The organism is Azorhizobium oxalatiphilum, assembly GCF_014635325.1.
Lineage (GTDB): Bacteria > Pseudomonadota > Alphaproteobacteria > Rhizobiales > Xanthobacteraceae > Azorhizobium > Azorhizobium oxalatiphilum.
Window position 1 is genome coordinate 525,743 of record NZ_BMCT01000001.1, and the last position, 229,443, is coordinate 755,185.

Here is a 229,443-nt window from a genome sequence, read left to right on the forward strand (position 1 = left end):
GCTGACCTTCTCCTCGGGCTTCTTGCGCGGCGGCGGTGAGAAGCCATCGTCGATGGACGCGCTGACCTTCTCCTCGGGCTTCTTGCGCGGAGGCGGCGAGAAGCCGTCGTCGATGGACGCGCTGACCTTCTCCTCGGGCTTCTTGCGCGGAGGCGGCGAGAAACCGTCGTCGATGGACGCGCTGACCTTCTCCTCGGGCTTCTTGCGCGGAGGCGGCGAGAAACCGTCGTCGATGGACGCGCTGACCTTCTCCTCGGGCTTCTTGCGCGGGGGCGGCGAGAAGCCGTCATCGATGGACGCGCTGACCTTCTCCTCTGCCTTCTTGCGCGGAGGAGGCGAGAAACCGTCGTTGATATCGGCGCTGACGTCGGGCTCAGGCGCAGCCTTCTTGCGTGGCGGCGGTGAGAAGCCGTCGTTGATATCGGCGCTGACGTCGGGCTCAGGCGCAGCCTTCTTGCGCGGCGGGGGTGAAAAGCCGTCGTTGATATCGGCGCTGACGTCGGGCTCGGGCGCGGCCTTCTTGCGCGGCGGCGGGGAAAAGCCCTCGTCGATCAGCGCATCGAGGTCCTTCTTGGTCTCCGGCTTCTTGCGCTTGGGCGGCGCGAAGCCGCCATCGAGAGAAGCGTCAAGCTCGGTATCGGCGTCGTCGGTCAAGGAGAAAACCTTCGTCGGGCCAGCCGGCGCAGGGGCGCTCATGGCGGCGACGAGCCCCCGCAGCAGCCATGCCGGCAGGGCGAGAGGAGAAGGCAGCGCAAAACGGCGCAGCCGGAGCGCGAGCCCCGGCAGCGAAATGCCAAAATCCAGCGTGCTCAGCGAAGCTCCGGCGGAAGCCTCGGCCATGACATCTGCCCCTCTCTAAAGAGATACCTCTCATCCGAGAAGGGCAGATGTACAGGGTCTAGCTTTATTGAGCCTTGCGCGCCCGGGCGGCGGTCGTGCGCAGCCGCAAAGCGTTCAGCTTGATGAAGCCGGCGGCGTCGCGATGGTCGTAGGCCACCGCGCCTTCCTCGAACGTCACCAGCTCCTGATTGTAGAGCGAGTAGGGGCTCTTGCGGCCGGTGACGGTAACATTGCCCTTGTAGAGCTTCACGGTCACTTCGCCGGTCACATAGTGCTGCGAGTGGTCGATGGCCGCCTGCAGCATCTCGCGCTCGGGGGCGAACCAGAAGCCGTTGTAGATGAGCTCCGCATAGCGCGGCATCAGCTCGTCCTTCAGGTGCGCCGCGCCGCGATCCAGCGTGATGCTCTCGATGCCGCGATGGGCGGCGAGCAGGATAGTGCCGCCGGGGGTCTCGTAGACGCCGCGCGACTTCATGCCCACGAAGCGGTTCTCGACGAGATCGAGGCGGCCGATGCCGTTCTCGCGGCCGAGGTCGTTCAGCTTGGCGAGCAGGGTGGCCGGGCTCAGCGCCTCGCCATTGATGGCGACCGCGTCACCCTTCTCGAAGCCGATGGTGATGGTGGTCGCCACATCAGGCGCATCCTCGGGCGAGATGGTGCGCTGGTAGACATATTCCGGCGCCTCGTCGGCGGGATCTTCCAGCACCTTGCCCTCGGAGGAGGAGTGCAGGAGGTTCGCGTCCACCGAGAACGGGGCCTCGCCGCGCTTGTCCTTGGCGATCGGGATCTGGTGGGCCTCGGCGAACTCCAGCAGGCGGGTGCGCGAGGTCAGGTCCCACTCGCGCCACGGCGCGATGACGGTGATTTCCGGCTCCAGCGCATAATAGCCCAGCTCGAAGCGCACCTGATCGTTGCCCTTGCCGGTGGCGCCGTGGGACACGGCGTCGGCGCCGACCTTACGGGCGATCTCGATCTGCTTCTTGGCGATCAGCGGGCGGGCGATGGAGGTGCCCAGCAGATACTGGCCCTCATACACCGCATTGGCGCGGAACATGGGATAGACGTAGTCGCGCACGAATTCCTCGCGCACGTCCTCGATGAAGATGTTCTCCGGCTTGATGCCGAGCAGCTCGGCCTTCTTGCGCGCCGGCTCCAGCTCCTCGCCCTGGCCGAGGTCGGCGGTGAACGTCACCACCTCGCACTTGTAGGTGGTCTGGAGCCACTTCAGGATCACCGAGGTGTCGAGCCCGCCGGAATAAGCGAGCACAACCTTCTTCACGTCGCGCGACATCTAGTCTCTCGAAGGCTTGAGCGGCTTCGCAGAGGCAAGCCGCCGGGGTTGGGTCCGAAGCGTCCCCGCCGCTGGCGGCGGGCCGGGGACACGAAAATCCGCGCGGACTATAGGCCCGCGCCACGCCGTGGCAAGTAGCGGGCGATCATCCGTCCAACCAGCGCCGCTGCGCGAGCTGCGGCGCGCGCGCCGTGCGCGATCCCGCGCCCGCCCAGCGCCACCAGACGATGCAGCGCGCGGCCCGTGCGCGCCACCGCCGCTTCCGCCTGCGCATCGGTCGGCGCGCCGCGCCGCTCGAACAGCCACCAGCGCAAGGCGACGATGAGCAGGATCACCAGCACGCCGGAGAACAGGGTGTCGGTGAAGAAGTGCCCGCCGAAGGCGATGCGCAGGCCGCCCGCCGCAAGGCCGAACAGCACCGCCGCCCCCAGCGCCACCGGCTGCAGCGGGCCGGTCACGAGGCTGGCCGGGGCCACCATCCAGAAGCCGAGCGCGCCCTCGCCGGAGACGAAGGAGCAGTTGCCGGGGCAGGTGCCGTCCGTGGAGTACCAGGGGGTGAAGGCGAGCTTGCCGTTGAACTCTTCCACATGCACCGGGCGCGGACGGCCCCAGTGCTCCTTCAGCACCGAGTTGACCAGCAGGCCGGGGCCGAGCGCCATGGCGAGCGCCAGCAGCAGCGCGGCGCGCGATGGCATGAACATGGGCTTTCCGGGGAACAGCAGCTTCAGCACCAGCGCCGCGAAAGCGGGGGCGCAGATCACCCAGGGAATGATGTTGCCGGCCTGCCGCAGCGTCTTGCCCCATGTGGTGGCGCCGATGGGAAAGGTCTTGTGGGCGGCGTCCCAGAACCAGGCGGTGATGGTCAGATCAAGGGCGGGGAAGAGGGTGAACAGAATGGCCACCGTGGCGCCCGCAATCAGGGTGAGGAACACCAGCCACCGCAACCCCGCTCTCCTTCAAGCCGGCCGGGGGCAACTCCCGGCGTCTCCATGAAATTTGATCTGACCCGTTGTCCGGGCGTCGGCCCGGCGGGATAGTCGGGACCGATGTACGCGGAGGAGACGGCAATGAGAAGGCCAGCCATCGATTTCTATTACGAGTTCTCCTCGCCCTATTCCTATCTCGCCGCCACTCGTATCGGCGCGCTGGCGGAACGGGCCGGAGTGCATGTGGAATGGAAGCCCTTCATGCTGGGGCCGATTTTCGCGGAACTGGGCTACAGCTCCTCGCCCTTCGTGGATGTGCCGCTGAAGGGCAACCACATGTGGCGCGACGTGGAACGGCTCGCCGTGCATTACGGACTTCCCGATTTCGTGAAGCCGGACCCCTTCCCGGTGAACACGCTGCTGGCCGCCCGCGTGGCGCTGCATCTGAACGATGCCTCCCGCCCGGGCTTCACGGTCGCGGCCTACAAGGCCATGTTCGCCAAGGGCTGCGACCTGTCCGACCGCACGGTGGTGCAGCGCGTGCTGGCCGGGCTTGGCCATTATTGCGACCATGTGATGGAGGCGGCGGAGCTGCCGGCCAACAAGGAAGCGCTGAAGGCCCAGACCCAGGCGGCGCGGGCTGCCGGCGTGTTCGGCGCGCCGAGCTTCGTGGCACAGGATGGCGAGTTGTTCTGGGGCAACGACCGGCTGGAGATGGCGCTGGCCCATGCGGTCGAGGCGGCCGGCCTGCCGGAGGCCTCCAAGGCTTCCTGAGGCCGGCGACCTATCCTTTCCCCTCTTCCCCACCTGGGAGAGGGGAAAGGCGCGGCCGGGCGCACGCGTTCCCAGGAGAGGGCTGATCAAACAGAAAACCCCGCGCGGGAAAGCCCGGCGGGGTTTTTAGCGTTCTGGTCCCGGAACCTGCCGGCCTCGCAGACCGGCGTCCCGCTCAGCGCATCGGCGGCGAGCGGTGGGTGGTCGCCGGGATGGGGGCGGGGATGAACAGGGTGGGGCGGAAGCCCGCAGTCCAGCCGGCCACCAGCCAATAGACCGTGCCGCCGACGAGACCTGCCGCCAGCATGTAGTCGGAGCTGACCACATTGAGGCCCGGTACCCAGCCGTGGGTATAGAAGAGCGAGGTGAAGAAGCCGCACAGCGCACCGTTGGCTGCCTGGAACATCCAGGAGCGGATGGAGAACCATTCGGCGGCGGCGATGCCGATCAGCATCAGCTTGAAGATGGTGGCCACCTGCGTGAGCGTGGCCAGCATGAGCAGCTGGAACGGCGGCTTCAGCGCCGCGAAGTCCGATGCCCGGTCCACCAGAAACGCGCCGGACACCTTGGGCGGCGGGGTGAAGGACATGGCGTAACCTGCCGCGAGGCTGCCCGCGAGGATGGCGCAGCACAGGCCAGCGAGAACGATGGCCAGGCGCTTCAATATAAGCCCGTGCGTATCCACCGTCGTCTCTCCTGATGAATCGTCTCCCTTATATGTAGGCATTGGCCCTGACCTGAAGCTTGCGTCAGACCGACGCGGAGCTGTCATTTTGCAGTATCCAGGCATGGATGGTTGACTAGGAAACAGACTGGATTTAATTTCCTAGTCAACCAATATGTGGCAGGCCATGCCGGACCCTTCTCCCGCCTCGCTTCAGGACCATCTCGGCTACTGGCTGCGCATGGTCTCCAATGCCGTCTCCCATGGCTTCGCCCGTCAGGTGGAGCAGGAGGGCGTGACCGTGGCCGAATGGGTGGTGCTGCGGGTGCTGTTCGATGCCACGCATCTGGCGCCCTCCGTGGTGGCGGAGCGCATGGGCATGACGCGGGGCGCCATCTCCAGGCTGGCCGACCGGCTGGTGGACAAGAAGCTGGTGGATCGCGCCACCGATACGGCCGACCGGCGCGGGCAGACGCTGGCCCTGACGCCCGCCGCACGCGCCCTCGTGCCCCGGCTCGCCGCGCTGGCGGATGGCAACGATGCGGAATTCTTCGCAGTGCTCACCCCGGCTGAGCGCATGGAATTCGACCGGATGTGCCGGAAGATCGCCGCTGCCCGTGGCCTGACCGGCGCGCCGACCGCCTGACGCTGGCAACAGCGTCGTCCGAAACGAGACCGACCGGAGGGGAGACCGCGCCATGGACGCGCAACGCATCGCCATTGCCGAACGCTGCCTCGCGGCAGCCTATGACGGCACCATGAGCTTTCCCGAGATTCTCGGCATGCTCGGTGCGGCCGGCATCGAGAGCTACATGGTGGATTACCGACGCGGCACCTCCACCTATTTCCTGCCTGACGGCGACAGCGTGGTGCTGGACGTTCCATCCGAGGAAAGCGGGGTGGCGGCTGCCTTCGATCCGCAGGGCCTGGTGTCCCAGATCCGCTGGGCGCAGGCCAATCCGCCCGATTACAGCTACCGGGCCTTCTGCGCGAACGTGAAGGCCATGGGCTGCGCGGGGTATCTCGTCTCGCTCAGCGGCCGGCGGGTGCTCTATTTCGGCCGCACCGCCGAACCCCATGTGGAGCATTTTCCGTGAGGAGCGGCACTGCGCGGGCCGGCACCGCTCAGTTGCCCGGCGGCAGCGGCGGGGGCGCCTGACGGGGCTGGGCCGGCATGGGCGGCGGCTGCACGGCTGGCGCGGGCGTACGCACGGGCTTCCAGAAGCCGGCGCTCCAGCCGGCCACCAGCCAGTAGACCAGCCCGCCCGCAAGGCCCGAGGCCAGGATGTAGAAGGTATCGGCCGGGGGGCTGGCCTCGCCGCTCACCTGCGGGAACAGCCACGCGCCGACGAAGGCGGAGAGCGCGCCATTGGTCACGTGGAACAGCCACGCGCGCACGGCGAAGGTTTCCGCCAGCAGGATGCCCGCGAGTCCGATCAGCCACATGACGCAGACCAGGAAGGTGACGAGGAAGGTGCCGGTGAACAGCGCCTCCATCACCGCCACCCAGGCTTCGGGCGGCAGGTCCTGCAACGGCATGGCGCCGATGCGCCACTGGCCGAACAGGATGATGGCCACCCCGGTCAGGACGGCCGCCAGCAGCCCGATGGGGATGACGAACAGGCGGATGAAGAAGCGAAAGGTGCTGTCCAAAGCTCAGACCGGCAAGTGACAGACGGCTTCGATATTGTGCCCGTCGGGGCAGAGAACGAAGGCGCCGTAATAGGATGGATGATAATGCGCCCGCAGGCCCGGCGCCCCGTTGTCCCGCCCGCCCGCAGCCAGCGCCGCGCGGTGGAAGGCATCCACGGTGGCGTGGTCCGGGGCCGCAAGGGCCACATGCACGCCGCTGATCGGCCCATCACAGGGGCCGATCCAGAACACCGGCTTGTTGCCGACGCCGAAGCCCGCATGAGGGACATCGCCGGTTTCTTCCGCGCTCACCTCCATCACGCACGCCATGCCCAGCGGGGCGAGGGCGGCGGTGTAGAAGGCGCGGGCACGGGCGAAGTCGGCGACCTTGATGCCGATATGGTCGAGCAGTCCGGCGGTGCCGGGGCTCATTCCGCCGCCGCTGCCATGGCGCGCAGCGCCAGACGTTCACGGGCGGAGAGCTTCTCGGTCTCGCTCTTCAGCTGGCCGCAGGCGGCCAGGATGTCGCGGCCGCGCGGCGTGCGCACCGGGCTGGCGTAGCCGGCCTGGAACACGATGTCGGAGAACTTCTCGATCGTCTCCCAGTCCGAGCATTCATATTTGGTGCCGGGCCAGGGGTTGAACGGGATCAGGTTGATCTTGGCCGGCACGCCCTTCAGCAGGCGCACGAGCGCCTTGGCGTCGGCCGGGCTGTCGTTCACGCCCTTCAGCATCACGTACTCGAAGGTGATGCGCTTGGCGTTGGAGGCGGCCGGATAATTGCGGCAGGCCTCGATGAGCTGGGCGATAGGGTACTTCTTGTTGATCGGCACCAGCACGTCGCGCAGATCGTCGCGCACGGCGTGCAGCGAGATGGCGAGCATGGGGCCGACTTCGCGGCCGAGCTTCTCGATCTCCGGCACCACGCCCGAGGTGGACACGGTGATGCGGCGCTTGCCGAGGCCGAGGCCGTCGCCATCAGACAGGATTTCGATGGCTTCGGCCACCGAGTCATAGGCATAGAGCGGTTCGCCCATGCCCATGAAGACGATGTTGGTGACGAGGCGCTCGCCTTCGGTCGGCAGGCCGGGGCCCACCGCGCGGTCGCGGCCGGGATAATCGCCGAGGCGGTCGCGGGCGACCAGCACCTGCGCCACGATCTCGGCGGCGGTGAGGTTGCGCACGAGGCGCTGGGTGCCGGTGTGGCAGAAAGAGCAGTTCAGCGTGCAGCCGACCTGGCTGGAGACGCAGAGCGTGCCGCGATCCCGCTCGGGGATATAGACGGCTTCCACCTCATGCGGGCGCTCGCCGGGTGTTTCGGAGGGCAGGCGCAGCAGCCACTTGCGGGTGCCGTCCTGAGACACCTGCTCCACCACGATTTCCGGGCGGGCGAGGCCGTAGGCGGCTTCCATCTGCGCGCGCAGATGCTTGGAGACGTTGGTCATCTCCGCAAATTCGGTGGCGCCGCGCAGGTAGATCCAGTGCCAGAGCTGGTTGACGCGCATCTTCCGCTCGCGCTCGGGCACGCCGATGGCGGCCAGCGCGTCTCCCAGCTTCGCCCGGTCGAGACCGGCGAGGGAGGGCAGCGGCTTGGCGGCCGCGGTGGCGGCCACGGGCGTCGCGGGGCTTTCGGCCACAGGCATTGGGGTCGCCGGGGCGGCGGCGATCACGTCGGAAGCGGGCATCATGGGCGCATACATAATGAAAAACGCGCCCGCCCGCTACGGCGATGCCGCATGGGCGGCCCGCATCCGCGCGGGAGGCGCATCCGGAGGTTCCAAACGTGCAGAGGCCCGCGCTCCGGAGAGGCGGGCCCTTGCAGAAGCGGCGGTGATCAGATCAGCGGCATTCCTGCGCGGCGCGGTCGAGCGCTTGGGCGATGCCGTTGAGCGAGTATTTGTCGGTGGTCTGGTTGCCGCGGCCGGAGAAGGACACCACCGTGGCGTCCTTGCCCTTGCGCAGGGCATCCACGAGGCGACCTTCGTCGGCCACGTTGCGCACCCAGGCGCCTTCCGCCTTGGTGTAGAGGTCGAAGGCCGTGGAGCCGATGGTGAGCTTGGCGTCGCCCTCGCGCATGGGGAAGCCCATGGTGAAGCTCACCTCGTTCTTCACATTCTCCCCCGGCCGGGTGCTGATGAAGATATAGGCCGGGTCGCGCTTCAGGCCGGAAGGCTGGCGGTCCTTCGGCTGGGAGATGGCGTAGCAGACCTTCGGCGCGCTGGTGCTCACATAGACGCTCCAGTCGCCGAACTGGGCGACGGGCTTGGACCCGGCCTGACCCTGGGCAGCGGCCGAGCCGACGGCGCAGGCCATCATGGCGGCGGCCAGCAGGGCGAGGCGCGCCGGGTGGAAGATTGCTCGGGGATGAGCCATGGCAACTCCTGAACGAGATAATGCGGTCCGCGCGCACCCACGCAAACGGTGACGTTGCGAGGTCGAGAGCCTCCCTAATGGGGGAGGCGGTCCAAAAAATGGCACATACAAGGTTTCCGTTTTGATTAATGTGGTTTCAGAAACCGCACAAAACACCGTCCTTACGGGTTTTTGATCGCGCTTCCCCTGCGGTGGGCGCGGCGAAACGACCGCTTCGGGTGCGTGTCACGCGAATCAGGCACGGGCTCCATTCGGGCCGTGAGGGGAGGAGAGGGCGAGCATGAAGGCTGTGTTGTGCGTGCGCCATGGACCCGCCGAGGAGCTTGAGCTTCACGATCTGCCAGATCCCGTGGCAGGCCCCGGCGAGGTGGTGGTGGAAGTGGCCGCCATCGGCCTCAACTTCTTCGACACCCTCATCATCCGCGATCTCTACCAGACCAAGCCCGAGCTGCCCTTCTCCCCCGGCGGCGAGTTCGCCGGCCGCGTGGTGGCGCTGGGCGCGGGCGTCACCCAGCCGCGCATCGGCACGCGGGTGTGCGGCTATGCCTCCTATGGCGCGGCGCGCGAGAAGGTGGTGGTGCGGGCCGACCGTCTCGCCGAGGTGCCGGACGAGCTTGATCTGGTGCGCGCCGCCGGCCTCATCGTCACCTATGGCACCAGCCTTTATGCGCTGCGTGAGCGCGGCGAGCTGAAATCCGGCGAGACGCTGGCCGTTCTCGGCGCCTCCGGCGGCGTCGGTCTTGCGGCGGTGGAACTGGGCAAGATCCTCGGCGCGAAGGTCATCGCCTGCGCCTCCTCCGCGCCCAAGCTCGCCTTCGCCCGCGCCCATGGGGCGGATATGGGCATCGACTACACGCAGGAAGACCTGAAGCTGCGCCTGAAGGAGCTGGGCGGCGAGGGCGGCATCGACATGGTGTTCGACCCCGTGGGCGGCGACCAGTCCGAGCAGGCGCTGCGGGCTCTGGGCTGGTGCGGGCGGCTGATGGTGATCGGCTTCGCGGCGGGCGAGATCCCCAAGCTGCCGTTGAACCTGCTGCTGCTGAAGAACTGCGACGCGCGCGGCGTCGCCTTCGGCACGCAGGCCCGGCGCGACGGCGCCTGGCTGACGGCCACCGTGAAGGAACTGCTGGGCTACGCCCATTCCGGCCGCATCTCGGCCCATGTGGACGCCACCTTCCCGCTGGAGCAGACGGCACAGGCGCTGGACGAGATCGCCGGCCGGCGGGTCAAGGGCAAGGTGGTGCTGACGACGGGGCTTTGAGGGCGGTTTAGGCCCGAGGACGGTTCTCGTCCTGCGAGGTGCGGCTCCGTTTTGGGCGAGAGCGGCGGGGCCGCTCTAGGTCGTCGTACTCCATGGGGCGTTTGCACGGGGTGCCGCGATATTCGTCAATCGAGCGGCGCCCGTTCTGGTCCTCGACGGTGACGAGGCATCGCCTGCCGTCCATGTCCATGCTGTATCGCGCCGTCAACTCGCGGAAGGCAGCGCCTGTTGTCCCGTGCCGCAGGCAAAGAAAGCCCAGGGCTCCCGCATAAAGAGAAATTGCCTCCGTCAGCGAAGCGGAAGCTGGGGCACCCGTTGAAGTGCCTGCGATGAAGTCGACGAGAATGTAACCTTCAGGGCTGCTGGCGGCTTCGCCGAAGACATCCGTCACGCAAAGGCCGATCATGAATCCATTACCGCACGCGAATGAATCCGCGAGATTGTGTGCAATGGATGTCAGCGCATCGAACTTCATTCCGGCAGCTTAGCGGAAGCCGGAATGCTCGCAACCGGCGCGGGGCTTACGCCTCGCCCTTCGCCCGCCGCAGCGCCTCTTCAGCCGCTTCGCGGTGCTGGGGCTTGATGTGGTTGGAGAGCAGTTGCAGCGCGCCGAACAGCACCGCTGCGTCGTCGCCGAAGCCCACCAGCGGCAGGAAATCGGGAATGCCGTCCACCGGCAGCACGAAATAGGCCAGCGCGCCGAGCAGGGTCGCCCGCACGCGCAACGGCGTGTCGCGGTCGAAGGCGGCGAAATAGGCCGCCACCGCATCGCCCGCGAAGGGCACGCGGGCCGCGCCGCCCTTCAGCTTGCGCCAGAAACCGCCGCGGACGCGCGCTTCATCGCGCGCGGCCTGATCGCCCTCGGAACCGGGCAGGTCGCTCCAATCGAAGGATTTGCCAGTGTCGCTCGTGCTCATGGCTTTCGAGATGGGGACCGCGCGGCCCGCATGCAAGATCGGGGAGCGGAGGAGGTGCCCGTGGCGCTTCCGTCCCACGCGACATGTCCCCTCTCCCGCTTGCGGGGGAGGGCTAGGGAGGGGGAAATAGCGCGCGCCGAGCCTGGTGTCGCGAGGCGTCGCGAGTGGTTCTTGCGGCAGCACTGGCGGCGCCCGTCCCCGCCTGCGGCGGCCCCCTCCCAACCCTCCCCGCGCTGAAGTCGGATGTTTCCGACTTCAGCACCTTGTTGCCGAAACCGGCAGCAGCCGGTTTCGAGCGGGAGAGGGCTTCGCGCCGCACCGGGGCGCCCGCTCAGTAATCCCACTGGGCGCCGATGCCCACTTCGCCGCCGCCGTCCGAGCCGGCGCCGCCCTGGAGGCGGATGTTCTTGGTCACGTCCACGTCGATGGTCACGCGGCTGCCGCCCGTGGTGCCCTGCCGGACGCCCAGAGTGACATTGTCGTTGATGCGCCGGCCGATGCCCACCTCGCCGCCGGTGCCCTCGGAGTTCGCCCCGAAGTCGAGACTGTCGAGGCCGAACTGGCGGCGCAGGCTGTCGAGCTGCGAGCCGCCGCCGGAAAACTGCGCCACCGCCTGCGCCAGTTGCAGCGCCTGTCCGGTGCTGAGCTGGCCCGTGGCCTTGCCGAACAGCAGGCGGGCGACAACCTCGTCCTGCGGCAGGGTCGGCGTGGAGGAGAAGGTGATCTCCGGGTCGGAGGCCGGCCCCGTCACCGCCACGCGGGCGGTCACGTCGGCGGCGCTGCTCTCGGCGAGGAAATCCAGCTCCGGATCGAGGGAGCCGCGGAACGTCACCACGCCCCGGCTGAAATCCAGCCGCCGGCCGAGAATGTCGAAGCGCCCGCGCAGCAGCTGGAAGCCGCCATTGGCGATGGGTTCCGCCGAGGTGCCGGTGAGGACGAGGTTGCCGCCCAGCTCCGCGTCGATGCCCATGCCGCGCACGAACACGCGGTTGGTGGCGGCAATGGTCAGGTCGAGACCTGCGGCGAACGGGCTCGCCGCCCGCGCGGCGCGCTGCTGGGCCCGCGATGCCTGCTGGTTCCGGGCGGCGGCGGGCTTGGTGGCGCCGCGCGCCTGCGTGGCGCGGGGCTGGCTGGGGGCGGTGCCGCGCTGCACGTTCACGTGGCGCACATCGATCTGCGCGCCCGCCGAGGTGAGGCGGTCGGGCACGTTGATGTCGAGATTGCGCACGTCGATGCGCCCCGACACCTGCGGCCGCGTGGCGAGCGCGCCGGTGACGGCGAGGCGGCCGTCCACCACGAGGCGCATCAGCTCGGAATTGACGAGGCCCGCATTCTGGAGCGTCAGGTCCGCCTGTCCGGGGAAGCCATCGGCGGGATCCAGCGAGACCTGCCCGCGCCCGCTGAGCGAACCGCCATTGGGCGTGCGGGCGGACAGCGAGGAGAGCGTTACGGAGCGGTCGTTGCCGGTGAGCGTCGCCTCGATGTTCTGGAGCGTCACGCCGTTCAGCGCATCGTCATAGCGCCCGCCGGAGATGCGCACCGTGCCGCCGGCGCTGGGGCTGGTGGTGGTGCCGCGCACGGTGGCGTCCACATTGGCGATGCCCGCTGCCCGCGCGCCGGAGGCCGCGAGCACGGCATTGGCGATGCCGAGATTGACCTGGCCCCTGATGGCCAGATCCAGCGCGCCCTCGCCCAGCGGGGCCGAGCCGGTGATGGTCACGCCCGAAAGCGAGGAGGCCGACACGGTGGAGCGGATCGTCACCCGCCCGCCCTCGAAGGCGCCGTCCGCCTTGATGTCGAGCGGGCCGACGCCGTTCTGCTGCAACTCCGGCTGGGAGACGCGGGCGAGCGTGAGCGTGTAGCGTCCGGTCGGCGCGGCGGCGGGGCCGGAGAGGTCCGCCTTGGCCGTCAGCGTGCCGGAGAGGCCCTGCGAGGGGGTGGCGAGATTGGCGATGGCCAGCGGCAGGTTGCGGGCATCCACGGAGAGGTCGAGCGTCTCGCCCGCCTTGCCCTCGATCACCGCCGAGCCGCCGCCGGCGTTGAGCGCGAAGCGGTCGATGGTCACGCCATTGTCCGCATAGGTCACGGTGGCCGGCTGGGCGAGGGTGGCGACCGTGCTGCCATTGGCGAGGCGCAGGGTGTCGAAGCGCATGGCATAGCTGCCTGGCGCGGTGTTCAGGCGGCCGGTGGTGGCGAGCGTGGTGCCGCGCACGAGGCCGTCGAGCTTCAGGGCGGTGGCGTTGGTGCCGGCCGGGGTCGCGTCGATGGCGAGGCGTTCCACCTGAACGCCATTGCTGTCGAGGCCGCCGAGATTGATCTTGCCGGTCAGCGCCGGGGCCACGGCCGGGTCCAGCACCGCCAGATCGAAATTGCCGCGCTCCAGCTTCACGCCGGGTGCGGTGAGCTTGTTGGCGTCGGCCTTCAGCGCGATGCGCTGGCGGCCGCCGGGGGCGTCCAGCGTCACGTTGGCGGTCATGGCGCCGCCCATCTCGGCGAGCGCGAGAGCGGAGAGGTCTGCGAGGTTGGGCGCGGCGATGCCGATGCCGCCGGTCATCAGGCCATTGGGCGCCAGCGCCACCTTGCCGCTCGCCCGCGCGGTGCCGAGCGCGATGTCGAGCCCGTCGAGGCTGCGTCCGCCATCCGCCGCGCTGGCGAATTGCGCGGCGCCGTTCAGCGCCTTGCCGCCAATGGTGCCGGTGGCATTGAGCGTGCCGCCGGGCAGCCTGGTCAGGTCCGAGCCGGTGAACTTGATTTCGAGGTCGCGTACCGGGCGGTTCATGGCGCTGCCCTGCGGCAGGGAGACATGCCCCTTCACATCCAGTGCGTCGAGGTTCCCGGAGAACTTGGCCTTGCCTTCCACGCGGCCGGAGACGCGCTTGTCCAGCCGGGCAAGGTCCGCAAGACTGAAGCGGGCGGTCAGGTTCGCCACCGAGGGGTCGATGCGGCCCGTCACCAGCAGATCGACGCCGCCCGCGCCCAGCTTCAGGTCGTGCACGGCGAGGCCGCCGTCCTTGCCCAGCGTGAGGCCGCCGGTGAGGCGGGCGGCATCGCCCACCACGCCGTTGATCACCGGATCAGAGGTCTTGAAGCCGGTGGCTTCGCCGGTCACTTCGGCATTGAAGCCGCCGCCGTCGGGCGTCATCACCTGCCCGTTGATCACCAGCGTGCCGGCCAGCGTCTGGCCCACGAGGGGGGAGAGCGCGGCCAGATCAAGACGCGGCATGGCGAGATTGCCGGCCACATGGGCCGGGCTGGCGCTGCCGCTGAAGGTGAGGTCGAGCGGCGCCAGCATCACGCGGGCTTCGGTGACGGTGGGCGCGCCGCCCTTCGGCAAAGCGCCGGTCACGGTGAAGCTGCCGTTGCGGCCCAGCGTTGCCGCCACGCGCGGATCCTGCGCCGTGAGGCCTTCCAGCTGGCCGTCCACCTTGAGGGCCTGATTGCCGGCCGCATCGGGGGTGGCGGAAAGCGTGATGGTGGTGGTGCCGACCCCATAGCCCGAGGCGGCGATCCCTTCGCCCCAGACGGTGGCGGCGAGGCGGGGCGCGCTCAGCGTTCCGGTGAGGTCGCCCTTGGCGAACACGGCGCCGAAGCCGACGCCGGGCGCGAGCGCCTTGAACGGCGCGGCATCGGGCACGGCGGCCTGGAAGTTGAGCGCCAGCGTGCCGGGCTTGGGGTCCACCGTGCCGCGCACTTCGGCCGTGCCGGCGCGCGCCTTCAGATTGATGCGGTTGATGGCGACGATGAAATTCGGGCTGACCAGCGCCTCGCCGGTGAGGTTGGTGGTGCCGGCCACCAGCGGCGCGAGGTTCGCGGGCACCACATTGGCCACGTCGCCATCCAGCGAGAAGTTGACGCGATGGCCGCCCGCTTCCGCCTTGACCCAGCTCGCGGCCGAGACGCTGATCGCCTTGCCGGCATTGACCTTCAGCGAGCCTTCCCAATTGTCCAGCGGGCCGAGGCCGCGCAGTTCGGCGTCGATGGGCGGCAGGCCCTCCAGCCGGGCGAGGCGGGCCACGAGGCCGCCAGCCGGCTCATGCGCCTGCAGGTTGAGATCGAGCACGCGCTCCGCCGGTACATAGCGCGCGGTGCCGCCGATCTGGCCGGGATTGTCCTTGCGGGCCAGCTGGAACTGAAGCGAGATGCCGCGCTCCGGCTCCATGAGCGTGGCGGAACCCTCCAGCGAAAGCGTGGCTGCCTGCCCGGCCACCGGCTCGGCGATGCGGATGTCGGGAATGGACAGGCGATCGAGCACCAGCCGGATGGCCGGCGGGCCGCCACCGCCCTTGGCATCGGCCGGGGCGGGCGGCAGCGCGGGCTGGCGCAGCATGTCCACGCGCGTGGCGCTGACATCGCGGATGCGGGCGATGCCGGACAGAAGCGAGGTGGGCGACCAGGCGAGGTGCAGATTCTCCACGCGGGCGAACGGCCCCTGCGTATCGGAGGCCTCGATCTCGGCCACGCTCATGTCCCACGGCACCGCGCCATTGATGCCGTGGATGCGCACGGTGAGGCCGTTGCCGGAGGCGAGCTTGCTGCCGAGTTCCGCGAGGAAGGCCTTGCCGGGCGGTGTCTGGATGAAGCCGAACACCAGCAGCCCGACCACGAGCAGGACAAGGACGGCGCCGAACAGGGCGCGGACGAAGAGGCCGAGTGCGCGCATCAGAAAGCCTGACCGAGGCTGAGGTAGACCCCGTATTTGGAGCTACCGTCGGGCGGGTTGAGCGGCACGGCGAAGTCGAGGCGCACCGGCCCCACCGCCGTATAGTATCGCAGTCCGATGCCCGCAGAATAATACATGGCGCTGAAGTCGGGAACCTCGGAGGCGAAAGCCGCGCCCATGTCGAAGAAGGGCACCACGCCGATGGTGTCGGTGATCTTGATGCGCATCTCCGTGGAGGCGGTGAAATAGCTGAGGCCGCCGATGACGATGCCGTTGGGCGTCTGCGGGCTGGCCTTCTGATAGTCGATGCCGCGCACGGTGCCGCCGCCGCCCACATAGAAGCGCCGCTGCGCCGGCACATCCAGCAGTTCCGGCCCGATCAGCGAGCCGGCCGAAACCCGGCCGGCGAGGATCCAGCGCTTGTCCTCGTCGAAGGCGTGATAGGCGGAGAGGGAGGCCTTCAGCATCACCGGGCCGGCGCCCGAGTCGCCGAAGGCCACGAACGGCTCCACCGTGGCGGTGAACTTGTAGCCCTTGGTGGCGTCCAGCGGATTGTCCGTGGTGTCTCCGGTGAGGCTCACCGGAATGCCGGCGATGAAGGGATCGGTGGTGCCGAAATAATCCTGCACCGTGGACTGTTCGAGATCGACGCCGACCTGCCCGCTCCAGTCCTCGTTGAAGCGATGGCGCACGCCGCCGGTGAAGGTGACGCCCTCGCGCACATAGGCGTCCGTCACCTCGCGCAGAACGGCGGCCTCGGCGACCAGATCGTCATTGGCGGTCCAGATGCCGGGCTTGGAGAAGCTGGCGGCCAGCCGGTAGCCGAAGGGATCGGCATTGGGCACGGCGTCCGAGCCCTCCGAATACCAGGAGACCTGCGCATCGAGGCGCAGCGTCTCGCCGCCGCCCCATAGATTGCGGTGGCCCCAGAAGGCATTGGCGGAGGAGCCGTCGGTGGAGGAATATTTGGCGCCGAAGCCCACGTAATGCAGCTCGCGCTCGCTCACGAGGATCTCGATGGGCAACTGGCCCTGCGCGTTCAGGCGGTCCGCCTCGCGGAAGCGCACGGAGCCGATGATCTCATAGGCCGTGAGGCGCTTGCGCAGGGCATCGAGGCGCTCGGGCGAATAGGGCTCGCCGGGATAGATGTCCACGCGCGACAGGATGAACTCGGGCTTGATGGTCTTGGTGCCGGACACCGTGAACGGGCCGAAGGTGGCGGGCCGGCCGGGGTCCACATAATAGGTCACGTCCACCCGGCGGTTGGCGTGATCCGCCACCACATCCTTGGAGGCGACGCGGGCGAAGGGGTGGCCGGCATTGCGCAATGTGGTGGTGATGGTGCGCTCGGCGCTTGTGATGAGCGTCGCCTTGGCCGGCTGGCCGGCTTCAAGCCGCATGGCCTTGAGGCTCGGCCCGTCCATGAGCGGGCGGCCGGCGGGATCGACAAGGCGCACGGTGCCGAACTGGAACTGCGGGCCGGTGTCCACCTTCACCACCACCGGCACATCGCCGGCCTTGCGGGCGGCTTCCACCCGGTCGAAGGCGGCCACCGTATCGGCGGGCACGCCCGCGACGGTGATGTCGATGCGGCCGGCATAATAGCCTTCGGCATACAGGGCGGCGATGATGCGCTCGCGATCCGCCAGAGCCCGGCGCACGAGGCCGGCGGCCCCCGAGGGGGCGTTGGTCTTCAGCCGCTCGAGGTTCGAGGCGTCGGTAACGGCGCTCTTGGCAGCACTGTCGCCGGTGACGTCGATGGTGAGAGCATAGGGCGTGGCATCGGCCACCGCCGGCTGGTTCTTGGCGGCGTTGGGATTGAACCACGCCATGGCCTTGTCGAAGAAGGTGGCGTTGGGGTCCGCGGCGGTCTGGCTGGCGGCATCCTGTCCGGCGCCGCCCTGGCCGCCGAAAAGCTGGGCCTTGGCCGGAAGGGGGCTGAGGAGCGCGCACACGAGGCCGGCACCCAGTACCAGTCGGGCGCAACTATCCGGCAACCGCCCGCCGAGCCCCAGAAGCCCGCGCGGCCGTTCCAAACCCTGCGACCGCCGCCGCTTCACCGTCTTCCGCAAACCGCCCCCATCACGCGTGAACTGGTCCATTATGGAGTGAAACGCCTGATAGCTGAACCCCTTGGGGGTGATTCAGTGCTTCGGGCCTCTCCCTGAGGTTGCCTTCCGGGTCTTGGCAACCCTTATACGACAAGCCTCGAATCGCTGTTTTGATCCGCGCGGTCCACAGACAGGGTTAAGGCTTTCCTGAAGCTGTGCCCGTGCCTTGGCAGGGGCGTGGCGGCGCGTGGCATGGTCGAGGTCACGCCCGGCGGGTGCTGCCGGGGCGGGCTCTTAAGCATAAAGTGGATTTCTCGCGCGCGAGGGTGTGCGGCATCCTCGCGCGCCTTACAGAAGATGGGTCGATCAATCCGGGAGATGCCGATGCGTGCCGTTCTGGTGGATGCCAACCCGTCCCTCGCCGCCGTTGCGGAGAAGCTGCACAAGGCGAGCGACATCCCGCTCCACCTCAACCACAACCCGGACGTGAAGCCGGCGGAACTGCCCGCCGTGATCGGCGATGCCGAAATCGCGCTGGTGGACCACACCGGCCTGCCCACCGACATCGCCCGCGCCTGCCCGAACCTGAAGCACGTGGTGTTCCTCGGCACCGGCGCGCGCAGCTACATGAACCCGGAAGAGCTGGCCGAACTGGGCATCCAGTTGCATCTCATCAAGGGCTATGGCGATACCGCCGTTGCCGAATGCTCCTTCGCTTTGATGTGGGCGGCGGCCAAGGGCTTCTCCTCCATGGATCGCGGCATGCGCGCCGGCAACTGGCTGCGCACCGACGGCGTGGAGCTGACCGGCAAGACGCTGGGCCTCATCGGCTATGGCGGCATCGGTGCCGAGATGGCCCGCCTTGCGCGCGGCGCGGGCATGAACGTCATCGCCTGGAACCGCACCCCCCGCCCGGCGGAAGGCGTCACCTTCGTGCCGCTGGAGGATCTGCTGGCGGAGAGCCACGTGGTCTCCATGCACCTGCTGCTGAGTGACGAGACCCGCGGCTTTCTCTCGGCCGCGCGCATCGCCGCCATGCGGCCGGGCGCCATCTTCGTGAACACCGCGCGCGGCGCGCTGGTGGACGAGGAGGCGCTGATCGCGGCGCTGAAGTCCGGACATCTGCGCGCCGCCGGCCTCGACGTGTTCAACGTGGAGCCGCTGCCCGCCGGCCACGCCTTCACCACGCTCGACAACGTGACCCTCTCCGCCCACTCCGCCTTCCGCACGCCGGAGGCCACCGACAATCTCATCGAGGCGGCCCTGAACCACTGCCGGCGGATCTCCGGGCAGGGGTGAGCGGGCCGCGTGATCCGGCCAGCCTGAACGCCCGCACATGAGAAACCGGGCGGGAAAGCCCCGCCCGCTGCAGATCAGGCGCCGACCGCCTGCCGGCCGGCCACATAGACCTGCTGCACTGGAATGGCCGCGATGGCGGTGGGCGCCACCGTCAAGGGCGAGGCACCGAGCACCACCAGATCGGCGAGCTTGCCGACCTCCAGCGTGCCCACCATATGGTCGATGTGGCACTGCCAGGCGGGGCCGGCGGTGACAGCATGCAAAGCGTCATAGGGCGACAGGCACTCCGCCCGATTGATGAGCGTGCCCTGCTGCACCGTCAGGCGCGTCACGGCATCCTGCACCATCCGGAGCGGCCCGAGCGGCGTCACCGGATTGTCGGAATGCAGGCTGATGTTGAGGCCCTTCGCCAGCGCGCTCTGGCAGCGGTCCAGCAGCAGGATGCGATCCGGGCCGAGCAACTGGGTCAGCACGTCGCCCCAGCCGGTCACATGGCCGATGAGGAAGCTGGGCGACAGTCTCAGTCGCACCATGGCATCCAGGTCGTCGGTGGTGGCCAGCGAGCAGTGCTCGATGCGATGGCGCCGGTCATCGGGCGTGCCGGCGAGGGCGCTGTCATAGGCCGCGATCACATTGGCCACCGCCTGATCGCCATTGGCATGGACCATGATCTGCCAGTTGTAGCCGAGCGCCGTCTGCATCAGCCCCGTCAGGTCGGCCGTCGTGGCGTCCGCATTGCCGCGCGGATGCTTGGCGGAATAGTCCTGCGTCCGCTCCAGCGCCCAGGCCGTATAGTCCTGCGACTGCAGGCCGGTGACACCCTGGTTGGAGCCGTCGGAAAACAGCTTCACGGCCTGGACCACGAACATGGGGTTGGTGAAATCCGGGCCGCGGGCGAAGGCCGCCGGCCGGTGCGTGGGGTCCGTGTCCCACTCGTTCAGATAGATGCCGCTGGCCATGCGGGGGACGGCGGGTGCCGCCGCCCGGGCATAGGCGATCAGCGCCATTTCCAGCTCGTAGCCATAGGAAATGCCGATGGCGGGATCGTTCAGCGTGGTCAGGCCGCAGGCCAGGGCCTCCCCGAGGTGGGTGGCGATGCCCTGGGCGAGCTTGAACGGATTGCCGAAGATGGCCGGCTGCCCATGCTTTTCGAAGGCGTTCTTGATGAGCAGCTGGGCCGGCATCTCCACCAGAATGCCGGTGGGCGTGCCGTCGGGCGCGCGGCCGATATAGCCGCCGGACGGATCCTGCGTGCTGGCGTCGATGCCGGCCCAGGTCAGCGTGGTCTGGTTGACGAAGGACAGATGGCCGGAGCCGGCCTGCACGATGATGCCGATGTCCTCGGCGCCGATGAGCCTGTTGAACTGCTGCACAGTGAGGTTGACCCAGGTGGCGAGCTGCGAGGGGTCGAAGCCCACCGCCAGCACCCAGCGGGGCAGCTTGGGGTCCGCATTGACCTTGTCCACCTCCACCTGGAGAATCTCGATCACGCGGTCGATGGTGTAGGGCTGGGTCGCGGTGGCGATGGCCGGGCTCAGGTCGGTGCTCAGGGCGTTGAAGGCCGCGCCGACCACATGGGCATGGGCGTCGATCATGCCGGGGATGAGGCAGGCGCCCTTCAGATCCACGCTGGCGATGCCCGGCGGCAGCGGCGGGCAATCGCGGGCCTGCCCGGCGAAGACGATGGTGTCCTCGATCACCAGCAGGCATTCGAGCCGGTTGTCCCTGCCCGTCATGGGCAGGATGTCGCCATTGTGGAAATAATAGCCGGCCGGCGCGTTCGCCGGGGCTGCGGTGTCCGCCGCAGTGCCCGGCGCCGCAAGGGCGCCGGCGCTGAAAGATTGGGCCATGAGGCCGGCGGCAATGGGAAAGCGCCCGCAGCAATAGCAGCGTAATTTCATTGCAATAAATCTTTCAAATATAGAATATGCTATACTTGATCAGTATCAGCCTGAAATGACAGCCGCAATGCATCTGTGGCATTTCGCGGTCACAGCCCGCGGGTGCGTCCCGCGCCGATGCCCAGCGTCTTCATGCGCGAGGCGAGCGTGGTCGGCTTGAGGCCGAGGCGCTCCGCCGCGCCGCCTCGGCCGGAGACCTTGCCGCCCGAGGCCTCCAGCGCGGCGAGGATGCTGGCGCGCAGGCGGGTGCGGCGGTCGGCTTCCGTCTCCAGCGCGGGGGCGGGGGAAAACGGGGCGAGAGGGGCGATCAGCGCCGGATCGCCTGAAAGTTCGCCGGCCGCGCCCTCCGGCAGGTCGATATGCAGGCGACCGTTGCGGGCGAGGATGATGCCGCGCTCAATGACGTTCTGGAGTTCGCGCACGTTGCCCGGCCAGTCATAGGCCAGCATGCGCCGCACATCGCCCTCGCTGAGCTGGAGCGGGACGCCGCCGGGTGGCCGGCGGGCGCCGTCGAGGAAATGGGCGGCGAGCAGGGGCACGTCCTCGCGCCGGTCGCGCAGGGCGACCGACTCGATGGGCATCACGTCGAGCCGGTAGAACAGATCCTCGCGGAAGCGGCCGGCGCGCACGGCGGCCTTCAGATCCCGGTTGGTGGCGGCGATGATGCGCACGTCCACGGAGCGGGTGCGCTCCTCGCCGATGCGCTCGAACTGGCCCTCCTGCAACACCCGCAGCAGTTTCGACTGCAATTCCAGCGGGATCTCGCCCACCTCGTCCAGAAACAGCGTGCCCCGGTCGGCCAGCTCGAAGCGGCCGATGCGGTCGCGCAAGGCGCCGGTGAAGGCGCCGCGCACATGGCCGAAGAACTCGCTCTCGAACAGCTCGCGCGGGATGGCGGCGCAGTTGACGCGGATGAGCGGGCGCTCACGCCGCTCGGAGGCATCATGGATGGCGCGGGCGATCAGCTCCTTGCCGGTGCCGCTCTCCCCCGTGATAAGCACCGTGGCATCCGTGGGCGCCACCAGCTCCACCTGCCGCAACACCTTCTTGATGGCCTCCGAACGGCCGATGACGCCGCGATGGCTGCCCTCGGCGCGGATTTCCTCCTGAAGATAGGCATTCTCCATTTCCAGCCGCTCGCGCAGCCGGTCCACCTCGGCGAGCGCGATGCGCAGCTGCTCATTGGCATCGCGCTTCTGGGTCACGTCGCGGAACACCACCACGGCGCCGATCAGCCGGCCCCGGTCGCGCAGGGGCGTGGAGGTGTATTCCACCCACACCGGCTTGCCCGAGCGATGCCAGAACACCTCGTTTTCCACCTGATGCACCGCGCCGTCGCGGAAGGCGGCGTAGATGGGGCAGGCGTGGTTGGGATAATGCGAGCCGTCGTGATGGTGGTGATGCACCATGGCGTGCATGTCGCGGCCGATCATTTCCTCCGCCGTCCAGCCGAGGATCTGCTCGGCGGCGGGATTGACGAAGGTGGTCTTGCCTTCCGTGTTCACGCCATAGATGCCCTCGCCCACGGCGCGCAGGATGAGGCGGTTCTCGCGCTCGATGTCGGCGAAGAAGCGGTCGGCGCGCTGCCATTCGCCGAGGCCGTCGCGCATGAAGCGCTCGGCTTCCGCGTCCAGGTCGCGGCGATGGCGGGCCTCCAGATCGTGCAGGGTCAGAAGCACGAGGCGCTCGCGGCCGGGCATCCCATAAGGATCCTGGCCGGGCGCGAGGCGCACGCCGGCATATTCCAGCACGAGATCGTGCCCGTCCGCATGGCGGGCGGCGAGCGCCCGTGTCCACCACGCGCCCTTGTCCACCACCGCCTGCGTGAAGACGATCACCTCCGCCGTCTGGCCGGGGTGGAGATCGAACACGCTCATGGTGGTGAGCAGGGCATGCGGGCGGCCGAGCAGGCGGCAGGCGGCGGGATTGGCGTCGAGGATGCGGGCGGTGTCGAGGTCCACCGCCAGTGCCGCATCCACCCCTTGCAGGAAGGCATCGCCCAGTTGCGCGCCGTCGAGGGCGGGGCGCGTGGGCAAGGGGGCGGGCGGCGTCTGCATGATGGGCCTCGGCGCTTGGGGCACGAAAAATCGTAACTGACACCCGGAAAGTCGTAAATCACGAAATGTCGTGAATCTGGTCCGCTTGCGGAACCCTTTGCGCATGCAAGGAAAAGCGCTCGGGCGAGGGCTGGCACACGCCTTGCTTAAGGTCAGGTCGAACGCTTTTTCCGATCGACCCATTCCTGTCTTCATTCCTGCGAGCGAGGCTGTTCATGGCGAGCAAAGACACCTTCCGCGCCTTCTCCCGCCTGTTTTCCGGCTGCGCCTGCGGCCAGCACCGGAGCAAGGCCGAGCATGATTTCCAGGCCACCGGCGCCACCGCCGCCTCCGGCGACGAGGCCCGCTACGCCGGTGCGCTCGAAAAGTCCGTGGTGCAGGCCCTGTTCCCGCAGGCGGCCGAACGCCGCGCGTTCCTCAAGGCCATCGGCGGCACCTCGATTGCGGCGGCGCTGGCCCCCTTCCTGCCGCTCGGCGCGGTGACGGAGGCGTTCGCGCAAGGCTCCGGCGCCATCGAGAAGAAGGATCTGAAGATCGGCTTCATCCCGATCACCTGTGCCACGCCCATCATCATGGCCCATCCGCTCGGCTTCTATAACAAGCACGGGCTCAATGTGGAGGTGGTGAAGACGGCGGGCTGGGCGGTGATCCGCGACAAGACCATCAACAAGGAATATGACGCCGCGCACATGCTCTCGCCCATGCCCATCGCCATTTCGATGGGGCTGGGCTCCAATCCCATTCCCTTCTCCGTGCCGGCGATCGAGAACATCAATGGTCAGGCGATCACGCTGGCCATGAAGCACAAGGAAAAGCGCAATCCGAAGGACTGGAAGGGCATGAAGCTCGCCATTCCCTTCGACTATTCCATGCACAATTACCTGCTGCGCTACTATCTGGCGGAGAATGGCATCGATCCCGACACCGACGTGCAGCTCCGCTCCGTGCCGCCGCCGGAAATGGTGGCGAACCTGCGCGCGGAGAATATCGACGGCTTCCTCGCCCCCGACAATATCGCCCAGCGCGCGGTCTATGACGGTGTCGGCTTCATCCATATCCTGTCCAAGGAGATCTGGGACGGCCATCCCTGCTGCTCCTTCACCGCCAGCCAGGAATTCGTCACCGCCAATCCGAACACCTATGCGGCCCTGCTGCGCGCCATCATCGATGCCAGCGCCTATGCGCAGAAGGCGGAAAACCGCAAGCAGATCGCCGAGGCCATCGCGCCGGCCAATTATCTCAACGCGCCGCCGGTGGTTCTTGAACAAGTGCTCACCGGAACCTATGCGGACGGCCTCGGCAACATCAAGAAGGACCCGGACCGGGTCAGCTTCGAGCCGTTCCCCTATGAGAGCTTCGCCATCTGGATTCTCACCCAGATGAAGCGCTGGGGGCAGGTGAAGGGCGAGGTGGATTATGCCGGCATCGCCAGAAAGGTCTTCCTCGCCACCGAGGCGGACAAGGTGATGAAGGAGATGGGCCTGAAGCCGCCCGCGCCCAACAAGTCGATCACCGTCATGGGCAAGGCGTTCGATCCGGCGAAGCCCGAAGACTATGTGGCGAGCTTCGCCATCAAGCGGGCCTGAGACGATGGGTTTGCCCTTGCGCCTGCGTGCGGCTCTGGTGTCCGTGCTGCTGCTGGTCGTCTTCCTGCTGGCGTGGCAGGCGGGCACGGCGGGCTTTCGTGGCGGCGGCGCCGGCCTGCCCGCCGGCATGGATCCGGAATATGCCAAGCTGATGGGCATCACCGCCTCTTCCAGCACCTCGGCCATGCCGAGCCCGGGGGATGTGGGCAAGCAGTTGTGGGCACTCCTGTCCGATCCCTTCTATGACAAGGGGCCGAACGACAAGGGCCTCGGCATCCAGCTCGCCTTCTCGCTGGGCCGGGTGCTGCTGGGCTATGGCGGCGCCGTGCTGGTCGCGATCCCGCTCGGCTTCGTCATCGGCATGTCGCCCTTGATGAGCCGGGCGCTCGATCCCTTCATCCAGGTGCTGAAACCCATCTCGCCCTTGGCGTGGATGCCGCTGGCGCTCTACACCATCAAGGATTCCGCCGTCTCGGCGGTGTTCGTCATCTTCATCTGCTCGGTCTGGCCCATGCTGCTCAACACCGCCTTCGGTGTCGCCAGCGTGCGCAGGGAATGGCTGAACGTCGCCCGCACGCTGGAGGTGGGGCCGCTGAAGCGCGCCTTCACAATCATCCTGCCCGCCGCCGCGCCCACCATCCTCACCGGCATGCGCATCTCCATCGGCATCGCCTGGCTGGTGATCGTGGCCGCCGAGATGCTCGTGGGCGGCACCGGCATCGGCTATTTCGTCTGGAACGAGTGGAATAATCTGTCGATCACCAATGTCATCATCGCCATCCTCGTCATCGGCGTGATGGGCATGATCCTCGATCAGATCCTCGCTTATGTGGCGCGGCTCGTGACCTTTCCGGAGTAAGGATCATGAGCGCCTATCTCTCCATCGAGGGCATCGCCCGCAGGTTCAGGACGCCCAAGGGCACCAATACGGTGTTCGAGGACCTGTGGTTCGCCATGGACAAGGGCGAGTTCGCCTGCGTCATCGGCCATTCCGGCTGCGGCAAGACCACGGTTCTGAACATCCTCTCCGGGCTGGAAGAGCCCGATGGCGGCGTCGTCATCATGGACGGGCAGGCCATCGACGGGCCTTCGCTGGACCGGGCGGTGATCTTCCAGAGCCATGCCCTGTTGCCGTGGAAGAGCGTGCTCGGCAATGTGGCCTATGCGGTGGCCTCGCGCCACAAGGACTGGTCGCGCGAGAAGGTGCGCGCCCATGCGGAGCGCTTCATCGAGGTGGTGGGGCTGAAGGGCGCCGAGCACAAGCGCCCGGCGGAGCTGTCCGGCGGCATGAAGCAGCGTGTGGGCATCGCCCGCGCGCTCTCCATCGAGCCCAAGATGCTGCTCATGGATGAGCCCTTCTCCGCGCTCGATGCGCTCACCCGCGGCACGCTGCAGGACGAGGTGCGGCGCATCTGCGTGGAGACCGGGCAGACGGTGTTCATGATCACCCACGACGTGGACGAGGCCATCTATCTGGCCGATCGCATTGTGCTGATGACCAATGGCCCGCAGGCTTCCATCGCCGAGATCGTGGAGAACCCGCTGCCGCGCGACCGGCGCCGGCTGGACCTGCACAAGCAGCCGGATTTCTACGCCCTGCGCAATCATCTGATCGACTTCCTGGTGGAGCGCTCGCGCGTCCTCCGGGACAGCCCGCCCGCCGGTTACGACCGTCGCCGCCCGCCCGTGGTGCGGCCGACGCTCGCCACCGAGCCGGTGGGGGCGCTCAGCCCCCGGCGCACCGCCGGGGGATAGGGCGCAAGGTCCGCCAGCGATGGGGCAGGCGTTGGGAAGGCTCAATAAGACGACCACAGGAGAGAGACCATGACCCGCGAACAGCTCACGGAAAAAATCCTCGACATCAAGCGCGAGAAGGGCTGGACCTGGAAGCACATCACGGACGAGATCGGCGGCATGTCGCCGGTTCTGGTGGTGGGCGCGCTGCTCGGCCAGATGAAGCTGGTGAAGCCGCTGGCGAAGGCGGCCGCCGAGCTGTTCGGCCTCAGCGAGGTTGAAGAGCGCATGCTCAACGAGGTGCCCTATCGCGGCATGCCCATGCCGCCCACCGATCCGCTGATCTATCGCTTCTACGAAATGGTGATGGTCAACGGCCCGGCGTGGAAGGCGCTGATCGAGGAGGAGTTCGGCGACGGCATCATGTCCGCCATCGATTTCGACATCGACATCGGCCGCCTGGAGCATGCCAAGGGCGACCGGGTGAAGATCACCATGTCCGGCAAGTTCCTGCCTTACAAATATTATGGCGCCGAGCAGGGCACGCCGGAATACGGATTCAAGGAAATCTGATATGGTCCCCGCACCGAACCTGCGGGGGAACGGCGAAATGGGCACGGTGCTTCGGCGCCGTGCCTTTTTCATGCGCGCTTCCCATTACCACATGGCGGTTTTCTGGTAGGTATTCGCGGTATTATTCAGCCGAATTGCAATGCAGCGGCTCAGGTCGCGCTTGCGTCTCAGCCGGCGCCGAGGCGACTGGAGAGGGCGGCCGCGATTCGGGTGAGGTGGCCCGCCAGTTCCGCCCGGCGGGTTTCGCTGGCCTCGTGTGCCAGCAGGCTGATGGCGATGCCGGCGGTGGCCGGACCGTCCTCGAGGGTCGAATGGTCGCGCACCGCCGCCCCCAGGCACACCATGCCCTCGCGCACCTGCCCGTCATCGATGGAGAAGCCGCGCGCCCGCGTCTCCTCCAGCTCCCGCGTGAGGTCAGGCAGGCCGGCCACGCTGTGCGGGGTGAGCCCGGCCGGCCACGGCCCCTGAAGCAGCGCCGCCACGCGCGCGGGCGGCAAGGTGGCGAGCACCGCCTTGCCGGTGGCGGTGAACTGCGCCGGCAGGCGCATGCCGATCCGAAAGGTAATGCCCAGCGGCGCCGGGCTGTTGCGGCAGGCAAGATAGACCACGTCGGTACCGTCGAGCAGGCTGAGCGTGACCGTGTGATCGCCCAGCGCCGGGCTTTCCGCCAGCACGTCGCGGAAGGCGGAGACCATGTCCGTCTGGCCGAGGAAGCCGCCGGCCCAGCGCATGAGATGCGACCCGAGCCGCAGCGTGCCGTCGGCCCCGCGCGTCAGCAGTTCCAGTTCCACCATGCAGGCGATGAGGCCGTGCGCCGTGCTCTTGGGCAGGCCGAGCGCGCGGGCGATGTCGGCGGCATGGGGCGGGTGGGGGGCCGCACCTACGAAATCCAGCACCCGCACCGCACGCCGCAGCGCCGGCACGCTCTCGGATTGCGGCTCGGGCGGGATATGTGGCGCCGTGGTCATGCGGGTGCGCTCATGTGCCGTCTCCCGCCGGGCCGCGCGCGGCCACAGCATGGTGAAGTGGCCCGCCTTGACGCAGACCGCGCCGGACGCGATAGTTCATTACAAGGAAATAAGTTCTCCTAATTGAACTTGTCAAGTCCGGAGTGTTACCGTGCTGAAGCTGAAGAACCCCGCCTTGCGTCGCGATGCCTGCCTGATCGACGGCGAATGGCGCAAGGCTGCCAACGGCGCCCATGTGATGGTGCGCGATCCGGCGGACGGCAGCATCGTGGGCCATGTGCCGGACCTCTCCGCTTCCGAGACGCAGGCCGCCGTGGATGCGGCGCAGGCCGCCTTCGGCCCGTGGTCGAAGCTGGCGCCGAAGGAGCGCACGGCGCTGCTGAAGCGCTGGTTCGACCTCATCATCGCCAATGCGGATGATCTGGCCGCCCTCATGACCGCCGAGCAGGGCAAGCCGCTGGCCGAGGCCAAGGGCGAGGTGGTCTATGCCGCCTCCTTCATCGAGTGGTTCGCGGAAGAGGCCAAGCGCGTCTATGGCGACGTGATCCCGACCCCGCAGACCGACAAGCGCATTCTGGTGTTGAAGCAGCCGGTGGGCGTCACCGCCGCCATCACGCCGTGGAATTTTCCCGCCGCCATGATCACCCGCAAGGCCGGCCCGGCGCTGGCGGCGGGCTGCGTCATGATCGTGAAGCCCGCCGAGCAGACCCCGCTCACCGCGCTGGCGCTGGGCGTGCTGGCGCAGGAGGCGGGCATTCCGGCTGGCGTGCTGCAGGTGGTGACGGGCGACAGCCGCACCATTGGCGGCGTGCTCACCAAGAGCGATGTGGTGCGCAAGCTCTCCTTTACCGGCTCCACGGAGGTGGGCCGTATCCTGATGGGCCAGTCCGCCCCCACGCTCAAGCGCCTGTCGCTGGAGCTGGGCGGCAACGCGCCCTTCATCGTGTTCGACGATGCCGATCTCGACGCGGCGGTGGAGGGGGCCATGGCCTCCAAATATCGCAACGCTGGCCAGACCTGCGTGTGCGCCAACCGCCTTTATGTGCAGGCCGGCGTCTATGACGCCTTCGCCGCCAAGCTGACCGAGCGGGTGAAGCAACTGAAGGTGGGTGTGGGCACGGAAGAGGGCGTCACCATCGGCCCGCTCATCGACGATGATGCGGTGGCCAAGGTGAAGGACCATGTGGCGGATGCGGTGTCGAAGGGCGCGAAGATCGCGCTCGGCGGCAAGAGCGCCGCGCAGGGCGGCCATTTCTTCGAGCCCACGGTTCTGACCGACGTGACCACCGAGATGAAGGTGGCCCGCGAGGAGACCTTTGGCCCGGTGGCGCCGCTGTTCCGCTTCGAGACCGAGGAGGAAGCGATCGCGCTGGCCAACAACACCGAATTCGGCCTCGCCGCCTATTTCTACACCGAGAACGTCCGCCGGACCTGGCGGGTGGCCGAGGCGCTGGAATACGGCATCGTCGGCCACAACACCGGCCTCATCTCCAACGAGGTGGCCCCGTTCGGCGGCGTGAAGCAGTCCGGCCTCGGCCGCGAGGGCTCCAAGTACGGCATCGAGGAATATCTGGAGATCAAATACCTCTGCTCGGGCGTGGGCTGATCTTCTGACAGTGTGCCATTGATCATCCCGGCATCGGCTGCGGCCGATGCCGGGATTTTTGTGTCAGCGCGTCAATAGCCCAGCGCCATGCCGTCCTTGCGCGGCTCGGAGGCGGCGGCGAGCACGCCGCGGTCGCGGTCGATCCAGATCATCTGCGAGCCGCCCAGCGGGTCCGCCGACCACTTCGCCGTATGGCCGCGGGCCAGCATCGCCTCCAGCAGGGCCGGCGGATATTCCGGCTCCAGCTCCAGCGCGCCCTTGTAGGCGAAGCTGCGCGGCGCCTCCATGGCCTGCTGCACGTCCATGCCGCGATCGATGATGTTGGTCAGCAGCTCCACATGCCCCATGACCTGATACTGCCCGCCCATCACGCCGAAGGGGGCGACCGTCCTGCCGTCCTTCATCAGCATGCCGGGGATGATGGTGTGCAGCGGCCGCTTGTTCGGCGCAATCGCGTTGGGATGGCCCTTCTGGAGCGAGAACTGCGCGCCGCGATTGTGCAGCAGGAAGCCGCCCTTGGGCGTGGTGATGGTGCTGCCGAACTGGTGGAAGATGGAGTTGATGAAGGAGATGGCGTTGCCATCCTTGTCCACCACGCAGAGATAGACGGTGTCGGTGTGCGCCACCTGCGGCCACACGGTGGGCGTGCCGGCCTTTGCCATGTCCACGTTGGAGCGCGCCCACGCCGCCCATTCCGGTGAGAGCAGCTGCTCAACAGGGATGGAGGCCTTGACGGGGTCGCCGAACAGATGGTCGCGGTGGTGGTAGATCTGCTTGTTGATCTCCGCGAACAGATGGATGCGGTCTTCCTCGCTCATGGCGTCCGGCGAGAGGTCATAGCCCTCCAGCGCGTTCAGCATCATCAGCACGCCGAGGCCCTGCCCGTTGGGCGGGCATTCATAGACGTCATAGCCGCGATAATTGGTGGTGACGGGCGTCACATACTCCGCCTCGGCCGAAGCGAAATCCTCCAGCGTGTGCAGGCCGCCCAGCTCATTGAGGCGCGCCACCGCGTCCTCGGCGATCTCGCCGGTGTAGAAGGCATCGCGTCCGCCTTCCGCGATCTTGCGGAGCGTCGCGGCGAGCTTGGGCTGGCGGTGGAGGTCGCCCTGCTGCGGCGCCACGCCGCCGGGCATGAACACCGCCATGCTGGTGGGGTCGTTCTTCAGCCGCCCGCCATATTGCTCCCAGTCGCGGGCAACGCGCGGCTGCAAACGGTAGCCCTCCTCCGCGAGGCGGATGGCGGGCTGGAGCAGCTCGCCGAGCGGGCGCGTGCCGTGGTCTTCCAGCAGGCGGCACCAGGCGGCGATGGCGCCGGGCACGGTGACGGCATGCGGGCTGTCCAGCGGCAGCTCTGTCATGCCCTTGTCGATGTACCACTCCACCTCGGCGGCAGCGGGCGCCTTGCCGGAGCCGTTGAGCGTGATCGGCACGCCCTCGCCCTTGGGCGTGTAGAGGGCGAAGCAGTCGCCGCCGATGCCGGTCATGTGCGGGTCCACCACGCATTGCACGGCCACCGCAGCGATGGCGGCATCCACCGCATTACCGCCGGCGCGCAGCACATCGAGCGCGGCGAGGCTGGAGAGGGGATGCGAGGTCGCCACCGCCGCCTCATTGGCATAGACGGTGGAGCGGCCGGTCTTGAAGAAATTACGCACGGACGTTTCCTTAAAGTGTTTAGGCGCTCAATAAATACGTTGCGCGGAGCGCGGGATGCGCCCGGTCTGCCCCCTCCCTAGCCCTCCCCCGCAAGCGGGAGAGGGGACCTGTCGCGATTGCCGGAGAGAGCGTGCCCTCTGCCCAACCTGCCAGAAAGCCCTCTCCCGCTTGCGGGGGAGGGTTGGGAGGGGGCCCGGCGAGACCTTCCGCCAAAGCGTAAACTCAGTACTACGCACCACCCCCCAAAGCTTCCCGCGCAACATAATGCCCCGGCTCGGCTTCCACCAGCGCGTGGCAATCCGGCCCCTCGGTGAGACCCGAGACCTGCGGCAGGCGGGTGCGGGCGCGCTCGATTGCGGGATCGGGCACGGGCACGGCGGAGAGCAGGCGACGGGTGTAAGGATGGAGCGGATTGCCATAGAGCAGCTCGCTCGGCGCGATCTCCACGATGCGTCCCTTCCAGATCACCGCCACCCGGTGGCAGAGGTAGCGCACCATGCGCAGATCGTGGGAGATGAACAGATAGGCGAGGCCCAGCTCCTCCTGAAGATCCTGCAACAGGTTCACCACCTGCGCCTGAATGGAGACATCCAGCGCTGCGATGGGCTCGTCCGCCACGATGAAGGATGGCTTCACCGCAATGGCGCGCGCGATGCAGATGCGCTGGCGCTGGCCGCCGGAAAACTGGTGCGGGAAGCGCGCCATATAGCGCGGCTCCAGCCCGACTTTCCGGAACAGCTCGGCCACGATGTCCTTGCGCTCGGCTGCCGTCTTCGCGATGTCGTGGATGAGCAGCGGCTCGGCCACGAAATCGCCTACCGTCATGCGCGGGTTGAGGGCGGAATAGGGATCCTGAAACACCATCTGCATGCGCTTGCGCATGGCCCGCATCTGGCGCTCGCTCTGTTGCGTCAGGTCCGTGCCCTCGAACGCCACCACGCCCGAGGTGGGCGGATTGAGCATGGTGACGGCGCGGCCGATGGTGCTCTTGCCCGAGCCGCTCTCGCCCACGAGGCCCAGCGTTTCATTGGGCATGATCTCGAACGAGACATCCTCCACCGCCTTGAAGACGGAAGGCTTGAAGCCCCAGCCCGAGCGCAGGGCATAGTGCTTGGAAAGGTTGCGCACGGAGATGAGCGGATAGGGTTTCTTTTCCGCGCTGTTCTCGGTCTGGCCGGTCTCAATCTGGCTCATGACAAGGCCTCCGCGGCGAGCACCGACGGCAGATCGTACCATGCGGCGGCGAGATGTCCGGGGGCGGCGCCGGGCGCCTGCTCCAGCGGCGGGCGCTCGGTGAGGCAGCGCGGCGTGGCGTAGCGATTGCGCGGGGCAAACGGATCGCCCGGCGGGGGGAAACGCATGTCCGGCGGCGCGCCGTCGATCTGCGTCAGGCGTCGGCGCTGGCCGGCAGGCGCCGTGAGGTCCGGCAGCGAGCGCAGCAGGCCCAGCGTGTAGGCGCTGCGCGGATCGCGGAACACGTCGTCCACGGGGCCGCGCTCCATGACGCGGCCGGCATACATCACCTGCACCGTGTCGGCGATGCCGGCCACCACGCCGAGGTCGTGGGTGATCCAGATCACCGCCATGCCGATCTCGCGCTTCAGCTCCTTCACCAGCTCGATCACATCCGCCTGCACGGTCACGTCCAGTGCGGTGGTGGCCTCGTCGGCGATCAGCAGCTTGGGCCGGCAGGAGAGGCCGATGGCGATCATGATGCGTTGGCGCTGGCCGCCGGAGAATTCGTGCGGATACTGGTCGATGCGCCGCGCGGCATCCGGCAGGCGCACCATGTCCATCAGCTCGATGGCGCGCTTGCGGGCTGCCTCCGCGCCCATGCCGAGGTGCAGCATCAAGGGCTCCATGATCTGCCGGCCCACCGTCATGGAGGGGTTGAGCGAGCTCATGGGATCCTGAAACACGAAGCCGATGCTGCCGCCCCTTATCTTGCGCAGTTCCGGATCGGAAAGGGTGAGCAGGTCGCGGCCCTCGAACAGCACCTGCCCGCCGGCGAGGCGGCCGGGGGGCATGGGGATGAGGCGCAGCATGGCGAGCACATGCACGCTCTTGCCGGAGCCGCTTTCGCCCACGATGCCCAGCGTCTCGCCCTCGCGCAGGGTGTAGGAGACGCCGTTCACCGCATGCACCACGCTGTCGGCATCGGCGAATTCCACCGCGAGGTCGCGCACTTCGAGGAGGGGCGGGCGGGAGGTGATGTCGGTCATGGCGCGCACCTCGGCATGATGGGAGAGCGGCCGCACCGGATGGCGCAAGGTTGCTCCCTCCCCCCTTGCGGGGGAGGGCTGGGGAGGGGGGTAATGCCCGCTCCGCTTGGCCGACTGTTGGAGGGAGTGCAGTGTGCGGCGGTTCCACCAGGTAGCAGCCGCGTTACCCCCCTCCCAACCCTCCCCCGCAAGGGGGGAGGGCTTACCAGCCCTCGCGCTGTCTCGTCAGGGAGGAAGCCGACGCTGGGTGATGAATGGCTCATGATCGCCTCCTCAATTGCGGTGGCGCGGGTCCAGCGCATCGCGCAGGCCGTCGCCAAGGAGGTTGAAGGAGAGCACGGCGAGGAAGATGGAGAGCCCCGGCCAGATCGCCATCCACGGCGCCTGCGAGAGGAAGTTTTTGGCCGTGTTGAGCATGGAGCCCCACGAAGGATCGGGCGGCTGCTGACCGAGCCCGAGGAAGGAGAGGCTGGCCTCCGCGATGATGGCGGCGGCGATGGTCAGCGTCGCCTGCACGAGGATGGCGGGCAGGATGTTGGGCAGGATGTGCCTGAGCACGATGCGCAGCGGCGTGGCGCCGGCGGCGCGGGCCGCCTCCACATATTCCTCCACCTTCACCGATTGCACCTGCGCCCTCGTGAGCCGGATGAAGATCGTCGTGGCCGAAAGGCCGATGGCGATCATGGCATTGGTGAGCGTCGGCCCAAGGAAGGCGGCGAGCGCGATGGCGAGGATGAGGAAGGGGATCGCCAGCATGGCGTCGGTGAGGCGCATCAGCGCTGCCTCGATGAAGCCGCCGGCATAGCCCGCGATCATGCCCAGCGGCAGACCGATGGCGACCGCGAGCGCCACCGAGACGAGGCCGGCGGAGAGCGAGGCGCGGGCGCCATAGATGACGCGCGAGAGCACGTCGCGGCCGACCTCGTCGGTGCCGAAGGGGTGCTCCCATGTGGGCGGCTTGCGCACCGCCAGCCAGCTGGTGGCGGTGGGGTCATAGGGCGCCACATAGGGCGCGAACACGGCGATGGCGATGAAGAACACCACCACGGCGAGGCCGATCATGGCGCCGCGCCGGCGCACGAGGCGGCGCAGCGCCTCCTCGAAGGGCGAGCGCTCGCGGGCGGCTGCGGACGGGGCGGGGGCGGGAGTTGAGAGGACGCTCATGACCGGCGCAGCTTCGGGTTGACGAGGAAGTAGGCGAGGTCGGCCAATAGGTTGAGCAGGATGTAGGTGGTGGCCGTGCACAGCACCACGCCCTGCACCACGGCATAGTCGCGGTTGAACACCGCATCCACCATCAGCTTGCCGAAGCCGGGAATGGAGAACACCTGCTCAGTTAAGAGCGCGCCCGAGAGCAGCGCGCCGAACTCCAGCGCGCCGAGCGTGATCACCGGCACGGAGGCATTGCGCAGGCAGTGGCGGATGATCACCGCGCGGGGCGAGAGGCCCTTGGCGCGGGCGGTGCGCACATAATCGGAGGAGAGCACCTGAAGCATGGCGGCGCGGGTGTGGCGCATCATCACCGCCGCGATGGAATTGCCCAGCACGAAGGCGGGCAGGATCATGGCCCGCAGGTTCTCCCAGAGGTTCTCCGTGGGCGGCACATAGCCGGAAGCCGGCAGCCAGCCGAGCTGCACCGAGAACAGCAGGATGAGCATGATGCCCAGCCAGAAGTTCGGCGTGGAAAGCCCCCAGAGCGCGAGGATGTTGGCCGCATAGTCCATGGCCTTGCCGTTATAGACGGCGGACAGCACGCCCAGCGGCACGCCGATGAGGAGCGCGATGGCCATGGCCATGACGGCGAGCTGCAACGTCACCGGAAACTTGGAGACGATGAGCTGCGCCACCGGCTGCTGCAGGCGGATGCTCTCGCCCATGTCCCCCTGCAGCACGCCGCCGATCCAGTAGGCGTAGCGCACGGGGAGGGGATCGTTGAGATGGTACTTCTCGCGGATGAAGGCGATGACCTCCGGATCCTTCTCCTCGCCGCTGATCGCGATGGCGGGGTCGCCCGGCAGCAGTTGCTGCAGGGCGAAGATGATCATGGAGGCCAGGATCACCGTGGGGATGATCGTGGTCAGCCGTTTGAGGAAGAAACGCAGCATGCGGGATCAGGCGTCCTTCAGTCGAGCTTCAGGCCGGTGAAACGCACCAGACCATCGGGATAATTGGCCTCCACGAAGCCGGAGAGTTTGGGCGTGTAGGCCCACAGCAGCTTGCGGTGGTAGAGATAGAGCATGGGGTTTTCGGTGAGCACGACCTCAGCAAGGTGCTGCCATGAGGTGGCCCGCCCCCTGGCGCTGGTGGCGAGGCGCTGGCCGTCGAGGGCCGCCTGCGCCTTCACATCGCAGAAGCGGGTGTAGTTGATGGCGGCCTTGCAGCCGAGGAAGTTGTAGGTGTTGCCATCCGGGTCCGGCCGCCCGCTCCAGGCCCAGAGGAAGGCTTCGAAATTGCCCTGATCGCCATAGGAGAGGGCGGTGCCGATGTCGGTGGCCTGCAGCTTCACCTCGAAGCCGGCCTCCTTGGTCATGGCCTGCACCACCTGCCCCACCTGCTGGCCCTCATTGGTGGTGTAGACCATCAATGTCACCGGCACCGGCAGGGTGACGCCGGCCTCCTTCAGCAGCGCTTTCGCCTTGGCGATATCGCGCTTCGGCAGCGGGAATTCCTTCACATAATTGGGGTTCAGCGGGCTCACCCACTGGTTGCCGGGCAGGTTCTCGCCATTGAACACCACCTGGTTCAGCGCCTCGCGGTCGATGGCGAGATCGAAGGCCTGCCGCACGCGGGCGTCCTTGCCGATGACCGAGCCTTCCTTCGCGGTGTTGAACAGGATGGCCTGATATCCCAGCTCCGTCGTTGAGCCGATCTTCAGCTTGCCCTGCGCTTTGACGTCCGGCAGATCGGTGGCGGCGAGGCGCTCCATCAGCTCCAGCTGGCCGGAGCGCAGATTGGTGAGGCGCACGGTGCTGTCCGGAATGGTGCGGAAGTCGATGCGCTTGATGAAAATCTGGTCCTTGTTCCAGTATTGCTCGTACTTCTCGACCGTGATGCGGTCCTGCGCGATCCGCTCCACGAACTTGAACGGGCCGGCGCACACCGGGCCGGTGGCGAACTTGTCGCCCAGCGCTTCGGCGGCCTTGGGCGAGACCATCATGCCGGCGCGGTCGGTGAGCTGGGCGAGGAAGGGCGCGGAGGGCGCCTTCAGGTTGAGCTTCACGGTGAGCGGGTCCACCACCTCCACCGTGTCGAGCGCCGCGATCTCCGAGCGGCGCTGCGAGCCCGGCATCTTCTGGTAGCGCTCAAGATTATACTTCACCGCGGCAGCGTCGAACTTTTCGCCGTCATGGAAGGTGACGCCGGGGCGCAGCTTCATGGTGATGGACTTGCGGTCCTCGGCAAGGGTCCATTCGGTGGCGAGCTGGGGAATGATGTTGAGCTTGGCGTCCACGTCCACCAGCTTGTCGCAGAGAGCCGCGAACACCATGCGGGTGGTGTAGCCGCGCGAGAGCGCCGGATCGAGCGCATCGGGATCATCCAGCAGGCCGAAGCGCAGGGTCTGGGCCTGCGCGGCGCCTGCGAGGGGAGTGGCAAAGGCGCAGCCGAGAACAAGGGCCGCAAAGGTGTGCTTCCACATAACGCAGATCCTCACCAGAAGAATGGACACAAAGAAACAGAACGCCCGCCCCGAAATGAGGGGCGGGCGGCAGGCGCAAATGTCAGTTCAGCTTGAGGCCAGTGAAGCGCACGAGGCCGTCGGGATAATCGCCGAAGCCGGTGAGCTTGGTGGAATAGGCCCACAGCAGCTTGCGGTGGAAGAGATAGATGAGCGGGCGATCGGTGAGAACATTGGCCGCCAGATCCTTCCACGCCGCCTTGCGGGCTGCCGGATCGTTGGTTTGGCGTTCCGCGATCAGCGCGGCATCGGCCTTCTCGCTGTTGTAGCGCGGATAGTTCAGGGGCGCCTTGCTGGCGAGGAAGTTGTAGGTGTTGCCGTCCGGATCCGGCCGTCCGCTCCAGTTGTAGAGCATCAGGTCATAGCCGCCGGAATCCGCCAAATTCAGCGCGGTGCCGAAGTCGGTGGCCTGGATCTTCAGATCAAAGCCCGCCTCCTTGGCCATGGCCTGGATCACCTGCGCCGACTGCTGGGAGAGATTATCGGAGAAGATGGTGAAGTTCACCGGGATCGGCCCCGTGACGCCCGCCTCCTTCAGCAGCGCCTTGGCTTTCGCCACATCGCGCTTGGGGATGGGAAACTCCGCCACATAGTTCGGGTTCTTGGGGCTCACCCACTGGTTGCCGGGCAGGAACTCGCCATTATAGACCACCTGATTGAGCGCCTCGCGATCCAGCGACAGCTCCAGCGCCTCGCGCACCTTCGCATTCTTGGCGAGCGGATTGTCCTTGGAGAGGTTGATCAGCAGGGTCTGGTAGCCCAGCTCATAGGCATTGCCCACCTTGAGCTTTGAATCACCCTGCACCTGCGGCAGGTCGGTGGGGGCGAGGCGCTCCAGAAGATCGAGCTGGCCCGAGCGCAGGTTGGTGAGACGCACCGTGGTGTCCGGGATCACCTTGAACTCGATGCGCTTCAGGAAGATGTTGTCCTTGTTCCAGTATTTGTCGAAGGCCTCGACCACGATGCGGTCCTGCGCCACCCGCTCCACGAACTTGAAGGGGCCGGCGCACACCGGCGCGGTGGCGAACTTCTCACCCAGCGCCTGCGCGGCCTTGGGCGAGACCATCATGCCGGCGCGGTCGGTGAACTGCGCCAGCAGGGGCGCGAACGGCGTCTTCAGATTGATCTTCACGGTCAGCGGGTCCACCACCTCCACCGTGTCGATGGCGGAGATCTCGCCGCGCCGCTGCGAACCCTGCATCTTGAGATGGCGCTCAAGATTGAACTTCACCGCTTCCGCATCCAGCTTCTCGCCATCCTGAAACAGCACGCCGTCGCGGATCTTCAGGGTCAGGCTCTTCTGGTCGTCGGACCAGGCCCAGGAGGTGGCGAGCTGGGGCACGATGTTGAGCTTGGCGTCGATATCCACCAGCTTGTCGCACAGCGCCGCGAACACCATGCGGCCCGAGAAGGTGCGCGCCAGCGTCGGGTCGAGCGCATCGGGGTCTTCCATCAGGCCGAAGCGCAGGGTCTGGGCGCCCGCGGCCGGGGCGAGCGCTGCGGCGAGGCCGGTGGCGAGAGCAAGGCTCGCCAGCGTTCGCTTCCATGGTGTCCACAAGGCGCGCATCAACATGGGATCGTCCTTTTAGGCTGCCGGCGGTGCCGGCTTGGGGCCGGTTTCGGAAGGCGTGGACGCGCATGGCACGCCACAGGCATACCGGCACGGTCGGAAAGAATTGTATGCAATGCCGGGGCCAGTCTTGAGCGGGCACGGTGGCGGTCATCGGCCGGGCATGTTTGCACACCAACAGAGCGCCATTCTGCCAATTCTTGCGCCAGTGCGCCCGGTGTGAAAGCATGCGGAGCAGGGGCGTACCGCAGGGTTCGCCCAAGGTAGCGGAGGACCGCCATGTCCGAGCGCCCACCCATTCAATGGTCCGTTCAATCTCCCCGGCACCCTCGTGCGCCTCTGGGTGCTGCACCGGGCGATCGCCTGCCGTGGCTGGTGCGTTTTCTCATGCGCCATGCGCTGATCGGCTTCGGCATCGCCATACTGTTCGTGGGGGCGCTGCTGGGGCTGGATGCCAAGGGGCTGCGCACGCTCATGCTGGCCTCGCCCGATGGCGTGCTGGCGGCGGGCATCCTCACCTTCGCCATGGGCTGCACCTTCTCCAGCGTGCAGATGGGCGTCGCCATCATGCTGCTGCCGGACAAGTAGGAGCAGGTTGGAAGGCCGCGCGGGCCGGTTGCGCCGCGTCAGCTAAGGTCAAGTTTCGACATCGCGTGCCTCTCGGGCAGGCGATACATCAGGGGCGGCTTCATCAGGGCGGGGAAAGACGCATGAAGAAACTCGGTTTCCTGCTGGGCGCGGGGCTGATCGCCCTCGCGGCTTCGGCCACCACGGGCGCGCAGGCGCAGACCATGAGCTACCAGCAGGCCGGCGCGATGCTGGCCAAGAGCTGTGGCCCCGACATCATGAAGTATTGCGCCAATGCCAATCTCGGCGGCGGCAAGATCCTTGGCTGCCTGGACGCCAATGCCAGCAAGGTCAGCGCCAAGTGCAAGGCGGACTTTGCCACGGCCAAGGCCTCCATCGCCAAGCGCACCATGGCCCAGCAGGCCATCTTCAAGGTGTGCAATGCCGATGCGGCGCGCCTCTGCCAGGGCGTCGTGCCCGGCGATGGCAACCTCATCACCTGCCTCGTGGATGCCTCCAAGGCGGTGAGCAAGGCCTGCAACCAGACCATCACCGACGCCGGCTGGCGCTGAGCCCTCGCACCCGAACAGGAAGGACGACACCGATGACGTCGTTGATGCTCCGTGGCGGGCTCGTTGCAGCGCTCGCTCTCACGCTTTCCGCGCCGCTGGCGGCGCCCGCCTCCGCCCAGACCGATCTGTCCAATGCGCAGATCGTGCAGGGGCTGCAGAATCTGGCCGCCGACGCGCCTGTGGTCACGGCCGCCAGCCTGCGTCAGGCGGCGCTCGATCACGCGACCATGTATTCCGGCCCGGCTTCCCAGCGCCCGCCGCTGGCCATCCAGCTCGACAAGCTGGCGCAGATCAATGTGCAGATTCAGTTCAAGCTGAATTCGGCGATCATCCTGCCGGAGAGCTATGCCACCATCGGCTCCATCGCCGATGCGCTGCATAATCCCGTGCTGCAGGGCTACAAGTTCATCATCACCGGCAACACCGACACCACCGGCACGCGCGAGATCAATCTCAAGCTGTCGCAGGAGCGGGCGGATGCGGTGCTGGAAGCCCTGACCACCACCTTCAACATAAATCCGGCGCGGCTTGAGGCCGTGGGGCTTGGCGAGGAAGCGTTGCAGGACACGAAGAACCCTGAGTCCCCGGTGAACCGCCGGGTGCAGATCTTCAACGTCGGCCCGCTCAAGCGGTAAAATTTGCCGGTCCGGGAACCGGATCGCTTGTCGCGCATTGTAGATGCAGTGACCTCACTTCGCGCCGTCCCGAAAGGGGCGGCGTTTTTTATGGGCGGGTGAGGGGCCGGGGCCGGTGCGCCCGTATTCCCGTTCGGCGCTCCCTGTCGGCAGAACGCCATCTGACAGAAGGCCATCTGACAGAACGCCATCTATCCTAAAGCGCGGCATGTCCCCTCTCCCGCTGCGGGGGAGGGCTAGGGAGGGGGCAGGGGCGGGCCATATCGGATATTCCCACGGGATGGGTTAGGCGCAACGCGAGGCTCACGCCGCCTGTGGCGGCGCCCCCTCCCAACCCTCCCCCGCAAGCGGGAGAGGGCTTTGCGTCGCGCACATTCCAAGCCTCGCGCTCCAGCCCCTCGCTCTCCAGCCCGCAGCCCCACCCCCATCCCCACCGCCATTCCCACCGCCATCCCCACACCCCGTCATCCCCTGTCACAGAGCTGTTGCACGGCCCCGCTATCAAATTCGTGAAAACGGTTTCAGAGCCGTCTCACAGTCTTCCAGCGCAGGTCGCCCTTGCCCCGTCCCGTCACCATCCGCACCGTCGCCGAACGCGCCGGCTGCTCCATCGCCACGGTCAGCCGCGTGCTCAACGGCAGCGCCCGGGCGAGCGCGCAGGTGGAGGCGCGGGTCCGCGCGGCGGTGGCCGAACTGGGCTTCCGGCCCAGCGAGATCGGCCGCTCGCTGAAGACGCTGCGCGCCCGCACCATCGGCGTGGTCATTCCCAGCCTCACCAATCCGGTGTTCGCTGGCTCAGTAGCCGGAATCGAGGCCGAGGCACGCGGGCGCGGGCACACGCCGCTGCTCACCGCCACCGATTACGAGCCGGAGCGCGAGCGCGAGATCGTCTCCGCCCTTGTGGCCCAGAGCGTGGCCGGCCTCGTGCTGACCGTCGCCGATCCCGACGCCAACGCCACCCTCGATCTTCTGGACGCCGAGGCCATCCCCTATGTGCTCGTCTATAACGAGCCGACGCAGGCCGAGCGCGCCGCCGTCACCGTGGACAATGGCGCCGCCAGCCGCGCGTTGACCGAGGCGTTTCTGGCCGCCGGCCACCGCCGCGTGCTGTTCATCGCCGGCCGCTTCTCCACCTCCGACCGCTCGCGCCTGCGCCATCAGGGCTATCTCGCCGCCATGGGCGTCGCGGGCCTTTCGCCCGAGCCGGTGCTGGAGCTGGACTATCTGGCCGATGCCGCCGCCCACCGGGCGGCGCTGGAAGGGCTGCTCGCGGGCCCGGCGCGGCCCACCGGCATCATCTGCTCCAACGATCTGCTGGCCCTTTCCGTCATCGCCGCCTTGCGCGAGATGGGGCTTTGCGTGCCGGGCGATGTCTCGGTGGCGGGCTTCGACGGCATCGCCATCGGTCGCCTCGTCTCGCCCGCGCTCGCCACCGTGGACCAGCCCACCCGCCGCATGGGCGAGCGGGCGGTGGAGCGGCTGTTCGCCCTCATCGAAGGGCAGGGCAGCCGCACGGTGGAGCATCTGCCCTTCGAACTGCGCACCGGGGGCACGCTCGCCCCGGCGCCCAGCCTTTCCGAACTCTCCCTTTCCGAACCAGAAGCCGTCCCCGCGCCCGCGCGCGGCAAGCGGCCGGCACAAACCGCCAGCGTTTCCCGTCCCTCTGCCTCACGAAAGGCTCTGTGATGAAGTCCCTTCTCGCCTCCACGCTGCTTGCCGCCGGTCTGCTGACCATCGGCTCATCTTTCGGCTTCGCCCCGGCCGCCAAGGCTGCGGACGCCATCTGCTACAACTGCCCGCCGGAATGGGCGGACTGGGCCTCCATGCTGAAGGCCATCAAGGCCGATACCGGCGTGGACATGCCCGGCGACAACAAGAATTCCGGCCAGGCCATGGCCCAGATCATCGCCGAGAAGGCGAGCCCGGTGGCGGATGTGGCCTATGTGGGCGTCACCTTCGGCATCAAGATGAAGGATGCGGGCCTCACCCAGGCCTACAAGCCCAAGCATTTCGACGAGATCCCCGCCGGCCTGAAGGATGCCGACGGCCACTGGTTCTCCATCCATTCCGGCACGCTGGGCCTGATGGTGAACAAGGATGCGCTGGGCGGCGCGCCGGTGCCGGCCTGCTGGGCCGATCTGCTGAAGCCCGAATACAAGGGCATGGTGGGCTATCTCGACCCCTCCAGCGCCTTCGTGGGCTATGTGGGCGCGGTGGCGGTGAACACCGGCCTCGGCGGCACGCTGGACAATTTCACCCCGGCGCTGGAGTGGTTCAAGAAGCTGCAGGCCAACCAGCCCATCGTGCCCAAGCAGACCGCTTACGCCCGCGTGGTTTCCGGCGAGATCCCGATCCTGCTGGACTATGACTTCAACGCCTATCGCGCCAAATACACCGAGAAGGGCAACTTCGCCTTCGTGCTGCCCTGCGAGGGCACGGTGGCGGTGCCTTACGTGATGACCATGGTGCAGAACGACCCGCACCCGGAAGCGGCGAAGAAGGTCCTCGACTACGTGCTCTCCGACAAGGGGCAGGCCATGTGGGCGAAGGCCTATCTGCGCCCGGCGCGCAATGTGGAGCTGCCGAAGGAGATCGCGGACCGCTTCCTGCCCGCCTCCGACTATGCCCGCGCCAAGGCCGTGGACTACGGCAAGATGGAAGCCGTGCAGAAGGGCTTCGGTGAGAAGTATCTGTCCGAGGTCAAGTGAGGCGCGCAGCCTTCCATTGACCTGAAACTCAGCAGTTCCCGCCGCGCCCTCCCGGCGCGGCGGTCCTCCTTGAAGTGAAAGCCATGCCCAGCGCCGACCGTCTGGCCAAACTGTTCCTCATCCCGCTGGGCGCCTTCGTCCTGGCCTTCTTCCTGCTGCCCATGGTGCGCCTCGTGGCGGTCGCCGGCAGCGGGCCGAACGGGCTTGCCGAATATCTCGTGCTCATCACCAATCCGCGCCATTTCGGAACGCTGATCGCCACTTTGCTGCTGTCCGCCACCGCCACGCTGGCGACGCTGGCCATCGGCGTGGTGGTGGCGTTGTTCCTCGGCCGCAACCGCTTTCCCGGCCAGAAGGCGCTCATCGCCATGCTCACCTTGCCGCTGGCCTTTCCTGGCGTGGTGGTGGGCTTCATGATCATCCTGCTCGCCGGCCGGCAGGGGCTCATCGGCTCCATCTCGCAGTCGCTGGGCATGGGGCGCATGGTGTTCGCCTATTCCATGGCCGGCCTGTTCGCGGGCTATGTCTATTTCTCCCTGCCGCGCGTCATGGTCACGCTGCTGGCGGCGGTCGAAAAACTCGATCCGTCGCTGGAGGAGGCCGCCCGTTCGCTGGGCGCCAGCCGCGCGCAGGTGCTGCGCGATGTGATCCTGCCCGGCATCGGCCCCTCGCTCATGGCTTCGGGCGCCATCGCATTCGCCACCGCCATGGGCGCGTTCGGCACGGCCTTCACGCTCGCCACCCGCATCGATGTGCTGGCCATGACCATCTATACGGAGTTCACGCTCTCGGCGAATTTCGCCAGCGCCGCGGCGCTGTCCATCGCGCTTGGCCTCATCACCTGGGGCGTGTTGGCGCTGACGCGCAATTTCGCGGGCGACCGCGTGGCGGCGGCGGGCTGAAGCCATGCAGCGCTCCCCTCTCGTCTTCGCCCTCCAGCTTCTCGTCACGCTGCTGGCGGCCGCCTTTCTGGTGGTGCCGGCGGCCCAGTCCATCCTCGCCGGCCTGACGGTGAACTATTTTCAGGGCCTGCGCTCCGGCCTCACGCTGGACTGGGTGGCGCAGGTGTGGGGGCTCTATGCGCCCACCATCCTGCGCTCCATCCTGCTGGCGTTGGCAACGCTCGGCGTCACGCTCCTCATCGGCGTGCCCGCCGGCTGGGCGCTGGCCCGCAAGCCGGGCCGCCTGTCGCGCCTCGTGGAGGAGGTGGTGACGCTGCCCGTCGCCATCCCCGGCCTTGCCCTCGCGCTGGGCCTCATCCTCGCCTATGGCGGCATCCGCGAGTTCCGCGCCAGCGTGGCCTTCATTCTTGTTGGGCATGTGCTCTACACGCTGCCCTTCATGCTGCGCTCGGTGATGGCGGTGCTTGCCGCCATCGACGTGCGCACGCTGGAGGAGGGTGCCGCGAGTCTGGGCGCCTCGCCGTGGCAGCGCTTCATCCAGGTGGTGGTGCCCAATGCGCGCCCCGGCATCCTGGCCGGCTCGCTCATGGTGGTCACGCTCTCCATCGGCGAGTTCAACCTCACCTGGATGCTGCACACCCCGCTCACCCAGACATTGCCCGTGGGCCTTGCCGACAGCTACGCCTCCATGCGGCTCGAAATCGCCAGCGCCTACACGCTGGTCTTCTTCCTGATGATTGTGCCCTTGCTCATTGCCATCCAGATCATGGGTGGCGAGAAGCGGGCGAAGAAGCGGAAATGATCCCGTGACCGACACCCCCGCGCCCACCGGCGCCGCCATCACCCTGTCCGGCTGCGGCAAGACCTTCCCCGATGGCACCTGCGCGCTGGAGCCGCTGGACTTGCAGATCACGCCCGGCGAGACCATCGTCCTGCTCGGCCCCTCCGGCTGCGGCAAGACCACAACGCTGCGCATCATCGCCGGCCTCGAAAGCCCGGATGCGGGCGGAAAAGTGCTGTTCGACGGGCAGGACGTGACCCAGCTTCCCATCGAGAAGCGCAATGTGGGCATGGTGTTCCAGTCCTACGCTTTGTTCCCCAACATGAGCGTCATCGAGAACGTGGCCTATGGCCTGCGGGTGCGCGGGGTGGCGAAGAAGGAGCGCCTCGCCCGCGCGGCCGAGGTGCTGGAGATGATGCGCATCGACCAGCTCGCCGAGCGCCGCATCGACCAGCTCTCCGGCGGCCAGCGCCAGCGCGTGGCGCTCGCCCGCGCGCTCGCCGTGCGGCCGCGCGTCATCCTGCTGGACGAGCCGCTCACCGCGCTCGACGCGGCGCTGCGCGATCATCTGCGCGCCGAGATCGACGGCCTGCTGCGCCGCCTCGCCATCACCGCCATCTATGTGACCCACGATCAGGCCGAGGCGCTGGCGCTGGGCGATCGCATCGTGGTGATGCGGCATGGCGCCATCGCGCAGATCGGGTCGCCACGGGATATCTACTTCCGGCCGGCGGATGACTTCGTCGCTTCCTTCGTCGGCGTCACCAACCGGCTCGAGGGCGCGGTGCGGGGCGGGCGGTTCGAGACGGCAGCGGGCAGCATCGCGGTGGCGGGGCCGGATCGGGCCACGGCGAGCCTCGCTTTCCGCCCTGAAACGGCGGTTCTGTGCGGGGCTGGAGACTCAGGGTTGCGCTTTCGCGTGGAACAGGTGCATTTCCAGGGGGCGCGCCAGCGTGTTCAGCTGGGCGCCGCCGATGGCGGCCGTCTCGTGGTAGAAGCGGCAGCCGATGCCGTTCTTGTGGTGGGTGACGATGTGGGCCTCGTGCTCGATCCTGCCCGTTTTGTTCTGGTGTGAGTTGAACCGATGCTGATTGCGCAACTGACCGATACCCATATCCGCATTCCCGGCAAGCTGGCTTACGGCGTGGTGGACTCGTCCGCCTATCTGGAACGGGCGGTTGCCTGGCTCCGCGCCTTGCCGCAACGGCCCGACGCGGTGGTCGTCACCGGCGACCTGACCGATTTCGATCAACTGGAAGAATATGCCCGCTTCCGCTCCATCATGGAGCCGCTCGATTTGCCGGTACATGTGATTCCGGGCAATCACGACAGCTCCGTGGGCGTGCGCGAGGCTTTTCCGCAGATCGTCGCCCGCACCGGCGGCAAGCCGGATGGCAAGGTGAACTACGTGGTGGAAGAGCTGCCGCTGCGCATCATCATGCTCGACAGCAGCGTGCCGAAGAAGCCCCATGGCGAGCTGGGCCCGGAGACGCTGGAATGGCTCGACCGCCAGTTGATGAAGTCGCGCCGTGACACGGTGGTGGCGCTGCATCACCCGCCGTTCCTCACCGGCATCCGGCACATGGACGCGCAGAACCTCAAGGATGCCGCGGCGTTCGAGACCGTGATCGCGCGCCATGCCCATGTGCTCGGCGTGTGGTGCGGCCATGTCCATCGCACCATCGTCACCAATTTCGCCGGCCGCCCCTGCCGCATCGCGCCGTCCACCGCCCATGCGGTGAGCTTTGCTCTGGCGAAGGACGCACCGGCCAGCTTCCACATGGAGCCGCCGGCGGTGAGCCTGCATCTGTATGAGCCGGGCCGCGTGGTGTCGCACACCTGCTTCGTCAGCCCCTATGACGGCCCCTATCCCTTCTTCGACACCTCGAACCGCCTGATGGGCTGAGGCGCGGCGGGGCGCGCCTTCTCCACCTCTCGCAACAACCCCCCTCTCCCGCTTGCGGGGGAGGGCTGGGGAGGGGGCAGGAGCGGAACGGACTCATGATGGAGGGGGACGGCGCGTGTGGCGCCCGTTCCCGCCGCCTGCGGCGGCGCCCCCTCCCAACCCTCCCCCGCAAGCGGGAGAGGGCTTCGTGCTGCGCCTGAAGGGTTTGGCGTGACGTCTAGAGCATGTCCGGCTTTGATTGCTCCGCAATCCAAGTCGAAAGACATTCTCTATCAAAGACTTGGAGCGTTTCAGCGTTTCCATGAAACGATGAAACGCTCTAGGCAGCCGCCAGCCACAGCACACACGCATGCAGCGCCTGAGCAGCCAGCGCGATGTCATCCGCCGCCGCATGCTCGCGCGGATTGTGGCTGCCGTTCGTTGACCGCACGAACAGCATGGCAATGGGCATCACGCCATTGAGCGACAGCCCGTCGTGCCCCGCGCCCGAGGGCAGATGATGCACGGGCGCCCCCACATCCGCCACCGCCTCGGCCAGCGCCGCCTGAAGGCCCGCATCGCAGGGCGCGGCGGCTGCGTCATAACCCACCTCCAGCGTCACGCAGAGCCCCCGCGCGGCGGCGATCTCGCGGCAGCGCGCCTCGATGTCCGCGAAGGCGCGGTTGCGCTGGGGATCGTCCGGCGCCCGCACATCCAGCGAGAACTGCACCGCCCCCGGCACCACGTTCACCGCCCCGCCGGGCATGGAAAGCGTGCCCACGGTGGCCACCAGCCCCGGCTCGCCCTGTGCGCGCTTTTCCGCCGCCAGCACCATCTCGGCGGCGCCGGCCAGAGCGTCGTGCCGCAGCTCCATGGGCAGGGTGCCGGAATGGCCGGCCTCACCACTCACCCGCACCTGAGCGCGCGTCGCCCCCGCGATCGCGGTGACGATGCCAAGCGGCAGGCCGAGCTTTTCCAGCACCGGCCCCTGCTCGATATGCACCTCCACATAAGCGCGCGCGTCTTCTGCGCGGCTGGCGGTGGCAATGGCGGCGGGATCGACCCCGAAGGCGATCAGCGCCTCCCGGCGGCTGATGCCGTCCGCATCCCGATGCTCCAGCGTTGCGGGGTCGAAGCGCCCGGCCAGCGCGCGCGAGGAGGTCAGCGTTGAGGGAAAACGCACGCCTTCCTCATCCGCGAAAGCGAACACCTCGATGGGGAAGGGCAGGCGGGTATTGGTGCGGTTGAGTTCCTCCACCACCGCCAGACCCACCACCACGCCGAGATTGCCGTCATAGATGCCGGCATTGCGCACGGTGTCGATATGTGAGCCAATGATCAACGCTGGCGCATCCGGGCGCGTGCCCTCATAGCGCCCCACCACCGAGCCGGTGGCGTCCAGATGCACCGCCATGCCGGCGGCCGCGAACCAGCGCGCCACCTCGCCCGCCGCCGCCTTATGGGCGGGGGAGAGGGTGAGGCGGGTCATCTCGCCCGGCACGTCGGTGAAGCGCGCCAGCGCTTCAAGGCGGACCTGAAGGGCAGTGGCGGAAAGGGGGGCGTGGGACATGCGTCAGGCCGCCGAGGGCAGGATCTGCTGGAGGCGCATCAGGCAGATGCGGGCGATCTGGGCCAGCGCCTCCTTCCGCTCCTCGTCCGGCGTGTTGGTGAGGCGGCGCTCGAAAGCGGCGATGATCTCATCCTTCTTCGCGCCACGCACGGCCATGATGAAGACGAAGCCGAACTTCACCACATAATCCGCGTTGAGAACCGTGAAGCGGGCCTTCTCCTCCTCGGTGAGGCTGTCGAGCCCGGCGGAGGATTGTTCTTCCGTTGAGTCCGCCGTCAGCATCTTCGCCGCCGCAAGCCGTCCGGCCAGATCCGGATGCTGGTTGATGACGGCCAACTGCTGCTCCACGGACGCCGCATTGAGCACGGCGAGAAGCGCGTCCCGCAGCCCCTCGGCGGTGTCGTGGGCGGGGGTGAGGCCGGCGTCATAGACGGCGGCGGCGATGAAGGGCGAATGCTCGATGATGCCGCCGAACCGCTCCATGAACAAAGGCCGCGACATGCGGCTCGGCACATAGCCGCCCTTCGGGGGATGGTTGGCGATCCAGTGGCGGGCGATGTCGAGGCGCGTCGTCACCCAGACATTCTCATGCGCGGCGATATGGTCGAGGAAGCGGGCGAGCGCCTGCGCCCGGCCGGGCCGGCCCACGAGCCGGCAGTGCAGACCCACGGAGAGCATGCGCGGGGCCGTCTCGCCTTCCGCATAGAGCAGGTCGAAGCTGTCGCGCAGATAGGCGAAGAAGTCGTCGCCCGAGGCATAGCCCTCGGGGATGGCGAAGCGCATGTCATTGGCTTCGAGCGTATAGGGCACCATGAGGAACGGTCCCTGCGGGCCCTCCACCCAATAGGGCAGCTCGTCGGCATAGGTGTCGGCGGAATAGAGGAAGCCGCCTTCCGCCATGGTGAGCGGCAGCGTGTTTTCGCCCGTACGGCCCTGATAGAAACCGAGCGGCCGGCTGCCGGCCACTTCCGTCTGGATGCGCACGGCTTCGGCAATATGCGCGCGCTCATCCGCTTCGGAAAAGTTGCGATAGTCGATCCAGCGCAAACCGTGGCTGGCGATCTCCCAACCGGCCTCGTTCATAGCGGCAACCGCCTCCGGATTGCGCTCCAGCGCCTTGGCGACGCCGAACACCGTCACCGGCATGTTGCGCGCGGTGAACATGCGGTGGAGCCGCCAGAAGCCGGCGCGGGCGCCGAACTCGTAGATGGACTCCATGTTCATGTGCCGCTGGCCGGGCCAGGGCTGGGCACCGGAAATATCCGAGAGGAAGGCTTCGGATTCGCCATCGCCATGGAGCAGGCAGCGCTCGGCGCCTTCCTCGTAATTGATCACGAACTGAATTGCGATCCGCGCCTCGCCCGGCCAGCGGGGATGGGGCGGGTTGCGGCCATAGCCGATGAGGTCGCGGGGATAGGGCGTGCTGTCGGTCATCTCAGCCTCAGGAGCCGCGATAGGTGGAATAGGCCCACGGGGAGCAGAGCAGGGGCACATGGTAGTGCCCGTCCTCGCTCACCGTGAAGCGCAGCGGCACGAGGTCGAGGAAGGGCGGCTCGGCGGTCTTCGCCCCGGAGGCGCGGAAATAGGCGCCCATGTGGAAGACGATCTCATAGGTGCCGGGGTGATAATCATCGCCGGCCATGAGGGGGGCGTCGGTGCGGCCGTCCGCATTGGTCACGGTGCCGGTGATGAAGCGCCGGTTGCCATCCGCATCGATGGCGAACAGCTCCAGCGCCACTCCGGCGGCGGGCCGCCCGGACACCGTATCGAGCACATGCGTGGACAGACGCCCCATCTTCCCCTCCGAGCCAACTCCGGCCTGTCGGCAGAACCGCAGGCGCTCCTGTTTCTTTTATCGAACATATCGCATGAGAAGGAGGTGGGGTGCGTGCCGGAAAATAGGGCATCGCAGGAGAGCGAATGTGCCACCGCTTGCCATGGACGCGGCGCTGATGGCGAGGCTTTGTGCCATCGCGTGAACATGCTCGGATCATGTTCCGGGTGCGCGATGGTACAAAACGAGGCGTATCAAGATCTGGAAGGCTGTTTTTGAGGCAAATTGGCCTGTGTGCCGTTCCGTGGCCAAGGATGTGCCATCGGGGACTGTCCGTTAGACTGCGCCGGCATTTGTACCATCGAGGGCCCGCGCGTCATGGAACCCGCTTTGCTGGAACCCATCCTGCACGAATTCGGCAGTCTGCTCCTGCGCTGGGCTCATATCGTCGCCGGCATGGCCTGGATCGGCGCCTCCTTCTACTTCATGCACCTCGACGCCGCGCTGCGGCCCACCCCGCAAATACCTGCGGGAAAGGGCGGGGAAGCCTGGGAAGTCCATGGCGGCGGCTTTTATCAGGTCAAGAAATACCTTGTGGCGCCTGAATTCCTGCCCGATCACCTGATCTGGCACAAGTGGGAGAGCTATTTTACCTGGATCACCGGCGCCCTGTTACTTGTGTGGACCTATTACTATCAGGCCACCCTGTTCCTCATCGATCCCGCCGTTCTGGCCCTAACCCCCTGGCAGGCCTTCGGGATCGGCGCCGGCGGCATTGCGTTCGGCTGGATCTTCTACGATCTCGTCTGCCGCTCGCCTCTGGGCAGGAGCGATCTGTACGTGGGCATCGTGGTGTTCGTGTTCGTGGTCGGCATGGCCTTGTTTTTCCAGAACGTTTTCTCCCCGCGCGGCGCCTTCGTCCATACCGGCGCGGTGATGGCGACCATTATGACCGCCAACGTCTTCCTCATCATCCAGCCCAACCAGCGCAAGGTGGTGGCGGCGCTCAAGGCCGGGCAGGAGCCGGATCCGAAGTATGGCAAGATCGGCAAGCTGCGGTCCTCGCACAACAATTACTTCACCCTGCCCGTCATCTTCCTGATGATGTCGAACCATTATCCCATCACCTATTCCACGCCCTATGCCTTCGTCATCGTCGCCCTTGCGCTGATCGGCGGCGCGGTGGTGAGGGTCTTCTACAATCGCCGCCATGCGGGACATGGCAATGCGTGGTGGTGCTGGGGCGTTGCTTTCGCCTGCCTCATCGCCGCCATCGCCCTCTGCCTCACTACCACCCCGCAGGGGCGCCTCGCTCTGGGCCTGCCCGCCCTCGTCAGTACAGCAGAAGCAGCACCCGCCCCAGTTGTGGAGGTGCCCCCGCAAGTACAGGACGTGGTGATGGGCCGCTGCTCCATGTGCCACACCGCCGAGCCGGTCTATGAGGGCATCGCCACCGCCCCGCGCGGCATCCTGCTGGACACGCCGGCGGCGATGGAACGCAACAAGTCCTTGATTCTCATGCAGTCCGTGCTGACGCACGCCATGCCGCCCAACAACATCACCGAGATCACGCCCGAGGAGCGCGCGGCCCTGAAAGCGTGGGCGACGGCCCGCTGAAAGCGGCCTTGCGCTTGACGTTGCCGGCCTTCGGGGCCATGCCCATCCCCACCAATGAGGGAAGACCGAAAACCATGACCAGCCTTGATCCCGCGCGCCTGCGCGCCCTCCTCGATGAACGCACCGAAGAGCAGCAGCGCTTCCTCGCCGAGCTGGTGAAGGTGCCCTCCGACAACCCGGCCGGCGACTGCACCCCGCACGCCACCCGCGCCGCCGAACTGTTGGAACAGCTGGGTTTCGAGGTGGAGCGCCATGTGGTTCCCGACGGCCCGGTGAAGGCCGCCGGCATGGTGAGCGTGACCAATCTCATCGTCCGTCACCGCTTCGGCGACGGCCCGGTGATCGCCCTCAACGCCCATGGCGACGTGGTGCCCCCCGGCGAGGGCTGGTCGCAGGATCCCTATGGCGCGGCCGTGGTGGATGGCGTGATGTATGGGCGCGGCGCCGCCGTTTCCAAGTCCGATTTCGCCACCTATGCCTTTGCTCTGGATGCATTAAAGCGCTCCGGGCTGCCGCTGAAGGGCACGGTGGAACTGCACTTTACCTATGACGAGGAGATCGGCGGCGAGGTCGGCCCGGGCTGGATCCTGTCCGAGAAGATCACCAAGCCGGACGCGGTGATTTCCGCCGGCTTCTCCTATGCCGTCGTGATCGCCCACAACGGCTGCCTGCATCTGGAAGTGGAAGTGAAGGGCAAGTCCGCCCATGCGGCCCTGCCGCATACGGGCGTCGATGCGCTGGCTGCCACCACCAAGGTGCTGGAGGCCATCTATGCCTATCGCGAATCCTTGCAGGCCAAGGTCTCGCCCACCAAGGGCATCGGTTCGCCGCAGATCACGGTGGGCCTGATCTCGGGCGGCATCAACACCAATGTGGTGCCCGACCGCATCACCCTGCGCCTCGACCGCCGCATCGTGCCGGAGGAGCAGCCGGAGGCGGTGGAGGCCGAGGTCAAGGCCCTGATCGAGAAGGCGGTTTCGTCCTATCCCGGCGCCTCGGTGGAGATCCGCCGCATCCTGATCGCCCGCCCGCTGGTGGCGAGCGAGGAGAGCCTGCGCATCGCCGCCATCCTCTGCCGCAACGCGGAAAGCGTTATCGGCGAGAAGGTCTCCACCAATGGCGTGCCGCTCTATACGGATGCCCGCCTCTATGCGGAAGCCGGCATTCCCGTGGTCCTCTATGGCGCGGGCCCGCGCACCATCGAGGAGGCCAACGGCCATCGCGCCGACGAGAAGCTGCGCCTCTCCGACCTCAAGCTCGCCACCGAGGTGGTGACGCTGACGCTGGCCGAACTGCTCGGCTGAGCGCGATCAAGTTGCTGATCTGAAAAGAAAACGGCCCGGATCTCGCGATCCGGGCCGTTCTTGTTTCTGGGAAGGACGGTCAGGCCGGCTTGCGGGTCCAGAGCGTTTCGAGCTGGGTGACGAAGTCGCTCGCAACCCCTTGCAGCTTGACGGTCTGGGTCTTCAGCGTGTCGGCAGCCGAGCGGCTGGAGCGGGCGGCATCCAGCGTTGCTTCCGCCTCGTTGAACACGGTGTCGAGCCGTGTGCGGGCAAGGTCCGCGCTCTCCGAGGTCTTCTGGGCGTGCTGGGCCACGATGGTGGTGGACGAGCTCTGCTCTTCCACGCTGGCCGAGATGCCGGTCACATGGCCCTTGATGGTCTCCACCTGATCGGAGATCTGGCGGATGAAGTCGGCAGCGCCATTGGCCGCCTGCTCGATGGCGCCGATCTGGGCGCCGATCTGCTCGGTGGCGGTGGCGGTCTGCTGGGCCAGCGATTTGACCTCGGTGGCGACCACCGAGAAGCCACGCCCGGCATCGCCGGCACGGGCGGCCTCGATGGTGGCGTTGAGCGCCAGCAGATTGGTCTGCTCGGCGATCTGCTGGATGATACGGGTGATGTCGTTGATCCTGGCAGCAGAAACCGCCAGTTCCCCGATCACCGCGTCGGTGGCCTTGGCGCGATCCACCGCGTCGAGGATGAGCCGCACGGAGATGTCCACCCGCTCGGCGATCTCGCGGATGGAGGCCGCGAACTGGGTGGAGGTGGAGGCCACCTCCGCGATGCCGCCGCTGGTCGCCTCCACGGCGGTGCGGGCATCGCGAGCACTTTCCTTCGTGGAATCAGAGATCTGCAGCAGGCTCTGGGAGTGCTTGCCGACCCGCTCCACGTCCTGCATCACGTCCGTGACGATGGAGGACACACTGTCCTTGAAGGCGGCGGCCAGCGAGTTGGAGAGCTGCTGGCGCTCCATCTCCTCGCGCCGTGTGCGCTCGGCATTCTCCTGCTCCATGGCGCGCACGGCCACGAGGTTGGCCTTGAACACCTCCAGCGCGCGGGCCAGCAGGCCGATCTCGCTCTTCTCGTCGCGGCCGGGGATATCGACGGTGGTGTTGCCCTCGGCCACCTGCTGCACCACGCCGGCCAGCTTGTGCAGCGGGCCGGTGATGGACCAGCTCACCAGCAGCGCCACCAGCAGGCCCACCACCACGGCGGCGATGGAGACCGTGAGGATGGCGGACTTGGTGGAGGTGCCGAGATTGAAGGCGGCATCCACCGTGGTGCGCTGGACGGTGGCCTGCTGGTCGTTCACGTCGCGCACGAAGCCGGCCAACTCGTTGCGGGCCACGTCCACGGTCTCGCGGCGGATCTGCGCCCGGGAGAGCAGGGTGGGCAGCAGGCTGTCCAGCTCCTTGATATAGGCTGTTGCAGTCTTCTTGGCCTCTTCATAGGGCGCGCGGTCGGCCGGATCGGTGGAGGCCTTGGCGAGATCGTCGAACTGGGTGGAAACCCAGCTCCAGTCCTTCTTCAGCGTGTCGGCGGTGGCCTGCACCTGCTTGAGGTCCGTGGCGGCAAGGCCCGGCCCGGTCTCGGCGACGAAGCGGGTCAGGGTGAGGCGGGTGGCGTTCACCCGCGCCTGGATGCCGGCGATGGCGGCGGTGCCATCGGCATCGAACAGCAGCTTGCGGCGGTCGATCAGGTCCGCGAAGGCCTTGTCGAATGTGGGGTCGAGCGCGCTGAGCGCCTTGAGGTTCTGTAAGGCGGCGGTGGTCTTGGTGGTCGCCTCGCGCATGCCGCTGGCGTAGCGGGCGAAGATGCGGCTCGCCTGCTCCTGGCCGCTGGCGCGGATATATTGCTCACCATTCTTCAGGGCGGCGTCGAGGGCATCGGTCTGCCCGGCGAGCATGGCGGCGTCCACGGCCGGCCAGATCTGGGTCAGCTGGCGCTCAAGATCGGAGGCGGCGGCGGTGCGGTCAATGGTTTGGCGGATTTTCGCCAGATCATCGCTGAGGTGGGAGAGGGTCAGGAAGGAATAGATGCCGACCCCGAGAATAAGCAGAATGAGGAAGCCGAAACCAGTCGAGATGCGCGCGACAACAGACAGGTTCTTGAGCGGGTTGAAACGGGGGGCGGAGGCTCTGGGGGCGTCCGCTCGTGTTGCGCTCACCATATGGGTAAAATCCCCTTTGCGAGATCTGGAACGGAATTTTTGTATTTATTTCGGAACGTTAAGGGTATGAATTGGGAAGTAATATTGTCCAATCATCAAATTTAATCGACGCCGATCAAGGCGGCTTATACTGTTGTTTTTGGAGGTAAAAAGAAACCCCCGAAGGACGCTGCGTGTGCAAACATGCGGGTTCTACGATGTTGGCGGGCTCCGAGCGAAAACCCGGACGGGCCCTGTCTCAGATGCTGGTGGTCAGCGCGGCGCAAGCTTCAGCCGTAAATCCATCGCTCAGCGAGGGAAGACCGCACGATTGGCAGTGTGCGTATGTGGCAACGGTGCGCGCGAGGACTCTTTGCCCCTCGCCTCGTTCTCACGGAAAAGGGCGGGTAAGCTGCTTCTTTGGGCTGTCTCCGAGGCAAGGAATGCCGGCTCCAAGGATCACTGCTTGATACTGAACCCATATCGCCACCGTCATTCCCTCCACCACATTGGGCGCGGGCTGCTTTCCGCCCCTTTGCGCCGGTGCGGGCAGGGGAGGAGAGCGGGTCTTCTGGCGCTCGTGGCCCTGCCAGTGCCGGCATCGGCTGCGCCGCTCACATTCGAGGCAGTAACGATCCGGCCGGCCGATACACTCGCGGCCATATGCCAGAACGGCATTATGGCGTACCGGATCACCGAATGGCGTCGGCGGGACAGGGCGCCGATCGCAAACTTCTCCTCGGTTCAGAAGATCATGGAGGATGTCCATCCGGCCGCCCTCAAGACGCTCGAAGCGCGCGGTTGCGATCCCCACTATCTCTGGAGCTTCCTGAGCTGTGCCGAGGTGGACTGGCCCGAGAATGCCTCACCCAACCTCGTTCCAAAGGGCGTTTCCGCCGAAACCGAGGAGGCGATGGCCAAGGTGATGCAGGGCTGTCTCGTCCGGCTGCAGGCGGACGGCATAGTGCCCACCAAGGGCTTGCTTGAGAGAGGCATCGACCGGATCAGGACATGGTCCGGCGACAGCCGGTGAGGCACGCGCAGAGGGCTCAGCCGTAGCTGACGGCCGCCAGATACAGGCCGCACGCCGGAGCCATGGGGCCGCAGCGGCGGCGATCGGCGGCGGCGAGGGCATCGGCCAGATCATCCGGCGACCAGCGTCCTTCGCCGACGCGGATCAGCGAGCCCACCATGGAGCGCACCTGATGGTGCAGGAAGGAGCGGGCGGAAGTCTCGACCCGGATCTCGTCCCCCAGGCGGGAAACATCCAGCTGGTCGAGGGTCTTGTCCGGCGAGGCTGCCTGGCATTCGGCGGCGCGGAAGGTGGTGAAGTCGTGCTTGCCCAGCAGGCGCTGGGCGCCTTCGTGCATGGCCGCCGCATCCAGCTTCTGCGGCACCCGCCATGCCCGGTCGCGTTCCAGCGACAGATCGGGGCGGCGGTTGATGATGCGATAGACGTAATGGCGTTTGGTGGCCGAGAAGCGGGCATCGAAATCATCCGCCACCTTCTCCACCGCCACCACCGCCACGGGATGGGGCCGCAGGTGGGCGGTCATGGCATCGCGGACCTGATCGGGCCGCCAGTCGCGCGTCAGCTGGATATGGGCCACCTGTCCGGTGGCGTGCACGCCCGCATCCGTGCGGCCGGCGCCCGACACATGGGCGGTTTCGCCGGAAAAGCCCGCGACAGCAGCCGCCAGCACGCCCTGCACGGTGGGCAGATTGGCCTGAATCTGCCAGCCGGCGAATGGCGTGCCGTCATATTCGATGGTGAGCTTGTAACGGGGCATGGCTGAGCAATGGCAGGACGGCGTGTGCCGTCAAGCCAGCTGCGTTCCCTTGGGCACGTCATTGCCGTTCAGGAAGGTGGCCGCGCCCATGGGCTGCTTGCCGGCCTTCTGAAGCTCAACCAGTCGCACCGCGCCGGTGCCGCAGGCGATGGTCAGCCCATCGTCCAGCGCCTCGCCCGGCGCGCCCGAGCCGTCCGCCAGCGTGGAGCGCAGCACCTTTACGCGCGCCTCGTCCGCACCCAGCGGGAACCAGGCGCCGGGGAAGGGCGAGAGGCCGCGAATGGTGTCGTGCACCTTGGCGGCGGGCTGCGACCAGTCGATGCGTGCCTCGCTCTTCTCGATCTTGGAGGCGTAGACGAGGCCATCGTCGGTCTGCGGCGTGAAGTCGAGCCCGCCCCGCTCCAGCGCGGCCAGCGCCCGGCCCATGAGGTCGGCACCGATCATGCTCAGGCGGTCATGCAGCTCGCCGGCGGTCATGTCCGGGCCGATGGAGACCCGCTCCAGCAGGCTCACCGGGCCGGTGTCGAGCCCGGCTTCCATCTTCATGACGGCGATGCCGGTTTCCTTGTCGCCCGCCATGATGGCGCGCTGGATGGGCGCGGCGCCACGCCAGCGCGGCAGCAGGGAGGCGTGCAGGTTCAGGCAGCCCAGTTCCGGCGCCCCGAGGATGGAGGTGGGCAGGATCAGCCCATAGGCCACCACGACGGCCAATTCGGCATTCAGCGAACGGAACTGCTCGGCCGCTTCCTCGCCCTTCAGCGTCTTCGGCGTGAAGACAGGGATGCCGAAGCGCTCGGCCACCACCTGCACAGGAGAGGGCGTCAGGTCGAGGCCGCGCCGGCCCGAGGGGGCAGGGGCGCGGGTATAGACCGCGACCACTTCGTGCCCGCGCGAGACGATCTCGGTGAGGGTGGGCACGGAGAAATCGGGCGTGCCCATGAAAACGATGCGCATGGCGCGAAACTCGGGATGTGGAGAGGTCGGCGGGCCTTTAGCCCTCCGCCTCCCGGCGCGCGGCCTTGGTGAATTTCTTGATGACGCGCTCGCGCTTCAGGCGGGAGAGATGATCGATGAACAGCACGCCGTTCAGATGGTCGATCTCATGCTGCACGCAGGTGGCGAGCAAACCGTCGGCGTCGATCTCGTGCGTCTGGCCCTTGATGTCCTGATAGCGGACCCGGACCTGAGCGGGGCGCTCCACTTCCTCGTAATATTCGGGAATGGACAGGCAACCCTCATTATAGACCGACAGCTCTTCGGAGACCGAGACGATCTCCGGATTGATGAGCACGATCGGGGACTTGGGTGCATCCTCGCGGGCCACATCGATGGTCACGATACGCTTCTTCACCCCCACCTGAATGGCGGCCAGCCCGATGCCGGGTGCATCGTACATGGTTTCCAGCATATCGGCGGCCAGCCGCTCGACCTCCTTGTCGATCTTGGTGATCGGTTGGGAGATCTGCCGCAACTGCGGCTCGGGGATGATGAGGATGGGACGGATGGCCATTTCCGCCAGATAGGCGATGGTAAAGCCGGGGTCAACATGTTCGCTATTTGTTCGGTAAGGAAGCTGCGTTACAAGGGCCCATGACCGATGCGCTCTTCTTTCTCGGCAGCCATGCCGTCACCCTTGGCGAGGCGCTAGCGGCCCTTTTCGCGCTGCTGGTGCTGGGCCTGCTGCTAGCACTGTGGCGTGGCGCCGGCCTGCGCGCCGATGACGCGGCCCGGCAGGCGGACGAGCAGGCGGCACGAGCCGATACGCTGGAGGTGCGTCTGCGCGATCTGGCCCGCTTCCAGTCCGAGACCGCCGGGCGGGTGCAGGCCATGACCGAAGTGATTTCCCAGCGCCAGAGCGAGCTGGCCCGTGCGGTGGCCGAGCGACTGGATTCCACCTCCTACCGGCTGGGCGAGAGCTTCAACACCGCCGCCCGCGCCACCCATGAGAGCCTGACCACGCTGGCCGAGCGTCTCGTCATGGTGGAGAAGGCGGAGAAGAGCCTGTCGGACCTGTCCTCGCAGGTGTTCTCACTGCGCGAGACCTTGGCCAACAAGCAGGCGCGCGGTGCGTTCGGGCAGGCGCGCATGGAGGCCATCGTCGCTGACGGCCTGCCCAAGGACAGTTTCGCCTTCCAGTACACGCTCTCCAACGGCCGGCGGCCGGACTGCGCCATCTTCCTGCCCGGCGATCCCCGGCCTTTGCTGGTGGATGCCAAATTCCCGCTGGAGGCCGTCACCGCCTTCCGCGAGGCGCAGACGCCGGAAGCGCGCAAGGCGGCCGGCTCGCGGCTGGCGCAGGACATGATGAAGCATGTGCGCGATGTGGCGGAGCGCTATCTGGTGCCTGGCGAGACACAGGACATCGCCATCATCTTCGTGCCGTCCGAATCCGTGCATGCGGAGCTGCACGAGCATTTCGACGAGATCATCCAGCGCGCCTTCCGGGAACGGGTGGTTCTGGTGTCGCCCTCGCTGCTCATGCTGGCCATCCAACTGGTGCAGGCCATCGCCAAGGATGCCCGCATGCGCGAGCAGGCGGACGCCATCCGTCGCGAGGTGGGGCTGCTGGTTCAGGATGCAAGCCGCCTGCGCGAGCGGGTGGGGGAATTGTCGCGCCATTTCGGGCAGGTGGGCGACGACGTGGCGAAGGTGATGATCTCCGCCGACAAGATCGCTAAGCGCGGGATGCGGCTGGAGCAGCTCGAATTCGAGCCGGCACCACCACCGGACGGGCCGCCCCCCGAGGGCGGTGGGGGCAGAAGGTCGGGCCTATCCCTGTCCGGGGCGGCGGAATGAGGGGCAGGGAGGTCCAGCCTTATGGCTTTGTCCTTGCGCTGTCGCACCGCGCCGATAGCTTGAAGTCTGAGATATGATTCGTAGCGTTACCCGTGTGTTTGCGCGGGGACGGGAGGTGCCGAGAAAAAATGCCTGAACTCCCAGAGGTGGAGACCGTCCGCCGGGGACTGCTGCCCGTTCTGCAGGGCGCGGTGATCGAGAGCGCCGAGGCGCGCCGGCCGGACCTGCGCTGGCCGCTGCCGGACAGCTTCGCCGAGCGGCTGACCGGTCGCCGGGTGGAGGCCGTGGGCCGCCGTGCCAAGTATCTGCTGGCGGATCTTGATGGCGGCGAGGTGCTCATCGTCCATCTCGGCATGTCGGGCTCGATCCGCATCGAGGGCGCCAAGGTGAAGGGGCGTCCCGCTGGCTTCTACCATCCACGCGGCGCGCCGGGTGCCCATGACCATGTGGTGTTCCATCTGGCCGGCGGCGCCACCATCACCTTCAACGATCCGCGCCGCTTCGGCGCCATGCTGCTGGTGCCCTACGATCAGCTGGACAGCCATCCGCTGCTGCGCAGCCTCGGGCCGGAGCCGCTGGGCAACACCTTCCATGCGGACTATCTGGCGCAGGCGCTGGCCGGCCGCCGCACCAATCTGAAGGCGGCCCTGCTGGACCAGAAGATCGTGGCCGGGCTCGGCAACATCTATGTGTGCGAGGCCCTGCACCGGGCGCATCTGTCGCCGCGCCGCATCGCCTCGACGCTGGCGACCACGGCGGGTGGCCCCAATTCGCGCACCGAGAAGCTGGTGACGGCCATCCGCGACGTGCTGCGCGAGGCCATCCTCGCGGGTGGCTCCAGCCTGCGCGACCACCGACAGGTGAATGGCGAGCTCGGTTATTTCCAGCACAATTTCAAGGTCTACGACCGCGAAGGCGAGCCGTGCCCCACACGCCACTGCAAGGGGCATGTGCAGCGGATCGTGCAGAGCGGGCGGTCCACCTTCTTCTGCGCGACCTGTCAGCGGTGATGGGCGACGAGGTTTCGGGCGCGCCCCCGGTCGTCGGGGACGACGCCGCGCCCCAGCGCAAGACCCGCAAGCCCTACGTCTGGAACCCGCCACCCGTGCCGGGCTGGGCGGACCTGCGCGCGGGCGGTGACAGGCGCGCCGCCTTCCTGCGCTACTGGCGCGGGGCGGGGCTGAAGGATCTGGGAGATTTCGCCGCCCATTATGCCTTCCGCTTCATGCCCATCGACCTGTGCTCGGCCATCGGCGCCGCACTGGGGCGTATGGCGGGGCGTTTCCAGTATCGGGAGAATGCAGAGCGGGCGCGGGCCAACCTGCGCCGGCTCGACCCGTCGCTGGACGATGCGGAGATCGAGCGCCGGGTCTTGAGCCATTTCGAGAATGCCGGTCGGGTGATGGCCGAATTCTCCATCCTGCACCGGCTGGTGCCGGCAGGCCGTATCACGGTGGAGAATGAAGAGGCGTTGCTGAAGGCCCATGCGGAGGGACCGCTGGTGATCGTCTCCTGCCACACCGGCAACTGGGAGGCGGTGGCAGCACTCATGGCGTCGCGGGGCATCCGCTGGTCGGCGGTCTACACGCCGCCGCGCGGTCCGGCCCAGCATGTGATCGCCAATGCCGTCCGCGCGCGCTTCGGGGTGTCCATGCTGCCTCCGGGAGCCCCCGGCGTGCGTCCCACTGTGCGCACTTTGTCCGAGGGCGGCACCATCTCCATGTTTTGCGACGAGGTGCACCACGGCACGGTCATGGCGCCCTTCTTTGGCCGCCCGGCCCATGTGGACGGCAATCTCGCCATCGCCGTGCGCTTTGCCCGCATGACGGGCGCGAAGATCTTCGTCGGCCACTGCACGCGGCTTAAGGGCGCACGCTTCCACGTCACCTGTTCCGATCCGGTGGTCCTGCCTTCGCACGCCGATCCCGAGGCGCCGCTGCAGGACGACGTGAGTGCGCTCAATAGGATCATCGAGCCCATCGTTCGTAAGAATTGCGGACAATGGTACTTCCTCGACAACAAGTTCGACTGAGCGGTCGATGGGTTTGGCAACAGGGCACATTTCCTCCGTCGCAATCCCCCTTTACATCTGACGGCAAGCCGGGCGTCACGCTCGGCAGGGCGGCTCCAAGGGCCGGCAGTTCCGCCCGCTCCCATCATCCGGCCCGACGGCTTATGGAGGCGCGCATGGCTTACGAGACGATCTTGGTGGAGACGCATGGCAAGGTGGGCCTCATCCGGCTCAACCGCCCGCAGGCGCTCAACGCGTTGAACCGCCAGATCATCACCGAGCTGAATGCGGCGCTGGACATTTTCGAGGCCGACAAGGGCATCGGCTGCATCGTGCTGACCGGCTCGGAGAAGGCCTTCGCCGCCGGGGCCGACATCAAGGAGATGCAGGACTTCACCTATCCCGGCACCTATGTGGATGACTTTATCACCTCGTGGGAGCGCCTCTCGCGGGTGCGCAAGCCGGTGGTGGCGGCGGTGTCGGGCTTCGCGCTCGGCGGCGGCTGCGAACTGGCGATGATGTGCGACTTCATCCTCGCCGCCGACACGGCGAAGTTCGGCCAGCCGGAAATCAAGCTGGGCGTGATGCCCGGTGCCGGCGGCACCCAGCGCCTCACCCGCCTGGTGGGCAAGTCGAAGGCCATGGAGATGTGCCTGACCGGTCGCTTCATGGACGCCGCGGAGGCCGAGCGGGTCGGGCTGGTGTCGCGCATCATTCCGGCTGCCGAACTGCTGGACGAGGCGCTCAAGGTGGCGGGCGTGATCGCGGGCATGTCGCTGGCGGTGGGCATGATGACCAAGGAAAGCGTCAACCGTTCCTACGAGACCACGCTGGCCGAGGGCATCCGCTTCGAGCGCCGGGTATTCCAGTCCCAGTTCGCCCTCGCGGACCAGAAGGAAGGCATGGCGGCCTTCGTGGAGAAGCGGAAGCCGAATTTTGGCGCGGGCTGAGCGCCGTCTCTCCTGCCGCCCGTCTTGCCTGCGCAGGACGGGCGGCAGGCGTGCCGAACGGAAAGGCCGAAGCATGCCCCTGAACCTGCTTCCGGGTGTGATGGCGGCCCTCCTTGGTCTGCTCCTGTGCGCTGGGCCTGCTGTGGCGGCCGAGGCGGTCTATGGCCGTCCGCTGGCCGAATGGCAGGCAACCGGCACGGCTTCGGTTGCCTATCCCCAGCAGCAGGGCCGCGTGCTGCGCGTGCCGGATGTGGATGCGGTGTTGTGCAGCAGCCCGCCGCCAGAGAGCGACCAGTGGGGCACCTGTTCGCTGTCCGTGTCCCGGCGCACGGGCGTTCTGATCGGCTTCGACCGGGGCTATGATCCTGAGCGCCTGTCCGTGGTTTTCGAACTTCAGCCCGGCAATTATTACGGCGTGCTCGGCATTGCCCGTGGCGATCCGCGCTTGTGGGGGCCCAACACCGGGCCGGGCGAGCCGGAAGACGGTGAGTCCTATACGGGGCCGGTGCGCGGGCGTCTGTCGGCTGATGTGGACGGACGGCCCTATTGGGTGGGGTGCTGGCGCTATCGCGACCGCTCTCCCTTTCCCTATGGCTGCACGCTGGCGATGGATCTCGGCCGCAACGGCTCTGCCTATGCGGATTTCGAGACGGAGGAGCCCGAGGGCGATGGCGTCTATGCGCCCGACCGTACCGAAATGGACCGGCTGGCCCGCATGATCAGCGCCATTCGCGCGTCATTCGATGGTAAGGACTGACCCGTTCCATTCACCGACCGACCCAGTCGTGCGTCAACTCTCGGCGCTAGGGACGGTCGCATCGTGAGGGGAGCGGGTTTCCGACGTCGCGTGCTCAGAGGTGGGGATGTCGCAAGAGCGTAATTTGGGCCTCGACGTCGCCCGCGCTGTCGCAATCACGTTGGTTCTGGTCTCTCACATCGTGCCGCGCTTCGAGGGCATTACGCCGCTGCAGCGGACTATTCTGGATTATTACGGGGCCGTTGGCGTCGAACTGTTCTTCTCGCTGAGCGGCTTCCTGATCGGTCAGCAGATCATCGACTTCGCCGCGAAGCCCAGCCCTCCGGCCCTGGCCACGTTCTGGTTCAGGCGGTGGATGCGGACGCTGCCGCTATATTACTTCATGCTGGTGGCCGTCAGCGTGTCCACGTCCCGCTGGGATGTGCGCGAGTTCTTCTTCCTCCAGAACTTCGACGCCTCGGCCAATCGCCAGCCCGTCCTGGGGGTGGCCTGGTCGCTGGCCATGGAGGAATGGTTCTATCTGGGGTTTCCGGTGCTGGTCTACGTGGCGTCCGTCCTGTTCCGGAGGCGGAGTGCGGCAGTCGTGACCGCGATCACTGCGGTCGCCGTCATCGTCGCCTGTTCCGCTGCGCGCCTGTTGGCCTATGGTTACGCCCCGAGCGACCCGACCTTCCACATCCACCCGCTCATGCGCCTCGACTGCGCAGCCTATGGTGTGCTGGCCGCCTGCATCGTCAGGTCCAATGCCGTCTCGCCCGCCGCAATCAGGCAGTTCATTCCCGCCGGCATGACGGCCGTCGCCATCGTCATGATCATTCTGACCGCGCTCGCCGCTGCGATGACCTTCCCCGCGTTCTGGCCCGCATCGGGAATGGTCCATTGGGGACGCTGGTATCTGCCGTTCCACTGGACGGCAATCAACGTCGTGTCGGCGGTCTTTGTATTGCTGATCGCGCACGTCCGCTGGGATCGGAACCCATCCGTCATCAAGCAGTCGGTCACGACCACGAGCCGCTTGTCCTATTCGATCTATCTGACGCACGCCTATGTGGTCATGCTGATGTTCCCGGCTCTGGCTGCGGCTGTGGGGTCCATGGCAGCCGCCATCATCGCGCTGGCCTGCACCTTTGCTGCGTCGGCGGTGACATATGCTGCGATCGAACGGCCATTCCTCCAGATCCGCGACGCGGTTCTGCTGCGGCTGCGGAGTGCCCGGCTCACGCCGCGTCCTGCGCAAGGCGGATAGCGGACTTCCTCTCTGCCCGCGTTACGAAACGCGAGCGGATGAGCGAGCTCAGCTGGAAAAGAATGAACAGGGCCGAACTCTCAACGCTGAAAGCGGAGCGTCGGCACCGTATGCCTGAACTGGCAAGGAAGATGGGAAAGGAATGACCCGAAGGTCAGGCGCCTCACCTTGGCTCGGTGAAGCATTTGGCACCAACAAATCCTGATCCATTTGGATTGTCAGGATTTGGGTGGTGCCCAGGAGAGGACTCGAACCTCCACGACCGTTAAGCCACTGGCACCTGAAGCCAGCGCGTCTACCAATTCCGCCACCTGGGCCCCGGAAGGCCGCGAGGCCGTCAGGAGAAGGCCCTTCTAAGGGGGGGCATCCCGCCTTGTCAACGGCCCTTCTTCATGTGGGCTGGGGAAAGATGAGCCTGTGGATAAATAGCCGGATGAGCGACTTGCGAAAGTGCTGCCATTGCAAGGCTTTTCTCCGTCACCAGCTCCAGCCGGCGTAGCGGCCGGGCTTGTGATTGATGGCGATGATTAGATTGACGATGGCGATGCCCAGCACCGAGAGCAGCAGGCGGTCGAAGGGGATCACGAAATAGGCGGCGCACATGATCACGAAATCCACCGCCAGCTGGAAATAGCCGGCGCGGATGTTCCAGCGCTCCTGCAGATAGAGCGCGAGGATGTTGACGCCGCCGAGGCTGGTGCGATGGCGGAACAGCACCAGCAGGCCGATGCCCACGAGGCCGCCGCCGATCACCGTGGCGTACAGGGGATGGATGCTGGAAATCTCCAGCCACTCCGGCGTGAGGCGCGCGAGCAGCGACACCATGGCCACCGCCGTGATGGTGCGCAGCGTGAACGGCCAGCCCATGCGCTTCACCGCCAGCACATAGAAGGGGATGTTTACGAGGAAGAAGATGAGGCCGAAGCCATAGCCGCTGGCATAGCTGAGCAGAAGCGACAGGCCCGCGAGGCTGCCCACCAGCAGCACGGCCTTCGCATAGATGAGCATGCCGAGGGAGACGAACAGCGTGCCGGTGATGAGGGCGAGAACGTCCTCATAGAGCCGGTGCTGTTCCGGGCGGCTGTTCATCATGGGGCGATGCCTCGCAGTGCGGAGGGGCGCCGTGCCCGTCCTTCAGGGGCGATGCAGCCCCTGTCTGTCTCTAGATCGGGCGCGGGCCAGTGGGAAGCGACGCCGGGTCGCGGCGCCTCTTCCTGTCAGGCGATGGCGCAGATGGTGGCGGCGAGCGCCTGCGTGCGCGGGACGAAGCTGTCGAGGCGGCAGAATTCCTCGTCCGTATGCGCCTTGCCGCCGATGGGGCCGAGGCCGCAGAGCGTGGGCACGCCCAGCGAGGCGGTGAAGCCCGAATCGGCGCAGCCGCCGGTGAACTCGCCTCCGACCGCGAAACCGACGCTGGCCGCTGCCGCCTGATAGAGCGGGAACAGTTCCGCCGAATGCTCGGCTTCCAGCGGCAGGAACACCGCCTTGGTGGCAAGCGTCGCCGCCGTGCCCGGAACGTCTTCTGCTGCGACGATGGCGGCGATCTGTGCTTCCAGCGTCGCGTGCTGCTCCAGCGTCACGAAGCGCAGGTCCAGTTCGGCTTCCGCCCACGGGGCCACGGTGTTGTGGGTGTTGCCGCCCTTGATGACGCCCACGTTGGTGGTGATGCCGGCCGCGTAATCGGTGAGGGCATGCAGCTTCACGATCTTGCGGGCGAGCGCTTCGATGGCGCTGGCGCCTTCCGCATGGTTCACGCCCGAATGGGCGGCCTTGCCGGTGACGCTGATGCGGAAGGAGGCGCCGCCCTTGCGGGCCGTCACCACATTGCCGCTCACGCGGCCGGGCTCGGTGTTGAGCACCGCCCTTGCGCCCTTCGCGGCTTCCTCAATGTGCGGACGGCCGGTGCCGGAGCCGATCTCCTCATCGCCGGTGAACAGCGCCACCACCGGGAAGGAGAGCCCGCCCACGGCCTTGATGGCGCGCAGGGTGAAGATGTTGGAGACGAGCCCCGCCTTCATGTCGCACACGCCGGGGCCGAAGGCGGTGTCCCCTTCGCGGGAATAGGGGCGCTTGGCCACCGTGCCCTTGGTGAACACCGTGTCCCGGTGGCCGAGCAACAGCGCATAGGGGCCGCCGACCGTGCCGGGTACCTCGGCGCGCAGCACGTCGCCGAAATCCGCATTCGGGAGGCGGGTGACGGCGATGCCGTCGGCAGCCAGCAGGTCGGTGATCACCGCTCCCACCGCATCCACGCCCGCCTTGTCATAGCTGCCGGAATCGATGTCCACGAGGCGCTTCAGCAGGGCCTCCATCTCATCGAAACGGGGGCTGAGCCAGGCGATGACCTTTTGGGCCAATGCGGCGTCGATGCCGGTGGGAATGGGGAGGGAACTCATGCGGCGCGCGCCTTTACGATTCGGGAGCCATCTTCGCCAAGGTCGTAGAACAGCCCAGCCATGAGCTGTAGCGCCTCCCGGGCGACTGACGCCAGAAGATGCTCGTTTGGCGCGTGCTGGGAGCAGGCTGGATACGAATGCGGGACCCAGATGGTGGGCATGCCGAGAATGAGCGCGAACACGTCGTTGGGCAGCGAGCCGCCGAGATTCGGCAGCAGGGCCGGCGCCTTGCCGGTGGTCTGCCGGATGGAGGCGAGGGCGAAGTCCACCCAGGGGTCGGTGGGATCGACACGGGTGGCCTGAAAGGTGGCCATGCGTGAGGCCTTCACGGTGATCTGGCCGAACCCCTTCGTTGCAAGGTGAGCCTCAACCAGCGGGATGATGGTCGCCGGATCGGTACCGACCACGAAACGCAATTGCAGCGTGGCCTTGGCATTGGGCGGTACCGCGTTTGCCGGTGCCTCCGGGGCGCCGGTCTTGAAAGCCAGAACTTCCAGCGTGTTCCAGCCATAGACCTTCTCGGCCGGGGAAAGGCCGGGTTCGCCCCACTCCGGGTCGATGGCGGGCGCCGAGGGGCTCTGCTCCAGCTCCACATCGGCCAGCGCCGCGCGCACGGGGGCGGGGATCTCCGTCGGCTTCAGGCCGGGAACGAGGATCTGGCCCTTGGCATCCACGAGGGTGGCGATGGCATGAGCGAGCAGGGTGCCGGCATTGGCCAGCACGCCGCCCCAGTTGCCGGAATGGTGTCCGCCCTCGCGCAGGTTCACCTCCAGCTCGAAATTGAACGCGCCGCGCGAGCCGAGGAACACGGTGGGGCGTTCGGAGGACAGGCGCGGCCCGTCCGAGCCGATCAGCACGTCGGCGCTCAGCGCCTCACGCTCCTGTTCGGCCACGGCGTGCAGGCCGGGCGAACCGGCTTCCTCGCCCATCTCGATCAGCAGCTTGCAATTGAAGCCGAGCCTGCCGCCACGCGCAGCCAGAACCTGCTCCAGCGCGGCGATGTTGATGGTGTGCTGGCCCTTGTTGTCGGCGGTGCCGCGCCCATACCAGCGGTCGCCTTCCTCCACGATGGTCCACGGGGCAAGACCCTCGCGCCACTGGCCCTCCTGTCCGAAGATCACGTCGCCATGACCATAGGTGAGCACGGTGGGCAGGCCATCCGCCTCATGCCGCTCGGCAATGAGGAAAGGGCCGTAGCCGGTGGCCGGATTCTCCACCACGCGGCAGGTGAAGCCGAGCTTTTCCACGCAGGGGATCATCTCGTCCGTGAGATAGGCGTGGAGGGCTTCCATGCGCTCGCCGGTCTGGCTCTCGGTGGGCATGGCGACACGACGGGCGAGATCGGCGCGGAAGGCGCCTCGGTCGAAATAGTCCGCCGCGCGGGCGACGGCATCTTGGCGGCTCATGGGACGTCTGGACCTTGTGTCGGGAGGATTGAAATCAGTGGGCCGGCTGCGGCGCCGGGCTGGAGGCGGCCTGCGCCAGATGGCAGGTGGCCCAACCGTCCGGCTGCTGCGCCACGGGCGGGGGCGCCACGCGGCAGATTTCCAGCGCGCTCGGGCAGCGGGGATGGAAGGCGCAACCGGCCACCGGCGTGAGCGGATTGGGGAAGGTGGCGCCGAGATGGGTGTCGGGCACGCCGAGATCGGGATCGGGCGTCAGCACGGACTCCAGCAAGGCGCGCGTATAGGGATGGCGTGGCTGGGCGAACAGGCCGGCGCGGGTGCGTTCTTCCACGAAGCGGCCGAGATACATCACCGCCACCCGGTCGGCGAGATGCTCCACCACCGCCAGATTGTGGCTGATGAAGAAATAGGTGAGGCCCAGTTCCTTCTTCAGCTCCAGCAGCAGGTTGAGGATCTGCGCCTGCACCGAGACGTCCAGCGCCGAGGTGGGCTCATCGCAGATCACCACTTCCGGCTTCATGACCAGCGCGCGGGCGATGGCCACGCGCTGGCGCTGGCCGCCGGAGAGCTGGCTCGGCGAGGCGTCCAGCAGGCGGCGGGGCAGGCCCACCACGTCCAGCATCTCCGCCACCTTCTTCTGGCGCTCGGCGCTGGTGCCGATGCCATGCACCACGAGGGGCAAGGCGATGAGCTGGGAGATGGACTTGCGCGGGTTCAGCGAGGAGTAGGGGTCCTGAAAGATGGGCTGGATGCGCCGGGCCACTGCGATGCGGTCGGTGGCGGCAATGGGCGTGCCGTCGATAAGGATTTCGCCGGAGGAGGGCGGCAACAGGCCGAGCAGCATCTTGGCCAGTGTGGACTTGCCCGAGCCGCTTTCACCCACCAACGCATAGACCTCGCCACGCTTCACTTTGAGCGAGACGCCCGCGACCGCAGTGAGTGTCGCCTTCTGGCGGAACATCCCTTGCGAGATGCGGAAGGTGCGCGTGACGTCGCGCAGTTCGAGGATGGTGTCGTCCTTGGAGCTCATGCGGTGGCTTCCAGAGCGGGCAGGCGCACGCAGCGCACGTCATGGGCGGGTGTGGGGGCGGCCAGCGGAATAGTGCCGGCGCATTCGCCGGCAGCGAAATCGCAGCGGTTGCGGAAGGCGCAGCCTTCCAGCTTGCCGATGAGGTTCGGCACCTGTCCCCGGATGGCGCCGAGCGGCATGCCGGGCTGGGTGCGACCGGGCACCGGGATGCACTCCAGCAGGCCGCGCGTATAGGGATGGCGCGGATCCTTGAAGACGTCCCGCGCGCTGCCGGTTTCCACGAGGCGGCCGGCATACATGACGCCCACCTTGTCGGCCACGCGGGCCACCACACCGAGATCGTGGGTGATGAGGATCACCGCCATGCCGAACTCCTTCTGGAGGTCGGCGATGAGGTGCAGGATCTGCGCCTGAATGGTCACGTCGAGAGCCGTTGTGGGCTCGTCCGCGATGATGAGATCGGGCCCGCACATCAGGGCCATGGCGATCATCACGCGCTGGCGCAGGCCGCCGGAGAGCTGGTGCGGATACTGGCCCATGCGCTTGTCGGCGGCGGTGATGCCCACCTTCTCAAGCAGATGGATGGCCCGGTCCCGCGCCTCCTTCGCCGGCACCCTGCGATGGCAGGTCAGCGCCTCCATCAGTTGGTTGCCGATGGTGTAGGAGGGATTGAGCGAGGTCATCGGCTCCTGAAAGATCATCGCCATGCGGTTGCCGCGCAGTTTGCGCATGCCACTCGCGGAGATCGACTGGAGATCGGTGCCGTCGAAGGCGATGCGGTCCGCCTTGCGTTGGGCGCGGCGGGGCAGCAGGTCCATCAGCGCCAGCGAGGTGAGCGACTTGCCCGAGCCGCTCTCGCCCACGATGGCCAGTGTCTCACCGCGTTCCAGCGAGAAGGAGATGCCGCTCACCGCATGCAGCACGCCGGCATCGGTGGGAATGTCGATGACTAGGTTCTGAACCTCGAGCAGGGCCATGGCTCAGTTCCTGTTCTCGGGGGCGGTCACGTCGCGCAGGCCGTCACCGAGCAGGTTGATGGCGAGCACGAGGAAGACCAGCGCGACGGCCGGGATTGCGATGACCCAGGGCGAAAAGAACATGTACTGCTTGCCCTCGGCGATCATCAGGCCCCAGGACGGCAGCGGCGGCTGCACGCCGAGGCCGAGGAAGGACAGGGCCGCTTCCAGCAGGATGGCGTGGGCCATTTCCAGCGTCGCCACCACGATCAGCGGGTTGAGGATGTTGGGCAGGATTTCCGACAGGATCAGGCGCGGTGTGGAGCAGCCGATGGCCTTTGCCGCGGCGATATAGTCGCCGCCAGCCACCTGCTGGGTGGCCGAGCGCGTGACCACCGCGAAACGGTCCCACAGCAGCAGGCCGAGCACGATGATGACGCCGTGCAAGGACGAGCCCACCAGCGCCGCCGAGGCGAGCGCCACCAGCACCACGGGCAGGGCGAGGCGGGTGGTGACGATGTAGCTCAGCACCGCATCCACCTTGCCGCCGAAATAGCCGGCGCACACGCCCATGAGCGTGCCGATGGTGCCGGAGATCAGCACCGTGACCGTTCCGATGAGCAGCGAGATGCGCGCGCCATAGAGCAGGCGGCTCAGATAGTCGCGGCCGAGCTTGTCGGTGCCGAGGATGTAGTCCCAGTTGCCCTTGACCTGCCAGACCGGCGGGATCATGCGGCGGGAGAGATCCTGCGCATAGGGATCGTGCGGGGCGATCAGCGGGGCCGCCAGGGCCATCGCGACGATGATGAACAGGATGCCGCCGCCCACCAGCAGGCCGCCATGGCGCAGGCTCCGGCGTAGCAGGGCCAGGCCGGGGGAGCGGCGGGGCGGGGGCGTGTCGAGGGCCGCGGCATCGGCGGCGGAAGGGGCGATGTCGGTCATGCCACGCGCATCCGGGGATCGAGCAGAGCGTTGATCACGTCGGCCACGAAGGTGAGGGTGATGTAGATGGCGGCGAGAATGAGCACGACCGCCTGCACCACCGGGAAATCGTTGCGGGCGATGGCTTCCCACGCCAGATGGCCAACCCCGTGCATGGAGAACACCGCCTCCACCACGATGGAGCCGCCGAGCATGAAGCCGAACTGTACGGCGGCGAGCGCCACCACCGGGATGATGGCGTTGCGCAAAGCGTGCTTCAGCACCACCACGGCGGGCGAGAGGCCCTTGGCGCGGGCGGTGCGGATGTAGTCGGCGGACAGCACTTCCAGCATGCCGTTGCGCGACAGGCGCATCACGGCGGGCACCGCGTACCAGCCGAGCGCCACGGATGGCAGGATGTAGTTCATCCAACCGGCGGTGCCGGACACCGGCAGCCAGCGCAGGTTCACCGCGAAGACGATGATGAGGCCGAGGCCGAGGCAGAAGGTGGGGATGGCCTGCCCGAGCACGCAGAAGGTAAGCGCGAGGCGGTCGATCAGAGTGCCCTTGAACACGGCGGCGATGATGCCCAGCGGCACGGCGATGACGAGCGAGATCATCAGCGAGATGGCGCCCAGAGTCATGGTCACTGGCATGCGCTCGGCGATGATGGAGGCCACCGTGGTGCGGAAATAGAAGGAGTTGCCGAAATCCAGATGCACGGCGCGCCAGAGCCAGTCCAGATACTGAACTGTGAGCGGGCGATCGAGCCCGTATTCCTGGCGCACCTGCGCCACCTGCGCGGGCGAGGCTTCCGGCCCCGCGATGGAGGTGGCGAGATCGCCGGAGAGGTGCAGCAGCACGAAGGCTATGAGCGAGACCGTGAGAGCCACGGACAGCGCGACGACGAGGCGTCGCAAAGTGAAGGCGAGCATCCTGATGTTCCACGTTGCCGGCGTGATCGCGCGGCGATGCTGGCTTCAGCGTGAGCCGTAGCTCGACGCGGCATGAGCAGGGAAGGCAGCCAGTGGGCATGCGCCTTCGAATGACGTCCGGTGCGGACGGGCAGGGGGCGCACGGCCCCCTGCATTGCTTTGCTCAGGCGGGCAGGTGGCCCGCGGTCACTGGCTGTCGCTTACTTCCACTTCGCCTGGAAGAAGCGCGGCAGTTCGTCGGGCTGGGCCGAGAAGCTGAGCTCGTTCGTGAAGGCGTAATTGGTGGAATAGGAGAACAGCGGCACCACATAGGCGTTCTCGCCGACCAGCTTGAGCGCTTCCTCATAAGTCTTGAGGCGGGCGTCGGTCTCAACCGTGGTATCGGCGGTCTTCAGCAACTGCGTCAGCTTCGGATCGCGGGTGAGGTCGTCCTCATCGCCCTTGAACCAGGCGCCGGTGAAAGCGGACGCATCGGCCACCGAAAACGAGGCCCAGGTCTGGTAGAAGATCGGAACCTTGCCCGCGCGGGCCAGTTCGCGCAGGGCGGCGTACTTCATGTAATTGAGGTTCGCCTTGATGCCGATGGCCCGCAGATACCCGACCACGGCTTCCGCATATTCGCGCTCGCGATAGGCATAGAACTCGATGGCGAAGCCGTCGGGATAGCCAGCCTCGGCCAGCAGTTTCTTGGCCTTGGCGGGATCATAGTCATAGCGCGGCACGCCCTTGTCGGTGCAGCCGAACTGGTCGATGAAGCAGGCCGAATTCATCAGGCGCGCACCGCCCCGCACCAGATTGTCCACCATGGCCTTGCGGTCGATGGCATGGGCGATGGCCTGCCGCACGCGCACGTCCTTCAGCGGCGCGGAACCGGGCGCGCGGCCCTGGGCATCGAGCTGGAGGAAGCCGACGCGCATGGTCTCGGCCGCGAGCACGGAGAGGTTGGGCACGCTCTCAAGCTGCTTGGCCTGATCCGCCGGCACGCGCCAGATCCAGTCCACGCCGCCGGTCATCAGCTCGGCCACCTGCGTCTCCGGATCGGGGATGAGGCGGAATTCCAGCTTGCCCAGGGAGGGCGTGCCAAGCGGGCTACCCTTCCAGTAATTGGTGTTCTTCTCCATCTTGACGCCCTTGCCGGGCACCACGGAGGTCACTTTGTAGGGGCCGGAGCCGATGGGCGCCTTGGCGAAGCCATCGAGGCCCACCTTCTCGAAATAAGCCTTGGGATAGATCACCACCGGGCCGGACAGATATTCGATGGCCGCCGGGAAGGGGCCGACGAGGTGGATGCGCACCTTGTCGTCGCCGATCTTCTCGGCGCTCTTGATCCAGGCCACGTTCTGCTTGGTGACGACCTTGGACTCCGGCTTCACCGCCCAGTTCAGGGTGAACACCACGTCGTCGGCGGTGAGCGGATCACCATTATGGAAGGTGACGCCCTTGCGGATGGTCAGATCCAGCGTTTGCGGATCGGTCCAGGTCCACTCCGTGGCGAGCTGGGGCTCGTATTTGCCCGTCTTCAGGTCGTGGAAGATCAGGTTGTCGAAGACGTGCCGGGCGATGATGACGCCCTCGCGCACATTGTTGTGGTAGGGGCCGACATTCTCCGGCTCCACGTCAGAAGCATAGGTCAGCGTGTCGTTTGCCTTGCCGGCAAACGCCGAAGCCGGGGCCGCCGCAAGGGCGAGGGCCGCCAGGACACGCGAGAGATGGGACTTGAAATGCGCCATGGTCTCTCTCTGGAAAAGGTTTTGTTTCTGATGAGGGTCATTAGCGCCCAACATCTAGGCAAGTCAGATTATTGAGCTTCTCGGATATCGCAATTAGAATATTTCGCGATAATCGTTGCCGGATCGGCAAAGAATGAGGGGGAGGTTGCGGGGTGCAGGACGCGGCACTGCGGTACTTTCTGGAAGTGGTGCGCCTCGGCTCCATCTCCGAGGCGTCAGCCCGCCTGAATGTTGCTGCGTCCGCGATCAGCCGGCAAATCTCAAAACTGGAAGCCCAACTCGGCTCGCCTCTGTTCGAGCGCCGGGCACGGGGCATGGTTCCGAGCCCCGCCGGCGATCTGTTGGCCCAGCATGCGCGGCGCATGCAACTGGGCGAAGAACAGGTGATCACGGAGATCCGACGCTTGCGCGGGCTTGAGCGCGGTGTCATCCGCCTCGGCTGCACCGAGGGCTTTGCCGTCGATCTCATGCCGGAGGTCATCGGCACCTTCCGCGAGCGGCATCCGGGCATCCTGTTCGACATGCGCGTCGCTGCGCCGCAGGCCGTCACCCGGCTGGTGCGGGAAGGGGAAGTGGACCTCGGCGTGACGTTCGGCTTCGTGCCGGACCCGAGCGTCCGCATCGAGCTGGTGGGCAATGCGCCGCTCATGGCGCTGATGGCCAGCGACCATCCTTTGGCGGGGCAGGATCACGTGACCCTTCGGGACATCGCGGCCCATGCCGTCGCCCTGCCGGCGCCGGACACGACGGCGCGCCAATTGTTCGATCTCGCCTGCGGTGCGGAGGGCGTCGCGGTGGAACCGGTGCTGAGCACCAACTACATGTCCGCTTTGTGGCGCTTCGCCGAGATCGGTGGCGGCATCACCGTGACTGGGCGGATCACCGTGCTGTCGCGCATCTGGCGGTTCCAGATCGTGGCGCTGCCCGTGCGTTCGCCCACGGTGGAGAAGCGGCGCTACGAGGTCCAGTCCATGATCGGCCGCTCACTGCCCGATGCGGCCCGCGTCTTTCTGGACCATCTGAAGCTCTGCCTCAGCCGCATGGAGCATGGCGAGGCCATGCCCGCCGGCGAACTGTCGTGGGCGCGCTCGGACATCTAATCGAAGTTCAGGACAGCAGCGGTGCCAATTGCACGCCTTGCCCGGCCCGGGCGATGAGCGCGGCGTTGGACGGCACCTCGATCCATGTGGCGCGATCATCATCCAGCGGCTCCGACACCACCACCACGCCCGAGGGAGAGGCGCGATAATACAGGGTGTTGGCGGTGGCATTCACGCCATAGCGGAAGGCATAGAGATCCTGTCCATCCGACAATGCGGCAGTGAAAAGCAAAGGCTCTTCGCCGGCCATTTCGGTGAGCCGGGCGAGCAGCTTTCGTGTGGCCTCCACCGGATCGGTCGCCGCTCTCTCGTCCGCGAGCCCTTGTGCGAGCAGCACCAGGAACATGGCTTCGGAATCCGTGGTGCCGCCACGCGCATTGTAGATGTCGTCGGGGATCATGGTCTCCACTGCGCGCCGCATGCGGGGCCAGTTGGCAAGGTAGCCATTGTGCATGAACAGCCAGCGCCCGAAGGTGAAGGGGTGGCAATTGGTGCGTGTCACCGGCGTGCCGGTGGCCGCGCGCACATGAGCGAAGAACAGATGCGAGCTGAGATGTCGGCACAGGCTCTTCAGATTGCCGTCGGACCAGGCCGGGCGCACCTCGTGATAGGTGCCGGGCTCGGGATGGCCGGCGCCGTACCACCCCAGCCCAAAGCCGTCGCCATTGAGCCCCACAGTGGATTCCAGCGCCCGCAGGCTCTGCACCACCAGCGAGTGGGAGGGTTGGGTGACATAATGCTCAAGAGTGATTGCGCTTCCGGAATAGGCAATCCAGCGGCACATTTTCTCACCTCCTGAGACTTATGATCCGAACCTTCTCGTCCACGCTCTATATGCCCTGCGCCTGCAGCCACGTCTCCAGCGCACAGACCTGCCAGAGCTTGGAATGGCCCTTGGGCGTCAAATTGCCTTCGGGGTCCGCCAGCAGGCGATCCACATAGTCGCGCTGGAACAGGCCGCGCTGGCGGGCAGCATCCTGGTTCAGCACGTCGCGGGCAAAATCGAGATAGGGGCCGCGGATGTATTTCAGCGCAGGAACCGGGAAATAGCCCTTGGGCCGGTCGATCACCTCATGGGGCACGATGCGGCGGGCGGCTTCCTTCAGCACATATTTGCCGCCGTCGCGCACCTTGAGCGCAGCCGGCACGCGGGCGGCCAATTCCACCAGTTCGTGGTCGAGGAATGGCACGCGGGTTTCCAGCCCGAAGGCCATGGTCATGTTGTCGACGCGCTTTACGGGATCGTCCACCAGCATGATGTCGGTGTCGATCTGCAAGGTCTTGTCGATGGCGGATGCCGTGCCGTGATCGTCAAAGACGCGTTCCACGAATTGCCGGCTGTAATCCTCTCCCAGATACTCGGGAGCGAGCACTTCGGTCATTTCGTCATGATCGCGGTCGAAATAGACCCGCGCATAGTCCGCCACGGGGTCGTTCGAGACCATCATCTTTTCATACCAGTGATAGCCGCCGAAGGTCTCGTCCGCGCCCTGGCCGCTCTGCACCACCTTCACGCTTTTCGAAACCTCCTGCGAGAGCAGATAGAATCCTACGGAGTCGTGGCTCATCATCGGCTCGGACATAGCGGCGATGGCGTCCGGCAGGGCATCCAGTGTGCGCGTGGCATCGACCACGATCTTCTGGTGATCCGTGCCGAAATGCCGGGCCACGAGATCTGAATAGGCGAATTCATTGCCCTCGATGCCATTCACGGTCTCGAAGCCGACGGAGAAGGTCTTCAGATCCTTGTGCCCGCTTTCGGCCAGCAAGGCGACGATGACCGAGCTGTCGAGACCGCCCGAGAGCAGCACGCCAATGGGCACGTCGGACACGCGGCGGCGATCGACCGCCGTCTTCAGCGCATCATGTACGGCATCCTGCCAGTCCTCCATGGACATGGCCCGGTCTTCCGGCCGAGGTCCCATCTCCACGGACCAGAAACGTCGTTCGCTACGGCGGCCGTCTGGCTCCACGGTGAGAAGGGTCGCGGGCGGCAGTTTGCGCACGCCCTTCAGCAGCGTCAGCGGGGCCGGCACAACGGCGTGGAAGCTCATGTAGTGGTGCAGCGCCACCGGATCGATGCTGGTGTCGATGCCGCCGGGCGCGATGAGGGCGGGCAGGCTGGAGGCAAAGCGCAACGTGCCGCCCACGTCCGCCAGATAGAGCGGCTTGATGCCCAGCCGGTCGCGCGCCAGCACCACGCGGCCGCTCACCATCTCCACGATGGCGAATGCGAACATGCCGTGGAAGCGGGTCACGCAGTCCGGCCCCCAGGCGTGATAGGCCTTGAGGATCACTTCCGTGTCGCCCTGCGAGAAGAAGCGATAGCCCTTGGCTTCCAGCTCCCGCCTCAGCTCGCGGAAATTATAGATGCAGCCGTTGAAGGCGATGGCGAGCCCGAGGTGGCTGTCCACCATGGGCTGGTGGGATGTGGCTTCCAGATCGAGGATGCGCAGCCTTCGATGGCCGAGCGCCACATGCTCGCGCGCATACACGCCGCCGCCATCGGGGCCCCGGCTGTGCAGGCGTTGCGCCATGATGTCCATGTTCGTCGCCCCGACCGGGCTGTCATGGTTGATCTCTCCGCAAATGCCGCACATGCGCTCGCTCTCTCCGGCTGTTGGTCTCCTGGGGGCGTGAATGGGAAACTCGGCCTCGGGCATGAGGTTCCGACACGGCAGGCATGCATGCCGGGGTCGACGAAGCTTGGCCGAGGAGAAATCAGCGCTGCCGGGCTGCCTTGGGCGACATGCCGAAGGCGCGCTTGAAGGCGGTGGCGAAGTTGGCGGAAGAGGTATAGCCGGCCAGATAGGCTGCCTGCGCCACGCTCAGACCCTGCGAGGCGAGCGCTTCGCGCGCCAGCTCCAGCTTGCGCTGCCGCACATGCTCGAACACGGTGACACCGAACACCGCCCGGAAGCGCCGCTGTAATGTGCTGACGCTCATGCCGACGTCACGCGCCAGTTCCTCCAGCGTCAGCTCGCGATCCATATGCGCCTCGATGAAATCATAGACGCGCATCATGCGGCGGTGGTCGGCCGGCGAGGCGGAGGAGCGCGCCCGGCCGAAGCCGCTCAGGGCCTCCAGCGCGATCTCCATGGCGCGGCTCTCCATATAGAGCGAGCGCAGCAGCGGGCCGTAATCGGGTGGCGCGAGAAGCTGCTCGGCGAGGCGCACGAGATGCGGCGACAGCTTCCAGCGGGCATTGGCGAGGTGATCACGGCTGAAAGCGAGCAATTCGCGGTGGGCCTCCAGTTCGGGCAGCCCTTCCTGTTGCAGCCAGACGCCGGGCAAGGAGATGTTCACCTTGCGGGCATGGGTGCCGCGCCGGCCGCGCCGTTCGAACTGGTCCGCTTCTGCCCAGGCGATGAAGCTGCCCTCGGCGCCGCCGCCGCTGGCGCCGGGCCCGAGCAGGAAGGGCCTGCCGCCCATGGAGACGTCGGCCATGCCCTCCAGAAACAGGCTGATGGTCAGCCCCTCACCATGCACAACGCGGGTGGTCAGGTCATGGATTTCATAGGTGTCCGACGTGTGCAGCGTGAGGCCCGAGCGCATGCGCGTCAGGTGATAGCTGCCCCGCAGCGCGGCACCGTCCGCTTCAAGGTCGGGGCGCAGCAAGGTGAAGTGGGAGCCGATGGCCTGCGACTGGGTGGCGAGATCCGCGCGGCGGACGCACGTGGACGGCAGCCGGGATGCAGCCTGCCGGGCCATGCGGGTGGGGTTGGGCGTGCTGGACGCCTTCGGCGTGCCGGCCATATCCGTGTTCCGCGCGTTCATGTCGAGGCATCAAGACAGTTGGGGGAGGCGCGCTGTCAAGTTTCCCCGAATAATATTCAATTTGTTATTGTTCTAAAAGTCTGTCGAGATCAGCTGTTTCGTTGGCACGATTGGGACTGAATAAAGCTGCACTCATTCCATAGTGGCCTCTGTGACGATCCGGCAAACGAAGAATCCTTTTTGACAAAGGTTCGCCTCTGGAGATGCCGCCTATGCCTCGCCTACAAACGGCGGGAGATCTCACGGGGATCTGGGCAGAAGGCGACGAGACGATGACGACATCCGGACACGTTCACCGCAAGGGTATGATGCGCGCGGCGCTGCTCGCGAGCTCCGCTCTTGCGACAGCCTGTCTCATGGATGCGTCCGTCCATCCGCTGCGTGCGCAAGAGAACACCGTGACCCTCGACACGGTGAACGTGCAGGGCGAAGCCGCGAATTGGGCCGTCCTTACGGAAGGTCGGGACAGCTATACGGCCGCCGTCACCACCACGGGGACGGGAGGCCCGACCGCATGGAAGGAAATTCCGCAGTCGATCACTACCGTTACCAGCCAGCGCATTCAGGATCAGAACCTGTCGCAGCTGGATGACGCCATGCGCAAGACTACGGGCATGGTGGTGCTGACCAACGATCAGGGCCGCTCCTCCATCGTTTCGCGCGGCTATGAGATCGACCAGATGCTGGTGAACGGCCTTTATGCGCCGCTCTCCAGCATCTATGGCACCCAACCGGATCTGGCGATCTTTGACCGGGTGGACGTGCTGAAGGGGCCGGCGGGCCTGTTTTATGGCGGCGCGGCCATCGGCGGCGGACCGGGCGGCGTGATCAACGGCGTGCTGAAGCCAGCCACCAGCAATTACACGCTCAACGGCGATCTCACCTACGGCTCCTGGGATTTCACCCGCGCGGAGGTGGACGCGGGCGGCAAGCTGAATGAGGCGGGCACGGTGCGTGCGCGCATCGTCGGTGCCTTCCAGAGCAAGGACGGCTTCCTGCCCAACAACGACAATCAGGTCTGGGTCGGCTACGGCACGCTGGCATTCGACATCACTGATAACACAACGCTGTCCCTCTATGCCTGGCATCAGGAGCGTGATGTCCAGCCCTTCAACGGCCTGCCGGGGATCAATCTCGGCGGCGGTGTCGGTCAGTTGCTCAACGTGTCCCGCAGCACCTATGTGGGCGCCACCTGGAACGACTTCCACAACGAGAGCACCGATTATCTGGCGGAACTGGTGCATCGGCTCGACAATGGCGGCGAGGCCAAGATCTCGGCGCGCTATTCCGACCGCTATGTGGACTATCGCTATGCCTTCGGAGCGAGTGCCATCTCCACGGCACCCGCCACCTATGGCAACTTCAGCATGCAGTACACGGCGGCGAAATACTGGGAGACCTCGCTCGCGGCGGATGCCCACATCTCCACGCCATTCGAGCTGTTCGGACAGAGCCATAACCTGACCGTCGGTGCCGACTACCGGCAGGTGGAGACCTCGCTCTTCGCCCCCACCAGCACGAGCCTGACCGGTACCTACAACATCAACAATTTCAACATCTACTCGGTGCCGAACCCGACCACGCTCTACAATCGCGATACCGAGACCGATCCTTCGCAATGGGGCCTTTACAGCCAACTGAAGATCAATCCGCTGGATCAACTCCACGTGCTGCTGGGCGGACGCCTGTCCTGGTATGACAACACGTCCACCGTCACCACCGCCAACACCTCATCCGGCGCACGGACGGTGACGAATACGCCCATCGGGATCGATGGCAAGTTCACGCCCTATGCGGGCCTCGTGGTGGATCTCACGCCCAACGTGTCCGCTTATGGCAGCTACACCGGCATCTTTGTGCCGCAGACAGAGCTGGACGCCAGCGGCAACACGCTCGACCCGCGCGAAGGCTATCAGTATGAGGTCGGCCTGAAGGGAACCTTCCTTGACGGAGCGCTCAATACGTCGGCGGCGCTGTTCCTGATCCATGACAACAATCGCGCACTGGCCACCAATGTCGCCAGCGTCTACGTGCCGGCCGGCGAGGTGGAAGTGCAGGGCGCCGAATTCGAGGTGTCGGGCAAGCTGGCGCCGGGCTGGGAGGTCTATGCGGGCTACACCTACACGGACACCAAATATCTCACCGCTTCGGCCTCACAGGTGAATACCGCTTTCAGTACCTACACGCCGAAGGACAACCTCAATATCTGGACCAAGTATGAGTTCCAGAATCCGACGCTGCGCAATGCCTGGATTGCGGGCGGCGTGAAGGCGGTCTCCAGCTTCTATGTGACCAATGCGGGCGTAACCATGACGCAGGGTGCCTATCAGGTCTGGGACGCGCAGCTGGGTTACAAGTTCAACGATCACCTGAAGGCCTCGTTCACCGTGACCAATCTGTTCGACGAGGTCTATTATTCCCGCGTGGGTTCGACGGCCCTGTTCAATTTCTACGGGGAACCGCGGGCCTTCTGGCTGAAGGTGAGCGGCACCTATTGATGCAGACCGTGTCCCGCCAACAGAGTGAGACAGACAGGCCGCAACCTTTGGCGTCGTTGGCGCCCGAGGTTGCGGCCTTGCCGCGCTCCGGTCGCTGGCATCTGGCGGTGCGGGGGCGCAGGCTGCGCATTGACGCATCCTGGCCGGTAACGCCAGCGCCGGTTGGCGGGCATCCGTTCATCCTGATCCTCGACGGCAATGCCCACTTCTTCACGTTGGTGGAAGCGGTGCGCGTGCAGGCGCTGCGGCCCGGCGCGGAGTGTATCGAGCCGGTAGTCATCGGCCTCGGCTACGATACCGACGAGCCGTTCGACCTTGCACAGAGGGAGCGGGACTACACGCCGCCGGGCCATGATGCTTTCCTCTCGGCTATGGCAGAAGAACTGCTTCCGCATTTTGCAGATTTGCTGTCACTCGACATCCGTGCCGGAACGCTCATGGGCCATTCCTTCGGCGGTCTGTTCGTGATCCTGGCCCTGCTGACCCGTCCCGGCCTGTTTCGCTCATATGTGGCGCTCAGCCCCTCGCTGTGGCGCGGCTTGCAGCAGGTTTTGGATGGTGAGAACGGGGGGCTGTCGCGGCTGCAGCCGCTGGAGCACCCCATCGACCTCATGATCGCGGTCGGTGGGCTTGAGCGTGCAGAGACGCGCACGGGTGATCCTGCCCTCGATGCCCGGCTTTCGGTGCGTCGGGTGGCGGAGGAAGCAGAGGCTTTGGCGTGCCGTCTGGGCGTGCTCGCCCCCCACCAACTGAAGGTTCGCTTCGATCTGCTTGAGGGCGAGAACCACGGCACGATGCTGCCGGCCGCCATCAGCCGGGCCGTCCGGTTTGCTCTGCACCCTCCCACCGCCTGACGCGCGGCGATCCGGCCGGAGGTAACTGATCTTCCGGTGCCGCCAGGGCAGGGCTTCAGGCCAAATGGGGGGCCTGGGTGGCTGGACCCGGTGGCATGTCAAATCCCCATTTGACAACCGTCGCGAAACACGCTCCGAAAGATACAAAGCAAACGGAGTGGGAAAAGATGGTCTCGCGCAGAAATCTCGGAGCCCTTCTGGGGGCAGGTACCGTGGCTGCGGCCATGGGCGGTTTCGTGACGGCTGCTGCGGCGCAGGGCGCGCCGGCGGGCGAGGAAAGCACCTTCGACCGCATTCGCCGCACCAAGAAGCTGCGGATCGGCGCTGTCGCCGGCGGTGCTCCCTATTATAGCAAGGACCTTTCGACCGGGCAGTGGAAGGGCTTCTACATCGACATCTCCAAGGCGCTCGCCGAGGAGCTGGAATGCCAGCTCGAAATCACCGAGACCACCTGGGGCAATTCGATCCTCGATCTGCAAGCAAACAAGATCGACATCTTCTTCGGCGTGAACCCCACTCCGAAGCGCGCGCTGGTGATCGACTTCTCGGTGCCGGTGTTCTCCAACGCCTTCACCATGCTCACCAAGAAGGACTTCGCGCCGAAGACCTGGGCGGAGATGAACAATCCCGACGTGAAGATCGCCGTGGACCTCGGCTCGTCCCATGACGCCGTGGTCTCGCGTCTGTGCCCCAAGGCGCAGATCATGCGCCTGAAGGCGGCCGACGAAGCGACGGCGGCGCTTCTTTCCGGCCGCGTGGATGCCCAGTGCCTGATCCTGATGCTGTCGCTGACGGTGAAGAAGAAGAACCCGAACATCGGCCAGCTTCTGGTTCCGACGCCGGTCTTCTCCACCACCTCCAACGCCGGCCTGCGGCGTGAGGCGGACAAGACCTGGCGTGATTACGTGAACACCTGGATCGAATATAACAAGGGCCTGGGTTTCATCCGTTCGGCCATCATCTCCAATATGGAACTGGTGGGCATCACCGAAGCTGACATGCCGCCCGGCATCTCGCTCTGACGTCATAGGATTGCCGCCTGCGGCATCGCATCGGCCATCCGGCCGGCGCGGTGCCGCAGGCGTTTCGTCGATTGAGGGCAGCACTTTATGTACCAATGGGATTTTGGCCTCGTCTGGACCTACCGCTGGCTGCTGCTGGATGGCTTTGCCGTCACCGTGGGCTTCACGGTGGCCATCGTCGTCCTCGGCCTGGTGGCCGGACTGTTGGCTGCGCTGGGCAAGCTCTCCCCACTGCGCCCGGTGGCCTGGCTGGCCTCGGCCTATATCGAGGTCTTTCGCTGCACGCCGCTGCTCGTGCAGTTGGTCTGGTTCTATTACGCGCTGCCCATCCTGAGCGGCATCGAGATGTCCGCCATCTCCGCAGGCATCCTCGCGCTGTCGCTGTATGGCGGTTCCTTCTATGCGGAGATCATACGCGGCGGCATCGTCTCCATCGACAAGGGGCAGACGGAGGCCGGCGAGGCGCTCGGCATGCTGCCCTCGCAGGTGATGCGGCGTGTGGTGCTTCCGCAGGCGCTCAAGCGCATGGTGCCGCCGCTGATGAACCAGTCCATCATCCAGTTCAAGAACACGTCTCTGGTGTCCGTTCTGGCGGTGCCGGACCTGCTGTATCAGGGGCAGGTGGCCGCCCATGACAGCTATCGCCCGCTTGAGCTCTACACGGTCATCGCCATCATCTACTTCCTGGCGCTGTTCCCGCTGACGCTGCTGGTGAAGCGCGGCGAAACCCGCCTCGCGGTCACGGATTGAGGGCTCGGATGGCGATCGAAAGCACGATGACGGAACCCAAGATCGAGGTGGCCGCGCTGCGCAAGCGCTTCGGTGATCTCGAAGTGCTCAAGGATATCAACCTCACCGTCGAGGCCGGCGGCGTGGTGGCGCTGATCGGGCCATCCGGTTCCGGCAAGTCCACGCTCCTGCGCTGCATGAATCTGCTGGTGGCGCCCGATGGCGGACGCGTGCGCGTGGGCGCGGACAGTTTCGATTTCGGAAACAGCGGCCAGTTGCCGCCCGCCAAGACGCTCGCCCGCTTCCGGGCCAACACCGGCATGGTCTTCCAGCACTTCAACCTGTTTCCACACATGAGCGTCCTCGCCAATGTGATGGAAGGGCCCCTGACCGTGCGCCGCATGCCGAAGGCGCAGGCCGAGCCGCTCGCCCGCAGCCTGCTGGTCAAGGTGGGACTGGCGGACAAGGCGGACGCCTATCCCAACAAGCTGTCCGGCGGCCAGAAGCAGCGCGTGGCCATTGCCCGCGCGCTGGCCATGGAGCCGGAGGTGATGCTGTTCGACGAGGCGACGTCCGCACTCGATCCCGAACTGGTGGGCGAGGTGCTTCAGGTCATGCGCGCTCTGGCAGCGGAAGGCATGACCATGGTGATCGTCACCCACGAGATCGCCTTTGCCCGTGAAGTCGCCGACCGTGTCGTGTTCATGCGCGACGGGGTGGTGGTGGAAGAGGGGCCGGCCCGCGCCGTGATCGATACCCCGCGCGAGGAGGCGACACGCGCCTTCCTCAGCCACTTCCACCGGCGCGGCGAGGCCGTGCCCGGCTGAGCGGCGTTCCGGTCAGGTTCGGCATTTTCTATCAAGCAGACTTCAGAGGAACATCCCGTGAGCTGGGACAGCGTCGTCGACCGTATCCGCATCTTTCTCGTCGAGAGCCCCATCAAGATGGCCCGCCTGCAGGGCGTGGGCAATGTGAAAGGCTCGGTCAAGCGCGTGCTCATCGAGATCACCAGTTCCGACGGTATCGTCGGCTGGGGCGAGGCAGCGCCGTGGGAGGTCTTCACCGGCACGCCGGAAGCCGCCTTTTCCGCGCTGGATGTTTATCTGCGGCCGCTGATCCTCGGCGCGCCCGTCAAGCGTCTGCGCAGCTTGATGGCACGGATGGACAAGGTGCTGGTGGGTCATGGCGAGGCCAAGGTGGCCGTCGAGATGGCGCTCATGGACATCCTCGGCAAGGCAACGGGCCTGTCCGTCGCGGACCTTCTGGGCGGGCGGGTGCGGGACACCATTCCCTTGTCCTTCTCCATCGCCGATCCCGACTTCGGTGCCGATCTGGAGCGCCTGCGGGTCATGGTTCCGGCCGGCAACACGGTCTTCAAGATGAAGACCGGTGTGAAGCCGCATGCGGAAGAGCTGAAGATTCTGGAGACCCTGCGGGGTGAATTCGGCGACCGCATCGATCTGCGGCTCGATTTCAACCAGGCGCTGGCGCCCTTCGGCGCCATGAAGATCCTGCGTGACGTGGATGTGTTCCGGCCCACCTTCATCGAGCAGCCTGTGCCCCGCCGGCATCTTGAAGCCATGGCCGGTTTCGCCGCCGCACTCGACACACCGATCCTCGCTGATGAAAGCTGCTTCGATGCGGTGGATCTCATGGAGGTCATCCGTCTGCAGGCGGCCGATGCCATCTCGGTGAAGCTGATGAAATGTGGCGGCCTGCTCAAGGCGCAGGGCCTGATGGCCATGGCAGACACGGCTGGCCTACCGGGCTATGGCGGCACGCTGTGGGAAGGCGGCATCGCCCTCGCCGCCGGCACCCAGCTCATTGCCGCAACGCCGGGCATCTCGCTCGGCTGCGAGTTCTACATGCCGCATCACGTCCTCACCGAGGATGTGCTGGAAGAGCGGATCGCCAATCGCGACGGCCATGTGGTGGTGCCCGATGGCCCCGGCCTCGGCATCACGGTGAGCGAGGCCTCGCTGCGCGCGAACGCGAAGGTTCTGGCCGAGCGTTGAGGCGCCGTGCCGATTCGGATGGGACAAGCCATGAGCCTGCATGTGGTCGTCATCGGGGCCGGGATCGTCGGCGCCGCCACCGCCATCGAACTGCTGCGCGACGGGCATCGCGTCACGATCCTGGAGCCGGATGCACCCGGTGGTCCGCAGGCGGCCAGCTTCGGCAATGGCGCATGGCTGAGCCCGGCTTCCGTCGTTCCCATGTCTATGCCCGGCCTCTGGAAGAAGGTGCCGGGCTATCTCTTCGATCCGCTCGGCCCGCTGACCATCCGCTGGTCCGCGCTGCCGCGTCTGGCGCCCTGGCTGCTGCGCTTCATCGCTGCGGGGGCCACGGTACCGAAAGTGGAGGCCACCGCACGCGCTCTGGCGGCACTGTTGGGCGATGCGCCGGCCCGGCATCAGGCGCTGGCGGCGGAAGCGGGACTGTCCGATCTGATTGAACAGCGCGGCTTGCTTTATGCCTATCCCGATCGCGCGGCGTTCGAGGCCGAAGCGCTGGCCTGGCGGCTGCGGCGGGACAATGGCATCGGTTGGCGGGAGCTGGACGGACCGGCCCTTCGGGACTTCGAGCCCACCCTCGATCCACGCTACGGCTTCGGCGTACTGGTGGAAGCCGGCGCCCATTGCGTGGATCCGGGCGCCTATGTGGCGGGGCTGGTGCGCCACGCCGAGCGCCTCGGGGCGGTGCGCGTCGTCGCCTTGGCGACCGGTTTCGACATGAGCCACGGACGTCTGAAGGCGGTGCGTAGCGGGCAGGGAGACATCGCCTGCGATCGCGCGGTCATCGCCGCGGGCATCCATTCGAAGCCGCTGGCGGCGCTGGCGGGAGATCGAGTGAGCCTCGCCAGCGAGCGTGGCTATCACGTGGTGGTGTCCGATCCGGAGGTTTCCCCTCGGACCCCCGTGATGCCCAGCGATGGCAAGATGGCCAATACGCCGACCATCGGAGGGCTGCGGGCATCCGGACAGGTGGAGCTTGCCGGCATTCACGCCGCGCCGAACTGGAAGCGGGCGGACGTGCTGCTGAAGCATCTGTTGACCACATACCCGGCCCTGCCGCGCGTGGTGCCGGAGGCGCGGCTGTCCCGCTGGATGGGGCATCGCCCGTCCACGCCCGATGGTCTGCCGGTGATCGGCCCGGCGTCGGGTTGCACGGATGTCCTTCACGCTTTCGGGCACGGGCATGTGGGGCTGGCCAGCGGCCCGATCACGGGGCGGCTCGTTGCTGACCTCATCGGCGGGGCGGCGCCGTCGCGTCCGCTCATCCCTTACCGGCCCGACCGTTTCCGCTGATCCCACTCGCCGGAGGGTGCATGCCGACCCTCGTAATCGCCTCGGTACGCCTTTCCGGCACAAAAATGATCTTGCGCAAAGCGCGAAGAGGCGGATGGGGACATTCATGACAACGGAAGTTGATGCGCGCTCAGCGCATAGGTAAGCAACAGAGGGGCGGCTGTGAACCGCTGTCCAGAAGCAGTTGGGGGGTACCATGCGTATCGCTGATTTGCGGATTCGGACCAAGCTCGTCGGCTTCGCCGCCGCACTCTTCGGCGTGGGCCTGATGATCGTGGGTGCGATCGGCCTTTACACCATGACGTCCGCCGTGCAGCTCGATGCAGAGCGGCGCGGGCAGGCGCTGGCCAAGGATTCCGCACGCTCCATCGGTGGGGAGATGGACCGGGCCGCGTTGACCGCGCGCGCCGCCGCCACCGCGCTCGAAGGTTTCGTGGCGGATCGCCGTGCCGATCGCGATCGGCTGGGCGCGGTCATCGGTGGCCTTGTGTCGGAAAACCCCGATCTCGCCGGCATCACCCTCGCCTTTGCCCCCAACGCGCTTGATGGGAAAGATCAGGACTTCACCAATCACGCTTTCTCGGACGCCGGCGGCCGGCTGGCGGTGCGCTTCTTCCGCCGCCCTGATGGCAGCGTCAGCTCGGAGAAGCTGGATGTGACGCGGCAGGGCGGCAGCGCCTTCTGGTACGAGAAGGCCATGCGGGAAAACCGCCTGCAGGTGACGCCTCCCTATGAGTCGTCCTATGGCGGCCGGCCCGTTCAGGTCGTGACCGTCTCGGCTGTCATTCGGCGCGATGGCGCGCCCATCGGCGTCGTGGCGGCAGTGATCTCGCTCGACAAGCTGGGCGGTCTTGTCGCCGGCCTCAAGCCCTTCGGCTCCGGGCAGGCCGCTCTGGTCGGAACGAGCGGGAACTGGCTCGCGAATCCGGATGCCGCGAAGGTTGGCACCCCGGTGACTGATCCCGCCATGTCGGGCCTGGTGAGCGCGGCCGCCGGCGGCGCTGCGGTCCAGCGCGTGATCTATACGGATGAAGGCAAGACCGCTTGCGGTTTCTGCACCAGCGCGCTCCGGCTGCTCTTCACCCTGACCGGAACCTATGACAGCGCTACCTTCTATGCCTTCGCCAGCCAGCTGGAAATCAGCGGCAGCTCCGATCGCTGGACGCTGATTCTCACGGTGCCGAAGGCTGATGCGCTGCAGACCGTGACGGATGCCCGCAACATGATGGGCGGCATCGCCGCCATTGTGCTGGTGATCGTGCTGGTGCTGGTGTGGGTGGGAGGCCGGGTGCTTATCCAGCCTATCATCGACATCACCGACAAGATGCGGGCGCTCGCCGAGGACGACACCTCCATCGTCCTCGAAGGTCTGGATCGCAAGGACGAGATCGGCGCCATGGCGCGTGCGGTGGATGTGTTCCGGGAAAATGCCATCGAGCGGCGCGAGCTGGAGCAGGCGCGGGAGGAAGCCCGCATCACCCAGCTGAACCGCCAGCAAATGGTGGACGAACTGATCTTCAATTTCCGCGAGGCATCTGCGGAAATGATCGGCGAGGCTTCGACCGCGTCGGTGGATCTGGAGGCCGTGTCGTCGGAGCTGTCGCACTCCGCTTCGGAGAGCAAGGAGCGGGCGCATTCGGCGAGCGAGGCCTCCGCGCAGACTTCGGCCAACATGCAGTCGGTGGCCGCTGCGGCGGAAGAGATGACCAGCTCCATCGGCGAGATCTCCCGCCAGGTGGCCTCTACCTCGACCATGATCGGCAATGCGGCGGCCGAGGCCCGGTCCACCAATGACAAGATCGCCAGCCTTGCGGCTGCCGCCAACCGTATCGGCGACGTGGTGAGCCTCATCGAGGCCATTGCCGGCCAGACCAACCTCCTGGCGCTCAACGCCACCATCGAGGCGGCGCGGGCCGGGGATGCGGGACGCGGGTTCGCCGTGGTTGCTTCGGAAGTGAAGGAACTGGCGGCGCAGACCTCGAAGGCCACCAGCGAGATCGCCGGTCAGGTTTCGGCGATCCAGGCGGAGACTCAGCACGCGGTGCTGGCCATCCGCACCATTTCCGCAACCATCGAGAATGTGGACACCTTCGCCAGTTCCATCGCCGCGGCGGTGGAGGAGCAGAGCGCGACCACCAACCAGATCGGCTCGGACATCGACAGTGCTGCCAGCGGCACGGGAGCGGTGGCCGACGACATCCAGCAGCTCAACTCTGCTGTGCAGGGAACGGACGCCTCGGCCTCTCGCGTCCTGCATGCCTCGCGCTCCGTGCGTGAGGTGACGCAGCGCCTCGAGGTGGCGATCGAAGGCTTCCTGAAGTCGGTGGCCGCAGCCTGACGCGATGACAAGAGGGCCGTCGCACGGTTTACTTGCCGTGCGGCGGCCCTCGTTCATTTCCGGATACCGCCGCCGCGCGTTCCGCGTTGATGAACGTGTTGAGGCTCTTGCGGTCTCTCGCAACGGGGCTGCATTGTGCCCGTTGTGCGTGGGCCGCCATTGGTCGGCTGCGTCCCCGCACCGCTCGGGCAGGGGATGTGCATGGCGATCAGTGCGATTGGAAAGTCCGGGGTTCTGCCATTCGGCCGGCGGCTCGCCGCCCGCCTGCTGCTCGCGGCCGGACTTGTGGCGGCGGCGTCCGGTGCCGAAGCCGCGAAGGACAGGCTGGTGGTGGGCATGCCGGTGGAACCCACCGGGCTCGACCCCACCATCGCCGCTCCCGTTTCCATCGGACAGGTCACCTGGCAGAACGTTTTCGAGGGCCTGACCCGTATTGATCGGGACGGCAAGGTCCAGCCACAGCTGGCGAAGAGCTGGACCATTTCATCCGACGGCCTTGTCTATCGGTTCGCCTTGCAGGACGGCGTCGCGTTCCATGACGGCACGCCGTTCGATGCAAGCGTGGCGAAGTTCGCGCTCGACCGCGCGCGGGGAGAGAAATCCACCAATCCACAAAAGCAGTTCGTCGAGGCCATCACGAGCGTCGAGGCGCCGGATGCCGGAACGCTCGTGGTGACGCTGAAGCGCCCCTCCAGCGATCTCCTTTATCGCCTCGGCATGCCGGCGGCCGTGATGGTCGCCTCCAGTTCCGCCGAGGCCAATCGGACCACGCCCATCGGCACCGGCCCTTTCCGTTTCAAAAGCTGGGCGAAGGGGGACAAGGTCGAGCTGGAGCGCAATCCGGCCTATTGGAACAAGGCGAAATCTCCCGCCCTCGTCAGCGCCACGTTCCGCTTCCTGCCTGATCCGCAGGCGCAGGCGGCGGCGCTCAAGGCCGGCGATGTGGATGCGTTTCCCGAGTTCAGCGCGCCGGAACTCTATGGCGCCTTCCAGAAGGACAAGAACTTCACCACGAAGGTCGGCAACACCGAGCTGAAGATGGTGGCGGGCATGAACAATGCCCAGAAGCCGTTTGACGATATTCGCGTGCGCCGGGCACTGATGATGGCGGTGGATCGCAAGGCGTTGGTGGAAGGGGCATGGTCCGGCTTCGGCACGCCCATCGGCAGCCACTACACGCCCAATGATCCCGGCTTTGTGGACCTGACCGGCGTGCTGCCCTACGACCCGGCCAAGGCGAAGGCACTTCTGGCGGAGGCGGGCTATGGCAAGGGCCTGACCTTCACCCTCAAGATGCCGCAGATGGCCTACCTCTCGCGTTCGGCGGAGGTGCTGCAGGCCATGTTCGCGGATGTGGGCGTGACCATGAATTTGGTGCCGACGGAATTTCCTGCGAAATGGGTGCAGGAGGTGTTCAAGGATAAGGCCTATGACATGAGCATCATGACCCATGCCGAGCCACTCGACCTCGATATCTATGCGCGGGACAATTATTACTTCAATTACAACAGCCCGAAGTTCCGGGACACCTACAATGCCGCCAACGCTGCCACCGATCCGGCCGAGCGCACACGGCTGATCGGCGAGGCCCAGCGTATTCTCGCGGAGGAAGTGCCGGCACTCTATCTGTTCGTGATGCCCAAGCTGGGTGTTTGGAGTGCGAAGCTGGAGGGCATGTGGGAGAACGAGCCCGTACCTTCCAACGACCTGACCGATGTGCGCTGGCGCGAATGACCATCTGCTCACCATGCGTTGCCGCGTGCCATAGCCGGCGTTCCGGCTGATGCTGTCGATCATTGCGCGGCGGTTCGCCGGCCTGCTGCTGACCCTCACCGTCATGTCTGCCGCAGTGTTCGTGGTCATGGAGGTGGTACCGGGCGATCCCGCCGCCATCCAGCTGGGCACCTCGGCCCGGCCGGATACGCTGGCCGCCTTGCGTGCGAGCATGGGGCTCGATCAGCCGGCGCTCGTGCGCTACCTCGCCTGGGTGGGGGGGATGCTGCACGGTGATTTCGGCACCTCCTTCACCTATGGCGTGCCGGTGGCCGGGCTGATCGCTGAGCGGCTGGCGGTCACGCTGCCGTTGGCGGTCATGGCCATTGTGCTGTCCACTCTCATCGCCATCCCGCTCGGCGTGCTGGCCGCCGCCCGCCATGGCAAGGCGGCCGACTATGGCGCGACCCTGTTCGCCCAGCTCTGCCTCGCCGTGCCGAATTTCTGGATCGGCCTTCTGCTCATCGTCGTCTTCGCTGTCGGGCTGGGCTGGTTTCCGGCAGGAGGTTTTCCCGGCTGGAGTGCCGGCATTGGGGCGAGCCTGAAGGCACTGCTGCTGCCGGCGCTCGCGCTTGCCTTGCCACAATCTGCGGTGCTGGCGCGAGTGATGCGGGCTGCGGTACTGGATGTGATGGGCGAGGAATTCGTCGCCACCGCCCGCGCCAAGGGGCTGACCCGCCGTGCGACCCTCTGGCGGCACGTGGTCCCCAATGCGTTGGTGCCGGTCGTTACCATTCTGGGACTTCAGTTCTCCTTCCTGATCGCCGGCGCAGTGCTGGTGGAGAATGTCTTCGTGCTGCCGGGTCTCGGCCGTCTCGCGTTCCAGGCACTGGCCCAGCGCGACCTGCTGGTGATCCGTGACGTGGTGATGTTCCTGGCGGCGCTGGTGGTGGTGGTGAATTTCCTCGTGGACATGGCCTATCTGGTGCTCGATCCTCGCCTGCGGGGACGGACATGAGCGCCGCCTTGCGCCGCCTGCCGCTGTTGCTCGGAGGTCTGCTCACCGCGACTATCCTCGGTATTTCTTTGCTCTCGCTGGTCTGGACGCCGGAGACGCCGACGCGCATGCGTTTCGCCCTCAAGCTCAGGCCGCCTTTGGCGCAGGGACTGCTCGGCACCGATCATTTTGGCCGTGACGTTGTTTCCATGCTGATGGCCGGTGCGTGGAACTCGCTCTCCATAGCCGGGCTGGCGGTGCTGCTCGGCGCGAGCGTCGGCACGCTGCTTGGTTTGACGGCGGCGGCGAGAGGAGGCCTGCTGGATAGCCTTCTCATGCGGCTGGCCGATATCCTCTTCGCCTTCCCCGCCGTGCTGTCGGCCATCATGCTGGGCGCGCTCATGGGACCGGGGGCGCTGACTGCGATCATTGCCATTGGCGTGTTCATGGTGCCGGTTTTCGCCCGCGTGACGCGCAGCGCCGCCGTGCAGGTGTGGGCGCGGGACTATGTGCTGGCGGCGCGCGCCGCCGGCAAGGGCGCATCGCGCATAACGCTGGAACATGTGCTGCCCAACGTTTCCGGCCAGATCATCGTGCAGGTGGCGTTGCAGTTCGGGCTTGCGGTCCTCACCGAGGCTGGCCTGAGCTTCCTCGGGCTCGGCGTTGCGCCGCCCGCGCCCACCTGGGGGCGCATGCTGGCGGATGCGCAGACCTATCTGTCGGCGGCGCCTCATTTGGCGCTCGTTCCGGGCATCGCCATCGGCCTGACGGTCCTCGGCTTCAACCTCTTGGGCGATGGGCTGCGGGATCTTCTGGACCCGCGACGGGGAGGGGGCTGATGCTCTCGGTCTCGGACCTCTCCATCGCTCTCGGGCCGCCCGGCATGCCGTCGCCGCAGGTGGTGCGCGACGTGTCCTTTCATCTTGCTGCCGGTCGTACGCTGGGCATCGTGGGCGAGAGCGGGGCGGGCAAGTCGGTGTTGCTGCGGGCGCTGATCGGCCTGTTGCCGGACGGCATGCGAGCGAGCGGCACGGTGGCGTTCGAGGGGCGCGATCTGCTGCGTCTGTCCGAGGCGGACATGTGCCGTGTGCGTGGCGCGCGCATTGGCATGATCTTTCAGGAGCCCATGAGCGCACTCAATCCTGCACGCCGCGTGGGCGAGCAGATTGCCGAGGGCATCCGCTGGCACCGCGGCGTCCCGGCCGCCGCGGCGCGGGCGGAGGCGTTGCGTCTGCTGGAGCGGGTACGCATCCCCGATGCCGGGCGCCGCATCGACGCCTTCCCGCACGAACTCTCCGGCGGCCAGCGCCAGCGCGTGGGCATCGCCATCGCGCTCGCCACAAGGCCGGCGCTGCTGCTGGCGGACGAGCCCACCACGGCACTGGATGTGACCGTGCAGGCTGAGATTCTCGACCTGTTCGATGAACTGGTGGCCGAACTCGGCGTGGCGCTGGTGATCGTCAGCCACGACTTCGGTGTCATTGCCCGCATCGCGGATGACACACTGGTCATGAAGGACGGGGCGCGCGTGGAGGCTGGCGGCACGGCAGACGTACTTCGCGCGCCGGGCCATCCTTATACGCAACGCCTGCTGGCCGCGATGCCACGCCGGGCGGCCGTGCCCCGGTCGTCCGGCGTGGCGCCGGCCGAAGAGGCTCCCCTTCTGCAACTGCGTGGCATCACGCGGGATTATCCTGTCGGCCCGACGCCGCTGTGGGGGCGGCGGGAAAAACTGCGTGCGCTGGATGGTGTCGATCTCGACGTGCCGGTGGGCAGCATCTTCGGCATCGTGGGGGAGAGCGGCTCGGGCAAGTCGACGCTCGCTCGCATTGCCATGGCACTGGAGCGACCGACGGCGGGCCGGGTACAGTTCGCGGGTGAGGATCTCTTTGCCTTGCCGGAGCGCGATCTACGCCTGCGGCGCCGGCAGTTCCAGATGGTGTTTCAGGATCCGTACGGTTCGCTCGATCCGCGTGTCCGCATTGGCCGCACCATCGCCGAGCCTCTGGATCTGCTGCCCGATGTGCCACACGGAGCGGAGCGGGAGAAACTGGTGGCGCAGACGCTGGAGAGCGTGGGCCTCAAGGCGGAGGATGCGAGGCGCTTTCCCCACCAGTTTTCCGGCGGGCAGAGGCAGCGCATCGCTATTGCGCGAGCGATCATTACCCGCCCCAGGCTGGTGATCGCCGATGAGGCCGTCTCCGCGCTGGACGTTTCCGTGCAGGCGCAGATTCTGGATCTGCTGCGCGAGCTGCGCGACAGCCACGGCATCACTATCGCCTTCATCACCCACAATCTGGCGGTGCTCCAGGCCATCGCCGACCATGTGGCGGTGATGAACCGGGGGCGCATCGTGGAGGCTGGACCGGCCCGCGCGATCTTCGATGCCCCGCGCGAGGCCTATACGCGGCGCCTGCTCGCGGCCCAGCCCGTGATTACGGCCGGTGGGCGCGGTAGCCGATCGATACCCCCTTCTCCGTCATTGCCCGCCGGATAACGGCTCCGAGGATCGTCCCGCCATGTCGTCCCTGCTCGATCTGTCCGCCGTCGATCTCATGGCCGCCTACGAGGCGAAGACGCTATCTCCCTCGGAATATTTCGCGGAGCTGTTGCCCTATGTGGAGGCAAGCGAGCCCCGGCTCGGCGCGCTCTATGCCTTCGATCCTGACCGGGTGCGGCTGGAAGCCGAGGCCGCCACCGAACGTCTGGCGAAGGGCAGGCCCAATGGCCCGCTCGACGGCGTGCCTGTCACGCTGAAGGAACTGATCGCCACCGAGGGCTTGCCGGTGCCGCTCGGTACGGCGGCGAGCCCCCTTGTCCCGGCCACAGCGGATGCGCCGCCTGCCGCCCGCATGCGCGAGGCGGGTGCCATCCTGCTCGCCAAGACCACAGTGCCCGATTACGGCATGCTGTCTTCGGGTCTCTCCAGTTTCCATACGCTGGCACGCAATCCGTGGAACCTCGCCTGCAATCCCGGTGGCTCCAGCGCGGGGGCTGCTGCGGCGGGCGCAGCGGGATATGGGCCCTTGCATGTGGGTACGGACATCGGCGGCTCGGTGCGCCTTCCTGCGGGGTGGTGCGGGCTGGTGGGGTTCAAGCCGAGCCTCGGCCGCATTCCCATCGATCCTTATTACGTTGGCCGTTGCGCGGGCCCCATGACCCGCACTGTGGCCGATGCGGCGCTGATGATGCGGTTTCTCGCCCTTCCCGACCCAAGGGATGCGACCAGCCTGCCACCGGAAGACATCGCCTGGAGCTCGTTTGCAGGAACATCGGTAAAGGGTCTGCGCCTCGGACTGATGCGGGACGCCGGCTGCGGCATGGCGGTGGAGGAGGAGGTGTGGGATGCGGTGCTGGCCGCTGCCCACCTCTTCGCGGGGGAGGGGGCAGAGATCATCGCGGTGCCGGGTGTGCTGACGCGCGCCATGCTGGATGGGCTCGATGATTTCTGGAGTGTCCGCTCGTGGGATGAAATTTCAGCCCTGCCGGGGGAACGGCGAGAGAAGGTGTTGCCCTACATTCGTGCCTGGGCGGAGCGCGGCAGCGCTGTGGATGGCGCGCGGGCGGTGCGCGGCTTCAACCAGACCTTCGCCATTCGGCAAGCCTGCGCGTCCCTTTTCACGGAGCTGGACTTCCTGTTCACCCCCACCAATCCCATCGCTGCCTTTCCGGCCGACTGGGCCTCCCCGCTGAATGATCCGGAGCGACCGTTCGAGCACATCGCCTTCACCGTGCCGTGGAACATGTCCGAGCAGCCGGCCCTCTCCATCAATTGCGGCTTCACGAAAGGTGGCATGCCCATCGGCCTGCAGATCGTCGGGCGGCGTTTCGCGGACCTTGATGTGCTGCGTCTCGCCCGCTTTTATGAAGAGCGGAGGGGACCGATCACCCACTGGCCGAAGATGGCGTGATGGGTTGTGGAGGCCTTCGCCCACATGGTTTCCGGTGCTCCAGTGTGGAGCCGAGGCGCACGCGGCGAAACCCTCCAAGCCGGCGCGAGGTGGCTCAAGCCCTTGAAACCTCAGGTGCGATCGCCTCAGCCTCGCACAAGCCATGGTGGCTTTAAGTGCCACAGTCATTCGATGCGACGGCTGGCGGATGGTTCTTGCAGCCTGATACCGGTTTTTCAGGGTATCTTGGCGCGGCACATCCGAACATTCATCGCTCACGCAAGAGGTGATGCATGAAGGTGGTGATCCTGGCGGGTGGTCGCGGTTCGCGGCTCACTGAAGAAACCACCATTCGTCCGAAGCCGCTGGTGGAAATCGGCGATAAGCCGATCATCTGGCACATCATGAGCATCTTTGCGCATCATGGCTTCAACGAATTCATCGTCTGCGCCGGTTACAAAGGCTACCAGATCAAAGAATACTTCGCGAACCTGGTGCTTCACCATTCCGACGTGACGGTCGACCTTGGCCGTAACCTTGTTCATTACCACCAGTCGGACAAGCCCAACTGGCGCGTCAGCGTCATCGATACGGGCCTCGACACCATGACCGGCGGCCGCCTGAAGCGCATCCGGCCCTACCTGACTCCCGGCGAACCCTTCCTGATGACCTATGGCGACGGCGTCGCCGATGTGGACGTGGCGCAGGAAGTGGCCTTCCACAAGGAACATGGCCTTAAGGCCACCATGTGCGCCGTGGCGCCTCCCGGTCGTTTCGGCAGCGCCAATATCGAGGGCAACCGCGTGGCCTCCTTCGTGGAGAAGCCCACCGCCGGTACCCAGCGCATCAATGGCGGCTTCTTCGTACTGGAGCATTCCGTGCTCGACCTCATCGAGGGCGACGAAACCGTGTGGGAAGCCGAGCCGCTGGAGACGCTGGTGATGCAGGGCCAACTGGCGGCCTATCCGCACGATGGTTTCTGGCGACCCATGGACACGCTGCGCGAGCGCATCCAGCTCGATGAACTCTGGAACTCCGGTCGCGCCCCCTGGAAGGTGTGGGCGTGAGCGGTTTCTGGGCAGGACGCCGCGTCCTTGTAACCGGGCATACCGGGTTCAAGGGGGCGTGGCTCTGCCTGTGGCTGGAGCGTCTCGGGGCGCAAGTGAGCGCACTGGCGCTGGCCCCCGATACGCAGCCGGCTCTTTATGAGGTGCTCGGGCCGTGGGCCGGGCAGTCCCATGCTATCGTGGACATCCGCGATCGCGCCGCGCTGGCGGGCGCGGTGGAGGAGGTCCAGCCGCAGATTGTGCTGCATCTGGCCGCGCAGGCGCTGGTGCGCCGCTCCTATGCCGATCCGGTGGAGACGTTCGCCACCAACATCATGGGCACGGTGAACCTGCTGGAAGCCGTGCGCGGCGTACCGGGGGTGGAAGCCGTGGTGGTGGCGACTACCGATAAGGTCTATGCCAACGACAATGCCGGCCGTCCCTTCAGCGAGGACGACACGCTCGGCGGCAAGGATCCCTACAGCAATTCGAAGGCCTGCGCGGAACTCGTCACGCAGAGCTATCGCGACAGCTTCTTCCGCGACCATGGCGCAAAGATCGCCACCGCCCGCGCCGGCAATGTGATCGGCGGCGGCGACTGGTCCCTGGACCGGCTGGTGCCGGACTTCGTGCGGGCGCTGGGCAAGGGCGAGCCGGTGCGGCTGCGCTATCCGGACAGCGTGCGCCCGTGGCAACACGTGCTTGAACCGCTCTCGGGCTATCTGACGCTGGCGCAGGCTCTGGTAGAGCGGCCCGACGCCGCGCCGAAGGCGGTGAACTTCGGCCCTGATCCGGAGAGCTTTGCCTCCGTGGCGCAGGTGGCGGATGGGCTGGGCGTGGCTTTCGGCATGGAGACGGCATGGCTGCCTTCGGGCGGCGTGCATCCGCCGGAGGCGAGCGCTCTTCTGCTGTCGTCCGCCCGCGCCGCCGAAACGCTTGGCTGGACGCCTCGCCTTGCCATGGACACCACCATTTCCTGGACCGCCGACTGGTACCGCGCGCATCGCGCCGGTGCCGACATGCGGGCCTTCTCTCTGGCGCAGATCGCCGCTTACGAGGAACTTCTGCCGTGAAGGCCGGACACTGCCGCTTCTGCAACGCGCCGCTCAGCCTGTCTTTCGTGGATCTGGGCTCGACGCCGCTGGCCAATTCCTACGTGCCGCCGGAGCGCGCGAACGCGCCCGAGCCGAGCTTCCCGCTGCGCGCCTTCGTGTGCGGAGACTGCCGGCTGGTGCAGGCGGATGCCTTCGTGCCGCCGGAGGAGATCTTCGGCCATTACGCTTATTTCTCCTCCTTCAGCGACAGCTGGGTGGCCCATGCCAAGCGTTTTGCTCACATGGCCATGGAGCGCTTCGGCATCGGTCCGAAATCGCTGGTGGTGGAGGTGGCGAGCAATGATGGCTATCTGCTGCGCCATTTCGTCGAGGCGGGCGTGCCCGTGCTTGGCATCGAGCCGGCCGCCAATGTGGCGGAAGCGGCCCGCGCCATCGGCGTGCGCACGGAAGCGCGTTTCTTCGGCGCGGAGACAGGCGCCGACATAACGACCCGCGAGGGCGGCGCGGACCTCGTGGTGGCCAACAACGTGCTGGCCCACGTGCCGGACATCAATGATTTCGTGGAAGGCTTCGCCCGCGTGCTGAAGCCGGAGGGCGTCGTCTCAATCGAGTTTCCGCATCTGCTGCGGCTCATCGAGCAGGTGCAGTTCGACACCGTCTATCACGAGCATTTCTACTACCTCTCTTTGCTGGCGGTAGAGAAGGTGATGGCCGCCCACGGCCTGCGTGTGTTCGACGTGGAGGAATGGCCCACCCATGGCGGCAGCTTGCGTGTGTTCGCCTGCCTGAAGGCGGCCGCCCACAAGGAGCAGCCCGGCGTCGCCAAGGTGCGGGCCGACGAGGCGGAGGCGGGGCTCGACGCGGATGCCATCTATGCGGATTTCCAGCGCCGCGTGACGCCCATCCGCGATGGCCTGCTGGCCTTCCTTCGCAACGCCAAGGCCGAGGGCAAGTCGGTGGCCGCTTATGGCGCTGCGGCCAAGGGCAATACGCTGCTGAATTTCTGCGGCGTCGGCACCGATCTCATCGACTATGTGGTGGACCGTAATCCCCACAAGCAGGGCCACTTGCTGCCGGGCAGCCACCTGCCGGTGCATGCCCCCGAGAAGCTCGGCGAGACCAAGCCGGATTACGTGCTGATCCTGCCCTGGAACATCAAGGACGAGGTGGTGGCCTCCAACGCCGCGGTGCGCGGGTGGGGCGGGCAGTTCGTGATCGCCGTGCCGGAACTGACGGTGTTGCAATGAAGATCAGCCCGACGCGGATCGCCGGCGTGATGGAGGTGGAGATCAGCCCGGTGGCTGACGAGCGCGGCCTGTTCGCGCGCACCTTCTGCGCCGAGACCTTCGCGGGCCATGGCATGGCGGATCGCTTTCCGCATCAGAACACGTCCTTCAATCCCCGCCGCGGCACGCTGCGCGGCCTGCATCTGCAAGCCGAGCCCAGCCCCGAGGCCAAGCTGGTGCGCGCAACGCGCGGGCGCGTGTTCGACGTGGCGGTGGACCTGCGGCCCGGATCCGCCACCTATCGCGCCTGGACGGCCTTCGAACTCGACGCCGACCGGCGCAATGCCATCTACATTCCGGCGGGCTGTGCCCACGGCTTCCTGACCCTCGATGACGACAGCGAGGTCTTCTACCTCATGTCGGAAACCTATGTGCCTGCGTTGGCCCGCACCTATCGCTGGAATGATCCGGCGTTCAGCGTGGCCTGGCCTTTCGAGCCGGTCATCATTTCGGCGCGCGACGCCGCTGCAGAGGATTTTTCGTCATGAACGCCCCCCTCGAGCCCGTAGTGCTGGACGCCGATGCTGCGGCCGTCAGCCCCGTGGCGCCCGCTGAGATCGTGCTCAGCATTTGCATCCCGACCTACAATCGCGCGCACTTCCTGGAGCATCTGTTCCCGCACCTGCGCGAAGCCTGCGCCACCTTCGACTTCACCTGGGAGATCGTGGTGTCCGACAACTGCTCGCCGGACAATACGGCGGAAGTGGTGGAGCGCTTCCGCGCCGAGGGCATGCCGATCCATTACTACCGGCAGAACGAGAACAAACCAGCCTCCAACATCCTCTCCGTCTATCATCGGGCGCGCGGCAAGTACGTGGTCTATGTGGCGGATGACGATCTGATCATCCCCGAAGCGCTGGCCGACAATGTCCGCTTCATGATGGCCAATCCGGAACTGCGCGCCTGCTACACGCCGTGGGAAGTCTGGGACGACCTCAACAAGGTGTCCGGCGGCATGTTCTATCAGCAGTCCGAGAAGGAAATGATCTTCGCTCCGGGACAGGAGCTGGATCTGTTCGGTGCGCTGGTAAAGGATCACATCTTCCCTGAAATCGTGATCTATCGCGCGGATGCCGCCCGCAGCATCGTGACGGCCCCTCGCTTCTGCTACTGGGCCTTCTCCTATCTGACCGGCGTGATCGCCGACGGGCCTGTGGCGTTGCGCGACGTGCCATTCTATCGCTCGGTCACATTGACCCCCATCGTGAGCAATCGCGGTCAGGCCGGTATCGACGGCGCCATGAGCGACTGGGACAGCTATCGCGGCGGTCTCGAATACATGATCTTCGGCTTCCTGCGCCGGAATAAGCTCGTGCCGGGCGCGGACTTCCGCACCATGGTGCGGGATCTGGCCGATCATTTCGTGTCCATCCGCCTCAAGGTGGCGCTGCGCCTCTGGCTTGCCCGCAAGGATTACAGCCGGGCTTACGAGATCGTCGTTCGCTTGCAGCACCTCGATCCGTCGGCTTTCGCCGATCTGCAGATCCCTGAAAATCTGGCGTTGCTGGTGATGGCGCAGACAGTGGCGCGCCTCGCCAACGGCGTTGCGGAAGTGGAGCGCGTCGTCGTGGCCGGCGTCGAGGACGGACAGGCATTGGGTGGCCTGTTCCGCGATGCCGGGCTGGAGCGACGCATCCTCGTGGTGCCGCCGCCGAAGGCGCCGACCGAGAAGAACCTGCGCACCTCGCTCGTCTTCATCGCCGACGAAAGTCTGCGCCAGCAATTTGTGGAGCAGGGTTACGAGCCCAACCTCATCATGAGCGAGCGCGAGTTCGGGGCGAGCGTCCTGCTCTGACGAGGACCGACGGGAAAGATCGGGGGCGGGTGGCGGACACGCTGCCCGCCCTTTTTGTTCCTGGCTGGTGCAGCAAGCCGTGCATAGAAAAAGGCCGGTGCCACATTGGCACCGGCCTTTCCGTTTCGGATATCCATACAGCCTCAGGCGTCGAGCCAGACCAGATCCAGCCCTTCGCGCTGGAGCACCGGCACCTGCGCAACGATGGCACGGGCCTTGTTCGGGTTGAGGCCGATGAAAGCCACCTCCACCGCGTCCGGCATGTCGGCCGGCTTCACGACGGGGCGGTCGAACATGAGCGAGCCCGCGAGGTTCGGATTCTGGTCGAGGAAGGCGGCGACGGAGACCCGCTCGCCCAGCCGGCTGGCGATCCACGCGCCGTAGAAACCGGCACCGTAGACCGCGGCCCGCCGTCCGGTGTGATGGTGGGCGGCGGCATCCATCCGCTGTACCGCGCCGGTCCAGAAGTGGCAGGCTTCCGTTGCGCGCGCGGCGGTTTCCTTGACATCGTCGGCGGCGACCGTCGCATCGCTGGTCTTGCGCGCGGTGGCGAAGAAGGCGCCGGGGAAGGAGGCCGCATCGCAAGTCTCCAGCACGAGGCCCGCTTCCGCGAAGGCGCGCGCAAGAGAAGGTGCGGTGAAGTGATTGAGATGATCAGCCACGATCATGTCGCCGGGATTGGCGATAGCGTCGGGTACCGAGATCAGCACACGACCGCCGGTCTTCAACAGGCCATGGATCGTCTTCAGGAACGGCACCGGATCGGCCACGTGCTCCAGCACGAAGTGGCTCATCACCGCATCGAACGCCCCGGCCCAGTCGGCCGGCACGTCATAGGTGGCCTGTGCGGCCGCCGGCACCCATCCGTCCCAGGCGGCGACATAGTCGGCGGAGACGTCGAACACGGCAGGCTTCAGGTCCGGGCGCTTTGCCATCATATGGCGCAGCGTGGTGGCCTTGGCCGCGCCATAGTCGAGCAGACGCGCGCCTTCCGGCAGGTCCAGCAGACGGAGCGCGATGCCAGCCTGATGCTGGGTGCGGTAGATGGGCGTGCCGTCGGCCGCGACAGCGAACAACTGGTCGTGGTCGTCCGAGGCCAGCGAGATGCGATAGCCGGTATCGTAGAAGGCCTTGATATCAGGCAGATCAGGGCTCTGCACATGGCTGCAGCCCTCGCAGACGAAAACTTCGGTGGGCACGGGCATCAGCGTCATGATCGAGGTCATGGCCGGCGCCTGTGCCGCATAGGCCGGCGCGCCAAGCGGCGCGCCGCAGACACGGCAGGCGATCATGCCGCCTCTCCGCGCTTGGCCACCAGCTCCGGCAGGATGTCGGCGAACTTGGTGCCGGCGGCGAACGAGCCACGCCAGCCGATGCGGGTGCCCACCTCGTCGGCGAAGTTGAAGTAGCGGAACTGGATGGTCCAGCGCGGGGTCTTCGACTTGTTGTGGCCGCCCTGATGCAGGGTCAGGAAGTCCATGAGCACCAGATCGCCGGGGGTGGTGAGCGGGGCCACGATCTTGTACTTGGCGAGACGCTCCTGCTCGCGGTCGAGGTGGAGCGCATAGGCTCCCGAGGCGCCGACGCCCTTGTCGTCCTCATAGACCGGCACCACGCCCTCCGCATGGGAGCCCTCGGCGATCTCCACCGGGCCCATGTCCGCGGTCAGCGGCAGCAGCGGGGTCCAGAAGACGATGCCGTCGAGGCTGCGCAGCTGGGAGGGGAATTCCTGATGCCAGTGGGCGCGGAACTTCTCCTCGCCCGGATTGTCGATACGCATGCCATAGCCGCCGGCGGCGATGCCGGGCACGCTGTTCTCGCGCAGGGCGCGGAACACGTCGTCGTTGCGCAGGCAGGTCACGAGACGCATGAAGGCCGGGATCTGCTTCACGGCATCATAGACCTCGCCGCCCCAGGCACGGTTCTTGGCGATGAGCGCGGGGTAGGCGAGGGTCATGGCCTCGTGCGGCGTGCCGGTGGGCGCGGCCACGTCATACTTGCGGCAGATCTGCTCCATGATGACGCGGATGCCCTCATGGATGGGAGCGACCTCCGTCTTGGGATCATAGAACTGGTGCAGAACGGTGTAGCCCTGCTGCGCGAACTGGGCGCGCTGCTCGGCGGGGACGATGGACGTGTCAGTCATGGGTTTCCCTCCGCTGTTCCAGAAACGGTCGCCACGGAATGGTGGCGGGCTTCAGATAGGTGCGGGCCTCCGGCCCGGTGTGTGCGATGAGATCGAGGATGGTGACATAGGGGGTGAAGGCACCCTTGCCCTGTGACCATGGTGTAAGGCTGTACGCCATGTACTCCACGCCCACCCCCGCAGCCTCGAAGGCGACATGATCGAGATAACGGGCGGCGCCATGCCCGGTGAGATAGCGCGTGCCATCCTGACTGCGCACGAGGTCGAGCACGCGCTGCCACGAGACACCTGCCACATCCATATGCGTGGTGCGGGCAATCCTGCGGTCAGAGCCGATGCCCAGATAACGCGCCGGCTCCTCGATGCTGGCAATCAGCAGCTCGCACAGTCCCTCATGGGCATAGACCGCATCGAACACGCCGAGGGCGTCGTCGCGATGGGGGGCGTCGGCGAGCGACTGGGCGAGCAGCGCGCGATGCGCCGCCTTCCAGTCGCCGTCGGTGGACTGCAGTTCGGCGATGGGCTGGAAGCTGCCCTTGCCGGCGAGCGGGATGGTCATCCAGCGCCGATCGTCGCCATACTTCACCTGAATGCGGTTGGTGAAGCTGCCTTTCGAGAACTGGGCGTCGTCCAGATAGAGATAGGCATCCGCCAGCATCAGCTGTTCGAAGAACCCCGGCCAGGGGAACAGCATGGGCTGGGTGATGACAACCGTGGTCATGATCCGTCGCCATTGAGGTGCCGCTGTAGCAGCACCACGTCATAGGTCGCGTCCACGTCGCGGAAATGCTGGTCGATGAGGCCCACGGGCCGGAAGCCGACCGCATAATTCATCTTCAGCGCCGCTTCATTGTCGGCCCGGATCTCGGACAGCATCTTGGTCAGGCCAAGCTCCCGGCCCGCATAGTCCACCAGCAGCCAAAGCGAGGCCCGGCCGAAGCCCCGGCCGCGTGCGGAGCGAGCCAGCGCGATGCCGCCATATCCCACGCGATTGCGGCGATGGACCTGGCTCACCTGCGCGTAGCCCACGGCCGCATCGGTGGCCGCATCGGCGATGACCCGGAAGCCGCCTCCGGCCTCCGCGCAGCGGCGCTCGATCCAGCCGCGCACGGCGGCATCGTCCGTAGCCTCCGGCACGGTGAGCAGCAGGGATTGCATCTCCCGGTCACGGCGCATCTCGGCGAGGGTGGCGAAGTCTTCGCCGCGCACCTCGCGTAGGATCACGCGCCCGTCGTGCCCGGTCTTGTCCGCGATGATCACGCCTTGATGCATCGCGTGTACCCACCGGGGGAGCTGGACATGACCAGCTTGCCATTGATCACCGGATCGACTTCGAAACGGTCCGTCTCGCCGAGATAGGTCTTCAGCGCCGTCAGCGGTTCGTCGCCGGGATGCCAGATCTTGGAGCGCTTGGTGGGGGTCTGGGAGGCATCGATGCGGCCGAGCAGCGTGTCGGCCACCACCAGATACTGGCCTTGCGTCACCAGCGGACCATAGTGGCGCAGTTCGTCCAGCACATGGTCGCGGCTATGGTCGCTGTCGAGCACCACCATCACGGAGGCGCCCGCCGGAATGCTCGCACGCACCTTGGCCATGGTCTCGGCCGAGGTGGAGGGGCCCTCGATCAGCTCGATGCGAGATGCCATGGGGTGCTTCTCGATGGAGTCACGGTTGTGCGCGCGGATGTCGATGTCCACGCCCACCACCTTGCCCTTGCCGATGAGCTGCAGCATGGCGGCCATGAAGATCATGGAGCCGCCACGGGCCACGCCGGTCTCGATGATGACGTCCGGCTTGGTGGCCCAGATCACTTCCTGCGTCGCCATCACGTCGGCGGGCATCTGGATGATCGGCACGCCCATGAAGCTCCAGAGGTAGGAGTAATCATAGGTATCCAGCTCGTAGAGCGCGGACGTGACCTTCTTGAAGGTCGCCTCGTCCTGCCCGAGCGCCAGGCACATGTCGCGCTTGTGCGCCTCGAACTCGATCCGATCGTCTTTGATCATCTGGGTCATTCCGCCGCCACACGATGCGTCCGGCCGCCCGCGAGCACTTCGCGGAAGGCGGCACAGACGAGGTCGACCTTGTCTTCGGTCATGTTGTAGCCCGACGGCAGGTTGATGCCGACGCGCGCGATGAACTGCCCGCAATCGTGCGCCGTCACGAAGCGCTTGGCTTCGGGAAGAGTATCGAAGGCGGGAAGGGTGGAGAGGGGCGAGAAGAAGGGCCGGGTGTCGATGTTCCGGCTGTTCATCTCGGCCATGAGCGAGAACTTATCGAAGCCATAGGCTTCGCAGGGGATGGCCGTGACCATCCAGTAGGAATTCTCAACGCCCTCGGGCTGGACGTTCAGGGTGAGGCCGTCCACGTCCGACAGGCGCTCGTGATACCAGGAGAAGATCGCGCGCTTGTGGGCGATGAGGGCGTCGATGCGCTCCATCTGCGCGATGCCGAGCGCGGCCGTCACCGCATTCATGCGATACTTGAAGGCGATCTCGTGGTTCTGGAAAAAGCGGTCGCCCGGGTTGCGGCCGTGATCGCGCAGGAACAGCACACGCTCATTGAGTTCCGGGTCATCGGTAACGAACATGCCACCTTCGCCGGTGGCTACCGTCTTCGAGCCGTGGAAGGAGAAGGCCGCCGCCCGACCGAAGGCGCCGGCACGGCGCCCGTTCAGGGACGAGCCGAGGGCTTCGGCGGCATCTTCCACAAGGTGCAGGCCGTGACGATCGGCGATGGCCTGCAGCGCCGGCCAGTCGCACATGGAACCGTAGAGATCGACGCCGAGGATCGCCTTGGTGCGTGGGCCGATGGCCGCTTCCACGGCGGCAGGGTCGATGCACCAGGTATCGGGCAGGATGTCGACCAGGATCGGGGTCGCGCCGAGATGGACAATGGGAGCAACGGACGCGATCCAGGTCACGTCCGGAACGATCACCTCATCGCCGGGGCCGATGCCGAGCGCGGCGAAGATCAGATGAAGGGCGGACGTGGCATGGGGCACGCTCACCGCGTGGCCGACACCCACATAGTCGGCCATCATCTTCTCGAAGCGCGCATTGTAAGCGTAATGGTTAGAATACCACGCGGTCCGCGCCGCTTCAGCCGCCAATTCGGCTTCCCGCTCGGTGATCGAAGGGCCGGCAACAGGAATGCGCTCGGTCGAAATGATCATGTCCGCCTCGCTTTGGCGCATCTAGCCTGCCCTTGTTAGGAGGACAGGCTTGCTTGAAGCCGACTTGACATTGGTTATCGCACTGCAAACCAAGGGACGACTGGTTGCGCCCGCGCATGAAGCCGGTCGATGCTGCGGGACACGCCCTGCGCGGCCTCCTTGAGCATGGTCGGCAGAGGGCGCGGATGGCTCATTCTGCCACCTAAGCGGCCGGGTGGCAGCCTCATAAATCCAGTCCACCGAAGGGGCCGTACTTGAGTAGGTCGGCCGTTGCATCTTCTTCGGTCGGCACGAAAGGTCCCGGGGAGAGCCCCATAGCAAGCGCGGCCGCAATGATGCCGGATGGTCCATTTATCCGATCGTAACGTTGGTTGTTGGCCGCAAGGCCGGCGAAAGCCATGACATGCAAGGTAAAAAGCTATGACGATGCCGAGCCGAATGCGGCCGGTTGCTGGGGCAGGATACGCTATGCGAGGCCATCCGGCGGCAGGACCGCACCATTTCCCATTGCCGGGGAGGACCGGCTGATGGGGCGGCTTGCCATGGCCCGCCGCTTGCGGCTCGTTTCCAACTCCCTTGTTGCCCGACACTTTGATCAGTTGCCTTCGGTGGCGGCGGCACAGGAACTGCTGCGCGTGGCCAATGCCCGCGCGCCTGCCGGTGTGCCCGCACTGCCGGGCGAGCGTGCGCTCTGGCTCTACGGCGCTGGCGAAAGCGGCAAGCGCGCCCGCAAGCAGCTCGATGCGGTGGGACAGGCCATCGCGGGCGTGATCGACGCCAATGCCGCTTCCTATGCCAGTGATCCCGATTGGGCGGGCATTCCCGTCTGCATCCCCGATGGCGTGCCGGAGACGGTGCGGGCCGCGGCGCTGATCGCGGTGGCGACGGGGGACAGCCCCTACGTGCCGCTGGAGAGCGAACTCATCGCGGCCGGCTGGGTCAATTGCGTGCCCTTCGATGACGTGGCCGAAGCTTTCCGCGACCGGAACCCCGATAGCGATGGCTGGTTCGCGGCCGCCCTGACGGCCGAGGAACTGGCGCTCGCCGACGAGGTTCTGGCCGGTTTCGCCGATGCGGATTCCAGTGCTCACTATCTGCGCTTCGCCGCCTGGCGGCTGGCGCGGCAGGAATGGGATTTCGCCGCCGCGCCCGTGACGCTGCAGGACCGTTTCTTCATCCCCGAGATCGCCGCCGTGCTGCGCAAGGATGAGCGCTTCCTTGATGCAGGCGCGCACCATGGCACGGTGACGGCCCGCCTGCTGGCGGAGACGGCGGACACCGTCTCCATGATCTGGGCCGTGGAGCCGGATGCCGCCAATCGCGCCGTTCTGCAGGCTTATGTGGACGGGCTGGGGCTGGATCTGCGTGCGCGCATCCGGGTTCTTGACGCCGTGATCGGTGCGCGGGCGGAAGCGGCCCATTTCCATGATGGGCTGGGGGAGGCCTCGCAGGTTGCGGTGACGGGGCAGCGGATGCGCGCCTCCATTCCGCTTGACGGGCTCGCCATCGACCCGACCTTCATGAAGCTGCATCTTGAGGGCGGGGAACTGGCTGCCCTGCAAGGCGCGCGGGAGACACTGCGCCGCCGCCGCCCGATGATCGCGCTGACCGTCTATCACGACGCCGCCGGCCTCATCGAGACGCCGCACTGGCTGATGCGAAACCTGCCCGATTACGCCGTGCTCATGCGCACCCACAGCTGGTGTGGCACTGGCGCTGTGCTTTACGCCATCCCCAAGGAACGGACCGCCCAATGACCGTTTTCGCCCAGGCCAGCCGCTTCATCATGGATCTCGGTATGAACCGGGGCGATAACACCGCTTACTATCTGGCCCGTGGCTATGAAGCGGTCGCAGTGGAGGCCAATCCCGAGCTGGCGGCTGGCGCACGGACGAGGTTCGCCAAGGAGATCGCCGCGCATCGCTTCACTCTGGTCGAGGCGGCGGTCTGGGAAAAATCCGGCACCGTGACCTTCCATGTGAACGACGCCAATGATCACTGGAGCAGCGTGGAGGTGGGGCTGGCGACGCGGGCGAACTCGCCGACCCACGCGCTGGAAGTGGCGGGCCTCACCCTGGGCGACCTGTTCGAGAAATACGGCACGCCGCTTTATCTCAAGGTGGGCGTGGAGGGCGTGGACCTCACTGTGCTGAAGCAGTTACAGAGCCAGGTCATCAAGCCGCTCTATGTGAGCGTCGAGGATTGTCCTTTCGGCCTCGCCTGCATCGAGGCCCTCGCAGATGCGGGCTATGACGGCTTCAAGATCGTCGATCTCTCGCATGTGACGGACATGCACGATCCGCACCTCGATCATCATTTCCCAGCCGGATCAACCGGCCCCGTCAGCGACAGTCTGCCGGGGCGCTGGATGGGGCAGGCAGCTTTTGAGCAGCTGTATACCTCCACGGTGCGTGACCGCACCGGCCGGTTCCTGGCCCCCGCCGGGCGGGAATTCCACCTGCACGCCACCAAGCTCTGACAGCACCGATGTGGCACGCGCGGGAACTGCGCGCGCGCATCTTGCATTGATCTGCCGTCATCAAGATGAGGCTCGCTGGCGTCGGCGGTCGATGCCGTTCGGCCGCCGCACTTTCCTCGCACTGTGGCCCCTTAACAGCACTGCGGCACGGTATTGGGTGTTGCATGCCCGCCGTTTGGACTGATAGCGGGAATATACCTTCCAGAATAATGTGCGAATCAAGAAAGACGGCCATGAGTTCGGTGCCCAAGTCCCGCGCCATGCGCAGGATTCAGTATGCGGCTCTTCCCTATCGCCAGCGGCAGGATGGGGAGGTGCAGATTCGCCTCATCACCTCTCGCGAGACACGCCGCTGGGTGATCCCGAAGGGCTGGCCGATGAAGGGGCTGAGCCCGGCGAAGGCCGCCGCGCGCGAGGCCTATGAAGAGGCCGGACTGCTCGGCAGCATCGCGACCGAGCCGGTCGGCATGTATTCGTACGAGAAGCGCCTGACGCTGCAGACCGTACCGTGCGACGTCATGGTGTTTGCGCTCAAAGTGAAGCGCTACATGAAGAAGTGGCCGGAGCGTGCGGAGCGTTTCGGTTTCTGGTTCTCAATCGAGAGCGCCGCGGCAGCGGTGCAGGAAGAGGAACTGAGCCAGCTCATTCTCGCCTTTGGTGCCATGATGGCTGAGCGCTTCGCCCAGAAGCGCTCGCGTGCGCCCCTCGCCGTCGAGACCATGGATGCGGAAGACGAACTGCCGGTGGTCCGCAGCAAGCGGGGCGTGAAGATTCCGCCGAAAGGGCATTCAAAGAAGGCGGAGAAGCAGGCGAAGGCTGTAACTGCCAAGCGCGCCGGCGTGTCGGCATCCGGGGTGGATGTGACCCGCGCCGAGACGCCGGCCCCTGTCAAATCGGTGGGTGGCAAGTCTGCGGGCGGCAAGTCTGCGGGTGGCAAGTCTGCGAAGGCGAGGTCCGCAAAAGTCATCGTGGAGACGCGCCCCGAGCCGAAGCGCAAGGCGGCGAAAATGGATATCGCGCCTGCCGTCCGTCCGGGAAAGAGTGGGAAGGCCGGCACTGCTGCCGCATTGAAGGCCGGCAGTAAGGCAGATCAACTCAAGCCGAAGCGTGGCAAGGCCGGGATGGCGGCGGCGGATCAGGGGACGGTTGCGGAAGGGACCACGGAAAAGGCCATGGTCCCGGCCAAGGCCAAATCTCCGGCCAGGACGAAGCCGGAGGTCCGGATCAAGCCTGAGGCGAAAGCGAAAGCCAAGGCCAGACCCAAGGCAGAAACCAAGCTTCAGCCGCAGACGAAGGCCGAGTCGGCTCCGAAGGCGAAGTCATCCGCCAAGGCCAAGTCGCCCACCAAAGCCAAGGCCAAGGATGCGGCCAAGGGCAAGGCAAAGGGCCAACGGGCCATGCCCATGGGGGCTGCGGGTGATTGGCAGGTGGAGGAACTTGTCCATCTCCCGCCGGGCCTGCGCATCTCGCCCACGCGGCATTGATCGTCCGCGGATTAACGCGAGACCGCGCTTCATCGTCCCAGACGCTTCAGAGCGTCCGTTGCCAGAGCCCGCGTCAGATCGGCGGCGGGCAGGCGTTGGGCGAGGCGGACAGCTTGCCCGCACCACAGATTGGTGAAGTCGTCGTGTCCCTCCGCCTCGGCCTTGGCCTTCAGCGGGGCGAGGGCGGTTCCGGCTTGCGGGAAGGCGGGCGCATCGGCGGACAGGGGGCCGATGTCTGCCATCAGACGGTTCATGATCCCGCGCGCCGGCCGGCCGGTGAACAGATTGGTGAGCGCCGTATCCGCATCACCCGCGCCCTCCAGCGCGGCCCGATGGAGGGCTGAAATCTTCGTTTCCGGGCTCAGCAGATAAGCGGTGCCCACCTGCACCGCGGCCGCCCCGAGGGCGAAGGCGGCGGCGATACCCCGGCCATCGGCAATGCCGCCCGCGGCGATCACCGGCACGGACACCGCGTCGGCGATTTGCGGCACGAGAGCGAAGGTGCCGACCTGCCGGCTCATGGCGCCGATGACATCTGCATCGAGAAACGTCGCGCGGTGTCCGCCGGCTTCCACGCCCATGGCGATGATGGCATCGACGCCGCGCGTCTCCAGCCAGCGTGCCTCCGCAACTGTCGTGGCGGAGGAGATGACCTTGGCGCCTGTGGCCTTCACGCGCGCCAGCAGAGGCTCTGAAGGCAGGCCGAAATGGAAGCTCACCACTTCCGGCCGGACCTCCTCAACCACGGCACAGAAGGCGTCATCGAAGGGGGCTCGCCCGGCACCGGGGGGAATGGCCTGCGGGTCGAGGCCAAGCCCGGCGTAATAGGCGGCAAGGCGCGCGCGCCATGCCGCCTCGCGATCCGGATCCGGCGTGGGCACCGCATGGCAGAAGAAATTGAGGTTCAGCGGCTTGCGGGGAAGGGCAGTGCGCACGCGGGCAACATCGGCGCGAAGCTGGTCGGGCGTGGACTGGGCGGCGGGCAGGGCCGCCAGTCCACCCGCCTGCCCAACGGCGATGGCGAGCTCCGGCGTGCCGGATCCGGCCATGGGGGCGAGGAGGATCGGCACGTCGATGCCGAACAGATCGAGGAGGCGGCGATCGGGCCAGGATGCGGTGTCGGGCATGGCGAAAACCTCGGGGCGCGGGCCTCGCCCGCTTCCGTTCCATTATGCACGAGGCATCCATCACTAGAAGTGAAAGAAAATGATGATACCATTCTCTCATGATGATGGAATTGCGCGACTTCCAATTTCTTGAGGCCGTAGCCGACACCGGCAGCGTCACCCGCGCGGCAGATCGACTGGGCTGCGTGCAATCCAATGTCACCACACGGCTGAAGAAGCTGGAGGGCCGGCTCGGCCAGAAGCTGGTGGAGCGGATCGACGGGCGCATGGTGCCCACCGCCGCGGGGCAGCTGGCGCTCGATTATGGCGGGCGCATCCAGCGGCTTGCGGCCGAGGCGGAAGGCCAGTTGCGGGCGGCAGGCGAGGCATGGCCGCCGGTACGGCTCGGTGTGATGGAGACCACGGCGGCGGTGCGCCTGCCGCCGCTCCTCAAGCGCGTGCGGATGGACATGCCGGGCTTGCGCCTCGGTCTCCACACGGGGACGAGCGGCGACCTGATGGCGGACCTCCGGCGCGGCACGCTGGACCTCGCCTTCGTGGCGGAAGACGCAGCGGACCCGCGCTTCGAGGCGGCGCCGCTCTGGGACGAGCATCTCGTGGAGGTGCGCGGCACGGGCGAGGACGTGGACGCGGCGCTGGTGGTCTTCCGCGAGGGGTGCAGCTATCGCGAGCGGGGGCGGGAGGCGCTGGGGGACCGGCCGCTGATGGAACTGGGCACGTTGGACGGCATCATCGGCTGTGTTGCGGCTGGGCTGGGCGTAACCCTGCTGCCGGAGGCGGCGGTGGAGCGCTGGGTGCGGTTGGGAGAGATCACCACACACGCCCTGCCGCCGGAGCAGGCCCATGTGCGCACTCTGGCGCAATGGCGGCGGGGCTCCCCGGCGGAGAGGTCCATAGAGGCTCTTGTCGCGGCAGTGCGCGAGGGCTGAGCCGCTCCAGAGCATGTCCGGCTTTGATTGCTTCGCAATCCAAGCGACAAGACATTCTCTATCAATGAGTTGGAGTGTTTCCGTGTTTCCCTGAAACACGGAAACACTCTAGGACAAGACTTCCGGCGCGCGTGCGTAGCTTGCCGCGCGGATGAAATCCGCGAGGCGTTGGGCGCCTTCGCGGATGGGCCCCACATTCTGGATTTCCAGATCCGCATCCAGCGGGACATCGGGCGCGCGGGCAAGACGCTCGCGGATATCGTCCTCGCTCTCGCGGCCGCGTGCCGCGAGGCGTACGGCGCGCACCTCGGGCGGGGCGGTGATGTGGACGACCGACAGGCGGGAGAAGCGCTTGCGCGCCTCGGGCAGGGTGGCACGGGAGCCGTTGGCCATTACAGTGCGGCCTTGCGCCAGCGCTTCCGCGACCTCCGCTCCCAGTGCATAGGCAAGGCCATGAGCCCGCCACGCGAGCGGATAGCGCCCGGCGGCGAGTTCCGCCTCGAAGGTGGCGAGGTCCACGGGCTGGTGGTCCTCGCCGGTGGTGTCAGTGCGTGTCACGAGGCGACGGGCAACCAGCAGGTCGGTGTCTCCCGTCAACAGCCGGGCAGCCTCGGACATCAGCGTGTCCTTGCCGGCACCGGACGGCCCCACCACCAGGACGAGAGCGCCGGGGCCGAAGGGCGGCTTCAGGCTCGTGCCGCGCACAGGGCTCATGCCACGCGCTCGCCCTGCCGCCACACCGCGCGGGCGACAGGAATGTCGCCAGCCAGCGCCACGCGCACCAGATCGGCACGCTTGCCCACGGCGATCTCGCCGCGATCGGTGAGGCTGGCGGCATCGGCCGGGTTCTTCGTCACCATGCGGACCGCTTCCGGCAGGCTGATCTCAGGTGCGCGGCGCACGAGGTCGAACGGCGCCCAGAGCAGGCTCGCCGGCACATAGTCCGAGGACAGAATGTCCAGCAGGCCGAGCCGGGCCAGTTGCTCGGCCGAGGCATTACCGGTGTGGGAGCCGCCGCGCACCATGTTGGGCGCGCCCATGAGCACGCGGATGCCGGCTTCATGCGACAGGCGGGCGGCTTCTACCGTGGTGGGGAATTCCGCGATGGCGACGCCGTCGCCGATGGCCTCGGCCACATGCTCGGGGGTGGCATCGTCATGGCTCGCCAGCACGATGCGGTTGGGGTGGGCGAGCGCCACGAGGCCCTGCCGGTTCGGGCGGGCGAGGCGCTCATGATAGTCGAGCCGGGTCGCGACGATGACGTCCAGTTCCTCGTCGGTGATGCCGCTCTTCTTCTTGTAATAGGCGCGGAACTGCTCGGTGCAGGAGAACTGGCGCTGGCCGGGCGTGTGGTCCATGAGCGAGATCAGGCGCACGTCGTGGCCCGCGACGATGGCGGCGGCATCCTCCACCACGCTGTCGGTGGCGACCTCGCAGCGCAGATGCACCAGATGGTCGGCGCGCAGCACGCCGGACGCGCGGGCGGTGGCGAGCGCCTCCAGCAGGATGGGTGCATCGCCATCCATGCCCACCGCCTTCTTGTCCGGCCACACCCGCAGGCTGTCGAACACGGTGGTGATGCCGGAAGCGGCGATCTGCGCATCATGCGCCAGTACGGCCGAGACCGCGTTCCAGCGGACCTTGGGGCGGGGCGCCAGATGGCCTTCCACATGGTCCGTGTGCAGCTCGACGAGGCCGGGGAGGAGATAATCGCCCTCAAGGTCGATGGCGCCCGCGGGCACCGTGCCGGTGTCCACCGCGCGGAGCACGCGATCGGCCACATGGACGTGGCCTTCGAGGATGCTGTCGGCGAGAACGATGCGGGCATTGGCGAACACCTGTTCGCCGGTCTTGGCCTGTGACATGGAAAAAGTGTCCTTTGGGCGGATGACCTTCCGGTCTCAATTGGGGCGGGTGGCGAAGGCGGAGACATCCACCACCTCGTCCGCCACCGCATCGCGCGTGTCCGCGTCGTGGAAGATGCCGAGCAGGCCGGTGCCGCGCGCCTTCTTCTCAGTGATGAGGTCGATCACCACCTGCCGGTTCACGGCGTCCAGCGAGGCGGTGGGCTCGTCCAGCAGCAGCAGCGGCTGGCTGGAGATGAAGCCGCGCGCCACGTTCACACGCTGCTGCTCGCCACCGGAGAAGGTGGCGGGCGGCAGGCTCCACAGCCGCTCCGGCAGGTTGAGTCGGGCCAGCAGGTCGCGGGCCTTCAGGCGGGCCTGGTCGGGCGCCACGCCCTCCGCCATCAGCGGCTCGGCCACCACGTCGAGGGCGGAGACGCGGGGGATGACGCGCAGGAACTGGCTCACATAGCCGATGCGGCGGCGGCGCAGGTCCAGCATTCGGCGGGGCGCGGCATGGGCCACGTCCACCGGGCCGTCCTCGTCCGCCAGCCAGATGGCTCCGGTGTCGGTGCGGTAATTGCCATAGACCATCTTGAGGATGGAGCTTTTGCCGGCGCCGGAGGGGCCGCCCAGCGCCACGCAGGTTCCGGCGCGGACTGAAAAGCCTGCGCCGTCCACCACCGGCAGGCGGGTGCCGCCGCGCAGGTGCAGCGTGAAGGCCTTGGCGAGGTGTTCCACGCGCAGCAGCGTGCCGGCGGGCAGGGCGGGGGGCAGCGGCGTCGCCGCCTGCTGGGGAGCGGTGTGGAGCGTCATGCGGCAAGCACCGAGGAGACGAGGAGCTGGGTATAGGGCTCGCGTGGATCGTCGAGCACCTGATCGGTGAGGCCCTCCTCGATCACCCGGCCTTCCTTCATCACCATGATGCGGTGGGAGAGCAGGCGGGCGACCGCGAGGTCGTGGGTGACGATGATGACGGCGAGGCCGAGGTCCGCCACCAGCGAGCGGATGAGGTCCAGCAGGCGCGCCTGCACCGAGACGTCGAGGCCGCCGGTGGGCTCGTCCATGAAGACGAGGCGCGGCTTGGTGACGAGATTGCGGGCGATCTGCAGGCGCTGGCGCATGCCGCCGGAAAAGGCGCGCGGATCATCGTCGATGCGGTCCGGCTGGATTTCCACGCGGGAGAGCCAGTCGATGGCTTCGTTGCGGATGCCGGCATAGTTGCGCCAGCCCACCGCCATCAGCCGCTCGCCCACATTGCCGCCGGCGGACACTGCCATGCGGAGGCCCTTCTCCGCATGCTGGCGCACGAAGCCCCAGTCGGTGCGCAGCAGCAGGCGCCGCTCGCCTTCGGTGAGGGCGGACAGGTCGCGCATCTCGCCGTCGCGCATGCGGTAGTGGATCGCGCCGGCAGAGGGCTCAAGTTCAGTTGAGAGCAGGCCGAGCAACGTGGACTTTCCGGAACCGCTCTCGCCCACGATGGCGAGCACTTCGCCGGCATGGAGGGTGAGGGAGACATCGCGGCAGCCGAGGCGGGCGCCGTAATAGCGGGTCAGGCCCTCGGCGACGAGAAGGGGGGCATCGTCTGTCATTGCGCAGCCTCCAGAGGCGCGGCGGGGGGAATGGCCTCGCCCTCGGGGGACAGGTCCACATGCAGGCTCACGCCGTGGCGGCGGAAGCCGAGGTTCTCGTAGAACTGATGGGCCTTCACGCGCTTGGCGTTGGAGGAGAGCACCAGCTTGTAGCAGCCTTTCCCGGCAGCCTTGCGCATGGCGAACCGCATCATGACGCCGCCCACGCCGCCGCCCTGCCGGGTAGGCGAGACCACCACGTCCTCCACGATGGCGGAAGGCGCGCCGAGATGGCCGAGATTGTCCATCACCAGCAATGCGAAGGTGCCGACCACCTCGCCTGCGTCCTCGGCCACATAGAGCACGTAGTCGGGATAGCGGGCGAAGCGGGCGAACAGGGCCTTCGCTTCCTCCAGCGGCAGCACCTTGCCGTCGTCCATGCCCGGCTGGGCATAGAGCGCCATCACGGCGGTGAGGTCCTCTTCGGTGGCAGGGCGGATGGAGAGGGCGCTCATTCCGCCGCCTCCGGCAGCGCGCTCATCTCGCCGCGATGGCCTTCCGCCTGCCGCGTGTTGCAATAATCCGTGTCCGAGCAGACGAACATGCGCCCGCCGCGATCATCAAGGATCACTTCGTCCAGATAGACGCCGGTCGCAGCGCACAAGGCGCAGGGTTTGGCGAAGTGCTGAACCTTGAAGGGATGGTCCTCGAAATCCAGCGGCACCACCCTGGTGTGTGGCGGGATGGCATAGATGCGCTTCTCGCGCCCCGCGCCGAACAATTGCAGCGCCGGACTGTCGTCCATCTTCGGATTGTCGAACTTCGGGATGGGCGAGGGGTCCATCACATAGCGCCCGTCCACTTCCACCGGATAGGCATAGGTGGTGGCGATGTGGCCGTGGCGGGCGATGTCCTCATAGAGCTTCACATGCATGAGGCCGTAATCGGCCAGCGCATGCAGCTTGCGGGTCTCGGTCTCGCGCGGCTCGAGGAAGCGCAGGGGCTCGGGGATCGGCACCTGATAGACCAGCACCTGATGCGCCTGAAGCTGCTGCTCCGGCACGCGGTGGCGGGTCTGGATGACGGTGGCGTCCTGCGTGCGTGTGGTGGTGGCGACGCCGGGGGCCGTGGTCTCGAAGAAGCCCCGGATGGCCACCGCGTTCGTGGTGTCGTCCGAGCCCTGGTCGATGACCTTCAGTACGTCGTCCATGCCGAGGATGGCGGCCGTGACCTGCACGCCGCCGGTGCCCCAGCCATAAGGCATGGGCATCTCGCGGCTGGCGAAGGGCACCTGATAGCCGGGAATGGCGATGGCCTTCAGGATGGCCCGGCGGATCATCCGCTTCGTCTGCTCGTCCAGATAAGCGAAATTGTAGGTGATGGCGGGCATGCCGGCGGACGTCGAGGCCGTCTGGGTTTGTTCAAGCGCGGTCATTCGGCGGCCTCCTGCCGGGCGTCGCCATGGACGGGATCGGTGTGCTCGGCGCGCATGCGGCGCACGAGGTCGAGTTCGGCCTGGAAGTCCACGTAATGGGGCAGCTTCAGATGCTCCACAAAGCCGGTGGCTTGCACATTGTCGGAATGGGAGAGGACAAATTCCTCGTCCTGTGCAGGCGCGGACTGCTCCTCGCCCAGTTCCTTGAAGCGCAGGGCACGGTCCACGAGGGCCACCGACATGGCCTTGCGCTCGCTCTGGCCGAACACGAGGCCATAGCCGCGCGTGAACTTCGGCGGCTCGGCGGAGGAGCCCTTGAACTGCGTCACCATCTGACACTCGGTGACATTGATCGGCCCGAGCGGTACGGCGAAGCCCAGTTCCTCAACGAACAGCTCCACCTCCACCTCGCCGAAGCGGATCTCGCCGACGAAGGGATGGGTGCGGGCATAGCCGCGCTGGGTGGAATAGCCGAGCGAGAGCAGGAAGCCCTCGTCGCCGCGCGCCAGATTCTGCAGGCGCAGCGGCCGATCGGCGGGGAAGCTCAGGGGCTCGCGGGTGAGGTCGCGCGGATATTCGCCGGTTGAGGGTGCGGCCTCGATCAGGCCCTCGTCGCCGAGCAGGTCGGTGACGCGGGGCATGGGGGCGCCGTCTTCCGTCTCGGCGCGGGCCGGGGCGGGCGGTTCGGTGGTCGTGCCGGCCAGCGTCGGGTCCAGCAGGCGGTGGGTGTAATCGAAGGTCGGCCCGAGCACCTGTCCGCCGGGGATGTCCTTGTAGGTGGCCGAGATGCGGCGTTCGACGCGCATCTGCGCCGTGTCCACCGGCTCGCAATAGCCGAAGCGGGGCAAGGTGGTGCGGAAGGCGCGGACGAGGAAGATGGCCTCGATCAGATCGCCCCGCGCCTGCTTGATGGCGAGCGATGCCAAGGGGCGATCATAGAGCGAGCCTTCGCTCATCACCCGGTCCACCGCCAGCGTGAGCTGTTCGGAAATCTGGTCGATGCCGATCTCCGGCACCGATGTGTCGCCCCGCCGCGTCTCGGCAAGCAGGGCATGGGCGTTGCGGATGGCGGTTTCGCCACCCTTGACGGCCACATACATGGATCAGGCCTCCGCTGTGATGCGGGTGGAGCGCGGCAGGGCTGAGACCAGCCCCGACGTGGTGAAGAGGAGATCGACGCCCAGCGGGAACAGCAGCCGGTTGTCGGCCCAGCGGGTCGCGAAGTCCGCCGGCAAGGGCGTGGCGCCGAAGCTGCGCGTGCTCTTGATGCCGGGGCCTTCCAGCGTGAAGGGCGCATCCGAGAGCATGGTCACGGCGAGGATCAGAGTGGTGGAGCGGTCCGGATATTCGGGAATGCCCTGCGCAAAGTCGGTGAAGGGCGGGAGATTGCCCGGCTCGCGCACGAGGGCGAAGCGGGCGGCGGCGGGATCGTCCGTGATCGGCGCGCCGGTGTGGAAGCGCAGGAAATCCGCCACCCCCTTGTGTTTCGCCAGCATGGGATCCAGCCAGAGCGGCGTCTCGTAATCCGCCAGCGCCAGTGCAAGGGCCGCCATTTCAGGCGTGAGCGGGGCGGGGGGCTTGAGGTTGGTGGCCAGCGGCATGCGGTGGCCGGGCCGGGAGACGGCCCACATCACCGCCTTGAAGGTGGCCTGCGCCTCGCGCACCGGATCCGAGAAGCCAAGGGCCAGTTCGCTGGTGGAGGCGGCGGGCGTCTGTTCCGTGCTCATCAGTCCTCTCCGCGCACCATGGTGAAGAAATTGACCTTGGTGGCCTCGGTCTTTTCCCGCGCCACCAGCTCTTCCGCCGCAAGGCGTTCGCGCACCGGGGCAAGGGCTTCCTCCACCGCAGGGCGCAGCGCCGTGTCCTGCCACAGGGCATCGAGGATGGCGGCGGCCCGCGCACGCTCCGGCGCCCGGCCGAGCAGATAGGAGACGCCGGTGGCGCCGCCCTCGATGCGCACGGCGGCGCGGGTGACGGTGGCCTCACCCGTATTGAAGGCATCGCCGTCGCCGCCGATGCGGCCGCGCACCATGGCGAGGCCCACTTCCGCGGGGCGAAGATCGTGGATGGGAGGCAGGGGTCTGAAGCGCTCCACTGCCGAATTGAGTTCGTCGGCCGAAGCGTGGGCGAAGAGGCCCATCATGGCCTGCCGGGCTGCCACCTGTGCTGCCGCAGCGTCTTTCGCACTTAGGTCTTCCGCGCCCATCTCTTCCCCTTGGACGTGCTGCCGGGTCGGGTGCCGCTGACAAAAAACGGTCTCGACCGCTGCGTTAGACAGGAAAGGCTGTCGCCGCTTCCGTGTGTCGGCATATGGACAGTATTTGTATAAAAGTCTATACAAATGTGCAGCGCGCCGGACGAATTTGAAAAAGAGGGGAGCCGGCGGGGACGGGATGACATGATGGACGAGGTCGATCACGGGCCGATGACGGCGGGCGAAACCGCTGATGCACGGTCGGAAAGCGTGAAGCCGGAAGACGTGAAGCGCGGCAGCGGGGTGTCGCTCTGGAAGCAGATCGCCGAGACGCTGGAGGCGGAGATCGCCTCCGGCGCACGCAAGCCGGGCGCGCGCCTGCCGGTGGAGGCGGAACTGGCGGAGCGCTTCGGCGTCAACCGCCACACCGTGCGTCGGGCTTTGTCCGTGCTCGGGGAGCGGGGGCTGATCGAGGCCACCGCCGGGCGCGGCACCTTCGTGAAGGAGCCGCCGCTGCGCTATCCCATCGGCGCGCGCACGCGATTCTCCGAGATCGTGCTGGCCAGCGGGCGCGAGCCGCACGGCCGCTTCCTTGGTTCGCAGGTGGAGGATGCCAGCGTCGAGGTGGCGCGCGAACTTGGAGTCGCGCCGGGCACCAAGGTGCTGCGCATCGACACCACCCATGAGGCGGACGGCGTGCCCATCTCCTGCGGCTCGGCCTGGTTCGTCCATGCCCGCTGTCAGGATCTGGATCTCGTCTATGCGGCCACCGGTTCGCTGACGCGGGCGCTGTCCACCCTCGGCATCATCGATTTCCGTCGCAAGGAGACGCGCCTCACCGCCCGCGTGGCCGACGAGCGGGAGCGTGGACTCCTATCGCTTGCCATGGGACGGTCCGTCATGGTGGTGGAGCGCGTGGATGTGGACGTGGCGGGCGTGCCCTTGCAGTGGGGCCGCTCCAGCTTCGCCGCCGACCGCGTGCAACTGGTCATCAAGCCTTGAGAAGAAGCCCTGAGGAAATGTCATGAGTAGGATCGAGAGCGTCGAGCAGTTGCGGACCCACTACAAGGCGGTGAGCGTGCGCGCAGCACAGAAGGTGCTACCCCGCCTCGACAAGCATTGCCGCAGCTTCATCGGTCTCAGCCCGTTCGTGATGCTCGCCACCTCCAGCAAGGCCGGTGAGCTGGACGTGACCCCGCGCGGCGACCAGCCGGGCTTCGTCGGGATCGACGATGACGGCGCGACGCTCCTGCTACCCGACCGGCCGGGCAACAACCGCCTCGACAGCCTCACCAACATTCTGGAGCAGCCGGGCGTAGGGCTGATCTTCCTGATCCCCGGCGTGGACGAGACGCTGCGGGTGAACGGCACGGCCGAAATCCGCGCGGATGCGGACCTGCGCGCCCGTTTCGCAGTGGACGGCAAGCTGCCGACCTCGGTGCTGCGCATCACAGTGCGCGAGGCCTATCTGCATTGCGCCAAGGCCTTCATGCGTTCGAAGCTGTGGGATCAGCAGGCGCAGGTGGAGCGCTCCGTGCTGCCGACGCTGGGCGAGATGCTCCGCGACCAGATCGGCAATAGCGACGGCTTCGAGACGCAGGAACAGATGGTCGCCCGCTTCAAGCAGGCCATGTACTGACGGGCTTGAGACAGATGACCCACCGCCGTCAGGCGGTGGGCGCCTTGCGGCCGATGATGGCGAAGCGCAGGCGCGACGACACGAAGTCGATCGCCGCCACGGTGGCGAGGATCATCAGGATGATCACGCTCACCTGCTGCATCTCCAGAGTGCGGATCAGCTCCGTCAGATAAGCGCCGATGCCACCCGCGCCCACGATGCCGATGATGGTGGCCGAGCGGGTGTTGGATTCGAAGAAATAGAGCACCTGGCTGGCGATCACCGGCAGTACCTGCGGCACCAGCGCGAACCGCACCCGGTGCAGGGCGCTGCCGCCCGAGGCGGTTACGCCCTCGGAGGCCTTGCGGTCGGTGGCCTCGATGGCCTCCGAGAACAGCTTGCCGAAGGCCCCGAAATCCGCGCAGGCGATGGCCAGCGCCCCGGCGAAGGGGCCGAGGCCCACCACGTTGATCCACATCAGCGCCCAGATGAGCGTGTCCACCGAGCGCGAGACGTCGAACACCCGGCGCAGCGAGAAGTGGACGAAGATGTTCGGGATCACGTTCTTCGCCGCGAGGAAGGCGAAGGGGAAGGCCACCACGGCGGCGGTCAGCGTGCCGAGGAAGGCGATGGCCAATGTCTCGCCCAGCGCCTGCGCGAAGGCCGGCAGGCGGCCATGGGCATCGGGCGGAAACAGCAGCGAGAAGAACAGTCCGAGCCGGCTCAGGCCCGCCCACATGCGCTGCGGATTGAAGTCGAGCGCCCACAAGGCGAAGACCGCCATCGCGAGGATCGCGCCGACGAAGGCGGCGGCCTTGAGCCGGCCCCGGCCATTGGTGCGGAAGGCATCGGGATGGCGGGCGCGCAGGCCCTCCATGTCGGCGGCCAGGACGGGGCGGGGATCGAGTACGGAAGTGGTGTGGGAGGTCACGGGTGCTGGCCTCCGAAGAGCAGGCGATGGCGGACGTGCTCGGTCGCAAGATCAATGATGATGACGGTCGCGATGATCATGAGCAGCATGGCGCTCACGTCCGTGTAGTAGAAGTTGCGGATGGCGGTGAGGAATTCCTGGCCGATGCCGCCCGCGCCCACGAAGCCCAGCACGCCCGCGCCGCGCACGTTGATCTCGAACCGCAGCAGGCCGTACGAGGCGAAGTTGGACAGCACCTGCGGCACCACGCCGAAGCGCACCCGCTGCATCCAGCTGGCGCCGGAGGCGGCGAGGCCTTCCACCGGCTTCATATCGATATTCTCCACCACCTCGGCGAACAGCTTGCCCAGCGCGCCCGTGGTGTGGATGGCGATGGCCAGCACGCCGGGGATGGGGCCGAGGCCGAAAGCGAAGACGAAGATGAGCGCGAACACGATGTCCGGCACCGTGCGGCAGAATTCCAGATAGCGCCGGGTGACGAACAATACCGTCCGGCTGCGCACCAGATTGGCCGAGGCGAGGAAGCACAGGATGAAGCCACCGACGGCGCCCAGCAGCGTGCCGAGATAGGCCATGAGCAGGGTTTCGCCGAGCAGGCGCGCCCAGGTCTTCAGGTCCCAGTACCACGCGACGATGTCCGCGCGCGGGGTCTCGGCGGAGATGGTGGGGATGGTCTTCGCCAGATAATCGGTGAAATGGCCGATGTTCTTCAGCGCCGCCGGGCGCACTTCCGCGAACCAGCCCGCCAACAGCACCAGCGCGCCGATGACGACCGCAACGCCGAGCCCGCGCAGACGGCTTTTCGCCGTGGCGGCGTCATAGGCGGCGGCGAGGGCCTGAGCCTGTGCAGGAGGAAGATGCGGAACGGTAGCGGACATGGCGTTCTCAAGAAGGGAAGTCAAAACGCAAAACGGCGGGGGCTTTTGGCCCCCGCCGTTCCGGCGAGCGATCAGGAACGCTTACGCTGATCGTCGTTATACTTCACCATGCCGATGATGCCGTCGTAATCCTTGGCGGTGATCGGCGAGAACTCGATGTCCTTGCCGCCGGACAGCTTGTCGAAGGCCGCCTTGTCCTTCTTCGGGGCGTCGAGGAAGGCCTGCTTGATCTTGGCCTTCAGGTCGGCGGGCAGGGAGTCCAGCACGGCGAACGGGCCTTCGGGCAGGAAGTCCGACTTGAAGACGATGCGGAAGTCCTTCTCCGTCAGCGGCTTGCCCTCGGCGTTCTTCAGCAGGCCACGGGCCAGCAGGCGGGTGAGGTAATTGTCGGTCTCGGAGTTCCAGGCGTTGGCGGCGGCGTCCGCCGTGCCCTGGGCCACCGCGAGGACGGCATTGTCATGGCTGCCGGCATAGACGCTCTTGCCGAAGAAGGAGTCCACCGAGGCGCCTTCCTTGTTCAGGAAGTAGCGCGGGGCCTGATTGCCGGAGGTGGAGTTGGGATCGACGAGGGCGATGGTCTTGCCCTTGAGGTCCTTCAGTTCCTTGTACGGGCTGTCGGCGCGCACCCAGATCACCGAATAATAGCCGGTGAGGCCGGTGTTGTGGCGCTGCACGACCAGCGGATCCACCTTCACGCCGGTGAGGACGGCGCGGGCGTAGGAGGCGGGCCCGTAGAAGGCGATCTGCGCGCTGCCGGTGCGCTGGGCCTCGATCACGGCCGCATAGTCATTGGCGATGCGCAGCTTCACCGGAACGCCGATCTCCTTGGAGAGATATTCGGCGAAGGGGGTGTAGATGTCGGTGGTGGCGGAGGCGTTCTCGGCCGGGATTACCGCGAAGGTGAGCTCGGGAAACTGCTTCTTCCACTCCTGCGCGTGAGCGGCGCCGGCGGTGAGGGTAAGGGCGGCGGCGGCCGCGATCAGGCTGCGACGGTTGATCATCATGAACTCCTGAAGTGAAGGCGTGATGGGTCGATACCTCGCGCGCCACCGCACCACCCCTGATGGAGGGCGGTGGGAAGCCTGCGGGGAGATGGGATACGCACGCGCCCGGCCTTGAGGGCCGGACCGGATCAGCGTTGCGGGGCGGCGGTGGCCGGAAGGGCCGCCGGGGCGTGGCCGCCGGCGGCGGGCACCGCGTCGGCGAGTTCGCCCATCACTTCGCCGGCCTCAAGGCCGTAGAGGTCACGGGCGACGGCGGGAGTCAGCCGAGATGGTGAGCCATCGAACACCACCTTGCCGCCCGCCATGCCCACCAGCCGGTCGCAATAGGTGCGCGCCAGTTCCAGCGAGTGCAGGTTGCACATGACGGTGATGCCGAAGTGCTTGTTGATGCGCAGCAACTGGTCCATCACCACCTTGGTGTTGCGTGGGTCGAGCGAGGCGATGGGCTCGTCGGCGAGGATCAACCGGGGCTCCTGCACCAGAGCGCGGGCGATGGCCACGCGCTGCTGCTGGCCGCCGGAGAGGCTGTCGGCGCGCTGCGCGGCCAGATTGGCCATGTCGAACTGTTCGAGCGCGGACAAGGCGATGGCCTTGTCCTCCGCACTCCAGCTCTTGGTGAGGGCGCGCCAGTTGGCCATGCCGGAGAGGCGGCCCATGAGCACGTTGGTCAGCACGTCGAGGCGGCCGACGAGATTGAACTGCTGGAACACCATGGCGGCGCGGGCGCGCCACTGGCGCAACTCGTGGCCCTTGAGCGCGGTGACGTCGCGATCCTCGAACAGGATGCGGCCCGCACTGGACTCCTGCAGGCGGTTGACCATGCGCAGCAAGGTGGACTTGCCGGCACCAGAGCGACCGATAACGCCGATGAAGGCGCCTTGGCCGATCTGAAGATTCACGTCGGAAACGGCGGTCTTGTTGCCAAATCGGCACGTCAGTCCGTCGATCACGAGCATGGCGTCGCTCCGCTGGTGGACAGGAGCCCCCCACTTACGGCCGGCGCGCAACAATCATGTGACGGTCAGCGGAGCCTTGGCGCGTATGACGGGGGTTGTCCCGCCCGACACGTCGAGCATCGCAATTGTCACGTAGCGTCATTGCGTTGTCATCGTGATCCATGACACGCCGGATGCCCCTGAATTCCGAGGGATTTCTGCGGTCGGCCGCGGGTGCCCGCCCGCCGGTGCCGGCTATCGGGCGTATGACAGCGGGGCCCAAAAAAGCAGGCGCCGGAGAGCAGAGGCTCTCCGGCGCCGCGGTGGTCTTTCCCGGACCGTGTGTTTCGTTTTGCTTGGTCTACACGGTGGAGTGCGACATGCCGCCGGTCCGTCTTCCATCTGCCGGATGTGCGCAGCGCCAAGGTGCGGGCTCGCGTGCGCTCTCCGGATCAAGACTGGCTCGGGATTCTTGAGCGTACCTATGCCGAACGTCCGATTGGGCGACCTCCCCATGCGAAGCTTAGCAAAGGATACTGGAAATAAAAGCGCGTATTGTTGCTGCGCTGCATTGGGCTTTGCGGGCGTTGCAGCGCGAAATTGGCGCGTACTGCGACATCACAGGGTTTCCGCGATGCCGCAGTGCGAATGTATACCAAATATCAGCCGGAAATGGCGCGTTCCAGGAAGGCTGCGGCAGCCAGAGTGCGGTAATCGCGCCCGAACCGCCCCACCACCTGAATGCCGATGGGCAGGCCCGTGGGCCCATTGAGGCCAGCCACCGAGACGCAGGGGGTGCCCATCAGCGTCCACAGGCGATTGAGGGCCGGAGAGCCGGTCGAATCGAGGCCCTCGGGCGCCTCGCCGGGGGCGGCAAAGGTGAGCAAAGCGTCATAATCGGCGAACAGGTCGCCGAGGCGCTGGCGGGCGCGCTTGGAGGTACGCCGGGCGGCGTCATAGGCCTCGGCGCCGATGGTGCCGGCCTCGCGCAGATGGATGGTCAGCATGGGGGACAGGAGCTCGCGGTCATATTCGTCCGCCAGCGCCAGTGCGCCCTCGAAATTCTGGATCACCGGCTGGGCTGCGTCCGCCGCCTCGATCTCCACGGGAATGTCGATCTCCGTGACGGTCGCGCCGGCGGCCGTGGCCGCGCGCACCGCGGCCTCCAGCGCCGCATGGGCACCGGCATCGGCCAGATGGTCGCGCGGCGTGCGCACGAGGGCGAAGCGGGGCGGGGTGATATCGGCGTCCGCCAGATCAAGGTCGCGGCCGGTGATGGCGCCGGCGCCGAACGCCACGTCTGCCACGCGGGCGCCGAACAGGCCGACGGTGTCGAGATGCCAGCTATAGACCTTCATGCCCACGGTGGGGATGAGGCGGAAGGTGGGCTTGTAGCCGGTGACGCCGCAGAAGGAGGCCGGCCGCAGCACCGAGCCGGCGGTCTGGGTGCCCAGCGCCAGCGGCACGATGCCCGCCGCCACCGCCGCCGCCGAGCCCGAGGACGAGCCGCCCGGCGTGTGGGTGAGCCTGCGCGGATTGCAGGTGTCGGTGGGCTTCAGGAAGGCGAATTCGGTGGTCTTGGTCTTGCCGAAGATGAGGCCGCCGGCCCGCTTCACCTGCCGCACCACGGCTGCGTCGGTGCGCGGCACATGGTCGAGGAAGAAGTCCGAGCCATAGGTGGTGGTGAGGCCGGCGGTATCGAAAATGTCCTTCACCGCCACCGGCAGGCCGGCCAGTGGGGTGGCAGCGAGGCCCTCATCGGCCACGGCCTCCCGGCAGGCCTGCAGGTTGAAGGTCTGGAAGGCGTGGATGTCGCCTTCCTGCTCGGCCGACGAGAGCACGCATTCGTTGAGCACGTCGCGCGGCGTCGTGCGTCTGGCGCGGATGTCTTCGGCGAGGTCGCGGGCAAGCAACATGGGATCGGCCTTCGTGCTGGCGGCAGGAGAGGCGCGGATGCGCCTGCTGCACTGCAAGCTATCGGATTCGCGTGGCTTACTGCACCGGCAGAACGCGCCGCCCTGCGCGGGCGGCATCGTCATAGACCCTGGTGTCGCCGGGGCGCTCGGAATAGCAGGTGCTGGCGATCACAGGCGTACCGGCGGCCAGAAGCTGGCTCACGGTCGCGAACTGGTAGCCCTTGGCCTTCAGCGCCGGGATGAGGATGCGCAGGGCTTCTGCCGTTTGCTTGCCGCGCCCGTTGGCGTGCATGAGCACGATGGAGCCGGGCTTGATGGCGTTCAGCATGCTCTGCGCCATGCCCTTGGCGCCGAGGAAGGCGGGATCGCCCGAATCCACGTCCCACTGGATGGCGAGATGGCCGGTCTCGTTCACATAGGCCATAGCCTGAGGCGAGCAGGAGCCATAGGGGAAGCGGAATAGCCTGGTGCGCTCGGGCACCTGCGGCAGGCGGCAGCCCGCCGCCTCCGCTCCGGCGCGGCGGTTGGCGAAGGCCATGTCCGCATCCTCCACCTGCCGCTCCATGGAGGCACCCGAGGTGACGCTCATGTTGGCGTGGGACCAGGTGTGGTTGCCCACCTCGAACTGCGGATCGGCGATGATCTGGGAGGCCCGCGCGGGATGGCTGGTCATCCATTTGCCACCGGCGAAGAAGGTGGCGGCAACGCTCTGTTCGCGCAGGTAATCCACCAGCGCGCCGTCATAGCCGGACACTTCGCTGGAGGCCTCGCACAGGTCGAAGGTGAGGGCCACCATCTTCACGCCCGCCGGCAGGGTCACACGCCGGATAGAGCCGGAAAGCGCCGCCGGCACCGGCTGCGGCGTGGGCAGCAGGCGCTCGGTGAGCGTATTCCCGGAGGTGGTGTGCGGCTGCACCTTTTCCTCGCCGGGCACGGCGCGCAGAACATCCGGCGCATAGCAGACAGGCGCAGCCGCGAGCGGGGTGGAAAGGAGGGCGGCTGCGAGGCAGAGGGGGGCGAGGAGCGAACGGGAGCGTGGCACGGCGATCACGGAATCGAGAGAACGCAGGCTCGTCGCATGCGGGACGGGACGTCGCAAGCGGATTGCGTGGGACAGCAAGCCTCGAACCAGCCCCATGACCTTGCGTCCGGTACAGCTTTCCCATGATAGGCTGAGCAGTACGGATCGGGAGGAGTTCGATGCCTTCATCGCAGGATGCGGTTGCGACGCCCAAGGCCGGCCAGCCCATCGCCCTCATCACCGGCGCCAGCACTGGCATCGGCTATGAACTGGCGCTGCTGCTGGCCCGTGACGGCTATCGGCTGGTGCTGGTATCGCGCGATCCGGCCCGGCTGGAGGCTGCGGCGGTGTCGCTGCGGCGGGAGGTGCCGGGCGCCGTGGTGGAAACCCGCACGGCTGATCTGGCGGACCCGGAGGAGACGCATGCCGCGTGCGCCTTCGCGGCTGGTCTTGCCCCCGATATCCTCATCAACAACGCCGGTTTCGGCGGCTATGGCCCCTTCGCCCGCTCGAGTGTGGCGGAAGAACAGGCGATGATCGCCACCAACATCACGGCCCTGACGCTGCTGGCCAAGGCGGTGCTGCCGGCCATGCTGGAGCGCGGCTCCGGCCGCATGCTCAATGTGGGTTCCACCGCCAGTTTCGCCCCGGGGCCGTTCTCCGCCGTCTATGCCGCCACCAAGGCCTATGTGCTTTCCTTGTCCGAGGCTCTGTCGGAGGAGACGCGGGGCAGCGGTGTCACCGTGACCGCGCTCTGCCCCGGCCCGACGCACACGCGCTTCGCCGACCGGGCCAGCATCGGCGGCACGCGCGCCTTCAACGGACCCATCGCCGATGCCCGGAGCGTGGCTGCGGAGGGCTATGCAGCGCTGATGGCGGGCAAGCCCGTGGTGGTGACGGGCCTCGTCAACAAGCTGCTGATCTTCGGTGCCCGCCTGCTGCCGCGCACGTTGGTGGCGCGCATCTCGCGGCGGGAACTCACGCCGCCCTCCGGCAGCTGACGCTGCGGGAAGAAGTCCCTCAACGGCAGAATCCATTTGTGCTGCGGCGCGCCACGGGTTAACCGGCGCGCAGAGTCATCATCCGTGGCCTGCCGATGAATATCCTGTCCATTCAGTCCCATGTGGCTTTCGGGCATGTGGGGAACGCCTCCGCCGTCTTCCCGCTGCAGCGGCTTGGCGTGGAGGTGTGGCCGATCCATACGGTGCAGTTCTCCAACCACACGGGCTATGGCGCGTGGCGGGGGCAGGTGTTCGAGGCCGCCGTGATCGGCGACCTCGTGGCCGGCATCGCCGAGCGCGGCCAGCTCGGTCGCTGCGACGGCGTGCTGTCCGGCTACATGGGCTCGGCGGATATCGGGGCTGCCATCCTCGATGCGGTGGACAAGGTCCGCGCCGCCAATCCCCGTGCTGATTATTGCTGCGACCCGGTGATCGGCGACGTGGGACGCGGCATCTTCGTGCGCCCCGGCATTCCGGAATTCATGCGCGAGCAGGCGGTGCCCGCCGCCGATGTCATCACGCCCAACCAGTTCGAGCTGGAGCTGCTCTCCAACCTGCCCGCCGGCACCCGCGCGGAAGCCGCCGCCGCCTGCGACGTGCTGCATGCGAGTGGTCCGAAGGTCATTCTCGTCACAAGCCTCGTCACCGCCGAGACGCCGGAGCAGTCCATCGACCTGATGGCCTCGGGGCCGGACGGGCGCTTCCTCGTGCGCACCCCGCGCCTCGATGTGAGCCCGAACGGGGCGGGGGACGCCATCGCGGCGCTGTTCTTCTTCCATTGGAAGCGCTCGGGCAGTACCGCGCTGGCCTTGGCGGCGGCGGCGTCCTCCATCTATGGCCTGCTGTCGCGCACCCATCAGGCTGGTTCGCGCGAATTGCTGTTGGTGGATGCGCAGGAAGAGTTCGTACGGCCAAGCCATGTCTTCACGGCGGAGAGCATTTAAGGTCTAATTTACAAGACCTTCAGATTGCTGGAATCGCCGGACCCGCCCCATGCCGCGCCGCTACGTGATCCTCGACGTCTTCACCGATCGTCCGCTGGGCGGCAATCCGCTGGCCGTGGTGCTGGAATCGCAGGGGCTCGACGATGCCGCCATGCATCGCATCACCCGCGAGTTCAACCTCTCGGAGACGGTGTTCGTGCTGCCGCCGCGCGATGGCTCCAACACCGCCCGGCTGCGCATCTTCACCACAGCCCACGAACTGCCCTTCGCCGGACACCCCACAGTGGGTGCGGCGGTGGCGCTGGCGCTGGAAGGCAGGCTCGACGCCGGCACCATGCTGATCGAGGAGACGGTCGGCATCGTGAAGGCGGAGGTGTCCACGCAAGGTGCCGGTTCACGCAAGGGCGCCGCCACCTTCATCGCGCCACGCCAGAGCGTGCTGGAAGAGGCCGAGATCTCCCGCAAGGACTGTGCGGATGCCTTGAGCCTCAGCGTGTCCGACATCGGCTTCGACGCCCACCGCCCGGTGGTGGCCTCGGCCGGCGTGCCTTTCCTGTTCGTGCCGGTGGCGAGCCTGACCGCGCTCGCCCGCGCCCGGCCCGATGAGAGCGCCTTCGTGCGCAATCTCGGGGCCTATGGCGAGGCCATGCTGCTCTATACGCTTGACGATGAAGGCGATGCGGATTTCCGCGCCCGCATGTTCTCGCCGGGTATCGGCTCCATCGAAGATCCGGCCACCGGCGCTGCGGCCGCCGCCTTTCCGGCGGTGCTGCTGGATGCGGAAACCCGCATCGACGCCAAGCACCGGGTGCGCATCGATCAGGGCTTCGAGATGGGCCGCCCCAGCCGCATCAACCTCGGTTTCACGGTGAAGGATGGCAAGCTCACGCAAGTCACCATCGGCGGTTCTGCGGTGGTGGTGGCCGAGGGCGTGCTGCACATCTGAGCCGGATGCCCGAGGGCTGGGGGCTGCCCTTTCGTAAGAACATTGTTCGCCTGTAGGAACGCCGCTTTTTCCAAATCCGCGTCTTGGACTTGGCCGGGGGCGGCCTATGTGACCGTCATATGCCCACCCTTGCGGTGTTCCGGCGGATGCCTTGGGCCATGCCCGCATCCCGCCCCGCCGCGTCACGAAAGGTTCTGCCCATGTCGGCCCGCAGCGCGTCTTTGTTCGAGCCCTACCGCCTCGGCGATCTCACCCTTCCCAACCGCATCGTCATGGCGCCCCTGACCCGCAACCGCGCGGGGTCGGGCATGGTGGCGACGGCGTTGACGGCCGAATATTACGCCCAGCGCGCCAGCGCCGGCCTGCTGATCTCCGAGGCCAGCCAGATCATCCCAGAGGGGCAGGGCTATCAGGACACGCCCGGCATCCATTCGCCGGAGCAGATCGCCGGCTGGAAGCAGGTAACGAAGGCGGTGCATGACGCCGGTGGTCGCATCTTCCTGCAGGCCTGGCATGTGGGCCGCATTTCCCATAGCTCGCTGCAGCCGGGCGGGGGCGCGCCGGTGGCGCCGTCCGCTATTCGCGCCAACGCCAAGACCTTCGTGAACAACGCTTTTACCGACGTTTCCGAGCCCCGTGCGCTGGAGACCTCCGAATTGCCGGGCCTCGTCGCCTCTTATGCCAAGGCTGCCGCCAACACCATCGAGGCGGGCTTTGACGGCTTCGAGGTGCATGCCGCCAATGGCTACCTGCTGGACCAGTTCCTCCGTGATGGCGCCAACAAGCGCACCGATGCTTATGGCGGCTCCATCGAGAACCGCGCGCGTCTGCTGCTGGAGGTGATGGAAGCGGTGATCGCCGAGATCGGCGCCAAGCGGGTCGGCATCCGCATCTCGCCCGTGACCCCGGCCAACGACCTGAAGGACAGCAACCCGCAGGCGCTGTTCAATTATGTGGTCGAGAAGCTGGATGCGCTGAAGCCGGTCTATGTGCACACCATCGAGGGCGCCACCGGCGGCCCGCGCGATGTGGCGCCGGACTTCGATTTCGACGCGCTGCGCCAGCGCTTCTCCGGCACCTGGATGGTCAACAACGGCTACGACAAGGCGTTGGCTGATAAGGCTTTGGGCGAGGGCAAGGCGGATCTCGTGGCCTTCGGCCGGCCGTTCATCGCCAATCCCGATCTTGTGGAGCGTCTGCGCAGCGATGCGCCGCTCGCCGCTCTGGATCAGGCCACCCTCTATGGCGGCGGCGCCAAGGGCTACACCGACTATCCCAAGCTCGGCACCGCCGCGTGAGCTATACGCCTGCCATTGAAGGCGTTTTCCCGGTTTCCCGGCTCGATCTGAAGGTCGAGCCGGGCATCTGGACCGAGGCCGAGGCGCACCGGGCCGAGATCGACGCCCACTTCGCCCGGCGCAAGGTTGAGACGCCGCAGATCTGGAACGGGCGGGTGCTGGTGATGCGGCATCTGAGCCTCGACGGCGACCTGCTGACCGGGCGTTTCATCGAGGTTGATTTCGCGTCCTTCCTCTGGTGGCGGGACCATGGCTGGCGGCCGGAATTCAATGTTTACAATGCCTTTGGCGCAGCCGCGCTGGAAGGGCCGGAGGGCGCTTTCCTGCTCGGCGTGATGGGCGACTGGACCGCTGCTGCCGGCAAAGTCTACTTCCCCTGCGGGACGCCGGACCTCTCCGATGTGACGCCCCAGGGCGTGGTGGATTTCGAGGCCAGCATGCGCCGGGAGCTGACCGAGGAGACCGGCCTCACCTTCGAGGACATCGCCGAAGACCGGGGCTGGACGCTGGTTCTGGACCAGCGCCGGGTGGCGGTGCTGCGCCGTCTCGTGACCCGCGAACCCGCGCAGATACTGGCTTCGCGCGTGCGCGCCGGGCTGGCGGGGCAGGTGCATCCGGAACTGTCCGACATGCGCGTGGTCGCCGCGCCGGCCGATATCACCCCCGATGTGATGCCCTTCGCCGCCACCTACATGCGACACCTGTGGGCGGCCGCAAAGGCTTGAGGTTGCACGGTCCGGCAGTCACAAACGGCTGATCCGGCCGCTTTCCGACCGGGGCCTGTGGCATTGTTGTGCCAACGCTCTAGCATGGCGTCGGGCACGGGAACCGGCTGCCGCTCCGGCGGCTTTCCCTTGCGCAAGAAGCAAGCAAGGAGAAGGGCTATGGCGACCTGGGCTGTGTGGGTGGGGAGCGTGCGCAAGGGCTCCTACAATGCAATGGTGGCGCGGACCCTGCCGGAGCTGGCGCCGGCCGGCACCACCTTCGATTTTCTGCCCTCCGTGGCCGATTTTCCCATCTATGACGCGGACATACAGGCCGGGGGCTTTCCGCCCGTGGTGGAGGATACGGCGGCCCGCATCGCCAAGGCGGACGGGCTGATCATCGTCACCCCGGAATACAATTACTCGGTGCCCGGCGGGCTGAAGAATGCCATCGACTGGGTGTCGCGCATGCCCACCAAGCCTTTGGCAAAGAAGAAGGTTCTGATCCAGTCGGCGTCCATGGGCGTGTTCGGCGGGGCGCGGGCGCAGTATCACCTGCGGCAGATGCTGGTGTTCCTCGACGCCAGTGTTTTCAACGTGCCGGAGGTGATGGTGGGCAAGGTGCAGACGCTGGTGGCCGACGGCAAGCTGACCGATGCCACCACCCGCGACTTCATCGCCGGGCAGCTCAAGGCCTTCTCGGAATTCTGAGGCTTTGCAGAAGGATAGGTGAGGCGAGGGGCGTTGAGCGCCCCTCGTATTCCGCCCATGGAAGGCCGCTCAGCGGCCTTCGTACTCGGCCCACGACAGCGGCGTTTCGAACACCCGCACGGTGGCGAGTTCCGGCAGCAGGGGCTTGGTGCGCTCCCAGATCCAGATCGCGATATGCTCGGCCGTGGGGTTCTCCAACCCCTTGATGTCGTTGAGACAATAATGGTCCAGCTGGCGCAGCACCGGGCCGAAGGCGGCTTCCACGTCGAAGAAATCAACCACGAAGCCAGAGGTCTCGCCCACCGGGCCTTCCAGCACCAGCTCCACCCGGTAGGAATGGCCGTGCATGCGGAAGCAGCGGTGGGTCTCCGGCACGTTGGGCAGGCGGTGGGCGGCTTCGAAGGTGAAGGCCTGGGTGATCTTCATAGGGCCGCTCTCAAGGCTTTGAGGTTGTGGGCGAATTCGGCTCGGACACGGTCACGGAATGCCGATCATCTTATGGGTTTGCAGGCTGAGACGCCATTGCGGGTGGTCGAGGCAATAGGCCACCGCCGCCTGCGTATTCTCCAGCCGGGCAGGACCATCCATAGGTTGCAGGAAATAGTGGTCGAAGACGAAATCGGCCACCGTTTCCGGTAGCAGAGTGGGCTGCGGATAGACCAGTTTCAGCTCGCTGCCACGGGTCTGGACGAGGTCCGCACCGGCCTTGGGGCTGACGCAGATCCAGTCGATCCCCTCCGGCGCGGGCAATGTGCCATTGGTCTCGATGGCGATCTCGAAGCCCTGCGCATGGACCGCCGCGATCAGCTCCGGATCGATCTGCAGCAAGGGTTCGCCGCCGGTGAAGACCACGTACGGCTTGCCCCCCGCACCTGTGTCGCCCCACACGTCCGCGATGCGCTGGGCCAGGTCCCCGGCCGTGCGGAAGCGTCCGCCGCCTTCCCCGTCCATGCCGATGAAGTCGGTGTCGCAGAACTGGCAGACGGCGGCGGCGCGGTCTTCCTCGCGCCCCGACCATAGGTTGCATCCGGCGAAGCGGCAGAACACCGCCGCCCGGCCCGCCTGGGCGCCTTCGCCCTGGAGGGTCTTGAACATCTCTTTCACCGCATAGGCCATGGCCATGCCTCTAGCCGCAGGAGGCCGCCCCCGCAAGCCGCCCAATGTGCAACGCTGCGTTGGCACACACGCACAGGGACAGGTGCACATGGCACGCCCATGGCCACGGTTTGGCACAAAAGTCTGGGCCTGTTCCGATATTGCGCAGGTGCAATGAAGGCTTGCCCGGGCGCCATCGATGATGTCTTCCGCGCAACGTCGGGTGAGACTACGTAATGGGTCATCACCCGCCGGCCCCGTGCCCCAGCACGAGGCCCGGCACACCGCCCCGAGCGGACAGCCCGGTATGGCCACGAATGGCCAGGGACATGTCCGCGCGATGGCACATTGGGCAGAGTCTTGGAGGCTGATTCATCGATCCGGTTGTCCCAACCCGATCGGATCAGGCTCCAGCGTCCCGCCGCCCGGAGGACCGCAAGATGGAAAAGATCGACCTCACGCTCACCGGCTTCCACCACCTCACCGCCGTGTCCGCCGATGCGCCGTACAATCACAAGTTCTACACCGACACACTGGGCATGCGGCTCGTGAAGAAGACGGTGAACCAGGACGACACCTCCGCCTACCACCTGTTCTATGCGGACGGGGAGGGCAATCCGGGCACCGACATCACCTTCTTCGACTGGCCGGTGGGCAAGGAGCGGCGTGGCAACCACACCGTCTCGCGCACCGGGCTGCGGGTCCGCGACGAGGCGGCGCTCGGCTTCTGGCAGGAGCGGCTGAAGAGCCTCGGCGTCTCCCATGGCGAGATCGTGCTGCGCGACAACCGCCCGACGCTCGATCTTGAGGACCGCGAGGGCCAGCGCCTGAGCCTTGTCGCCGATGGCGGGCAGGGGCCGGGCGTGCCGTGGGGCAAGAGCCCGGTGCCGGCGGACATGCAGGTGCGCGGCCTCGGCCCCATCACCATGAGCGTGCCGGACCTGAAGGGCACGGACGCCGTCCTCAAGCTGCTGCTCAACATGCGCGAGGTGCGCAGCTTCACCGATGCTGATCAGGTGACGACCCATGTCTATGAGATGGGCGAGGGCGGGCCGGCGGCCGAGCTGCATGTGCGGGTCGATCCCAAGGCGGGGCCGGCACGGCCGGGTGCGGGCGGCGTACATCACGTGGCCTTCCGCGTGCCGACCTTCGAGGATTACGAGCTGTGGAACGCGCGGCTGAAGGAGTTGGGCGTGCCGTCCTCCGGGCCGGTGGATCGCTACTACTTCCGCAGCCTCTATTTCCGCGAGCCGAACGGCGTGCTGTTCGAACTGGCCACCGACGCGCCCGGCTTCTCCGCCGACGAGCCGCAGGCGACGCTCGGCGAGCGTCTCTCCCTGCCGCCCTTCCTGGAAGGCCAGCGCGCCGCCATCGAGGCCGGACTGAAGCCGCTCTGAGCCTGCGATCAGGGGGCGCACTGTTATGGCGCGCCCCCGTTTCATGGACCGGGCACAGACGTATGTGAGCAGATGATCATAAGGGGCGTGCCGAAGCCGGCGCGCCCCTTTTCCGTCTCATGCAGCTTGAAGCGGGTTTCCTCCATCAGGGATCGTTCCTGCGGGAATGGTCTCTATGTCGTTGGTATCATGATATAATAGTGCACCTCTCCGGGCCTTCCGGGTGGCAATCGGCGGTCATTCGTGCATCGTGCTCCCGGCTGAAGACAGGGAGACCGGAATGGTCGAGAGGTCCGAATTTCCGGTGGGCGCGCACACCGTTCCGGTCATCCCCTACGATACCTTCGAGGCGGCGAACCTCTATCTGGCCACGGGCCGCAGTCCGGATGAAGTGCTGCCGCTGATCGGCCTCTCCCCGGCCGAATGGGAGCTGCTGCATGCCGCCTATCGCTGGTTCTCCTACGGGCTGGGCGACAGCTACCGGCGGGACTATTTCGGCGGGCTGGAGGATGGGCAGATCCTGCCCCTCGTGCTCGGGCCGCGCTGGAGCCTGAAGGCCGAAGGCGCGGCCGATCTGCAGGCGGTGGCGGGGCAGATCCGCGAGGCGGTGCGGCGAAAGCCGGCCATCGGCCCCTTCGCGGCCTGCGACTGGCCCTACAGCTTCATCGCCGCCCATCCCGAGGCGACGCTCTGCTGCTACACCCATGACGGGCGCACGGTCTATTTCAATGGTCGCCCGCTCAGCGACCGGCAGGGCAAGCCGTTTGCCGTGCATGCGGAGAGTTTCGAGGCCAAGGGCGGGCGCTGGCTGCTGGACAGGGATCACGTCTACGGGCAGGGCCAGTTCGGCGCCAGCAACACCTTCTACTGGTATGTGCAGGAGGGCGTGGACCGGGCGAGCTTCGAGCCGCTGAATCTGGCCTATGCCCGCGACCGCAACCAGGCCTATTACATCACCGGAAAAATCCTGCGCAGCAAGAGCCCGGAGGCCTTCGCCATCGTGCCTTCGGTGCGGCTGAACTATCGCGACAGCACCTGCGATTTCCTCACGCAGGGCAGCTCCGTCGCCCGCGATCGCGAGGCGGTCTATTTCCATGGTGCGCGCCTCACCGGCGCCCGCCCGGCCGGGTTTCGCATGCTCGGGCAGGGCTATGCCACCGATGGCGCGAAGGTCTGGTTTCTGGATCAGAAAAAGCGGATCGAAGGCGCGGATGCCGCCACCTTCACCGTGCCCGGCCCCGGCGAGCCCTCCGCCTTCCGGCGCACCGGCGAGAAGGGCGTCACCGATCGCCTGCGCCCCTATGACCGGGGCGTGCCGTGCGATCCGCAGGACTGGTTCGAGGACTGGCGCCCCTATTTCGAGGCGCGGCCCGATCTTTCCGACTGGTGGTGGCACAGGCTCGCGGCCGGATGACGGGTTGATCAACAGCGGGCGAGGGTGCGGGGGCTCCGTGGCGACCGGCAGAAGACGGTCTCGGAGCGCCGGGTAACGCCTCCGCGCATGTTGCTGGGTTGCTGTCGACCTATGGTTGTCCTGCGATCAGATACCCCGGATGTCATGAACATCTGCTCATCAGCGTAGGTAGTATGATATAAAAGTCCGCTCCTGATCTGGAATGCGCTGGAAATCAGGGTTGGCCTGTGGTTCGTGACCTTCAGCCATGTTCTGCTTGAGGGTGGGTCACGCAATATGATCTTTACACGACGCTTCTGCATCTCGGTCTTCTGTGCCGCGCTCCTGCTGTCTCCGGCCGCGTCGCACGCGGAAGAGGTGGTGCTGAAGGCCGATGTGGAGCCCCGGCCGGGCGCGCAGGATGTGCTCGGCTTCCGGCCCGGCATGCCGCAGGCCGAGGCGCGGGCGCTGCTGGCCAAGGAGGTCGCCGGCGTCGAGGCGAAGGAGACCACCAGCTCGCTCACCATGAATTATCGCGGCGTGCGCGTGCAGTCCGCCTCCTATCTGGACAGGCTGGAGGCCAGCGGCGGCGGCCAGCGCCTGACGCTGTTCTTCGCCACCCCGGCGGATGGCGGCGCGCTGGTGGGCGTTGATCGCGCGGTCATCTATCCCGATGTGCTGGCGGCGCCGCAGGTGGCCGATGTGCTGCGCTCGCTGGAGGAGAAATACGGCCCGCCGTCCTTCCGCTTTCCCGACAACAGCCGCCTGATCTGGGCCTTCGGCCCCCGGGGCATGCAGCCCTGCAAGTCGCTCGATCCCGGCTGCGCCAACATCTCTGCCGATTTCCAGCCGGGCCGCATGAAGGTCTATGGCCGGGCGGTGGAGATGGGGCAGGCGCTGGTGATCGCCGCCAACGTGACGCCCCACAAGGCCGATCGCAGCAAGCTGCACGCGCTGAGCGTGGTGCTGAGCGACAATGGCGCCAAGCTCGCCAACGGCACCTCGGCACTGAAACAGATGGAAGCTGCGGCGCAGCAGACGCACCAGAGCTCGTCCAGGCCCCAGAGTGCGCCGCGTCTCTGACGCCGCGGGGGACCGGCGCCGCGATCCGGCCTCCCCCGCCCGCTGGGCGGGGGATCCGTTGCTCAGTGCAGCGCCTGATCTGGCTCAGCCCTGCTTAGGGCTCAGTCCCGGCCGACACGGGCCACGCGCAGGTTGTTGGTGCTGCCGGCCTTGCCGAAGGGGATGCCGGCGACGATGACCGCCAGATCATTCTCCTTCGCCAGATCCTCCCGCAGCAGCGTCGCCTTGGCGGTGGCCACCATCTCCTCATAGGACGAGACATCGTTGGCCAGCACGCTGTGCGCACCCCACAGCAGGGTGCAGCGGCGCGCCACCGCCGGATCGGGCGTGATGGCGACGATCGGCACCGGCGGGCGCTTGCGGGCGATGCGCGCGGCGGTGGTGCCGCTGGAGGTGAAGCCCACCACGGCGACCGCCTCGATATTCTCCGCCAGCGTGGCGGCGGCGGCGGCCACCGCGTGCGGCGGGGAATGCTCCTCGTCCACCGAATTGGCGGCGAGGATGGAGGGATAGAGCTTGTGGTGCTCGGTGGAGCGGATGATGCGGTCCATCATCTGCACCGTCTCCAGCGGATACTGGCCGCTGGCGCTCTCGGCGGAGAGCATCACCGCGTCCGCGCCGTCATAGATGGCGGTGGCGACGTCGGACGCCTCGGCGCGGGTGGGGGCGGGGGCGGCGACCATGGAATCCAGCATCTGGGTGGCCACGATCACCGGCTTGGCGGCGAGGCGGCAGGCGCGCACCAGCTCCTTCTGGCGGCCCGGCACGTCCTCCGGCGGGATCTCCACGCCGAGATCGCCGCGCGCCACCATGATGCTGTCGGAGAGCCGCACGATGTCGTCGATATGGTCCAGCGCCTGCGGCTTCTCGATCTTGGACATGATGCCGGCGCGATCGCCGATGAGGCCGCGCGCCTCGATGAGATCGGAGGGGCGCTGCACGAAGGACAGCGCCACCCAGTCCACGCCCAGCGACAGGCCGAATTCCAGATCGGCCCGGTCCTTCTTGGTCAGCGGCGAGAGGTCCAGCAGCGTGCCGGGCAGGTTCACGCCCTTGCGGTTGGAAATGGTGCCGCCGATGATCACCTCGGCATCGATGCTCTCCGCGCCGAGCGAGGTCACGCGCACCCGCACGCGGCCGTCATCGATGAGCAGATCCTGCTTCGGCGCGATGGCCGCGAAGATTTCCGGATGGGGCAGCGGGATGGACATGGGATCGCCATCGGCGCCGGAGAGCACGAAGCGCACCTTGTCTCCGGCCTTCACCGTGAACTTGCCGTCCTTGATGGTGCCGACGCGGATCTTCGGGCCTTGCAGATCCTGCAGGATGCCGATGGGGCGGCCCACTTCGGTCTCCAGCGCGCGGATGGCGGCGTGGACCTTGGCGTGGTCCTCCTGCGTGCCATGGCTGAAATTCATGCGGAAGGTGTCGACGCCCGCGAGATGGAGCGCCTTCAGCATCGCGGGGTCCGAACTGGCGGGCCCGACGGTGGCAACGATCTTAGCGCGACGATTGCGATGCATCTTAGCTGCGGCCCTCAGGGCCGTCCCTTCTCCGATGTGCTTTTGACGGTTCCGTGCGCCGGTTCCGGCGCGCGGACGCTCCCTGTCCGCCCTCCGGGGAGAGCGGATGAGCACGAGTAGCCGAAACTGAGCAGAAACCCAACGGCAAGCGGCATGAAATGCGCCTCGGGGCGACGATACGCCGGGCCGGAACGGTGGCAGCCGGCAAAGGATGCCACCGATGGACGCAGCAGTGCCGATTGCGGTGTGCTCATGCCGCACTGCACATCGGACGGGAACGCCCGATGTGCCGTGTACGGACCGCTCCTACGCGCCCCGCCACTGCGGCGGGCGCTTGGCCATGAAGGCGTCCACGCCCTCGTGGAAATCGGCGCTGCCATAGGTGCGGCGGATCAGCTCCGCATCCTCCGGTGCCGGATCGAGGGCGACGCGGCGCAGCATCTCCTTGCTCACCTGCACCGTGATGGGCGCATTGGCCGCAAGACGGGTGGCCAGATCATCCACATGGGCGTCGAGCGCGTCCGGCGCCACGATGGCGAGGTAGCCGGGAGGCAGCTCCTCGGCCGTTGGCATCTCGGCCAGCAGCAGCATGCGCTTGACGATGCCGACGCCGAGCGCGCCCACCAGCCGCCGCACATTGGCGGCGGAGAGGCAGTTGCCCAGCGTGCGGGCGATGGGCACGCCGAAGCGCGCGCCGGGCGTGGCGACCCGGAAGTCGCAGGCATTGGCCAGCGCCATGCCGCCACCCACCGCCCAGCCTTCCACCACGGCGATGGTGGGCACTTTGAGGCTCTCCAGCGCGCTCACATACAGCTCCACCTTCTCCTCATAGGCGACGCCGTCGTCGCCGGAGGAAAAGGCGCGGAACTGGTCGATGTCGGTGCCGGCCACGAAGGCCTTGCCGCCGGCACCGCGCAGCACCGCCACCCGCACGGCGGGATTGGCGGAGATGGCGGCGCAGGCGGCGGCTAGCTCCTCATACATGCGCCATGTCATGGCGTTGCGGGCGGCGGGGCGATCGAAGGTGAGGCGCGCGATGGCGCCCGCGATCTCCAGCCGCACGGTGCCTTCGGTGGGGGGGCTCACGGGCGCATGGGTGGTGGCGCTGGTCATGGGGCGAAGGCTCCGCGGGCGGTGAAGGCGTCGAGGGCGCCGGCATCGAGGCCGATCTCGCCCAGCACGTCGGCGGTGTGCTCGCCGAGCAGCGGCGGATGCAGGCGCACCTGCTGCGGCGTGCCGTTGAGCTTCACCGCGAAGCCGATGTTGGACACCTTGCCCTCGATGGGATGGTCGATCTCCATCCGCATGTGGCGATGCTGGCCGTGCTCGCTCTCGAAGGCTTCCGGATAGGAATACATGGTGCCGGCCGGGATGCCGACCGCCAGCAGATGCTCCACCCATTCATCCGAGGTGCGTGTCACAAAGCTCTTCTCCAGCTCCGCCACCAGTTCCTCGCGATGGGCGAGGCGGTCGGGATTGGTCTTGAAGCGCGGATCCTCCAGCAGTTCGGGGCGCGCCAGCACCTCGCACAGCTGGGTCCAGAGCTTCTGGTTGGTGGCGCCCATGACGAAATGGCCATCCTTCGATTTCATGGCCTGATAGGGCGCGCTCATGCGGTTGGCGGTACCGAGGGGAATGGGCTGCGTGCCGCGTCCCCAGTATTCGGAGATGTCCCACACCGAGAAGGCCAGCGCCGCCTCGAACAGGGAGGCGTCCACATACTGGCCCTCGCCGGTGTTCTTGGCGCCGATATAGGCGCCGAGCACCGCATAGGTGGCGAACAGGCCGCAGCCGATATCCGCCACCGGCACGCCCGCCTTCACCGGGGGGCCGCCGGGATGACCGGTGACGCTCATGACGCCGGACATGGCCTGCGCCATCAGGTCGAAGCCCGGCCGGCCCGCCCAGGGACCGGTCTGGCCGAAGCCGGAGATGGAGGCATAGACGAGGCGCGGGTTGATCTTGCTGAGCGTCTCGTAATCGCACTTCAGCTTCTTCATGACGCCGGGCCGGTAGTTCTCCACCAGGATGTCGGCGGTCTCCACCAGCTTGTAGAACACCTCGCGGCCGGCCTCGCTCTTGAGGTTGATGGCCACCGAGCGCTTGTTCCGGTTCATGTTGAGGAAGCCCATGCTGTCGGGCCCCTTCATCTTGAAGCCCATGGCGCCGCGCGTCTGGTCGCCGGTGCCCGGCGGCTCGATCTTGATCACGTCGGCGCCGAGATCGCCCAGCAGCATGCAGCTGTAGGGGCCGGCCATGACCTGGCTGACGTCCAGAACCCGCACGCCGGTGAGCGGAAGCGGACGGGCGGGCGGGGCACCCTCGGTCTGCCGCTGCGGACGGACGCCGGCACCCGGACGGGTCTGATCCAGTACATCGCTCATCGGTCGTTCCTCCCGTGTTGAAATGCAAACTGCATTTTCAATTAATAATTATGTTTGTCGGCCAGTGGCCGGTTTTGCCTGCCGGAACCTAGTGTTCCGTGGGGTTTCGGAACCCTGGTTCCGTTGGGTTTTTGGAACCTTGGGGTTCCGTGGGATTTCGGTGCGCTGCGGCCTCAGGCCGTCTGCTTCTGGCGCCCCTTGCGCGGACGACCAACCGGGGCACGGCCCACCGGGGAGCGGCTGACGGCCGGCGCCTCGGGCTCGGGCGCGCGCGTACGCTCGATGAAGGCGCGGGCGATGCCGGAGGTGGTGCCGGTCACATGCGTCTCCAGCAGGCCGGCGAGGCGGGGGCCGTCGCGGGCCTCCAGTGCGGCCATCATCGCCTCATGCTCGGCCACGGCCGCCTGCCAGTGCTCCGGCGTCTTGCGCATGACAAAGCGGCAGGCGTGGATGCGGGTGAGGATCTGCTGGTAGAAGGCGGAGAGCGTCGCATTGCCGGCGATCTCGAAGAAGGCTTCGTGGATCTGCCGGTTGCAGCGCAGATAGTCCGCCTCCTCGCCGCTCTGATAGCTGGCCATCATGCGATCATGCAGGTCCCGCACGCGGCGGATATCGGCGGCCGTGGCGCGCTCGCAGGCGATCTGGCCGGCGAGGCGCTCCAGCGAGGCCATGATGGGGAACAGTTCCGCGATCTGCTCCTCGGTGATGCGGGCGACGATGGCGCCGCGATGGGGCAGGATCTGAAGAACGCCCTCGGCGGCCAGCACCTTCAGGGCCTCGCGGATGGGGGTGCGGGAGACGCCGAAGCGCTCGCACAGCTCTTCCTCGGGCACCTTCTCGCCGGGCCGCAGCTCGCCCTGGAGGATCATCTCCCGGAGCGGCGCCACCAGCGACAGATGAAGGGACTGACGAACGATCTGCACGGACATTTTTATTGACCTTGCTGCGAAGCAACCTGTTTCCGGGCGGCCGTGGGGGGCCGCCCGGTCCTGTCTGGTTTAAGCGGCTTCCGCCTTGTGCGCACCCGAGCGGATGCGTCCCGCCAGCGCCGTGATGGCGGGGAGCAGAAGCAGGAAGATACCGAGCCCCATCATCGTCGAGACGAGGCCGTTCGAGAAGAAGATTGCGGGCGAGCCGTCGGAGGTGAGCATGGCCTGCCGGAAGGCATCCTCCGCCTTGTCGCCCAGCACCATGGCCAGCACAAAGGGGGCCAGCGGATAATCCAGCTTCTTGAACACATAGCCGGCGAGGCCGAACAGCAGCGCGAGCCAGATGTCGAAGGTGTGGCTGGCCACCGTATAGGCGCCGATGACACAGACCACGGTGATCATCGGCCCCACCACCGTGAAGGGGGCCTTCAGGATGTAGGCGAACAGGGGAACGGTGGCGAGCACCAGCACCACGGCGATGATGTTGCCCATATACATGGAGGCGATCAGGCCCCAGACGAAATCGGGCTGGGTGGTGAACAGCATCGGCCCCGGCGACAGGCCCCAGATCATCAGCCCGCCCATCATCACGGCGGAGGTGGCCGAGCCCGGAATGCCCAGCGCCAGCATGGGCAGCAGGGCGCAGGAGCCGGCCGAATGATCGGCGGTTTCCGGCGCGATGATGCCTTCCGGCTCGCCCTTGCCGAAGTGCCGGCCACGGCGCGAGAAGCGGCGGCCGAGCGCATAGCTCATGAAGGAGGCGGCGGTCGGCCCGCCCGGCGTAATGCCCATCCAGCAGCCGATGAGGGCGCTGCGCACCAGCGTCGCCCAGTAACGCGGCACTTCGGCCACCGTGCGGAAGATGGTCCGCAGGTCGAGCTTCGCCTTCACCCCCTCGAACTTCAGCCCCTCTTCCATGGTGAGCAGCAGCTCGCCAAGGCCGAACAGGCCGATGACCGCGATGAGGAAGGAGATGCCGCCGATCAGTTCGTCGAACTCGAAGGTGAGGCGGCTCTCGCCGGAGATGGTGTCCATGCCCACGGTGGCGGCGGCGAAGCCCAGCATCATGGCCACCAGCGTCTTGAAGGGCGAGCCGCCCGCCATGCCGATGAAGCTGGCAAAGGCCATGAAATAAACGGCGAAATACTCAGCCGCCCCGAAGCGCATGGCGAACTGCGCCACCCAGCCGGACAGGAGGGTGATGACGATGACGCCGGTGAGTGCGCCGATGCCGGCGGAGGAGAAGGCGAGCGAGAGCGCCCGCACCGCCTGCCCCTGCTTGGCCATGGGATAGCCGTCGAACGTGGTGGCGACGGAGGATGGCTCGCCGGGAATGTTGAACAGGATGGATGTGGTCGATCCGCCGAACAGCGCCCCCCAATACATGGAGGTGAGCAGGATGATGGCCGAGATCGGATCCATGGTGAAGGTGAGGGGGAGCAGCAGCGACACGCCGTTCGGCGCGCCGAGGCCGGGCAGCACGCCGACCACGAGGCCGAGCAGCACGCCCACGATCATGATGAGGACATGATGCGCGGTGAGGGCCACCGCGAAGCCGTCCATGAGTTGGCCGAAATTGCCCATGATGGATCCCGTCCGTCTCAGTAGATGCCGAAATATTCGAGCACCGGCCCCTTGAGCAGGGGCACGGTGAACAGCTTTTCGAAGATCACGAAGTTCACCACCACGACGACCAGCGCGGTGAGGGCGGCGTTATGCAGGCGGAATTTCGCCGCTGTCAGCATGGCGTAGAACACGTAGATGGCCATGCCGATGTAGAGGCCGAGAAAGCCGGAGATCAGCGTGAAGCCGACGATGGGCAGGAAGAAAGCCGCCACCGTGCGCAGACGCGCGCCATCGAGAAAGGCGCCGGTCTCGCCGTCGCGCCTGATGAGCGTCTGCACAGCCGTGACCGCGCTGCCGAAGATGATGAGACAGCCGATATAGAAGGGGAAATAGCCGGGCTGCGGCGCGCCGTCCGCCCAGGAGATTCCGTTCTGGAGTGCGCCGTAGCACACCACTGCGCCGATGAGGGCGGTGGCGGAGGCGGTGGCGACCTCCATGGTGGGGCGGGAAATGTCCATGCGCGTCGTCCTGGCGGGTGAGACGGGGGATGGGTAAAGCGGGAGAGGCGGTAGGGCGACATTCACCGCCTTCCGCGTTGCAGAGGATCGTCATGCCCGGACTTGATCCGGGCATCCACGTGGTTCCGCTCGGAACAGCCCTCAGAGGTCTGCACTGTCGGCCCGACGTGGATCCCCGGATCAAGTCCGGGGATGACGAAGCTTTGCTGCATTGACCGCGGAGCCGAGTGTCGATCGGCTCCCGGCCTTAAGCGTGCTCACTTCTCGCCGCGGAGCCAGCCGTTGCGCTTGTACATGTCCCGGTAGCTGGCCTCGTGCTGGGCGATGAAGGCCTTGAACTCCTCGCCCACCAGCACCTTGCGGATCTGCGCGCCGCGCTCGGCATAGGCCACGAACTCGGGGGCGGCGGCGGCCTTCTGGAGCAGCTGGGTGTAATAGGCCAGCGCCTCCGGCGGCACGTTGGCGGCCATCCACACCGTGCGCGGCTGGGCGAAGCTCTTGATGTCGAGCCCGGCTTCCACGCAGGTCGGGATGTCGTTCCACGACTTGCCGTCGGCGATCACCGTCTTGTCGGCGAGGCGGGCATCCTCGAACACGCAGAGCGGCTTCTGCACGCCGGCCTTCCACTGCTCGACGCTCTCGGCGGGATTGTTGACGTTGGCCTCAATATGGCCGCCGGCCACCTGAATGGCGGCCTCGCTGCCGCTCTTGAAGGGGATGTAGGTGAGGTCGACGCCGGCCGCCTGCTCGATGAGCGTCATCAGCGTCTCGTCGGCTTCCTTGGCCTTGGCGCCGCCGACCTTCAGCTTGCCCGGATTTTCCTTGGCCTTGGCGATGAAGCCCTTCACATCCTCGATGCCGGAGCTTTTCGGGTTCACCCACAGCATGAAGGGGTCGAACACGAGCGCCGCGATGGGCGTGAGATCCTTCGACGGGTCGTAGCTCAGCTTGGATGCGAGCGGGAGCACGTAGGCATCCTGCGTGCCGAAGAACAGCTTGTAGGGATCCTTGGGGCTGGTCTTGGCGTAGACGAAGGTTTCCGCACCCGAGCCGCCGGCCTTGTTGGTGACGATGATCGGGGTGGTCAGCAGCTCGTTCTTGCTGAGCGCGGACTGAACAACGCGGGCGAACGTATCGGTGCCGCCACCGGGACCCGCGGCGGCGACGAACTCGACCGGCCGGTTGGGCTGCCAGTCGGCAAAAGCCGCGGCGGGCAAGGCGAAGGACAGGCAGAATGCGAGCGCAGTTGTGGCGTGTTTTGTCACGATGGCCTCCCGGGATTTTTATGGCTCTTTGAGCCTGATTATGCCGAGGACGCTATCGCATCGGTTATTTCAAATCAATAATTACGAATTATGATTTTTAGAAAATTCGCACAATATATTGATTTTAAATCGCTTTCTTTAATTTAAGACGTGTGCGGGTGCCGGGGGTGCCGCTTGAACTGTGCGGCAAGTTCCCCCTCTTGCAAGGGGCTGCTGACCCCATGTGAGGCCAAGTGGAACGCACTCCCTCCCCCCTTGCGGGGGAGGGGTGGGGAGGGGGGTAATGCCCCCTCCGCTCCAGCACCGTCGGGGCTCGGAAAGTTCGACAGACGCAACCGAGATACCCCCCTCTCCAGCTCTCCCCCGCAAGGGGGGAGAGGGCGCGTTCCGCGAGAGGGAGACGGTCGATCCTGTCCAGCCGGCCAGATTGCAGTCGCCAGCCGTGATGTGCTGGGGCGAGCGCGCGTCGGGTGGCAACTGCCACAAAAAAAAAGGCGCCCCGGAGCGACCGGGGCGCCTGTACTGAGCGGTGGCTCAGGCGATCACACGTCCACGCTGGCTTTCAGCGCGTTCTCCTGGATGAAGTCGCGGCGCGGCTCCACCACGTCGCCCATCAGGCGGTTGAACAGGTCGTCCGCCGCGTCCACTTCCTTCACCTTCACCTGCAGCAGCGAGCGGGCGTTGATGTCCAGCGTGGTCTCCCACAGCTGCTCGGGGTTCATCTCGCCGAGGCCTTTGTAGCGCTGGAGCGAGAGGCCCTTGCGGCCGGTGTCGGTGATGCCGTCGAACAGGTCGGCGGCGCCGAACACGATGTGCTCGTCGCTCTTGCGGCGGAGCGAGGCGTTGCCGGCGAACACGCCGTCCAGCTGCTTGCCGAGGCTCTCCAGCCGCCGTGCCTCGGGCGAGGCGAGGAAGGCGGAATCCAGCAGCGTCGTCTCCAGCACGCCGCGCACCCGGCGCGACAGGCGAAGGCCGGTCTCGTCGGCGGAGCCTTCCCACGTGCGCTCGGTGTCCTCGGCGAGGATGTTGAGGCGCGCGGCGATGCGGCCCGCAGCGGCGGTGGCGGCGTCGTCATCGTCCAGCAGGTTGGCGCCGAGGGCATCGGCCAGCGCCGCCTGCTCGGCCACGGCCTTGTTGTAGCGCGGGTGCAGGTTCAGCAGCGTGCTGCGCACCTGACGGGACAGCTCCACCACGGAGGCCAGATCCGCGCCGGTGCGCACTTCGCCCGAGGCGAGGTGCAGCGAGGCGTCTTCCAGACCGGCGGTGATGAGATAGTCCTCCAGCGCCTTCTCGTCCTTGATGTAGGTCTCGGACTTTCCGCGCGCCACTTTGAACAGCGGCGGCTGGGCGATGTAGATGTGCCCGTGCTCAAGAACCTCCGGCATCTGCCGGAAGAAGAAGGTGAGCAGCAGGGTGCGGATGTGGGAGCCGTCCACGTCCGCGTCGGTCATGATGATGATCTTGTGGTAGCGCAGCTTGGCGATGTCGAAATCATCGCGGCCGATGCCGGTGCCGAGCGCGGTGATCAGTGTGCCGATCTGCTCGGAGGACAGCATCTTGTCGAAGCGCGCGCGCTCCACATTGAGGATCTTGCCGCGGAGCGGCAGCACCGCCTGGAAGGCGCGGTCGCGGCCCTGCTTGGCGGAGCCGCCGGCCGAGTCACCCTCGACGATGAAGATTTCGGACTTGGCCGGATCGCGCTCCTGGCAGTCGGCGAGCTTGCCGGGCAGCGAGGCGATGTCGAGCGGGTTCTTGCGGCGGGTGAGGTCGCGGGCGCGGCGCGCCGCCTCGCGGGCGGCGGCGGCTTCCACCACCTTGCCCACCACCGACTTGCCCTCGTTCGGGTTCTCCTCGAACCAGTTGGAGAGCGCATCGCCCACCAGGCTTTCCACCACCGGGCGGACCTCGGAGGAGACCAGCTTGTCCTTGGTCTGGGAGGAGAATTTCGGATCCGGCACCTTCACCGAGAGCACGGCGGTGAGGCCCTCGCGGCAATCCTCGCCGGTGGGGTCCACCTTCTCCTTCTTGGCGATGCCGGAACGGTCGGCATAGCCCAGCACCTGCCGGGTCAGCGCGGCGGCGAAGCCCGTGAAATGGGTGCCGCGATCACGCTGCGGGATGTTGTTGGTGAAGCAGAGGATGTTCTCGTGATAGCCGTCGTTCCACGACAGCGCGGCTTCCACCGTGATGCCGTCGCGCTCGGCGCGGATCACCACCGGCTTCTGGAGCAGGGCCTGCTTGTTGCGGTCGAGATAGGCGACGAAGGCCTCCACGCCGCCCTCATAGTGCAGTTCCTCGCGGCGCGGCTCGGGGCCGCGCGCGTCGGTGAGCACGATGTGCACGCCGGAATTCAGGAAGGCCAGCTCGCGCAAGCGGTGTTCCAGCGTGGCGAAGTCGAACTCGATCTTGGTGAAGGTTTCCGGCGAGGGCAGGAACGTCACCTTGGTGCCGCGCTTGCCGTTGGCCTCGCCAACCACCTTGAGTGGGGCTTCCGCATCGCCGTGGCGGAAGCGCATGTAATGCTCCTTCCCGTCCCGCCAGATGGTCAGGTCGAGATGGGTGGAGAGCGCGTTCACCACCGAGACGCCCACGCCGTGGAGGCCGCCGGACACCTTGTAGGAGTTCTGGTTGAACTTACCGCCGGCGTGGAGCTGGGTCATGATGACCTCGGCCGCCGAGACGCCCTCTTCCTCATGAATGCCAGTGGGAATGCCGCGCCCGTCGTCGGTGACGGTCACGGAGCCATCGGCATTGATGGTTACGGTGACTTCGGTGGCGTGGCCGGCCAGCGCCTCGTCGATGGCGTTGTCCACCACCTCATAGACCATGTGGTGCAGGCCCGAGCCGTCGTCGGTGTCGCCGATGTACATGCCGGGACGTTTGCGCACGGCGTCGAGGCCCTTGAGGACCTGAATGGACTGGGCCCCGTATTCATCGGGGGACGCCGCGGGCACGGGATCGGCCATGGTTATGTCTCGAATCGTTGAAACGCTTGGAGGAAGTTGTAGCGCAAAGCCGAGGTTATTTGGTGGCAACGGCGACTGCCGTGCCCGCCAAAACGGTTCCGCACACACGATTTATGATCTTCAGAGCGCTGGCACCCGCCACCATTCGGCGTGTGCGATCCGTAATATGCACGTACAGCGCGAATACGCACCCCAGAACCACGCAGATCACGCCTGACATCTCAAGGAAACCAAGGGTGCTCAGGTGTTCCAGATCCATCATGGCTGGCAGCGCGGCGAGATAGAAGGCCATGGTCTTGGGATTGCCGATGGTCAGCGCCACGCCGGCGCCGAACAGGCCGCGCGCGCCGCTGCGCCGGGGCTGGGCGTCGAGGGACACCGGGCCGGTCGGGGCGGTCCAGAGCCGCCAGGCAAGATAGAGCAGATAGGCCGCGCCGGCGAGGCGGACGAAGACGAACAGGCCGCCCAGAGCCGCCGCGAGGGCCGAGAGGCCGAGCACGGCAGCGGCAAGCCACAGCACGTCGCCGAGGATAAGGCCGCAGATAAAGGGGAGGGCGCCGGTGCGTCCGCCGGCCAGCGTCCGCGTCACCAGCGCGACGACGGCGGGCCCGGGTGTCGCTGCGGCCACCGTCAGCACGGCGGCGAAGAGCGCGAGCGAGGCAAAATCCATGGGACTTCTGTGCCCCCGTGGGGGCGCAAGGTCAAGCCGGGCGTGCCTGCGCGGCACGCCCGCACGAGCCGGATCGGTTCAGATTGCGATCTGAACCGTGAATCCGTCTCGAAAACTTGGATAGAGAACGTCTTTCGGTCTGGATTGCGGAGCAATCAAAACCGGACGTGCTCTGGAGCCGGATCGGTTCAGATTGCAATCTGAACCGTGAATCCGCCTCGAAAGCTCCGGCGTGGGATCAGGTGTTGATCACATAGACGCGGGTGCCCTCGGGCACGCGCTCGTAGAGATCGATGATGTCCTGGTTGAGCAGGCGGATGCAGCCGGAGGACACCTGCGTGCCGATGGTGTCCGGCTCGATGGTGCCGTGCAGGCGGAACATGGTGTCCCGGTCGCCGTCATAGAGATAGAGCGCGCGCGGGCCGAGCGGGTTGGTCTCGCCGCCGGGCAGGCCGGCCGCATACGGCTTGTAGCGCTCCGGCTGCTTGGCGATCATGTTCGCCGTGGGCGTCCAGTGCGGCCACTTGGCCTTGCGCTTGATGGTCGCCCAGCCGCGATAGCTGTAGCCGTCCTTGCCCACGCCCACGCCGTAGCGGATGGCCTTGCCGCCCGCCTGCACGAGGTAGAGGTAGCGGTTGGGCACGTCCACGACGATGGTCCCGGCCGGATACTTGGTCGGATAGTCCACCACCTGACGCAGCAGGCGCGGATCGAGGCCCGAGGTATCGATGGCTTCCACCGGGAAGGGCTCGCCGACCACTTCGCCATAGCGGGCATCGCCGATGGTCTGGACCACCGAGGGCGGGGCGTTGGTGACGCAGGCCGCCAGGAAAAGCGGGGTACCAAGCACAAAGACGCGCCGGCTGAGGTCGGCGGACGTGGAGCGATCGCGGGCCATGATTCCCCAAACAGTGGGCTAAGCTGATTCGCCTTCTAGCATGCGGGTTTACGGTGCTGGTTGCAGGACGGCCACACCCTCCTGAAAACCACCCCTAGCAATGGTGAAAAACGCGTGAGTTGGAATACGTCCAGACAAGGTTTTGCAGAGCAGATGCATCCGATCTGATCGATGAAAACACTTTCTAGGACGCTGGCTGTACCGTTCCGGGACTGACGGTGAAGCGTTCCGCACCGTCCAGCGCCGCAAAGGCCAGGGGATCGGCGCCGGTCATCCAGACCTGCGCGCCCAGCGCGGTGAGCGCCGAGAACAGGCCGCCGCGCCGTTCCGCATCCAGATACGCCACCACGTCGTCCAGCAGCACGATGGGGGCGAGGCCCTGCATCACGCTCACGAGCCGGGCATGGGACAGGGCAAGGCCGATGAGCAGCGATTTCTGCTCGCCGGTGGAGCAGAGCGCCGCCGGCAGGCTCTTGGGGCCGTGGGACACCACGAGATCGCACAGATGCGGGCCTTCCAGCGTGCGGCCGGCGGCGCGGTCGCGCGGGCGGTTGTCCTGGAGGAGGGCGCGATAGCGGTCCTCCACCTCCACGGCGGGCGCTTCCGCCAGCAGGCGCTCCAGCGCGCCTTCCAGCGCGATGTCGGCATAGGGGAACAGGCTGGCGTCGTCACGATGGGTGGCGATCTCGGCGGCGAGGCGCTGCACGGTCTCAAGCCGCGCTGCGGCCACCGCCACGCCCAGTTCCGCCAGCTCATGCTCCACCGCGCCCAGCAGGCGATTGTCGCCGCCATCCTCCAGCACCCGGTTGCGGGTGCGCAGTGCGCGCTCCAGCGCGTTGACGCGGGTGCCGTGGCTGGCGTCCACCGCCAGCACGAGACGGTCGAGAAAGCGGCGGCGGTCGGACGGAGGGCCGGTGAACAGGCCGTCCATCTCCGGCGTCAGCCAGACCACTTTCAGATGATCGAGGAAGGCATTGCCGGAACCGGCGGTCTCGCGGTCGATGCGGAAGCGGCGGTTGGGGCCGTCAGTGCGGCCATCGCTGCCGGTGCCCAGCATCACCTCGCCCTGCGCGCCGTCCACTTGCGCGGCGACAGCCCAAGACCCATCACCGCCGGCCTGCGCCAGCGTATCCAGCGCGGTGCGCCGGAGGCCACGTCCCGGCGAGAGCAGGGAGATGGCTTCCAGAAGGTTGGTCTTGCCGGCGCCATTGGGTCCGGTCAGCACCACCGGCCCATCCGCCACGTCGATCTGCGCGGCGGCATAGCTGCGGAACCGGGTGAGGGTGAGACGGCGGATGCGGGCGCGGGGCGCGGTCACGACAGGTGTGAAGCTCACACCCGCATGGGCATGAGCACGTACAGCGCGTCGGTCTTCGTGCTGTCGCGCACCAGCGTCGGCGAGCCGGGATCGGCCAGCTTCAGCTCGGCGGTGTCGCCTTCGAGCTGCGAGGTGATGTCCAGCAGGTACTTGCTGTTGAAGCCGATATCCAGCGGCTCGGCCGCATAATCGACTTCCAGCTCCTCGGTGGCGCTGCCGCTGTCCGGATTGGTCACGGACAGCACCAGCTTGCCCTCGCCGAGCGAGAGCTTCACGGCGCGGCCACGCTCGCTGGACACGGTGGACACGCGGTCCACGGCGGCGGCGAAGTCGGCCTTGTCCACGATCAGCGTCTTGTCGTTGCCGGCGGGGATGACGCGGCCATAGTCCGGGAAGGTGCCGTCGATCAGCTTGGAGGTGAGCACGATGGCGCCCACCGCGACGCGGATCTTGGTGGCGGACAGGGAGACGGTGACTTCCGCATCCTTGTCTTCCAGCAGCTTCTGCACTTCGGCCACCGTCTTGCGGGGCACGATGACGCCGGCAAGGCCCGCCGCGCCCTCGGGGGCGTCCAGCTCGGCCTGCGCGAGGCGGTGGCCATCGGTGGCGACCGCACGCAGCGTCTGCCGGCCGGCGGCGTCCGCCACGTGCAGATAGATGCCGTTCAGATAATAGCGGGTCTCTTCGGTGGAGATGGCGAACTGGGTCTTGTCCACCAGGCGGCGGAATTCCGCGCCCTTCACCTTGAAGCTGTTGGTGAACTCGCCGGCGGCGAGATCCGGGAAATCGGCTTCCGGCAGGGTCTGGAGCGTGAAGCGGGCGCGGCCGGCGCGCACCGCGAGGCTGCCGCGCTCCCCGCCCACTTCCAGCTGCACCTGCGAGCCGTCGGGCAGCTTGCGCACGATGTCGTAGAGCACGTGGGCGGGCACGGTGGTGGCGCCGTCCTGCTGCACTTCGGCGGGCACCGTCTCCACCACTTCCAGGTCGAGGTCGGTGGCTTTCAGCGACAGGCCGTGCGTGCCGGTGCGGATGAGCACGTTGGCAAGGATCGGGATGGTGTTACGCCGTTCGACGACGCGGTGGACGTGGCTGAGCGACTTGAGAAGCTCGGCGCGTTCGACGGTGACCTTCATGGCCCGGACCCGTGTCTCTTCGCTCGGAGAAAGGAATGGCGCACGCGAACGGGCGCCCGCGCGGCCCCGCTTCGGTTCGTGGAAACGAACCAGCGGGCCGCCGACATTGCCGCTCCCGCCGTCGCAACGCAAGTGCGGGAGCACCGTTTTTCGCGCCACGCCAGCGCTGGCGCGGGTTCGGGGCGGCGAACGGGGCTTGTGGGCTGCGGGGATAAGGCGCCGGCGGGCGGCGGAAGGGCAGGGCGGATGGGGCCGATTCAGGGGCGGTCCGGCCGGCAAGTCGGTGCTTCGATGCGGAGGGCTGTTCGGGAACGGACGTTGCGTCCTTCCCCCTCCCCATCCCTCCCCCGCAAGCGGGAGAGGGGGCCTGTCGCGCTGGATCGCGTCGTCACGCCTGAAGTCCTGGCGGGGATAGCCCTCTCCCGCTTGCGGGGGAGGGTTGGGAGGGGGAAGGCGCGGTCGCGGCAAGGCGACCGATCACCACATAAGAGCCCCGCTCCGGGTTGGCTGAAAGTTTCAGCCTCCTCAATCAGCGCCTCAGCGCCGGATCACTCCGCGACCAGACGCTTCAGCGCCTCGATCTCGTCGGCGAGCGCGCGGTCGGTGGCGATCAGGCCGTCGATCTTGCGCACGGCGTGCAGCACCGTGGTGTGATCGCGGCCACCGAAGCGACGGCCGATCTCGGGCAGCGAGCGCAGGGTCAGCGTCTTGGCCAGATACATGGCGATCTGGCGCGGCTTCACCACGTTGGCGGTGCGGCGCTGCGACAGCAGGTCGGCCCGCGACACATTGTAGTGCTTGGCCACCACGCGCAGGATGTCGTCCACGCGCACGCGCTTGGGATCGGTGGGACGCACCAGATCCTTCACCGCGCCCTCGGCCATCTCCAGCGTGACCGGCTCGCCGGTGAGCTTGTTGACGGCCAGAAGCTTGTTCAGCGCGCCGTCGAGATCGCGGCCGCTGGAACCCACATGGCGGGAGAGGAATTCGAGCACCGCAGCCGGCACCGCGAAGCCGCGATGCTGCTCGGACAGGACCTGCGAACGGGTGCGCAGGATCTGGTGGCGCAGGTCTTCCTCAAGGGTGGCGAGTTCCACCACGAGGCCGCCGGCAAGGCGCGAGCGCACGCGGTCGTCCAGCGCGTCGAGGTCGCCCGGCGGACGGTCGGCGGCAACCACCACCTGCCGGCCGGCATCCATCAGCGCGTTCAGCGTGTGGCAGAATTCCTGCTGCATGTTCTTGCCGGTCAGGAACTGCAGATCGTCGATCACCAGCGTGTCGATGGAGCGCAGGGCATCCTTGAAGGCGATGGCGGCGTGCGACTTCAGCGCGGCCACGAAGCCGTACATGAAGCGCTCGGCGGTCAGGTACACCACGCGGCGGCCACGGGCGGCACCGGCCCAGGCCACGGCCTGGAGCAGGTGGGTCTTGCCGAGGCCGACGGCCGCATGGAGATAGAGCGGGTTGAACAGCGGGGCGGCGCCCGGCACGGCCTCGGCCACCTGCTTGGCAGCGGCATGGGCAAGCGTATTGGACTTGCCGATGACGAAGGTCTCGAAGGTGAAGCGGGGGTCGAGCGGGGAGCCGGCGCCGACATCGCTTGTGCCCTGCGCGGCCGGAGCTGCGGCCACGGCCTGACGCACCGGGGCGGCGACGACGGCGGGGCGCTCGGAAACGGTCTCGCGGGGGGCGTTGGCGGCCTTCAGGGGCAGGCTGCGGGCAACGGCGGTGCGGACCGCAAGGTCAACGCGGGTCGCGCCGTTCTCATCGCGCCACAGCTCCAGCAGGCGGTCGAGATAATGGTCCTGGATCCAGGCCTTCAGGAAGCGGGTGGGCACCGAGAGGTGCACGGTGGTGCCGCTGATCCGGTCCAGCTCGATACGGGCGAACCAGCTCGTATAGCTTTCCTCGCCGATTTCCTCACGCAGACGCTGACGGACGCGATCCCATTGATCGGCAGAGACATCGGTGTTGACCGCACCCGCAAGGGCAGGTCGAAATTTGGCGACGTCTACGGCTTCCGGCTTCAGCATGAGTGCTGTTCCCGCGCGAGGCGGTTCCCTGGTTGAGGCGCGAGGGGGGATCGCGCCGACGGACGGCGCGCTGCGCGCAAGGTGAAAAAGAGGTCGAGAAAGGTGGCGCCCTGGCGGCGCGGTCAGGTCATGCCGCAGAAGGGACGTGAGCCTGAGGACGGGGGCGATGACATGGTGGAACGGACGGCGGTCTCGAAGACCGGGGACGCCGGAGGCATGGCGCTGGAAAGTGCCCTCTCACCACTGTCGCTAAAGGTCATAGCCGCCCCATTTGCCGCCGAATGATCTTCGGCAGCTTTCCGGTTGTAGAACATGTTTTTGAAGGTTCCGGGATTTTCTAGTTGTTCTAGGAAAGTAATTCCAGAACAACGTAATCCCTACTCCCGGTTGACTTCCCCATGGTCTGAAGTATTTGCGGTTGGGAATAGGTTGTGAAGCACATAGTATTCCCTCCCTCCACTCGCGAGGAGTTTTGAAAACCTTCAGTCTATTGGTGAAAGCCCGGGTCAGCCCCTGAGGTGAGATTGAACATACACAGGGGCCGGGGGTGGTGCAACGCCTTTCGGGTCGGAATGGGATAGTGGGGGAAAGGGTCGCAACAGCTTCGTTGAAGTAGCGCTTTATATCAGCCGGCAAACCTCTGGCGGGACAAAGAGAATTCGGCGATGAGCGCAGGGTTTCGGCAGATCGTATGAAGCTTTGTTCAGGAACACCCGATTACCTTTTTGACCTGCCCCGAAAGCAGCCCTGCCATGCTTGGGAGATAACTCGTTCAAGATGATCGGCTTTTCCTGAGCGGTCAGAAATCACGCTTTTGGCTGTGTTTCCGATACTTCATTTCGACGACTTGACGTCGCGTCGCAGGCAGCGCAGGGGCTGTTTGCCGAGTCGCCGGCGCGACCGCGCACGGCAATAAAAAAGCCCGGCTGCTGCCGGGCTTTTCGCCACACCGGAAACCGGCGGGACTTGTCTAACTCAGGCGCTGAGCTTGCGAACCCGGGCGGCGAGGCGCGAAACCTTGCGGGAAGCCGTGTTCTTGTGCAGCACGCCCTTGGTCACGGCGCGCATCAGCTCGGGAGCGGCAGCCTTGAACGCGGCCTCGGCCTGGTCCTTGTCGCCGGCCGTCAGCGCATCTTCCAGCTTGCGCAGGTAGGTGCGGACGCGCGAGCGGCGCGAACGGTTCACTTCGGTGCGGCGCTCGATCTTGCGAGCCGCCTTCTTGGCGGAGGGCGTATTGGCCATCGGCCATCCTTCGGGTTTGCGAGGCCCATCGGCCCTGCTCGGGCTGGCGGTACCGCGTCTGGAATGATTGCGGATGCGGGCGACCGGGGCCGCCTGCGAAGTGCCGGGCTTATAGGGTTAGCAGGCCTCCGCGTCAACTGGCTTTGGCTCCGGCATGGCGGATTTGCGACAGGCATAACCCGCCGCGGCGCTTTACGCAGCATGCTCCCATCGCGTATGTGCAGCACGTCTTATATAGAGAACGCGCGGGCGCGATGGCGTGCGGCCAGGGTTGTGCCCCGATAGTCGGTTGGGAGATGGGCGATGAGCGATGTGGCGCTGAGAGAGCAGCCGATGACGGACACGCTGGTGACTGTATTCGGCGGTTCGGGATTCGTCGGGCGCCATGTGGTGCGGGCGCTGGCCCGGCGTGGCTACCGGGTGCGAGTCGCGGTGCGCCGCCCGCAGAACGCCGGCTTCCTCCAGCCGCTCGGCTATGTGGGCCAGATCCAGATCATGCAGGCCAACGTGCGCTATCCCGCCTCCGTCCAGCGGGCGGTGGAGGGTGCGTCCGTGGTGGTGAACCTCGTCGGCATCCTGAAGGCCTCCGGCCGCCAGTCCTTCGAGGCGGTGCAGGCCGCGGGCGGGCGCACGGTGGCTGAAGCCGCTGCCGCCGCCGGCGCCAAGGTGGTGCATCTGTCGGCCATCGGCGCCGCCCTCGATGCCCCGTCCATCTATGCCCGCACCAAGGCGGAAGGGGAGGCGGCCGTTCTCGCCGCCGTGCCTGACGCGGTGATTCTGCGCTCGTCCGTGGTGTTCGGCCCGGAGGATGACTTCTTCAACAAGTTCGCCGGCATGGCCCGCTTCAGCCCGGCCCTGCCGCTGATCGGCGGCGGCGAAACCAAGTTCCAGCCGGTGTTCGTGGGCGACGTGGCCCAGGCGGTGGAGCATGCGGTGAGCGGCCAGGCCAAGCCCGGCGCCACCTATGAGCTGGGCGGCCCCGAGGTGCGCAGCTTCAAGGAGCTGATGCAGACCGTGCTGCGCGAGATCGGTGCCAAGCGTTGCCTGTGCAACCTGCCGTTCGGCCTCGCCTCGCTGTTCGCGGGCCTGACCCAGTGGCTGCCCATGGCGCCGCTCACCAAGGATCAGGTGACGCTGCTGAAGTCCGACAATGTGGTGTCGGATGCCGCGCAGAAGGACGGCCGCACGCTGGCGGGCCTCGGCGTGCAGCCGACCGCCATGGCGTCGATGATCGGGAGCTATCTTTGGCGCTTCCGCAAGTCGGGTCAGTTCACCCACATCGAGACCTGACGGGATCGGTGTGCGAGATGGAACCGGCGCAGCCGCGCCGGTTCAAGCAGGCGCGCGGCGGACGGAGTTGATGGGCATAGAGGTGAAGATCTGCGGGCTGAGCACGGCGGACACGCTGGAAGCAGCCCTCGACGCCGGGGCCGATCTGGTCGGCTTCGTGCACTTTCCGAAAAGCCCCCGCCACGTCGCCCTCGCCGATGCACCCGCCCTCGTGGCGCAAGTGCGCGGGCGGGCGAAAAAGGTGCTGCTGCTGGTCAATCCGGACGACGCCACGCTGGATGCGGCGCTCGCCGCCTTCCAGCCGGATATCGTGCAATTGCACGGCTCCGAGTCGCCCGAGCGGGTGGCCGAGATCCGCGCCTGCATCGGCCGTCCGGTGATGAAGGCGTTGCCCGTGGCGCGGGCGGAAGACCTCGCGACCGTGCCCGCTTACGCTGCGGTGGCCGACCGGCTTCTGTTCGACGCCAAGCCGCTGCCCGACGACACGCTGCCCGGCGGCAACGGCCGGCCTTTCGACTGGAACCTGCTGGCCGGCCTTGACCCCGGCCGCCCCGTCATGCTTTCCGGGGGGCTTGATGCCGGCAACCTGCCGCTCGCCCTTTCGGTGGCCCATGTCGATGGCGTGGATGTCTCCTCCGGGGTGGAGACGGCACCGGGCCGGAAGTCGGCGGAAAAGATCTTTGCCTTCGTCCAGGCGGCGCGGGCAGCAGCGGCGCAAGTCGCAGAGGGAAAAGTCCAGTGACAGCGCTCAATTCCTATCGCACCGGCCCCGACGAGGGCGGCCACTTCGGCATTCATGGCGGGCGCTTCGTGGCCGAGACCCTGATGCCGCTCATCCTCCAGCTGGAGGCGGCCTATAAGGAAGCCAAGGCCGATCCCGCCTTCCAGGCACAGATGGCCAGCGACCTCGTGCATTACGTGGGCCGCCCCTCGCCGCTCTATTATGCCGAGCGCCTCACCGAGCATCTCGGCGGCGCCAAGGTGTATCTGAAGCGCGAGGAACTGAACCACACCGGCTCGCACAAGGTGAACAACGTGCTGGGCCAGATCCTTCTCGCCCGCCGCATGGGCAAGCAGCGCATCATCGCCGAGACCGGCGCCGGCCAGCACGGCGTCGCCACGGCCACGCTGTGCGCCCGCTTCGGCCTCGACTGCGTGGTCTATATGGGCGCGGTGGATGTGGAGCGGCAGAAGCCGAACGTGTTCCGCATGGAGATGCTGGGCGCCAAGGTGATCCCGGTGAAGTCCGGCTCCAGCACGCTCAAGGACGCCATGAACGAGGCGCTGCGCGACTGGGTGACGAACGTACACGACACCTTCTATTGCATCGGCACGGTGGCGGGCCCGCATCCGTACCCCTCCATGGTGCGCGACTTCCAGTCCATCATCGGCCGCGAGACCCGCGCCCAGCTGCAGGAAGTGGAAGGACGCGGCCCCGACAGCCTGATCGCGGCGGTGGGCGGCGGCTCCAATGCCATCGGCCTGTTCCATGAGTTCCTGGATGATCCGGGCGTGGAGATCTATGGCGTGGAAGCGGCCGGCCACGGCATCGCCTCGGGCGCGCATGCGGCCTCCATCAATGGCGGCCGCCCCGGCGTGCTCCATGGCAACCGCACCTATCTGCTGATGGACGGCGACGGCCAGATCACCGAGGCGCATTCCATCTCGGCGGGCCTCGATTATCCCGGCATCGGCCCGGAGCACTCCTGGCTGCACGATATCGGCCGGGTGAAGTATATTCCCTGCACCGACAAGGAGGCGCTGGAGGCGTTCCAGCTGTGCTCCAAGCTTGAGGGCATCATCCCGGCGCTCGAATCCGCGCATGCCATCGCCAAGGTGATGGACATCGCGCCGACCAAGCCGCGGGATCACATCATGGTGGTCAATTTGTCCGGCCGTGGCGACAAGGACATCTTCGCCGTGGCGGAGCATCTCGGGGGGCAGATATGACGCGTATCGGATTGCTCGTCCTCGTCGCCGGCCTTCTGCCCGGCGCGGCTCCCGCGCTCGCACAGGCGCAGGTTCCGCCGCCGCCGGCCAATCTCCAGCTCGCCGCGGACGCGGTGCAGACGGACCCTGCCGGCGCGTTCGTGAACGTGCGGGTGAAGAACATCGGCAATACCCTGATCTCGCAGATCCAGGTGGGCTGCCAGTTCCTCGACAACGGCAAGGTGGTGGGGTCTTCCGACACCACGCTCTATGCCTCGGTGCCGGGCGTGACCGGCATCGGCCAGGTGCGCCTGTTCGGCGCCACCTCGGCCACCCAGGCCCGCTGCGGCATCCTGAAGGCGAGCTGATCCTTCCGCCTGCGGCCGGCGCCTTCCGGGGACCGGCCGCACGCTCATGAAAACCGGCGGCGCATGCCGTCCGTCACCTTTGTCCGGCCTCTCGCGGCCGATCCCCTCGATTATGGAGGGGAGGAATGTCCGGATCGTCATGACCACCCGCATCAGTGCCCGCTTCACCGACCTCGCCGCCCAGGGCCGCCCCGGCCTCGTGACCTTCATCACGGCGGGCGATCCCGACACCGAGACGTCGCTGGAGATCCTGCGCCGCCTGCCGGCCGCGGGTGCTGACATCATCGAGCTGGGCGTGCCCTTCACCGATCCCATGGCCGATGGCCCGGCCATCCAGGCGGGTGGCCTGCGCGCGCTCGCCGCCGGCCAGACCCTGGCCAAGACGCTGGAGATGGTGCGCGCCTTCCGCGAGGGCGATGACGCCACCCCCATCGTCCTCATGGGCTATTTCAACCCCATCTACATCTACGGCGTGCCGCGCTTCATCACCGACGCCAAGGCGGCCGGTGTTGACGGCCTGATCATCGTCGACCTGCCGCCGGAGGAAGACGCCGAGCTGTGCCTGCCGGCGCTGGAAGCGGGGCTGGACTTCATCCGCCTCGCCACCCCGACCACCGATGAAAAGCGCCTGCCGACGGTGCTCGCCCACACGGCGGGCTTTGTCTATTACGTCTCCATCACCGGCATCACCGGCTCTGCGGCGCCCGACGCCAATGCGGTTGGCACGGCGGTGGCGCGCATCAAGCAGCACACCGCGCTTCCCGTGGCCGTTGGCTTCGGCGTGCGCACCCCGGCGCAGGCCGCCGCCATCGCTGCCGGCGCGGATGCGGTGGTGGTGGGCTCGGCCCTTGTTGAGGCGGTGCGCAAGACGCTGGATCAGGATGGCAAGGCGACCGCGAATACGGTGGTTGCTGTCGAGACTCTGGTGCAGGAACTGGCCGAAGCCGTGCGCGGCGTGACGCGGCAGGCGGCGGAGTAGGGGAACGGTTTCGAGCCTTCAGCTGTCTGCTGAGGGCTCGATCAGCATTCCGACCGGCCTACTTTATCAAGCGACATCTGTGCAGCAATAGATCGTCATGCCCGGACTTGATCCGGGCATCCACGTCCCTCCGCCGGGCGGGCGGTGGACGCGTTGCGAACGGTCGCCGTGTTCTTGAGCTTCATGCCGTCCACCGTCGGCCCGACGTGGATCCCCGGATCAAGTCCGGGGATGACGGTCTTCTGTAACGCGGCTGTCGTACACGGGAAGGCTCAGCCCCTCCGGGTGAATTTCGATGTGATCGCGTCACGCCGTTGCTGCGCCCCGACACCGTTGCGATCGAAATCGGCCAGGAGGCGGCGCGTGGCCGGTTCCGTCCGGATGCCCTCCACCGCGCTGATCTTCTCGAACCGGGCTCGGCCGAGAACAAAGGCGCCGGATTTCGGCGCTTCCGGTGGTGGCTTCTGTGTCATGGCGCGACTCTACACCCGTGGCGGCCGCCCTGAACAGGGATCTCAGGGGCCGCATTTACACCAGCACGCGCGGCCCATGCGGCAGGCGCGCGGACAGTTCCACCTGTCGGGCGCGATGCTCCGTCGGCGAAAAGCCGTTGCGCTCCCAGAAGGCGCTGGTCTCCGAGCCCATATATTCCCCGTAGGACTGCATGAGCGTGAGTGCCGGCACGATCTCGCCCCGCGCCTCATAGGCGGCGATGACCTTCAGCGCCACGCCATAGGCGGGGCTCTCCTTCTGGCCGCCGCTGGGCAAGGGCTCCAGCGCGCGGCGGTGGAGCCAGACAGGATCGTCGCGCAGGTCTTCCGGTGCGTGCTCCTGCTGGGCGAGCCACGCCTTCATGCGCGACACATGGGCCTCGCAGCCGAAGCTCGGCGGGCTGATGGTGGCGCGAACCGCCATGCGGCAGGCCGCATCCATGCCGCCGAGGCGCAGATATTGCGAGGCCAGCAAAGCCAGCGCGCTGGTGTATTCCGGCAGCACGGCGATGGCCGCCTCCAGACGATGGATGGCGTCCTCCACCCGCTGCGCCTTCAGCAGGCGCCGGGCCTCCTCATAGAGGGCGAGCGGGGAACGGGGATCGTCCGCCAGTGTCGGAAAGCCGGGGTGGTCGGCCTCGTCCAGATCGCGCGTGGCGGCGAGGAAGCTATCGATGCCGGAGAAGCCCGGCATCACCGAGCCGTCATCATGAAACGTCTCGGCCACGATGGGCGCGCCGCCTTCGCGGCCGATGGGCCAGTAGAGGCCGAACTGGTCGCCATTGCCCAGCTGCCAGTCCTGAAAGGACACGAAGCCGAAGGGCATGTACGCGACGTAGCGCTGGTCGCGGTCGAGGGCGAGATCGCCGGCGGCGGCCGGAAGGGCGAGGGGCATCTCAAGCGTCTCCCGTGTCAGGGGGGGGTGGACCAGTACACGCCGACCGTGTTCTGCACGGCGCTGCCGATGACGATGACCAGCATCACCGCGAGGGTGAGGTAGTTCATGCGCGAGGTGGCGTAGGTGCTGGTGGGCCGTCGCCCCGGCAGCAGGCGCCGCAGGCCGAAATAGAAGATGACGTGAAAGAACTGGTACAGAAATAACGGGCCGATGACGGTTCCGAGCGGATCTCCCCAATTGCCGTCGCCCAGCGCGGGGAGCATCCATTTCGCATTGAAGATCACGCTCACGATCGCGAGCAGCGTCATTGCGATCAGTTCGGTCATCTGGCCTCCGCTTGTGGATTCGGATGAGCGACCTTTAGCACAACAATGCATGAGGGCGAATGACGGGCGGGCAGATGTACTGTTTTTGTATTGAGGTACATCTGTAGTGGGGTGACGGCGCTGGGGGCGCCGCTATGGATAAGGATGGACACGCCCGAATTGGTCGCTCAGTCTGGTCTTGCGACCGGAGGTTGCCATGCGCGCGATGGATATGGACGCGGTCGGGAATGATCTCTCACGGCTGATCGAGGCCGCCCCGTGGTCCGGCTCGTGCCGCTGACTGCGGCGACCCCGTCCCGGCGTGTGCTTGGGCGTCTGGTGGGCAGAGTGCAGGTACCCGAAGACTTCGACGGGCCGCTGTCATCCGATGTGCTGGATGGTTTCGAGGGGCATTGATGCCCTTCCCGCATCCTCCTGAAGCACGCCGGTTGCTGCCAACCCGGCCCGATGGACCGCCCCGCCGCGCCCGCGATCAGCGGTAAAACCGCCCTCTGGGCGCCTTCGGCCTTCCGTTCGCCATCGATGGGCATTAAATGGTGCCCGAAAAGCTGGAGATGTCTGTTGAACTGGATTTCCAACGTCGTCCGACCGAAGATCCGCAACTTCCTCAACCGCCGGGAAGTGCCGGAAAACCTCTGGGTGAAGTGCCCCGAGACCGGGCAGATGGTGTTCCACAAGGATCTCGAGGCCAATCTGTATGTGATCCCCGGATCGGGGTACCACATGCGCATGGGGCCCGTGGATCGGCTCAAGGCCACTTTCGACGACGGCGCCTATGAAGAGGTGGCGCTGCCGGACGTGGCCATCGACCCGCTGAAATTCCGCGACGAGCGCAAATACATCGATCGCCTCAAGGACGCCCGGTCCAAGACCGGCGCGCAGGATGCGGTCAAGGTCGCCACCGGCCTGCTGGAAGGCCTGCCGGTCACGGTGGCCGTGCAGGACTTCGGCTTCATGGGCGGCTCGCTCGGCATGGCGGCGGGCGAGTCCATCGTCACCGGCCTGATGACGGCGGCGGCGAAGAAGACCCCCTTCATCATGTATGCCGCCTCCGGCGGCGCGCGCATGCAGGAGGGCATCCTCTCCCTCATGCAGATGCCGCGCACCACGGTGGCCATCCAGGAACTGCGTGAGGTCGGCCAGCCCTATATCGTGGTGCTGACCAACCCGACCACGGGCGGCGTCACCGCCTCCTACGCCATGCTGGGCGACATCCAGATCGCCGAGCCGGGCGCGCTGATCGGCTTCGCCGGCCCGCGCGTGATCGAGCAGACCATCCGCGAGAAGCTGCCGGACGGCTTCCAGCGCTCGGAATATCTGTTCGAGCACGGCATGATCGACATGGTGGTGCACCGCCACCAGATGCGCGAGACCCTCGCCCGCATCTGCCGCATCATGGTGAAGGCGCCGGCCGTGCCGCCCAAGGGTCGCCTGCCGCGCCCGAAGGCGCCGAAGCCCGCCGCGGCCGAGGCCATCATCACGCCGCCGCCCGCCGCCTGAGCGGGGGCGCGGCCGTGGGGGAGACCACCGGGGTGAGCCCGCTCGACGTCCTGCTGGAGCGCCTGTCGGCGCTCCATCCCAAGCGCATCGACCTGTCGCTGGGGCGCATGGAGCGCCTGCTGGCCGCTTTGGGGAATCCCGAAGCGCGCCTGCCGCCGGTGGTTCATATCGCCGGCACCAACGGCAAGGGCTCGACGCTGGCCTACATGCGCGCGGCGCTGGAGGCGGGGGGAAAGCGTGTCCACGCTTATACCTCGCCCCATCTGGTGCGCTTCAACGAGCGCATCCGGCTCGCCGGGCAGTTGGTGTCCGACGCTGCGCTGATGGATGCGCTGGAGCGCACTCTGCGCACCAATGACGACGCCGAGATCACCTTCTTCGAGGTGACGACGGCGGCCGCCTTCCTGCTGTTTTCCGAGCATCCCGCCGACGTGATGCTGCTGGAGGTGGGGCTGGGCGGCCGGCTCGACGCCACCAATGTGGTGGCTGCGCCCATCGCCAGCGTCATCACGCCCATCTCCATCGATCATGTGGAGTTTCTGGGCGAGACGGTGGAAGCCATTGCCGGCGAGAAGGCCGGCATCATCAAGCCGCATGTGCCGGTGATCGTGGGCGAGCAGCCCGATGCGGCGCTGGCCGTCATCGAGCGCGCCGCCGCCCGCAGGCGGGCGCCGCTCTATGCGCGCGGCCAGCACTGGCATGTGCAAGCGGAGGCCGGGCGGCTCGTCTATTCCGACGAGGACGGGCTGCTGGACCTGCCGCGCCCGCGCCTCATGGGTCCGCACCAGATCGACAATGCCGGCCTCGCGGTGGCAACCTTGCGCGCCGTGCCGGCCCTGCGTGTGCCGCAGGCGGCCATCGAGGCGGGCATCCGTGGCGCGGAATGGCCCGCCCGTCTCCAGCGCCTGCCCACCGGCGCGCTGGTGGAGCTTGCGCCCGCCGACGTGGAAGTGTGGCTCGACGGCGGCCACAATGCCTCCGGCGGCCGTGCGCTGGCCCATGCGCTGGCGGAACTGGAGGAGCGCTATTCGCGCCCGCTGGTGCTGATCTGCGGCATGCTCGCCAACAAGGACTGCGCGGGTTTTCTGGCCCCCTTCGGCGGGCTCGCGCGCGAGGTGGTCTGCGTGCCGGTTCCGGCCGAGCATGCCGGCATGGCGCCCGCGGATCTTGCCACGGTCGCCACCGCGCTCGGTTTCTCCGCCTCGGTCGCGACGGGCGTAGGGGCGGCGCTCTCCGCGCTCTCCACCTATCCGGTGACGCCGCCGCCGCGCGTGCTGATCTGCGGCTCGCTCTATCTGGCCGGCGCCGTGCTGGCCGAGAACGGCACCCTGCCGGTGTGAGGGGAGGGGCGGGTTTTTAGGCCGTGACCCCATGAACGCGCTGGATGATGGAAGGGTGGCACGCCACCGGCCAAGCCGTGGACTCATGAGTTCGGAGCCACAACCGCATCGATGCGAGCTGGACCATGGGCGTGGGCAGATATGGAAGCCCTAAGTGCCCTCCCGACCAGTGGCGGACATTGCCAATCCGTCGACGGCTTTGCCGGATTTGACCCGGAGGTGAAATTCGGGAAGTCCGGTTTTGGGTCATTCGCTCGTTTGGCTTGAACGACAAGGAGTGCTGGAAGCCGAAGGTCCGCCTTCCGCGGAGGAGCCAAGGTCCGAATATGGCGCGGGCTGGCGCTGTAAATGAATGAAGATGGTGAGTCAGTCTATAAAGTGTTCGTGGCGCTCACTTGACAGTATTTACTGTATTCGGTATTTTTGTAAGTAAGTTTGACGCGTTGGTGCTTTGCTGGAAGCAGTGCATGTGCTTCTCGGAAATGGCGTTTTGTGCACTGCGTCCTTCGCAAGCAGATTCCCATCTTAAATGATCGCCGTCTGGTGGTCTTGCTCAGGGGGGAGTGCGATGCAAATCAATGAAGACAAACTGCATGCGTTCGTCGGAAAGATGCTCGGCGATCTTGGCGGAGCATATAGCGTTCCAACGGTACGACTTGGATTGAGGCTCGGTCTCTTTAAGGCACTTCACGAGCATGGACCCGTCACTGCGGCCGATCTGGCGCATCTGGCTGGCGGGCTGGCCGAACGTTATGTGCGGGAGTGGGCACTCGCTCAGGCGGCGAACGGCTACATCGATTTCGAGAGTGCATCCGGAACATTCAGCCTGTCACCCGAGCAGGCCATGGTGTTCGTCTCGAAAGACAGTCCCTTCTACCTGGAGGGGGCGTTCGATCTGGTCGCAGCGATGATCGAAGGCGAGCCGAAGGTCGAGCACTCTTTCCGGACGGGAGCCGGCGTGCGCTGGGGAGATACCGCCGGCTGCCTGTTCTGCGCCACCGGAGCATTCTTCAGGCCGGGTTATGTCAACAATATCGTACAGAACTGGCTACCTGCCCTCGACGGTGTCGAGGACAAGTTGAAGGCAGGAGCAAAGGTGGCAGACGTAGGCTGTGGGGTCGGCTTCTCGACGCTTCTGATGGCCGATGCGTACCCTAATTCCCGCTTTGTCGGTTACGATTTCCATGAGCCGTCTATCGAAGAAGCAAAAGCTCATGCGAGGGCGCATGGGGTGAGCGGCCGGGTGGAATTTAATGCGACGACGGCCAAAGACATCGCGGAAGGCGATTTCGACCTCGTGACGAGCTTCGACTGTCTCCATGACATGGGCGATCCGCGCGGCTGCGCAGGCCACATGCGGCAAATCCTGAGAAGCGATGGAACGTGGATGGTCGTCGAGCCGATCGCGGGTGATCGGCCCGAAGAGAATATGAACCCCGTGGGCAGGCTCTACTACAACGCCTCGACAATGATTTGCGTGCCCACCTCGCTGGATCAGGAGGTGGGAGAAGGATTGGGGGCTCAGGCTGGAGAGGCCAAGCTGGCAGAGGTCATGCGCGCCGGTGGATTCTCACGCGTCAGACAAGCGACCGCTGGCCCATTCAACATGGTGTTGGAAGCGCGGGCATAGTCGCACCTCGAATGAGGACGAGGGACATGTCGTGGCGAAGCCTGATTTCGGCTCCGCGTGCCACAGCCTATGACGGCATGGCGTAGGTGATCCTAGAGCATGTCCGGCTTTGATTGCTTCGCAATCCAAGCCGAAAGACATTATCTATCAATGAGTTGGAGCGCTTATGCGTTTCCATGAAACACGGAAGCGCTCCAAGTTCCCGGAATGCGGCGTGTGGCCCGGTGCCGTCCCCCATCCACGGTCCGCTCTGGGCCTTTTTGCATTCCCCGCTATCATGCCCGTCTTGACCGTTTCACGCGGCTGAGGTGGGGGAGGGGGATGGTGGCTGCTGCTCCGGTTCCGAGGTCAGCCCGGCTGGTGGTCGTCGTCGCCTGTCTCGTCTCGGCGCTGTTCTCCGGCCTGATCGCGCTCAGCCTCTGGCAGGCCCGGCAGGATGCGTGGGCGCAGGCCAGCCGCGCCGCCGACAATCTGCTGCTGCTGGTCAATCGCGACATCCAGCGCCATCTCGACGTCTTCGGCGTGACGCTGAAGGGGCTGAGGCATTTCATGGAGATGGAGAACGTCTTCACGGATCGCGATCGCCTGCACCGGGTGCTGGCCATCGCGGCGGAAGGCACGCTCGATGTCTCCTCCATCTACGTGCTCGATCCGCAGGGCCAGATACTGGCGCAGTCGAACCACGACACGGCCAGCCCCGCCGTCTTCGGCGACCGCGAATACTTCATCGTCCATCGCGACCGGCCGGATGCCGGCCTGTTCGTGAGCCTGCCCTATCGCAGCCGGCTGGACCACGGGGTGCCCAGCCTCGTGATGAGCGCGCGCCTGTCGGACAAGAGCGGGGCCTTTGCCGGCGTCGTCGCCATCGCGGTCCGCCTGTCCTATCTCTCGGACCTGTTCCAGTCGCTGGATAAGAACGCCAGCGATGTGGTCTCCCTGATCCATCGCGACGGCGTCATGATGGTCCGTGTCCCCTCCCTGCGGAACGATGGCGACATGGGGGCCGATGTGTCCGGTGCGCCCACCTTCCGCGAGATGTCGCGGGCCGAGAGAGGGGTTTTTATCGGCAAATCCCTGCTCGATGGCGTGCCGCGCTACTATCATTTCGAGCACATCCCCGATTTTCCGCTGATCGTCACCGTGGGCCTCGGCATTTCGGACCTGTTCGCCGACTGGCGGCGGCGCGCGATCGTGGCCGGGGGCTCCACGGCGCTGCTATGTCTGGCGCTCATCACTGCCAGCCTGCTGCTGCGGCGGGAGATCATCGCGCGCGCCAAGGTGGATGCGGAGCTGAAACGCCTCTCCGACACGGATGGCCTCACGGGCATCGCCAACCGGCGGCGGTTCGATGAGCATCTGGATGCGGAGTGGCGGCGGGCGCAGCGCAGCGGGATGCCGCTCTCCCTGCTGATGATCGACGCCGACAAGTTCAAGCTGCTGAACGACCGCTTCGGCCATGCGCGCGGCGACGAGGTGCTGAAGATCATCGCCCGGACAGCGGCAGACAGCCTGCATCGCCCGGCGGATCTGGCGGCGCGTTATGGCGGCGAGGAATTCTCCACCATCCTGCCGGACACCGATCTGCCTGCGGCGCTGGCGCTGGCCGAGACCATCCGCGCGGCCATCGAGGTTCTGGCGCGGGAGCAGGAGGCGATGACGACGGTGAGCCTCGGGGTCGCCACCCTGCGGCCGGGGGCGGGGCAGGCGCCCGTGGAACTGATCACGGCTGCGGACGGCGCGCTCTACCGGGCGAAGGAAGAGGGGCGGAACCGGGTGTGTGCGGCGGGGTGAGGGTGAGATGAGTGGCGGCTCATTTGTTGTGCCTGGCCGGTCTCCCGGCGTTCAACCCGCGGCCGATGCAGCAATAGACCGTCATGCCCGGACTTGATCCCGAAGTCGGATGTTTCCGACTTCGGCTTTAGGGGGCGGAAGTCGGCAAAAGCCGACTTCCGGGCATCCACGTGGTTGTTCCGGGCGGGCGGCTGGGTGAGGGGCGAGCGGATGGTTCAGGTATGGGCTTTGCGCCGTCCTCTGTCGGCCCGACGTGGATGCCCGGGTCAAGCCCGGGCATGACGATTCAAAGGGGGGCGAGGGGGCGAGCAGAAGGGGGGCGAGGAGAGGAAGGCGGGGAACGACGAGAGACGATTGCCAATCAATGATCCGTCGCTCATTCAACCCTCACGGCGCATACACCTGCACCGCCTTCTCCAGTATGCGGAACGTCACCGGTGTCTGCGTCTTCAGTTCGCCGTCGAGATTGACGGGCCGGGTCTTGCGGGTGCGGATGGTCAGTTCCTTGGTGGAGAAGGCGCGCACCTCGTCCCAGTCGCCGTGCGTGCCCTTGCGCAGCGCCGGCAGGAGCCGCAGCAGGCGCCACCAGTGCGAGACCTCAAGGCTGTAGAAATCCAGCAGTCCGTCCATGGCGGTGGCGTCCTGATGCACGGTCATGCCGCCGCCGTAATAGCGCCCGTTGCCCACCGAGACCTGGAAGGTGCGGAAATCCTCCGTGGTGCCGTCATGATCCAGATGGGCGGTGAACAGGCGCGAGCCCATGAGCAGCCGCGCGGCCACGATGCCGTAGCCCAGCTTGCCGAAGCGCTTCTTGGCCTCCGCGCTCAGGCCCGCCGCCAGATCGGCGCTGAAGCCGATGCTCGCCACGTTGAAGAACGGAAACTCATTGGCGAGGCCGAGGTCCACGCCCGCCGTGCGGCCTTTCATGATCAGGGAGACCGCGCCGGCCAGATCGGCGGGGATCTTCATGGTGCGGGCGAAATCGTTCGCCGTGCCCAGCGGCAGCACGCCCAGCGGCAGGCCGGTGGATATGAGGCCGCGCGCCGCGCCGTTGAGGCTGCCGTCGCCGCCGCCCACGATCACGCAGTCCACCTGTGACGCATGGGCCTCGATCACCGCATCCAGCGTCTGGCCGTTGGTGGCGGGCTCCAGCAGCGTGAGGCCGGCGGCGCGCAGGAGGCCGCGTGCCTTGTCGCCTTCCAGCCGGCCCCGGCGGGCGTTGGGATTGATGAGCAGGAGGGCGCGGGTGCCCGGGGCGATGGTCATGTGTCGGGCGGTCCCTTTGTCTGCGCGGCGGCCCCGGTCCGGCCATGTGACCTTGGGGCATGCGAACATGGGGAGCGCAGGTGCCGCTGTCCATGGCTTTCGCTGCATCGCAACCATGCAGACGCCGGGCGGTTCCGTATCCATTGGGGTTGCTGGGCTGATGGCGCTCGCGGGCGGCGGGTGGTCCGGACGCGTCTCGCTGCGTCAAAATGGCTGAAGTCAGCTATGTATCGATAGAAATTTTCTATTAACGCGACCTAGGGGAATAAGGGCGTGTCAGCGCTTGCGTCACATCATTGCAATTCCAATTTTCGTGATGTGGAACGTTTTTATATTGAAAAACGGGCGTTTCATTCATACGCCTAGGGACAAGTCGCCGCAGGCGGCATTCCGAACCGATGATCGAATATGTCTATCAATCATTCGTCCCCGTCTAAGAAGTCGCATGCCGCTGGTGGCTGGGGCGCTCTTCGCAGTTGCGGCAAGCATCTTCTGGCCTCGGGTGCCGCCATCACGGGGGCCAAAACCCTGCTGAAGGCCAACCAGCCGGACGGTTTCGACTGCCCCGGCTGCGCTTGGGGCGATCCTGAGCACGGCTCCTCGTTCGAATTCTGCGAGAACGGCGTGAAGGCCGTGGCCTGGGAGGCCACGGACCGGCGGGCGACCCCGGACATCTTCGCCACCCATACGGTGAGCGAACTGCGCGGCTGGAGCGATTACGCGCTGGAGAATCTCGGCCGCCTCACCGAGCCCATGGTCTATGACCGGGCGACCGACCGCTATGTGCCGGTGGCGTGGGAAGCGGCGTTCGCCGGCATCGCCGCCGAATTGAACGCGCTCAACGATCCCAATGAGGCGGAGTTCTACACCTCCGGCCGGGCATCCAATGAGGCCGCCTTCCTCTACCAGCTGTTCGTGCGCATGTTCGGCACCAACAATTTCCCCGACTGCTCGAACATGTGCCACGAGGCCAGCGGCGTCGGGCTCATGCAGTCCGTGGGCGTGGGCAAGGGCACGGTGCTGCTGGAGGATTTCGAGCACGCGGACGCCATCTTCGTCATCGGCCAGAATCCCGGCACCAATCATCCGCGCATGCTGGGCGACCTGCGCCGGGCGGCGCAGCGCGGCGCACGGGTGGTGGTGCTGAACCCGGTGCGCGAGCGCGGGCTGGAGCGCTTCGCCGATCCGCAGGACAAGGTGGAGATGCTGCGCGGCGGCTCATCATCGGTGGCCAGCCACTATGTGCAGCCCAAGCTCGGCGGCGACATGGCGGTGATCCGCGGCATCGCCAAGCTGATCTTCGCCCGTGATGCGGCGGAGATCGCGGCGGGGCGGGACAGCCTGCTGGATCTCGATTTCATCGCCACCCATACCAACGGCCTTGGGGACTGGCGGACGGAGGTGGAGGCCACCTCCTGGGCGCAGATCGAGGATCAGTCGGGCCTGCCGCGCGCCGAGATCGAGATGCTGGCGGACGTCTATCTGGGCGCTGACAAGGTGATCGCCACCTGGGCCATGGGCGTCACCCAGCACAAGCATTCGGTGGCGACCGTGCGCGAGATCGCCAACCTGCTGCTGCTGCGCGGCCATGTGGGCCGTGAGGGCGCGGGCCTGTGCCCGGTGCGCGGCCATTCCAACGTGCAGGGCGACCGCACCATGGGCATCAATGAGAATGCCCCGGAATGGTTCATCGCCGCTCTTGAGCGGGAGTTCGATCTCACGCTGCCGCGCGCGCCGGGGCATAATGTGCTGCACGCCATCAACGCCATGGTGGAGGGCAAGTCGAAAGCCTTCATCGGCCTCGGCGGCAATTTCGTGCGGGCGACGCCGGACACGGATCTGGTGGATGCGGCCATGTCGCGCTGCCGGCTCACCGTGCAGATCGCCACCAAGCCGAACCACAGCCATCTGGCGCCGGGCGAGGTGGCCTATCTGCTGCCGTGCCTCGGCCGTACCGAGATCGACCGCAATTCCCGTCGCCGGCCGCAGATCGTGACCGTGGAAGACTCAATGAGCATGGTGCACGGCTCCGGCGGCATCAATCGCCCGGCCTCGCCGCATCTGCGCTCGGAAGTGCAGATCATCGCCGGGATTGCTGCCGCCACCGTTGGCTCCGCCAAGGTGGACTGGGCGGCCATGGCGGATGATTACGACCTGGTGCGGGATCGCATCGAGCGGGTGATCCCCGGCTTCGAGGATTTCAACGTGCGGGTGCGCAAGCCGCGCGGCTTCCGCCTGCGCAATGCCGCCGCCGAGCGGGAGTGGAACACGGCGTCCGGCCGGGCGGAATTTTCCGCCGCGCCGCTGCCGGCCGAGGTGGAGCACCAGCAGGCGCGGCATACGCCGGGCACCTATGTGCTCCAGACCTTCCGCAGCCACGACCAGTACAACACCACCATCTATGGCCACGATGACCGCTATCGCGGCGTCTATGGCGAGCGGCGCGTGGTGTTCATGAACCCGGCCGACATCGCCGACCTCGGCCTTGCCGCCAATGCGCATGTGGATGTGGTGGGCGATGACGCCGATGGCCGCGCCCGCAGCGCGGAGGATTTTCGGCTGGTGGCCTATGACATCCCGCGCGGCTGCGTGGCGGGCTATTATCCGGAGCTGAACGCCGTGGTGCCCTTCAGCAAGGCCGGTGATCTCAGCGACACCCCGCTGTCCAAATCGGTGGTGGTGACGTTCCGGGCGAGGGCGGCATGAGTACGCCTGAGCCGGGCGGTGAGCCCGATCCCGGTGCCTTTCTGGCCGAGACCTTTCTGGCCGAGGTGGACTGGATCCTCGCCCGCACGCCGGACCTGACCCCGCTGGATGCCGGCGTGCTGGCGGCGCTGCACCGGGGGCTTGCCTCCGACACCCGCAGTTTCGCGAAACTGTTCGGTGTGGCGCATGCGCTGGTGCTGCGCACCGTGGCCGATCTCGCTGATGGCCTCGGCCTCGTGACGCTGGAAGCCCGCGATCTGCGCACCCAGCGCACGCGGCTGGCCCTGACGGAGGCCGGGCGGCAGTTGGTGCCGGAGGCGCTCGGGTCACATTAAGTTGAGCGGCTGCTTGGTAGCATCTGTCGCGCGGTGCCCCCTCCCAACCCTCCCCCGCAAGCGGGAGAGGGCTTTGCGGTGTGCAGGTGGCGGGCGCGTGCCCTTCTTTCTCCCGCGCGGCAGGCTCCCTCTCCCGCTTGCGGGGGAGGGCGAAAAGCGACGGCAGTGCCGGGTCGGCGACCGCACAAAAAAAAGAGCCGCCCTCCGGAAAGGGCAGCTCCTTCATTTCATCGAGGCGCGGGCGCCGGTCACATCTGTTTGTTGACCGTGTCCTTCACCGCCTTCTTGGCGTCGCCCATCATCTGCTGGCCTTCGCCCTTGATTTCCTGAACCTTGCCTTCGGCGCGCATACGGTCATTGCCCGTCGCCTTGCCGATGCCCTGCTTGGCCTTGCCAACGGCCTCATTGGCCATGCCGGAAACCTTGTCGCTGGTGCTACCCATGGGGATCACTCCTCGTGTGTGGTGGAACCTGCCCAAACAACACCCGGCAATGAGAGTGGTTCCGTGCTGCCGCAGCGGCAAAGCCTGCGCCACGGGAAAACCTTGGTCCTGACGTAGGGTGCGAAATCGGAAGCTGTCATCGTCCGGCAAGGCGAGGCGGACGGGGAGGTGCGCGCATGAGCGATCTGGTTCTGGAGGACATTCCCGGCCGCGCAGAGGTGGTGGCGTGGTTCGGCCGCATGCCGGGCTTCCACGATGCCGAACTCATGGAGCTGACGCTCGTGCCCAAGGGCGAGAGCCGCCTCAGCCTGCACGCCTGGAACCTCACGGACAGGACCGACCCGAAAGGCTATTTTATCAGTGAGCGGCACGCAGTGGTGACGCTCACGCTGAGCCGGGTGTCGCGTATCGAGCTTGCTGACTTCCACATGTTTCCGGCCATCGTTTCAAAGCTCGATATCGCGCGGTGCGAGGCGGGCGTACGGGTGTGGTGGGAGACGAGCTACGGGGTGGAAGGCGTGCTGGAGGCGGAACGCCTCGCGCTGGATCTCACCCCCGGCCGGCCGTGACGCCATCCGCGCGCAGGGTGGGGGCACGGCAGGACCTGCTACGGCAAGACCTGCCACGGCGGGACATGCCACGGCAGGACACATGCGCGGGAGGCGCATGCCTAGGGATGGAAAAAGGGTTCCGTCCAGCCTGAATTCGCTCTAAGAGGGTGGTTACAAAATTGCGCAAAGCGCCCCCAACAGGACATAAAAGGTAAAGAGGACATGCCTGTCTATCGTTCCCGCACCAGCACCCACGGCCGCAACATGGCCGGAGCCCGTGGCCTTTGGCGCGCCACCGGCATGAAGGACGGGGACTTCGGCAAGCCGATCATCGCCATCGTGAACTCCTTCACCCAGTTCGTGCCCGGCCACGTGCATCTGAAGGATCTCGGCCAGCTGGTCGCGCGCGAGGTGGAGAAGGCCGGCGGCGTCGCCAAGGAATTCAACACCATCGCGGTGGATGACGGCATCGCCATGGGCCATGACGGCATGCTCTATTCGCTGCCCTCGCGCGAGATCATCGCCGACAGCGTGGAATACATGGTCAATGCGCACTGCGCCGACGCCATGGTCTGCATCTCCAATTGCGACAAGATCACCCCCGGCATGCTGATGGCCGCCATGCGCCTCAACATCCCGGCGGTCTTCGTCTCCGGCGGCCCCATGGAGGCCGGCAAGGTCATCCTCTCCACCGGCGAGAAGAAGGTCGATCTCATCGACGCCATGATCGCCGCCGCCGACGAGAAGGTGTCGGACGAGGACGTGAAGGTGATGGAGCGCTCCGCGTGCCCCACCTGCGGCTCCTGCTCGGGCATGTTCACCGCCAATTCCATGAACTGCCTCACCGAGGCGCTGGGCCTCTCGCTGCCCGGCAACGGCTCGGTGCTGGCCACCCATTCGGACCGCGAGCGCCTGTTCGTGGAGGCCGGCCATCTCGTGGTGGATCTCGCCCGCCGCTATTACGAGCAGGACGACGCCAGCGTGCTGCCGCGCGCCATCGCCACCTTCAAGGCGTTCGAGAACGCCATGACGCTGGACATCTCCATGGGCGGCTCCACCAACACGGTGCTGCATCTGCTGGCTGCCGCCAACGAGGGCGAAGTGCCCTTCACCATGGCGGACATCGACCGGCTGTCGCGCAACGTGCCGGTGCTCTGCAAGGTGGCCCCGGCGGTTGCCAACATCCACATGGAGGACGTCCACCGCGCCGGCGGCATCATGAGCATCCTCGGCGAGCTGGACCGTGCCGGCCTGATCCATACCGATCTGCCCATGGTCCATTCGCCCTCGCTGAAGGACGCGCTGGAGCGCTGGGACGTGACCGTCACCAAGAGCGAGAGCGTCGCCAGCTTCTTCCGCGCCGCGCCGGGCGGCGTGCCGACGCAGACCGCCTTCAGCCAGTCCCGCCGCTGGGACGAACTGGACACCGACCGCGCCACCGGCGTGATCCGTGATTTCGAGCATGCCTATTCCAAGGACGGTGGCCTCGCGGTGCTCTATGGCAACATCGCCGAAGAGGGCTGCATCGTGAAGACGGCGGGCGTGGACGCCTCGATCCTGAAGTTCACGGGGCCGGCGCGCATCTTCGAGAGCCAGGACGAGGCGGTGGAGGCGATCCTCGCCACCCAGCGCATCGTGCCCGGCGACATCGTGCTCATCCGCTATGAGGGGCCGCGCGGCGGGCCGGGCATGCAGGAGATGCTGTACCCGACCTCCTACCTCAAGTCGAAGGGCCTGGGTAAGGCCTGCGCTCTGGTCACGGACGGGCGCTTCTCGGGCGGCTCCTCGGGCCTGTCCATCGGCCATTGCTCGCCGGAAGCGGCCGAGGGCGGCGCGATCGGTCTGGTTGAGGAAGGCGACACCATCGAGATCGACATCCCCAACCGCCGCATCCACCTTGCCATCTCCGAGGAAGAGATGGCCCATCGCCGGGCCGCCATGGAGGCCAAGGGCGATGCGGCGTGGAAGCCGAAGAGCCGCAAGCGCGTGGTCTCGCAGGCCTTGCAGGCCTATGCGGCCCTCACCACCTCCGCCGCCCGCGGCGCGGTGCGCGACGTGAAGTCCCTGCGCCGCTGAGCGCCAGGGACGGCGGTTTGGCTTCAGCGCTTAACCAAAGAGGTCGTCATGCCCGGGCTTGACCCGGGCATCCACGTCGGGCCGACCTTGGGCGGCCCGAAAGCCAAGAGGGCGTCGACCGTTTTCCCAGACATCCCAACGCCTTCTAGCGGTGGGACGTGGATGGCCGGATCAAGTCCGGCCATGACGATGCTTTGCTGCATCGAGGCTCGGTTGATTGTCGGAAGACTGTCAGAAACGAAAATGGCCCCCGGAGAGGGGGCCATTCGGAAGCCTGAAAGACCGGCCGGAGATGCGTCTCCGGCCGGTTTTCTTTTGGGCCTCAGCCGCAGACGAGGCGGCCGTTGTTGTTGCCGAAGGCGCGGCACTGATCCAGCGGGGCCTGCGTCTCGCGCCAGTTGCCGCGCACGTCGGCGCAGCTTGCCTGCAGCCAGCCACGGTTCACGCGCACATTCTGGCAGCTCTGGAGATACGAGCCGGGCGGGAAGCGGCCATAGCCACCACCGGGCGGCGGGGGCGGCGGCGGGGGATTGTAGCCACCCTGATTCCAGCCACCGCCGCCACCACCCCAGCCGGGACCACCCGGAGGCGGGCCGCCGCGGCCACGGCCGCCGGTGCACATCAACTGGCCGTTGATGTTGGCGATGTCGCCGCCGCAGAGCTGGTAGTTGGGCAGCTTCACCACCGCCAGCATGCCCTGATTGTTCGGGCACATGGCCAGCAGGTCGCGGCCCTGGAAGATGTTGGCATTGCGGCAGGTGCGCAGATAGCTGCCGTCCGGCACCTGCGGCTTGGCTTCGGCCGCCCCGGACAGGAGAGCCGCGGCGGACAGCGCCACACCCGCCGCAAGGCCCAGAATGAATTTTACTCGCATGCACGCCCCTCCAAGACAGGGATGTCCTGAAACCGGCCGGCCTCGAACGGGCCGGCTGTGGCAGGGGGCGGGTGCCCGCCTGCGAATCGAAGCATATATCGGGTTTCGTGGCGTCATGTGGTCCGCGGATGTGGCGAACCCGTGGAATTTGCAACTGTCCCCCGGTTGGAAGCGTGCGCGCTGCCGCACCCGGCCACCCCATGAGCCGCATGGCCGTCGTCGGGCCTATGGTCTATCCTTTCTGTGCGACGGTGCTAGGGTGAGGCATGGCGCGTTTTCTGCGAGGACCGGGACAGAACGGAGCCGGCGGCGCGCTGCCGCAGCGGCCGCGTGGCTGGCGGCTGGCCGTTCTGGCGCTCGCCGGGGCGGCCCTGCTGATCGTTACACTGCTGCTGGTGCTGGCCGATCGCGCGGCGGAAATGGCCGCCGCCCGCGCGCGGGTGGTGCGCAGCCTTGCGGCCGTCACCGAGACGCTGGCCGCCACCCGGCGCAACTTCGATCTCGTCCTGGAGCGCGTCGGGCTGGAGCTGGAGGTGCGCAGCCTCGCGGATGTGCGCGACGACCGCGCCGTGCATCAGCTCATGGTGGAAATGAAGAACCGCCTGCCCAATGCGGAGAGCGTGTTCGTGGTGGATGCGGACGGGCGCACGGTCACGTCCAGCCGGGCCTATCCCATGCCGCCCTATGACGTGCGCGAGCGGGATTATTTCCGCGTCGCCCGTGCCGGTGAGACCGGCTCCTATGTGAGCTTGCCCTTCCGGGGGCAGATGTCGCGCACCACCAGCTTCGTGGTCAGCCGTCCGGTGCTGCACGAGGGGCGGCTGGCGGGGCTGGTTGCCATCACCGTGTTTCCGGTGGCGCTCACCTCCTCCTATCAGGCCATGCTGGGCGATGCGGACATGGTGCTGGCGCGCCGGGACGGGGCGGTGCTGATCCGCACCGATGGCGCCCGCGCCGTGGAGCGCCTGCCCGAGCAGGGCGAGGTCATGCGGCTGGCGGACGAGGCCGGTGGCGGCGTGATCCACGGGGCCTCCTTCATCGACGGAGGCCGGGCGCTGCAGGGCGTGCATGTTCTGCCCGAGGGCGATCTGGTGGTGGCGGTGGCCATTCCCGACGACGAGATCCTCGCCGGCTGGAAGCGCCGTGCGCTGATCGCCGGGGGCGGGGCGCTGCTGGCCTTTCTCGGGATTGCCGCCGTGCTGTTTTCCCGCGCCACCGCGCGGCCCGCCGAGGGCGCGCGCCGGCACGGCGCCAGCCCTGCGCGACCGCCCGGCGGCGCGGGGGAGGCGGATGCGGTGGTGCCGGGCGGCATCGTGCGGGACGCGCTGCCGGTGCTCGGCGTACTGGCGGCCAATCTGCGCGCGGCCGGGAAGAGCGGGGATACGGCCGCCGGGGCGCGGCTCGATGACCTGACCGGCCTGCTGGGGGACGCGCCGGAACGGCCCGCCCTCATCGACCCGGCCGAGATGCTGGTCGAGGCACGCGCGCTGCTGGCGGGAGGCGGCGCGGTGGACCTCGCTTTGGCGCCGCCCGTCGGCGACGTGCGGCTTCTGGTGGATGGCGGCCGGCTGGTGCTGGCGGTTCTGGATGTGGCCACGGGCCTTGCCGCCTTGGCGCCGGCCGGGCGGGGGCTCACCGCCGCTCTGGCGCTGCGGGATCTGGAAGGCGCGCGGGTACACGATCTGCCGGCGGGCACCTATGTGCGTGTGCGGCTCGAAGTGGCCGGGGTGGAGGCCCACGACACCGGCGCGCCCGCCGGCCGCTTCGCGCTCGCCTCCGCCTGGGCGGCGGGGGGGGGGGGCGCCTGCATGCCGCCCATGCCCGATGGCCCGCTGCGCGCGGAGCTGTGGCTTCCGCACACCGCCCCGCCGCCGCTTCCGCGGACCTGACCCCGCTGCTGAATCCTTTCGCGTCGGCTGTGGAAACACAGTATGACAGGGCACCTTTAGGGGGCCTCTACAGGGGAACGGGTATGCGGACAGCGTGGAAGTTGTGGCTTGGCGCTTTGCTCGTGGCGGGTGTCGGTGGGGCAGCCAGCCTGCCGGCGGCTGGAGCCGTGGAGAGCAAACCCACCTGCCAGTCCAACGACGATTATCTCGTCATCCATCGCGAGAGCGCGCTCGGTCCGGGCAGCGACATCCTGATCCGCCGCAAGGCGCCGGGCGCGGACATCGCCTGCGTCTACAGGAAGGCGCCGGGTGATCAGGAGATCAAGGGTGCGCAGGACGCCGATTACGTGCTCGGCCTCGCCGGCCGCTTCCTGGTGATGGATCGCGGCACCGGCCCCAGCCGCAAGCTGGTGCTGTGGGACATTCCCGCCAACAAGGCCGCGCTGGCGCTGGACTATGACGACAGCGTGCCGGTGAAGGTGGAGCCGACCGTCATCACCTTCTCGGAGATCACGGGACCGGCCACGGCCAAGACCTGCGCGCGCTGGAAGGATGTGACGAAGGACGGCCTGACCGCCGTGCTGGCGGTGAACACGCGCATTACCGTGCCCGCGCTCACCCGCAGCCACACCGGCGCCACCCGCTGCATCGCGCAGCAATAGGGGCGGGCAGGAGTCCAGCGGGACCTGACGGCGGCAGGTCAACATCCCCGGACCTGAGGGGGGCCGGGGATGGCCGCGCCATGCGGCGTCGCTTCCGGACAGGCGCCGCACACATGGGGGTGGCATTTGGGGCGCCATCTGGGGCGGCACGTGGAACGACATTCGGGGCGATAATGTCGAAGGCGGATATTCTCTGGCCGATGGGCGCGATGGCGCTGCTCACCTTCTGCGTGCTCGGCCTGATCCCCATTCGACGGATCGGCGCGGCATTGCGACGGGAGATCACGCCCGAGGACTTTCGCTATGGCGAGTCCGCGCGCGTGAGCGGGTACGTGTCCATCCCCAATCGGGCGATGATGAACCTGCTTGAGCTGCCGGTGCTGTTCTATGTCATCTGCCTGATGTCATATGTGACCGGCAGCGTCGGCAGCGTCATGCTGTACGCGGCATGGCTTTATGTGGCCCTGCGCATCCTGCACACCGCCATCTACCTGACCTGGAACAACGTGTTGCACCGGCTGATTGCCTTCGCTGCAAGCAACGTCGTTCTGATCGCCATGTGGGTGCTCTTCTTTGTGGGCCTCGGCAGTGTCTGAGCCATCACACCCGCTGGATTATGGGGCTGTGACCCGGCCGGGGCTAGAGCGTTTCATTGTTTCATGGAAACACTGAAACACTCCAACTTATTGATAGAGAATGTTTTTCGGCTTGGATTGCGGAGCAGTCAAAGCCGAACATGCTCTAGCCGCTCTCAGCGCTCGGTGAAGAAAGTCATCAGCACCTTGCCGCCCTCGCCGGTCAGGCACAGGAAGCGGTGGATGTTGTCGGTCTGGTCGCGCTGGATATAGGCCTCGCCCATCATCACGCCCACCACCTTGGTGTTGCCCACCATGGTGTCCGCCTTGGCGACGGTGAGGCCGTCCATGTCGATGAAGATGTCCTCCACCGAGGGCGACTTCTGCCGGATCAGCACCAGCGCCTTCTGCTTGCAGGCCAGCACCAGCGTGGTGTCGTTCACCACATCATCGTCGGGCAACTGGGCGGCGGGCTTTTCCGCAGCATCCTTGTTCGCCCCCTGAGGCGTGGCCGTGGTGCCGGGCGTGGCGGCGGGCCGGGGGGAGCCGCCGGGGGCAGGCGCGGGCACGGGCTTGGTGGCGGCCGGCGGCGTGCCGGGCACGGTGGCCTCGGGCGCGGTCGGGTTCTGCGGCTGCGCCAGCGCGGTGCCGGAGAGCAGCGCAAGGCCGAGCGCGGCGGCGCACGTGACGCGGGACAGGCGGGTTAAGGTCTCGGGCATCAGCAACCTCCTCCGGTGTCCGATCCTCAAAGCCATGCTCGGGATCGGGGGAGGGGGCAGAGAGCCGGCCCTCCCGTCACATAGGGCTCAGCTCAAGAACGCCGCAGGGACGGATTGGTGCCACCCGCATCCGGCCGATACCCCCCGGCGCGTGTCCGCAGCGCCCGTTCCCATGCGGGCGGTAGGGGGATAGATGCCGCACGGCGCAAGGACCGGCGCGCCGTTAAGCTTTCGCTAACCATGTGGGAGGAAAGGCCGATTTCAGAGGCCGCGCGAAATCCATCGCCGCGCCTGCCCCCACCCCGCTAGGCGGGAGCGGGGGCGCGTTGCGCGGGCCGGGAGCGGGCGTTCTGCCAGCGAGGCCGGGGCGGGGAGGCTCAGGCCTTGCCGTTCCCCTCGTCTTCGTCCTCGCCTTCGTCCTCGTCCTCGAAATCCTCATCGTCATCGTCGGAAACGGCGATCAGCTTGTCGAGGGCGGCCATGATCTCGTCGCCGATGGCCTCCACCTCTTCCGCCGTCAGCGCCGGATCGCACGGCAGCACGAAGCGTTCCTCGCCCTCGTCCGTATTGAGATCGAGCACCAGGGCGCTCGGCATGTCGTCGGGGTGGAAGAAGTTCATGCGCAGACCCGTGAGGATGCGCGTCTTGATCTCGTCGGACATGGGTCGCTCCATTTGCCGGCACGCCAATGGCGGGCCCTTTAACAGTCGGGCGCTGCTGTAGCAGGTTCCGTCCGTCCTGGCTTCCCGGCCTGTTCACAAATGCAGGGCCTGCCTCCCGACACATGCGTCCGTGTCTGTGGTGGCTCGCCGGACTGCGTGTTAGCTGGCCGGCAGGGTATCAGGACATGGGGCGCGCATGATGGGGCGCGCATGATGGGGCCGAGCATGGACGTCGTGATCTACCACAATCCCGCCTGCGGCACCTCGCGCAACGTGCTGGCCATGATCCGCGACGCCGGCATCGCGCCGCGCGTGGTGGAATATCTGAAGACCCCGCTCACCCGCGATGAACTCGCCGCCCTCATCGCCCGCATGGGCGTTCCCGTGCGCGCGGTGCTGCGCGAGAAGGGCACGCCCTATGCGGAACTCGGCCTCGGCGATCCCGCGCTCGGCGACGATGCGCTGCTGGACGCCATGGCCGCCCATCCCATCCTCATGAACCGGCCCATCGTGGTGACGCCGCGCGGCGCCCGCCTGTGCCGCCCGAAGGAAACGGTGCTCGATCTGCTGCCCGAGGGATCCGCCGCCTGATGCACACCGCCGCCCCGCGCCTGCCCTCGACGTGGCGGGTGGTGCCGGCTCTGGGCGTGATGGAAATCTTCGCCTGGGGCACCTCCTATTATCTGCCGGCGGTGCTGGCCGAGCCCATCCGCGCCGATACCGGCTGGCCGCTGCCCTGGATCGTGGGCGCCCTGTCGCTGGGCATGCTGGTGGCCGGGATCGCCGCCCCGCGCATCGGCCTCATGATCGGCAGGGGCAACGGGCGCGCCATGCTGGCCGCCGGCTGCGGGCTGATGGCGCTGGGGCTCGCGCTCATCGGTGCGGCCGGCTGGCTGCCGATGTTCGTCATCGGCTGGCTGGTGATCGGCCTCGGCATGGGCGCCTGCCTCTATGACGCCGCCTTCGCCGCCTTGACCCACATCTATGGCGCCTCGGCGCGGCCCATCATCACCCGCCTGACGCTGTGGGGCGGTTTCGCCAGCCCCATCTGCTGGCCGATCTCGGCCTTTCTGGAGGCGCTTCTGGGGTGGCGGGGCACGTGCTTCACCTATGCCGGCGTCATGCTGCTGCTGTGCCTGCCGCTGGTGCTGTTCGCCTTGCCGCCCGGCGCGCGCAGGCCGGAGCCGACGCTCGCCGGTGCCGCGGCCGAGCGGGTGGCGGTGGCGGGACGGGAGCGGGCGACCTTCCTGCTCTACGCCGTCATCATGACCATCGGCGGCGCCACCGCCTCCACCATGTCGGTGCATCTGCTCACGCTGCTGCAGGCGCGCGGCTTCAGCCTCGCGGAGGCGGTGACGGTGGCGGCGGTGGTCGGCCCCGCGCAGGTGGCCTCGCGGCTCATCGAAATGGCCGGGCGCGGACGGCATGACGCGTTGTGGACGCTGGGCGCGGCGGTGGCGATGATGGCGGCGGGGCTGGCGCTGCTGATCGCCGGCTGGCTATGGGCCGGGGTGCCGCTGGCGCTCTACGGGGCGGGGACGGGGGTCTATTCCATCGCGCGGGGCACGGTGCCGCTGCGCCTGTTCGGGCCGGCGCGCTATGCGCAGATCATCGGCCGGGTGGCGCGGCCGAACCTCGTGGCGCAGGCGCTGGCACCCTCGCTCGCCGCCTTCGCGGTGGCGCGGCAGGGGCCGGACATGATGCTCGACATGCTGCTCGGCATCACCTGCCTGAACGTGCTGGTATTCGCGGTGCTGGTGCGGGTGGTGGGGCGGGAGCGCCCGGCCGCCTGAGCTTTCGGAAGGGCGCTCAGTCGTCGTCCGGCATCTCGGTGTCGCCGGAGCGCAGGGCGCGCACGAAGCTGCCGTGCTGTTGCACGATGCGGCCATCGCTATAGAGCGTGACGCTGCGCACGTTGCCGGCCTTCACCAGCGCGAGGCCCTTCTCCCAGCCGCTCTGCAGATCCCGAACCTCCAGCGACTGCATCCAGGAGTCAGACGTCTGGAACCAGGACAGGTAGATCCCCTCGTTTCCAATCATGGCGGTGCCCAGAGTCGAAGTTACCGCCGAAGGGTGCCCGATCCGCCAAGGCTGTCAAGGGTAGTCCAAGTATTTGGTTGACGGCCCGCCAGTAGAGCGGCCGGCAATGCGCGGCAGACTTTGTCTGGCGGTTACATGGTAGGCTATCGATGCGTGATCGGGTGCCGCAGAACTTCCGATCACTTTCGCATTGCAGCAGAACGTCCGGCGGCCTGAACCGTAAAGCGATCCAGCGCCGCCAGAGGGGGGCTGGCAATGAACGAGAGTGTTTCTGCGTTCGCGTGAAACACCGAAACGCTCTAGGGCCGATCGACATTCAAAACACAGCGCCAATGCAGCAATAGACCGTCATGGCCGGGCTTGTCCCGGCCATCCACGCCGGGCCGACGGTGCTGACCTCTAAAGACTGATCCCAGCGGAACCGCGTGGATGCCCGGAAGTCGGATGCTTCCGACTTCCGCACGTTGGAAGCCAAAGTCGGAAATATCCGACTTTGGGGACAAGCCCGGGCATGACGGTGTTCTGTTGAAAAACGAGCCCGTTGAATGTCGATCCGTCCTAGCCGGCGAGGAACTGCCGGTAGGCCGGGTTGGAGGTCTCCTCCCAACTGGGATAGCCCAGCGTCTCCATCCACTGGCGGAAGCGCTCCCGCTCTTCGGGCGCCACCTGGATGCCGGCCAGCACGCGGCCGTGGTCGGCGCCGTGGTTGCGGTAATGGAACAGCGAGATGTTCCACTCGGGCGCGAGGCTTTCGAGGAAGCGCGACAGCGCGCCCGGCCGCTCGGGGAATTCGAAGCGGTAGAGCAGTTCGTTCTCCAGCCCCGGCACCCGGCCGCCCACCATGTAGCGCACATGGGCCTTGGCCATTTCGTTGTCGGACAGGTCCACCACCTCGTAGCCGGTGCCGGTGAGGGCGGCGATGACCTCGGCCTTCTCCTTCTCGCCCCGCGTCAGGCCGATGCCCACGAAGATGCGGGCCGGCGTGTCCGGCCCGGCGAAGCGGTAGTTGAACTCGGTGATGGAGCGCAGGCCCAGCGTGCGCATGAACTGCCGGTAGGCGCCCGGCTGCTCGGGGATGGTGACGGCGAGCAGCGCCTCGCGATGCTCGCCCACCTCGGCCCGCTCGGCGATGGTGCGCAGGCGGTCGAAGTTCAGGTTCGCGCCGCTGTTGACGGCCACCAGGCTGCCGGTGCGCTCCCCGCCGCGCTCCACATAGGCTTTGAGCCCGGCAAGGCCGAGCGCGCCCGAGGGTTCGGCGATGGAGCGGGTATCGTCGAAAATGTCCTTCACGGCGGCGCACATGGCGTCGGTATCGACGGTGATCACCTCGTCCAGAAATGCGCGGCAGAGGCGGAAGGTCTCCTCGCCCACCTGCCGCACCGCCACGCCGTCCGCGAACAGGCCCACCTGATCGAGGATCACCCGGCTGCCGGCATCGAGGGCCGCCTTCATGCTGGCGGCATCCACCGGCTCTACGCCGATGACCTTGGTGGTGGGGCTGAGATACTTCACGAAAGCGGCCACCCCCGCCGCGAGGCCGCCGCCGCCGATGGGCACGAAGATGGCCTCGATGGGATCGGGATGCTGGCGCAGGATCTCCATGCCCAGCGTGCCTTGGCCGGCGATCACGTCCGGATCGTCGAAGGGGTGGATGAAGGTGAGGTTGCGCTCGGCCTGGATCTCGCGCGCCTTGGTCTGGGCCTCGTCGAAGGCGTCGCCATGCAGCACCACGGTGCCTTCCAGGCGCTTGACCGCCTCCACCTTGATGGAGGGCGTGGTGCGCGGCATGACGATGACCGCATTGATGCCGAGGCGCTTGGCGGCCAGCGCCACGCCCTGCGCATGGTTGCCGGCCGAGGCGCAGATCACGCCCCGTTCCAGCACCTCGCGCGGCAGGCGCGCCAGCTTGTTGTAGGCGCCGCGCAGCTTGAAGGAGAAGACCGGCTGCAAATCCTCGCGCTTCAGATGGATCTGGGCGTCGAGGCGCGCGGACAGGCGCGGCATGGCGTCGAGCGGGCTCTCGATGGCGACGTCATACACACGCGCCGAGAGGATGCGCTGGACATAATCGTTGATGAGCACTGCGGATCGCTCCACGGGAGGTCTTGAACTACGGCCGGCGGCGGACGCTGCCGCCTTATAGGAGCGCCGTGCGGACTTGACCAGATCGGAGCCTTCGGCGCTGTGCGGGGCCGCCCCGTGCCGATTGCCCTGCGCCGACTGCCAGGCGGCCGGGCGGGGAAGGGGGCTCAGGAGCGGTTGCCCTCGGGGGCGTCGGGATCGGGGGTCCGGTGGAGCGCCTCGGCGATCCGGCGCTCAATATGCTCGCCATATTTCTCGCTGGCGCGCACCGCCTGATCGGACGTCAGGCCGTGGCGCTCGGCAAACGCCCTGAGACCGTGCGGCCCGGCGCCGGAGCTCGCGCAGGCGGACGGCTGGGGTGGGGGACGGGGAGAGGGAGGGGATTTGCCGCGGTTCATGGATGGGATGCTCTGTTCTGGGTGTCTCCGGGGCGGTGCGCAGGATAGGCCATGGGCGCTGCCGCATCTTTCAACCGCAGAACGTGGACAGGCCCGGCCTGTTCCGGATTTTTCAGCATTGAGAATAGCTTGGCCGTGGAACGATCGGCCGGGGCGGGCGTTTCTCTGATACCAACAACGGGAGAAACCCATGCGCAATACCCTGCTCGCCGCCGTCGCCGCCTCCGCGCTTGCCGCCACCACGCTCGCGGCGCCGGCCTTCGCCCAGAGCGCGCCTGCCCCGAGCACGGCCGCCACCACCACTGCCGCCACCACGGCGCCGAAGTTCGTCCCGGTGCCCGCCAGCGCCGTGATGAGCGAGCGCCTGAGCGATCTCAACGTCTACAACGCCGCCCAGGAGAAGGTGGGCGAGATCGAGGACGTGGTGATCGAGGGCAGGCAGGTAACGGGCTATGTGCTCTCCGTGGGCGGCTTCCTGGGGGTCGGCGACAAATATGTGGTGGTGAGCCCGGAGTCGGTGGCCGTCACCTACAATGAGAGCGAGAAGAAGTGGCATGCCCGCATGGATGTCACCAAGGACCAGCTCAAGTCCGCGCCCGAATACAAGTATGACGACAAGCACAAGAGCTGATCGCCCGGATCACGCCTGACTCCAGCGCCGGGCCACCCGCCCGGCGCCGCCTCAGCTCCCGTTCGGCCGGACAGGCCGGGCGGGCGTTTTTGTGTCTGCAAGGGGTGGGAGAGGGCTTTGCGCCCCGATTTCGGGCTTGCCTCTGCGGCGCACGCAACCGGCCGCCGAGCCCGCTTGCGAGGGAGGGATGGTGAGGAGGCATGGGCGCGGCAACAGGCCGCGAGCGGCATGCCGGTCTCATCCCACCTATACCCCTGACATCATTGCCTGAATCCCCGCTGTGCGGCGGCTGTTTCCGCCCGTTCTTGGAATTATTGTATTTACATAAGAATTTCAGAAACTTGCGCCACATCTGTGCGCCGCTTATCAGACAGACTCGACGCCGGATGTCCGGCTTTCCCCGCCGGCTCCGCGTCATGCGGTTTCGCGCGGGTCCCATTCATACCTACGCGAAGGCCGACAGCCCTTGGACATGCCTGCCACCCCCTATGGCCTCTACGATCCCGCGCTCGAAAAGAGCAGCTGCGGCGTGGGGTTCATCACCCGCAAGGATGGCCTGCAGACCCCGGACGTGCTCTCGAAAGCTCACGAGGCCCTGTGCGCCGTGCCCCATCGCGGCGGCATGTCCTCCGAGGGCGTGGGCGATGGCGCGGGCGTATCCATCGACCTGTCGCTGCCCTTCTTCCGCAAGATCACCGGCCGCGCGGACCTCGCGCCGGGCCGCTTCGGCGTCGGCAATTTCTTCATGCCCCGCGAGGAGGCCGAGCACGGCCGCGCCATGGGCATCATCCGCGCCGCCCTCAAGGACGAGGGCATGGCGATCCTCACCGAGCGTGACATGCCGGTGGACAATGACGTGCTGCGCCCGGCGGCGGTGCGCTATCAGCTCGGCATCCGGCAGTTCGTGTTCGAGGCCCCCGCCACTGCGGCAGACCTCGATGCCTTCGACCGCGCCATCCACCGCGCGCTCCTCGTGATCGAGGCGGATGCCTTCACCGATCCGGCGCTGGAGGGCTTCTATCCGCTCTCGCTCTCCGCCCGCACGCAGGTGATGAAGGGCCGCCTCAACTCCAATGAGGTGCTGCCCTATTTCAAGGATCTGGCGGACAAGGACCATGCGGTCCACACCCTGTTCTTCCACACCCGCTTTTCCACCAATACCGATCCGCACCCCTCCATGGCCCAGCCCTTCCGGCTGATGGCGCACAATGGCGAGCTGAACACCGACAAGAAGAACCGCCTGTCGGAAGCCGCTGTCGCGCGGGCGCGCAACGGGCGCATCATCGCCCCCAAGGGCCAGTCCGACTCCTGCCGGCTCGACCAGACCCTGCAGAGCCGCATGATGCAGGACGACCTCGACCTCGTGACGGCGGTCGTCTCCATGATGCCGCCCGCCTGGGAGAATGACGCGACGCTCTCGCCCGCCGTCTGCGCCATGCTGGAATATTTCTCCCTCTATGAGGAGAAGAACGACGGCCCGGCCGCCCTCATCTTCGGCAACGGCGCCATCGTCGGCGCGCGGCTGGACCGCCTCGGCCTGCGCCCGCTGCGCACGGTGGAGACGAACGACTATCTGTGCGTGATGTCGGAAGCCGGCCAGATCAGCTTCCCGCCCGAGAGCGTGACCCGGCGCGGCCGCATCGAAGCCGGCGGCATGCTCTATTGGGACCATCGCGAGAAGCGCAGCTACGGCACCGTGGAGGCGCTGGAAATGCTGGCCGCCCGGCGCGATTACGCGAGCCTTCTGGCCGATGCGCGGGTGACGCTGGCGGACCTGCCCGAGGTGCCCGCCGAGCAGCAGGGCTCGCCGCTGCGCTACAATGGCGATCTTGAGCGCTACCAGCGTTATGTCGCCTATTCGCACAATCAGGAAAGCTTCCGCTTCCTGATGGACCCCATGCTGGAGACCGGGGCGGAGAAGATCTCCGCCATGGGCTATGGCAACGCCATCAACGCGCTGTCCGATCAGGAAGGCGGGGTGGCGAAGTATTTCTCCCAGCGCTTCGCGCAGGTGACGAATCCGCCGCTGGACTCGCTGCGCGAAGCCGACGGCATGACGCTGCGCGTGGCGCTGGGCGCCAAGCCGAACGTGGGCGCGCCGGCTGCCCGGCAGATCGTCATTCCCTCGCCCATCCTCACGCATCTCGACATGCTGAAGATCCGCGAGCAGACCACCACGCCGGTGCGCCGCTTCGACAATCTCTATTCCCCCGTGCTCGATGATGCCGCCGCCAATCGCGACGCCATCGAAGCGGCCATCGAGACCTTGTGTGCCGACGTGGCCGCGTTCGCGCGGGAGGAGGGCGGCATCGCCGTGCTCACCGACCGCCATGTGGCGCGCAATCGCGCGGCGCTGCCCATGACCATCGTCATCTCGGCGGTCAACCAGCGGCTGATCGCCGAGGGCCTGCGGCTGCGCGTCTCGCTCATCGCCGAGAGCGGGCAGATTTCCTCCTCGCACCATGTGGCGGTGGCGCTCGGCTTCGGCGCCTCTGCCGTCTATTGCCTGTGCGTGCAGTTCCGCGCCGAGGAGAAGCACGGGGCGGAGGCCGACAAGGCCTTCAAGCGCTTCGCCAAGGCGGCGGAAAAGTCGCTCATGAAGACCATGGGCAAGGTGGGCCTGTGCACCGCCGAGAGCTATATCGGCGGCGAGTTCTTCGAGCCCAACTTCCTCGACACCAATGATCCGGTGCTCAGGCGCTGGTTCCCCAACATGCGCACCCCCGTGGGCGGCGTGACCTTCGCTGTGATCGCGCAGGCGATTGCCGACTGGCACGCCAAGGCGCTCTCCGTGAAGACGGAGGCCGACATTCCGCTGCTCGGCCTGTTCAAGGAGCGCGCGGGGGGCGCGGGTCATTCCTTCGGCGCCATCGCCGTGCGCGGCTTCGTGGACATGACCGAGGAGAAGCTCGGTTTTCCACGTGAGGGCGAGGATGCGGAGACGGACGCGGATTCGCTGCGCCTGATGCCGCTCAACCGCCTCACCGACGCTTTCGGGCTCGATGCGGGCGCCTACAAGGCCACCAGCTTCGAGGCGCTGTCGAACGCGGAGATCGACCGCTTCCGCATCACCCCCGGCTATCGCGCCTTCAGCCGCATGATGGCCGAGGAGCGCATGCGCCGCCCCGCCGCCTTGCGCGACGTGCTGGCGCTGCCGGCGGACATCACCTTCCTCAGCCATGCGGCGGACTTCCGCCGCGAGCTGGGCAAGTTCTCCCGCCGGGGCAACACCTGCTTCATGGTCAATGGCCTCTCCTGCGTGCGCAAGGAGGAGGACATCTTCCTGCTCGGCCTCACCGGTCCGCTTGGCGCGGACCCCGGCCGCCTCACCGCGCTCGGCCAGTCGCTGCTGCTGCGCTTCCGGGGCGATGTGCGCGGCCACTGGCTGGAGGCCGGCCAGCTCGCCATGCGCGTGACCGGGCAGGCCAAGGACTGGCTCGCCCTGCTGCGCACCGCACCCGAGAGCATCCCCCTTGAGGAGGTACAGCCGGCAAGCGCCATTACGCGCCTGCTCACCTCCGGCGCCATGAGTCATGGCGCGCTGAACGCCCCCGCCCACGAGGCGGTGGCGCACGGCACCAACATGGTTGGCGGCCTCTCCAATTCCGGCGAGGGCGGCGAGCACATCTCGCGCTACGGCACCATCCGCGCCTCGCGCATCAAGCAGCTCGCCTCCGGCCGCTTCGGCGTGTGGGCCGGCTATCTGGCCGATCCCTCCTTGCAGGAGATCGAGATCAAGATCGGGCAGGGCGCCAAGCCCGGCGAGGGCGGGCAGCTGCCCGCCGCCAAGGTGACGGTGGAGATCGCGGCGGCCCGTGGCGGCACGCCGGGCGTGGAGCTGGTTTCCCCGCCGCCCCATCACGACACCTATTCCATCGAGGACCTCGCCCAGCTCATCCACGACTGCAAGGCGGCCCGCGTGCGGGTGATCGTCAAGCTGGTGTCCTCGGAGGGCATCGGCACCATCGCGGTGGGCGTGGCGAAGGCCGGCGCGGACGTGATCAATGTGGCCGGCAACACCGGCGGCACCGGCGCTGCCGCCGTCACCAGCCTGAAGTACACGGGACGTGCCGCCGAGATCGGCATCGCCGAGGTGCATCAGGCCCTCTGCGCCAACGGCCTGCGCTCCAAGGTGACGTTGCGCTGTTCCGGTGCGCACCAGACCGCCAGCGACGTGATCAAGTCGGCGCTGCTGGGCGGTGACTCCTTCGAGTTCGGCACCACCGCGCTGATGATGCTGAAGTGCGTCATGGCCAAGAATTGCAACATCAAGTGCCCGGCGGGCCTGACCACCAATTCGGAGATGTTCGACGGCGATCCGCGCGCGCTCGCCCAGTATCTCATGAACATCGCCCATGAGACGCGCGAGATCCTCGCCACCCTCGGCCTCAGCTCGCTGGAGGCGGCGCGGGGGCGCGCGGACCTGCTGCAACTGCTCGATCATCCCTCCAGCGTCGGCCAGCTCGACCTCACCGCCATGCTCGCCGTGGTGGACGAGATGGTGGTGGAGGAGCCGGTCTATCTGGAGGCGGATTACGCCATCGACGAGGCGCTGTGGGCGGACGTGCGCGCCGGCCTGCTGGAGAGCGGCAAGCTTTCCGTTTCGCTCGGCCCGGTGAAGCTCGGCAACCGCAACAAGAGCGTGGGCGGCCAGCTTGCCATCGACATCGAGCGCGCGCTCAACCATGGCGCGGACGCTGCGGCGGCGGCTGACAAGCCGGCCGTGCTGACCGACGATCGCGGCCACCGCTTCCTGCGGCCGGGCAGCGTCGTGGTGGACACGTTCGGTTCGGCCGGCCAGTCCTACGGCGCCTTCTGCAATGACGGCATGGTGCTGCGCCATGCGGGCACCTGCAATGACGGCGTGGGCAAGGGCCAGTGCGGCGGCACCATCGTCGTGACATCACAGGGTGGCGGCTCGGATGAGGCCGGCGGCAACGTGCTGATTGGCAACTTCCCGCTCTTCGGCGCCACCGGCGGCCGGCTGTTCGTGTGCGGGCAGGCGGGCGACCGCTTCGCCGTGCGCAATTCCGGCGCCACCGCCGTGGTGGAGGGCGTGGGCGATTTCTGCTGCGAATACATGACCAATGGCGCGGTGCTGAACCTCGGCTCATTCGGTAAGGGGTTCGGCAACGGCATGAGCGGCGGCTTCGCCTATCAGTACGACCCCTATGGGGATCTCGCCGCCAAGGCCAGCCACGACTCGATCGAGCTGCATCCCATCGACGGCGACACGCCGGATGCCGCCATCCACGCGCAGGCGGTGCGCCTGATGCTGGAGTGGCATCTGGCCGAGACCGGCTCGCCCAAGGCCGCCTGGCTGCTGGAGCATTGGGAGAGCGAGAAGCACAATTTCGTCTACGCTCTGCCGGTGGCCCTGCTGCAATATCAGGACAGTGCCGCCATCCTGAAGGCCAAGCCCCGCAAGGTGCTGCTGGAGGAACTCTCCGTCGCTGTCGCCGGCCACCAGCTGCGCAAATTCAAGCTGGCCTATCGCGACAACAAGCCCATCTCCGGCGGCGCGGTGCCGCCCGAGGGGCAGGCGGATAGCGCCGACATGCTGGTGCTCATCAACAACTACACCGTGCTGGCGCTGGCCCAGCAGCTCGCTTTGTCGCGTTTGCCCGGCGTTTCCGATCCCGATGCGCCGGCGGTGCGCAGCGGCGTGCGCAAGCTGATCATGACCGAGGATTTTGCGCTGATGCAGAAGATCCTGCGCCATGCGCAGGAGGCGCTCATCGCCTATTCGGACGAGCAGGTGGCGGCGCTCGTCGCTGACAAGCGGCTCACCGACTACAAGACCGCGCTCAGCCTGCGCAACGTGCTCTCCGTGGACACCCCCGGCACCTATGGCTGGATCCTCCACCAGAGCGAGAAGAACCGCGACATCCTCGGCCGCGTGCCCTCCTATGAGGAATTGTTCGCCAACGCCGCAATGCCCAGCCTTTTGGCCTTTTCCCGAGCCCGTTCATGACTTTACCCGCCATTCCCCAGGATGCGCCCTTCTCCGGCGAGCAGCGCGTGTGGCTGGCCGGCTTCCTCGCCGGCCTCAACTCCCGCATCGGCACCGGCCTTGCCGCCACCCCGGCGGTGGCGGCCGCCGCGCAGGCGGTGCGGGTGCCGCTGCATGTGCTCTATGGCACCCAGACCGGCAATTGCGAGGGGCTGGCGCAGGAGACCGCCGCCGCCGCCCGCGCCGGCGGCTTCGAGCCGCAGGTGCTCGGCCTCGACGACGTGACGCTGGAGACCTTGCGCACCATCGAGCGGGCGATCATCATCGTCTCGACCTATGGTGAGGGCGAGATGCCGGACAATGCGCATCTGTTCTGGGGTGCCTTGTCGTCTCCGGATACGCCGCGCCTCGAGGGTCTGAGCTTCGCCGTGCTGGCGCTGGGCGACACCGCCTATGACGATTTCTGCCAGGCCGGCAAGCTGATCGACACGCGGCTTGAGCAGCTCGGCGCGCACCGCGTTGGCCCGCGCATCGATTGCGACGTGGATTATGAGAAGGCGGCCACCGAATGGATCGGCAGCACGCTGCCGCTGGTGCCGAAGCCCGCCGGTGCTGCTTCTGCGCCCGCGCCCGTGGTGGCGGAAGCCGCTGCCGCCGCCGCGCCCTCGCGCAGCGGCTGGAGCCGCAAGACGCCCTATCCGGCGACGCTTGCCGTCTCGCGCCGCCTGTCCGGCCCGCGCTCGGGCAAGGACATCCGCCATTATGAGTTCGCCCTCGCCGATAGCGGCCTTGCCTATGAGGCGGGCGACGCGCTGGGCGTGGTGCCGCGCAACGATCCCGCTGTTGTGGCGGCGCTCATCACGCGCCTCGGCGTCAAGCCCGATACGGCGGCGCCGGGTACGGATGCGCCGCTCGCCACGGTGCTGGCGGACACGCGCGAGATCGTCACCCCCTCGCGTGAGCTGATCGCGGCCATCGAGGCGCGGGCGGGCGATGACGAACTCACCCATGTGCTGCGCCACCGCGACCGCGAGGCGCTGGACACGTGGCTGTGGGGCCGCGACGTGCTGGACATGCTCAACCTCAACCCCAAGCTCGACTTCGAGCTGTCCGAGGTGATGGGCTGGCTCAAGCCCTTGCAGCATCGCGCTTATTCCATCTCCTCCTCGCCGGAGGCCCATGCCGGCTCGGTGCATCTGACCGTCGCCTCCGTGCGCTGGACCTATGATGGGCGGCCCCATGGCGGGGTGTGCTCCACCTATCTGGCCGACCGGCTGGGCGAGGGCGACACCGCCGGTATCTTCGTCTCGCCGAACAAGGCCTTTCGGCCGCCGGCAGATAGCGCCACGCCCATGATCATGGTGGGGCCCGGCACCGGCATTGCGCCCTTCCGCGCCTTCCTGCATCACCGCCGCGCGGCGGGCGCCTCGGGCCGCAACTGGCTGTTCTTCGGTGATCAGCATCAGGAGAGCGATTTCATCTATTCCGATGAACTCGGCGCGCTCAGCACCGATGGCCTGCTGACCCGGCTGGATCTGGCCTTCTCCCGCGATCAGGCGGAGAAGGTCTATGTGCAGACCCGCATGCGTGAGAATGGCCGCGACCTGTTCGCATGGCTTCAGGACGGCGCGCATTTCTATGTCTGCGGCGATGCCAGCCGCATGGCCAAGGACGTGGAGGAGACGCTGCACGAGATCATCGCCACCCATGGCGGGATGTCGGCGGAAGCGGCGGCCGATTACGTCGCCAATCTCCGGCGCGAGAAGCGCTACCAGCGCGACGTCTACTGACTTGGGGCCGGATCGGGGCAGATGAAATCTGCCCCGTGAAACCGTCTCCGGAACAAGGAAAGAGAACGTCTTCCGGCTTGGGTTGCGCAGCAATGGAAGCCGGATGTGCTCTAGAGCATGTTCGGCTTTGATTGCTCCGCAATCAAAGCCGAAAAACATTCTCTATCAATAAGTTGGAGTGTTTCAGTGTTTCCGTGAAACAATGAAACGCTCTAGCTCAACAAGGATCGACACCCGATGCCGTCTGCCTGCGGGCGTGGAGGCTGTAGCCGGCCCATCGTGAGCGAACTCGGTGCCCTGACGGCCGAACCCGGCTTCATGGGCACGCGCCTCGGCGCCCCGGTGGAGCGGATCGTGGACGATCTCCAGCGCCTCGGCGAGACGGTGGCCGTGACCATGAACACGGCGGCGGTGATCACGCGCATCGGCTGCTACGGCGCGCCGCAATGCTCCGGCACGCCGCTGGCGTGCGGGGCCTCCTCCATCTGCCTGCGTCTGCATGAGGCGGCGGTGGACACCGCGCTCGCCGTTGAGCGCATGCCCATGAACCGGCTGCCCTGCTCGCTGCAACTGTTCGACGCGGCAGGGGCGGTGCTACATAAATCCTTCCTCACCGATTGCACCGACGATCTTGCGTTCGGCCAGCTGTGCCTCGACTGGGAGGCGCGGGATCTCGCCGGCCGCCGGCCCCAGGTCGGCGGTCTGGGCGAGGGCGCGCTGCCGGCGCCGGCCGCGTTCTCCCCCGATGGCGATTGCGCCGCGCAGCTCGACAGCATCTTCGGCGACAGCGGCATCCGCCGCCGCGCCGCGCTGCCCGGCTGGGGCGAGGAATGGGCATGGCGCGTGCTGCCCGACGTGGTGTTCGATCTGCTGGTGCTGGCCTCCGAGGTGCGCATGCCGCTGGTGCAGGCGGTGGGCAACGCCGGCACCATGCAGGTGCATCGCGGGCCGGTGGAGCAGGTGCGCCGCTCCGGCCCGCTTCTGGTGTTGGCGTCCGAGACCAGCACGCTCTCCATCGAGCTCAACGAGGTGGAGGAAGCCTGGGTGACGCGCTTCGATGCGGGGCCGGATGCGGACGGGCTGATGGTGGAGCTGTACGACTGGCGCTTCCACTGCGTGGCGCAGTTCACCGCGCTCGGCCTGCCCAATCCCGGCCTCGGCAGTTATTGGGAGCAACTCGTCTTCTCCCTGCCGCGCGCCCCAATGCCGGAGCGCCCCGCTCGCCGCTGAGCGGGTGATGATCTCGCAGAAGGTCCGTCATCCCCGGACTTGATCCGGGGATCCACGTCCCTCCGCTTGGTCGGCGGTCGGTGTTTTCGCGTGCGGCGGGGCATGCCTTGTCTTCATGACGTCCACCGTCGGCCCGACGTGGATGCCCGGAAGTCGGCTTTTGCCGATTTCCGCACCTTGGAGCCGAAGTCGGAAACATCCGACTTCGGGATCAAGTCCGGGCATGACGATGCTCTTTAGGGAGATCGTGCTCAACAGCGACTGTTTGTGCTGCTGCATTGGTGTCCGGATCAGAGCGTGCATGCGCGTTCCTGCGGCATCCGATCTCTCCAATAATCCATAGCTCATCAAACGCCGCATCCCGCCTTCCCGGCCCCCAGCCGGGGAGCGCGTTCACGCGCGCCCAGCCAACCCACAAAGCTGCTCGCACCACCATAAACATCTGAAATTACGTGTGGATTATATTAATTGACAATATCGAGTCATTTTATCAACATTAAGAAATTGCTGGGAGTTCAGGATATGCAGGACAAGGATCAGGATAAGCGGCCGGCTCATTTGCAGGGCAGGGCCACGGGCCTCTCGCGCCGCACGCTGCTGCGCTATGGCGCGGCGGCAGGCCTTGCCATTCCGGCGGGGGCCTATGGTGGCCATGTGGTGGCCGGAAGCCTTTTGACGCCGAGCACGCCGGCCCTGCCGGAGTTCCCGATCTGCCTGACGGCGGCGGATGGCCAGCCGGCCGCCACGGGGCCGCTGACCCCCATCAAGCTGGCCTGGAACGCCACCGGCATCTGCACCGCGGCGGCGCCGCTGGCCAAGGAGAGCGGCATCTTCGCCCGCCATGGGCTGGATGTGGATTTCGTCAATTTCGGCGGCTCCACCGAGGCCCTGCTGGAGGCCATCGCCACCGGCAAGGCGGATGCCGGCATCGGCATGGCGCTGCGCTGGCTCAAGCCGCTGGAGCAGGGGTTCGACGTGCGCATCACCGCCGGCCTGCATGGCGGCTGCATCCGCCTGCTGGGCTCGCAGGAGACGGGCGTGACCAGGCTGGAGGATCTGAAGGGCAAGACGGTCGCCATTTCCGATCAGGCCTCGCCGGCCAAGAACTTCTTCTCGCTGCTGCTGGCCAAGCGGGGCATCGACCCCGACACGGTGCAGTGGCGCAATTATCCGGCCGAGGCGCTGCAGCTCGCGGTCGACAAGGGCGAGGCGCAGGCGCTGGCGGACAATGATCCGCGCACCTGGATCTTCCTGAAGGAGAGCAAGGGCAAGCTGATCGAGGTAGCGAGCAATCTCTCCGCCGAATTCCAGACCCGCTCCTGCTGCGTGCTCGCCATCCGCAACACCCTGCTGCGCGACGACAAGCGCACCGCCACCGCGCTCACGGTGGCGCTGCTGGAGTCCGCCCATCTGGTGGCCGCCAGGCCGGAGGAGGGCGCCAAGGCCTTCGCTTCCTATGGCGGCAAGGGGTCGCAGGCCGATCTCGCCGACATGCTGCGTAGCCATACCCACAACCACAATCCTGTTGGCGCGGCGCTCAAGAAGGAGATCGCCGATTACGTGGACGAGCTGAAGCTGGTGAACGTCATCAAGCCCTCCACCAATTCCGCGCGCTTCGCCGATCGCGTCTATGCCGACGTGCTGAGCTGAGGCCGGGCATGAGCACCGCTCTCGAAACCCTCGCAGCCCGGCCGCGCGCGGCCGGACGCCTGCCGCATCTGCCGCTCCTCGGCGGGGCGGCCCTCTGGCTGGCCGGTGCCGCGCTCACCTTCGCGCTGCCGGATCATAATGAAGGTCTCACCGAGATCGCCCGCACCCATGAGCTGGTGGTGTTGCAGGCGGGCGTGGGGCTGCTGCTGGCGTTCGCCGCCATCGGCCTGCCGTGGCTTGGGCGCGTGGGGCGCATCACCGCGCACTGGGCGCCCTGGCTGGCACTCGGCGCCGCGGGGCTGGCGGCATGGGAGCTGGTGACGGCCAAGCTTGGCCTGCTGCCGCTGCCCTTCTTCGCCCCGCCGCAGGGGCTGCTGGAGGTCTATCTGGACGACTGGCCGCGCCTCGGCATCAGCCTGTGGCATTCGGTGAAACTGCTGGCGTGGGGCTATGTGATCGGCGCTGCGCTCGGCGTGCTCACGGGCATTTCCATCGGCTGGTGGCAGCAGGCGAGCTACTGGATCCACCCGGTGCTGCGCTTCATCGGCCCGCTGCCGGCCACGGCGTGGCTGCCCATCGCCTTCTTCGCCTTCCCGTCGAGCTGGAGCGCCAGCGTGTTCCTGATCGCGCTCGCCACCGGCTTTCCGGTGACGATCCTCACCTGGTCCGGCATCGCCAGCGTGAACAAGGATTATTACGACATCGCCCGCACGCTGGGCGCCTCCGAGCGCTTCCTGGTGCTGAAGGTGGCGGTGCCGGCGGCGCTGCCACACATCTTCGTCGGCCTGTTCATGGGGCTGGGCGCCTCCTTCGCCGTGCTGGTGGTGGCGGAGATGCTGGGCGTCAAAGCCGGCCTCGGCTGGTACCTGAGCTGGGCACAGGGCTGGGCTGCCTATGCCAACATGTATGCCGCGCTCTTGGTGATGGCGGTGATGTGCTCCAGCCTGATCACGCTGCTGTTCCGGCTTCGTGATCGCGTGCTCTCCTGGCAGAAGGAACTGGTGCGGTGGTGACGGCGGCGGCACGCATCCTTGCGCCCACTCCGGCCGAGAATTCCGGCGAGGTGGAAGGCATCCGGCTGGAGGTGGGGGATGTCTCCCACGCCTTCGCCTTCGAGGGCAAACCCCTGCCGGTGCTGAACCACGTGAGCTTCAGCGCGGCGCCGGGCGAGTTCGTGGCGCTGCTGGGGCCATCAGGCTGCGGCAAGTCCACGCTGCTGCGTCTCGTGGCGGGCCTTGATCACCCGAACACCGGCCGGGTGACGGCGGATGGCGCGGACATCGGCACGCCCGATCCCTCGCGCATCCTCGTGTTTCAGGATCCCACCCTCTATCCGTGGCGGACCGTGGAGGCGAACGTCTCCCTCGGGCTGGAGGCGCGGGGCATCCTGAAAGCCGAGCGGCACCGGGTGGCGCAGGCGCTGGCGCTGGTGGGCCTCTCCGGCTTCGAGAGCGCCTATCCGCGCCAGCTTTCCGGCGGCATGGCGCAGCGCGTGGCGCTGGCCCGCGCGCTGGTGAACGAGCCGCGCCTGCTGCTGCTGGACGAGCCGCTGGGCAAGCTGGATTCCCTCACCCGCATTACCATGCAGGGCGAATTGCTGAAGCTGTGGCAGCGCGCCCGCTTCACCGCGCTGCTGGTGACGCATGATGTGGAGGAGGCGCTGTTCCTCGCCGAGCGGGTGATCGTGTTCAGCGACCGCCCGGCGCGCATCGCGGCGGATGTAAAGGTGGACGTGCCCTATCCGCGCCATCGCGGCGACCCGCGCCTTGCGGAACTGCGGCACCATCTGCTGCATCTGCTGGGGCTGGATGAAACGTGGTGAGGAGAGAGGGCTGTTCTCTCTGAACCCGCGTCGCTTGCCCCCTCCCGGCTTTCTCCGCACAGGCAGGAGAGGGATGGGGAGGGGGCAGGAGGCGACTATCGTTACAAAGCGTCCGCTCAGACTGGCTCGGTGAGCCCGTAGACCTCGCGCGCCTTCACCGGGCTCACCTTGCCATTGGCGATATCGGTGAGGATGTCGGTACGCGTGCGCTCAGTCACCGGGCCGTTACCGCCGCCGCCGGCCGTCTCCACCACCACGCGGTCGCCCTTGCCGAGCGTGGTCATCTGCTTGGAGGGGATCACCTCCTGCGCACCGCTCACGCGGTGGATGACCGAGTGGGCGCAGGCCGCAGCCTCGCCGCCATTGGCGCCCTTGGGGGCGAAGAAATGGCGCTCGCCGCGATGGGTGAAGGTCACTTCGCCCTCGAGGATCTCATACTCCTTGATCAGCCCGAGCCCGCCGCGCCGCTTGCCCGCGCCGCCGGAATCCGGCCGCAGGGCCAGACGGTTGACGCGGATGGGCGTCTCCATCTCCATGGCCTCGGCGGGCAGGTTCATGCAGTTGGTCACATCGGTCTCGATCACGTCCACGCCGTCGCTGGCAAGGCCCGCGCCGCTGCCGCCGGTGATCAGCTCGCCGGTCACGAACGCGCGCCCGTTGGCGTAGCGGCCGCCGAACATGAGGGCGAGCAGCTCGCCGGAATTGTCCGCCGGCACGCGCTCGGGCAGCACGTCCTTCAGCGCGCCTAGGATGCAGCCGGTGATGCGCTTGATGGTGGCGGTGCGCGAATTCACCGGCGCCGGCTCCACCGGATTGACGATGGAGCCTTCCGGCAGCGTCAGTTCGATGGCGCGGAAGCAGCCGGCATTGGTGGGGATCTGCGGATCGGTGATCGCCCGCACAGCGAAGCAGGCGGCGGCCAGCGAGCCCGAGGGCACGCAGTTGAACGGCCCCTTCACCTGCGGCGAGGAGCCGGTGAAATCACAACTCAGCGTACCATCCTTGATGGTCACGGCAACTTCGAAGCGGATGGTCTTGTCGAGCTCGATGCCGTCATTGTCGCTGAAGTCGACGTAGCGGTAGGTGCCCTCGGGCATCTGGCGCAAAGCGGCGCGGGTCAGCGTCTCCGAGCGGTCGAGCAGGTCAGCGAAGATGGCCTGCGTCTGGTCGTGGCCGAAGTTTTCCACGATCTCGGCCATGCGGCGCGCGCCCACATTGCAGGCGGCGAGCTGGGCGTTGAGATCGCCCATCACCGTGTCCGGGATGCGCACGTTCTGGCGGATCATGGCCACCAGCGTCTCGTTGACCACGCCCCGGTCGCGATACTTCAGCGGCGGGATGCGCAGCCCCTCCTGGAAGATCTCCGTGGCATTGGTGGGGATGGAGCCGGGCGACATGCCGCCCATGTCCTGATGGTGGGTCATGGTGGCGGAAATGGCGACCGCGCGGCCCTTGGCGAACACCGGCTGCACCAGCGCGATATCCGGCAGATGGGTGCCGCCGAGATAGGGGTCGTTCATCAGATAGAGGTCGCCTTCCTGCATGGTCTCCAGCGGGAAGGTCTTGAGAATACGGGCGATACAGGGAATCAGCGTGGCGAGGTGAATGGGGATGGCGATGGCCTGCGCCAGCGTCTCGCCCTTCACGGTGAACAGGCTGGCGGAGGCGTCGAGCCCCTCCTTCACGATGGGCGAGAAGGAGGAGCGCAGCAGGGTCTGCTGCATCTCGTTGGCGATGCCTTCAAGCTTGTTGCGGACCACTTCCACGGTGATCGGGTCGAGGGCGTTCTGAGCAATGGTCATGGTGTGCCTCCGATCACTGGCGGGTGAGGATGAGATTGCCGGCGTCGTCCACCAGGCCGGACCAGCCCGGCTCCACGACAGTCGTGGTGTCGGACTGCTGGACGATGGCCGGGCCGGTGAAGCGGAAGCCGGCGGGCAAGGTGTCACGGTCGTAGATGGTGGCGGGCACGGGCGCGCTCTGGCCGGCGAACTGCACGTGGCGTTTGCCGACTTCGGTCGCGCCCTCGCGCGGGGCGAAGCGCATCTCTTCCAGCACCTCGCTGCCGTGCGCCTGATGCACGGTGCGCACGTTCACGAGCTTGGCCGGGCTCTCCACCGCATGGCCATAGACGCGATCATGGGCGGCGAGGAAGTCGCGATAGAGATGGTCGGCGGTGTCCTGCGCATCCAGCCGCAGCGGGATCTCCAGATTGTAGGACTGGCCGATGTAGCAGACGTCGGCGAAATAGCTGATCGTCATCTCATCGGGCGTCACCCGCTCGGCGCCGATGAGGGCGGCGGCCTTGGCGTCCACCCCTTCCAGAGCCTTGAGCAGCGCCGCCTTGTCGAGATCGGCCAAAGGCGTGGTGAAGGAGGCGGAGACCTCATGCTCGATGGGGGCTGCCAGCAGGCCGGCAGCGGCCAGCACGCCGGGAATGCGCGGCACCAGAACGCGCGTCATGCCCAGCTCGCGGGCGAGGGCTGTGGCATGCACGCCGCCCGCGCCGCCCAGCGGCACCAGCGCATAGCCGCGCGGATCGACGCCCTGCCGCACCGAGACGAGGCGGATGCCCTCGGCCATCTGCGCGTTCAGCACGCGGTGGATGCCCAGCGCCGCCTGCGCCTTGTCGAGGCCCAGCGGACCTGCCACGCTCTCCACCGCCTGATGGGCCAGCTCTGCCTTCAGCTGGAAGGTGCCGCCGGCGAAGAAGGCGGGGTCGAGATAGCCCAGCACCACCGAGGCATCGGTGACGGTGGGCTGGGTGCCGCCGCGATCATAGCAGGCCGGCCCCGGCTCGGAGCCGGCGGAATGGGGGCCGACGCGCAGGCCGCCGGAGGCATCCAGCGCCGCGATGCTGCCACCGCCGGAGCCGATGGTGTTCACATCCACCATGGCCACCCGCACCGGATAGCCGCCGATGATGCCTTCCGGCCGGATCATGGGTTTGGACTGGCTGATGAGCGCGATATCAGCAGAGGTGCCGCCGATGTCGATGGTGATGAGGTCGTGCATGCCCGCGGAAGCGCCGACGATGCGCCCGCCGATGACGCCTGCCGCGGGACCGGAGAGGAACAGGCGCACCGGCCGCTCGCGGGCGATCTGCGCGGCCGTGAGGCCGCCGCGCGACTGCATCACCTGCAACGGGGCGTTGACGCCGGAGCGGGCGAGGCCGCCTTCCAGCTCGGCCAGATAGTCATCCACCACCGGCTTCACATAGGCATCGAAGGCGGTGGCCACCGTGCGCTCATATTCGCGGAAGGCAGGGTCCACCTCGTGCGAGAGCGAGAGCATGAGTTTCGGGTGCCTGGCCGCGATCAGCGCTTTCGCCTGAAGCTCGTGGGCGGGGTTGAGGAAGGCGAACAGGAAGCAGATGGCGATGGCCTGCGCGCCCTGCGCCACCAGTTCGTCCGCCGCCGCCAGCAGCGCCGCCCCGTCCAGCGGCGTCACCACGGCGCCCTGCGCGGACATGCGCTCTGGCACCTCGCGGCGCAGCGCGCCGGGGGCGAGGAAGACCGGCGTGGAGGGCTCCAGCACCACATGATAGACATTGGTGCGATACTGCCGGCCGATCTCCAGCACGTCGCGGAAGCCCGAGGTGGTGATGAGGCCGATCTTCGCGCCCTTGTGCTCCAGCACGGCGTTGGTGGCGACCGTGGTGCCGTGGATGAAGCGGTCGATATCGCCGACCGCGAGGCCCCATTTTTCCGCCATGAGGCCAAGTGAGCGGATGACCGCCTGCGAGGGATCCTTGCGCGTGGAGGGCACTTTCATCACGCGCATGCCGCCGCCCGGCTCGCGGCAGACGATATCGGTGAAGGTGCCACCGATATCCACGCCGATTTCGAAACGCTTGCCGGAAGCCGATGCCGTCATCATGTCACTCGCTGTGCGGCGGCGCGGGGGGATCGCGCCGGTCAGGGAAGGGGTGGGCGATCAGGAGCCTGCGCGCTCGGCGCGCAGGGCCTTGGCATCGAGGTAGCGATACCACCCGGCGACGATCTGCATGCCGGTGATGCGGAAGGCATGGAAGGGATAGCGCAGGAACGGATTGCTGCTCATGGGGCCGGCATCCACCGTCTCGCAGCGCACGAGAGGGACCAGCAGCTTGCCGAGCATGTTGGAGAGCGCAACGCCGCGCCCGCCATAGCCCATGGCGTAGGATACGCGCTGCGACACCCGGCCGATGTGGGGGAAATCATCCCGCGTCACAGCCACCATGCCGGACCAGCGATGGCTGACGGGAACGCCAGCAACCTGGGGAAACGTCTCCACCATCTGCTGTTCGAGCTTGGCATAGACGGCGGGATCGTCGCTGCCGCCGGTGATGTCGCCGCGCCCGCCGAAGATGAGGCAATTATCCTCATTGAGCCGATAATAATTCATGATGTGCTTGGTGTCGGCCACCATGCGCCGGCCGGCCATGAGGCTGGCGGCCAGATTATCGCCCAATGGCGCGGTGGCGAGCACCGAGGAATTTACCGCCACCAGCCGCTTGTCCAGCTGGCCGGGCGCAAACGGGATCATGCCCGTATAGCCATTGGTGGCGATGACCACCTGATCAGCGGTGATGGTGCCGCCATCGAGATGGAGCGTCACGCCGTCCGGCCCGTCCACCAGCCGGCGCACCGGGCTCGCGGTGTGGATGGGCACGCCTTTCCGAGCGAGATAGGCCGCCACGTTGCGGGCGAAGCTGAGCGGGTGAATGCCGGCGCCGCGCGGGTCGAGCCAGCCGCCCGCATGGCTGCCGCCGCCCACTTCCTCCTGCATCTCGCGGCGGTCGAGCAGGCGCGGCGTGCGGTCGCCGGCCTCGCGCGCGGCCCAGTCGCGATCCGCTTCAAGCGTAGCGAGATGCACGCGGGTGTGGGCTGCGGTGAGCTGGCCGGTGCGCCGGAAGCCGCTGTCGCCGCCGATGCGCTCGGCCATGCTTTCCACGGTGTCCACCGCTTCGAGGATGATGCCGTGCAGGCGCCGGGTGACATCGTGGCCATATTTCCCCGCGATGCCCGAAAAGCCCTTCTTGTAGCGGGGCGGCAGCATGCCGCCATTGCGCCCGCTCGCCCCCCAGCCGGTGTCATTGGCCTCCAGCACGAGCGCCTCGATGCCCTGCTCGGCCAGATGATAGGCGGCGGACAGGCCGGTGAAGCCGCCGCCGATGATCGCCACCTCCACACGCCGGGTGCCGGTGAACGGTGTGAAGGTGGGCGCGGGAACAGCCGTCGCCGCCCAATAGGAGGGCGCATGGCTCCCCGCACCCTGTTTCACCATCACTTCGGGCATGACCCCATGTCCTCCGGCACCTTTGTTGTGTCTTTGGCCTCAGCTTGAGCTTCCGCTCAGCCGGCGCGGGCGAGCACGGCCTGCAACAGCACGTTCACGCCCGGCTCGATGTCGGCGATGGTCACGTTTTCCAGTTCGTTGTGCGACAGCCCGCCCTCGCAGGGCGTGAAGATCATGGCTGCCGGCAGATGATTGGCGATGTGCATGGCGTCATGCCCCGCCTCGGTGAGCATGTCGGCGTGGGAATAGCCGAAATTCTCCGCTGCCGTGCGCACCAGTCCAACCCGGTCCTTGTCGAATTCCATGCCGCCATAGGACCAGCCCTCATGGATGCGGATGGTGCAGCGGGATTTCGCCTCCAGCTCCGGGATGCGGCGGGTGAAATCCGCCATGGCGCGGGAGACCACCGCATCGTCCGGATGGCGCATGTCGCAGGTCATCTCCACCCGGTCGGGCAGGATGCCGAGCAGGTTGGGCTCGGCCTTGAGGCGCATGGTGGTGGATTTTCCCCCCGTGGGATGCAGCGCCCAGCCGGTCTCCTCGATGGCCAGCGTCACATGCGCCGCGCCCACCAGAGCGTTGTGCCGCTTGGGCATGGGGGTGGGACCCACATGGCCGGTCTCGCCCAGAACCTCCACCACGAAGCCGCGCACGGCGAAGGCGCCGGTGACGATGCCGAGCTGGGTCCGGCTCTCGTCGAGCTTCGGCCCCTGCTCGATATGCAGCTCGAACAGGCTGTCGAAATGCTCCGGCGACTGGGCTTGCGTGCCGGAAAAACCGATGGCCTCCAGCGCGGCGCCGAGCGTGATGCCGTCCTTGTCGGTGCGGGACAAGGCGAAGTCGAGGCTCTTGTCGCCGGTGAAGACGGCGGAGCCGATCATGGGCGGCTCGAAGCGGGCGCCTTCCTCATTGGTCCAGTTGACCACGCACAGCGGCAGGCGGGTCTCGATGTCGTGCTCATTGAGCGTGCGAACGACTTCCAGCCCCGCCAGCACACCGAGGATGCCGTCGAAGCGGCCGCCCTTGATCTGGGTGTCGAGATGGCTGCCGAGCAGTACCGCCTTGCCGTCCTTGTCGCGGCCGGGGCGGAAGGCGAACATGTTGCCGATGGGATCGACTGCGACTTTCAGTCCCGCGTCCTCGCACCAGCCCTGGAACAGCCGGCGCATCTGGCCGTCGTCCTCGGACAGTGCGAGGCGGGCGAGGCCGCCGCGCGGCGTCGCGCCGATGCCGGCGGAGCGCTCCAGCGTCTCCCACAGCCGGGCCATGTTGGGGCGAAGATTGGCATAACGCTGCATCGGTCCCGAACCCCTTGCCTGACGGCCGCGCGGGGCCGTCGCCTGTTGTCTGACGTGTCCCCGATACCGCCGAAAAACCTTTCCCGATGAAGGGTTTCAGCCGCGGCTGGGGAACATCAGCATGGTGTCCGGACGCAGGCCGATGCGCAAGCGTCCACCGGGTGCGGTGGCCGCTTCTCCATGGGCATTCGGGCTCATGGCGATGAGTACGTCGCCGGCGCCGATGTCCACGTGCGAATAGGTGACGGCGCCGGTGTAGACGGTGTGGACCAGCGTGCCGTCCAGGACCATGAGGCCGTCGGTGTTCGCCGGATCAACCACCACCTTCTCGGGGCGGATCACGAGGTCGACCCTGTCGCCGGCCGAAATGCCCTCGCCCGCCGGAACCTCGAAGGCGTGGCCCGAGGCGGTGGAAACGCGGGCACGGCCGGCGGTGATTGCCTCCACCTTGCCGCTCACCGCATTGGTATAGCCGATGAAGTCGGAGACGAAGCGGCTTTTCGGCCGCTCATAGACATCGGAGGGCGCGCCGATCTGCACGATGCGGCCCTCCTCCATCACCACGATGCGGTCGGCGAGCGTGAGCGCCTCCTCCTGATCGTGGGTGACGAAGACGGTGGTGATGCCCACCGCCCGCTGCAACTGCTTGATCTCCACCTGCATCTGCTCGCGCAGCTTCTTGTCGAGCGCGGCCAGCGGCTCGTCCAGCAGCAGCACGTTGGGGCGGGTGACGATGGCACGCGCCAGCGCAATGCGCTGGCGCTGGCCGCCGGAGAGCTGGGAGGGGCGGCGGTCGCCATAATCGGCAAGCCGCACCTGCGCCATCGCCGCCTCGACCTTGGCGCGGACTTCACTGCCCGAAGTGCCGCGCATGTTCAGGCCGAAGGCGATGTTCTCCGCCACGGTCATATGGGGGAAGAGGGCGTAGTTCTGGAACACCATGCCCACGTTGCGCTTCCACGGCGGCAGGCGGTTGACCGCCTCGCCGCCGATGCGGATCTCGCCCTCGTCGGGCGTCTCCAGCCCCGCGATCATGCGGAGCGTGGTGGTCTTGCCGCAGCCCGAAGGCCCGAGGAAGCACACCATCTCCCCCGGCTCGATGGAGAGGGAGACGCCACGAACGGCCAATACCGGGCCGTACCACTTCTTCACGCTGTCGAGGTCGACGCGAGCCGCCCCGATGGTCGCGCCCCCCATGGACGCGGAAGCGTTGATTGAACCGTTCATGGCGTACCCGTCAGGACTTGAGCGTGCGGTCAATGAGGCCCTTGAGCTTGGGCATGGCGGCGGCCAGCTTGGCGAAGTCCGGCTGCACCAGCTTCTTCACCGCATCCTCGGCGGTCATGATGGCCGGGTTGGACTTCATCGCCTCCGGGATCTGCACCTTGGTGCTGGCGGGCGAGTAGAAGCCGCGCTCGATCCAGGCCAGCTGGCACTCGTCGGAGAGCCAGGTGTTGAGATAGCGCTGGGTCAGCTCGGACACGCGGGGCGAGAAGCCGGTGCACACCTGCATGTGGCCGGTCCACTGCACGCCGCCTTCCTTGGGAATGGTGAAGGCGACATTCTTGCCCTGCGACTTGGCCATGGCGGTCCACGAGCCCCAGTGCGGCGCCAGCCACACTTCGCCGCGGCTCACCAGATCCTCTTCCGCCGTGGGCGAGTTCACCCAGGCGCCGATGTTCGCCTTGTGGGGCTCCCAGGCCTTGATGCCGGCTTCCACATCCGGGCCCTTGCCGGTGACGACGGCAGCCATGATGTAGGCGTCATAATAGGCATCCCACATGGACACCCGGCCCTTGTACTTGGGGTCCCAGAGATCGGTCCAGGACTTGGGCTCCTCCACCTTGTCCGGGTTGTACATGATGCCCCAGGGCGAAAGGTGGAACGGAATGCCGAAGCCGCCGGGCGTGGTAAGGCCGGCCGGCAGGTTCTTCGCGTTGGGCACGAAGTCGGGGTTGAACTTGTCCCACATCTTGTCGTTGAGGCCGCGCTGGGCGAACAGATCGTTCACCATGGCGCCGCTGATCACCGGATTACCGCGCTGCGCCAGCATCTTGGGATAGGCCACCGCGTTCGAGGCCGCCTCGAACACCACGGAGGTCTTGGGATAGCTCTTGGCGAACTGCGGAACGGTGACGTCCTTCAGGATCTCGGGGACGATGCCGGGCTGGGAGAGGATGGTGAGCTGCGCCACTTCCTCTGCGGTGGCCTGCGCCAGCGCCTCGCCGAACTGCATCAGCGCCGTGCCGCCGGCGCCCATCGCCACGAGCCCTTGCAGCAGGGAGCGGCGGTTGAGGTGGCCGTCGAAGGAGGAGAGAAGGTTCCTTGTGTCTTTGTCGCTCATGTCGGGTCCCCTGTGATCTGGTTGGTGGCGGGTTCGGCGTCTCAGGAAAACTGTTTCCCGAGGCCGACCAGCTTCTCGATGATGACGATGGCGATGGAGGTGATGATCAGCAGCACCGTGGAAATGGCGGCGATGGTCGGGTCGAGGCTGAACTCGGTGTAATTGTACATTTCGAGCGGCAGCGTCATCAGGCCGGGGCCGGCCAGGAACATGGTGATGGTGAACTCATCGAAGGAGATGATGAGCGAGAAGGTGGCGCCCGCCAGCAGGCCGGGCCGCATAAGCGGCAGCGTCACATGCCGGAAGGTCCTCCAGCGGTTGGCGCCGAGCGTGTAGGCGGCTTCCTCCAGTGCCTTGTCCACCTCGTGCAAAGTGGCGAGCGACGTGCGCAGGCAATAGGGGAATGTGACCACCATATGGGCCAGCAGCAGGCCCCAGAAATTGCGCAGCAGGCCGAGCGGCGAGAACATCAGCGCAAGGCCGGCGCCGAGCACGATGGCCGGGAAGATGAGCGGCGTCATGAACACCATGAGCAGCGTATCGCGGCCGGGAAAGTGATAGCGCACGAGCCCCACGGCGGCGAGGCTGCCGACGATGAGCGAGCAGATGGTCGCCACCACGGCGAGCATGGCGCTGAGCCCGGCCGCGCGCAAAAACTCCTGCCGGTTCACCATGTTGACGAACCAGCGGAAGGAGAAGCCGTGCGGCGGGAAGCTCAGCGAGGCGTCGCTGGAGAAGGCCAGCGGCACCACGATGAAGATGGGCAGCGCCAGGAACAGCAGGATCAGGCACACATAGAGGCTGAGCGCCCGTTCACCGGAAGTCGCCTTGGGGGCATGTGAGTTGCTCAAGGCTTCGGAAGAGCTCATGGCGGCCTCCTATCGGCGGGAATAGCGGCGCAGGAACAGGCCGTAGGCGATGAGTACGAGCATGGTGCCCATGGTCAGCACCATGGCCACCGCCGCGCCCGTGGGCCAATCCACCGTCACCACCATCTGCTCGAAGATGCCCATGGCCATCACCAGCACCTTGCCGCGCCCCAGCATCACCGGCGTCACATAGGCGCCGATGGTGAGGCAGAAGACGATGACCGAGCCGGACGCGATGCCCTGCACGGAGAGCGGCAGCGTCACCTTCAGGAAAGTGCGCACCGGATTGGCCCCCATCACATAGGCGGCTTCCGCATAGCTGGGGTCGATCTTGCCCAGAACCGAGGCGATGGAGAGCACCATGAAGGGGATGAGGATGTGCACCATGCCCAGCACCACGGACCAGAAACTCTGCATGAGCTGGAGCGGGCCGTCGATGAGGCCGAGGCCGTGGAGCAGGGCATTGATCAGCCCCTCATTGCCGAGCACGATGGTCCAGCCGATGGACCGCACGATGATGCTGACCATCAGCGGCGAGATCACCGCGAGGAAGACGAGGTGCTTGTAGCGCGAGCGCGAGCGGGCGAGGAACCAGGCCACCGGATAGGCGAGGACGGCGGTGATGACCGTGACCACCAGCGCCAGCGAGAAGGTGCGGCCGATGATGCGCAGGAAGTAGGGATCGCCGAGGACGAGGGTGTAATATTCCAGCGTGAGCGCGGACGGATCCGGATAGCGATCCAGAAACGACATGCGCAGCATGGTCAGGAACGGCCACAGCAGCCCGACCGCCAGCAGCAGCGCGGCCGGGGCCAGCAGCATCAGCAGCGAGAACAGGCGGCCGTAATCGATCCGGCGCGGCGGCAGGCCATCCAGTGCGCGGGTGGGGGCGCCGGCGGGCGTGCTCATGCGCGGCCCCGCATGGCCGGGCGGGCGCACCGCAGAAAATGGCGCCGGGTGGCGTCCTTCATGCTCGATCCCCCGTCGGAACCTGTTTTCGGCTTGTGCCGCCGCACTTTGCGGCGGGTGTTACATGCTTGAAACCGTGCTCAGTTGACCCACTGGCCGCCGTCGACGTCGATGACCTCGCCGGTGATGTAATTGGGCTCGACCGTGGCGAGGAACGCCACCACCACGGCGATGTCCTGCGGCGTGCCGACCCGCCCGAGCGGGATGCCGTTCGTGATTTCATCGCGCCGCGCCTCGATCAGCGCGGCGGTGAGATGGGTCTCGATGGAGCCCGGGCAGATGGCGTTCACGGTGACGTAGGGCGCCAGTTCCTTGGCCAGCCCACGGGTCAAGCCAAGCACGCCCGCCTTGGAGGCGCAATAGGCGAACTTGCTGACGGCGGAACGGGCCGCGCCCGTATTGGCGCTGACCGAGGACATGTTGATGATGCGCCCGCGCTTCGCGTCCACCATCTTCGGCGCCACCGCCTTGCACCAGTTGAAGCAGCCCTTGAGATTGACGTTGATGGTCAGGTCCCACTCGGCCTCGGTGATGTCGAGGATGGGCTTGGGCTGCGAGATGCCGGCATTGTTGACCAGAACGTCAATGCGGCCCCAGCGCGCCAGCACCTGCGCGGCCAGATCCTGCACGAGGGCGTAATCGCTGACATCGCAGGGCAGGCCGATGGCCTCCACGCCTTCGGATGCCACCGTGGCGACCGCCCCGTCCAGCTCCGCGCCGCCGAGATCGACGAGTGCGACGCGATATCCCTTGCGGGCCAGTTCCCGCGCCGAGGCGAAGCCGATGCCGCGTCCCGCGCCGGTGACGATGGCCACCGGGGCTCCGGTGGCGGGCGTTGCTGCGGCGGGTTCAGCGGCGTCGGGCATGGGGGCTCCTTGCCAGGGTGGGAACGTCGAACGTTCGCTTACCCTGAGTGCCTGTGGCTACAAACAATGTTGCTGACCATCTTTTTTCTGTAAAGATCATTTCAGAGGCATCGCTGTCCAAAAAGTGGACGTGATTGCGCTGCGGGAGCGGTTCATGCTGTGTCGAGGGAGCACGGATGCATGACCACCCTGATTGAGCGTCTCGAAGCCCGGCAGGCGGACCTGACCGCACGGGAGCGCGATATCGCGCGTTATCTGGCCGAGAATTATCCGCAGGCGGTGCTGCAATCGGCGTCCGCCATCGGCCGCACCACGGGCATCAGCGCGGCCACCGTGGTGCGCTTCTTCGCCAAGCTTGGCTATGCGAGCTTTTCGCAGGCGCAGGAGGATGCGCGGCGCGAGGTGGCGCTCAAGCTCAGTTCGCCGATCGACCGCATGGGCGTTGTTGATTCACCGAGCAGCAGCAACCGGGATTTCCTCATCCGCTATCAGGAAGTGGAGATCGACAATCTGAAATCCACCTTCGCGCAGCTCGATCCGGCGCAGATGGAGGGGCTGGTGGAGGCCATTCTCGGCGCCAAAGGCCGGGTGTTCATCGTCGGCGAGAAGGACAGTTATGCGGTTGCTTACTTCATCTACACGCATCTGAACCTGTGCCTGCCCAATGTCACCTTGCTGGAGACGGGTCAGTCCATGGTGGCGGACCGGCTCTTGTGGGCAGGGGCTGATGATCTGCTGATCTGCGTTTCCATTCGCCGCTACTGCCCCTCGGGCATCCGCGTGGCGGAGCATTTTCGCGATCAGGGGGCGAAAGTGGTGGCGCTGAGCGACTCGCCGCTCTCCCCGCTGCTGCCGCTCGCCACCCACCGCCTGCTGGTGCAGACGGTGAGCCTCTCGGTGTTCGACAGCTTCACGGCGCTGATGAGCGTTGCGGGGGCGATGGTCGGGCTTGTGGCCCGCATGCGGCGCGAGCCCATGCACGCCACGCTCCAGCGCGGACAGGAGCTGTGGAACCGGTTCAATACGTTTTTGACCTGAGGGGCGGGGGCATCGGTCAACTGATCATCAGACTAGTAAAAAACGGTCGTCATCCCCGGACTTGATCCGGGGATCCACGTCGGGCCGACCGTGGCCGGTGCCAAGTTGAGTGTGCGCTAACCGTGCGCTCTTAAGTCGGGTGGTGGTCCCGGCGGAGGGACGTGGATGGCCGGATCAAGTCCGGCCATGACGATCCTCAGATGTTGCCGCAGTAGGCGCAACTGTCGCTCGTCCTCACCCCCGCGCCACCGTCATCCGCGCGAGCTCCTCGGGCGGGCGCTGGCGGGGCACCACGAGGGGCGTGCCGGCGACGGGATCGGGAATGATCACGCTCGCCAGCCCGAACACGTCCTCCACCAGGGCTTCCGTCATCACGGCGGAAGGCGGCCCTTCCGCGATCACCGCGCCGTCCTTCATGGCGATGAGGCGCGAGGCATAGCGGCAGGCGTGGTTGAGATCGTGCAGCACGGCCACGATGGTGCGGCCCTGATGGTGCAGGCCCGCCAGCAGATCCAGAAGCTCGATCTGGTGGGCGATGTCGAGGAAAGTGGTGGGCTCGTCCAGCAGCAGGATGGGCGTCTCCTGCGCCAGCACCATGGCGATCCACACCCGCTGGCGCTGCCCGCCGGAGAGTTCATCCACCAGCCGGTCGGCCAGCTCCGCAACCCGTGTGGCCTCCATGGCGGCAGCGACCGCTGTCTCGTCCGCCCGCGACCACTGCCGCAGGAAGGACTGGTGCGGATAGCGCCCGCGCGCCACGAGGTCGGCCACCGTGATGCCGTCCGGCGCGGTGGCGCTCTGCGGCAGCAGGCCGAGCCGGCGGGCCACCTCCTTGGCGGGCTGGGTGCCGATGCTGCGGCCATCCAGCACCACCTGCCCGGCGGCGGGCGCCAGCAGGCGGGCGAGGGCGCGCAGCAGGGTGGATTTGCCGCAGGCATTGGGGCCGACGATGACGGTGAACGCGCCATCCTCCACCGCCACATTCAGGCCCTGCGAAATGGTGCGGGCATTGTAGCGAAGGGTCAGATCCTCGGCATAAAGGCGGTGCGGCATCTGCGTCCTGTGCCCTTTGTGTCTGTCATGCTGCGGCCCGCGCCGGATGAAGTAAAACCGACTTTTTGAAACTTTCTAAGATGGTGGTTGTGTGTTGCACGCCCACCAGCCGGCTTTATATATGGCTATATCTCAAGATGGAATGTGTCCATCCATGTAATTATCGCCTGCTCAAGGTATTTGTCGCCTGCTCAAGAGTGAAGTGCGGCGGTCTGTTTTTGTTTCCGGCCGGCAGGACAACGGGAAAAGGGGCGATGCCGCATGGCGGGGGTGTCTGACGTGACTGTCGCCGCTGCGTCCCGCCGGGAGCTTGTCCGCGCCGGGCTGCGCCTCGCGGGGCTCCTGCTTGCCGCCGTCCTTCTGGTGCAGCCGGTTGCGGCGCAGGCGCAGTTGCAGGCGCAGTCTTGGCCGCGCACCGTAAGCCACGAAGCCGGCGAGCTGACGCTGCCGGCAAAGCCGCTGCGCATCGTCTCCACCTCGCCGAGCGTTACCGGCATCCTGCTCGCCATCGGCGCGCCCGTGGTGGCGAGCGCCGCCACCACGCCGAGCCCGCTCACCGATCGCAAGGGCTTCTTCGCCCAATGGGCGGAGGTGGCCGACACGCGGGGCGTCAAGGTGCTCTACGGCAACCTTCAGTTCGACATCGAGGCGGTGATCGGCGCCAGGCCCGATCTGGTGGTGGCCTCGGCCACCGGCGCCGACAGCGGCATGCCCTATCTCGCCGAGCTGAAGGCGCAGGGCATTCCGACCCTCGTGGTCAATTATTCCAACAACAGCTGGCAGGATATCGCCCTTCAGCTCGGCAAGGCCTTGGGTCTCGAAGCCGAGGCGGATGCCGCCGTGAAGCGCTTCGATGCCCATGCGGCCGAGGTTGCCGCCCGCATCACCCCGCCCAGGGCGCCGGTGAGCATTGTTGGCTATAATATCGGCAGCAGCTATTCGGTGGCCCAGCCCACGGGCACGCAGGCCCGCCTGCTTCAGGCGCTGGGCTTCACCGTGGTGGGCCTGCCGGCCGGCATGGCGACCAATGTGGCCCGTGCCTCCGATTATGATTTCGTCTCGCGCGAGAACCTCTCGGCGGCCATTCAGGGGGAGAGCGTCTTCCTGCTGCGCGGCACCGACAAGGATGTGGCGGCCTTCCTTGCCGATCCGGTGCTGGCGAACCATCCGGCGGTGGTGAACAAGCGCGTCTATGCGCTGGGGCCGACCTCCTTCCGCATCGATTATTATTCCGGGCTGCAGATGGTCGATCGCGTGGCCGCCGCCTTCGCCAAGCCGTGACGGCGCTGGTGAGCCAGGGGCTGCGCGTCTCCGTCCTCACCGCCCGGCGACGGCGCCGTCTCGGCGGGCTGGCGCTTGGCCTTCTGCTGCTCGCTTTCGGCGCACTGGTCAGTCTCGCGGTGGGTTCGCGCGCCATTCCGCTCGCCGACACGCTGGAGGCGCTGGTGCGGCATGATCCGCGCAACGATCTGCACCTCATCGTCCGGGAACTGCGCATCCCGCGCACCCTCGTCGCCATACTGGCGGGCGGAGCGCTCGGCGTTGCCGGGGCGATCATGCAGGCGGCGACGCGGAATCCTCTGGCGGAGCCCGGCCTGCTGGGCATCAATGCCGGCGCGGCGCTGGCGGTGATCATCGGGGTCAGCGCCTTCGGGCTGGTGAGCATGGCGCATTATGTGCTCTTCGCCACGCTGGGCGCGGGGCTGGCGGGCGTGGCAGTATTCCTGCTGGGCCGCGCGCACGAGACCGGCACCAATCCGGTGCGCCTCGTGCTGGCGGGGGCCGGCCTCTCCGTGGTGCTGGGCTCGATTACCGGCGTCATCATCGTGAACGCCCCGCCCACGGTCTATGACGATTTCCGCCACTGGGCGTCCGGCTCCATGGAGGGACGCGATTTCGGCACCGCCACCGGCCTTGCCATCTGCGTGGCGCTGGGGCTGGCGGTGGTGCTGCCGCTGGCCGGCAGTCTCAATGCCATGGCGCTGGGGCGCGATCTCGGGCAGGCGCTGGGCACCAATGTGCGCGCCACCTGGCTGCTTGCCTGCCTCGCCGTGATGCTCCTGGTGGGCGCGGCCACCGCAGGGGCGGGGCCGATCGTATTCGTGGGGCTGGTGACGCCTTATGTGGCGCGCATGGTGGTGGGGCCGGATTATCGCTGGATCCTGCCCTATGGCGGGCTGTTCGCCGCCATCCTGCTGCTGGGCGCGGACATTCTCGGCCGCGTGCTGGCGGCCCCGGCGGAAGTGCCGGCGGGCATCGTCGCGCTGCTGGTGGGCGGGCCGTTCTTCCTCATCGTCGTGCGCCGCTTCCGGCTGAGGACGCTGTGAGCGCCGCCCGCGTCCTGCGCCTTGGCCCGGTCTCGCTGCGGGCACGTCCCCGCGCGCTCACCGTGTGCGGCCTGCTGGTGGCGGCGGGCTTCATGCTGGGGATCGTGCTGCTCGGCACCGGCACGCTGCCGTTCTCGCCCGGCGAGGTGATGGGCAGCCTTACCGGCACCGGCGACAATGCCATGGCCGACCGCGTCATCCTGCGGCTGCGGTTGCCGCGCGTGCTCACCGCCGTCTTCGTGGGGGCGGGGCTGGGCATGGCGGGGGCGATCTTCCAGTCTGTCTCGCGCAACACGCTCGGCTCGCCGGACATGATCGGCTTCACCACCGGCGCGGCCACGGGGGCGATCACCCAGATCGTGCTGTTCGATGCCGGGCCTCTGGCGACCGCTCTGGGTGCGGTGCTGGCCTGCATCGTCACCGGGGCCGTCGTGTTCCTGCTCTCCCGCAAGGGGCGCACCACGGGCGGCGGGCGGCTGGTGCTGGTGGGCATGGGGGTGGGCGCCATCCTCACCGGCATCAACACCGTGCTGCTGGTGGCCGGGCATCTGGATCAGGCGGTCTCGGCGCAGATCTGGCTGGCGGGCTCGCTGAACGCCCGAACCTGGTCGCACGCGGTGCCGGCCGGGCTTGGCCTGCTGCTGCTGGCGCCGGTGGCGCTGGCTTACGCGCGGCGGCTCGACATCACGGAGATGGGCGACGATGCGGCCAGCCAGCTCGGCGTCGGCGTGGAGCGGCTGCGGCTGGTGATGGTGGTGGCCGCTGCCGGCCTCACGGCCATCGCCACCGCCGCCACGGGGCCGATCGCCTTCATCGCGCTCGCCGCGCCCCAGCTCGCCCGCCGCCTCACCGGCGCGCCGGGCGTGCCGCTGCTCTCGGGCGCGGTGATGGGGGCGGTGCTGCTGCTCACCGCCGATCTGATCAGCCTGCGCTTTCCCTTCAGCCTCAACCTGCCCATCGGCTACACCACGGGCATATTGGGCGGCGGCTACCTGCTGTGGCTGCTGACGCAGAACCGGCGGGTGTGAGGGCGCGACCCTCGTTCAGTGCTCAACAGCTGCACAAAAGTGGGTCGTCATCCCCGGACTTGATCCGGGGATCCACGTCCCTCCGCATGTGACAGGCTGAAGTGTTGGCGACCGACAGCCGCACGCCCGGATTTCTCACCGTCCAGCGTCGGCCCGACGTGGATGCCCGGGTCAAGCCCGGGCATGACGCGCGTTTTGTGGCATAGGCGGCCCGCTGCTCACCAGCTCGTGCGCATGTCGGTCCTCTGCTGCTTCAACGCTTAGCATACGGCTCCTCACCTTATCGCCCGCACCGCCTCCCGCGCGCACGGCATCCGGATGCAGCGTGGACAGCGCCCGGCCGAGGTCCATCTCCGTCAGCGCCCGCAGGATGAAGGCCGGCAGGTCGCGGGCATGGCCGTGGAAGGCCTCGGGCGGCACCAGCGCCGGATCGGCATCGAGATTGAGCGTCAGGCCGCTGGCGTCATCGCGGCCCCGGAAGGTGACTTCGAAGCCGTCGCCCGGCCCGTTGGCCAGCACGTGGCGGGTGGCTTCGCAGCCAGCGAACACGGCGGGATTGAACGGCAGCACATTCACCAGCGGCGAGAACAGATAGCGCGCCCCGCGCCCGATGCCATGGTCGGCGGCCATCTGTTCGATGCGGTAGCGGCCGTGGCTGCGTTGCTTGCGCAGCACGCCGGCCATGCGGGTGAGATAGCCGCCCAGCGTTTCCTGCGCCGCCACGTCCACATGCAGCGGCAGGATGTTGACCAGCATGGCCGGCATGTGCGCGCCCACGCTGCCCCAGCGGCTCATGAAGGGCAGCCACAGGGTGAGCGGGCCATCATCCGGGCTGCGCGTGCGCCCAAGATGATGGGAGAGATAGGCGCCAGACAGGATCACCAGCAGATCCGGCCAGCCGATGCCGGTGCGGGACGAAGCCTTGCGAAGCGCGGCGCAGAAGGCTTCGGGAAGAGCCTCCTCATGCTCGAGCCCCGAGGAGCGATAGCCCTCGTCATCCTTGTGCACCACCGGCAGGCGGGTGGCGGGCGCAAGATAGTCCCGCCAGTAGGCGCTGTCGGCCCCGTGGCGCGGGCTGGCGCCATAGGCGGCCTCTTCGGCGATGAAGCTCTCGAAGCGGTGGAAGGGCGGGCCGGCATCGGCGCCGCCGACCAGATGGCCATAGATATGGGCACAGCGCTGCTCGATGAGGCTGATGCCGAAGCCGTCGAGCACGATGTGATGAGCGCGCAGATACCAGAAATAGCGCTTGTTCTCGACCCGCAGCAGCCATGTCACCGAGAGCGGATCGGTGAGGAGGTCGAGCGGCGCCTCCACATCCGCGCGCATCAAAGCGTGGGCGGCGGCGACGGGATCCTCCTCGCCGCGCACGTCCAGCATTTTCACCAATGGAATGCGCTCGGGATCGCACGCCTGCTCGGGCGTCGTGCCGCCAGGCGGCAGGCGGAAACGGATGCCCAGCACGTCGGATTCGCCCACGGCCTTGGTGACGGCGGCACGCAGGGCCGCGCCATCCACATCGCCCGCCAGATCGAGATAATGGGCGACGGTGGAGAGCGGCTGATCCGGCTGGAGCACATACTCCTCCCAGAAGTCGAGCTGCGGCAGCGTCAGGGGCATCCAGCCGGAGGCGTGCGGATCGGCCATGAGGTGTCTCCTCGTGTGGGGCGCGGCGGCGCGCGCGCGTCAGGCCCCGTGTGGAATGAGTTCGGCCACCTGCGCGGCGGAGCGGCAGCGCACGAGATGGCCGGGCGTGAGCGCGGTGCCGAAATCGGCATTGAGGCGGCCAGCGATGGCTTTGAGGTGCGAGGGCCGCAGGCCCATGGCGAGCAGATCGTTGCCGTCACCATTCCCGGCCGAGGGGCCGATCACCTCGCGATAGATTGCGGTGATGCGGGCGGATGGGCCGGCTGGGGGCGGCGCGGCTGCGGGCGCGGTGGCGGCCGGCGCGGGCGGGCAATCGGCCCCCAGCAGGGCGCGGGCCTGCGCGCGATCCGGCTTGCCATTGGCGGAGAGCGGCAGGGCCGCCACTTCAAGGAAGCGCGTGGGCACGTGGGATTCGGGCAAATGGGCGCGGGCGAACGCACGCAGCGCGGCGGACGTTGCCGTGCCGTCGCCCACATAGAGCAGCCCGATGCTGACTTCGCCCTGCCGTTCGGCGCCCACATCCACCACCAGCACCTGCCTCAGGGCGGGATGGCGGGAAAGCTCGGTCTCGATGTCGGGGAGCGAGACGCGCACGCCGCGCACCTTCACATAGCCGTTCACGCGGGCCGCGAAGATGAGCGTGCCGTCCGGCCGATAAAAGCCCTGATCGCCGGTGCGGAAGGCGCGCACCGGCGCGCCCGCCTCGTCCGCCACGGTGACGAAATCGGTCTGGGTGAGGGCGCCGTCCACCAGATAGCCAAGCGCCGTCGCCACCCCCGCCGTGTGGATGCGCCCGACCACATGCGGCGGGCAATGGTGGCCGGCGGCATCGAGCACGAAATAGCGGGTGGCGGGCAGGGGGCGGCCATAGGGGATGGGATCGCTGTCCTCCGGCGTGATGTCGTGCCAGATGCTCCAGATGGTGGTTTCCGTCGGCCCGCCGAGGGAGACAAGGCGCAGCGCCGGATTCATCTCCCGCAGTGCGTTGATGATCGTTGGCTTGATGTAATCGCCGCCCTGCGCCACCAGCCGCAGCGAGCGCAGACCATCGTCCCGGCGGCAGGAGAGCAGCATCTCCAGTATGGCCGGCACCGAGACCCACAGCGTGACGCCATGACGCTCCACCAGAGCGTTCCAGCCGATGGCATCCTTCTCTTCCGTCGCCGCCGGGATCACCAGCGCGGCCCCGGCGGTGAGGCTGCCGAAAACATCGAACAGCGACATGTCGTGATGCAGCGGCGTCACCGACATGAAGACATCGCGCGCCGTGACCTGCCAGTGCGCGAGCGTGCTGCCGACGACATTGGAGGTGGCGCGGTTCGACACCACCACGCACTTCGGCTTGCCGGTGGTGCCGGAGGTGTAGAGATAATAGCCCGGCTGTTCGCTCTGCGCGCGCTCTGGCAATGCGGCCATGAGGCCGGGCAGATCCACATGGGGCGCGGATGCCCGCAATGCGTCCGGCGTGGCGGCGGCAAAGCCTTCCACTGCGCCAGTGCTCACCACCAGAGCGGGGCGGCAGTTCTCCAGCAGGAAGCGTTGCCGGTCGGCCGGCGCGCCCGCGTCGATGGGCACGAAGACGAGGCCCAGCAAGGCGCAGGAGACGGTGAGCATCATGTGCGCCGGGCTGCGCGGCAGGGCCACCGCCACCACGTCGCCGGGCTTCAGCCCGCGCGCGGAAAGTCCGCCCATGATGCGGGAGATGTCGTCTCCCAGCGCGGCATAGGAGAGAGCCTCGCCGCCACAGATGAAGGCTGTGCCTGTGCGCGGGCCGGTGAACAGGTTTTCCGCGATGCGCGCCAGATAGTTGGAGCGGACGGCCTCCGCCTCGGTGCCGTTCAGGCGGTAATGGTCGAGGGCGATGATGTCAGCGCGGTCCAGCGCCAGCGTCTTGCGGGTGCGCAGCGCCGCCATGGCGCGTTCGCAGGCATCCAGAATCTGCCGCACCACGGCGGTGTCGATGGCGTCGCGGGCATGGTCGATGTCGATGCGCAGATTGCCCTTGGCATCGGCGGAAAGCCGCACGTCCACAGCCACTTGCGGCGTCTGGGTGAGGCCGCCGGCAAGGCGCATGGGCGCATCGGTGCCCAAAGTCTCCCACGACAGGCCGTTGGTGATCACCACCGGCAGCGGCACCGCATGGGCATTGTGGCTCACCAGATGGCGGCTGATGTCGATGCCGGAGAAGGCGAGGTGTTCCAGCCCCTCCAGCGTGTCCGTCTGCAGGCGCCGGGCGCGGTCCGCGAAGCTGTCCGCACCGGCCGAATAGGTGAGGGCGATGAAGGTTGAGCCGTTGCTGAGATGGCCCGTGGGCTGGGCCACGGGCAGGCCGACACACAGGGTGCCATCCTCGGTGAAGCAGGACAGCACATCGAGCAGCAGCGCGGTAAGCGATGTGTTGCGGAACAGGCCCTCGGCGGCGCTGAGCGCACCCAGCAGCGCGAGGTCGGAGCGCGGAAAGGTGCGGCTCTCGCGGGCATAGCGGCCGGCTTTCAGCGCCTCCAGCGGCTTGCGCCAGGGCAGGCGGGGCGGGCCTTCCACGTGGGCCAGCTTTCCGCTCCAGTAGGCGGCGTCCAGCTCGCGCCGGGTGGCGTCCGGCGGTTTGGGCGTGGGCGGGGCGGTGGGGGGCTCGGGCGCGGCGGGCGTGCCGGGGCCGAACAAGGCCACCATGAGATGGGCGATGGCGCGCCCGTCGAGGATCAGCGCATCGAAGCGCACGAACACCACATGGGCGTCCGCGCTCGCTTCCGTCTGCGGCAGATGGAAGAGAAGGACGTGCCAGGGGGCGCTTTCCAGATCGTGGATCTGGTGCGCGTAATCCTCGCGCATGGCGTCGATGCGCCGCCCGGCATCGGCGGGGGAGAGCATGCTGAGGTCGATCTCGTCCAGATGCAGATGCGGCTCGGCGCCGGTGCTCTGGGTGAGGGTGTCGAGATGGATGCGGGTGCGCAGGCCCGCATGCCGCGCCACCAGCGCGCCGAGGCGCGCGCGCAGAAGCTGCGGATCGAGCCTGCCGCGATATTCGCGGAACTCCTGCATGGCGACGCCGCCCAGCGGAAAATGCGTGCCGCGGCCCATGAGATAGGCCTGCTGGAGCGCATTGAGCGGGGTGGACATGGTGTCTGTCTCCGATGGGGTGTCAGGCGCGGCGGCTGGCTCCGGGGATGGGGCGGGCACCAGCTCCGGCGCGGCGCGGGCGAGCAGGCTTTCCCACGGCAGATCAAGCGCCTGCGCATCGGTCGCCACCAGCCGGGCGAGGGCCGTGTAAGCTGCGAACAGGCGGCTGACCCAGGCTTCGGGCAGCGCATCCAGCCGCACGTCCCAATTGATCAGAAGCCCGCCATAGGCGCAGACCACCTGCGCATCGAGGGCCACATGGGGGGCCTGCGAGACGGTCCAGGCCATCTCGCCGAAGACGCGGGTGACGCGCTCGGAGAACAGCTCGCCGCCGCTCATGTCGAGCCCGGCGGTGAACACCACGGGCGCGCCCTCCAGCGTGCCGCGATGGCGCGAAAGATCGCGCATCACGTCCACGCCCGCATAGGCGGAATGGGCAATCAGCGTGGCCATCTCCTCGCGGACGCGGCGGCACAGCGCCGCCGCAGGCTCCTGCGCGGGCAGCTCCATGCCGAGAATGAGCAGATTGGAGAATTCGCCGATGACGGGTTCGGCGTGCGCCCCATGCTCGGTGCGGTGGAACAGGGGCACGTTGACGCGGAAGCGGCTGGCCTGCGTGCCCGCGCCGAGCACCATGGCGAACAGGCCGAGCATCAGCGCGGACGGGGTGAGGCGGTGGCGCCGGGCGGCGGCCAGCAGCGCCTGCCGCTCGTCCGGGCTCAGTGTCGCGGCAAGACGGGTGCTGCGCGCCCCCTGCTGCGCGCCCGCGCCCGCCAGCCACGGCAAGGGCGGCGCATCGGGCACCTGCGGAATGCGCCCGCGCCACCACGCCTTGTCGCGGGCACGGCGGAATTCGTGCGCCGCATCGGCCTGCCGGAGGTCGAGGCAATCGAAATAGGTGGCGTCGGGCGGCCCATGCGGCGGCACGCTGTCCGGCGCGTCCTCATGGAACCGCGCCAGATCCTCCATGAGCAGGCGGAAGCTTTGCGGATCCACGGCGATCATGTCGCAATCCACATGCAGGCGGCAACGCCCGCCGGGCAGCAGGCTGAGCGCGAACTCGGCCACCTGCCCCCTGTCGAGCGCCAGTTTCTGGTGGGTGCCGGCCCGTCGCTTGCGCTCCAGCGCGGCATCCACATCCGGTGGCGTCCATCCGGTCATGTCCTCCACCTGCAACAGCGGATGATGAGTGCCGGGTGCGGCCACGCTCTGGCGGCCATCGGCCTGGATGCTGAGGCGCAGCATGGGGTGCGTATCGTGCAGGCGATCAAGAGCATGGCGCAGCCGCGCTTCCTCCAGCGCTGCGCCGTCGAACTCCACATAGAGATGCGCCGCCACGCCGCCGAGCGGCGCGGTGGATTGCCGGCCCACCCAATAGGCCGCCTGCATGGCTGTGAGTTCTCTCATGACCGACCTGGGTAGGGATAAGAATATCGCGGGGGTAAATTGTTAGCGCTGCCCGCATTGCGCTGTTGGTGAGCGCAGATTTTATGAAAATCCCCTCAAGTCAATCGATTCATCTGGCGAAATATCGACAATTTAATTGTAGGTTTTATAAACTACCCGCATAGTTTGCTATATATACCTTCGAATGCATTGAATCATTATAAATCAATTGAATGATGTTCTGATCATTTTGTTGATCTCGGACAAAATACTGTGATAGCTCCCCCATAGACTTCGCCAATGCACAATGGAGGTGAGGTATGAGAACAGCAGTGCTGGAGGCCTCTCAGGAAGCTTCACAGGAACATGCTTCGCAGGAACATGTGGCGTCCGCTGCCTGCGCGAAGATGTCGTTCAGTTCCGGGCAGGGGGAGTTGCGGGCCTTCGGGCAACGCGCCTTCATCAGTGTTCCCGCCAAGGGGGGGCAGGATCGGGCAGGGCTGTTCCAGCGCGCGGTGGATGCCGCGCTTGAGGAAGGCCGGCGCGCCGGGCAGAGCAATCCCGTCGTGGTCGGCGCCATTCCCTTCGATCTCGCCGAGCCCTCCTGCCTCTATGTGCCGGAGTCCTACGAATGGCGGGCCCGCCCGCCGCTCCAGAGCGTGCCGGCGGACGCAGGCATGCCCACGCTTCTTGATCAGAAGAGCATTCCCAGCGAGGCCGAGTTCAAGAAGGCGGTGGAGCACGCCATCGTCAATTTCCGCATGTGCGACGTGCGCAAGGCGGTGCTCTCGGTGATACGTGAGCTGCGCTTTGACGGCGCGGTGGATGTGGACCGCCTGCTGCAAAGCTTGCGGGCCCAGAATCGCGACGGCTACCAGTTCCGCGTTCCGCTGCCGGATGGCGCGCAACTGGTTGGCGTCAGCCCCGAACTGCTGCTGCGCAAGACGGGGGACACGGTGGTGTCCAATCCGCTTGCCGGCTCCGCCCGGCGCCAGCTTGATCCTGCCGCCGACCGGACCGTGGCCGACGCGCTCCTGATCTCGCCCAAGGATCTCTACGAGCACAAGCTGGTCATCGACGATGTCGAGCGCGTGCTTAAGCCTTACTGCACCGAACTCGACGTGCCCGCCGGCCCCTCGCTGATGAGCACCGCCGCACTGTGGCACCTCTCCACCCGCATCGAGGGGCGGCTTACCGATCCCGGCATGACGGCGCTCCAGCTCGCCTGCCTGCTGCATCCCACGCCGGCCGTCTGCGGCTATCCCACCGAGCGGGCACACAAGCTGATCCGCTTCGTGGAGCCGTTCGAGCGCGGCCTGTTCACCGGCATGGTGGGCTGGTGCGACGGTGAGGGCAATGGCGAATGGGTGGTCACGATCCGCTGCGGCATCGTGCAGGACGACAAGGTGCGCCTGTTCGCGGGCGCCGGCATCGTGGAGGCCTCGCAGCCCGAGGCGGAATGGGCGGAGACCCAGACCAAGCTCAGGACCATGCTCAACGCCTGCGGCGTTGCCGCCTGAGGCAAGGTTCCCGAGGCAAGGCCCCCGAGGCAAGGCGCCCCGCAGGGACGCGGAAGGATCAGACATGACGCTGGATTTCACCCGCTGGCCGGAGGCGGCCGCGCGCCGCTATCGCGAGAAGGGGTTCTGGATCGACAAGCCGCTCACGCGCATCCTCGACACGCAGGTGGCGGCGCGGCCCGATGCGGTGGCCCTCGTCTGCGGTGAGCGCGAGCTTAGCTATAAGGAGATGGACCGCCGCGCCTCCCATCTCGCGGCGCATCTGGCGGCGCGGGGGCTGGGGCCGGGCGATACCGCGCTGGTGCAACTGCCCAATGTAGCCGAGTTCTATCTGGTCTTCTTCGCGCTGTTGAAGATCGGCGTGGCGCCGGTGAATGCGCTGTTCAGCCACCGCAAGCTGGAACTGTCGTCTTACGCGCAGCAGATCCAGCCCCGCCTGGTGGTGGCCACGCGCCGCCACGAGCTGTTCGGCGACGATGCCTTCCTCGGCCAGCTGAAGGACATCTCGCCCGGCCTGTCGGAGGTGCTGCTGCTGGGCGAGGCCGAGCCTTCGCGCAGCCTGTCCCATGCTCTCGAAACGCCGGCCGCCGGGCCGGTGCCCTACGCGCCCACGGCGGCGGACGAGGTGGCCTTCTTCCAGCTCTCCGGCGGCAGCACGGGTACGCCCAAGCTGATCCCGCGCACGCACAACGATTATGACTACAGCGTGCGGGCCAGCGCCGACATCTGCCGGCTGGACCCCGACACGCGCTTCCTCTGCGCCCTGCCGGCCGGGCACAATTTCCCGCTGTCCTCGCCCGGTGCGCTCGGCGTGTTCCATGCCGGCGGGCGGGTGGTGATGGCGGCAAGCCCCGAGCCGCTCGCCTGTTTCGCCCTCATCGCCCGCCATGGCGTCACCATGGCGGCGCTGGTGCCGCCCGCCGTGGCGCTGTGGCTGGAGGCGGCGCCAAGGCATCGTGCGGATCTTGCTTCGCTCAAGCTCATGCAGGTGGGTGGCGCCAGCTTTGCCGAGGCGCTCGCCCGGCGCGTGCCCGCCGAGCTTGGCTGTGCGCTCCAGCAGGTGTTCGGCATGGCTGAAGGGCTGGTCAATTACACCCGCCTCGATGACACGGACGACAGCGTCTTCACCTGTCAGGGCCGGCCCATCAGCCCGGACGACGAGGTGCGCATCCTCGATGAGGAGGGGCGCGAGGTGCCGGACGGCGTGCCCGGCATGCTGGCCACGCGCGGCCCCTACACCTTCCGGGGCTATTACCGCAGCCCGGAGCACAATGCGCGCGCCATCGATGCGGATGGCTTCTATGCCTCCGGCGATGTGGTGGTGCGCACGCCGGAGGGCAATCTGCGCGTGGTGGGGCGGGTGAAGGACCAGATCAACCGCGGCGGCGAGAAGATCGCGGCGGAAGAGATCGAGGGCCTGCTGATGCAGCATCCCGACGTAACCCATGCAGGGCTGGTGGCCACCGAGGACGCGCTCATGGGCGAGAAGAGCTGCGCCTTTCTGGTGCTGCGCCAGCCGGGGGTGAATGCCGCCGCGCTGCGCAAGCACCTCATTGCCCTCGGCGTGGCTGAATACAAGCTGCCGGACCGTTTCCGTTTCATCGACACCATGCCGCTCACCGCCGTGGGCAAGATCGACAAGCAGGGGCTGCGCAACAGCTTCGCCCAGCCGGTCGCGTCTTCGCCTTACTGATCAGAGGAGGCTTCAATGGCCATTCCCTTCATCGCCGATTATCCCATGCCGCAGCCCGAGACCTTCCCAGCCAACCGCACCAGCTGGCAGCCGGAGCCGGCGCGCTCGGCTCTGCTGATCCACGACATGCAGCGCTATTTCCTGCGCTTCTACGATGCCAAGGGCGCACTGCTCCCGCGCCTCGTGGACAATCTCGCCCGCGTGGCCCGCTGGGCGCGTGCCAATGATGTGCCGGTGATCTACACCGCCCAGCCGCACGAGCAGCCCGCTTCCGACCGGGCGCTGCTCAATGACATGTGGGGGCCGGGAATCACGGTGGCCGAGCCCGACCAGCAGAAGGTGGTGGACGGGCTGGAGCCGCAGGACGGCGACATCGTTCTGGAGAAATGGCGCTACAGCGCCTTCGTGCGCTCCGATCTGAAGGCGCGTATGCAGGCTGCGGGGCGTGACCAGCTGATCATCGGCGGCGTCTATGCCCATATCGGCTGCATGACCACCGCCACCGATGCCTTCATGAACGACATCCAGCCCTTCCTGCTGGGTGATGGCGTGGCCGATTTCTCGGAAGCCGAGCACCTCATGGCGCTGCGCTACGTGGCCACCCGCAGCGGCTGCGTGATCGCCACCGAGAGCCTCGCGCCCCTGAGCCTTGCCCCGGAGATGGGCCTCAGCCGCGACTGGCTGATGGCGAAGATGCAGGCGCTGGTGGAGGACGGCTCGCCGCTCGATCCCGACGAGAATCTGATCTTCTACGGCCTCGATTCGCTCCAGGTGATGCGTCTTGCCGGCGAGCTGAAGGAACTGGGCGTGCCGGTGGGCTTCGACGAGCTGGTGCGTGTGCCCTCCCTCAACGGCATTTGGGCGCTGATCGAGGGCCGGCGCCTTGCGGCCTGAGACGGGTTGCGGGAGTGGCGTGATGCAGGTGCAGGACTTTTCCGGCCGGCGGGTGCTGGTCACGGGCGCTGCGAGCGGCATCGGCCGCCGTGTCGCCGAGCGTTTTCTGGAACGCGGCGCGGAGGTGGTGGGGCTGGATGTCTGCCCCGCCGCGGGCGACATCGGCTTCCGGCTGGAGCTGCTGGACCTCGCCGACCGGGAGGCGGTGGATGGGTTCTCAACCCGCCTTCAGGCGGAGACGCCGCGCCTCGACGTGCTGGTGCATGCGGCGGGCGTGCTGCGCATCGGCGCCGCCGACGCGCTGACGCCGGAGGACTGGGATGCCTGCATGGGTGTCAACGTCACCGGCGCCTTCAATCTGCTGCGGCGCTGGATTCCCCAGTTCCGTGCCCAGCGTTCCGGCGCTATCGTCAATGTGGCGTCCAATGCCGCCCACGTGCCCCGCGTGGGCATGGCCGCCTATTGCGCCTCCAAGGCGGCGCTGGTGAGCTTCAGCCATTGCGTGGGGCTGGAGCTGGCGGCCTATGGGGTCCGCTGCAACGTGGTCTCGCCCGGCTCCACCGATACGCCCATGCTGCAGGGCATGCTGAAGGATCCGGCCAATGCCGCGCGGCTGATCAGCGGCCTGCCGGAGCAGTACAAGCTCGGCATTCCGCTGGGCAAGCTGGCGACGCCGGATGATGTGGCGGATGTGGTGCTGTTCCTGGCCTCCGATCAGGCCGGGCACGTGACGCTTCAGGATGTGGTGGTGGACGGCGGGGCGACGCTGGCGGCGTGAGAGGGAGGGCGGACCGATGGCCCGTCCTCCCCTTGGGCTCTACCCTTGCAGATGCTCGAAGAACGTCGTGCCCGTATAGTCCTTGCGGAACAGGCCGGCTTCCGTGAGGCGGGGCACCAGATCGTCCAGCACCAGATGCATGCAGTCCACCGAGCCGCCGGGCGTGGCGATGAAGCCATCGATGGCTCCGGCCTCGGCCCAGGCGCGGATCTCCGCCAGCGCATCCTCCACCGTGCCGATGATCTGCCAGTGACCCGAGCCCGCCACCTCGGGCCGCAGGAACAGATCCGCACGGGTGGGCGTCTCGCGCAGGATGGCCCGGCGCAGCAGATCGGAATGGGTGCGGCTGCGCACCCGCTCCGGTGGCGGCGGAAGATCGGTGGCGCTGATCGGGCGGTCATCGGGCCAGTCGGAGAGATCGAGGCCGGTCATTTCGCAGATGATCGCGAGCTTGCGGGCGATGTCCGCCCCCGCATGGGTTTCGGCGAACAGCGCCTGCGCCTCGGCGCGGGACGGGGCCAGATAGAGGCTGAGGCCGGGCAGGATGCGGATGTCGCCGGCCTTGCGGCCCGCTGCCTCGGCGCGTCGGCGCAGATCGCTACGCACCTCCAGCGCCGCCTCCCGGTCCGGCGCGGAGATGAACACCGCATCGGCCACGGAAGCCGCGAAGGCGCGCCCGGCCGGCGATGCGCCGGCCTGCACCAACGGGATGGGCGCATCGCTGAAGGCGGGCAGGTTGAGTGGCCCCTTCACCTGAAAGAAGCGGCCCTCGTGGTCGATGGGATGGACGCGGGCCGGATCGCCATGGCGGCCCGTGGCGCGATCGGTCAGCAGCGCGCTGCGCGGATAGCTCCCCCAGAGCGCGCGTACCACATCGGTGAATTCGGCCGCCTGCGCATAGCGCTCGTCCGCCGAGGGCATGGATGCGAGGCCGAAATTGGCATGCCCTTCCAGCGCGGTGACGATGTTCCAGCCGGCCCGCCCGTTGCTGAGCCAGTTCAGGCTCTGGATCTGCCGCGCCACCACATAGGGCGGGTAGAAGGTGGTGGACATGGTGGAGAGCAGGCCGATGCGCGTGGTCTCCTGCGCCACCGCCGTCAGCAGGACGGTGGGATCGAGCGCGGCGAAGGCCGAGCCCTGCTCCAGCGCCGGCGTGTTGAGGAAGAGCGTGTCGGGCCGGAACACGAAATCGAGCTTCGCCGCCTCCGCCCGGCGGGCGATATCCACATGGAAGGCTGCGGAGAAGATGCCCTCCACTTGGCTGTCGGGTCGGCGCCAGCCGGCACCGTTGAGCCATGTCGGGGCCAGCGTCATGCCGATGTGGAGCGGCTTCAGGGTGCTCATGGTTCGCCCTTCCGGGTGCGATGACGCCGGGGCGGGCGGCGTGAGGAGAAATTGGCGCGGGGCCGGATCGTGACGAATGCCGGCGCTGCGCAGGGGACGGGGAACTGGTCCGTGTGAAGGCCCCAATGCCAATGGAGCACGGCGCGCGCCGTGCTCCAAGTGGTCGTCTCCGGGTGCGTCGCTTTCGCGCTGGCGCCGGGCAGATGATGCCGGCGCCCCGCTTGACCTCAGAACTGGCCGCGCATGCCCACGCCGAAGATCTGCGGGATGGTCATGGAGGCCTCGACGCTGCCCAGCGAACGGTTGAGCTGCATGTAGGTGGGCGAGCGCTCATTGAAGAGGTTCTTGGCGTAGCCATAGACCTCGAAATGCTGGTT

General features: G+C 67.0%; 197 protein-coding genes, 1 tRNA gene and 1 pseudogene (1 of these 199 running past the window's edge). 95 read left to right on the forward strand and 104 right to left on the reverse strand.

Annotated elements, in window-relative coordinates; translation table 11 throughout:
• The 3 genes and pseudogenes from IEW24_RS02415 to IEW24_RS02425 form a co-directional block, all read right to left on the reverse strand.
• A pseudogene (locus IEW24_RS02415) lies at positions 1–840 on the reverse strand (hypothetical protein); the annotation flags it as partial.
• A 64-nt stretch (positions 841–904) separates the two neighbouring features.
• Positions 905–2,131 carry an argininosuccinate synthase gene (locus tag IEW24_RS02420; RefSeq protein WP_188575068.1) on the reverse strand — a complete coding sequence of 409 codons (1,227 nt, stop codon included), beginning with the start codon at positions 2,129–2,131 and terminating at the stop codon, positions 905–907.
• 107 nt (positions 2,132–2,238) lie between these two features.
• Positions 2,239–3,075, reverse strand: a complete 837-nt coding sequence (locus tag IEW24_RS02425; protein WP_188575070.1) for a phosphatase PAP2 family protein — start codon at positions 3,073–3,075, stop codon at positions 2,239–2,241.
• A gap of 123 nt (positions 3,076–3,198) precedes the next feature.
• Here IEW24_RS02425 and IEW24_RS02430 point away from each other — a divergent pair, with 123 nt between their 5' ends.
• On the forward strand, positions 3,199–3,831 hold the full coding sequence (locus tag IEW24_RS02430; protein ID WP_188575072.1) for a 2-hydroxychromene-2-carboxylate isomerase: 633 nt from the start codon (positions 3,199–3,201) through the stop codon (positions 3,829–3,831).
• Positions 3,832–4,006: 175 nt separating this feature from the next.
• On the opposite strand, the gene IEW24_RS02435 is transcribed toward IEW24_RS02430, so the two are convergent.
• Positions 4,007–4,516 carry a hypothetical protein gene (locus IEW24_RS02435; protein ID WP_188575074.1) on the reverse strand — a complete coding sequence of 170 codons (510 nt, stop codon included), beginning with the start codon at positions 4,514–4,516 and terminating at the stop codon, positions 4,007–4,009.
• A 166-nt stretch (positions 4,517–4,682) separates the two neighbouring features.
• On the opposite strand from IEW24_RS02435, the gene IEW24_RS02440 reads away from it, so the two are divergent.
• Both IEW24_RS02440 and IEW24_RS02445 read left to right on the forward strand, forming a co-directional pair.
• Complete coding sequence (locus tag IEW24_RS02440) at positions 4,683–5,141, forward strand: MarR family winged helix-turn-helix transcriptional regulator (RefSeq protein WP_188575076.1); 459 nt, start codon at positions 4,683–4,685, stop codon at positions 5,139–5,141.
• 52 nt (positions 5,142–5,193) lie between these two features.
• Positions 5,194–5,592 carry a DUF1398 domain-containing protein gene (locus IEW24_RS02445; RefSeq protein WP_188575078.1) on the forward strand — a complete coding sequence of 133 codons (399 nt, stop codon included), beginning with the start codon at positions 5,194–5,196 and terminating at the stop codon, positions 5,590–5,592.
• Positions 5,593–5,620: 28 nt separating this feature from the next.
• Here the strand turns inward: IEW24_RS02445 and IEW24_RS02450 are convergent, their stop codons facing one another.
• From IEW24_RS02450 to IEW24_RS02465, 4 genes are all read right to left on the reverse strand, one after another.
• Positions 5,621–6,148, reverse strand: coding sequence for a hypothetical protein (locus tag IEW24_RS02450; protein ID WP_188575080.1), 528 nt, complete (start codon positions 6,146–6,148; stop codon positions 5,621–5,623).
• A 3-nt stretch (positions 6,149–6,151) separates the two neighbouring features.
• Positions 6,152–6,538 carry a VOC family protein gene (locus tag IEW24_RS02455; RefSeq protein ID WP_188577274.1) on the reverse strand — a complete coding sequence of 129 codons (387 nt, stop codon included), beginning with the start codon at positions 6,536–6,538 and terminating at the stop codon, positions 6,152–6,154.
• Positions 6,539–6,555: 17 nt separating this feature from the next.
• Positions 6,556–7,815, reverse strand: coding sequence for a dual-specificity RNA methyltransferase RlmN (gene rlmN / locus IEW24_RS02460; protein WP_373869992.1), 1,260 nt, complete (start codon positions 7,813–7,815; stop codon positions 6,556–6,558).
• 151 nt (positions 7,816–7,966) lie between these two features.
• Positions 7,967–8,500, reverse strand: coding sequence for an invasion associated locus B family protein (locus IEW24_RS02465; RefSeq protein WP_188575082.1), 534 nt, complete (start codon positions 8,498–8,500; stop codon positions 7,967–7,969).
• A 280-nt stretch (positions 8,501–8,780) separates the two neighbouring features.
• On the opposite strand from IEW24_RS02465, the gene IEW24_RS02470 reads away from it, so the two are divergent.
• Positions 8,781–9,761, forward strand: coding sequence for an NADPH:quinone oxidoreductase family protein (locus IEW24_RS02470; protein WP_188575084.1), 981 nt, complete (start codon positions 8,781–8,783; stop codon positions 9,759–9,761).
• A gap of 7 nt (positions 9,762–9,768) precedes the next feature.
• Here the strand turns inward: IEW24_RS02470 and IEW24_RS02475 are convergent, their stop codons facing one another.
• The 4 genes from IEW24_RS02475 to IEW24_RS02490 all read right to left on the reverse strand — a co-directional run bounded on the left by IEW24_RS02475 (position 9,769) and on the right by IEW24_RS02490 (position 17,374).
• Positions 9,769–10,236, reverse strand: a complete 468-nt coding sequence (locus tag IEW24_RS02475) for a hypothetical protein (RefSeq protein WP_188575086.1) — start codon at positions 10,234–10,236, stop codon at positions 9,769–9,771.
• Between the two features lie 46 nt (positions 10,237–10,282).
• Positions 10,283–10,678 (reverse strand): YkvA family protein, encoded by a 396-nt coding sequence (locus IEW24_RS02480; RefSeq protein ID WP_188575088.1) that lies wholly within the window; start codon positions 10,676–10,678, stop codon positions 10,283–10,285.
• A gap of 331 nt (positions 10,679–11,009) precedes the next feature.
• Positions 11,010–15,338, reverse strand: a complete 4,329-nt coding sequence (locus IEW24_RS02485; RefSeq protein ID WP_188575090.1) for a translocation/assembly module TamB domain-containing protein — start codon at positions 15,336–15,338, stop codon at positions 11,010–11,012.
• A complete protein-coding gene (locus IEW24_RS02490) occupies positions 15,338–17,374 on the reverse strand; it encodes an autotransporter assembly complex protein TamA (protein ID WP_244644110.1) in 2,037 nt (678 codons plus the stop codon). Before IEW24_RS02490 ends, IEW24_RS02485 begins: the two co-directional genes overlap by 1 nt.
• Positions 17,375–17,773: 399 nt before the next feature.
• Between IEW24_RS02490 and IEW24_RS02495 the strand changes: the two genes are divergently transcribed.
• Positions 17,774–18,688, forward strand: a complete 915-nt coding sequence (locus IEW24_RS02495) for an NAD(P)-dependent oxidoreductase (RefSeq protein ID WP_188575094.1) — start codon at positions 17,774–17,776, stop codon at positions 18,686–18,688.
• Between the two features lie 74 nt (positions 18,689–18,762).
• Here the strand turns inward: IEW24_RS02495 and IEW24_RS02500 are convergent, their stop codons facing one another.
• Complete coding sequence (locus IEW24_RS02500) at positions 18,763–20,589, reverse strand: amidohydrolase (RefSeq protein ID WP_188575096.1); 1,827 nt, start codon at positions 20,587–20,589, stop codon at positions 18,763–18,765.
• An 89-nt stretch (positions 20,590–20,678) separates the two neighbouring features.
• Positions 20,679–22,646, reverse strand: a complete 1,968-nt coding sequence (locus tag IEW24_RS02505; RefSeq protein WP_188575098.1) for a sigma 54-interacting transcriptional regulator — start codon at positions 22,644–22,646, stop codon at positions 20,679–20,681.
• A 215-nt stretch (positions 22,647–22,861) separates the two neighbouring features.
• Between IEW24_RS02505 and IEW24_RS02510 the strand changes: the two genes are divergently transcribed.
• From IEW24_RS02510 to cynS, 4 genes are all read left to right on the forward strand, one after another.
• Complete coding sequence (locus IEW24_RS02510; RefSeq protein ID WP_188575100.1) at positions 22,862–24,232, forward strand: CmpA/NrtA family ABC transporter substrate-binding protein; 1,371 nt, start codon at positions 22,862–22,864, stop codon at positions 24,230–24,232.
• A gap of 4 nt (positions 24,233–24,236) precedes the next feature.
• Positions 24,237–25,091, forward strand: coding sequence for a nitrate ABC transporter permease (gene ntrB, locus IEW24_RS02515; protein ID WP_188575102.1), 855 nt, complete (start codon positions 24,237–24,239; stop codon positions 25,089–25,091).
• 5 nt (positions 25,092–25,096) lie between these two features.
• Entirely contained in the window at positions 25,097–25,987 is an 891-nt protein-coding gene (locus IEW24_RS02520; protein WP_188575104.1) for an ABC transporter ATP-binding protein, read from the forward strand.
• A 69-nt stretch (positions 25,988–26,056) separates the two neighbouring features.
• Positions 26,057–26,539, forward strand: a complete 483-nt coding sequence (cynS, locus tag IEW24_RS02525; RefSeq protein ID WP_188575106.1) for a cyanase — start codon at positions 26,057–26,059, stop codon at positions 26,537–26,539.
• A gap of 167 nt (positions 26,540–26,706) precedes the next feature.
• On the opposite strand, the gene IEW24_RS02530 is transcribed toward cynS, so the two are convergent.
• The gene (locus tag IEW24_RS02530) at positions 26,707–27,507 is read right to left on the reverse strand and encodes an IclR family transcriptional regulator (protein ID WP_188575108.1); all 801 of its coding nucleotides are present in this window, start codon (positions 27,505–27,507) and stop codon (positions 26,707–26,709) included.
• A gap of 151 nt (positions 27,508–27,658) precedes the next feature.
• Between IEW24_RS02530 and IEW24_RS02535 the strand changes: the two genes are divergently transcribed.
• The gene (locus IEW24_RS02535; RefSeq protein WP_188575109.1) at positions 27,659–29,113 is read left to right on the forward strand and encodes an NAD-dependent succinate-semialdehyde dehydrogenase; all 1,455 of its coding nucleotides are present in this window, start codon (positions 27,659–27,661) and stop codon (positions 29,111–29,113) included.
• 71 nt (positions 29,114–29,184) lie between these two features.
• Here the strand turns inward: IEW24_RS02535 and ggt are convergent, their stop codons facing one another.
• From ggt to IEW24_RS02570, 7 genes are all read right to left on the reverse strand, one after another.
• Complete coding sequence (gene ggt, locus IEW24_RS02540) at positions 29,185–30,771, reverse strand: gamma-glutamyltransferase (protein WP_188575111.1); 1,587 nt, start codon at positions 30,769–30,771, stop codon at positions 29,185–29,187.
• Positions 30,772–31,000: 229 nt separating this feature from the next.
• Positions 31,001–31,966 (reverse strand): ABC transporter ATP-binding protein, encoded by a 966-nt coding sequence (locus tag IEW24_RS02545; protein ID WP_188575113.1) that lies wholly within the window; start codon positions 31,964–31,966, stop codon positions 31,001–31,003.
• Complete coding sequence (locus IEW24_RS02550) at positions 31,963–32,994, reverse strand: ABC transporter ATP-binding protein (RefSeq protein ID WP_188577278.1); 1,032 nt, start codon at positions 32,992–32,994, stop codon at positions 31,963–31,965. Before IEW24_RS02550 ends, IEW24_RS02545 begins: the two co-directional genes overlap by 4 nt.
• A gap of 273 nt (positions 32,995–33,267) precedes the next feature.
• On the reverse strand, positions 33,268–34,158 hold the full coding sequence (locus IEW24_RS02555; RefSeq protein WP_188575116.1) for an ABC transporter permease: 891 nt from the start codon (positions 34,156–34,158) through the stop codon (positions 33,268–33,270).
• Positions 34,155–35,099, reverse strand: a complete 945-nt coding sequence (locus tag IEW24_RS02560) for an ABC transporter permease (protein WP_188575118.1) — start codon at positions 35,097–35,099, stop codon at positions 34,155–34,157. Before IEW24_RS02560 ends, IEW24_RS02555 begins: the two co-directional genes overlap by 4 nt.
• A gap of 17 nt (positions 35,100–35,116) precedes the next feature.
• Positions 35,117–36,631, reverse strand: coding sequence for an ABC transporter substrate-binding protein (locus IEW24_RS02565; RefSeq protein WP_188575120.1), 1,515 nt, complete (start codon positions 36,629–36,631; stop codon positions 35,117–35,119).
• 82 nt (positions 36,632–36,713) lie between these two features.
• Positions 36,714–38,237 carry an ABC transporter substrate-binding protein gene (locus tag IEW24_RS02570; protein ID WP_188577281.1) on the reverse strand — a complete coding sequence of 508 codons (1,524 nt, stop codon included), beginning with the start codon at positions 38,235–38,237 and terminating at the stop codon, positions 36,714–36,716.
• A gap of 282 nt (positions 38,238–38,519) precedes the next feature.
• Here IEW24_RS02570 and IEW24_RS02575 point away from each other — a divergent pair, with 282 nt between their 5' ends.
• The 9 genes from IEW24_RS02575 to IEW24_RS02615 all read left to right on the forward strand — a co-directional run bounded on the left by IEW24_RS02575 (position 38,520) and on the right by IEW24_RS02615 (position 46,311).
• Positions 38,520–38,828 (forward strand): hypothetical protein, encoded by a 309-nt coding sequence (locus IEW24_RS02575; RefSeq protein WP_188575121.1) that lies wholly within the window; start codon positions 38,520–38,522, stop codon positions 38,826–38,828.
• Positions 38,829–38,950: 122 nt separating this feature from the next.
• A complete protein-coding gene (locus tag IEW24_RS02580; protein ID WP_188575123.1) occupies positions 38,951–39,379 on the forward strand; it encodes a cysteine rich repeat-containing protein in 429 nt (142 codons plus the stop codon).
• A 32-nt stretch (positions 39,380–39,411) separates the two neighbouring features.
• The gene (locus IEW24_RS02585) at positions 39,412–40,014 is read left to right on the forward strand and encodes an OmpA family protein (RefSeq protein ID WP_188575127.1); all 603 of its coding nucleotides are present in this window, start codon (positions 39,412–39,414) and stop codon (positions 40,012–40,014) included.
• 558 nt (positions 40,015–40,572) lie between these two features.
• Positions 40,573–41,700, forward strand: coding sequence for a LacI family DNA-binding transcriptional regulator (locus IEW24_RS02590; protein WP_188575129.1), 1,128 nt, complete (start codon positions 40,573–40,575; stop codon positions 41,698–41,700).
• Positions 41,700–42,722, forward strand: coding sequence for an ABC transporter substrate-binding protein (locus tag IEW24_RS02595; protein WP_188575131.1), 1,023 nt, complete (start codon positions 41,700–41,702; stop codon positions 42,720–42,722). The genes IEW24_RS02590 and IEW24_RS02595 overlap by 1 nt, the downstream gene beginning before the upstream one ends.
• A gap of 83 nt (positions 42,723–42,805) precedes the next feature.
• Positions 42,806–43,624 (forward strand): ABC transporter permease, encoded by an 819-nt coding sequence (locus tag IEW24_RS02600; RefSeq protein WP_188575133.1) that lies wholly within the window; start codon positions 42,806–42,808, stop codon positions 43,622–43,624.
• A gap of 4 nt (positions 43,625–43,628) precedes the next feature.
• On the forward strand, positions 43,629–44,426 hold the full coding sequence (locus IEW24_RS02605; RefSeq protein WP_188575135.1) for an ABC transporter permease: 798 nt from the start codon (positions 43,629–43,631) through the stop codon (positions 44,424–44,426).
• Positions 44,427–44,430: 4 nt separating this feature from the next.
• Entirely contained in the window at positions 44,431–45,480 is a 1,050-nt protein-coding gene (locus IEW24_RS02610; protein ID WP_188575137.1) for an ABC transporter ATP-binding protein, read from the forward strand.
• A 9-nt stretch (positions 45,481–45,489) separates the two neighbouring features.
• Entirely contained in the window at positions 45,490–46,311 is an 822-nt protein-coding gene (locus IEW24_RS02615) for a phosphodiesterase (RefSeq protein WP_188575139.1), read from the forward strand.
• A gap of 319 nt (positions 46,312–46,630) precedes the next feature.
• Here IEW24_RS02615 and IEW24_RS02620 read toward each other — a convergent pair whose 3' ends face one another.
• The 3 genes from IEW24_RS02620 to uraH are packed head-to-tail and all read right to left on the reverse strand — an operon-like array spanning position 46,631 to position 49,655.
• Positions 46,631–47,860: an allantoate amidohydrolase gene (locus tag IEW24_RS02620; protein ID WP_188575141.1), complete on the reverse strand. Its 1,230-nt coding sequence runs from the start codon at positions 47,858–47,860 to the stop codon at positions 46,631–46,633.
• A 3-nt stretch (positions 47,861–47,863) separates the two neighbouring features.
• Positions 47,864–49,294 (reverse strand): allantoinase PuuE, encoded by a 1,431-nt coding sequence (puuE, locus tag IEW24_RS02625; protein ID WP_188575143.1) that lies wholly within the window; start codon positions 49,292–49,294, stop codon positions 47,864–47,866.
• Between the two features lie 7 nt (positions 49,295–49,301).
• Positions 49,302–49,655, reverse strand: coding sequence for a hydroxyisourate hydrolase (uraH, locus tag IEW24_RS02630; protein WP_188575145.1), 354 nt, complete (start codon positions 49,653–49,655; stop codon positions 49,302–49,304).
• Between the two features lie 372 nt (positions 49,656–50,027).
• Between uraH and IEW24_RS02635 the strand changes: the two genes are divergently transcribed.
• Entirely contained in the window at positions 50,028–51,251 is a 1,224-nt protein-coding gene (locus IEW24_RS02635; protein ID WP_188577283.1) for a urate hydroxylase PuuD, read from the forward strand.
• A gap of 74 nt (positions 51,252–51,325) precedes the next feature.
• Positions 51,326–52,555, forward strand: a complete 1,230-nt coding sequence (locus IEW24_RS02640) for an ArgE/DapE family deacylase (protein ID WP_188575147.1) — start codon at positions 51,326–51,328, stop codon at positions 52,553–52,555.
• Between the two features lie 79 nt (positions 52,556–52,634).
• Here the strand turns inward: IEW24_RS02640 and IEW24_RS02645 are convergent, their stop codons facing one another.
• Entirely contained in the window at positions 52,635–54,704 is a 2,070-nt protein-coding gene (locus IEW24_RS02645) for a methyl-accepting chemotaxis protein (protein ID WP_188575149.1), read from the reverse strand.
• A 658-nt stretch (positions 54,705–55,362) separates the two neighbouring features.
• On the opposite strand from IEW24_RS02645, the gene IEW24_RS02650 reads away from it, so the two are divergent.
• Positions 55,363–55,716, forward strand: a complete 354-nt coding sequence (locus IEW24_RS02650) for a hypothetical protein (protein WP_188575150.1) — start codon at positions 55,363–55,365, stop codon at positions 55,714–55,716.
• Between the two features lie 16 nt (positions 55,717–55,732).
• On the opposite strand, the gene truA is transcribed toward IEW24_RS02650, so the two are convergent.
• From truA to IEW24_RS02665, 3 genes are read right to left on the reverse strand one after another with little or no spacing between them, the layout of a single operon-like run.
• Entirely contained in the window at positions 55,733–56,473 is a 741-nt protein-coding gene (truA, locus tag IEW24_RS02655) for a tRNA pseudouridine(38-40) synthase TruA (RefSeq protein ID WP_188575152.1), read from the reverse strand.
• 30 nt (positions 56,474–56,503) lie between these two features.
• Entirely contained in the window at positions 56,504–57,427 is a 924-nt protein-coding gene (gene fmt, locus IEW24_RS02660; protein ID WP_188575153.1) for a methionyl-tRNA formyltransferase, read from the reverse strand.
• 37 nt (positions 57,428–57,464) lie between these two features.
• Positions 57,465–57,983: a peptide deformylase gene (locus IEW24_RS02665; RefSeq protein ID WP_188575155.1), complete on the reverse strand. Its 519-nt coding sequence runs from the start codon at positions 57,981–57,983 to the stop codon at positions 57,465–57,467.
• Between the two features lie 80 nt (positions 57,984–58,063).
• On the opposite strand from IEW24_RS02665, the gene IEW24_RS02670 reads away from it, so the two are divergent.
• The 6 genes from IEW24_RS02670 (at position 58,064) to IEW24_RS02695 (ending at position 64,233) form a co-directional block, all read left to right on the forward strand.
• The gene (locus IEW24_RS02670) at positions 58,064–59,269 is read left to right on the forward strand and encodes a DNA recombination protein RmuC (protein WP_188575157.1); all 1,206 of its coding nucleotides are present in this window, start codon (positions 58,064–58,066) and stop codon (positions 59,267–59,269) included.
• A 128-nt stretch (positions 59,270–59,397) separates the two neighbouring features.
• Positions 59,398–60,279: a bifunctional DNA-formamidopyrimidine glycosylase/DNA-(apurinic or apyrimidinic site) lyase gene (mutM, locus tag IEW24_RS02675; RefSeq protein ID WP_188575159.1), complete on the forward strand. Its 882-nt coding sequence runs from the start codon at positions 59,398–59,400 to the stop codon at positions 60,277–60,279.
• Entirely contained in the window at positions 60,279–61,301 is a 1,023-nt protein-coding gene (locus tag IEW24_RS02680) for a lysophospholipid acyltransferase family protein (RefSeq protein ID WP_188575161.1), read from the forward strand. The genes mutM and IEW24_RS02680 overlap by 1 nt, the downstream gene beginning before the upstream one ends.
• 155 nt (positions 61,302–61,456) lie before the next feature.
• A complete protein-coding gene (locus IEW24_RS02685; RefSeq protein WP_188575163.1) occupies positions 61,457–62,230 on the forward strand; it encodes an enoyl-CoA hydratase in 774 nt (257 codons plus the stop codon).
• A 73-nt stretch (positions 62,231–62,303) separates the two neighbouring features.
• Positions 62,304–62,987 carry a hypothetical protein gene (locus IEW24_RS02690; protein ID WP_188575165.1) on the forward strand — a complete coding sequence of 228 codons (684 nt, stop codon included), beginning with the start codon at positions 62,304–62,306 and terminating at the stop codon, positions 62,985–62,987.
• A 106-nt stretch (positions 62,988–63,093) separates the two neighbouring features.
• On the forward strand, positions 63,094–64,233 hold the full coding sequence (locus IEW24_RS02695; protein WP_188575166.1) for an acyltransferase family protein: 1,140 nt from the start codon (positions 63,094–63,096) through the stop codon (positions 64,231–64,233).
• Between the two features lie 230 nt (positions 64,234–64,463).
• On the opposite strand, the gene IEW24_RS02700 is transcribed toward IEW24_RS02695, so the two are convergent.
• The 9 genes from IEW24_RS02700 to IEW24_RS02740 all read right to left on the reverse strand — a co-directional run bounded on the left by IEW24_RS02700 (position 64,464) and on the right by IEW24_RS02740 (position 73,607).
• Positions 64,464–64,550: transfer RNA gene (locus tag IEW24_RS02700), tRNA-Leu, on the reverse strand.
• A gap of 160 nt (positions 64,551–64,710) precedes the next feature.
• The gene (locus tag IEW24_RS02705) at positions 64,711–65,325 is read right to left on the reverse strand and encodes a YitT family protein (protein ID WP_188575169.1); all 615 of its coding nucleotides are present in this window, start codon (positions 65,323–65,325) and stop codon (positions 64,711–64,713) included.
• Positions 65,326–65,450: 125 nt separating this feature from the next.
• Positions 65,451–66,629, reverse strand: coding sequence for a M20 family metallopeptidase (locus IEW24_RS02710; protein ID WP_188575171.1), 1,179 nt, complete (start codon positions 66,627–66,629; stop codon positions 65,451–65,453).
• Complete coding sequence (locus IEW24_RS02715) at positions 66,626–68,035, reverse strand: M20 family metallopeptidase (RefSeq protein ID WP_188575173.1); 1,410 nt, start codon at positions 68,033–68,035, stop codon at positions 66,626–66,628. Before IEW24_RS02715 ends, IEW24_RS02710 begins: the two co-directional genes overlap by 4 nt.
• 34 nt (positions 68,036–68,069) lie before the next feature.
• Positions 68,070–69,065: an oligopeptide/dipeptide ABC transporter ATP-binding protein gene (locus tag IEW24_RS02720; RefSeq protein ID WP_188575175.1), complete on the reverse strand. Its 996-nt coding sequence runs from the start codon at positions 69,063–69,065 to the stop codon at positions 68,070–68,072.
• On the reverse strand, positions 69,062–70,042 hold the full coding sequence (locus IEW24_RS02725; protein ID WP_188575177.1) for an ABC transporter ATP-binding protein: 981 nt from the start codon (positions 70,040–70,042) through the stop codon (positions 69,062–69,064). Before IEW24_RS02725 ends, IEW24_RS02720 begins: the two co-directional genes overlap by 4 nt.
• Before the next feature lie 3 nt (positions 70,043–70,045).
• On the reverse strand, positions 70,046–70,963 hold the full coding sequence (locus IEW24_RS02730) for an ABC transporter permease (protein WP_188575179.1): 918 nt from the start codon (positions 70,961–70,963) through the stop codon (positions 70,046–70,048).
• Positions 70,960–71,877 (reverse strand): ABC transporter permease, encoded by a 918-nt coding sequence (locus IEW24_RS02735; protein WP_188575181.1) that lies wholly within the window; start codon positions 71,875–71,877, stop codon positions 70,960–70,962. Before IEW24_RS02735 ends, IEW24_RS02730 begins: the two co-directional genes overlap by 4 nt.
• 200 nt (positions 71,878–72,077) lie before the next feature.
• A complete protein-coding gene (locus IEW24_RS02740; RefSeq protein WP_188575184.1) occupies positions 72,078–73,607 on the reverse strand; it encodes an ABC transporter substrate-binding protein in 1,530 nt (509 codons plus the stop codon).
• 152 nt (positions 73,608–73,759) lie between these two features.
• Here IEW24_RS02740 and IEW24_RS02745 point away from each other — a divergent pair, with 152 nt between their 5' ends.
• Positions 73,760–74,707, forward strand: a complete 948-nt coding sequence (locus tag IEW24_RS02745) for a LysR family transcriptional regulator (protein WP_188575185.1) — start codon at positions 73,760–73,762, stop codon at positions 74,705–74,707.
• Positions 74,708–74,714: 7 nt separating this feature from the next.
• Here the strand turns inward: IEW24_RS02745 and IEW24_RS02750 are convergent, their stop codons facing one another.
• The 3 genes from IEW24_RS02750 to IEW24_RS02760 all read right to left on the reverse strand — a co-directional run bounded on the left by IEW24_RS02750 (position 74,715) and on the right by IEW24_RS02760 (position 78,484).
• Entirely contained in the window at positions 74,715–75,491 is a 777-nt protein-coding gene (locus tag IEW24_RS02750) for a class II glutamine amidotransferase (protein WP_188575187.1), read from the reverse strand.
• Positions 75,492–75,537: 46 nt separating this feature from the next.
• Positions 75,538–77,307 (reverse strand): N-acetylglutaminylglutamine amidotransferase, encoded by a 1,770-nt coding sequence (locus IEW24_RS02755; protein WP_188575190.1) that lies wholly within the window; start codon positions 77,305–77,307, stop codon positions 75,538–75,540.
• Positions 77,308–77,428: 121 nt separating this feature from the next.
• Positions 77,429–78,484 (reverse strand): helix-turn-helix transcriptional regulator, encoded by a 1,056-nt coding sequence (locus tag IEW24_RS02760; RefSeq protein WP_188575193.1) that lies wholly within the window; start codon positions 78,482–78,484, stop codon positions 77,429–77,431.
• A gap of 398 nt (positions 78,485–78,882) precedes the next feature.
• Between IEW24_RS02760 and IEW24_RS02765 the strand changes: the two genes are divergently transcribed.
• The 18 genes from IEW24_RS02765 (at position 78,883) to IEW24_RS02850 (ending at position 101,015) form a co-directional block, all read left to right on the forward strand.
• On the forward strand, positions 78,883–80,982 hold the full coding sequence (locus tag IEW24_RS02765; RefSeq protein ID WP_188575194.1) for a TonB-dependent siderophore receptor: 2,100 nt from the start codon (positions 78,883–78,885) through the stop codon (positions 80,980–80,982).
• Positions 80,982–81,836 (forward strand): alpha/beta hydrolase, encoded by an 855-nt coding sequence (locus IEW24_RS02770; protein ID WP_188575196.1) that lies wholly within the window; start codon positions 80,982–80,984, stop codon positions 81,834–81,836. The genes IEW24_RS02765 and IEW24_RS02770 overlap by 1 nt, the downstream gene beginning before the upstream one ends.
• 167 nt (positions 81,837–82,003) lie before the next feature.
• Positions 82,004–82,858, forward strand: coding sequence for a transporter substrate-binding domain-containing protein (locus tag IEW24_RS02775; RefSeq protein WP_188575198.1), 855 nt, complete (start codon positions 82,004–82,006; stop codon positions 82,856–82,858).
• Positions 82,859–82,945: 87 nt separating this feature from the next.
• A complete protein-coding gene (locus IEW24_RS02780; protein WP_188575200.1) occupies positions 82,946–83,608 on the forward strand; it encodes an amino acid ABC transporter permease in 663 nt (220 codons plus the stop codon).
• Between the two features lie 8 nt (positions 83,609–83,616).
• Complete coding sequence (locus tag IEW24_RS02785; RefSeq protein WP_373869993.1) at positions 83,617–84,414, forward strand: amino acid ABC transporter ATP-binding protein; 798 nt, start codon at positions 83,617–83,619, stop codon at positions 84,412–84,414.
• A gap of 117 nt (positions 84,415–84,531) precedes the next feature.
• Positions 84,532–85,602 (forward strand): enolase C-terminal domain-like protein, encoded by a 1,071-nt coding sequence (locus tag IEW24_RS02790; RefSeq protein ID WP_188577287.1) that lies wholly within the window; start codon positions 84,532–84,534, stop codon positions 85,600–85,602.
• 30 nt (positions 85,603–85,632) lie between these two features.
• Entirely contained in the window at positions 85,633–86,895 is a 1,263-nt protein-coding gene (locus tag IEW24_RS02795) for an NAD(P)/FAD-dependent oxidoreductase (RefSeq protein WP_188575201.1), read from the forward strand.
• Positions 86,896–87,091: 196 nt separating this feature from the next.
• Positions 87,092–89,233: a methyl-accepting chemotaxis protein gene (locus IEW24_RS02800; RefSeq protein ID WP_188575203.1), complete on the forward strand. Its 2,142-nt coding sequence runs from the start codon at positions 87,092–87,094 to the stop codon at positions 89,231–89,233.
• A gap of 201 nt (positions 89,234–89,434) precedes the next feature.
• Positions 89,435–90,967, forward strand: coding sequence for an ABC transporter substrate-binding protein (locus tag IEW24_RS02805; RefSeq protein WP_188575205.1), 1,533 nt, complete (start codon positions 89,435–89,437; stop codon positions 90,965–90,967).
• Positions 90,968–91,016: 49 nt separating this feature from the next.
• Positions 91,017–91,964: an ABC transporter permease gene (locus IEW24_RS02810; protein ID WP_188575206.1), complete on the forward strand. Its 948-nt coding sequence runs from the start codon at positions 91,017–91,019 to the stop codon at positions 91,962–91,964.
• Complete coding sequence (locus IEW24_RS02815; RefSeq protein WP_188575208.1) at positions 91,961–92,782, forward strand: ABC transporter permease; 822 nt, start codon at positions 91,961–91,963, stop codon at positions 92,780–92,782. Before IEW24_RS02810 ends, IEW24_RS02815 begins: the two co-directional genes overlap by 4 nt.
• Positions 92,782–94,440 (forward strand): dipeptide ABC transporter ATP-binding protein, encoded by a 1,659-nt coding sequence (locus tag IEW24_RS02820; RefSeq protein WP_188575210.1) that lies wholly within the window; start codon positions 92,782–92,784, stop codon positions 94,438–94,440. Before IEW24_RS02815 ends, IEW24_RS02820 begins: the two co-directional genes overlap by 1 nt.
• A 22-nt stretch (positions 94,441–94,462) precedes the next feature.
• Positions 94,463–95,854: an amidase gene (locus IEW24_RS02825; protein WP_188575212.1), complete on the forward strand. Its 1,392-nt coding sequence runs from the start codon at positions 94,463–94,465 to the stop codon at positions 95,852–95,854.
• 272 nt (positions 95,855–96,126) lie between these two features.
• On the forward strand, positions 96,127–96,900 hold the full coding sequence (gene rfbF, locus IEW24_RS02830; protein WP_188575214.1) for a glucose-1-phosphate cytidylyltransferase: 774 nt from the start codon (positions 96,127–96,129) through the stop codon (positions 96,898–96,900).
• The gene (gene rfbG / locus IEW24_RS02835; RefSeq protein ID WP_188575217.1) at positions 96,891–97,952 is read left to right on the forward strand and encodes a CDP-glucose 4,6-dehydratase; all 1,062 of its coding nucleotides are present in this window, start codon (positions 96,891–96,893) and stop codon (positions 97,950–97,952) included. Before rfbF ends, rfbG begins: the two co-directional genes overlap by 10 nt.
• Positions 97,949–99,181, forward strand: a complete 1,233-nt coding sequence (locus IEW24_RS02840) for a class I SAM-dependent methyltransferase (protein WP_188575219.1) — start codon at positions 97,949–97,951, stop codon at positions 99,179–99,181. The genes rfbG and IEW24_RS02840 overlap by 4 nt, the downstream gene beginning before the upstream one ends.
• Positions 99,178–99,708 (forward strand): dTDP-4-dehydrorhamnose 3,5-epimerase, encoded by a 531-nt coding sequence (gene rfbC, locus IEW24_RS02845; RefSeq protein WP_188575220.1) that lies wholly within the window; start codon positions 99,178–99,180, stop codon positions 99,706–99,708. Before IEW24_RS02840 ends, rfbC begins: the two co-directional genes overlap by 4 nt.
• Positions 99,705–101,015, forward strand: a complete 1,311-nt coding sequence (locus IEW24_RS02850) for a glycosyltransferase family 2 protein (protein ID WP_188575222.1) — start codon at positions 99,705–99,707, stop codon at positions 101,013–101,015. Before rfbC ends, IEW24_RS02850 begins: the two co-directional genes overlap by 4 nt.
• 143 nt (positions 101,016–101,158) lie before the next feature.
• On the opposite strand, the gene IEW24_RS02855 is transcribed toward IEW24_RS02850, so the two are convergent.
• From IEW24_RS02855 to IEW24_RS02880, 6 genes are read right to left on the reverse strand one after another with little or no spacing between them, the layout of a single operon-like run.
• The gene (locus tag IEW24_RS02855) at positions 101,159–102,307 is read right to left on the reverse strand and encodes a class I SAM-dependent methyltransferase (protein ID WP_188575224.1); all 1,149 of its coding nucleotides are present in this window, start codon (positions 102,305–102,307) and stop codon (positions 101,159–101,161) included.
• Positions 102,304–103,161: a phytanoyl-CoA dioxygenase family protein gene (locus tag IEW24_RS02860; protein WP_188575225.1), complete on the reverse strand. Its 858-nt coding sequence runs from the start codon at positions 103,159–103,161 to the stop codon at positions 102,304–102,306. The genes IEW24_RS02855 and IEW24_RS02860 overlap by 4 nt, the downstream gene beginning before the upstream one ends.
• Positions 103,154–103,882 carry a WbqC family protein gene (locus IEW24_RS02865; protein WP_188575227.1) on the reverse strand — a complete coding sequence of 243 codons (729 nt, stop codon included), beginning with the start codon at positions 103,880–103,882 and terminating at the stop codon, positions 103,154–103,156. Before IEW24_RS02865 ends, IEW24_RS02860 begins: the two co-directional genes overlap by 8 nt.
• Positions 103,879–104,433, reverse strand: a complete 555-nt coding sequence (locus tag IEW24_RS02870) for a GNAT family N-acetyltransferase (protein WP_188575229.1) — start codon at positions 104,431–104,433, stop codon at positions 103,879–103,881. The genes IEW24_RS02865 and IEW24_RS02870 overlap by 4 nt, the downstream gene beginning before the upstream one ends.
• Positions 104,418–105,167: a cephalosporin hydroxylase family protein gene (locus tag IEW24_RS02875; RefSeq protein WP_188575232.1), complete on the reverse strand. Its 750-nt coding sequence runs from the start codon at positions 105,165–105,167 to the stop codon at positions 104,418–104,420. Before IEW24_RS02875 ends, IEW24_RS02870 begins: the two co-directional genes overlap by 16 nt.
• A gap of 5 nt (positions 105,168–105,172) precedes the next feature.
• Positions 105,173–106,336, reverse strand: coding sequence for a DegT/DnrJ/EryC1/StrS family aminotransferase (locus IEW24_RS02880; RefSeq protein ID WP_188575233.1), 1,164 nt, complete (start codon positions 106,334–106,336; stop codon positions 105,173–105,175).
• 527 nt (positions 106,337–106,863) lie between these two features.
• On the opposite strand from IEW24_RS02880, the gene IEW24_RS02885 reads away from it, so the two are divergent.
• The 3 genes from IEW24_RS02885 (at position 106,864) to IEW24_RS29060 (ending at position 110,299) form a co-directional block, all read left to right on the forward strand.
• On the forward strand, positions 106,864–108,093 hold the full coding sequence (locus IEW24_RS02885; protein ID WP_188575236.1) for a class I SAM-dependent methyltransferase: 1,230 nt from the start codon (positions 106,864–106,866) through the stop codon (positions 108,091–108,093).
• Positions 108,090–108,815, forward strand: a complete 726-nt coding sequence (locus IEW24_RS02890; RefSeq protein WP_188575238.1) for an FkbM family methyltransferase — start codon at positions 108,090–108,092, stop codon at positions 108,813–108,815. The genes IEW24_RS02885 and IEW24_RS02890 overlap by 4 nt, the downstream gene beginning before the upstream one ends.
• A 314-nt stretch (positions 108,816–109,129) precedes the next feature.
• Positions 109,130–110,299 (forward strand): NUDIX domain-containing protein, encoded by a 1,170-nt coding sequence (locus tag IEW24_RS29060; RefSeq protein ID WP_308468253.1) that lies wholly within the window; start codon positions 109,130–109,132, stop codon positions 110,297–110,299.
• Between the two features lie 29 nt (positions 110,300–110,328).
• Here IEW24_RS29060 and IEW24_RS02900 read toward each other — a convergent pair whose 3' ends face one another.
• Positions 110,329–111,426 carry an NAD(P)H-dependent flavin oxidoreductase gene (locus IEW24_RS02900; RefSeq protein WP_188575240.1) on the reverse strand — a complete coding sequence of 366 codons (1,098 nt, stop codon included), beginning with the start codon at positions 111,424–111,426 and terminating at the stop codon, positions 110,329–110,331.
• Positions 111,427–111,524: 98 nt separating this feature from the next.
• On the opposite strand from IEW24_RS02900, the gene IEW24_RS02905 reads away from it, so the two are divergent.
• Positions 111,525–112,355 (forward strand): LysR family transcriptional regulator, encoded by an 831-nt coding sequence (locus IEW24_RS02905; protein ID WP_188575242.1) that lies wholly within the window; start codon positions 111,525–111,527, stop codon positions 112,353–112,355.
• 108 nt (positions 112,356–112,463) lie between these two features.
• On the opposite strand, the gene phnN is transcribed toward IEW24_RS02905, so the two are convergent.
• From phnN to phnG, 9 genes are read right to left on the reverse strand one after another with little or no spacing between them, the layout of a single operon-like run.
• Entirely contained in the window at positions 112,464–113,069 is a 606-nt protein-coding gene (gene phnN / locus IEW24_RS02910; protein ID WP_188575244.1) for a phosphonate metabolism protein/1,5-bisphosphokinase (PRPP-forming) PhnN, read from the reverse strand.
• Entirely contained in the window at positions 113,066–114,220 is a 1,155-nt protein-coding gene (locus IEW24_RS02915; RefSeq protein WP_188575246.1) for an alpha-D-ribose 1-methylphosphonate 5-triphosphate diphosphatase, read from the reverse strand. Before IEW24_RS02915 ends, phnN begins: the two co-directional genes overlap by 4 nt.
• Positions 114,221–114,256: 36 nt before the next feature.
• Positions 114,257–115,015 (reverse strand): phosphonate C-P lyase system protein PhnL, encoded by a 759-nt coding sequence (gene phnL / locus IEW24_RS02920; RefSeq protein ID WP_188575248.1) that lies wholly within the window; start codon positions 115,013–115,015, stop codon positions 114,257–114,259.
• Positions 115,012–115,791 carry a phosphonate C-P lyase system protein PhnK gene (gene phnK, locus IEW24_RS02925; protein WP_188575250.1) on the reverse strand — a complete coding sequence of 260 codons (780 nt, stop codon included), beginning with the start codon at positions 115,789–115,791 and terminating at the stop codon, positions 115,012–115,014. The genes phnL and phnK overlap by 4 nt, the downstream gene beginning before the upstream one ends.
• Complete coding sequence (locus tag IEW24_RS02930) at positions 115,788–116,285, reverse strand: GNAT family N-acetyltransferase (protein ID WP_188575252.1); 498 nt, start codon at positions 116,283–116,285, stop codon at positions 115,788–115,790. Before IEW24_RS02930 ends, phnK begins: the two co-directional genes overlap by 4 nt.
• On the reverse strand, positions 116,282–117,205 hold the full coding sequence (locus IEW24_RS02935) for an alpha-D-ribose 1-methylphosphonate 5-phosphate C-P-lyase PhnJ (RefSeq protein WP_373869994.1): 924 nt from the start codon (positions 117,203–117,205) through the stop codon (positions 116,282–116,284). The genes IEW24_RS02930 and IEW24_RS02935 overlap by 4 nt, the downstream gene beginning before the upstream one ends.
• Positions 117,202–118,305 carry a carbon-phosphorus lyase complex subunit gene (locus tag IEW24_RS02940; protein WP_188575253.1) on the reverse strand — a complete coding sequence of 368 codons (1,104 nt, stop codon included), beginning with the start codon at positions 118,303–118,305 and terminating at the stop codon, positions 117,202–117,204. Before IEW24_RS02940 ends, IEW24_RS02935 begins: the two co-directional genes overlap by 4 nt.
• Positions 118,306–118,308: 3 nt before the next feature.
• Entirely contained in the window at positions 118,309–118,932 is a 624-nt protein-coding gene (gene phnH, locus IEW24_RS02945) for a phosphonate C-P lyase system protein PhnH (RefSeq protein WP_188575256.1), read from the reverse strand.
• Positions 118,932–119,411, reverse strand: a complete 480-nt coding sequence (gene phnG, locus IEW24_RS02950; protein WP_188575257.1) for a phosphonate C-P lyase system protein PhnG — start codon at positions 119,409–119,411, stop codon at positions 118,932–118,934. The genes phnH and phnG overlap by 1 nt, the downstream gene beginning before the upstream one ends.
• A 192-nt stretch (positions 119,412–119,603) precedes the next feature.
• Here phnG and phnF point away from each other — a divergent pair, with 192 nt between their 5' ends.
• Complete coding sequence (gene phnF, locus IEW24_RS02955) at positions 119,604–120,401, forward strand: phosphonate metabolism transcriptional regulator PhnF (RefSeq protein WP_244644113.1); 798 nt, start codon at positions 119,604–119,606, stop codon at positions 120,399–120,401.
• 22 nt (positions 120,402–120,423) lie between these two features.
• Positions 120,424–121,038, forward strand: coding sequence for a pyridoxamine 5'-phosphate oxidase family protein (locus tag IEW24_RS02960; protein WP_188575259.1), 615 nt, complete (start codon positions 120,424–120,426; stop codon positions 121,036–121,038).
• Positions 121,039–121,066: 28 nt separating this feature from the next.
• On the opposite strand, the gene phnE (IEW24_RS02965) is transcribed toward IEW24_RS02960, so the two are convergent.
• The 6 genes from phnE (IEW24_RS02965) to IEW24_RS02990 all read right to left on the reverse strand — a co-directional run bounded on the left by phnE (IEW24_RS02965) (position 121,067) and on the right by IEW24_RS02990 (position 127,723).
• Positions 121,067–121,894, reverse strand: a complete 828-nt coding sequence (phnE, locus tag IEW24_RS02965; protein WP_188577295.1) for a phosphonate ABC transporter, permease protein PhnE — start codon at positions 121,892–121,894, stop codon at positions 121,067–121,069.
• Between the two features lie 50 nt (positions 121,895–121,944).
• A complete protein-coding gene (gene phnE, locus IEW24_RS02970) occupies positions 121,945–122,826 on the reverse strand; it encodes a phosphonate ABC transporter, permease protein PhnE (RefSeq protein WP_188575261.1) in 882 nt (293 codons plus the stop codon).
• Between the two features lie 71 nt (positions 122,827–122,897).
• Entirely contained in the window at positions 122,898–123,827 is a 930-nt protein-coding gene (phnD, locus tag IEW24_RS02975; protein WP_188577297.1) for a phosphonate ABC transporter substrate-binding protein, read from the reverse strand.
• A 131-nt stretch (positions 123,828–123,958) separates the two neighbouring features.
• Positions 123,959–124,786, reverse strand: a complete 828-nt coding sequence (gene phnC, locus IEW24_RS02980) for a phosphonate ABC transporter ATP-binding protein (protein WP_188575263.1) — start codon at positions 124,784–124,786, stop codon at positions 123,959–123,961.
• A 641-nt stretch (positions 124,787–125,427) separates the two neighbouring features.
• Positions 125,428–126,681: an amidase gene (locus IEW24_RS02985; RefSeq protein WP_188575265.1), complete on the reverse strand. Its 1,254-nt coding sequence runs from the start codon at positions 126,679–126,681 to the stop codon at positions 125,428–125,430.
• Positions 126,682–126,757: 76 nt separating this feature from the next.
• Positions 126,758–127,723 carry a polysaccharide deacetylase family protein gene (locus IEW24_RS02990; RefSeq protein WP_188575267.1) on the reverse strand — a complete coding sequence of 322 codons (966 nt, stop codon included), beginning with the start codon at positions 127,721–127,723 and terminating at the stop codon, positions 126,758–126,760.
• Positions 127,724–127,881: 158 nt separating this feature from the next.
• On the opposite strand from IEW24_RS02990, the gene IEW24_RS02995 reads away from it, so the two are divergent.
• From IEW24_RS02995 to IEW24_RS03020, 6 genes are all read left to right on the forward strand, one after another.
• The gene (locus IEW24_RS02995; RefSeq protein WP_188575269.1) at positions 127,882–128,703 is read left to right on the forward strand and encodes an SDR family NAD(P)-dependent oxidoreductase; all 822 of its coding nucleotides are present in this window, start codon (positions 127,882–127,884) and stop codon (positions 128,701–128,703) included.
• A gap of 95 nt (positions 128,704–128,798) precedes the next feature.
• Positions 128,799–129,647 (forward strand): pyridoxal kinase PdxY, encoded by an 849-nt coding sequence (gene pdxY / locus IEW24_RS03000; protein WP_188575271.1) that lies wholly within the window; start codon positions 128,799–128,801, stop codon positions 129,645–129,647.
• Positions 129,648–129,696: 49 nt separating this feature from the next.
• Complete coding sequence (locus IEW24_RS03005) at positions 129,697–130,593, forward strand: PhzF family phenazine biosynthesis protein (protein ID WP_188575273.1); 897 nt, start codon at positions 129,697–129,699, stop codon at positions 130,591–130,593.
• A 200-nt stretch (positions 130,594–130,793) separates the two neighbouring features.
• Positions 130,794–131,891 (forward strand): alkene reductase, encoded by a 1,098-nt coding sequence (locus IEW24_RS03010; RefSeq protein WP_188575275.1) that lies wholly within the window; start codon positions 130,794–130,796, stop codon positions 131,889–131,891.
• Positions 131,888–132,616 carry an NUDIX hydrolase gene (locus IEW24_RS03015; RefSeq protein ID WP_188575277.1) on the forward strand — a complete coding sequence of 243 codons (729 nt, stop codon included), beginning with the start codon at positions 131,888–131,890 and terminating at the stop codon, positions 132,614–132,616. Before IEW24_RS03010 ends, IEW24_RS03015 begins: the two co-directional genes overlap by 4 nt.
• A gap of 159 nt (positions 132,617–132,775) precedes the next feature.
• Positions 132,776–133,306, forward strand: a complete 531-nt coding sequence (locus tag IEW24_RS03020) for an NADPH-dependent FMN reductase (protein ID WP_188575279.1) — start codon at positions 132,776–132,778, stop codon at positions 133,304–133,306.
• A gap of 69 nt (positions 133,307–133,375) precedes the next feature.
• On the opposite strand, the gene queD is transcribed toward IEW24_RS03020, so the two are convergent.
• Together queD and queE are read right to left on the reverse strand one after the other, a co-directional pair.
• On the reverse strand, positions 133,376–133,732 hold the full coding sequence (gene queD, locus IEW24_RS03025) for a 6-carboxytetrahydropterin synthase QueD (RefSeq protein WP_188575281.1): 357 nt from the start codon (positions 133,730–133,732) through the stop codon (positions 133,376–133,378).
• Between the two features lie 51 nt (positions 133,733–133,783).
• On the reverse strand, positions 133,784–134,422 hold the full coding sequence (gene queE, locus IEW24_RS03030) for a 7-carboxy-7-deazaguanine synthase (protein WP_188577299.1): 639 nt from the start codon (positions 134,420–134,422) through the stop codon (positions 133,784–133,786).
• Between the two features lie 428 nt (positions 134,423–134,850).
• Between queE and IEW24_RS03035 the strand changes: the two genes are divergently transcribed.
• From IEW24_RS03035 to IEW24_RS03045, 3 genes are all read left to right on the forward strand, one after another.
• A complete protein-coding gene (locus IEW24_RS03035) occupies positions 134,851–135,798 on the forward strand; it encodes a ring-cleaving dioxygenase (RefSeq protein WP_210324145.1) in 948 nt (315 codons plus the stop codon).
• Between the two features lie 280 nt (positions 135,799–136,078).
• Positions 136,079–137,212 carry a DKNYY domain-containing protein gene (locus IEW24_RS03040; protein WP_188575286.1) on the forward strand — a complete coding sequence of 378 codons (1,134 nt, stop codon included), beginning with the start codon at positions 136,079–136,081 and terminating at the stop codon, positions 137,210–137,212.
• 276 nt (positions 137,213–137,488) lie between these two features.
• Positions 137,489–138,274 (forward strand): hypothetical protein, encoded by a 786-nt coding sequence (locus tag IEW24_RS03045; RefSeq protein WP_188575288.1) that lies wholly within the window; start codon positions 137,489–137,491, stop codon positions 138,272–138,274.
• 101 nt (positions 138,275–138,375) lie between these two features.
• Here the strand turns inward: IEW24_RS03045 and pyk are convergent, their stop codons facing one another.
• The 14 genes from pyk to rpsT all read right to left on the reverse strand — a co-directional run bounded on the left by pyk (position 138,376) and on the right by rpsT (position 156,719).
• Positions 138,376–139,797: a pyruvate kinase gene (pyk, locus tag IEW24_RS03050; protein WP_188575290.1), complete on the reverse strand. Its 1,422-nt coding sequence runs from the start codon at positions 139,795–139,797 to the stop codon at positions 138,376–138,378.
• Between the two features lie 306 nt (positions 139,798–140,103).
• The gene (locus IEW24_RS03055; protein ID WP_188575292.1) at positions 140,104–140,910 is read right to left on the reverse strand and encodes an enoyl-CoA hydratase/isomerase family protein; all 807 of its coding nucleotides are present in this window, start codon (positions 140,908–140,910) and stop codon (positions 140,104–140,106) included.
• Positions 140,907–142,181 carry a CaiB/BaiF CoA transferase family protein gene (locus IEW24_RS03060; RefSeq protein ID WP_210324119.1) on the reverse strand — a complete coding sequence of 425 codons (1,275 nt, stop codon included), beginning with the start codon at positions 142,179–142,181 and terminating at the stop codon, positions 140,907–140,909. The genes IEW24_RS03055 and IEW24_RS03060 overlap by 4 nt, the downstream gene beginning before the upstream one ends.
• Before the next feature lie 173 nt (positions 142,182–142,354).
• Positions 142,355–143,110 carry a GntR family transcriptional regulator gene (locus tag IEW24_RS03065; RefSeq protein ID WP_188575293.1) on the reverse strand — a complete coding sequence of 252 codons (756 nt, stop codon included), beginning with the start codon at positions 143,108–143,110 and terminating at the stop codon, positions 142,355–142,357.
• Between the two features lie 69 nt (positions 143,111–143,179).
• Positions 143,180–144,694, reverse strand: a complete 1,515-nt coding sequence (locus tag IEW24_RS03070) for a tripartite tricarboxylate transporter permease (protein WP_188575296.1) — start codon at positions 144,692–144,694, stop codon at positions 143,180–143,182.
• Positions 144,695–144,711: 17 nt separating this feature from the next.
• Entirely contained in the window at positions 144,712–145,194 is a 483-nt protein-coding gene (locus tag IEW24_RS03075; RefSeq protein WP_188575298.1) for a tripartite tricarboxylate transporter TctB family protein, read from the reverse strand.
• Between the two features lie 257 nt (positions 145,195–145,451).
• Positions 145,452–146,459: a Bug family tripartite tricarboxylate transporter substrate binding protein gene (locus IEW24_RS03080; RefSeq protein ID WP_244644115.1), complete on the reverse strand. Its 1,008-nt coding sequence runs from the start codon at positions 146,457–146,459 to the stop codon at positions 145,452–145,454.
• Between the two features lie 542 nt (positions 146,460–147,001).
• A complete protein-coding gene (gyrB, locus tag IEW24_RS03085) occupies positions 147,002–149,425 on the reverse strand; it encodes a DNA topoisomerase (ATP-hydrolyzing) subunit B (RefSeq protein ID WP_188575300.1) in 2,424 nt (807 codons plus the stop codon).
• 55 nt (positions 149,426–149,480) lie between these two features.
• Positions 149,481–150,095: a LysE family translocator gene (locus IEW24_RS03090; RefSeq protein WP_188575302.1), complete on the reverse strand. Its 615-nt coding sequence runs from the start codon at positions 150,093–150,095 to the stop codon at positions 149,481–149,483.
• A gap of 238 nt (positions 150,096–150,333) precedes the next feature.
• Positions 150,334–150,993 (reverse strand): L,D-transpeptidase, encoded by a 660-nt coding sequence (locus IEW24_RS03095; RefSeq protein ID WP_188575304.1) that lies wholly within the window; start codon positions 150,991–150,993, stop codon positions 150,334–150,336.
• 184 nt (positions 150,994–151,177) lie between these two features.
• Entirely contained in the window at positions 151,178–152,311 is a 1,134-nt protein-coding gene (recF, locus tag IEW24_RS03100; protein WP_188575305.1) for a DNA replication/repair protein RecF, read from the reverse strand.
• A gap of 14 nt (positions 152,312–152,325) precedes the next feature.
• On the reverse strand, positions 152,326–153,444 hold the full coding sequence (gene dnaN / locus IEW24_RS03105) for a DNA polymerase III subunit beta (protein WP_188575309.1): 1,119 nt from the start codon (positions 153,442–153,444) through the stop codon (positions 152,326–152,328).
• 548 nt (positions 153,445–153,992) lie between these two features.
• A complete protein-coding gene (gene dnaA, locus IEW24_RS03110) occupies positions 153,993–155,477 on the reverse strand; it encodes a chromosomal replication initiator protein DnaA (RefSeq protein WP_188575312.1) in 1,485 nt (494 codons plus the stop codon).
• 975 nt (positions 155,478–156,452) lie between these two features.
• Positions 156,453–156,719, reverse strand: coding sequence for a 30S ribosomal protein S20 (rpsT, locus tag IEW24_RS03115; protein ID WP_188575314.1), 267 nt, complete (start codon positions 156,717–156,719; stop codon positions 156,453–156,455).
• A gap of 303 nt (positions 156,720–157,022) precedes the next feature.
• Between rpsT and IEW24_RS03120 the strand changes: the two genes are divergently transcribed.
• The 5 genes from IEW24_RS03120 (at position 157,023) to trpA (ending at position 161,285) form a co-directional block, all read left to right on the forward strand.
• Positions 157,023–158,009: a complex I NDUFA9 subunit family protein gene (locus tag IEW24_RS03120; protein ID WP_188575315.1), complete on the forward strand. Its 987-nt coding sequence runs from the start codon at positions 157,023–157,025 to the stop codon at positions 158,007–158,009.
• A gap of 70 nt (positions 158,010–158,079) precedes the next feature.
• On the forward strand, positions 158,080–158,751 hold the full coding sequence (locus tag IEW24_RS03125; RefSeq protein ID WP_188575317.1) for a phosphoribosylanthranilate isomerase: 672 nt from the start codon (positions 158,080–158,082) through the stop codon (positions 158,749–158,751).
• On the forward strand, positions 158,748–159,959 hold the full coding sequence (trpB, locus tag IEW24_RS03130; protein ID WP_188575319.1) for a tryptophan synthase subunit beta: 1,212 nt from the start codon (positions 158,748–158,750) through the stop codon (positions 159,957–159,959). Before IEW24_RS03125 ends, trpB begins: the two co-directional genes overlap by 4 nt.
• Complete coding sequence (locus tag IEW24_RS03135; RefSeq protein ID WP_188575321.1) at positions 159,956–160,306, forward strand: hypothetical protein; 351 nt, start codon at positions 159,956–159,958, stop codon at positions 160,304–160,306. The genes trpB and IEW24_RS03135 overlap by 4 nt, the downstream gene beginning before the upstream one ends.
• A gap of 139 nt (positions 160,307–160,445) precedes the next feature.
• Positions 160,446–161,285, forward strand: coding sequence for a tryptophan synthase subunit alpha (trpA, locus tag IEW24_RS03140; RefSeq protein WP_188575323.1), 840 nt, complete (start codon positions 160,446–160,448; stop codon positions 161,283–161,285).
• 272 nt (positions 161,286–161,557) lie between these two features.
• On the opposite strand, the gene IEW24_RS03145 is transcribed toward trpA, so the two are convergent.
• Genes IEW24_RS03145 through IEW24_RS03155 form a run of 3 tightly spaced genes read right to left on the reverse strand, consistent with a single transcriptional unit; the run spans position 161,558 to position 163,000 of the window.
• A complete protein-coding gene (locus tag IEW24_RS03145; RefSeq protein ID WP_188575325.1) occupies positions 161,558–161,758 on the reverse strand; it encodes a hypothetical protein in 201 nt (66 codons plus the stop codon).
• Between the two features lie 55 nt (positions 161,759–161,813).
• On the reverse strand, positions 161,814–162,671 hold the full coding sequence (locus tag IEW24_RS03150) for a tetratricopeptide repeat protein (RefSeq protein ID WP_188575327.1): 858 nt from the start codon (positions 162,669–162,671) through the stop codon (positions 161,814–161,816).
• Positions 162,672–162,688: 17 nt separating this feature from the next.
• Positions 162,689–163,000, reverse strand: a complete 312-nt coding sequence (locus tag IEW24_RS03155; RefSeq protein ID WP_188575329.1) for a hypothetical protein — start codon at positions 162,998–163,000, stop codon at positions 162,689–162,691.
• A 561-nt stretch (positions 163,001–163,561) separates the two neighbouring features.
• Between IEW24_RS03155 and accD the strand changes: the two genes are divergently transcribed.
• From accD to IEW24_RS03175, 4 genes are all read left to right on the forward strand, one after another.
• Positions 163,562–164,500: an acetyl-CoA carboxylase, carboxyltransferase subunit beta gene (gene accD / locus IEW24_RS03160; protein ID WP_188575331.1), complete on the forward strand. Its 939-nt coding sequence runs from the start codon at positions 163,562–163,564 to the stop codon at positions 164,498–164,500.
• 14 nt (positions 164,501–164,514) lie between these two features.
• On the forward strand, positions 164,515–165,840 hold the full coding sequence (locus IEW24_RS03165) for a bifunctional folylpolyglutamate synthase/dihydrofolate synthase (protein WP_244644117.1): 1,326 nt from the start codon (positions 164,515–164,517) through the stop codon (positions 165,838–165,840).
• Between the two features lie 568 nt (positions 165,841–166,408).
• Positions 166,409–167,470, forward strand: a complete 1,062-nt coding sequence (locus IEW24_RS03170) for a class I SAM-dependent methyltransferase (protein ID WP_188575333.1) — start codon at positions 166,409–166,411, stop codon at positions 167,468–167,470.
• Between the two features lie 321 nt (positions 167,471–167,791).
• A complete protein-coding gene (locus IEW24_RS03175) occupies positions 167,792–169,261 on the forward strand; it encodes a GGDEF domain-containing protein (protein ID WP_188575334.1) in 1,470 nt (489 codons plus the stop codon).
• A gap of 387 nt (positions 169,262–169,648) precedes the next feature.
• Here IEW24_RS03175 and IEW24_RS03180 read toward each other — a convergent pair whose 3' ends face one another.
• Positions 169,649–170,527 carry a lipid kinase gene (locus IEW24_RS03180; protein WP_188575336.1) on the reverse strand — a complete coding sequence of 293 codons (879 nt, stop codon included), beginning with the start codon at positions 170,525–170,527 and terminating at the stop codon, positions 169,649–169,651.
• Between the two features lie 408 nt (positions 170,528–170,935).
• Between IEW24_RS03180 and IEW24_RS03185 the strand changes: the two genes are divergently transcribed.
• Positions 170,936–173,233, forward strand: coding sequence for an FdhF/YdeP family oxidoreductase (locus tag IEW24_RS03185; protein WP_188575338.1), 2,298 nt, complete (start codon positions 170,936–170,938; stop codon positions 173,231–173,233).
• Positions 173,230–173,568 carry a MarR family winged helix-turn-helix transcriptional regulator gene (locus IEW24_RS03190; protein ID WP_188575340.1) on the forward strand — a complete coding sequence of 113 codons (339 nt, stop codon included), beginning with the start codon at positions 173,230–173,232 and terminating at the stop codon, positions 173,566–173,568. The genes IEW24_RS03185 and IEW24_RS03190 overlap by 4 nt, the downstream gene beginning before the upstream one ends.
• Before the next feature lie 248 nt (positions 173,569–173,816).
• Here the strand turns inward: IEW24_RS03190 and IEW24_RS03195 are convergent, their stop codons facing one another.
• Complete coding sequence (locus IEW24_RS03195) at positions 173,817–174,011, reverse strand: CsbD family protein (RefSeq protein WP_188575342.1); 195 nt, start codon at positions 174,009–174,011, stop codon at positions 173,817–173,819.
• Between the two features lie 176 nt (positions 174,012–174,187).
• Here IEW24_RS03195 and IEW24_RS03200 point away from each other — a divergent pair, with 176 nt between their 5' ends.
• Positions 174,188–174,580, forward strand: coding sequence for an Imm50 family immunity protein (locus IEW24_RS03200; protein ID WP_188575344.1), 393 nt, complete (start codon positions 174,188–174,190; stop codon positions 174,578–174,580).
• A 204-nt stretch (positions 174,581–174,784) separates the two neighbouring features.
• The gene (ilvD, locus tag IEW24_RS03205; protein WP_188575346.1) at positions 174,785–176,638 is read left to right on the forward strand and encodes a dihydroxy-acid dehydratase; all 1,854 of its coding nucleotides are present in this window, start codon (positions 174,785–174,787) and stop codon (positions 176,636–176,638) included.
• A 322-nt stretch (positions 176,639–176,960) separates the two neighbouring features.
• Here ilvD and IEW24_RS03210 read toward each other — a convergent pair whose 3' ends face one another.
• Positions 176,961–177,512, reverse strand: coding sequence for a CVNH domain-containing protein (locus tag IEW24_RS03210; protein WP_188575347.1), 552 nt, complete (start codon positions 177,510–177,512; stop codon positions 176,961–176,963).
• 266 nt (positions 177,513–177,778) lie between these two features.
• Here IEW24_RS03210 and IEW24_RS03215 point away from each other — a divergent pair, with 266 nt between their 5' ends.
• The 3 genes from IEW24_RS03215 (at position 177,779) to IEW24_RS03225 (ending at position 180,659) form a co-directional block, all read left to right on the forward strand.
• Complete coding sequence (locus tag IEW24_RS03215) at positions 177,779–179,401, forward strand: cache domain-containing protein (RefSeq protein WP_188575349.1); 1,623 nt, start codon at positions 177,779–177,781, stop codon at positions 179,399–179,401.
• 83 nt (positions 179,402–179,484) lie between these two features.
• A complete protein-coding gene (locus IEW24_RS03220) occupies positions 179,485–180,063 on the forward strand; it encodes a hypothetical protein (RefSeq protein WP_188575350.1) in 579 nt (192 codons plus the stop codon).
• Between the two features lie 173 nt (positions 180,064–180,236).
• Positions 180,237–180,659 (forward strand): MAPEG family protein, encoded by a 423-nt coding sequence (locus IEW24_RS03225; RefSeq protein ID WP_188575352.1) that lies wholly within the window; start codon positions 180,237–180,239, stop codon positions 180,657–180,659.
• Positions 180,660–180,814: 155 nt separating this feature from the next.
• Here the strand turns inward: IEW24_RS03225 and IEW24_RS03230 are convergent, their stop codons facing one another.
• Positions 180,815–181,357, reverse strand: a complete 543-nt coding sequence (locus IEW24_RS03230; protein WP_188575354.1) for a hypothetical protein — start codon at positions 181,355–181,357, stop codon at positions 180,815–180,817.
• 377 nt (positions 181,358–181,734) lie between these two features.
• The gene (locus IEW24_RS03235; RefSeq protein WP_188575357.1) at positions 181,735–182,019 is read right to left on the reverse strand and encodes a hypothetical protein; all 285 of its coding nucleotides are present in this window, start codon (positions 182,017–182,019) and stop codon (positions 181,735–181,737) included.
• A 225-nt stretch (positions 182,020–182,244) separates the two neighbouring features.
• Here IEW24_RS03235 and arsC point away from each other — a divergent pair, with 225 nt between their 5' ends.
• Together arsC and IEW24_RS03245 are read left to right on the forward strand one after the other, a co-directional pair.
• A complete protein-coding gene (gene arsC / locus IEW24_RS03240; RefSeq protein ID WP_188575359.1) occupies positions 182,245–182,610 on the forward strand; it encodes an arsenate reductase (glutaredoxin) in 366 nt (121 codons plus the stop codon).
• The gene (locus IEW24_RS03245; protein WP_188575361.1) at positions 182,610–183,812 is read left to right on the forward strand and encodes an MFS transporter; all 1,203 of its coding nucleotides are present in this window, start codon (positions 182,610–182,612) and stop codon (positions 183,810–183,812) included. Before arsC ends, IEW24_RS03245 begins: the two co-directional genes overlap by 1 nt.
• A 16-nt stretch (positions 183,813–183,828) precedes the next feature.
• Here IEW24_RS03245 and IEW24_RS03250 read toward each other — a convergent pair whose 3' ends face one another.
• The 3 genes from IEW24_RS03250 to IEW24_RS03260 form a co-directional block, all read right to left on the reverse strand.
• Positions 183,829–184,059 carry a hypothetical protein gene (locus tag IEW24_RS03250; protein ID WP_188575363.1) on the reverse strand — a complete coding sequence of 77 codons (231 nt, stop codon included), beginning with the start codon at positions 184,057–184,059 and terminating at the stop codon, positions 183,829–183,831.
• A 558-nt stretch (positions 184,060–184,617) separates the two neighbouring features.
• Positions 184,618–186,141, reverse strand: coding sequence for a threonine ammonia-lyase, biosynthetic (gene ilvA, locus IEW24_RS03255; RefSeq protein ID WP_280514953.1), 1,524 nt, complete (start codon positions 186,139–186,141; stop codon positions 184,618–184,620).
• Positions 186,142–186,308: 167 nt separating this feature from the next.
• A complete protein-coding gene (locus tag IEW24_RS03260; protein WP_188575365.1) occupies positions 186,309–186,539 on the reverse strand; it encodes a hypothetical protein in 231 nt (76 codons plus the stop codon).
• 190 nt (positions 186,540–186,729) lie between these two features.
• Here IEW24_RS03260 and IEW24_RS03265 point away from each other — a divergent pair, with 190 nt between their 5' ends.
• From IEW24_RS03265 to IEW24_RS03295, 7 genes are all read left to right on the forward strand, one after another.
• Positions 186,730–187,170, forward strand: a complete 441-nt coding sequence (locus IEW24_RS03265) for a PRC-barrel domain-containing protein (protein WP_188575367.1) — start codon at positions 186,730–186,732, stop codon at positions 187,168–187,170.
• A 466-nt stretch (positions 187,171–187,636) separates the two neighbouring features.
• Entirely contained in the window at positions 187,637–193,144 is a 5,508-nt protein-coding gene (locus IEW24_RS03270; protein WP_373869996.1) for a glutamate synthase-related protein, read from the forward strand.
• Positions 193,141–194,913, forward strand: coding sequence for a sulfite reductase subunit alpha (locus tag IEW24_RS03275; protein ID WP_188575372.1), 1,773 nt, complete (start codon positions 193,141–193,143; stop codon positions 194,911–194,913). Before IEW24_RS03270 ends, IEW24_RS03275 begins: the two co-directional genes overlap by 4 nt.
• 279 nt (positions 194,914–195,192) lie before the next feature.
• Positions 195,193–196,143, forward strand: a complete 951-nt coding sequence (locus IEW24_RS03280) for a ChuX/HutX family heme-like substrate-binding protein (protein WP_188575373.1) — start codon at positions 195,193–195,195, stop codon at positions 196,141–196,143.
• A 522-nt stretch (positions 196,144–196,665) separates the two neighbouring features.
• The gene (locus tag IEW24_RS03285) at positions 196,666–197,793 is read left to right on the forward strand and encodes an ABC transporter substrate-binding protein (RefSeq protein WP_188575375.1); all 1,128 of its coding nucleotides are present in this window, start codon (positions 196,666–196,668) and stop codon (positions 197,791–197,793) included.
• Between the two features lie 8 nt (positions 197,794–197,801).
• Positions 197,802–198,806, forward strand: coding sequence for an ABC transporter permease (locus IEW24_RS03290; RefSeq protein ID WP_188575377.1), 1,005 nt, complete (start codon positions 197,802–197,804; stop codon positions 198,804–198,806).
• A complete protein-coding gene (locus IEW24_RS03295) occupies positions 198,800–199,615 on the forward strand; it encodes an ABC transporter ATP-binding protein (protein WP_373869997.1) in 816 nt (271 codons plus the stop codon). Before IEW24_RS03290 ends, IEW24_RS03295 begins: the two co-directional genes overlap by 7 nt.
• Positions 199,616–199,731: 116 nt before the next feature.
• Here IEW24_RS03295 and IEW24_RS03300 read toward each other — a convergent pair whose 3' ends face one another.
• The 9 genes from IEW24_RS03300 to IEW24_RS03340 form a co-directional block, all read right to left on the reverse strand.
• Positions 199,732–201,417: a hydantoinase B/oxoprolinase family protein gene (locus IEW24_RS03300; RefSeq protein ID WP_188575378.1), complete on the reverse strand. Its 1,686-nt coding sequence runs from the start codon at positions 201,415–201,417 to the stop codon at positions 199,732–199,734.
• Positions 201,418–201,430: 13 nt separating this feature from the next.
• The gene (locus IEW24_RS03305) at positions 201,431–203,494 is read right to left on the reverse strand and encodes a hydantoinase/oxoprolinase family protein (RefSeq protein WP_188575380.1); all 2,064 of its coding nucleotides are present in this window, start codon (positions 203,492–203,494) and stop codon (positions 201,431–201,433) included.
• Between the two features lie 57 nt (positions 203,495–203,551).
• The gene (locus IEW24_RS03310) at positions 203,552–204,895 is read right to left on the reverse strand and encodes an NAD(P)/FAD-dependent oxidoreductase (RefSeq protein WP_188575382.1); all 1,344 of its coding nucleotides are present in this window, start codon (positions 204,893–204,895) and stop codon (positions 203,552–203,554) included.
• A 56-nt stretch (positions 204,896–204,951) separates the two neighbouring features.
• The gene (locus tag IEW24_RS03315) at positions 204,952–206,193 is read right to left on the reverse strand and encodes a Zn-dependent hydrolase (protein ID WP_188575384.1); all 1,242 of its coding nucleotides are present in this window, start codon (positions 206,191–206,193) and stop codon (positions 204,952–204,954) included.
• Positions 206,194–206,289: 96 nt separating this feature from the next.
• On the reverse strand, positions 206,290–207,420 hold the full coding sequence (locus tag IEW24_RS03320; RefSeq protein ID WP_188575386.1) for an ABC transporter ATP-binding protein: 1,131 nt from the start codon (positions 207,418–207,420) through the stop codon (positions 206,290–206,292).
• 10 nt (positions 207,421–207,430) lie between these two features.
• Positions 207,431–208,537 (reverse strand): ABC transporter substrate-binding protein, encoded by a 1,107-nt coding sequence (locus IEW24_RS03325; RefSeq protein WP_188575387.1) that lies wholly within the window; start codon positions 208,535–208,537, stop codon positions 207,431–207,433.
• Positions 208,538–208,578: 41 nt separating this feature from the next.
• Entirely contained in the window at positions 208,579–209,406 is an 828-nt protein-coding gene (locus IEW24_RS03330) for an ABC transporter permease (RefSeq protein WP_188575390.1), read from the reverse strand.
• A 9-nt stretch (positions 209,407–209,415) separates the two neighbouring features.
• Entirely contained in the window at positions 209,416–210,315 is a 900-nt protein-coding gene (locus IEW24_RS03335) for an ABC transporter permease (RefSeq protein WP_188575392.1), read from the reverse strand.
• 140 nt (positions 210,316–210,455) lie between these two features.
• Entirely contained in the window at positions 210,456–211,241 is a 786-nt protein-coding gene (locus tag IEW24_RS03340) for an SDR family NAD(P)-dependent oxidoreductase (RefSeq protein ID WP_188575394.1), read from the reverse strand.
• Between the two features lie 180 nt (positions 211,242–211,421).
• On the opposite strand from IEW24_RS03340, the gene IEW24_RS03345 reads away from it, so the two are divergent.
• A complete protein-coding gene (locus tag IEW24_RS03345) occupies positions 211,422–212,279 on the forward strand; it encodes a MurR/RpiR family transcriptional regulator (protein ID WP_188575395.1) in 858 nt (285 codons plus the stop codon).
• Positions 212,280–212,513: 234 nt separating this feature from the next.
• On the opposite strand, the gene IEW24_RS03350 is transcribed toward IEW24_RS03345, so the two are convergent.
• Positions 212,514–213,332: an ABC transporter ATP-binding protein gene (locus IEW24_RS03350; protein WP_188575397.1), complete on the reverse strand. Its 819-nt coding sequence runs from the start codon at positions 213,330–213,332 to the stop codon at positions 212,514–212,516.
• 261 nt (positions 213,333–213,593) lie between these two features.
• Between IEW24_RS03350 and fepB the strand changes: the two genes are divergently transcribed.
• Genes fepB through IEW24_RS03365 form a run of 3 tightly spaced genes read left to right on the forward strand, consistent with a single transcriptional unit; the run spans position 213,594 to position 216,687 of the window.
• A complete protein-coding gene (fepB, locus tag IEW24_RS03355) occupies positions 213,594–214,613 on the forward strand; it encodes a Fe2+-enterobactin ABC transporter substrate-binding protein (protein ID WP_188575400.1) in 1,020 nt (339 codons plus the stop codon).
• Between the two features lie 8 nt (positions 214,614–214,621).
• Positions 214,622–215,659 carry a FecCD family ABC transporter permease gene (locus IEW24_RS03360; protein ID WP_244644118.1) on the forward strand — a complete coding sequence of 346 codons (1,038 nt, stop codon included), beginning with the start codon at positions 214,622–214,624 and terminating at the stop codon, positions 215,657–215,659.
• Positions 215,656–216,687: a FecCD family ABC transporter permease gene (locus tag IEW24_RS03365; RefSeq protein ID WP_244644119.1), complete on the forward strand. Its 1,032-nt coding sequence runs from the start codon at positions 215,656–215,658 to the stop codon at positions 216,685–216,687. Before IEW24_RS03360 ends, IEW24_RS03365 begins: the two co-directional genes overlap by 4 nt.
• 171 nt (positions 216,688–216,858) lie before the next feature.
• Here IEW24_RS03365 and IEW24_RS03370 read toward each other — a convergent pair whose 3' ends face one another.
• On the reverse strand, positions 216,859–218,334 hold the full coding sequence (locus IEW24_RS03370) for a condensation domain-containing protein (protein WP_210324120.1): 1,476 nt from the start codon (positions 218,332–218,334) through the stop codon (positions 216,859–216,861).
• A 39-nt stretch (positions 218,335–218,373) separates the two neighbouring features.
• Entirely contained in the window at positions 218,374–222,858 is a 4,485-nt protein-coding gene (locus IEW24_RS03375; RefSeq protein ID WP_244644121.1) for an amino acid adenylation domain-containing protein, read from the reverse strand.
• A 386-nt stretch (positions 222,859–223,244) separates the two neighbouring features.
• On the opposite strand from IEW24_RS03375, the gene IEW24_RS03380 reads away from it, so the two are divergent.
• From IEW24_RS03380 to dhbA, 4 genes are all read left to right on the forward strand, one after another.
• Positions 223,245–224,357, forward strand: a complete 1,113-nt coding sequence (locus IEW24_RS03380) for an isochorismate synthase (protein WP_188575402.1) — start codon at positions 223,245–223,247, stop codon at positions 224,355–224,357.
• 64 nt (positions 224,358–224,421) lie between these two features.
• On the forward strand, positions 224,422–226,050 hold the full coding sequence (locus tag IEW24_RS03385; RefSeq protein WP_188575404.1) for a (2,3-dihydroxybenzoyl)adenylate synthase: 1,629 nt from the start codon (positions 224,422–224,424) through the stop codon (positions 226,048–226,050).
• A 15-nt stretch (positions 226,051–226,065) separates the two neighbouring features.
• Positions 226,066–226,944 (forward strand): isochorismatase, encoded by an 879-nt coding sequence (locus tag IEW24_RS03390; protein ID WP_188575406.1) that lies wholly within the window; start codon positions 226,066–226,068, stop codon positions 226,942–226,944.
• Positions 226,945–226,966: 22 nt separating this feature from the next.
• A complete protein-coding gene (gene dhbA / locus IEW24_RS03395) occupies positions 226,967–227,722 on the forward strand; it encodes a 2,3-dihydro-2,3-dihydroxybenzoate dehydrogenase (protein WP_188575407.1) in 756 nt (251 codons plus the stop codon).
• A 39-nt stretch (positions 227,723–227,761) separates the two neighbouring features.
• Here the strand turns inward: dhbA and IEW24_RS03400 are convergent, their stop codons facing one another.
• Positions 227,762–229,066, reverse strand: a complete 1,305-nt coding sequence (locus IEW24_RS03400) for an NtaA/DmoA family FMN-dependent monooxygenase (protein ID WP_188575409.1) — start codon at positions 229,064–229,066, stop codon at positions 227,762–227,764.
• 227 nt (positions 229,067–229,293) lie between these two features.
• Positions 229,294–229,443, reverse strand: partial view of a TonB-dependent receptor gene (locus tag IEW24_RS03405; RefSeq protein WP_244644231.1) — the end only. The gene runs 1,881 nt beyond the window's last position; the window shows 150 of its 2,031 coding nt (coding positions 1,882–2,031); its start codon lies beyond the right edge, outside the window; it ends in the stop codon at positions 229,294–229,296.

Excerpts from the sequence above, each read along its gene's own strand:
- IEW24_RS02420 (WP_188575068.1), bottom strand. The coding sequence starts at position 2,131 with ATGTCGCGCGACGTGAAGAAGGTTGTGCTCGCTTATTCCGGCGGGCTC.
- IEW24_RS02430 (WP_188575072.1), top strand. The coding sequence starts at position 3,199 with ATGAGAAGGCCAGCCATCGATTTCTATTACGAGTTCTCCTCGCCCTAT.
- IEW24_RS02440 (WP_188575076.1), top strand. The coding sequence starts at position 4,683 with ATGCCGGACCCTTCTCCCGCCTCGCTTCAGGACCATCTCGGCTACTGG.
- IEW24_RS02445 (WP_188575078.1), top strand. The coding sequence starts at position 5,194 with ATGGACGCGCAACGCATCGCCATTGCCGAACGCTGCCTCGCGGCAGCC.
- rlmN (WP_373869992.1), bottom strand. The coding sequence starts at position 7,815 with ATGATGCCCGCTTCCGACGTGATCGCCGCCGCCCCGGCGACCCCAATG.
- IEW24_RS02465 (WP_188575082.1), bottom strand. The coding sequence starts at position 8,500 with ATGGCTCATCCCCGAGCAATCTTCCACCCGGCGCGCCTCGCCCTGCTG.
- IEW24_RS02470 (WP_188575084.1), top strand. The coding sequence starts at position 8,781 with ATGAAGGCTGTGTTGTGCGTGCGCCATGGACCCGCCGAGGAGCTTGAG.
- IEW24_RS02475 (WP_188575086.1), bottom strand. The coding sequence starts at position 10,236 with ATGAAGTTCGATGCGCTGACATCCATTGCACACAATCTCGCGGATTCA.
- IEW24_RS02480 (WP_188575088.1), bottom strand. The coding sequence starts at position 10,678 with ATGAGCACGAGCGACACTGGCAAATCCTTCGATTGGAGCGACCTGCCC.
- IEW24_RS02485 (WP_188575090.1), bottom strand. The coding sequence starts at position 15,338 with ATGCGCGCACTCGGCCTCTTCGTCCGCGCCCTGTTCGGCGCCGTCCTT.
- IEW24_RS02495 (WP_188575094.1), top strand. The coding sequence starts at position 17,774 with ATGCGTGCCGTTCTGGTGGATGCCAACCCGTCCCTCGCCGCCGTTGCG.
- IEW24_RS02500 (WP_188575096.1), bottom strand. The coding sequence starts at position 20,589 with ATGAAATTACGCTGCTATTGCTGCGGGCGCTTTCCCATTGCCGCCGGC.
- IEW24_RS02505 (WP_188575098.1), bottom strand. The coding sequence starts at position 22,646 with ATGCAGACGCCGCCCGCCCCCTTGCCCACGCGCCCCGCCCTCGACGGC.
- IEW24_RS02510 (WP_188575100.1), top strand. The coding sequence starts at position 22,862 with ATGGCGAGCAAAGACACCTTCCGCGCCTTCTCCCGCCTGTTTTCCGGC.
- ntrB (WP_188575102.1), top strand. The coding sequence starts at position 24,237 with ATGGGTTTGCCCTTGCGCCTGCGTGCGGCTCTGGTGTCCGTGCTGCTG.
- IEW24_RS02520 (WP_188575104.1), top strand. The coding sequence starts at position 25,097 with ATGAGCGCCTATCTCTCCATCGAGGGCATCGCCCGCAGGTTCAGGACG.
- cynS (WP_188575106.1), top strand. The coding sequence starts at position 26,057 with ATGACCCGCGAACAGCTCACGGAAAAAATCCTCGACATCAAGCGCGAG.
- IEW24_RS02530 (WP_188575108.1), bottom strand. The coding sequence starts at position 27,507 with ATGACCACGGCGCCACATATCCCGCCCGAGCCGCAATCCGAGAGCGTG.
- IEW24_RS02545 (WP_188575113.1), bottom strand. The coding sequence starts at position 31,966 with ATGAGCCAGATTGAGACCGGCCAGACCGAGAACAGCGCGGAAAAGAAA.
- IEW24_RS02550 (WP_188577278.1), bottom strand. The coding sequence starts at position 32,994 with ATGACCGACATCACCTCCCGCCCGCCCCTCCTCGAAGTGCGCGACCTC.
- IEW24_RS02555 (WP_188575116.1), bottom strand. The coding sequence starts at position 34,158 with ATGAGCGTCCTCTCAACTCCCGCCCCCGCCCCGTCCGCAGCCGCCCGC.
- IEW24_RS02560 (WP_188575118.1), bottom strand. The coding sequence starts at position 35,099 with ATGCTGCGTTTCTTCCTCAAACGGCTGACCACGATCATCCCCACGGTG.
- IEW24_RS02565 (WP_188575120.1), bottom strand. The coding sequence starts at position 36,631 with ATGTGGAAGCACACCTTTGCGGCCCTTGTTCTCGGCTGCGCCTTTGCC.
- IEW24_RS02570 (WP_188577281.1), bottom strand. The coding sequence starts at position 38,237 with ATGCGCGCCTTGTGGACACCATGGAAGCGAACGCTGGCGAGCCTTGCT.
- IEW24_RS02575 (WP_188575121.1), top strand. The coding sequence starts at position 38,520 with ATGTCCGAGCGCCCACCCATTCAATGGTCCGTTCAATCTCCCCGGCAC.
- IEW24_RS02580 (WP_188575123.1), top strand. The coding sequence starts at position 38,951 with ATGAAGAAACTCGGTTTCCTGCTGGGCGCGGGGCTGATCGCCCTCGCG.
- IEW24_RS02585 (WP_188575127.1), top strand. The coding sequence starts at position 39,412 with ATGACGTCGTTGATGCTCCGTGGCGGGCTCGTTGCAGCGCTCGCTCTC.
- IEW24_RS02595 (WP_188575131.1), top strand. The coding sequence starts at position 41,700 with ATGAAGTCCCTTCTCGCCTCCACGCTGCTTGCCGCCGGTCTGCTGACC.
- IEW24_RS02600 (WP_188575133.1), top strand. The coding sequence starts at position 42,806 with ATGCCCAGCGCCGACCGTCTGGCCAAACTGTTCCTCATCCCGCTGGGC.
- IEW24_RS02605 (WP_188575135.1), top strand. The coding sequence starts at position 43,629 with ATGCAGCGCTCCCCTCTCGTCTTCGCCCTCCAGCTTCTCGTCACGCTG.
- IEW24_RS02615 (WP_188575139.1), top strand. The coding sequence starts at position 45,490 with ATGCTGATTGCGCAACTGACCGATACCCATATCCGCATTCCCGGCAAG.
- IEW24_RS02620 (WP_188575141.1), bottom strand. The coding sequence starts at position 47,860 with ATGTCCCACGCCCCCCTTTCCGCCACTGCCCTTCAGGTCCGCCTTGAA.
- puuE (WP_188575143.1), bottom strand. The coding sequence starts at position 49,294 with ATGACCGACAGCACGCCCTATCCCCGCGACCTCATCGGCTATGGCCGC.
- uraH (WP_188575145.1), bottom strand. The coding sequence starts at position 49,655 with ATGGGGCGTCTGTCCACGCATGTGCTCGATACGGTGTCCGGGCGGCCC.
- IEW24_RS02640 (WP_188575147.1), top strand. The coding sequence starts at position 51,326 with ATGACCAGCCTTGATCCCGCGCGCCTGCGCGCCCTCCTCGATGAACGC.
- IEW24_RS02645 (WP_188575149.1), bottom strand. The coding sequence starts at position 54,704 with ATGGTGAGCGCAACACGAGCGGACGCCCCCAGAGCCTCCGCCCCCCGT.
- IEW24_RS02650 (WP_188575150.1), top strand. The coding sequence starts at position 55,363 with ATGGCGTACCGGATCACCGAATGGCGTCGGCGGGACAGGGCGCCGATC.
- truA (WP_188575152.1), bottom strand. The coding sequence starts at position 56,473 with ATGCCCCGTTACAAGCTCACCATCGAATATGACGGCACGCCATTCGCC.
- fmt (WP_188575153.1), bottom strand. The coding sequence starts at position 57,427 with ATGCGCATCGTTTTCATGGGCACGCCCGATTTCTCCGTGCCCACCCTC.
- IEW24_RS02665 (WP_188575155.1), bottom strand. The coding sequence starts at position 57,983 with ATGGCCATCCGTCCCATCCTCATCATCCCCGAGCCGCAGTTGCGGCAG.
- IEW24_RS02670 (WP_188575157.1), top strand. The coding sequence starts at position 58,064 with ATGACCGATGCGCTCTTCTTTCTCGGCAGCCATGCCGTCACCCTTGGC.
- mutM (WP_188575159.1), top strand. The coding sequence starts at position 59,398 with ATGCCTGAACTCCCAGAGGTGGAGACCGTCCGCCGGGGACTGCTGCCC.
- IEW24_RS02680 (WP_188575161.1), top strand. The coding sequence starts at position 60,279 with ATGGGCGACGAGGTTTCGGGCGCGCCCCCGGTCGTCGGGGACGACGCC.
- IEW24_RS02685 (WP_188575163.1), top strand. The coding sequence starts at position 61,457 with ATGGCTTACGAGACGATCTTGGTGGAGACGCATGGCAAGGTGGGCCTC.
- IEW24_RS02690 (WP_188575165.1), top strand. The coding sequence starts at position 62,304 with ATGCCCCTGAACCTGCTTCCGGGTGTGATGGCGGCCCTCCTTGGTCTG.
- IEW24_RS02695 (WP_188575166.1), top strand. The coding sequence starts at position 63,094 with ATGTCGCAAGAGCGTAATTTGGGCCTCGACGTCGCCCGCGCTGTCGCA.
- IEW24_RS02705 (WP_188575169.1), bottom strand. The coding sequence starts at position 65,325 with ATGATGAACAGCCGCCCGGAACAGCACCGGCTCTATGAGGACGTTCTC.
- IEW24_RS02710 (WP_188575171.1), bottom strand. The coding sequence starts at position 66,629 with ATGAGTTCCCTCCCCATTCCCACCGGCATCGACGCCGCATTGGCCCAA.
- IEW24_RS02715 (WP_188575173.1), bottom strand. The coding sequence starts at position 68,035 with ATGAGCCGCCAAGATGCCGTCGCCCGCGCGGCGGACTATTTCGACCGA.
- IEW24_RS02720 (WP_188575175.1), bottom strand. The coding sequence starts at position 69,065 with ATGAGCTCCAAGGACGACACCATCCTCGAACTGCGCGACGTCACGCGC.
- IEW24_RS02725 (WP_188575177.1), bottom strand. The coding sequence starts at position 70,042 with ATGGCCCTGCTCGAGGTTCAGAACCTAGTCATCGACATTCCCACCGAT.
- IEW24_RS02730 (WP_188575179.1), bottom strand. The coding sequence starts at position 70,963 with ATGACCGACATCGCCCCTTCCGCCGCCGATGCCGCGGCCCTCGACACG.
- IEW24_RS02735 (WP_188575181.1), bottom strand. The coding sequence starts at position 71,877 with ATGCTCGCCTTCACTTTGCGACGCCTCGTCGTCGCGCTGTCCGTGGCT.
- IEW24_RS02740 (WP_188575184.1), bottom strand. The coding sequence starts at position 73,607 with ATGGCGCATTTCAAGTCCCATCTCTCGCGTGTCCTGGCGGCCCTCGCC.
- IEW24_RS02750 (WP_188575187.1), bottom strand. The coding sequence starts at position 75,491 with ATGTGCCGCTGGATTGCCTATTCCGGAAGCGCAATCACTCTTGAGCAT.
- IEW24_RS02755 (WP_188575190.1), bottom strand. The coding sequence starts at position 77,307 with ATGTGCGGCATTTGCGGAGAGATCAACCATGACAGCCCGGTCGGGGCG.
- IEW24_RS02760 (WP_188575193.1), bottom strand. The coding sequence starts at position 78,484 with ATGAACGCGCGGAACACGGATATGGCCGGCACGCCGAAGGCGTCCAGC.
- IEW24_RS02770 (WP_188575196.1), top strand. The coding sequence starts at position 80,982 with ATGCAGACCGTGTCCCGCCAACAGAGTGAGACAGACAGGCCGCAACCT.
- IEW24_RS02775 (WP_188575198.1), top strand. The coding sequence starts at position 82,004 with ATGGTCTCGCGCAGAAATCTCGGAGCCCTTCTGGGGGCAGGTACCGTG.
- IEW24_RS02780 (WP_188575200.1), top strand. The coding sequence starts at position 82,946 with ATGTACCAATGGGATTTTGGCCTCGTCTGGACCTACCGCTGGCTGCTG.
- IEW24_RS02785 (WP_373869993.1), top strand. The coding sequence starts at position 83,617 with ATGGCGATCGAAAGCACGATGACGGAACCCAAGATCGAGGTGGCCGCG.
- IEW24_RS02790 (WP_188577287.1), top strand. The coding sequence starts at position 84,532 with ATGGCCCGCCTGCAGGGCGTGGGCAATGTGAAAGGCTCGGTCAAGCGC.
- IEW24_RS02795 (WP_188575201.1), top strand. The coding sequence starts at position 85,633 with ATGAGCCTGCATGTGGTCGTCATCGGGGCCGGGATCGTCGGCGCCGCC.
- IEW24_RS02800 (WP_188575203.1), top strand. The coding sequence starts at position 87,092 with ATGCGTATCGCTGATTTGCGGATTCGGACCAAGCTCGTCGGCTTCGCC.
- IEW24_RS02805 (WP_188575205.1), top strand. The coding sequence starts at position 89,435 with ATGGCGATCAGTGCGATTGGAAAGTCCGGGGTTCTGCCATTCGGCCGG.
- IEW24_RS02810 (WP_188575206.1), top strand. The coding sequence starts at position 91,017 with ATGCTGTCGATCATTGCGCGGCGGTTCGCCGGCCTGCTGCTGACCCTC.
- IEW24_RS02815 (WP_188575208.1), top strand. The coding sequence starts at position 91,961 with ATGAGCGCCGCCTTGCGCCGCCTGCCGCTGTTGCTCGGAGGTCTGCTC.
- IEW24_RS02820 (WP_188575210.1), top strand. The coding sequence starts at position 92,782 with ATGCTCTCGGTCTCGGACCTCTCCATCGCTCTCGGGCCGCCCGGCATG.
- IEW24_RS02825 (WP_188575212.1), top strand. The coding sequence starts at position 94,463 with ATGTCGTCCCTGCTCGATCTGTCCGCCGTCGATCTCATGGCCGCCTAC.
- rfbF (WP_188575214.1), top strand. The coding sequence starts at position 96,127 with ATGAAGGTGGTGATCCTGGCGGGTGGTCGCGGTTCGCGGCTCACTGAA.
- rfbC (WP_188575220.1), top strand. The coding sequence starts at position 99,178 with ATGAAGATCAGCCCGACGCGGATCGCCGGCGTGATGGAGGTGGAGATC.
- IEW24_RS02850 (WP_188575222.1), top strand. The coding sequence starts at position 99,705 with ATGAACGCCCCCCTCGAGCCCGTAGTGCTGGACGCCGATGCTGCGGCC.
- IEW24_RS02855 (WP_188575224.1), bottom strand. The coding sequence starts at position 102,307 with ATGATCGCCTGCCGTGTCTGCGGCGCGCCGCTTGGCGCGCCGGCCTAT.
- IEW24_RS02860 (WP_188575225.1), bottom strand. The coding sequence starts at position 103,161 with ATGACTGACACGTCCATCGTCCCCGCCGAGCAGCGCGCCCAGTTCGCG.
- IEW24_RS02865 (WP_188575227.1), bottom strand. The coding sequence starts at position 103,882 with ATGACCACGGTTGTCATCACCCAGCCCATGCTGTTCCCCTGGCCGGGG.
- IEW24_RS02870 (WP_188575229.1), bottom strand. The coding sequence starts at position 104,433 with ATGCATCAAGGCGTGATCATCGCGGACAAGACCGGGCACGACGGGCGC.
- IEW24_RS02875 (WP_188575232.1), bottom strand. The coding sequence starts at position 105,167 with ATGATCAAAGACGATCGGATCGAGTTCGAGGCGCACAAGCGCGACATG.
- IEW24_RS02880 (WP_188575233.1), bottom strand. The coding sequence starts at position 106,336 with ATGATCATTTCGACCGAGCGCATTCCTGTTGCCGGCCCTTCGATCACC.
- IEW24_RS02885 (WP_188575236.1), top strand. The coding sequence starts at position 106,864 with ATGGGGCGGCTTGCCATGGCCCGCCGCTTGCGGCTCGTTTCCAACTCC.
- IEW24_RS02890 (WP_188575238.1), top strand. The coding sequence starts at position 108,090 with ATGACCGTTTTCGCCCAGGCCAGCCGCTTCATCATGGATCTCGGTATG.
- IEW24_RS02900 (WP_188575240.1), bottom strand. The coding sequence starts at position 111,426 with ATGCCCGACACCGCATCCTGGCCCGATCGCCGCCTCCTCGATCTGTTC.
- IEW24_RS02905 (WP_188575242.1), top strand. The coding sequence starts at position 111,525 with ATGATGATGGAATTGCGCGACTTCCAATTTCTTGAGGCCGTAGCCGAC.
- phnN (WP_188575244.1), bottom strand. The coding sequence starts at position 113,069 with ATGAGCCCTGTGCGCGGCACGAGCCTGAAGCCGCCCTTCGGCCCCGGC.
- IEW24_RS02915 (WP_188575246.1), bottom strand. The coding sequence starts at position 114,220 with ATGTCACAGGCCAAGACCGGCGAACAGGTGTTCGCCAATGCCCGCATC.
- phnL (WP_188575248.1), bottom strand. The coding sequence starts at position 115,015 with ATGACGCTCCACACCGCTCCCCAGCAGGCGGCGACGCCGCTGCCCCCC.
- phnK (WP_188575250.1), bottom strand. The coding sequence starts at position 115,791 with ATGACAGACGATGCCCCCCTTCTCGTCGCCGAGGGCCTGACCCGCTAT.
- IEW24_RS02930 (WP_188575252.1), bottom strand. The coding sequence starts at position 116,285 with ATGAGCGCCCTCTCCATCCGCCCTGCCACCGAAGAGGACCTCACCGCC.
- IEW24_RS02935 (WP_373869994.1), bottom strand. The coding sequence starts at position 117,205 with ATGACCGCGCTTGAACAAACCCAGACGGCCTCGACGTCCGCCGGCATG.
- IEW24_RS02940 (WP_188575253.1), bottom strand. The coding sequence starts at position 118,305 with ATGTATGTGGCCGTCAAGGGTGGCGAAACCGCCATCCGCAACGCCCAT.
- phnH (WP_188575256.1), bottom strand. The coding sequence starts at position 118,932 with ATGAGCACGGAACAGACGCCCGCCGCCTCCACCAGCGAACTGGCCCTT.
- phnG (WP_188575257.1), bottom strand. The coding sequence starts at position 119,411 with ATGGGCGCGGAAGACCTAAGTGCGAAAGACGCTGCGGCAGCACAGGTG.
- phnF (WP_244644113.1), top strand. The coding sequence starts at position 119,604 with ATGATGGACGAGGTCGATCACGGGCCGATGACGGCGGGCGAAACCGCT.
- IEW24_RS02960 (WP_188575259.1), top strand. The coding sequence starts at position 120,424 with ATGAGTAGGATCGAGAGCGTCGAGCAGTTGCGGACCCACTACAAGGCG.
- phnE (WP_188577295.1), bottom strand. The coding sequence starts at position 121,894 with ATGGAGGGCCTGCGCGCCCGCCATCCCGATGCCTTCCGCACCAATGGC.
- phnE (WP_188575261.1), bottom strand. The coding sequence starts at position 122,826 with ATGTCCGCTACCGTTCCGCATCTTCCTCCTGCACAGGCTCAGGCCCTC.
- phnD (WP_188577297.1), bottom strand. The coding sequence starts at position 123,827 with ATGATCAACCGTCGCAGCCTGATCGCGGCCGCCGCCGCCCTTACCCTC.
- phnC (WP_188575263.1), bottom strand. The coding sequence starts at position 124,786 with ATGCTCGTGATCGACGGACTGACGTGCCGATTTGGCAACAAGACCGCC.
- IEW24_RS02985 (WP_188575265.1), bottom strand. The coding sequence starts at position 126,681 with ATGTTGCTTGCCCGCGACCTCGCCGAAGACATCCGCGCCAGACGCACG.
- IEW24_RS02995 (WP_188575269.1), top strand. The coding sequence starts at position 127,882 with ATGCCTTCATCGCAGGATGCGGTTGCGACGCCCAAGGCCGGCCAGCCC.
- pdxY (WP_188575271.1), top strand. The coding sequence starts at position 128,799 with ATGAATATCCTGTCCATTCAGTCCCATGTGGCTTTCGGGCATGTGGGG.
- IEW24_RS03005 (WP_188575273.1), top strand. The coding sequence starts at position 129,697 with ATGCCGCGCCGCTACGTGATCCTCGACGTCTTCACCGATCGTCCGCTG.
- IEW24_RS03010 (WP_188575275.1), top strand. The coding sequence starts at position 130,794 with ATGTCGGCCCGCAGCGCGTCTTTGTTCGAGCCCTACCGCCTCGGCGAT.
- IEW24_RS03020 (WP_188575279.1), top strand. The coding sequence starts at position 132,776 with ATGGCGACCTGGGCTGTGTGGGTGGGGAGCGTGCGCAAGGGCTCCTAC.
- queD (WP_188575281.1), bottom strand. The coding sequence starts at position 133,732 with ATGAAGATCACCCAGGCCTTCACCTTCGAAGCCGCCCACCGCCTGCCC.
- queE (WP_188577299.1), bottom strand. The coding sequence starts at position 134,422 with ATGGCCTATGCGGTGAAAGAGATGTTCAAGACCCTCCAGGGCGAAGGC.
- IEW24_RS03040 (WP_188575286.1), top strand. The coding sequence starts at position 136,079 with ATGGTCGAGAGGTCCGAATTTCCGGTGGGCGCGCACACCGTTCCGGTC.
- IEW24_RS03045 (WP_188575288.1), top strand. The coding sequence starts at position 137,489 with ATGATCTTTACACGACGCTTCTGCATCTCGGTCTTCTGTGCCGCGCTC.
- pyk (WP_188575290.1), bottom strand. The coding sequence starts at position 139,797 with ATGCATCGCAATCGTCGCGCTAAGATCGTTGCCACCGTCGGGCCCGCC.
- IEW24_RS03055 (WP_188575292.1), bottom strand. The coding sequence starts at position 140,910 with ATGACCAGCGCCACCACCCATGCGCCCGTGAGCCCCCCCACCGAAGGC.
- IEW24_RS03060 (WP_210324119.1), bottom strand. The coding sequence starts at position 142,181 with ATGAGCGATGTACTGGATCAGACCCGTCCGGGTGCCGGCGTCCGTCCG.
- IEW24_RS03065 (WP_188575293.1), bottom strand. The coding sequence starts at position 143,110 with ATGTCCGTGCAGATCGTTCGTCAGTCCCTTCATCTGTCGCTGGTGGCG.
- IEW24_RS03070 (WP_188575296.1), bottom strand. The coding sequence starts at position 144,694 with ATGGGCAATTTCGGCCAACTCATGGACGGCTTCGCGGTGGCCCTCACC.
- IEW24_RS03075 (WP_188575298.1), bottom strand. The coding sequence starts at position 145,194 with ATGGACATTTCCCGCCCCACCATGGAGGTCGCCACCGCCTCCGCCACC.
- gyrB (WP_188575300.1), bottom strand. The coding sequence starts at position 149,425 with ATGGCCGATCCCGTGCCCGCGGCGTCCCCCGATGAATACGGGGCCCAG.
- IEW24_RS03090 (WP_188575302.1), bottom strand. The coding sequence starts at position 150,095 with ATGGATTTTGCCTCGCTCGCGCTCTTCGCCGCCGTGCTGACGGTGGCC.
- IEW24_RS03095 (WP_188575304.1), bottom strand. The coding sequence starts at position 150,993 with ATGGCCCGCGATCGCTCCACGTCCGCCGACCTCAGCCGGCGCGTCTTT.
- dnaN (WP_188575309.1), bottom strand. The coding sequence starts at position 153,444 with ATGAAGGTCACCGTCGAACGCGCCGAGCTTCTCAAGTCGCTCAGCCAC.
- dnaA (WP_188575312.1), bottom strand. The coding sequence starts at position 155,477 with ATGCTGAAGCCGGAAGCCGTAGACGTCGCCAAATTTCGACCTGCCCTT.
- rpsT (WP_188575314.1), bottom strand. The coding sequence starts at position 156,719 with ATGGCCAATACGCCCTCCGCCAAGAAGGCGGCTCGCAAGATCGAGCGC.
- IEW24_RS03120 (WP_188575315.1), top strand. The coding sequence starts at position 157,023 with ATGAGCGATGTGGCGCTGAGAGAGCAGCCGATGACGGACACGCTGGTG.
- IEW24_RS03125 (WP_188575317.1), top strand. The coding sequence starts at position 158,080 with ATGGGCATAGAGGTGAAGATCTGCGGGCTGAGCACGGCGGACACGCTG.
- IEW24_RS03135 (WP_188575321.1), top strand. The coding sequence starts at position 159,956 with ATGACGCGTATCGGATTGCTCGTCCTCGTCGCCGGCCTTCTGCCCGGC.
- trpA (WP_188575323.1), top strand. The coding sequence starts at position 160,446 with ATGACCACCCGCATCAGTGCCCGCTTCACCGACCTCGCCGCCCAGGGC.
- IEW24_RS03145 (WP_188575325.1), bottom strand. The coding sequence starts at position 161,758 with ATGACACAGAAGCCACCACCGGAAGCGCCGAAATCCGGCGCCTTTGTT.
- IEW24_RS03150 (WP_188575327.1), bottom strand. The coding sequence starts at position 162,671 with ATGCCCCTCGCCCTTCCGGCCGCCGCCGGCGATCTCGCCCTCGACCGC.
- IEW24_RS03155 (WP_188575329.1), bottom strand. The coding sequence starts at position 163,000 with ATGACCGAACTGATCGCAATGACGCTGCTCGCGATCGTGAGCGTGATC.
- IEW24_RS03170 (WP_188575333.1), top strand. The coding sequence starts at position 166,409 with ATGCAAATCAATGAAGACAAACTGCATGCGTTCGTCGGAAAGATGCTC.
- IEW24_RS03175 (WP_188575334.1), top strand. The coding sequence starts at position 167,792 with ATGGTGGCTGCTGCTCCGGTTCCGAGGTCAGCCCGGCTGGTGGTCGTC.
- IEW24_RS03180 (WP_188575336.1), bottom strand. The coding sequence starts at position 170,527 with ATGACCATCGCCCCGGGCACCCGCGCCCTCCTGCTCATCAATCCCAAC.
- IEW24_RS03185 (WP_188575338.1), top strand. The coding sequence starts at position 170,936 with ATGTCTATCAATCATTCGTCCCCGTCTAAGAAGTCGCATGCCGCTGGT.
- IEW24_RS03190 (WP_188575340.1), top strand. The coding sequence starts at position 173,230 with ATGAGTACGCCTGAGCCGGGCGGTGAGCCCGATCCCGGTGCCTTTCTG.
- IEW24_RS03195 (WP_188575342.1), bottom strand. The coding sequence starts at position 174,011 with ATGGGTAGCACCAGCGACAAGGTTTCCGGCATGGCCAATGAGGCCGTT.
- IEW24_RS03200 (WP_188575344.1), top strand. The coding sequence starts at position 174,188 with ATGAGCGATCTGGTTCTGGAGGACATTCCCGGCCGCGCAGAGGTGGTG.
- ilvD (WP_188575346.1), top strand. The coding sequence starts at position 174,785 with ATGCCTGTCTATCGTTCCCGCACCAGCACCCACGGCCGCAACATGGCC.
- IEW24_RS03210 (WP_188575347.1), bottom strand. The coding sequence starts at position 177,512 with ATGCGAGTAAAATTCATTCTGGGCCTTGCGGCGGGTGTGGCGCTGTCC.
- IEW24_RS03215 (WP_188575349.1), top strand. The coding sequence starts at position 177,779 with ATGGCGCGTTTTCTGCGAGGACCGGGACAGAACGGAGCCGGCGGCGCG.
- IEW24_RS03220 (WP_188575350.1), top strand. The coding sequence starts at position 179,485 with ATGCGGACAGCGTGGAAGTTGTGGCTTGGCGCTTTGCTCGTGGCGGGT.
- IEW24_RS03225 (WP_188575352.1), top strand. The coding sequence starts at position 180,237 with ATGTCGAAGGCGGATATTCTCTGGCCGATGGGCGCGATGGCGCTGCTC.
- IEW24_RS03230 (WP_188575354.1), bottom strand. The coding sequence starts at position 181,357 with ATGCCCGAGACCTTAACCCGCCTGTCCCGCGTCACGTGCGCCGCCGCG.
- IEW24_RS03235 (WP_188575357.1), bottom strand. The coding sequence starts at position 182,019 with ATGTCCGACGAGATCAAGACGCGCATCCTCACGGGTCTGCGCATGAAC.
- arsC (WP_188575359.1), top strand. The coding sequence starts at position 182,245 with ATGGACGTCGTGATCTACCACAATCCCGCCTGCGGCACCTCGCGCAAC.
- IEW24_RS03245 (WP_188575361.1), top strand. The coding sequence starts at position 182,610 with ATGCACACCGCCGCCCCGCGCCTGCCCTCGACGTGGCGGGTGGTGCCG.
- IEW24_RS03250 (WP_188575363.1), bottom strand. The coding sequence starts at position 184,059 with ATGATTGGAAACGAGGGGATCTACCTGTCCTGGTTCCAGACGTCTGAC.
- IEW24_RS03260 (WP_188575365.1), bottom strand. The coding sequence starts at position 186,539 with ATGAACCGCGGCAAATCCCCTCCCTCTCCCCGTCCCCCACCCCAGCCG.
- IEW24_RS03265 (WP_188575367.1), top strand. The coding sequence starts at position 186,730 with ATGCGCAATACCCTGCTCGCCGCCGTCGCCGCCTCCGCGCTTGCCGCC.
- IEW24_RS03275 (WP_188575372.1), top strand. The coding sequence starts at position 193,141 with ATGACTTTACCCGCCATTCCCCAGGATGCGCCCTTCTCCGGCGAGCAG.
- IEW24_RS03285 (WP_188575375.1), top strand. The coding sequence starts at position 196,666 with ATGCAGGACAAGGATCAGGATAAGCGGCCGGCTCATTTGCAGGGCAGG.
- IEW24_RS03290 (WP_188575377.1), top strand. The coding sequence starts at position 197,802 with ATGAGCACCGCTCTCGAAACCCTCGCAGCCCGGCCGCGCGCGGCCGGA.
- IEW24_RS03300 (WP_188575378.1), bottom strand. The coding sequence starts at position 201,417 with ATGACCATTGCTCAGAACGCCCTCGACCCGATCACCGTGGAAGTGGTC.
- IEW24_RS03305 (WP_188575380.1), bottom strand. The coding sequence starts at position 203,494 with ATGATGACGGCATCGGCTTCCGGCAAGCGTTTCGAAATCGGCGTGGAT.
- IEW24_RS03310 (WP_188575382.1), bottom strand. The coding sequence starts at position 204,895 with ATGCCCGAAGTGATGGTGAAACAGGGTGCGGGGAGCCATGCGCCCTCC.
- IEW24_RS03315 (WP_188575384.1), bottom strand. The coding sequence starts at position 206,193 with ATGCAGCGTTATGCCAATCTTCGCCCCAACATGGCCCGGCTGTGGGAG.
- IEW24_RS03320 (WP_188575386.1), bottom strand. The coding sequence starts at position 207,420 with ATGAACGGTTCAATCAACGCTTCCGCGTCCATGGGGGGCGCGACCATC.
- IEW24_RS03325 (WP_188575387.1), bottom strand. The coding sequence starts at position 208,537 with ATGAGCGACAAAGACACAAGGAACCTTCTCTCCTCCTTCGACGGCCAC.
- IEW24_RS03330 (WP_188575390.1), bottom strand. The coding sequence starts at position 209,406 with ATGAGCTCTTCCGAAGCCTTGAGCAACTCACATGCCCCCAAGGCGACT.
- IEW24_RS03335 (WP_188575392.1), bottom strand. The coding sequence starts at position 210,315 with ATGAGCACGCCCGCCGGCGCCCCCACCCGCGCACTGGATGGCCTGCCG.
- IEW24_RS03340 (WP_188575394.1), bottom strand. The coding sequence starts at position 211,241 with ATGCCCGACGCCGCTGAACCCGCCGCAGCAACGCCCGCCACCGGAGCC.
- IEW24_RS03345 (WP_188575395.1), top strand. The coding sequence starts at position 211,422 with ATGACCACCCTGATTGAGCGTCTCGAAGCCCGGCAGGCGGACCTGACC.
- IEW24_RS03350 (WP_188575397.1), bottom strand. The coding sequence starts at position 213,332 with ATGCCGCACCGCCTTTATGCCGAGGATCTGACCCTTCGCTACAATGCC.
- fepB (WP_188575400.1), top strand. The coding sequence starts at position 213,594 with ATGGCGGGGGTGTCTGACGTGACTGTCGCCGCTGCGTCCCGCCGGGAG.
- IEW24_RS03370 (WP_210324120.1), bottom strand. The coding sequence starts at position 218,334 with ATGGCCGATCCGCACGCCTCCGGCTGGATGCCCCTGACGCTGCCGCAG.
- IEW24_RS03375 (WP_244644121.1), bottom strand. The coding sequence starts at position 222,858 with ATGAGAGAACTCACAGCCATGCAGGCGGCCTATTGGGTGGGCCGGCAA.
- IEW24_RS03380 (WP_188575402.1), top strand. The coding sequence starts at position 223,245 with ATGTCGTTCAGTTCCGGGCAGGGGGAGTTGCGGGCCTTCGGGCAACGC.
- IEW24_RS03385 (WP_188575404.1), top strand. The coding sequence starts at position 224,422 with ATGACGCTGGATTTCACCCGCTGGCCGGAGGCGGCCGCGCGCCGCTAT.
- IEW24_RS03390 (WP_188575406.1), top strand. The coding sequence starts at position 226,066 with ATGGCCATTCCCTTCATCGCCGATTATCCCATGCCGCAGCCCGAGACC.
- dhbA (WP_188575407.1), top strand. The coding sequence starts at position 226,967 with ATGCAGGTGCAGGACTTTTCCGGCCGGCGGGTGCTGGTCACGGGCGCT.
- IEW24_RS03400 (WP_188575409.1), bottom strand. The coding sequence starts at position 229,066 with ATGAGCACCCTGAAGCCGCTCCACATCGGCATGACGCTGGCCCCGACA.